The organism is Pseudoalteromonas sp. Bsw20308 (assembly GCF_000310105.2).
Lineage (GTDB): Bacteria > Pseudomonadota > Gammaproteobacteria > Enterobacterales > Alteromonadaceae > Pseudoalteromonas > Pseudoalteromonas fuliginea.
Genome location: NZ_CP013138.1, coordinates 57672 through 288357, shown reverse-complemented (window position 1 = coordinate 288357; position 230686 = coordinate 57672). Strand labels below are relative to the sequence as shown.

183 protein-coding genes, 3 tRNA genes, 6 rRNA genes and 1 pseudogene (2 of these 193 only partly in view) are annotated in these 230686 nt (G+C 39.8%); 88 read left to right on the top strand and 105 right to left on the bottom strand.

The genetic code is table 11. The features are described 5' to 3' along the window. The 3 genes from D172_RS01225 to D172_RS01215 all read left to right on the top strand — a co-directional run. Positions 1-1015: the 3' portion of a PLP-dependent decarboxylase gene (locus D172_RS01225; RefSeq protein ID WP_007376222.1), read on the top strand. 191 nt of this gene lie to the left of the window's left edge; the window shows 1015 of its 1206 coding nt (coding positions 192-1206); the start codon falls outside the window, past its left edge; it ends in the stop codon at positions 1013-1015. 5 nt (positions 1016-1020) lie between these two features. Continuing rightward, a complete protein-coding gene (locus D172_RS01220; RefSeq protein ID WP_007376221.1) occupies positions 1021-2142 on the top strand; it encodes a succinylglutamate desuccinylase/aspartoacylase family protein in 1122 nt (373 codons plus the stop codon). 207 nt (positions 2143-2349) lie between these two features. Next, complete coding sequence (locus tag D172_RS01215; protein WP_007376220.1) at positions 2350-3384, top strand: phospholipase A; 1035 nt, start codon at positions 2350-2352, stop codon at positions 3382-3384. A 72-nt stretch (positions 3385-3456) separates the two neighbouring features. On the opposite strand, the gene D172_RS01210 is transcribed toward D172_RS01215, so the two are convergent. Beyond that, on the bottom strand, positions 3457-4350 hold the full coding sequence (locus D172_RS01210; RefSeq protein ID WP_007376219.1) for a bifunctional GNAT family N-acetyltransferase/hotdog fold thioesterase: 894 nt from the start codon (positions 4348-4350) through the stop codon (positions 3457-3459). A gap of 248 nt (positions 4351-4598) precedes the next feature. Here D172_RS01210 and D172_RS01205 point away from each other — a divergent pair, with 248 nt between their 5' ends. Further along, positions 4599-5312: a spermidine synthase gene (locus tag D172_RS01205; protein ID WP_007376217.1), complete on the top strand. Its 714-nt coding sequence runs from the start codon at positions 4599-4601 to the stop codon at positions 5310-5312. Here D172_RS01205 and dtd read toward each other — a convergent pair. Together dtd and D172_RS01195 are read right to left on the bottom strand one after the other, a co-directional pair. Beyond that, positions 5301-5738, bottom strand: a complete 438-nt coding sequence (gene dtd / locus D172_RS01200; RefSeq protein WP_007376216.1) for a D-aminoacyl-tRNA deacylase — start codon at positions 5736-5738, stop codon at positions 5301-5303. The genes D172_RS01205 and dtd overlap by 12 nt on opposite strands. Then, a complete protein-coding gene (locus tag D172_RS01195; protein WP_007376215.1) occupies positions 5739-6644 on the bottom strand; it encodes a virulence factor BrkB family protein in 906 nt (301 codons plus the stop codon). It lies immediately after the preceding gene. A gap of 87 nt (positions 6645-6731) precedes the next feature. Between D172_RS01195 and D172_RS01190 the strand changes: the two genes are divergently transcribed. From D172_RS01190 to D172_RS01180, 3 genes are all read left to right on the top strand, one after another. Beyond that, positions 6732-7388 (top strand): DUF2959 domain-containing protein, encoded by a 657-nt coding sequence (locus D172_RS01190; protein WP_007376214.1) that lies wholly within the window; start codon positions 6732-6734, stop codon positions 7386-7388. Between the two features lie 141 nt (positions 7389-7529). Next, complete coding sequence (locus tag D172_RS01185; protein ID WP_007376213.1) at positions 7530-8621, top strand: MBL fold metallo-hydrolase; 1092 nt, start codon at positions 7530-7532, stop codon at positions 8619-8621. A 66-nt stretch (positions 8622-8687) separates the two neighbouring features. Further along, positions 8688-9416, top strand: coding sequence for a CBM9 family sugar-binding protein (locus D172_RS01180; RefSeq protein WP_007376212.1), 729 nt, complete (start codon positions 8688-8690; stop codon positions 9414-9416). Between the two features lie 92 nt (positions 9417-9508). Here the strand turns inward: D172_RS01180 and D172_RS01175 are convergent, their stop codons facing one another. Together D172_RS01175 and typA are read right to left on the bottom strand one after the other, a co-directional pair. After that, entirely contained in the window at positions 9509-10174 is a 666-nt protein-coding gene (locus D172_RS01175) for a hypothetical protein (RefSeq protein WP_007376211.1), read from the bottom strand. A gap of 185 nt (positions 10175-10359) precedes the next feature. Continuing rightward, a complete protein-coding gene (typA, locus tag D172_RS01170) occupies positions 10360-12183 on the bottom strand; it encodes a translational GTPase TypA (protein WP_007376210.1) in 1824 nt (607 codons plus the stop codon). Between the two features lie 507 nt (positions 12184-12690). On the opposite strand from typA, the gene glnA reads away from it, so the two are divergent. From glnA to D172_RS01140, 5 genes are all read left to right on the top strand, one after another. Further along, positions 12691-14097 (top strand): glutamate--ammonia ligase, encoded by a 1407-nt coding sequence (glnA, locus tag D172_RS01160; protein WP_007376208.1) that lies wholly within the window; start codon positions 12691-12693, stop codon positions 14095-14097. 114 nt (positions 14098-14211) lie between these two features. Beyond that, complete coding sequence (locus D172_RS01155) at positions 14212-14742, top strand: DUF4124 domain-containing protein (RefSeq protein WP_007376207.1); 531 nt, start codon at positions 14212-14214, stop codon at positions 14740-14742. A 238-nt stretch (positions 14743-14980) separates the two neighbouring features. Further along, positions 14981-16051: a nitrogen regulation protein NR(II) gene (gene glnL, locus D172_RS01150; RefSeq protein ID WP_007376206.1), complete on the top strand. Its 1071-nt coding sequence runs from the start codon at positions 14981-14983 to the stop codon at positions 16049-16051. A 14-nt stretch (positions 16052-16065) separates the two neighbouring features. Next, complete coding sequence (gene glnG / locus D172_RS01145; RefSeq protein ID WP_007376205.1) at positions 16066-17451, top strand: nitrogen regulation protein NR(I); 1386 nt, start codon at positions 16066-16068, stop codon at positions 17449-17451. A gap of 29 nt (positions 17452-17480) precedes the next feature. Further along, positions 17481-17939: a Crp/Fnr family transcriptional regulator gene (locus D172_RS01140; RefSeq protein ID WP_007376204.1), complete on the top strand. Its 459-nt coding sequence runs from the start codon at positions 17481-17483 to the stop codon at positions 17937-17939. Positions 17940-17948: 9 nt separating this feature from the next. On the opposite strand, the pseudogene D172_RS01135 reads toward D172_RS01140, so the two are convergent. Then, positions 17949-18613: pseudogene (locus D172_RS01135) on the bottom strand (hypothetical protein). Between the two features lie 56 nt (positions 18614-18669). Beyond that, positions 18670-18957: a hypothetical protein gene (locus D172_RS01130; RefSeq protein WP_007582180.1), complete on the bottom strand. Its 288-nt coding sequence runs from the start codon at positions 18955-18957 to the stop codon at positions 18670-18672. A 245-nt stretch (positions 18958-19202) separates the two neighbouring features. Between D172_RS01130 and D172_RS01125 the strand changes: the two genes are divergently transcribed. Together D172_RS01125 and acnA are read left to right on the top strand one after the other, a co-directional pair. After that, positions 19203-19586 (top strand): RNA-binding S4 domain-containing protein, encoded by a 384-nt coding sequence (locus tag D172_RS01125; protein ID WP_007376201.1) that lies wholly within the window; start codon positions 19203-19205, stop codon positions 19584-19586. Positions 19587-20322: 736 nt separating this feature from the next. After that, positions 20323-23067 carry an aconitate hydratase AcnA gene (gene acnA / locus D172_RS01120; RefSeq protein ID WP_007376200.1) on the top strand — a complete coding sequence of 915 codons (2745 nt, stop codon included), beginning with the start codon at positions 20323-20325 and terminating at the stop codon, positions 23065-23067. Between the two features lie 245 nt (positions 23068-23312). Here acnA and D172_RS01115 read toward each other — a convergent pair whose 3' ends face one another. The 4 genes from D172_RS01115 to D172_RS01100 all read right to left on the bottom strand — a co-directional run bounded on the left by D172_RS01115 (position 23313) and on the right by D172_RS01100 (position 28322). Next, positions 23313-23834: a DUF4124 domain-containing protein gene (locus tag D172_RS01115; RefSeq protein WP_007376199.1), complete on the bottom strand. Its 522-nt coding sequence runs from the start codon at positions 23832-23834 to the stop codon at positions 23313-23315. A gap of 131 nt (positions 23835-23965) precedes the next feature. Next, positions 23966-24706, bottom strand: coding sequence for a phosphoadenylyl-sulfate reductase (locus D172_RS01110; protein WP_007376198.1), 741 nt, complete (start codon positions 24704-24706; stop codon positions 23966-23968). Between the two features lie 42 nt (positions 24707-24748). Then, positions 24749-26446 carry an assimilatory sulfite reductase (NADPH) hemoprotein subunit gene (gene cysI / locus D172_RS01105; RefSeq protein WP_007376197.1) on the bottom strand — a complete coding sequence of 566 codons (1698 nt, stop codon included), beginning with the start codon at positions 26444-26446 and terminating at the stop codon, positions 24749-24751. 61 nt (positions 26447-26507) lie between these two features. Continuing rightward, on the bottom strand, positions 26508-28322 hold the full coding sequence (locus D172_RS01100; protein WP_007376196.1) for an assimilatory sulfite reductase (NADPH) flavoprotein subunit: 1815 nt from the start codon (positions 28320-28322) through the stop codon (positions 26508-26510). Positions 28323-28627: 305 nt separating this feature from the next. Between D172_RS01100 and D172_RS01095 the strand changes: the two genes are divergently transcribed. Next, positions 28628-30265, top strand: coding sequence for an endonuclease (locus D172_RS01095; protein WP_007376195.1), 1638 nt, complete (start codon positions 28628-28630; stop codon positions 30263-30265). Between the two features lie 55 nt (positions 30266-30320). On the opposite strand, the gene D172_RS01090 is transcribed toward D172_RS01095, so the two are convergent. The 12 genes from D172_RS01090 to rpsJ form a co-directional block, all read right to left on the bottom strand. Then, entirely contained in the window at positions 30321-30659 is a 339-nt protein-coding gene (locus D172_RS01090) for a hypothetical protein (protein WP_150115546.1), read from the bottom strand. Between the two features lie 839 nt (positions 30660-31498). Further along, positions 31499-31756 carry a 30S ribosomal protein S17 gene (gene rpsQ / locus D172_RS01085; RefSeq protein WP_007376193.1) on the bottom strand — a complete coding sequence of 86 codons (258 nt, stop codon included), beginning with the start codon at positions 31754-31756 and terminating at the stop codon, positions 31499-31501. Then, positions 31756-31947, bottom strand: a complete 192-nt coding sequence (gene rpmC / locus D172_RS01080) for a 50S ribosomal protein L29 (protein ID WP_002957889.1) — start codon at positions 31945-31947, stop codon at positions 31756-31758. The genes rpsQ and rpmC overlap by 1 nt, the downstream gene beginning before the upstream one ends. Further along, entirely contained in the window at positions 31947-32360 is a 414-nt protein-coding gene (gene rplP, locus D172_RS01075; RefSeq protein ID WP_002957890.1) for a 50S ribosomal protein L16, read from the bottom strand. The genes rpmC and rplP overlap by 1 nt, the downstream gene beginning before the upstream one ends. 12 nt (positions 32361-32372) lie before the next feature. Further along, positions 32373-33074 carry a 30S ribosomal protein S3 gene (gene rpsC / locus D172_RS01070; protein ID WP_002957891.1) on the bottom strand — a complete coding sequence of 234 codons (702 nt, stop codon included), beginning with the start codon at positions 33072-33074 and terminating at the stop codon, positions 32373-32375. Positions 33075-33085: 11 nt separating this feature from the next. Then, complete coding sequence (rplV, locus tag D172_RS01065) at positions 33086-33418, bottom strand: 50S ribosomal protein L22 (protein ID WP_002957892.1); 333 nt, start codon at positions 33416-33418, stop codon at positions 33086-33088. 13 nt (positions 33419-33431) lie between these two features. Further along, entirely contained in the window at positions 33432-33710 is a 279-nt protein-coding gene (rpsS, locus tag D172_RS01060) for a 30S ribosomal protein S19 (RefSeq protein ID WP_004588689.1), read from the bottom strand. A 15-nt stretch (positions 33711-33725) separates the two neighbouring features. Continuing rightward, positions 33726-34550 carry a 50S ribosomal protein L2 gene (rplB, locus tag D172_RS01055; protein WP_007376192.1) on the bottom strand — a complete coding sequence of 275 codons (825 nt, stop codon included), beginning with the start codon at positions 34548-34550 and terminating at the stop codon, positions 33726-33728. Between the two features lie 15 nt (positions 34551-34565). Continuing rightward, positions 34566-34868: a 50S ribosomal protein L23 gene (rplW, locus tag D172_RS01050; protein ID WP_002957896.1), complete on the bottom strand. Its 303-nt coding sequence runs from the start codon at positions 34866-34868 to the stop codon at positions 34566-34568. Then, positions 34865-35470, bottom strand: a complete 606-nt coding sequence (gene rplD / locus D172_RS01045; protein WP_002957897.1) for a 50S ribosomal protein L4 — start codon at positions 35468-35470, stop codon at positions 34865-34867. The genes rplW and rplD overlap by 4 nt, the downstream gene beginning before the upstream one ends. Before the next feature lie 17 nt (positions 35471-35487). After that, the gene (rplC, locus tag D172_RS01040; RefSeq protein WP_002957898.1) at positions 35488-36123 is read right to left on the bottom strand and encodes a 50S ribosomal protein L3; all 636 of its coding nucleotides are present in this window, start codon (positions 36121-36123) and stop codon (positions 35488-35490) included. A gap of 27 nt (positions 36124-36150) precedes the next feature. Beyond that, positions 36151-36462 (bottom strand): 30S ribosomal protein S10, encoded by a 312-nt coding sequence (gene rpsJ, locus D172_RS01035; RefSeq protein ID WP_002957900.1) that lies wholly within the window; start codon positions 36460-36462, stop codon positions 36151-36153. A 417-nt stretch (positions 36463-36879) separates the two neighbouring features. Between rpsJ and plsB the strand changes: the two genes are divergently transcribed. After that, complete coding sequence (gene plsB, locus D172_RS01030) at positions 36880-39318, top strand: glycerol-3-phosphate 1-O-acyltransferase PlsB (protein ID WP_007376190.1); 2439 nt, start codon at positions 36880-36882, stop codon at positions 39316-39318. A 20-nt stretch (positions 39319-39338) separates the two neighbouring features. Here plsB and tesB read toward each other — a convergent pair whose 3' ends face one another. Further along, positions 39339-40196, bottom strand: coding sequence for an acyl-CoA thioesterase II (gene tesB / locus D172_RS01025; RefSeq protein ID WP_002957902.1), 858 nt, complete (start codon positions 40194-40196; stop codon positions 39339-39341). A 77-nt stretch (positions 40197-40273) separates the two neighbouring features. On the opposite strand from tesB, the gene D172_RS01020 reads away from it, so the two are divergent. Beyond that, positions 40274-40735, top strand: a complete 462-nt coding sequence (locus D172_RS01020; RefSeq protein WP_007376189.1) for an EVE domain-containing protein — start codon at positions 40274-40276, stop codon at positions 40733-40735. Positions 40736-40843: 108 nt separating this feature from the next. Here the strand turns inward: D172_RS01020 and D172_RS01015 are convergent, their stop codons facing one another. Then, complete coding sequence (locus D172_RS01015; RefSeq protein ID WP_007376188.1) at positions 40844-41911, bottom strand: potassium channel family protein; 1068 nt, start codon at positions 41909-41911, stop codon at positions 40844-40846. A gap of 159 nt (positions 41912-42070) precedes the next feature. Here D172_RS01015 and D172_RS01010 point away from each other — a divergent pair, with 159 nt between their 5' ends. Beyond that, complete coding sequence (locus D172_RS01010) at positions 42071-43018, top strand: chemotaxis protein CheV (protein ID WP_007376187.1); 948 nt, start codon at positions 42071-42073, stop codon at positions 43016-43018. Positions 43019-43085: 67 nt separating this feature from the next. Here the strand turns inward: D172_RS01010 and D172_RS01005 are convergent, their stop codons facing one another. Then, positions 43086-44102: a metalloprotease gene (locus D172_RS01005; protein WP_007376186.1), complete on the bottom strand. Its 1017-nt coding sequence runs from the start codon at positions 44100-44102 to the stop codon at positions 43086-43088. Positions 44103-44265: 163 nt separating this feature from the next. On the opposite strand from D172_RS01005, the gene D172_RS01000 reads away from it, so the two are divergent. After that, on the top strand, positions 44266-45477 hold the full coding sequence (locus D172_RS01000; RefSeq protein ID WP_007376185.1) for an EAL domain-containing protein: 1212 nt from the start codon (positions 44266-44268) through the stop codon (positions 45475-45477). A gap of 32 nt (positions 45478-45509) precedes the next feature. Here D172_RS01000 and D172_RS00995 read toward each other — a convergent pair whose 3' ends face one another. Then, on the bottom strand, positions 45510-46586 hold the full coding sequence (locus D172_RS00995; protein WP_007376184.1) for a hemolysin family protein: 1077 nt from the start codon (positions 46584-46586) through the stop codon (positions 45510-45512). 84 nt (positions 46587-46670) lie between these two features. On the opposite strand from D172_RS00995, the gene D172_RS00990 reads away from it, so the two are divergent. Both D172_RS00990 and D172_RS00985 read left to right on the top strand, forming a co-directional pair. Further along, positions 46671-49166, top strand: a complete 2496-nt coding sequence (locus tag D172_RS00990; RefSeq protein ID WP_007376183.1) for an alpha/beta hydrolase family protein — start codon at positions 46671-46673, stop codon at positions 49164-49166. 216 nt (positions 49167-49382) lie between these two features. Next, complete coding sequence (locus tag D172_RS00985; RefSeq protein WP_007376182.1) at positions 49383-50087, top strand: response regulator transcription factor; 705 nt, start codon at positions 49383-49385, stop codon at positions 50085-50087. Here D172_RS00985 and D172_RS00980 read toward each other — a convergent pair. The 7 genes from D172_RS00980 to nudE form a co-directional block, all read right to left on the bottom strand. Continuing rightward, complete coding sequence (locus D172_RS00980) at positions 50084-51595, bottom strand: YifB family Mg chelatase-like AAA ATPase (protein WP_007376181.1); 1512 nt, start codon at positions 51593-51595, stop codon at positions 50084-50086. The genes D172_RS00985 and D172_RS00980 overlap by 4 nt on opposite strands. Before the next feature lie 34 nt (positions 51596-51629). Then, complete coding sequence (locus D172_RS00975; protein WP_007376180.1) at positions 51630-52244, bottom strand: trimeric intracellular cation channel family protein; 615 nt, start codon at positions 52242-52244, stop codon at positions 51630-51632. Positions 52245-52618: 374 nt separating this feature from the next. Beyond that, positions 52619-52695 (bottom strand) — tRNA-Met (locus D172_RS00970). A gap of 141 nt (positions 52696-52836) precedes the next feature. After that, a tRNA-Met gene (locus D172_RS00965) sits at positions 52837-52913 on the bottom strand. Positions 52914-53074: 161 nt separating this feature from the next. Continuing rightward, positions 53075-53151 (bottom strand) — tRNA-Met (locus tag D172_RS00960). 136 nt (positions 53152-53287) lie between these two features. Next, positions 53288-54091: a 3'(2'),5'-bisphosphate nucleotidase CysQ gene (gene cysQ / locus D172_RS00955; RefSeq protein WP_007378906.1), complete on the bottom strand. Its 804-nt coding sequence runs from the start codon at positions 54089-54091 to the stop codon at positions 53288-53290. Continuing rightward, on the bottom strand, positions 54084-54656 hold the full coding sequence (gene nudE / locus D172_RS00950) for an ADP compounds hydrolase NudE (protein ID WP_007378907.1): 573 nt from the start codon (positions 54654-54656) through the stop codon (positions 54084-54086). Before nudE ends, cysQ begins: the two co-directional genes overlap by 8 nt. A gap of 61 nt (positions 54657-54717) precedes the next feature. Between nudE and yrfG the strand changes: the two genes are divergently transcribed. Continuing rightward, a complete protein-coding gene (gene yrfG / locus D172_RS00945) occupies positions 54718-55365 on the top strand; it encodes a GMP/IMP nucleotidase (protein ID WP_007378908.1) in 648 nt (215 codons plus the stop codon). Here yrfG and D172_RS00940 read toward each other — a convergent pair. The 6 genes from D172_RS00940 to D172_RS00915 form a co-directional block, all read right to left on the bottom strand. After that, positions 55362-55925 (bottom strand): dCTP deaminase, encoded by a 564-nt coding sequence (locus D172_RS00940; RefSeq protein WP_007378909.1) that lies wholly within the window; start codon positions 55923-55925, stop codon positions 55362-55364. The genes yrfG and D172_RS00940 overlap by 4 nt on opposite strands. Further along, a complete protein-coding gene (locus D172_RS00935) occupies positions 55926-56651 on the bottom strand; it encodes a hypothetical protein (RefSeq protein WP_007378910.1) in 726 nt (241 codons plus the stop codon). Continuing rightward, positions 56648-58498, bottom strand: coding sequence for an NUDIX hydrolase (locus D172_RS00930; protein ID WP_007378911.1), 1851 nt, complete (start codon positions 58496-58498; stop codon positions 56648-56650). The genes D172_RS00935 and D172_RS00930 overlap by 4 nt, the downstream gene beginning before the upstream one ends. Before the next feature lie 60 nt (positions 58499-58558). Continuing rightward, entirely contained in the window at positions 58559-59014 is a 456-nt protein-coding gene (dut, locus tag D172_RS00925; RefSeq protein ID WP_007378912.1) for a dUTP diphosphatase, read from the bottom strand. A gap of 52 nt (positions 59015-59066) precedes the next feature. Next, a complete protein-coding gene (locus D172_RS00920; RefSeq protein WP_033023874.1) occupies positions 59067-59435 on the bottom strand; it encodes a YacL family protein in 369 nt (122 codons plus the stop codon). Positions 59436-59551: 116 nt separating this feature from the next. Next, complete coding sequence (locus D172_RS00915; RefSeq protein WP_002963009.1) at positions 59552-59776, bottom strand: hypothetical protein; 225 nt, start codon at positions 59774-59776, stop codon at positions 59552-59554. A 303-nt stretch (positions 59777-60079) separates the two neighbouring features. Between D172_RS00915 and uvrD the strand changes: the two genes are divergently transcribed. The 3 genes from uvrD to D172_RS00900 all read left to right on the top strand — a co-directional run bounded on the left by uvrD (position 60080) and on the right by D172_RS00900 (position 65244). Beyond that, complete coding sequence (gene uvrD / locus D172_RS00910) at positions 60080-62245, top strand: DNA helicase II (protein ID WP_002963007.1); 2166 nt, start codon at positions 60080-60082, stop codon at positions 62243-62245. Further along, a complete protein-coding gene (locus D172_RS00905) occupies positions 62223-64292 on the top strand; it encodes a GNAT family N-acetyltransferase (RefSeq protein ID WP_007378914.1) in 2070 nt (689 codons plus the stop codon). Before uvrD ends, D172_RS00905 begins: the two co-directional genes overlap by 23 nt. 103 nt (positions 64293-64395) lie before the next feature. Further along, a complete protein-coding gene (locus tag D172_RS00900; protein ID WP_007378915.1) occupies positions 64396-65244 on the top strand; it encodes a hypothetical protein in 849 nt (282 codons plus the stop codon). Between the two features lie 181 nt (positions 65245-65425). Here the strand turns inward: D172_RS00900 and rrf (D172_RS00895) are convergent. The 5 genes from rrf (D172_RS00895) to rhlB all read right to left on the bottom strand — a co-directional run bounded on the left by rrf (D172_RS00895) (position 65426) and on the right by rhlB (position 73773). Beyond that, positions 65426-65540: ribosomal RNA gene (gene rrf, locus D172_RS00895) — 5S ribosomal RNA — on the bottom strand. A gap of 150 nt (positions 65541-65690) precedes the next feature. Next, a 23S ribosomal RNA gene (locus tag D172_RS00890) occupies positions 65691-68581 on the bottom strand. Positions 68582-68880: 299 nt separating this feature from the next. Further along, a 16S ribosomal RNA gene (locus D172_RS00885) occupies positions 68881-70416 on the bottom strand. The 16S, 23S and 5S rRNA genes sit together here, the layout of an rRNA operon. A 542-nt stretch (positions 70417-70958) precedes the next feature. Continuing rightward, a complete protein-coding gene (gppA, locus tag D172_RS00880) occupies positions 70959-72452 on the bottom strand; it encodes a guanosine-5'-triphosphate,3'-diphosphate diphosphatase (RefSeq protein ID WP_007377357.1) in 1494 nt (497 codons plus the stop codon). A gap of 43 nt (positions 72453-72495) precedes the next feature. Beyond that, positions 72496-73773: an ATP-dependent RNA helicase RhlB gene (gene rhlB / locus D172_RS00875; protein WP_007377356.1), complete on the bottom strand. Its 1278-nt coding sequence runs from the start codon at positions 73771-73773 to the stop codon at positions 72496-72498. A 91-nt stretch (positions 73774-73864) separates the two neighbouring features. On the opposite strand from rhlB, the gene trxA reads away from it, so the two are divergent. Both trxA and rho read left to right on the top strand, forming a co-directional pair. After that, positions 73865-74191 carry a thioredoxin TrxA gene (gene trxA, locus D172_RS00870; protein ID WP_002960942.1) on the top strand — a complete coding sequence of 109 codons (327 nt, stop codon included), beginning with the start codon at positions 73865-73867 and terminating at the stop codon, positions 74189-74191. Positions 74192-74377: 186 nt separating this feature from the next. After that, complete coding sequence (rho, locus tag D172_RS00865) at positions 74378-75637, top strand: transcription termination factor Rho (RefSeq protein ID WP_007377355.1); 1260 nt, start codon at positions 74378-74380, stop codon at positions 75635-75637. Positions 75638-75705: 68 nt separating this feature from the next. Here rho and D172_RS00860 read toward each other — a convergent pair whose 3' ends face one another. After that, positions 75706-78531 (bottom strand): tetratricopeptide repeat-containing hybrid sensor histidine kinase/response regulator, encoded by a 2826-nt coding sequence (locus D172_RS00860; RefSeq protein ID WP_007377354.1) that lies wholly within the window; start codon positions 78529-78531, stop codon positions 75706-75708. A gap of 76 nt (positions 78532-78607) precedes the next feature. Here D172_RS00860 and D172_RS00855 point away from each other — a divergent pair, with 76 nt between their 5' ends. Beyond that, positions 78608-79180: a DNA-J related domain-containing protein gene (locus tag D172_RS00855; protein ID WP_007377353.1), complete on the top strand. Its 573-nt coding sequence runs from the start codon at positions 78608-78610 to the stop codon at positions 79178-79180. Positions 79181-79200: 20 nt separating this feature from the next. Here D172_RS00855 and dbpA read toward each other — a convergent pair whose 3' ends face one another. Continuing rightward, positions 79201-80589, bottom strand: a complete 1389-nt coding sequence (dbpA, locus tag D172_RS00850) for an ATP-dependent RNA helicase DbpA (protein ID WP_007377352.1) — start codon at positions 80587-80589, stop codon at positions 79201-79203. 188 nt (positions 80590-80777) lie between these two features. Between dbpA and D172_RS00845 the strand changes: the two genes are divergently transcribed. The 3 genes from D172_RS00845 to D172_RS00835 all read left to right on the top strand — a co-directional run bounded on the left by D172_RS00845 (position 80778) and on the right by D172_RS00835 (position 85471). Further along, on the top strand, positions 80778-82865 hold the full coding sequence (locus tag D172_RS00845) for a TonB-dependent siderophore receptor (RefSeq protein ID WP_007377351.1): 2088 nt from the start codon (positions 80778-80780) through the stop codon (positions 82863-82865). A 181-nt stretch (positions 82866-83046) separates the two neighbouring features. After that, positions 83047-84447, top strand: coding sequence for a M20/M25/M40 family metallo-hydrolase (locus tag D172_RS00840; RefSeq protein WP_007377350.1), 1401 nt, complete (start codon positions 83047-83049; stop codon positions 84445-84447). Positions 84448-84529: 82 nt separating this feature from the next. Beyond that, complete coding sequence (locus D172_RS00835) at positions 84530-85471, top strand: tetratricopeptide repeat protein (RefSeq protein ID WP_007377349.1); 942 nt, start codon at positions 84530-84532, stop codon at positions 85469-85471. A 44-nt stretch (positions 85472-85515) separates the two neighbouring features. Here the strand turns inward: D172_RS00835 and D172_RS00830 are convergent, their stop codons facing one another. Beyond that, entirely contained in the window at positions 85516-86421 is a 906-nt protein-coding gene (locus D172_RS00830; protein WP_007377348.1) for a DUF808 domain-containing protein, read from the bottom strand. Positions 86422-86568: 147 nt separating this feature from the next. Here D172_RS00830 and D172_RS00825 point away from each other — a divergent pair, with 147 nt between their 5' ends. From D172_RS00825 to D172_RS00805, 5 genes are all read left to right on the top strand, one after another. Then, complete coding sequence (locus D172_RS00825; protein WP_007377347.1) at positions 86569-86850, top strand: MliC family protein; 282 nt, start codon at positions 86569-86571, stop codon at positions 86848-86850. Between the two features lie 67 nt (positions 86851-86917). After that, a complete protein-coding gene (locus D172_RS00820) occupies positions 86918-88948 on the top strand; it encodes a methyl-accepting chemotaxis protein (protein ID WP_033023729.1) in 2031 nt (676 codons plus the stop codon). Between the two features lie 71 nt (positions 88949-89019). Then, positions 89020-90486 carry a 4-hydroxy-3-polyprenylbenzoate decarboxylase gene (ubiD, locus tag D172_RS00815; RefSeq protein ID WP_007377345.1) on the top strand — a complete coding sequence of 489 codons (1467 nt, stop codon included), beginning with the start codon at positions 89020-89022 and terminating at the stop codon, positions 90484-90486. A 109-nt stretch (positions 90487-90595) separates the two neighbouring features. Beyond that, the gene (gene fre / locus D172_RS00810) at positions 90596-91309 is read left to right on the top strand and encodes an NAD(P)H-flavin reductase (RefSeq protein WP_007377344.1); all 714 of its coding nucleotides are present in this window, start codon (positions 90596-90598) and stop codon (positions 91307-91309) included. A 167-nt stretch (positions 91310-91476) separates the two neighbouring features. Further along, positions 91477-91887, top strand: a complete 411-nt coding sequence (locus D172_RS00805) for a CBS domain-containing protein (RefSeq protein ID WP_007377343.1) — start codon at positions 91477-91479, stop codon at positions 91885-91887. Positions 91888-91941: 54 nt separating this feature from the next. Here the strand turns inward: D172_RS00805 and add are convergent, their stop codons facing one another. The 8 genes from add to cyaY form a co-directional block, all read right to left on the bottom strand. Continuing rightward, on the bottom strand, positions 91942-92943 hold the full coding sequence (add, locus tag D172_RS00800) for an adenosine deaminase (protein WP_007377342.1): 1002 nt from the start codon (positions 92941-92943) through the stop codon (positions 91942-91944). Between the two features lie 125 nt (positions 92944-93068). Further along, complete coding sequence (locus D172_RS00795) at positions 93069-95753, bottom strand: CHASE domain-containing protein (protein WP_007377341.1); 2685 nt, start codon at positions 95751-95753, stop codon at positions 93069-93071. A gap of 88 nt (positions 95754-95841) precedes the next feature. Beyond that, the gene (locus D172_RS00790) at positions 95842-96951 is read right to left on the bottom strand and encodes a heme biosynthesis HemY N-terminal domain-containing protein (RefSeq protein ID WP_007377340.1); all 1110 of its coding nucleotides are present in this window, start codon (positions 96949-96951) and stop codon (positions 95842-95844) included. After that, on the bottom strand, positions 96948-98789 hold the full coding sequence (locus D172_RS00785) for a uroporphyrinogen-III synthase (protein ID WP_007377339.1): 1842 nt from the start codon (positions 98787-98789) through the stop codon (positions 96948-96950). Before D172_RS00785 ends, D172_RS00790 begins: the two co-directional genes overlap by 4 nt. Beyond that, positions 98790-99728 carry a hydroxymethylbilane synthase gene (gene hemC / locus D172_RS00780; RefSeq protein WP_007377338.1) on the bottom strand — a complete coding sequence of 313 codons (939 nt, stop codon included), beginning with the start codon at positions 99726-99728 and terminating at the stop codon, positions 98790-98792. A 35-nt stretch (positions 99729-99763) separates the two neighbouring features. Next, a complete protein-coding gene (locus D172_RS00775) occupies positions 99764-100741 on the bottom strand; it encodes a DUF2914 domain-containing protein (protein ID WP_007377337.1) in 978 nt (325 codons plus the stop codon). Between the two features lie 22 nt (positions 100742-100763). After that, the gene (locus D172_RS00770; protein WP_007377336.1) at positions 100764-101420 is read right to left on the bottom strand and encodes an alpha/beta hydrolase; all 657 of its coding nucleotides are present in this window, start codon (positions 101418-101420) and stop codon (positions 100764-100766) included. Beyond that, positions 101417-101740 carry an iron donor protein CyaY gene (gene cyaY / locus D172_RS00765; RefSeq protein ID WP_007377335.1) on the bottom strand — a complete coding sequence of 108 codons (324 nt, stop codon included), beginning with the start codon at positions 101738-101740 and terminating at the stop codon, positions 101417-101419. Before cyaY ends, D172_RS00770 begins: the two co-directional genes overlap by 4 nt. 157 nt (positions 101741-101897) lie before the next feature. On the opposite strand from cyaY, the gene lptM reads away from it, so the two are divergent. The 8 genes from lptM to D172_RS00725 all read left to right on the top strand — a co-directional run bounded on the left by lptM (position 101898) and on the right by D172_RS00725 (position 108018). After that, positions 101898-102092, top strand: coding sequence for an LPS translocon maturation chaperone LptM (gene lptM / locus D172_RS00760; protein ID WP_007377334.1), 195 nt, complete (start codon positions 101898-101900; stop codon positions 102090-102092). Continuing rightward, positions 102093-103346 (top strand): diaminopimelate decarboxylase, encoded by a 1254-nt coding sequence (lysA, locus tag D172_RS00755; protein WP_007377333.1) that lies wholly within the window; start codon positions 102093-102095, stop codon positions 103344-103346. It abuts the gene before it with no gap. 64 nt (positions 103347-103410) lie between these two features. Continuing rightward, the gene (gene dapF / locus D172_RS00750; RefSeq protein WP_007377332.1) at positions 103411-104241 is read left to right on the top strand and encodes a diaminopimelate epimerase; all 831 of its coding nucleotides are present in this window, start codon (positions 103411-103413) and stop codon (positions 104239-104241) included. After that, positions 104238-104849 (top strand): DUF484 family protein, encoded by a 612-nt coding sequence (locus D172_RS00745; RefSeq protein ID WP_007377331.1) that lies wholly within the window; start codon positions 104238-104240, stop codon positions 104847-104849. Before dapF ends, D172_RS00745 begins: the two co-directional genes overlap by 4 nt. Further along, complete coding sequence (locus tag D172_RS00740) at positions 104846-105790, top strand: tyrosine recombinase XerC (protein WP_007377330.1); 945 nt, start codon at positions 104846-104848, stop codon at positions 105788-105790. The genes D172_RS00745 and D172_RS00740 overlap by 4 nt, the downstream gene beginning before the upstream one ends. Positions 105791-105800: 10 nt before the next feature. Next, positions 105801-106508, top strand: a complete 708-nt coding sequence (locus D172_RS00735) for an HAD-IA family hydrolase (protein WP_007377329.1) — start codon at positions 105801-105803, stop codon at positions 106506-106508. Between the two features lie 28 nt (positions 106509-106536). Continuing rightward, positions 106537-107640: a retroviral-like aspartic protease family protein gene (locus D172_RS00730; protein WP_007377328.1), complete on the top strand. Its 1104-nt coding sequence runs from the start codon at positions 106537-106539 to the stop codon at positions 107638-107640. A gap of 21 nt (positions 107641-107661) precedes the next feature. Beyond that, complete coding sequence (locus D172_RS00725; protein ID WP_007377327.1) at positions 107662-108018, top strand: HopJ type III effector protein; 357 nt, start codon at positions 107662-107664, stop codon at positions 108016-108018. An 11-nt stretch (positions 108019-108029) separates the two neighbouring features. Here the strand turns inward: D172_RS00725 and D172_RS00720 are convergent, their stop codons facing one another. Together D172_RS00720 and D172_RS00715 are read right to left on the bottom strand one after the other, a co-directional pair. Beyond that, positions 108030-108437: a GNAT family N-acetyltransferase gene (locus tag D172_RS00720; RefSeq protein WP_007377326.1), complete on the bottom strand. Its 408-nt coding sequence runs from the start codon at positions 108435-108437 to the stop codon at positions 108030-108032. Positions 108438-108477: 40 nt separating this feature from the next. After that, positions 108478-108783: a DUF6482 family protein gene (locus D172_RS00715; protein WP_007377325.1), complete on the bottom strand. Its 306-nt coding sequence runs from the start codon at positions 108781-108783 to the stop codon at positions 108478-108480. A 90-nt stretch (positions 108784-108873) separates the two neighbouring features. Between D172_RS00715 and D172_RS00710 the strand changes: the two genes are divergently transcribed. The 3 genes from D172_RS00710 to D172_RS00700 all read left to right on the top strand — a co-directional run bounded on the left by D172_RS00710 (position 108874) and on the right by D172_RS00700 (position 111260). Further along, entirely contained in the window at positions 108874-109566 is a 693-nt protein-coding gene (locus D172_RS00710; protein ID WP_007377324.1) for a pseudouridine synthase, read from the top strand. Positions 109567-109667: 101 nt separating this feature from the next. Further along, the gene (locus D172_RS00705) at positions 109668-110042 is read left to right on the top strand and encodes a BlaI/MecI/CopY family transcriptional regulator (protein ID WP_007377323.1); all 375 of its coding nucleotides are present in this window, start codon (positions 109668-109670) and stop codon (positions 110040-110042) included. Between the two features lie 9 nt (positions 110043-110051). Further along, positions 110052-111260 (top strand): TonB family protein, encoded by a 1209-nt coding sequence (locus D172_RS00700; RefSeq protein WP_007377322.1) that lies wholly within the window; start codon positions 110052-110054, stop codon positions 111258-111260. Positions 111261-111334: 74 nt separating this feature from the next. On the opposite strand, the gene D172_RS00695 is transcribed toward D172_RS00700, so the two are convergent. Beyond that, positions 111335-111718 carry an MAPEG family protein gene (locus D172_RS00695; protein WP_007377321.1) on the bottom strand — a complete coding sequence of 128 codons (384 nt, stop codon included), beginning with the start codon at positions 111716-111718 and terminating at the stop codon, positions 111335-111337. Between the two features lie 244 nt (positions 111719-111962). Between D172_RS00695 and D172_RS00690 the strand changes: the two genes are divergently transcribed. Continuing rightward, positions 111963-112841 (top strand): DMT family transporter, encoded by an 879-nt coding sequence (locus D172_RS00690; RefSeq protein WP_420713805.1) that lies wholly within the window; start codon positions 111963-111965, stop codon positions 112839-112841. A 67-nt stretch (positions 112842-112908) separates the two neighbouring features. Here D172_RS00690 and D172_RS00685 read toward each other — a convergent pair whose 3' ends face one another. From D172_RS00685 to D172_RS00670, 4 genes are all read right to left on the bottom strand, one after another. Next, entirely contained in the window at positions 112909-113226 is a 318-nt protein-coding gene (locus D172_RS00685; protein WP_007377319.1) for a DMT family transporter, read from the bottom strand. After that, the gene (locus tag D172_RS00680; RefSeq protein WP_007377318.1) at positions 113226-114758 is read right to left on the bottom strand and encodes a carbon-nitrogen hydrolase family protein; all 1533 of its coding nucleotides are present in this window, start codon (positions 114756-114758) and stop codon (positions 113226-113228) included. Before D172_RS00680 ends, D172_RS00685 begins: the two co-directional genes overlap by 1 nt. 99 nt (positions 114759-114857) lie before the next feature. Then, on the bottom strand, positions 114858-115706 hold the full coding sequence (locus D172_RS00675) for an MBL fold metallo-hydrolase (protein WP_007377317.1): 849 nt from the start codon (positions 115704-115706) through the stop codon (positions 114858-114860). A 58-nt stretch (positions 115707-115764) separates the two neighbouring features. Then, the gene (locus tag D172_RS00670) at positions 115765-118050 is read right to left on the bottom strand and encodes a penicillin acylase family protein (protein ID WP_007377316.1); all 2286 of its coding nucleotides are present in this window, start codon (positions 118048-118050) and stop codon (positions 115765-115767) included. Positions 118051-118206: 156 nt separating this feature from the next. On the opposite strand from D172_RS00670, the gene ycaO reads away from it, so the two are divergent. From ycaO to folX, 7 genes are all read left to right on the top strand, one after another. Continuing rightward, the gene (gene ycaO / locus D172_RS00665) at positions 118207-119967 is read left to right on the top strand and encodes a 30S ribosomal protein S12 methylthiotransferase accessory factor YcaO (protein WP_007377315.1); all 1761 of its coding nucleotides are present in this window, start codon (positions 118207-118209) and stop codon (positions 119965-119967) included. Between the two features lie 167 nt (positions 119968-120134). After that, complete coding sequence (locus D172_RS00660) at positions 120135-123497, top strand: ATP-binding protein (RefSeq protein WP_007377314.1); 3363 nt, start codon at positions 120135-120137, stop codon at positions 123495-123497. 43 nt (positions 123498-123540) lie between these two features. Then, complete coding sequence (locus tag D172_RS00655; protein ID WP_007377313.1) at positions 123541-124170, top strand: YceH family protein; 630 nt, start codon at positions 123541-123543, stop codon at positions 124168-124170. Between the two features lie 53 nt (positions 124171-124223). Further along, positions 124224-125054, top strand: a complete 831-nt coding sequence (gene nadE, locus D172_RS00650) for an ammonia-dependent NAD(+) synthetase (protein ID WP_007377312.1) — start codon at positions 124224-124226, stop codon at positions 125052-125054. A 142-nt stretch (positions 125055-125196) separates the two neighbouring features. Continuing rightward, positions 125197-125916: a dihydromonapterin reductase gene (gene folM, locus D172_RS00645; protein ID WP_007377311.1), complete on the top strand. Its 720-nt coding sequence runs from the start codon at positions 125197-125199 to the stop codon at positions 125914-125916. A 25-nt stretch (positions 125917-125941) separates the two neighbouring features. After that, positions 125942-126496 carry a GTP cyclohydrolase I FolE gene (gene folE / locus D172_RS00640; protein ID WP_007377310.1) on the top strand — a complete coding sequence of 185 codons (555 nt, stop codon included), beginning with the start codon at positions 125942-125944 and terminating at the stop codon, positions 126494-126496. Between the two features lie 3 nt (positions 126497-126499). Continuing rightward, positions 126500-126856 (top strand): dihydroneopterin triphosphate 2'-epimerase, encoded by a 357-nt coding sequence (gene folX / locus D172_RS00635; RefSeq protein ID WP_007377309.1) that lies wholly within the window; start codon positions 126500-126502, stop codon positions 126854-126856. A 9-nt stretch (positions 126857-126865) separates the two neighbouring features. Here folX and D172_RS00630 read toward each other — a convergent pair whose 3' ends face one another. Together D172_RS00630 and D172_RS00625 are read right to left on the bottom strand one after the other, a co-directional pair. Next, the gene (locus tag D172_RS00630) at positions 126866-127300 is read right to left on the bottom strand and encodes a YqaA family protein (RefSeq protein ID WP_033023727.1); all 435 of its coding nucleotides are present in this window, start codon (positions 127298-127300) and stop codon (positions 126866-126868) included. Between the two features lie 227 nt (positions 127301-127527). Then, the gene (locus tag D172_RS00625; protein WP_007377307.1) at positions 127528-127893 is read right to left on the bottom strand and encodes a DUF4870 domain-containing protein; all 366 of its coding nucleotides are present in this window, start codon (positions 127891-127893) and stop codon (positions 127528-127530) included. Positions 127894-128075: 182 nt separating this feature from the next. Here D172_RS00625 and D172_RS00620 point away from each other — a divergent pair, with 182 nt between their 5' ends. The 4 genes from D172_RS00620 (at position 128076) to D172_RS00605 (ending at position 131826) form a co-directional block, all read left to right on the top strand. Next, positions 128076-128777 (top strand): spondin domain-containing protein, encoded by a 702-nt coding sequence (locus D172_RS00620; RefSeq protein ID WP_007377306.1) that lies wholly within the window; start codon positions 128076-128078, stop codon positions 128775-128777. Positions 128778-128787: 10 nt separating this feature from the next. Then, positions 128788-129513 carry a spondin domain-containing protein gene (locus D172_RS00615; RefSeq protein ID WP_007377305.1) on the top strand — a complete coding sequence of 242 codons (726 nt, stop codon included), beginning with the start codon at positions 128788-128790 and terminating at the stop codon, positions 129511-129513. Positions 129514-129602: 89 nt separating this feature from the next. Beyond that, positions 129603-130328: a response regulator transcription factor gene (locus D172_RS00610; protein WP_007377304.1), complete on the top strand. Its 726-nt coding sequence runs from the start codon at positions 129603-129605 to the stop codon at positions 130326-130328. Positions 130329-130338: 10 nt separating this feature from the next. Further along, positions 130339-131826, top strand: a complete 1488-nt coding sequence (locus D172_RS00605) for a sensor histidine kinase (protein ID WP_007377303.1) — start codon at positions 130339-130341, stop codon at positions 131824-131826. Between the two features lie 42 nt (positions 131827-131868). On the opposite strand, the gene D172_RS00600 is transcribed toward D172_RS00605, so the two are convergent. Together D172_RS00600 and D172_RS00595 are read right to left on the bottom strand one after the other, a co-directional pair. Then, a complete protein-coding gene (locus D172_RS00600) occupies positions 131869-134043 on the bottom strand; it encodes a S9 family peptidase (protein ID WP_007377302.1) in 2175 nt (724 codons plus the stop codon). 283 nt (positions 134044-134326) lie between these two features. Further along, the gene (locus D172_RS00595) at positions 134327-137791 is read right to left on the bottom strand and encodes a S8 family serine peptidase (protein ID WP_007377301.1); all 3465 of its coding nucleotides are present in this window, start codon (positions 137789-137791) and stop codon (positions 134327-134329) included. A gap of 228 nt (positions 137792-138019) precedes the next feature. Between D172_RS00595 and D172_RS00590 the strand changes: the two genes are divergently transcribed. Both D172_RS00590 and D172_RS00585 read left to right on the top strand, forming a co-directional pair. Continuing rightward, positions 138020-138490 (top strand): DUF2721 domain-containing protein, encoded by a 471-nt coding sequence (locus D172_RS00590; RefSeq protein WP_007377300.1) that lies wholly within the window; start codon positions 138020-138022, stop codon positions 138488-138490. Positions 138491-138582: 92 nt separating this feature from the next. Next, positions 138583-139035 (top strand): c-type cytochrome, encoded by a 453-nt coding sequence (locus D172_RS00585; protein ID WP_007377299.1) that lies wholly within the window; start codon positions 138583-138585, stop codon positions 139033-139035. A 116-nt stretch (positions 139036-139151) separates the two neighbouring features. Here the strand turns inward: D172_RS00585 and D172_RS00580 are convergent, their stop codons facing one another. Together D172_RS00580 and D172_RS00575 are read right to left on the bottom strand one after the other, a co-directional pair. Continuing rightward, on the bottom strand, positions 139152-142307 hold the full coding sequence (locus tag D172_RS00580) for an efflux RND transporter permease subunit (RefSeq protein ID WP_007377403.1): 3156 nt from the start codon (positions 142305-142307) through the stop codon (positions 139152-139154). 14 nt (positions 142308-142321) lie between these two features. Then, entirely contained in the window at positions 142322-143500 is a 1179-nt protein-coding gene (locus tag D172_RS00575) for an efflux RND transporter periplasmic adaptor subunit (RefSeq protein WP_007377402.1), read from the bottom strand. Between the two features lie 289 nt (positions 143501-143789). On the opposite strand from D172_RS00575, the gene D172_RS00570 reads away from it, so the two are divergent. After that, entirely contained in the window at positions 143790-146297 is a 2508-nt protein-coding gene (locus D172_RS00570; RefSeq protein WP_007377401.1) for a zinc-dependent metalloprotease, read from the top strand. A gap of 69 nt (positions 146298-146366) precedes the next feature. On the opposite strand, the gene D172_RS00565 is transcribed toward D172_RS00570, so the two are convergent. Together D172_RS00565 and D172_RS00560 are read right to left on the bottom strand one after the other, a co-directional pair. Further along, positions 146367-147155 (bottom strand): PhzF family phenazine biosynthesis protein, encoded by a 789-nt coding sequence (locus D172_RS00565; RefSeq protein WP_007377400.1) that lies wholly within the window; start codon positions 147153-147155, stop codon positions 146367-146369. 72 nt (positions 147156-147227) lie between these two features. Then, positions 147228-147842 carry a PQ-loop repeat-containing protein gene (locus D172_RS00560; protein WP_033015705.1) on the bottom strand — a complete coding sequence of 205 codons (615 nt, stop codon included), beginning with the start codon at positions 147840-147842 and terminating at the stop codon, positions 147228-147230. Positions 147843-148131: 289 nt separating this feature from the next. Between D172_RS00560 and D172_RS00555 the strand changes: the two genes are divergently transcribed. Further along, positions 148132-149265 carry a PepSY-associated TM helix domain-containing protein gene (locus tag D172_RS00555; protein ID WP_007377398.1) on the top strand — a complete coding sequence of 378 codons (1134 nt, stop codon included), beginning with the start codon at positions 148132-148134 and terminating at the stop codon, positions 149263-149265. 87 nt (positions 149266-149352) lie between these two features. Here the strand turns inward: D172_RS00555 and D172_RS00550 are convergent, their stop codons facing one another. The 4 genes from D172_RS00550 to D172_RS00535 form a co-directional block, all read right to left on the bottom strand. Continuing rightward, a complete protein-coding gene (locus D172_RS00550) occupies positions 149353-152169 on the bottom strand; it encodes a TolB family protein (protein WP_007377397.1) in 2817 nt (938 codons plus the stop codon). A 122-nt stretch (positions 152170-152291) separates the two neighbouring features. Then, entirely contained in the window at positions 152292-153839 is a 1548-nt protein-coding gene (locus tag D172_RS00545) for a PH domain-containing protein (protein WP_007377396.1), read from the bottom strand. Beyond that, complete coding sequence (locus D172_RS00540) at positions 153832-154365, bottom strand: PH domain-containing protein (protein ID WP_007377395.1); 534 nt, start codon at positions 154363-154365, stop codon at positions 153832-153834. The genes D172_RS00545 and D172_RS00540 overlap by 8 nt, the downstream gene beginning before the upstream one ends. Before the next feature lie 28 nt (positions 154366-154393). Continuing rightward, the gene (locus D172_RS00535; RefSeq protein WP_007377394.1) at positions 154394-155242 is read right to left on the bottom strand and encodes a D-hexose-6-phosphate mutarotase; all 849 of its coding nucleotides are present in this window, start codon (positions 155240-155242) and stop codon (positions 154394-154396) included. 427 nt (positions 155243-155669) lie between these two features. On the opposite strand from D172_RS00535, the gene D172_RS00530 reads away from it, so the two are divergent. From D172_RS00530 to D172_RS00485, 10 genes are all read left to right on the top strand, one after another. Further along, positions 155670-156152, top strand: a complete 483-nt coding sequence (locus D172_RS00530; RefSeq protein WP_007377393.1) for a MarR family winged helix-turn-helix transcriptional regulator — start codon at positions 155670-155672, stop codon at positions 156150-156152. Between the two features lie 97 nt (positions 156153-156249). After that, positions 156250-157563, top strand: coding sequence for a porin (locus D172_RS00525; RefSeq protein ID WP_007377392.1), 1314 nt, complete (start codon positions 156250-156252; stop codon positions 157561-157563). A gap of 279 nt (positions 157564-157842) precedes the next feature. Then, a complete protein-coding gene (locus tag D172_RS00520) occupies positions 157843-158238 on the top strand; it encodes a YbaN family protein (protein ID WP_033023731.1) in 396 nt (131 codons plus the stop codon). Positions 158239-158356: 118 nt separating this feature from the next. Then, positions 158357-158989: a PepSY-associated TM helix domain-containing protein gene (locus D172_RS00515; RefSeq protein ID WP_007377390.1), complete on the top strand. Its 633-nt coding sequence runs from the start codon at positions 158357-158359 to the stop codon at positions 158987-158989. Further along, on the top strand, positions 158989-159498 hold the full coding sequence (locus D172_RS00510) for a DUF2271 domain-containing protein (protein WP_007377389.1): 510 nt from the start codon (positions 158989-158991) through the stop codon (positions 159496-159498). Before D172_RS00515 ends, D172_RS00510 begins: the two co-directional genes overlap by 1 nt. A 34-nt stretch (positions 159499-159532) precedes the next feature. Next, complete coding sequence (locus D172_RS00505; protein ID WP_007377388.1) at positions 159533-160378, top strand: DUF4198 domain-containing protein; 846 nt, start codon at positions 159533-159535, stop codon at positions 160376-160378. A 546-nt stretch (positions 160379-160924) separates the two neighbouring features. Further along, the gene (locus D172_RS00500) at positions 160925-163453 is read left to right on the top strand and encodes a TonB-dependent receptor plug domain-containing protein (RefSeq protein WP_007377386.1); all 2529 of its coding nucleotides are present in this window, start codon (positions 160925-160927) and stop codon (positions 163451-163453) included. A gap of 206 nt (positions 163454-163659) precedes the next feature. Then, on the top strand, positions 163660-164553 hold the full coding sequence (locus D172_RS00495) for a hypothetical protein (RefSeq protein WP_007377385.1): 894 nt from the start codon (positions 163660-163662) through the stop codon (positions 164551-164553). A 220-nt stretch (positions 164554-164773) separates the two neighbouring features. After that, the gene (locus tag D172_RS00490) at positions 164774-167170 is read left to right on the top strand and encodes a PKD domain-containing protein (RefSeq protein WP_007377384.1); all 2397 of its coding nucleotides are present in this window, start codon (positions 164774-164776) and stop codon (positions 167168-167170) included. 163 nt (positions 167171-167333) lie between these two features. Further along, positions 167334-169223, top strand: coding sequence for a monovalent cation:proton antiporter-2 (CPA2) family protein (locus tag D172_RS00485; RefSeq protein WP_007377383.1), 1890 nt, complete (start codon positions 167334-167336; stop codon positions 169221-169223). A 104-nt stretch (positions 169224-169327) separates the two neighbouring features. On the opposite strand, the gene D172_RS00480 is transcribed toward D172_RS00485, so the two are convergent. The 5 genes from D172_RS00480 to D172_RS00460 form a co-directional block, all read right to left on the bottom strand. After that, the gene (locus D172_RS00480; protein WP_007377382.1) at positions 169328-171091 is read right to left on the bottom strand and encodes a P-loop NTPase fold protein; all 1764 of its coding nucleotides are present in this window, start codon (positions 171089-171091) and stop codon (positions 169328-169330) included. 286 nt (positions 171092-171377) lie between these two features. Next, positions 171378-172091, bottom strand: coding sequence for a hypothetical protein (locus D172_RS00475; RefSeq protein WP_007377381.1), 714 nt, complete (start codon positions 172089-172091; stop codon positions 171378-171380). A gap of 139 nt (positions 172092-172230) precedes the next feature. Then, positions 172231-174021: an alkaline phosphatase gene (locus D172_RS00470; RefSeq protein WP_007377380.1), complete on the bottom strand. Its 1791-nt coding sequence runs from the start codon at positions 174019-174021 to the stop codon at positions 172231-172233. 11 nt (positions 174022-174032) lie between these two features. After that, positions 174033-175622: an alkaline phosphatase gene (locus D172_RS00465; RefSeq protein WP_007377379.1), complete on the bottom strand. Its 1590-nt coding sequence runs from the start codon at positions 175620-175622 to the stop codon at positions 174033-174035. Between the two features lie 207 nt (positions 175623-175829). Further along, positions 175830-176192: a hypothetical protein gene (locus D172_RS00460; protein ID WP_007377378.1), complete on the bottom strand. Its 363-nt coding sequence runs from the start codon at positions 176190-176192 to the stop codon at positions 175830-175832. A 677-nt stretch (positions 176193-176869) separates the two neighbouring features. On the opposite strand from D172_RS00460, the gene D172_RS00455 reads away from it, so the two are divergent. The 3 genes from D172_RS00455 (at position 176870) to D172_RS00445 (ending at position 177955) form a co-directional block, all read left to right on the top strand. After that, on the top strand, positions 176870-177079 hold the full coding sequence (locus tag D172_RS00455; RefSeq protein ID WP_006792548.1) for a cold-shock protein: 210 nt from the start codon (positions 176870-176872) through the stop codon (positions 177077-177079). A gap of 185 nt (positions 177080-177264) precedes the next feature. Beyond that, positions 177265-177474 (top strand): cold-shock protein, encoded by a 210-nt coding sequence (locus D172_RS00450; protein WP_007377377.1) that lies wholly within the window; start codon positions 177265-177267, stop codon positions 177472-177474. A 232-nt stretch (positions 177475-177706) separates the two neighbouring features. Then, entirely contained in the window at positions 177707-177955 is a 249-nt protein-coding gene (locus D172_RS00445; protein ID WP_007377376.1) for a DUF3297 family protein, read from the top strand. Between the two features lie 390 nt (positions 177956-178345). Here D172_RS00445 and D172_RS00440 read toward each other — a convergent pair whose 3' ends face one another. Then, positions 178346-178744: a MerC domain-containing protein gene (locus D172_RS00440; protein WP_007377375.1), complete on the bottom strand. Its 399-nt coding sequence runs from the start codon at positions 178742-178744 to the stop codon at positions 178346-178348. 140 nt (positions 178745-178884) lie between these two features. Here D172_RS00440 and D172_RS00435 point away from each other — a divergent pair, with 140 nt between their 5' ends. Further along, positions 178885-181284: a TonB-dependent receptor gene (locus tag D172_RS00435; RefSeq protein WP_007377374.1), complete on the top strand. Its 2400-nt coding sequence runs from the start codon at positions 178885-178887 to the stop codon at positions 181282-181284. A gap of 28 nt (positions 181285-181312) precedes the next feature. Further along, on the top strand, positions 181313-182707 hold the full coding sequence (locus D172_RS00430) for a hypothetical protein (protein WP_007377373.1): 1395 nt from the start codon (positions 181313-181315) through the stop codon (positions 182705-182707). Between the two features lie 97 nt (positions 182708-182804). Here D172_RS00430 and D172_RS00425 read toward each other — a convergent pair whose 3' ends face one another. Then, positions 182805-184106, bottom strand: a complete 1302-nt coding sequence (locus D172_RS00425) for a DEAD/DEAH box helicase (protein WP_007377372.1) — start codon at positions 184104-184106, stop codon at positions 182805-182807. A 213-nt stretch (positions 184107-184319) separates the two neighbouring features. Here D172_RS00425 and D172_RS00420 point away from each other — a divergent pair, with 213 nt between their 5' ends. Beyond that, on the top strand, positions 184320-186491 hold the full coding sequence (locus D172_RS00420; protein ID WP_007377371.1) for a hypothetical protein: 2172 nt from the start codon (positions 184320-184322) through the stop codon (positions 186489-186491). A 211-nt stretch (positions 186492-186702) separates the two neighbouring features. Here D172_RS00420 and glmS read toward each other — a convergent pair whose 3' ends face one another. Together glmS and D172_RS00410 are read right to left on the bottom strand one after the other, a co-directional pair. After that, a complete protein-coding gene (gene glmS, locus D172_RS00415) occupies positions 186703-188523 on the bottom strand; it encodes a glutamine--fructose-6-phosphate transaminase (isomerizing) (RefSeq protein WP_007377370.1) in 1821 nt (606 codons plus the stop codon). Between the two features lie 40 nt (positions 188524-188563). After that, positions 188564-189328: a DeoR/GlpR family DNA-binding transcription regulator gene (locus tag D172_RS00410; protein ID WP_007377369.1), complete on the bottom strand. Its 765-nt coding sequence runs from the start codon at positions 189326-189328 to the stop codon at positions 188564-188566. A 138-nt stretch (positions 189329-189466) separates the two neighbouring features. On the opposite strand from D172_RS00410, the gene D172_RS00405 reads away from it, so the two are divergent. Together D172_RS00405 and D172_RS00400 are read left to right on the top strand one after the other, a co-directional pair. Then, the gene (locus D172_RS00405; RefSeq protein WP_007377368.1) at positions 189467-189994 is read left to right on the top strand and encodes a sugar O-acetyltransferase; all 528 of its coding nucleotides are present in this window, start codon (positions 189467-189469) and stop codon (positions 189992-189994) included. 77 nt (positions 189995-190071) lie between these two features. Beyond that, on the top strand, positions 190072-191697 hold the full coding sequence (locus D172_RS00400) for a tetratricopeptide repeat protein (protein WP_007377367.1): 1626 nt from the start codon (positions 190072-190074) through the stop codon (positions 191695-191697). Positions 191698-191950: 253 nt separating this feature from the next. Here D172_RS00400 and D172_RS00395 read toward each other — a convergent pair whose 3' ends face one another. Continuing rightward, positions 191951-192415 carry a hypothetical protein gene (locus D172_RS00395; protein WP_007377366.1) on the bottom strand — a complete coding sequence of 155 codons (465 nt, stop codon included), beginning with the start codon at positions 192413-192415 and terminating at the stop codon, positions 191951-191953. A gap of 352 nt (positions 192416-192767) precedes the next feature. Between D172_RS00395 and D172_RS00390 the strand changes: the two genes are divergently transcribed. Both D172_RS00390 and D172_RS00385 read left to right on the top strand, forming a co-directional pair. Beyond that, complete coding sequence (locus D172_RS00390) at positions 192768-194408, top strand: hypothetical protein (RefSeq protein WP_007377365.1); 1641 nt, start codon at positions 192768-192770, stop codon at positions 194406-194408. Positions 194409-194480: 72 nt separating this feature from the next. Further along, a complete protein-coding gene (locus tag D172_RS00385) occupies positions 194481-196466 on the top strand; it encodes a hypothetical protein (RefSeq protein WP_007377364.1) in 1986 nt (661 codons plus the stop codon). A gap of 61 nt (positions 196467-196527) precedes the next feature. Here the strand turns inward: D172_RS00385 and D172_RS00380 are convergent, their stop codons facing one another. The 4 genes from D172_RS00380 to D172_RS00365 form a co-directional block, all read right to left on the bottom strand. Then, on the bottom strand, positions 196528-198942 hold the full coding sequence (locus tag D172_RS00380) for an ABC transporter permease (RefSeq protein ID WP_007377363.1): 2415 nt from the start codon (positions 198940-198942) through the stop codon (positions 196528-196530). Positions 198943-199026: 84 nt separating this feature from the next. After that, positions 199027-201423, bottom strand: coding sequence for an ABC transporter permease (locus D172_RS00375; RefSeq protein WP_007377362.1), 2397 nt, complete (start codon positions 201421-201423; stop codon positions 199027-199029). A 1-nt stretch (position 201424) separates the two neighbouring features. Beyond that, entirely contained in the window at positions 201425-202126 is a 702-nt protein-coding gene (locus D172_RS00370) for an ABC transporter ATP-binding protein (protein ID WP_007377361.1), read from the bottom strand. Positions 202127-202137: 11 nt separating this feature from the next. Beyond that, positions 202138-203391, bottom strand: coding sequence for an efflux RND transporter periplasmic adaptor subunit (locus D172_RS00365; protein WP_007377360.1), 1254 nt, complete (start codon positions 203389-203391; stop codon positions 202138-202140). 225 nt (positions 203392-203616) lie between these two features. Here D172_RS00365 and D172_RS00360 point away from each other — a divergent pair, with 225 nt between their 5' ends. Continuing rightward, positions 203617-205026, top strand: coding sequence for a sigma-54-dependent transcriptional regulator (locus D172_RS00360; protein WP_007377359.1), 1410 nt, complete (start codon positions 203617-203619; stop codon positions 205024-205026). Between the two features lie 2 nt (positions 205027-205028). Further along, on the top strand, positions 205029-206348 hold the full coding sequence (locus D172_RS00355; RefSeq protein ID WP_007377358.1) for a sensor histidine kinase: 1320 nt from the start codon (positions 205029-205031) through the stop codon (positions 206346-206348). Positions 206349-206851: 503 nt separating this feature from the next. On the opposite strand, the gene D172_RS21130 is transcribed toward D172_RS00355, so the two are convergent. Next, entirely contained in the window at positions 206852-207298 is a 447-nt protein-coding gene (locus D172_RS21130; RefSeq protein ID WP_083503334.1) for an REP-associated tyrosine transposase, read from the bottom strand. 509 nt (positions 207299-207807) lie between these two features. Beyond that, positions 207808-209385: a hypothetical protein gene (locus tag D172_RS00345; protein WP_033023918.1), complete on the bottom strand. Its 1578-nt coding sequence runs from the start codon at positions 209383-209385 to the stop codon at positions 207808-207810. A 216-nt stretch (positions 209386-209601) separates the two neighbouring features. On the opposite strand from D172_RS00345, the gene D172_RS00340 reads away from it, so the two are divergent. Beyond that, the gene (locus D172_RS00340; RefSeq protein WP_007379085.1) at positions 209602-210867 is read left to right on the top strand and encodes a LysM peptidoglycan-binding domain-containing protein; all 1266 of its coding nucleotides are present in this window, start codon (positions 209602-209604) and stop codon (positions 210865-210867) included. Positions 210868-211741: 874 nt separating this feature from the next. Here D172_RS00340 and rrf (D172_RS00335) read toward each other — a convergent pair. The 5 genes from rrf (D172_RS00335) to D172_RS00315 form a co-directional block, all read right to left on the bottom strand. Further along, positions 211742-211856 (bottom strand): 5S ribosomal RNA (rrf, locus tag D172_RS00335). Positions 211857-212006: 150 nt separating this feature from the next. Then, positions 212007-214897, bottom strand: a 23S ribosomal RNA gene (locus D172_RS00330). A 299-nt stretch (positions 214898-215196) separates the two neighbouring features. Then, positions 215197-216732 (bottom strand): 16S ribosomal RNA (locus D172_RS00325). Positions 216733-217356: 624 nt separating this feature from the next. Then, positions 217357-219150 (bottom strand): choice-of-anchor I family protein, encoded by a 1794-nt coding sequence (locus D172_RS00320; protein ID WP_007379055.1) that lies wholly within the window; start codon positions 219148-219150, stop codon positions 217357-217359. Positions 219151-219233: 83 nt separating this feature from the next. Next, a complete protein-coding gene (locus D172_RS00315) occupies positions 219234-220463 on the bottom strand; it encodes an acyltransferase family protein (RefSeq protein WP_007379054.1) in 1230 nt (409 codons plus the stop codon). Between the two features lie 144 nt (positions 220464-220607). Here D172_RS00315 and D172_RS00310 point away from each other — a divergent pair, with 144 nt between their 5' ends. Continuing rightward, positions 220608-221450, top strand: coding sequence for a LytR/AlgR family response regulator transcription factor (locus tag D172_RS00310; protein WP_007379053.1), 843 nt, complete (start codon positions 220608-220610; stop codon positions 221448-221450). Between the two features lie 49 nt (positions 221451-221499). On the opposite strand, the gene D172_RS21840 is transcribed toward D172_RS00310, so the two are convergent. Genes D172_RS21840 through D172_RS00300 form a run of 3 tightly spaced genes read right to left on the bottom strand, consistent with a single transcriptional unit; the run spans position 221500 to position 223006 of the window. Then, entirely contained in the window at positions 221500-221628 is a 129-nt protein-coding gene (locus D172_RS21840; protein ID WP_007379052.1) for a hypothetical protein, read from the bottom strand. Positions 221629-221640: 12 nt separating this feature from the next. After that, positions 221641-222411, bottom strand: a complete 771-nt coding sequence (locus tag D172_RS00305; protein ID WP_007379051.1) for an outer membrane lipoprotein-sorting protein — start codon at positions 222409-222411, stop codon at positions 221641-221643. Then, positions 222404-223006 carry an ABC transporter permease gene (locus D172_RS00300; RefSeq protein WP_232224841.1) on the bottom strand — a complete coding sequence of 201 codons (603 nt, stop codon included), beginning with the start codon at positions 223004-223006 and terminating at the stop codon, positions 222404-222406. Before D172_RS00300 ends, D172_RS00305 begins: the two co-directional genes overlap by 8 nt. A gap of 153 nt (positions 223007-223159) precedes the next feature. Between D172_RS00300 and D172_RS00295 the strand changes: the two genes are divergently transcribed. Continuing rightward, positions 223160-224200 carry an IS481 family transposase gene (locus D172_RS00295; RefSeq protein ID WP_007379120.1) on the top strand — a complete coding sequence of 347 codons (1041 nt, stop codon included), beginning with the start codon at positions 223160-223162 and terminating at the stop codon, positions 224198-224200. A 203-nt stretch (positions 224201-224403) separates the two neighbouring features. Here the strand turns inward: D172_RS00295 and D172_RS00290 are convergent, their stop codons facing one another. The 6 genes from D172_RS00290 to atpD form a co-directional block, all read right to left on the bottom strand. Next, the gene (locus D172_RS00290; RefSeq protein WP_007377670.1) at positions 224404-224994 is read right to left on the bottom strand and encodes a DUF1240 domain-containing protein; all 591 of its coding nucleotides are present in this window, start codon (positions 224992-224994) and stop codon (positions 224404-224406) included. After that, complete coding sequence (locus D172_RS00285; protein WP_007377669.1) at positions 224994-225935, bottom strand: hypothetical protein; 942 nt, start codon at positions 225933-225935, stop codon at positions 224994-224996. Before D172_RS00285 ends, D172_RS00290 begins: the two co-directional genes overlap by 1 nt. Before the next feature lie 111 nt (positions 225936-226046). Then, positions 226047-227405: a bifunctional UDP-N-acetylglucosamine diphosphorylase/glucosamine-1-phosphate N-acetyltransferase GlmU gene (gene glmU / locus D172_RS00280; protein WP_007377668.1), complete on the bottom strand. Its 1359-nt coding sequence runs from the start codon at positions 227403-227405 to the stop codon at positions 226047-226049. A 325-nt stretch (positions 227406-227730) separates the two neighbouring features. Next, a complete protein-coding gene (locus D172_RS00275; RefSeq protein WP_033023750.1) occupies positions 227731-229866 on the bottom strand; it encodes a winged helix-turn-helix domain-containing protein in 2136 nt (711 codons plus the stop codon). 159 nt (positions 229867-230025) lie between these two features. Next, positions 230026-230448, bottom strand: a complete 423-nt coding sequence (locus tag D172_RS00270) for a F0F1 ATP synthase subunit epsilon (RefSeq protein ID WP_007377666.1) — start codon at positions 230446-230448, stop codon at positions 230026-230028. 13 nt (positions 230449-230461) lie between these two features. Beyond that, positions 230462-230686, bottom strand: the end of a protein-coding gene (gene atpD / locus D172_RS00265) for a F0F1 ATP synthase subunit beta (protein ID WP_007377665.1). It continues 1161 nt past the right edge of the window; 225 of the gene's 1386 nt are visible here — the last part of the coding sequence; its start codon lies beyond the right edge, outside the window; it ends in the stop codon at positions 230462-230464.

The following is a 230686-nucleotide window of genomic DNA, read 5'->3' as shown; positions in this document are numbered from 1 at the left end:
CGCTGGTTTTAATTTTGACGTAGCAAGTAAAGGTGAGCTTGAGCAAGTACTCGCACAAGGTATTAGCTCACAGCGCGTGCTCAACACAGGGCCTGCAAAAAGCCCTAAACAAATTAAACACTTTATTGAGCGCGGAGTACGTATATTCGTAGCCGAAAGCCTCAATCAAGTACGTTGGTTAAACCAACAAGCGCAACTACAAAATACGCAGTTACAAGTATTACTGCGAGTGCAATTACGCTGGCCTGAAGGTGAAAAAAATCCACTGGGCGGCGACAGCCTTACGCCATTTGGTTTGGGTTGTGATGAGTGGCAAGCACTCAATGTAACCGACTACCCTGCACTTAAGTTTGACGGCTTACATATTTTTCAGTGGGGCAACATGCTTAGCACGCAAAAACTAAGCGACTTGTGGTCACAAATGATTGCACCTCTTAGCCAACTTGCCAGCGATTTAAATATTAGCCTTAAAATTCTCGATTTAGGTGGCGGTTTAGGTATTCCTTATACACAAAATGAAGCAACGCTTGATTGGGATGACTTAATAGCTGCGCTCGCTAAAATTAAAAATGATGCGGGTGTAGAAGAATTATGGATGGAACTTGGTCGTTATGCCGTTGGCGAATGTGGTCATTACGCAAACCCAATAATAGAGCGCAAACAAAACTATAATCAACAGCAAGTCATTTTAAGCGGCGGTATAAACCACTTATTACGCCCTGCTGTTACCAGCCAAGATTTTCCTGCTGCGTTACTGCGTGAATCCAGTGCTAAAACTCAAGCGGTCACTTTATACGGCCCACTTTGTACAGCGCTTGATTGCTTGGGTGAACATAACTTACCAAGCGATTTAAATGAGCACGACTGGCTAGTGTTTAGCCAATGCGGTGCTTACGGCTTTACCGAAAGTATGCCGTATTTTTTATGCCATGAGCTCGCCGGCGAGTACACATTGCAAAACGGTAAACTTACCTGTGTTCGCCAAGCCGAAAATGCCAGCCACTACTTAAGGTAATAAGCATGAGTAATACAACACACATCAGCCAAGAGAACATTGTAGTAGGGGAAGTTGCAAACGGCTTACCGCTTACAATTCCTGTTTATCGCTTAAAAGGCGATGGCACAGGGCCTAGTGTTTATGTTCAGGCCAATATGCATGGCGCTGAAGTGCAAGGTAACGCAGTTATTTTTCAGCTACTTGAGCAATTAAAACACCTAAACCTTAATGGCGATATTACATTAGTACCTTATGCTAACCCAATTGGTTGTAATCAAAAATCTGGCGAGTTTACCCTTGGCAGGTTCGATCCGATTACGGGCACTAATTGGAATCGCATGTATCACTACAATAAAAATTTAGTGGCACAGTTTGCACAAAATCATACCCAGTATGACGACGCTACATTAAAAAGTAACTTCAAACAGGCGCTTATTGACGAAGTAGACAACAAACTTAACGGCCCTGCTTATTTACTTAATACGGGTAAACGCATTGCACTTAACCTACAAAAGCTCGCTCATCAGGCTGATATAGTACTCGATTTACACACAGGTCCTATTTCAAGCAAGCATTTGTACTGCCCAACCTATGCAACCGACAGCGCACGTTACTTTAATATTGAGCATGTATTGCTTATCCCTAGTGATTTTGACGGCGCTATGGATGAAGCTAACTTTTGCCCATGGTGGCATTTGAGTGATGCACTTAGCGAGCAAGGTCGTGAATTATCAATACCTGTAGAAGCATTTACTGTAGAGCTAGGCAGCCAAGAAAAAATAGACTTAAAAGAAGCACTAAACGATGCTAACAGCATTTTAAGTTACTTAAATCACAAAGGCGTGCTGCAAAACGCACCACATACGCCAGCTAATATCACTCGCTATGCATGTAATTTAGATGACTACTTTGCTTATTACGCCCCCATTGGCGGCATGGTTGAATACATAGCCCCACTTGGCGGACACATTAAAGCCGGTGAGCCTATTGCTAATATTTTACGAATGGAGCGCTACTTAAGCGAGCAACCACTGCAAACACTTACTCTCGATTGCGATGCAATTGCCATTTTGCACTTTGCCTCGGCGAGTGTTAACCAAGGCACCGAACTTTATAAGTTTTTTACTAACATATTTGAGCTTTAGCTCACCCTTCTCATTGCGTGAGAGCACATAGTTAATGTGCATTAAAAAAGCGGCCTAGGCCGCTTTTTTTCTGATCTATATTTACTTTGTATACGTACAGACCTTGTTATAAATACAAATTCAGTAAAAGTTCACCGTTACATATGTAAAAAGACGTTATAATTAAATTAACGCATACAACACAACCCGAACCCACAAGGAATTACAATGAGCTGGCGCCACTGGATCACACTTTCTGCCTTAATGAGTACAGCTACCTTCGCACAAGAAGAAGTTGCAACAAATGAGCAAGACAACGACATCGAACTTGTAAAGCAGTGTATTTTAAATGAAGTAATTGGCGGAGATGGTAAACAAACATTAGACGATCTTCGTAAAAAGTGTTCAGCTCTTGAAGAAAACAAACAACTTACCGCGCTTGATAAACGCCAAGCTCGTGAAGAAGTAGGTAAAAAAAATAGAAATGTAATTACGCCACATAAACGTAACTACATTTTGCCTCTTTCGTACGTATCACACCCAAACGATCGCCCATTTGATGGCTTTGATGCACTAACCGACGACAACGACGGTGAACCGCTCGACAACTTAGAGGCAAAGTACCAGCTTTCTATTAAAGTACCTTTGTACGATGATTTTTCAGATGAAGACCAAGCATTATTTTTTGGTTTTACGCTGCAATCATATTGGCAAATATATAATTCAGAAATCTCCTCACCATTTCGTGAAACGAACTACGAACCTGAAGTTTTTTGGATAAACTACCTCGATCCAGAAAATGTACTTTGGGGCGATGAAATGGCAATTGTTTTAGGTATTTCACATCAGTCAAATGGTCGTAGCCAGCCCAACTCACGCTCATGGAACCGTATTTACGCTGATTTCATTTGGGAAAATGAAGGGTTTGTTTTTAGTTTTAAACCTTGGTATCGCATAGCCGAGGACGAAAAAGACAACGTTTTAGAAGCTAAAGGCGACGATAATCCAGACATATACAAATACATGGGCTATTTTGAATTTAGCGGTGCATACCGTCTTAACGATCATGAATTTAGCTTTATGTCGCGTAATAACTTAAATTCAGACAATCGTGGTGCTATTCAGCTTGACTGGTCATTTCCATTATGGGGCCGAGTTCGTGGTTATGCACAATACTTCAATGGTTATGGCGAAAGCTTAATTGACTATAATGCCGATATAGAACGTATTGGTGTAGGTATATTATTAACCGATCTGCTGTAATACTTCCCTAAGTTTTACGCATTAAAAAGCCAAGCATTGCTTGGCTTTTTAGTGTTTTGAACAACTAAACAGTTATTTTTTTACTACAAACTGCCCTTCAAACTCCGCAACTATATTATCACCATCATAAATAGTAACAGGCACAACATAGCTTGCTTTACCTTCGGTTTCTAAATCGCTCAACTTACCTTTGCAGGCTTGCAAATCTACACACCCTCGTGGGTCGGTAGTAAGCGGCTTTAAGTACTTAATGTTAGCATCGGCTAATACAATATTACCTTCAAGCCCAGCTTCTTTAAGTGCTAAGTACGTAGCGCCCCAACCTGTTAGCGTAGCCAAGCTATAAATAGAACCTGCAAACATAGTGTTATGTAGGTTTAAGTTAGCGTCTAGGTCGGCGCTGGTTGTAAATTGCCAATCGGTATAGCTTTCTACCTTAATGCCCATCGCGTCACTAATTGGAATAGACTCCCGCCACGTATTTTGTAGTACCTGCGTCCAATTAGGGTGACGAAACCAACCTGGCTCACACGGCTTTTGCTTTACCATTTTAAAATGCTGTACATCGCCATACGCTAAGTGCGCTTTTTCTTTTAATTCGTAACCGTGGCGTTTATAAAACTCAAGCGCTCGTTCGCGAGCAAATAAAACCAGTTCATCAGCATTTTGCGTCCATGCTATTTTTTCAAGCTCATGTAATAAACGACTACCAATATGTTGATTACGATTCCCTTCAGCAACGGCCATGTAACGCACTTGTGCCTGTTCATGATTGTTAAAGTGCAAACGTGCTACGCCTAGCACTTCACCTTCTTTATTTTTTATAAACCGATGCTCAGAATCTTGCTCCATATCATCTTGCTCAGAGCCACGCGGCTCGCCCCAAGGCGCGCGTAATACCTGCCAGCGCAATTGGTAATACGCTTGCCAATCTTCGCTACTTTGTGGGGTGCTTACCTGAAACATACATACTCCTGTTGTTATATAAGCCGTAAATAAAAGTCAAAAAAAAGGCTACGGCGCTATACTAATAGTATTGGTTATCTACCAAGCTAAAAAAATAAAATAATTAAATTGATTGGCATTATTATGGCAAATACCATACTCCATCTTAAAAAAACTGCAAATACGACTTTGGTGATGGCTGTAAAATAACGTAAAAAAATAATGACAAAGGCCATTGCGCTTTAACGTTGCTAGTTTATGCTGAGAATATGACTGAAAAAATCAATTATATAAATTCACTGACGGGTTTGCTGAGCGATCAATTTATTGAAAATAGCCACAGCATTGGTCAGTTAATCTATTGGCATAAATGCAGTGGCGATCACATTCAAGTACGTGAGCACGAGCAGTTACGCTGGTTACTTATTAACGACACTCTTCAATCTGTTATTGATTTAAATAACCCGGATTTATTACTTTTTCCACACTTATTGTACCTAGATAAGCACTGGCAAGCTCTTAGCGCGCCACAAAAAGTGTTAGAACTCGGCCTTGGCGGCGGTGCAATTCGTAACTATTTACAACACAAATACCCTAAAGCACAAATAACATCGGTTGAAAAAAACGCCGATATTATTGATTGCTATACCCAGTTTTTTTCGTCAAATAAGAATGAGCAACTGCTGTGCGCCGATGCGCAACAGATTTTAGAAAGTGTGCAAAATATTGATTGGATTATTCTAGATTTATTTAGCCAAATAGACGCGCCTCGATTTTTATTTGAAGAGGCATTTTATAAAAAAATCTACTCGGCTTTAAATAACAACGGCGTGCTATTTATTAACTTTTTATCGCAGCATGAGTCGCAATTAAAGCAACTTCAGCAGCTATTACTCGATGTATTTGGTTGTAATGTTAGCCCGCAAAAAATTACGGGCTATGTAAATCATATTGTCGTGGTAACCAAAAACTTAAACAGATAAGTTAAACGTAACGGGCCCATCGTTACACAAGCTTACTTGCATATCGGCACCAAACTCACCTGTGGCTATTGTAAGCCCCAACTCTTTAGCTTGAGCAACAAAGTACTCGTAAAGCTCATTAGCTTGGCTTGGCGTTGCCGCAGATGAAAAACTAGGGCGCATACCCTTTTTAGTATCAGCCGCTAAGGTAAATTGCGAAACCACCAGCAACTCACCTTTAATATCTTTGAGGCTTAAGTTCATTTTGTCCTTTTCGTCAGTAAAAATACGATAGTTACTTACTTTGTGTAAAAGCTTATCGGCCGTTTGTTTATCGTCGTGTTTTTCAACACCCAGCAACAACAATATACCTTGGCTAATTTCGCCTACAACTTGATTATTAATTTCTACCTTGGCATGCTTTACGCGCTGTATTAACCCTTGCATTTAAACTGTGTCCTTTACTGTTGGCTTGTCATCTTCAAACTCAAGTTCTGGTGTTTCTGGTATTTCATCTGGGCTAATACATGCTGTAAATTCAGCGCCAAGCAAAACAACAACCCACGATAAATACACCCAAACAAACAAAATAGGAATCGTTGCCACTGCGCCGTAAATCACTTCGTACGAAGGAAAATGGCTAATATAAAGTGCAAACCCTTTTTTAGTTAGCTCAAACAAAAGTGCCGCAAATAATGCTCCCGGTATCGCCGCTTTAAACGATACGCGCGTATTAGGCACTAAGGTGTAGAGCATAATAAAGCCCACCATCGAAATACCATACGGCAATAGCTTTAACAAAAACCCGCTAAACCCAGGAATACCCTGATCAGCAAACGATACCAAAGATACAATATAAGAGGTAACACCAATGCTGGCACCAAGTAACATAGGCCCTAAGCTCAAAACCATCCAATATACTGCAAAGGAAATCATCATCGGGCGCTTTTTCTTTATTCGCCAAATGCGGTTTAGCGTGGCATCCACATTACGTATTAGCAACAATGCAATTGCAGCTAAAAAACCAATACCTACTGCGGTCATTTGGTTTGCGTTACCGGCAAAAGAGCTAATGTGCTCTCTAATAACATCGGTAGAAGTAGGCACAAAGTTAGTAAACAAAAAGCTCTCAATCTCCATACGAGTGGACTCAAAACCTGGAAAAGCCGAAAATATAGCAACACCCACTGCAATAAGCGGTATCAAAGAAAGTAACGTTACATAGGCTAAATAGCCGGCATTAACCGTTATTTGATCATCTATACAGCGATTAAAATACTGCATCCACCAACTTGGCTGCTGGCGTATAAAGGTCTTAACTTGCTGTTTGTAATTGGAGAGCTTATCATTCATACAATTGACTTGTGCTTATGTGGTTTTGATTATAATAACAATCAGCGCCATAATTTACAGCACTAACACGCGTAAACAGGAATTCAGATGAAAAAACAAACATTACTTAGTGTTTCAATGCTTGTACTAACACTTACTTTGTCAGGTTGCCAAACAGCTTATTACTCTGCAATGGAAAAAGTAGGTATTCACAAACGCGACATCCTTATCGATCGCGTAGAAGAAACCAAAGACTCGCAGCAAGAGTCTCAAGAAGAATTTAAATCGGCACTAGAGCGCTTAACTACTCTAATCGATTTTAATGGTGGCGAACTACAAGACACTTACAATCAATTAAACGACGATTACGAGTCGAGCTTAAAAGCCGCAAACGAAGTATCAACTAACATCAATAAAGTAGAAGACGTAGCAGAAGCACTTTTTGATGAGTGGAGCGATGAGCTAGAGCAATACAAAAGCGCATCACTTAAGCGTGAAAGCAGCAAAAAGCTAACCGCGACTAAGCGTCAATTTGAACAGTTATTACGCTCGATGCGCAGCGCAGAGAGTAAAATGGAGCCAGTATTAACGTCGCTTCACGATAATGTTTTATATTTAAAGCATAACTTAAACGCACAAGCGGTATCGGCTATTAAAGGCGAGTTCACTAACCTTAAACGCGACATACAAGTGTTAATGAACGACATGAACAAATCGATTGCCGATTCAAACAAATTTATTGAACAAATGAATAGCGCAGGCTAACTAATATATTACAAACAAACAAAAATAAGCCTGCAATTTCGCAGGCTTATTTATTTTTACTTTTTGTTACTTTTTAACCACTTATTAATCTAACGTTTTTGGTACACTTTCATAAAATTAGAATTAAAATAAAAAACTACAATGAAAATAAGTACCTTAACTCTTTTGGCTATCTCTAGCTTACTAACCGCTTGCGGAACTGCTAATCACATAGAAAGAATCGCAGGGCCTGATACTGTTGTACCACTACATAAAGATGGTGAGCGCGAAGGGCGCTACCATAATCTATACCCAGGCAAAAAAACGTACCCTATTAGTTGTGAAAATGACTGCTATCCAAGCAACACTCATTTGCAATGTGAAGAAGGAAGTGAAAACTGCCAATATATTGCGGGGCAAGTAACTCCAAAATTAAATACCGGATACACTGTTCGCTGGCTTGGCCATGCAGGGTTTATGATCAGCACACCAAACGGGCAGCAAGTGGTGTTTGATCCTGTAAAAGAGCAGTTCGACTCCCCTGTTGATTTAGCCTTTAAACTTGCCTCAGGGTTTTATCGTAAGCCCGGTGACTGGCTAACTAACAGCGAACTAACTAATTTAGATGCCGTTATATATTCTCACCTTCATTATGATCATTTTAATAAAGCAGATATAGCCGAAATAGGTAACAAACCACGCTACTTAACGCCACTGGGAATGGCTGATAACTTCCCAACAGGTGGATTTAACATTAGCGAAATGGCCTGGTATGCAAAAACGAGTATTGACGACTTAGCTATTAATGCCGTGCCAGCTCATCATTTTAGCGCTCGTGTATTAGTGCCCTTTATTTACGAAGATCACGATAAAGACCTTTGGAATGGCTGGTTACTTGAACAGAACGGTAGCACCTTATTTTTTGCAGGCGATACAGGCTACTCAAAACACTTTAAAGATATACAGCAAAAATACGGCGATATCGATATTTGCTTAATACCAATCGCTTCTTACTACAGTAAAGACGATCCTAACTGGTACCGTTACGTGCATACCACACCAGAAGACGCGCTTAATGCAGCACAAGAGCTTAATTGTAGAGTAATGATACCGTGGGGATACGGTAACTCAAGTTGGAAAATGGGCGACCACAGCAGTCATTCAGCCTTGCTGCGCTTATTGCACATGGTTAAAAAAATGGATGCTAAAACACCGCTGTATATTTTAAACGAAGGCGAAAGTATTTCACTGTAACTAATCACTTAGCTACTTTAAGATGGTGTTACATCAATAAAAATACATAATAAGATTGAGAAATTAATGAAAAAATTAGCACTCGCCTTAAGCTTTTTATTAAGCACGCCAGCAATGGCTATTGATGTTGAACATACATCAACTCCAATTACTATTGATGGCGTATCAGAAGATGCGTGGAATAAAGCCACTTGGCACGACATGCCTTATCTAATGGATGGCACACTACCATCAAACGATGCCGACTTTAAAGGGCGTTATCGCTTACTGTGGGATCAAAACTATTTATATCTACAAGCCGATATTGTGGATGATGTTTTAATAGATACACACGCTGATCCAACGTATAAATATTGGGATGACGATGCGCTTGAAGTATTTATTGATAGCGATGCATCCGGTGGAAACCACCAATTTAATCACACCGCTTTGGCGTACCATATTGGCCTTGATAACCAAGCCGCCGATTACGGACCTGATAAACAAGCCCATTTGTATACCGACCACCTAGTGAGTAACTGGAAGCGCAACACCACCGCACCTTTTAACATTACGTGGGAAGTAGCAATAAAACTCTACCCAAATGATTATAAAGAAGGGGCTAAAAACCCCCCTATTACACTTAGCGAAAAGCAAGTAATCGGCTTTATGCTAGCGTATTGCGATAACGATGGCAGCGACGTGCGCGAGCACTTTATGGGCTCACACGAAGTACAACCAGTAAATGGCGACAGAAATCGTGGCTTTATAGATGCCGACGTATTTGGCAAAATCACCCTACTCCCTAAAAAGTAAGTAACTACCAATAAAATAATTGAACACGTAGGTTGGGTTGAGCGCAGCGAAACCCAACGAAAAAATTACCTATCAAAGAATAACTTTATTTATTATTTTAATTGATTACGCAAAGAAATTTCCTTAATAAGTTCTGGAAGTTGTTTGGCTAATTTATGAATTTGCTTTAAATGAGCTGAAATTATTTCTCGTTTTTCTTCATTATAACCACCACCTATAATCGATTTACCGGACTTAAGTACTAAAGAAGAAAATACCATTTCAGAAGCATGACTATAACCATTATAAAAGTCTTTAGCTTGTTTGAGCCAACCTTTTCCCGATGTAACGCCTAACACGCTTGCATTTCTTACTACTAAATCAATTGATAAGTGCGCTTTAGTGAAGGCATCTTTATTTAAATAGCCAGAATAAAAATCTATCTCTTTTTGTTGTTTACCACGACCAACTTTTAACCTTACTGGGGATGAAAGCAAGATAGACATACAGAGAGATTCATAAGATATTCTCATAGTATTACCAGCGGCATTAATATGACCTTCGGCTAATAACCTCAATGAAGTAACAGAAGTCTCTAAAGACAAAAATACATATTCTTGAACCCACTTAAATTTAGGGTTCTCATTTGTAAGTATGAAATTTTTAAAAGCGGTCTCACAAGTATTTAAATGTTTCAAAATCTGAATTACGTCAATCTCAAAATCAGATTTAAAACCTGCAATAGTTCTATCACCTAAAACTATTTCATCAAATTCCATAATAACTCCCATAGCAATTTAGCAGTGTACTCCTAGAAATAATACTTTTTTTTCTAAAAGCGACTCTAGCCTTGCCGCAAATAGTTGCCTTGACTTTAAAGCTTCGAGATGTTTTATCAAATACAAAAAAGCCGCTGTATTTTGCAATACAGCGGCTTTTAAAATCATTATTCTAAATTAATAGATTATGACTTAGGTGCACGACCCGCACGTTTACGTTCGTTTTCTGTAAGGTGTTTCTTACGGATACGAATGTTTAGTGGAGTAACTTCAACTAGTTCGTCATCATCGATGAACTCAAGCGCTTGCTCAAGTGAGTAGTTAAGGTGCGGAGAAAGCGTTTGCGCTTCATCAGTACCAGATGCACGTACGTTAGTTAACTGCTTACCTTTAAGGGCGTTAACTGTAAGGTCGTTATCACGGTTATGAATACCGATAACCATACCTTCGTATACTTCAACACCGTGACCGATGAATAAACGGCCGCGCTCTTGTAAGTTGAATAATGCGTTAGTAAGTGCTTTACCAGTTGCGTTTGCAATCATTACGCCGTTCTTACGAACACCGATGTCGCCACCTTTGTGAGGACCGTAATGATCGAACGTATGGTACATAAGACCAGAACCCGAAGTAAGCGTCATGAAATCAGTTTGGAAACCAATTAAACCACGGCTAGGGATCATGAAGTCTAAACGCATACGGCCTTTGCCATCTGGAGTCATGTTAGTAAGTTCACCTTTACGTAGGCCAACTTGTTCCATAACAGAACCTTGATGCTCGTCTTGACAGTCAATAGTCACTGTTTCAAACGGTTCTTCTAGAACGCCATCTACAGTACGTAAGATAACTTCTGGACGAGAAACTGAAAGCTCGTAACCTTCACGACGCATGTTTTCGATTAAGATACCTAGGTGTAATTCACCACGGCCAGAAACACGGAAGCTATCTGGGCTAGCAGTATCTTCAACGCGAAGTGCTACGTTGTGTACTAATTCTTTGTCTAAACGCTCACGGATATTACGTGACGTTACAAACTTACCTTCTTTACCACAGAAAGGTGAGTTATTTACAGAGAATGTCATTGTTACAGTTGGCTCATCAACACTTAGTGGTGGCAATGCTTCAACGTTTCCTGGGAAACAAACTGTGTCAGAAATCTTAAGCTCACCAATACCTGTTACAGTTACGATGTTACCAGCGTAAGCTCTATCAGTTTCGATACGTTCAAGACCTAGGTAGCTTTGTACTGCGCCAATTTTACCATTACGTGTAGTGCCATCAGCACTGATAATAGTAACTTGTTGGTTAGGAGCAACAGAACCACGTTTAATACGACCAATACCAACTACACCAACATAAGAGTTGTAATCTAGTTGAGAAATTTGCATTTGGAAGTCACCTTCAGGATCTGCATCCGGTGGTGATACTTCTTCAACGATCATCTTGAACATAGGTTCCATGTTCTCTGATGGCTCGTCTAAATCTAGTGTTGCCCAGCCGTTGATTGCTGAAGCGTAGATTACTTTAAAGTCTAACTGTTCGTCAGTTGCGCCAAGGTTGTCGAATAAATCAAAGATTTGATCCATAACCCAATCAGGACGTGAACCTGGCTTATCAATTTTATTGATAACTACGATTGGCTTTAAGCCTTGCGCGAATGCCTTTTGCGTAACGAAACGCGTTTGTGGCATTGGACCTTCTTGAGCATCAACAAGTAATAATACTGAGTCAGCCATCGAAAGTACGCGTTCAACTTCACCACCGAAATCGGCGTGTCCCGGAGTATCTACGATATTGATATGGTAGTCGTTCCAAGAAATGGCTGTGTTTTTAGCCAAAATGGTAATACCACGTTCTTTCTCAATGTCGTTTGAGTCCATCACGCGCTCTTCGTTACCGCCGCGTGTTTCTAATGTACCTGATTGCTCAAGTAGTTTGTCAACCAGTGTTGTTTTACCGTGGTCAACGTGCGCGATAATCGCTATATTTCTTAACTTTTCGATGCTCATATATTTACTCAGAGAAATTAAATTCTCAATGATCCTGCAAGATCTACGCACTCATCTGCGTTTTCACGAGATGTCCAAGCATAGGATTTAAAAGGGCGCATATTATCCCTCATTAATGACATGGATGAAAGTTTATCCAATACAAATTTTAAAACTTTCTCAATACTTTCACTAAGTATCTGTTTTATATATGACAATTATATGAATTAAATTTCGATATTTTTTCGAAAAACAGCCATTTTGGCTATTTTTCCGATCTTTTTGGTACTCTTTTGCATTTAGTTTATGCTAATTTTAAGCGATTAAATTATCAGCAAATTGCACCGTGTAAATATTGCACCAAAAGGGATATTTTACGCACCAAACCAGTGCGCCACTATGCTGGATTTTATAACAACTTATTTTTTTTAATTTATAAACATGCAGTTATAAAAATGGCACAAAATCAGCTTAATAAGTGCTAAAGCAATTATGCAGCAATAACAAAACCCCACACTTGGAGGACACATGTCACAATCGGTTTTAGATTTTATTAAAGAAAATGACGTTAAGTTCATTGATTTACGCTTTACTGACACTAAAGGTAAAGAACAACATGTTTCTATTCCTCATCATCAAGTTGATGAAGATTTTTTCGAAGACGGTAAAATGTTCGATGGTTCTTCAATCGCTGGTTGGAAAGGCATTAATGAGTCAGACATGGTTTTATTACCAGATGCAGACTCTATCAAATTAGACCCTTTCACAGAAGAAACAACACTAATTGTTCGTTGTGACGTTGTTGAACCTTCAACACTTCAAGGTTATGAACGTGACCCACGCTCAGTTGCTAAGCGTGCTGAAGATTACATGCGTTCAACTGGTATTGCAGACACTGTGTTATTTGGCCCAGAGCCAGAATTTTTCGTATTTGATGATGTTAAATACAAATCAGACATGTCTGGTTCTATGTATAAAATTGATTCTAAGCAAGCTGCTTGGAACTCAGATAAAGAATATGCAGATGGCAACACAGGTCACCGTCCAGGTGTTAAAGGCGGTTACTTCCCAGTTGCTCCAGTTGATGACTTCCAAGATTGGCGTTCTGCTACGTGTCTAGTGCTAGAAGAAATGGGCCAAGTAGTAGAAGCACATCACCACGAAGTAGCAACAGCAGGTCAAAACGAAATCGCTACTCGCTTTAATACAATGGTATTAAAGGCGGATGAAATTCAAGAAATGAAATATGTTATCCATAACATGGCTCACTTATACGGTAAAACAGCAACGTTTATGCCTAAGCCAGTTGTTGGTGATAACGGCTCTGGTATGCATTGTCACCAGTCACTTGCTAAGGATGGTGTAAACCTTTTTGCTGGTGATAAGTACGGCGGTCTTTCTGAAGATGCACTTTACTACATTGGCGGCATCATTAAGCATGCTAAAGCAATCAATGCTTTTGCAAATGCCTCTACTAACTCGTACAAGCGTTTAGTACCAGGTTTTGAAGCACCAGTTATGCTTGCATACTCTGCACGTAACCGTTCTGCATCAATTCGTATCCCAGTGGTTCCATCTGAAAAAGGTCGTCGTATTGAAGTACGCTTCCCAGATCCAACTGCTAACCCATACCTTGCTTTCTCAGCAATGCTTATGGCTGGCCTTGATGGTATCAAAAACAAGATCCACCCTGGCGACGCTATGGATAAAGATTTATACGACTTACCAGCTGAAGAAGCAGCAGAAATTCCAACGGTTGCAGCATCACTTGACGAAGCACTATCTGCACTTAGCGCAGACCGTGAATTCTTAACTCAAGGTGGTGTATTCACTGATGATTTAATTGATGCTTATATCTCACTTAAATCTAAAGAAGTTGAAAAACTTAACATGACAACTCACCCAGTTGAGTTTGAAATGTACTACAGCTGTTAATTAAGCTGTAAAAAATATGTGTGTTCTCAAGCCCGCTGCTCTGCGGGCTTTTTTAATGGTAAATCAAAGCAATCTCCACTAGAGTAAAGTTACTCTAAAACGCAGGGCCGCCGAGTGAATAATTACATTTTATTACTAACAATTACTTTAGGATTAAGTAATTATGGCTATGCTGCTGAAAAAAAAATATACGCTTGGGAAGATAAAAATGGCGTGTTAGTGTTCTCAGATACACCGCATAGAGGCGCGACGGAGGTAAAGCTTACAAGTCAGCACCTTACAATGCCTGCGACCAATACTTATATTTTAAATAACCAACCTCAACCCCAAGAAGCAGCGTTTAACATTGCTATTTTGTCACCAGAGCATAATCAGACAATTCATGAAAATACAGGCACGGTATATGTTACCAGCCGTATAACACCACGGTTCGAAAGTGGGTTAACAATACAGCTGTTTGTTGATGGTCAAACACATGGCCCTGCTAGTCATGATTCAACCTTTGCTATAAAAGATGTTGAACGCGGTGAACATACATTGCAAGTAAAGCTGTTGAATAATAAAAACCAAATTATTGCCGTGAGCCAACCTTATGTGTTTTTTATGCGCAGAAAGGGCTTAATACCAATCCGCAATAATACTTGATCAATTTGAGGGCTTAAGCTTGACGCTAACTGTGTTAAAAATTTCTGATATAGAACAACTAAATAACGAATTTTTTGCCCTGTTATCGACACGGTTTTCATACCTCAAAATAGCTCACTTAATTAAGCAGATTGGTATAACATTCAAGAACTAAATTTAAGTTTAAAACTGAGGCGCAGCAGTGCATTTTATTAATATTAATTGCCTGCAAATATTAGCGCACTAAAATGGTGCAACTATGATTAATAATGAAATTTTCAGCCCAGAACTGCTTGACGCTATCTGGCAAAACCAAACAACAGCGGTCATGTTGCTCGATAAAAAATTTACTGTTGTTTATGCTAATACCAGTACGAGTGAGTTACTTGGTCTTGGTACTAAACGCTTGTTAGATCAACCTTTCGATAGCCTTTTTAATTACCATTCTATTGACTTGAAACGTATTGAACAGTATTCATTAATTGATGGCGTTGATTGCCAGCAACATAGAGCTGACGTGGTTTTTAGCGATTCTCGTCATGCCAAGGTAGCAGTCAGCTCAAGACAGCTTAAATTTAAAGACACGTTATATATATTATTAGAATGGCGCCAAACAGATGATGAAATAAAGCACGACCAAGCATCAAACCAAATGCATCAATATCAAGCTGCACGAAACTTAATTCGTGGCTTAGCGCACGAAATTAAAAATCCTTTAGGTGGAATTCGCGGAGCGGCGCAGTTATTGCAGTATGAAGTTGATCAACAAGAAAGAGACCAATGCGCTGAGCTTATCATTGAGCAAGCAGATAGATTGCGCGAATTAGTAGATAGGCTCTTAGGGCCAAATCAGCTACCGCAAAAGTCTTATGGCAATATTCATCAAACCCTAGAGTCGGTTATCAGGCTAAGTACGTTAGATAATTGTTCTAATATTGGCTTAGTGAAGGATTATGACCCGAGTATTCCTGATGTATATATTGACCAAGGCAAAATACAACAAGTCGTATTAAACATTGTTCGAAATGCCCAACAGGCGCTCGTTGATGGCGGTGAAATAAAAATAAAAACCCGCATAAACCATCAACATCGTCGCCCAGGTAAAGCACCTAAAAAAGCCTTGTTGATCCAAATATCTGATAACGGACCAGGCATTGACCACAGCATACGCGAAACATTGTTCTACCCGATGATCACCAATAAAGAAGGTGGTTCAGGACTTGGACTTTCTATTGCGCAAACGCTTATTGATCAGCATGACGGCTATATTGAATGTGATAGCTGGCCTGGACATACTGAATTTAATATCTATCTGCCCTTTGCAGATTAATGTTTGGAGTTTGCATGAAAACAGTTTGGCTTGTAGATGATGATGCATCAATTCGTTTCGTACTCGAAAAGGCACTAACCCGTGCTGGGTTTAATGCTGAGAGCTTTTCAAATGCGCAAGATGTATTAAGCGCACTAAAATTTAGCCAACCCGCTGTTTTGGTGTCGGATGTAAAAATGCCCGGCATGGATGGCATGGCTTTACTTGAGCTTATTGCAGAACAAAATCCTGGGCTACCGGTTATTATAATGACCGCGCACTCAGATTTAGATTCGGCCGTTAATGCCTTTCAAAAAGGTGCTTTTGAGTATTTAGCTAAACCGTTTGATTTAAACGAAGCGGTTGCCCTTGTTGAAAGTGCATTTAGAGCAAACTCTACAAAAAAAACTAAACGTAAGCAGGCCCCACCTAAAAGTGCACACATAATTGGTGAAGCACCCGCTATGCAAGAGGTATTTAGAGCAATAGGTAAACTGTCAGCCTCTAGCATGAGTGTATTAATAAATGGTGAGTCTGGCACAGGTAAAGAACTGGTCGCCAGCGCCTTGCATAATCATAGTCCACGTAAAGAAAATCAATTTATTGCACTTAACATGGCCGCAATTCCAAAAGAGCTTGTTGAGTCAGAATTATTTGGCCACGAAAAAGGCGCATTTACGGGCGCTGACAGTGTGCGTAAAGGGCGTTTTGAACAAGCCAATGGCGGCACGCTTTTTTTAGATGAAATTGGTGATATGCCTCTTGATGTGCAAACACGTTTATTGCGCGTGCTTGCCGATGGTGAATTTTATCGTGTGGGCGGGCATCAAAGCATAAAGGTGGATGTACGCATTATTGCAGCTACGCATCAAAATCTGGAAGACTTAGTTAAACAAGGTAAATTTAGGGATGATTTATTTCATCGTTTAAACGTAGTACGCCTACGCTTGCCAGCTCTTCGGGAGCGCACTGAAGATATTGATCGCTTGTCGCAACATTTTTTGCACAAAAGCGCTAAAGACTTACAAGTAGAAAGCAAAGTACTCAGCCCTAAAGCAACAGAGCAGCTTAAACTCTTTAATTGGCCCGGTAATGTACGTCAGCTCGAAAATACGTGTCGTTGGCTTACTGTGATGGCGCCAGGTGAACTTGTTACAGAACAAGATTTACCACCTGAGATCCTTGATGCCTCGCCAATTCAAGAGGAAGGTGATTGGCTTGATGCATTTCAACAATGGCTTAACCACGAACTTAAACAAGGCAAAGAAAATATTTGGCCCGATATTCAAGCACAACTAGAAACTCGGCTAATAAAAACAGCTCTCGCCAATTGTTCTGGCCATAAACAAGATGCAGCTATAAAAATTGGCTGGGGACGCAACACGTTGACCCGTAAGTTAAAAGAGCGCAATATTAGCTAATTAAACGTGTCTAACAAATTTGGTTATTGATGAAGCTAATCGAACATATTCCATTATTCAAACAAATGGAAATTATAAACAGGCTACACTTTTTTAAAGAGTTTACGCTCAACGAACGTCAAATATTATTAGAGTCGTTTGGCCTGTTGTATTTAATTAACCAACAGCAATTTTTATTTAAGCAGTTTGATAACGACAAACATTTATACATTGTACTAAGTGGCGCCCTTTTAGTCTTTAAGCATAATCACTTATTAGAACTAGGTACTATTGAGCCCGGTGAATTTATAGGTGAAGGCGCCTTTATTGGTAACAGACAAAGAAGTACCAATGCCCAAGCTAAAAGCGACACTATCGTACTCGCTATAACTCCTGAAGCATTGACTCGTTTACCTAATGTTATACGTGAAAAAATTAAAGACCGTATTATCGAGGGCATGAGCGAACGAATTGCAAAACTAAGTGAGCATATAGAAACCCACGGTTAACTCTATCACTCAGCCCATATAAACAATTTGTAGTGGCAATCAAGCCAGTTGGGGCTATTAACGTGAGCTGTAAACCTGTAAGTATCGGATGGTTTGGCGCCAAAGGGCGTATTTATAAGTGGTCGTGAGTGACTGTATGTTTGCGAATGATTTTTGTAATAAATGACAACGTAACCATATAAATACTCCCAACTCAGCCTAACTATTGCGCCACTTGGTAGTGTAAATTCAACATGTTCATTTGCAAATTTGACCGCTAAATCATTGTACTTGTCTTCGCTGCATTGAGTTGTTCGTAACTTTTTAGACATAACAAAGGTTGTACCCGCCACTGCATTTTTTAGATAAAAGCCTATATTGCCATCACCATAAAAATGATTGGAACGCGTTGAATAGTTAACTTGTGGCTCGTAACCTAGCCCCTGCATAATAGTAGCTAACTTCTCAGTCTCTTTTGGGTAAATTTTATCGCTTGATAAGAGTAATGTGGCTTCACTAAACTCTGATGGAATTGCCAGCTCAACATATTCATAAGGGAGCGATTGTGCTTTTAGCGCAGCATCGAGCTGATTGCGCTGTTCATCTTGCAAGTTTTCACTAAATACATACACGGTAGGTTGTTGGCACGCAGCTAATAGTAATGCCAACACACATATTAAAATTCCATTTTTCATAGTTACCCCTTTTTGATTACAATTGTAGTCTATTAAAGGTAACTATTTATGGCAATTTAATTTGTTTGGCTATCTAACCAAGCATCAACACTTTTGCGAGTATATAAAACTTCTTTAAACAAACGATGACGTTCAAATTCAAGTTTTGTTTTTCTCGTGGCATCACCACTAACTAAACGGCTATGGGTATCATTGAATTTTGAAATTACAGAAAAACCGCGCTCATCTTGATCAGCTTGCTTTTTTACAGAATTAGCAAGGTGCTCTCTAACATCGTCAGCAGTTAACATACCTGAATTATCTAATCCCATTAGCTCTTTTTTCATTGCTAATCTTACGCCCATTTCCTACTCCATTTAATGAAAAATATTTATTCCGCCAAAGTTTTAGCAATTAGCAGGCCATACGTAAAATTAACTGCTGCAAAGCTTAACCTTCAATTGCTTCAGTTTTTTTAAAGACAGACAAAATACATAAAAACTTTCATAACTATTTACCTATTACAATTAGCTAAAGTCACTTGCTTTGGTGCAAAAGTAGCTGCAAGCCTTTATACTAAAGCTTGTGCGTTACCCCACCGAGAGCAAATATGAACGAAGAATACATAGAAATAGAATTAGAAGAAGAGCCGATTGAGCTCTGTAAATTATTAAAAGTACTAAACTTAGTTGAAGGTGGCGGCCAAGCTAAAAACCTAATAACTGAAGGCTATGTGGGTGTTAACCATGAAATTTGTACAATTAAACGGAAAAAATTATACAGTGGTGATGTGTTAGAGTTTGATGGTGAGTTTTTTCAACTATCACTAAGTGCGGATGCAATCCCTGCAGAAAAACCTCCTGTACAAACTCACACTGAACCAAAGCCGGCGGTCTCTCAACCAACAGTTCAGCCTGCTAAAAGTAAGCGTAAGCGAACTAAAAAGCCAAAAGTAGATGACAAAACAGGACGTCGTCCTATTTCATTTGGTTAAGTGTTTAAAACCCCCTCTTTTTATATAAAAAGGCCAACTTATATAGTTGGCCTTTTTACTCTTCAATAACCTAGGGCGTGTTAGTAAATAATAAAAATAAGGTGGTTACATGCCTGTCAATACATCCCAACATTGGTTTAATCCTGCTGTATAGGCATTAACTCGTATGGAACTTACTTGGCGTTATTGTATTTTTTATGCAGATGATGACTCCCAAGATAATAATTAAACCAACTATAAATCAATAAGCTGCGCATTCTAACATTCCTATTTAGTTAACCATTACATTTACTATTGCCGTATTAAGAGGCACTTTTGGCCGGTTTTACTTTGTGTGAGTGTTAAAGTTACGCAACAAGGCTGGTTACAGTAATTATACCAATTGCATTAAATTAGTGGGCTATTATAACGCTAAGAAAATAGCGTAATCACGAGGCGAAATTACGATATATAGTTGTTCTATAAAAATAATTTTTAACGCAGTGAGTGCGCTATTTAATGCGATAAAATGATTGTTTTTTAATCAAGTAGGTATCAGTATGGGCCGAATAACGTTTGGCCCCCTCCCTCTTTTAAATCATCCTTGAAAATAAAGTTTTCAGCATCATCTCTATCTTGGTAACTGTATAAATTTCGTTCTCTAAGTATGGTTTTTTACGCTGGTATGTACTTTGCAACTCAAGCACTACAGAGGTCACTCTTCAAAATATTTTTATAATTCATAAAGGGGCAAATAATGAATAATAGTTTCGACACCCAACATCAGCTCACAATTAATGGTGAGCAATACCATATTCATTCTCTAAAAGGACTTGGTGACAAAGCAAAACGATTGCCCTTTTCCTTAAAAGTATTACTCGAAAACCTCCTTCGTAACGAAGATGGCGCAAACATTAAAGAACAAGACATTCAAGCTCTGCTTAATTGGGATCCTCAAGCAAAACCAGCATCTGAAGTTGCCTTTACCCCAGCTCGTGTTGTTATGCAAGATTTTACAGGCGTACCCGCTATTGTTGATTTAGCCGCAATGCGTGACGCAATGGAAAAATTAGGTGGGGACCCTGCAAAAATAAACCCGTTATCACCTGCTGAACTTGTGATTGACCATTCGGTACAAGTAGATGGCTACGGAAATGATGGTGCATTTGATTTAAATGCAAAACTTGAGTACGACCGAAATAAAGAACGTTACGAATTTTTGCGTTGGGGGCAAACCGCTTTTGATAATTTAAAAGTAGTGCCACCCGCAACCGGTATCGTTCACCAAGTAAACCTAGAATATTTAGCGCGCGTTGTTTTTAATGAAGAGCGCGATGGCAAAAAGTTCGCTTACCCAGATACGCTTGTAGGGACTGACTCTCACACCACTATGATTAATGGTTTAGGTGTGCTTGGTTGGGGTGTAGGCGGTATTGAAGCCGAAGCAGCAATGCTTGGGCAGCCAATTAGCTTACTCATTCCACAAGTAGTGGGTATGAAGCTAAGCGGCCGCCTACCTGAAGGGACCACCGCAACTGATTTAGTATTAACAGTAACAGAGATATTACGTAATCATGGTGTAGTGGGTAAATTTGTCGAGTTTTATGGCGACGGTCTTGCCGATTTACCACTCGCTGATAGAGCAACCATAGCTAACATGGCACCAGAGTACGGCGCTACGTGTGGTATTTTTCCGATTGATGATGAAACTATTAACTATCTTCGCTTAACAAACCGCGATGAGAAGCAACTAAAACTCATTGAAGATTACGCTAAGCACCAAGGCTTATGGCGTAACGACGGTGATGAAGCAAATTACACCGACACACTCGAGCTTAAATTAGATGATGTTGTACCAAGCCTTGCAGGACCTAAACGTCCTCAAGACAGAATTGCCTTAAATGAGGCTGGCAAAGTTATTAGCGAGCATTTAAAAGGCTTTCAAGATGAGCGTATGGCTCGTCGTGATAAAAGTGATGAAGAACAGGCTCGTATCGAAAGTGAAGGCCCGGCAACAAACCCCGATGAACCTGTTGATGAAGCGCAATTTATGGGCGTCGCTAAAGTTAAATTTAAAGGGCAAGAGTTTGAGCTAAACGATGGCGCATGTGTTATTGCCGCCATAACCAGTTGTACTAACACCTCGAACCCGAGTGTAATTTTAGCCGCAGGTTTGGTCGCTAAAAAAGCGAAGCAATTAGGTATTAATGTAAAACCTTGGGTTAAAACATCCCTTGCTCCAGGCTCTAAAGTAGTTACTGATTATCTAGAAAAAGCAGGCTTGATGGGTGACCTAGAAAGTCTAGGCTTTAACTTAGTTGGCTATGGCTGTACGACGTGTATTGGTAATTCAGGGCCACTTGCAACTGAAATATCAGACGCGATTCAAAAACATAAATTGGTAGTGAGCTCTATTTTATCGGGTAACCGTAACTTTGAAGGGCGTATTCACCAAGATGTTAAGATGAACTTTTTAGCGTCTCCTCCGCTTGTTGTTGCATACGCTATTGCAGGTAGAACAGATATTGACGTATACAACGAACCTCTAGCTCAAGATCCTAACGGCAACGATATTTACCTTAAAAACATTTGGCCAAGCGTTAAAGAGGTTAGTGACTTAGTTAAAGAAACAGTGACTAAAGAAATGTTCGCAAGAAGCTACGCTAACGTTTATGAAGGTGACAGCCGCTGGCAGCAAATTCAAATACCTGATGGTAAACTTTATGATTGGGACGATGCATCAACCTACATTAAAAAAGCACCCTTTTTTGATGGCATGAAAGTAGAACCACCGGGCATTCCGACGATTGAAGGTGCGCGCTGTCTAGCTAAGCTTGGGGATTCAGTAACCACTGACCATATTTCTCCGGCGGGCGCTATTAAAGCTGACGCGCCAGCAGGTTTATACCTGCAAGAAAACGGCGTAGATAAAGGCCAGTTTAACTCGTACGGTTCACGCCGTGGTAATCACGAAGTAATGATGCGCGGTACTTTCGCCAACGTTCGCCTTAAAAACTTATTAGCACCGGGAACTGAAGGCGGTGTAACACGTACCCAGCCAGAAAATGACTTAGCAAGTATTTATGATGCAGCTATGGAGTATCAAAAAAACGGAACTCCGTTAATTATCTTGGCCGGTAAAGAGTACGGTACGGGATCATCTCGCGACTGGGCAGCTAAAGGTTCTCTTTTATTAGGCGTTAAAGCGGTTGTAGCGCAAAGCTATGAGCGAATTCATCGCTCTAACTTAATTGGTATGGGTGTATTACCGCTGCAATTTAAAGAAGGTGAAAGCTACGAGTCACATGGGCTAACAGGGCAAGAGCAATTTGATATTGATGGCTTGTATGATAAAACCGATGAAGTCACCGTTATTGCAACCAATGCTGAAGGTAAAAAAGTTAGCTTAAGTGCCGATGTACGTATTGATACCCCTAAAGAGTGGGATTACTACAAACACGGCGGCATTTTACAATATGTACTGCGTAATATGCTCGATTAAGCAAAGTATGTTTTAAAAATAACAAAGGCCTCCCTTTTAATAAAGGGAGGCCTTTTTGTGACTGGCCATACATTAATTGTATCGAGCTACTTTACTGTTGAGCATGATATTAAGGGGATAATGGTCGCGGCTGCATATATTGCTATAGGGGTACTATTGCCACTTCGACAAAGATATATTTAACCATATTATTCATGGAAGCCGAGAAACGTTATCGCGACGTGCCTATAAAAACCTTAGCTTTATTATAGACCGCTTAAGCTATTAATTTCTTTGTTACGTTTTTCAAGTTTATCTTGTACGCTCCCTGCATCTTCAAATAACTTTTGAACAGAATCAGGATCTAAAATACTTATTGTTTCTGATGCTGCTGACATACTTGATACTTTTGGAGTGTTATTTAAAATAGACGTATCTTCTGCGGCAATAACTGTAATATCTTTTGGATTGAGTTTAACCTCAATGCTTTTTGCATGCGGATTTGGCGTGTCTGAAAAATGCCATTGACCTGTGTCATCTTGCCATTTAAAAATTTTACTATTTGAGGCTGTAGAGCTCACTATTTTTTCGCTTGCTTGCTTTACGTTATGTACAGCATTATCAAATGTATTACCGGTGAGCGTCGCTATTTTTTCTTTAATATGATGCGACTTGTCACTCATTGATGACACTGAAAGCCATGTTTTACCATCGGGCTTTTTTAAATAAAATAAAGATATGAGCGCAATAGTCATGATTGATATTGCTAAATAGGCAAAGTATTTCATAGCGTTCCTGCTTTAAATTAATCCTTTATCCTTTGAGTCTAATTAAAAATACTTAATCCGGCAATTTTTTCACAATAAAAAAGCAGCCGAAGCTGCATTTTTATTTTCGATTTAGCTATACGTGTGCCGCGTCAAATACCATCGCCATCAATGTGTAACCCACACTCACGATTTAAACCAAAGAAACGAGTTTCTTCTTCTGTCATACCCGGCTCTAATTTACGCGTAGTGTGTACATCTCCCATCGACACATAACCTTGCTCCCATAATGGGTGATAAGGTAAGTCATGCTTAGTAAGATACTGATACACATCGCGATTCGACCATTCAATAATCGGGTACACTTTAACTGTGCCACGACTAATTTCTACAAACTGTTTATCTGCACGTGTAGATGATTGATCGCGTCTTAAGCCACTAAACCAAGTACCCGCTTCTATTTCTTTTAACGCACGGGTCATTGGCTCTACTTTATTAAGCTGATTATATTGCTTAATTCCACCTTCGCCTTGCTCCCATAATTTACCAAATTTAGCCTCCTGCCATGCAGGACTAAGCTGCGCTCTATACACCTTTAAATTAAGTGATAAGCGCTCGCTCATTTGCTCAATAAACTGATACGTTTCAGGAAACAAATAACCTGTGTCGGTTAAGACAACAGGAATATCTGGACGTTGTGAGGTCATTAAATGCAGCATTACTGCCGCTTGAATACCAAAGCTAGATGATAAAAAGGCCGTATTAGGCAAGTTATCAAGCGCCCATGCAACACGCTGTTCTGCGCTCATATTTGCTAGTAAACCATTAGCATCAGCTAACATAGCCGCTTGGCTTTGTTTATCTAGCTGTAAAATGTTTTTAAATTCACTCATGGTAAATTCCAAACCTCACCAGCGCTTAGCGCTGGTATTTAATTAAGCGTGAAAATCGGTTACTGATACTTTTACTTCAGCAACAATGCCTTTGCGAATAACAAAGTCACCAAAACACTCACCGTCGTTGCGCTCTTTAGCCCACTGGCCAATTAGCTTATCGAATGCGTCTAGGTAAACATCTTCGCCTACGTTCTCAAGGTACAATTTAGGAATACGTGTGCCTTCTAAATTACCACCTAAGTAAACGTTGTACTTACCAGGACCTTTACCTACTAAACCAGCTTCAGCAAGCATTGCGCGGCCACAGCCGTTCGGGCAACCTACAACGCGCATAATAATGCTGTCATCTGGTATACCGTGCTTTGCAAGTAATGCTTCTGTTTTTTCTACTAGGCTTGGTAAGTAACGCTCTGCTTCGGCCATTGCAAGTGGGCACGTTGGCAGTGAAACACACGCCATTGAATTTTTACGCTGCTGCGAATCGGTGTCATCAATTAAGCCATGACTACGGGCGATTTCTTCAATTACCGCTTTTTGATCTGCAGGCACACCGGCAATAATTAAGTTTTGATTAGCCGTCATGCGCATATCACCTTGGTGAATTTCAGCGATTTTACGACAACCGGTTTTAAGCGGTTTGTCTGGGTAGTCTAAAATACGACCGCTTTGAATAAATAATGTTAAGTGGTGCTTACCATCAATGCCTTCAACCCAACCAATACGATCGCCACGATGAGTAAACTCAAACGGGCGACTTGGCGCAAACGTAACGCCTGAACGCGCTTCTACTTCAGCTTTAAATACATCAACGCCTACACGGTCTAATGTGTATTTAGTTTTTGCATTTTTACGATTTGAACGATTACCCCAATCGCGCTGCACAGATACAACATGCTCTGCAATTTTTAAGGTATCTTCTAGCGGTATAAAACCAAAGTCATCGGCTTTACGCGGATAAGTTGCTGTATCGCCGTGCGTCATGGCAAGGCCACCGCCCACTAATACGTTAAAACCAACAAGCTTGCCGTTATCAGCAATAGCCACAAAGTTTAAATCGTTAGCGTGTATATCAACTTCGTTATTAGGCGGAATTGTTACCGTTGTTTTAAACTTACGCGGTAAATAGTTAGATCCTAAAATTGGCTCTTCTGTGGTTTGCGCTTTTTCTCCATTTAACCAAATTTCGGCATACGCTTTTGTTTTTGGTAATAAATGTTCAGAAATCTTTGTAGCCCAATCGTAAGCCTCTTGATGTAGCTCAGACTCAACTGGGTTAGTAGTACAAAGCACATTACGGTTAACATCACCTGCGGTAGCAATAGAGTCTATGCCCACGCTATCAAGCATTTGGTGCATGCCTTTGATGTTTGGCTTTAGCACACCATGAAACTGAAACGTTTGACGCGTTGTTAAACGGATGCTGCCGTAGCTTGTTTTTTCATCAGCAAACTTATCAATTGCTAACCACTGCTCTGGCTTGATAATACCGCCAGGCATACGTGCACGTAACATTACATTATGTAGGGGCTCTAGCTTTTGCTTAGCACGCTCACCACGTATATCACGGTCATCTTGTTGGTACATACCGTGAAAACGTATTAGCTGAAAGTTATCAGCGGTAAAGCCACCGGTAATTTCGTCTTTTAAATCTTGTTCTATGGTGCCACGTAAAAAGTTACTTTCTCTTTTCAAACGCTCGTTATCAGAAAGCTTTACGTTTTTATCTTGTTCGCTCATTTTAAATCCTAAATTTGTTACAGTGACGGCTGTTAGCTGTTAAATAAAATAAGAAACGTGATTAATACACGTCTTTCTGATAGCGGTTTGCGCTACGCAAATCTTTTAAGTATTGCTCTGCGTCTTCATCGCTCTTGCCTGTGTTTTCTTTGATGATATCGACCAAGGCGCTGTGTACATCTTTTGCCATGCGATTTGCATCACCACAAATGTAAAAATGAGCGCCAGCTTCTAACCATTCAAACACGTCTTTACTGTTACTGCGCAACTTGTCTTGCACGTATACTTTTTCGGCTTGGTCGCGGCTAAATGCAACATCTACTTTATTAAGTAGGCCCGATTTTAAATAACCCTGTATTTCTACTTGGTATAAAAAGTCTTGAGTGAAATGTGGGTTACCAAAAAACAACCAATTTTTACCTTGTGCTTCACGCGCATCACGCTCTTGTAAAAATGCACGGAACGGCGCAATGCCCGTACCTGGGCCAACCATGATCACCGGTGTATCATCGTTAGTTGGTAGGCGGAAGTTATCGTTATGTTCGCTAAATACTTTAACTTTACAGCCTTCTTCAGCTCGGCGAGTTAAGTAACCCGAACAACCACCTAAGTGCTCACTATCAAACGCATCAAACTCAACTAAGCCTAGAGTTAAATGCACTTCGTCTTCAACCTCTGCTTGACTAGATGCAATTGAGTACAAGCGAGCTTGCAGCTTACGTAGGCAATCGACTAATGTTTGCGCATCAATTTTTGCTGGATTTTGGCGAATTACATCAAATATCTGGCGAGGTTCAATATACGCACGCATTGCAGCTTTATCTCCCACAAGCTTTAATAATTCAGGCGTACCTGTTGCTGTTGCGTATTTTTCTACAAAACCTGGGTATGACTGAGTCAGCTCTAGTTTTTCAATAAGTGCGCCGCGTACGCTTAGCTCTTCATCACCTACTTTTACAATGCTTGCTGCATCTATTTGAGTGAGTGTAAGTACTTCATCAACTAATACATCGTCATTTAAAAAGTACACACCTAATGAATCACCTGGTGTATAAGTAATGTCTGAACCTTCAAGTGAAATTTCAACGTGGCGTACATCTTTAGTTGAGTCGCGACCGGTAATTTTTTGAACTGTTAAAAGCTCTGCTTCAAATGGATTTTGTTTTGTATATTGGCTTGAAGCGGTAGTTGGTGAACCAAAAGGCATAGCTAAAGCTTGACCGCCGGCGGCATCTTGTTGCGCTTTTAAATCAGGTTCAAATGCATCAAGTGCACCGGCGATCCATGTTGCAGCTTCATCTTCGTAATCTACATCTAAATCAGCACGTTGATATATAGTTTGTGCACCAAGTTTATTTAAGCGCTCTTCAAAGTCTTTTGCTGTTTGACAGAAAAACTCATAGCTAGAATCACCCAAACCAATAACGGCTATTTTTACATCGTCTAGTTTTGGCGCTTTTTTAGTGGCTAAAAATTCATGTAGTGTTTCACCGTCTTCAGGAGGCTCACCCTCACCATAAGTAGACACAACGACAGTTAAAAACTTTTCTTTTTTCAGGGCTGTTGGTTTGTAATCAGACATGCTAACCAATTTAACTGCTAGGCCTCGTGATTCGGCCTGCTCTTTCATTTTGGTAGCAACACCTTTTGCATTACCCGTTTGCGAACCATATAAAATAGTTAGTGCTGCAGAATCGCCATTAGCCTGTGCGCCTGAAATAGGAGCTCCTAGCGCAGCTGAATTAGCATTAGCAGCTAAGTAACCACTTACCCACGCTTGTTGAATTGGATTAAGTTCAGCCACTAAACCTTGCAGCTTCTGTACTTGCTCTTGCGATAGCGGACTTGCCGCAGCATTTAGTTGACCTAACAACATGAATCGATTCCCCATAACCCTGAAAATTAAACACAATACACTTTATGTATTGTTAAAAAATGAGTTTTACCTCATCCAGAGTGTATCTGTTGAGGTTTTCTAAGTATGTAGGATAACGGGGTCTGCATAGATAAAAAAAGAATAGAATCTGCTTTGATATTCCATTTAGTTATTAATTTATAAAATCACCTTCAAAAACAGATTAAAGACTTATTATTGCTTTTTATCGAATTTTAAATTAACAATTTTGTAACCAAACTAATATAAGGTATATTCTTCATTCAAAATAAAAAATAGGAATACTCATGTCATACGGGACATATAAAAACAAACTACTTAGTACGGCTTTATTACTCGGCTCACTGCCAGTAATGGCCAATGTAGCTAATGGTAGCTTTGAACAGTGGTCAGGAAATACACCTGCATCATGGACTACTATAGATAGCGGTATTAACTTATCACGCTCAACTAGCACAGTGAAAAGCGGTAGTAGCTCTGCTGCTGTAAATGTAACAACTGGTTCGCAAAGTAACACGGATTTACTACAGCAAATTGCTGTTGAAGCAGGTCAAACTTACGATTTTTCTGCTGATATTTACCATACGGAAGGTAAAATTAAAGCCCGTTTGTATGTCGATGGTTACCAAGGCTATTCAAATGAGGCGCAAACGAATCAATGGCAAAAAATCAGCCATAGCTACACAGCAAGTAGCAGCAAAACAATTAACGTGGGTCTGCGTTTTTATGATGTTAGTGGATTTGACGGTAGCGAAATTGTCTACGTAGATAATTTTTTACCAAATAGCGATGGTGGCTCATCAACAAGCTGTTCTGACAATAGCCTTACCCTAACGCTTAATACCGATAATTATGGCAGCGAAACAAGCTGGTCTATTAATAATAGTCAAGGTAGTTCAATTGCTAACGGTGGTGGTTATGAGTCAAACACTCAGTATGATGAACAAATATGCTTAACTGATGGGGCATACACGCTTGTAATTAGTGATAGTTATGGTGATGGCATGTGTTGCTCTACTGGTAATGGTAGCTATACACTTAAGCAAGGCTCTATCACTCTTGCCAGCGGTGCGAGCTTTAGCAATACAGACAGCTCAGCTTTTGAGTTAGGAAATTCTGGTACAGAACCTGGTAATGGCTCTGGCGGAACTAATCCAACACCCACTGGTTATTATGTAACGACACAGGGCTTAACTGGCTATGCGTTGAAAACTGAGCTTTATAATATTACTAAAGATCATAATGCACAGGGTTATTCGGCGATTTGGAATTTTTATGATTCATCAGCACGTGATAAATACTTTGAAAACGATAATAGTATTTTAGATATGTATAGCGAAAAGCCAAACGGTTCAGACAGCTATAACTATACAGCCGTGAGCGATCAGTGCGGTAATTATAGTGGAGAAGGCGGCTGTTACAACCGTGAGCATTCATTTCCGAAAAGTTGGTTTGGCGGCACTATTGAACCTATGAACTCAGATGTTCACCATATTTACGCAACCGATGGTTATGTAAACTCAAAGCGTAGTAACTATCCATTTGGTGAAGTATCAAGTGCTTCATTTACATCCACTAACGGCAGCAAATTAGGTTCAGCTACAAGCTCATTAAATTACTCAGGTACTGTATTTGAGCCAATTGATGAATTTAAAGGTGACTTTGCACGCGCTTATTTTTATATGGCAACACGCTACGAAAATGTAATTGGCTCTTGGCAAAATATAACTACCTCAAGCAACGCAGTACTTAACGGTTCACGCAACCAAGTATTTGAAAGCTGGGTTGTAGCCATGCTGCTCAACTGGCATAACAGTGATCCTGTGAGCCAAATGGAGCTAGATCGCAACCAAGCCGCTTATGAATTTCAAGGTAATCGTAATCCATATATCGACCATCCTGAATTTGTAGAGATGATTTGGTAATAGCGAATAAACAAAGTAAGAGCCTCAGCATTTTCTGAGGCTTTTTTATTACCCACTATTGAAAGACCACATTACTGCCATCCTTAGTACTAAAACCGCTTTCTCCAAAAGTAATAAGTAGACTTTGCCGATTATGCACTACAACAACTTGCTTAGCTGAATACATTGATAACTTATAACCAACGTTAACCAATAGTCCTGAAAGCAACGTAAGTTCAGCACTCGTAAATGGTTTTCGCTTATTGTTATTAGCCCAATCTAGAGCGTTTATCGTAAATATATTCGGTGATTTAAAAGAGTGCTGAACTAATTTCACAATATTTTGTATCTGCTCGATAGATGGCTGGTATTGAGTAATCCCTAAGCTTAATAAATAACTTTGAATGGTATACATATCACTTATTACTAAAATAAAAAACACATCATAAAAGCTCAAGTTAAGTTGAGGTAAAGCACTTTAAATAACTTAACCTGAACTCTGGTTAAGAGATTTACTAACGTATTGAATCATGGTGATATTTAAATTTATTTCTCTAGCTAGAGATTTTCAGTGAAAACAAGACGAATTTACGCGCCAATAGCTGCCTATTGTAGGTAAATTCAACGCAGTTAGCGCTGAAAGTAGCTGCTCGAGATAAATTTATTATCCAGAGTTTAGGTTAACTTATATAAAAACTAGTGCGTGTTTATCTTTCGAGGTTGAATTTTCAGCTTTAGGCAAGGCGAAAATATATAGAGAGCAACGAAATGCTGGCCGATTAGAAAATCGTATTTTATTGGTATTCCTCGTTATATGTTTTTGTCACACTATTAATAAGTCTGCTTCTATATAAGCTTTTTCTAAAAAAGAAAGTATAAAATCAATTACGAATATTTTAACTACATTTAATATCTATTCGTGACGTTCTTTATATGATGCGAACAACTCAATGCTTTACGATTCGCGACACTCTTTTAGTTTCAGATTTCGTAATTATTCGACCCAGATTATACCAATCTACTTATATATGGGGTCTATTTAACGTTAAGAAAATTAAGCAAGAACTAGGCAAAAATTTTATCTAGTTGTTCTAAATAAAAATTTTAACGACGTTATAGTCGTAATTTAACTCGTTAAATTGCTCAAAGATTTATGTCAGTTGGAATTATGACTTTTAAAATTGACAGTGCCTTAAACACAAAAAGCCCCAGCTAATGCCGGGGCTTTTTTACAAAACTAATTTAATTAAAAAATTAAGCTAGTTTTGGACTAGAAATAACGTCTACTAAAGTCCAAGATTTATTCTTAGAAATTGGTGCGCATTCACGGATAGTAACTACGTCACCCGCTTTTGCTGTGTTATTTTCGTCATGTACGTGTAACTTAGTCGTACGTTTAATGAATTTCCCATAGATTGGGTGCTTCACGTAACGTGCGATAGCGATAGTGAAAGATTTTTCCATCTTGTCGCTGATTACACGGCCTTGAAGAGTACGAATTTTATCGCTCATTATTGACCTGCCTTCTGGTTAATAACTGTTTTTACACGCGCGATATCGCGGCGTACTGTTCTTAGCGTGTGTGTCTGAGCCAACTGACCAGTGCTAGCTTGCATGCGCATATTAAATTGCTCACGAAGTAGTCCTAGAAGTTCAGCATTAAGCTCTTCTACGCTTTTGTCTTTTAGTTCGCTAGCTTTCATCACATTACCGTCCGAGTTACGAAAGTTGTTTTGAATGGCAGTTTACGAGCAGCAAGGTCAAACGCTTCACGAGCAAGCTCTTCTGAAACACCTTCCATTTCGTAAAGTACTTTACCAGGCTGAATTTCAGCAACCCAATATTCAACAGAACCTTTACCTTTACCCATACGAACTTCAAGAGGTTTTTCTGTAATCGGTTTGTCAGGGAAGACACGAATCCAGATTTTACCTTGACGTTTCACGTGACGCGTCATAGCACGACGAGCTGCTTCGATTTGACGAGCAGTCATACGGCCACGGCCAGTTGCTTTCAATCCGAAAGTACCGAAGCTTACTTTGTTACCGTTTTGCGCTAAACCGCGGTTGCGGCCTTTGTGCATTTTACGGAATTTTGTACGTTTTGGCTGTAACATTACTCGCTACCTCTACTTAGCACTTTTCTTGGCTTTCTTTGGTGCGCGTTTAGCTGGCTTCTCTTGCTCTTGTACTAGTGGTAAACCACCAATAACTTCGCCTTTGAAGATCCAAACTTTAACACCAATGATACCATAAGTGGTTAAGGCTTCAGAAGTTGCGTAATCGATATCAGCACGAAGAGTATGTAGAGGTACACGACCTTCACGATACCATTCTGAACGTGCGATTTCAGCGCCGCCAAGACGACCGCTAACTTCAACTTTAATCCCTTTAGAACCGATACGCATTGCATTTTGTACCGAACGCTTCATAGCGCGACGGAACATAACACGACGCTCTAGTTGAGAGGCAATGCCGTCTGCTACTAGTTGTGCATCTAGTTCTGGTTTACGTACTTCAGAGATATTAATCTGAGCAGGTACACCAGCGATTTTAGTTACCGCTTGACGTAATTTTTCTACGTCTTCGCCTTTTTTACCGATAACAACACCCGGACGAGCCGTATGGATTGTTACACGGATTGATTTTGCTGGACGCTCAATAACGATTTTAGACACAGAAGCCGTTTTCAATTCCTTAGTAAGGAATGTACGAACTTTGTGATCGCCAAAAAGCTGTGCAGAGAAATCTTTTGAACTCGCGTACCAGGTAGAAACCCAAGGTTTAGATATACCTAGGCGAATACCAGTAGGATGAACTTTTTGTCCCATTACTTATACTCCTAGCTATCTGAAACCATAACAGTGATATGGCTTGTACGCTTAAGGATGCGGTCTGCGCGTCCTTTAGCACGAGGCATAATACGCTTCATTGTAGGACCATCGTCCACAAAGATCGTTGTTATGCGAAGCTCATCAATGTCAGCACCTTCGTTATGCTCTGCGTTAGCAATAGCAGACTCAAGTACTTTCTTAACTAATACAGCGGCTTTCTTAGGGCTGTACGCCAGGATTTCTAGTGCGCGATCGACAGGTAACCCGCGGATCTGATCTGCAACTAGACGTGCTTTTTGCGCCGAACCAGAGGCGAATTTATGTTTAGCTAATGCTTGCATTTATCTTCCCCTCTTATCGTTTCTTCGCTTTCTTATCCGCAGCATGGCCACGGTAAGTGCGAGTTGGTGCAAATTCACCTAGTTTGTGACCGATCATTTCGTCAGAAACGAAAACTGGTACGTGCTGGCGACCATTATGGACAGCAATGGTCAATCCGATCATGTTAGGTATGATCATTGAACGACGGCTCCAAGTTTTAATTGGCTTTTTCTCACCGCTTTCCAAAGCTTTCTCTACCTTCTTCAGCAAGTGTAGGTCTATAAAAGGACCCTTCTTGAGAGAGCGTGGCATGGCTATTCCTCAATATTACTTAGTACGACGACGTACTATAAATTTATCCGTACGCTTGTTCTTACGCGTCTTCGCACCTTTAGTCGGCTTACCCCATGGAGACACAGGATGACGACCACCAGATGTACGACCTTCACCACCACCGTGTGGGTGATCTACCGGGTTCATGGCAACACCACGAACTGTCGGACGAATACCACGCCAGCGATTTGCACCTGCTTTACCAAGTGAACGAAGCATATGCTCAGCATTGCCTACTTCACCTAGAGTCGCACGACAATCAGATTCAACTTTACGAACTTCGCCTGAACGAAGACGTAATGTTACATACTGACCATCACGAGCAAGGATTTGAACGTATGCACCAGCAGAACGTGCGATTTGAGCACCTTTACCTGGTTTTAATTCTACGTTGTGAACAGTCGAACCTACAGGCATATTACGCATTGGTAATGCATTACCAGGTTTGATTGGTGCATCAACACCAGACTGGATTGCATCGCCAGCTTTTAAGCCTTTTGGTGCGATAATGTAACGACGCTCACCGTCTGCATATAATACAAGAGCGATGTTTGCGCTACGATTTGGATCGTATTCTAAACGTTCAACAGTGGCTGGAATGCCATCTTTAGTACGTTTAAAATCGATTAAACGGTAATGTTGTTTATGACCACCACCGATATGACGAACCGTAATACGACCATTGTTATTACGACCACCTGATTTAGAGTTTTTCTCTAAAAGTGGTGCGTATGGCTTACCCTTATGTAGATCTGGGTTAACCACTTTAACTAGGTGACGACGGCCCGCAGAAGTAGGCTTACACTTTTGAAGTGCCATAATTCTATCCCCTTATTACTCGGCGCCGCCGACAAAGTCTAGCTCGCTGCCTTCTTTAAGAGTAACGTAAGCTTTCTTCCAGTCGCTACGACGACCGAAACGTGCGCCAGTACGTTTTGTTTTACCCTTAACGTTAAGTGTGCGAACACCAGTTACTTCTACTTCAAAAAGCTTCTCAACTGCTACTTTAATTTCAGCTTTAGTTGCGTCATTTACTACTTTGAAAACAATAGTGTTGTTTTCTTCAGCAGCAATAGTGCTTTTTTCAGAGATATGTGGAGCAAGGATCACTTTTAAAAGACGTTCTTCGCGAATCATGCTAGCGCCTCCTCAAGTTGCTTAACAGCAGCGGCTGTAATAAGTACCTTATCGAAAGCAATTAAGCTTACAGGATCGATACCAGCTACATCACGCGTGTCAACCTTATAAAGGTTACGTGCCGATAAGAAAAGATTTTCATCTACTTCTTCAGTCACGATAAGAACATCTTTAAGCTCAAGTTCTTTAAGCTTAGCAACTAGTTCTTTAGTTTTTGGTGCTGCTAGAGCAAAACTTTCAACAACGATTAAACGCTCTTGACGAACTAATTCAGATAAGATGCTTTTAATCGCACCACGGTACATTTTACGGTTTACTTTTTGGCTGTGGTCTTGTGGTTTAGCTGCAAAGCTAACGCCACCTGAACGCCAAATTGGGCTACGGATTGTACCGGCACGTGCACGGCCAGTACCTTTTTGAGCCCATGGTTTTTTACCACCACCGCTTACTTCAGAACGTGTCTTCTGAGCACGAGTACCTTGACGAGCACCTGCTGCGTATGCAACAACTACTTGGTGTACTAATGCTTCGTTAAACTCACGTCCAAAAGTAGCTTCAGAAACTTCAAGACCGCCAGAAGCGTCTTTAATTGCTAATTCCATCACTAAATCTCCAGGACTTATGCTTTAACAGCTGGTTTAACGATAACGTCACCGCCAATAGCTCCAGGTACTGCACCCTTAACTAAAAGCAAATTACGCTCAGCGTCAACGCGAACTAGTTCTAAGTTTTGAGTCGTTACACGCTCAGCACCCATATGACCGGCCATTTTCTTACCTTTAAACACCTTACCAGGTGATTGGTTTTGACCGATTGAACCAGGAGCACGGTGAGATAGAGAGTTACCATGTGTAGCGTCTTGCATGCTGAAATTCCAGCGCTTAACACCACCTTGGAAACCTTTACCTTTAGAAGTACCGGTTACGTCAACCTTGTTGATTTCGTTGAATAATTCAACAGTAAGCTCTGCGCCTACTTCAAAATCGCCTTCACCACCGTTAAGGCGGAATTCCCACAGACCGCGACCCGCTTCAACACCAGCTTTAGCGAAATGACCCGCTTTAGCTTTGTTTACACGACTTGCTTTTTTAGTGCCTGCGGTTACTTGAAGCGCGTTATAACCGTCTGTTGCGTCAGATTTGATCTGAGCAATGCGGTTAGGTGTCGCTTCAATAACTGTCACAGGGATAGATACACCATCTTCAGTGAAGATTCGTGTCATACCCACTTTACGACCGACTAGACCTAATGCCATTTTCCTAAAACCTCTCTAATCTTTCGATTAACCCAGGCTGATTTGAACATCAACACCAGCAGCAAGATCTAAACGCATAAGCGCGTCTACAGTCTTGTCAGTTGGTTCTACGATGTCTATCAGACGTTTATGGGTGCGGATCTCGTACTGATCACGCGCATCTTTATTAACGTGCGGTGAAGTTAGTACAGTAAAACGTTCAAAGCGTGTAGGTAGTGGGATTGGACCACGTACTTGTGCGCCAGTGCGTTTCGCAGTTTCCACGATTTCTGCCGTTGATTGGTCAATCAAACGGTGGTCAAAAGCTTTTAGGCGAATACGAATGCGTTGATTTGACATTCTTAACCTCAATATAAAGAGCATTTAAAAGAGCATAAAAAAACGACCGAAACAATCTTAAAACTTAAGATGTCGGCTGTTTGATTATATCTACGTTGAGTTCCAAATCGGAACTCCTGTTTATTAGCTTGAAATCCAAGCTTAATTTATCCTTTCTAGTTCCCTAGGGAATTTTGAAAGCCTGCGTATTATAGAGGTATTGGTGATAAATGCAACAACTATTTAGAAACAACACAATGACCACTAATTTGATTAAATAAGCGTCCGTACATACTCACTGGTTATACTTGAACTAATACCTCTACTATTAGTCAATTAATAAGTTAACTACTCAATAGCGCAAACTAAAGGATTTTTAGATATTATGGTATCCTATTGCGCTAATTTTGCCTTTAATACTCTCAATATGGTGAGTCGATGCGTATTTTTAATTATTGTTTAAATGTTTTGTCTGCTGGATTTAGCCGCTTACTAGTACGAAGTAAAGTGCTGCCAGAGAACCCCATTGAGCAGTATGATCTAAACCCAGAATACCCTACATTTTATATAGTGCGTTTAAATTCACGATTTGATTTAGCGGCACTCACACATGTGTGTAAAAAACATGGTTTGCCAAGCCCAATTGAAGAGCAAGTATTAGGCTCTCAGCATTTAGATCGTTTTATTGGAATCAAAAATCCACCACCATTATTTGGCGACAAAGCTAAACCAACAAATGCTTTAGCTCAAGGTAAGCAGATTATTGAACACTTAATTAATAGTGGTCAACAGAACGTACAAGTTGTACCTGTTACAATTTTATGGGGCCGCGATCCGGGTAAAGAAAAACCAGGTTTACGCACATTAATTACACACTCGGTAACACCTAGTTGGTTTAGAAAGTTTTTTGTCGTGTTGTTTTCAGGACGTGATAACTTTATTCGCTTTAGTCAACCTCTCGACTTATCGCTTTTGGTAAACGAGAAAGCCGATGTAAGTGAGTTACCACACAAATTACTGCGTGTCGCTCGCGTTCACTTTAAACGTCAAAAGCTCGCAGCTACTGGCCCCAAAATGCCATCTCGTGAACAATTATTTAATTCTTTATTAGCGTCCCCTACAATTAAAAAAGCAATCCTAGATGAAGCTAAAGCTAAAAATATAAGCCAAACTGAAGCTCGTCAAAATGCACTCAAGTTACTTGACGAAATAGCCGCTAATTATTCAGAAGCAATGATACGTGTAGCTGAGCGATTTTTAACGTGGTTGTGGAATAAGCTTTATAACGGTATTAATATTAAACACACAGAACAACTTCATGAATTGACTAATAAAGGCCATGAAATAATCTACATGCCTTGTCATCGCAGTCATATGGACTACTTGCTCCTTACTTACTCAATATATCATTTAGGTTTAGTACCGCCACATATAGCTGCAGGTATTAATCTTAACTTTTTCCCTGCCGGCGGGATATTTAGACGCTCGGGGGCATTTTTTATTCGTCGCTCATTTGCAGGTAATAAGCTTTATTCTGCCATCTTCAAAGAGTATTTAAGCCAACTGTTTATTAAAGGTTACTCTGTTAAGTTTTACACGGAGGGCGGTCGAAGCCGAACTGGGCGCTTACTTCCGCCTAAAACAGGTATGCTTTCAATGACCTTACAAGCGATGCTTCGCGGAATAGACAGACCAATATCTATTGTTCCTGTGTACATTGGCTACGAGCACGTAATGGAAATAAACACTTACCTTAAAGAGCTGGATGGTAAAGATAAAAAAGGCGAATCTATTTTCGGTATTTTTAAGGCGATTAAAAACCTTAAAAACTATGGTCGTGGTTATCTAAACTTTGGTGATCCAATTTCAATTAATCAATATTTAAACGACAACCAACCCGATTGGCGTGATTCAATACATCCTACCGATGTACAAAAGCCACAATGGTTAGGCACACAAGTAACTCAACTTGCTGATCAAGTAATGATTAAAATTAATAATGCAGCAGCACTTAATGCTGTTAACTTATTGGCGATGATTTTACTCGTTAACGATAAACAAGCATTGAGTAAGCCAAAACTTTTAGCACAACTTGATTTTTACCTGCGCTTACAACGCGATGCCAGTTATAGCGATAAAGTAACAGCGCCTGACGAAACACCAGAGCAATTACTAACACATGCATTAAAGCTTAATAAGTTTGAAGTTATTAGTGATGAATTTGGTGAAATAATCACAATTAGTGATAAAGAGAAAGTTTTATTTAATTACTATAGAAACAATATTTTGCACTTATTCGCAGTACCAAGTTTAATTGCACTGCACCTATTTAAACAACACAGCACTACGATTACTCAATGCCAGCAACTTGTAAAAACATTTTATCCGCTATTTGCTAAAGAATGGTACTTACAGCCTCTTGATGAAAACTATATAACACGAATTTTAGCTAACTTTGCTGATCAAAATTTAATTGAGTTTGATGGCGATAACATTCATATAACGAACAGTAATGACTGCCTAGCTAAGCTTGAAATGCTTGGACGAGCACTTAGCTTCACTCTGCAACGATACGCTATTGTAATTGGTTTTATTCAAACAAGTGATGGCATTGAAAAAGCAGAACTTGAAAGAGAAAGCCAAGTGCTCGCGCAACGTTTAGGCACACTGCATGGCATTAAAACACCTGAGTTTTTTGACAAAAAAGTACTTGTTAGCTTTATCGATAACTTACGTGGAGAGTCATTAATAACAGAAGGTGAAGAGGGCTTAGTAGGTAGCACACAACTATGTGAAACCTACGCACACCTTAAAACATTACTGCCAGCACGCGTCTGGCAGTCAATCAGCGATATAGTACAAGACCAGTGTAACTAGCAATGCATTTACAGAAGGGGTTAGCGCTGGCGCATAACCCCTTCTTGCATTGTTGAGGCAACCAAGTTGCCTTGGCGATCAAAAAACTGCCCGCGTACTAAACCACAACCATTGCTCGCACTTGGGCTATCAATTGAATACAAAATCCAATCATCCATTCTAAATGGGCGATGAAACCACATTGCATGATCAATAGTAGCTACTTGCATATTTGGCTGCATAAACGATACACCATGAGGTTGTAATGCAGTTGGTAAAAACTCAAAATCAGACGCATACGCTAATAAGTAATTATGGATACGCTGATCGTCCGGCATTTCACCATTGGCTTTAAACCAAATATGTTTTACTGGCTCCATAACTTCTGGCTTAAACGGGTTATGAAATGTCACAGGTCGCATTTCAATTGGCATCTCACGGGTAAACTTATTACGGATGACTTCAGGAATGTGTGAAGCGTTATCTTGGTAAAACTCAAGCGATGAACGTAGTTCTTCAGGTGCGGGAACATCAGGCATCGTCGCTTGATGCGACAAACCATTTTCTTCACCCTGAAACGACGCAGTCATGTAAAAAATAGGCTTACCGTACTGAATCGCTTTTACTCGGCGTGTACTAAAACTCTTCCCATCTCGAATAGTTTCAACATCATAAACAATGGGTTTAGCCGGATCGCCTGGGCGTAAAAAGTAAGAATGTAATGAATGAACTATTCGCCCTTCAGGTAGAGTTTCTTTAGCAGCAGAAAGCGCCTGCCCCATAACTTGACCGCCAAACACAGCACCAAAGCCTAAATCTTGGCTTTGCCCTCGATATAAACCTTGCTCAATTTCTTCAAGTGTTAACAACGACAATAAATCATCTAATACTTGGCTCATCATTTCTTCCTCATTACCCTGATATTCAAATGATACTATACAATAGTGGGAAGTAAATATATGTTAGGAATACTGTTATGGCTTACTGGCTTTTTAAAACTGAACCCGATGCGTTTTCATTAGATGATTTAAAAAACGCTCCAAAACAAACCACGCTTTGGGAAGGCGTACGTAATTACCAAGCGCGGAACTTTATGCGTGATGGCGTTAAAATTGGCGACTTGGTGATGATTTATCATTCAAGCTGTAAACAAGTGGGTGTAGCGGGTATTGCTATAGTTACAAAAGAAGCCTACCCAGATCCCACTCAATTTGATTTAAGTAGTGATTATTACGATGCTAAAGCCACCAGCGAAAATCCTCGTTGGGTTGTCGTTGAAGTAACCTATCAAAGCCATCTAAAAAAATTGGTGAGTCTTAAAGATATAAAAGCGAATGATTCAATTACTGAGTTAGCACTAAAAAAAGCAGGGCGATTATCTGTTATGCCAGTCACAGAACATGACTGGCTGCAAATAGTGAAGATGGTTAGCACTTAGCTTTATTCTTTCGGTCTTTAGGCGCAATCCAAAGCAAAGAAGTAACCTGTGTCACAAAAAGTCACGACACTGATAAAAGAGCCTTTTTCATCGCCTTGGGTACGCTAACTATCGTTCCAAACTTATCCAATCAACTTCACTACTTAATACTCGCTCTACAGATATGTAGTGCAAAATATCACCTTCACTTACTTTGTAATCAAGCGATGGGTTTAAATCCATATTTTGCGCACTCAAATTGTGTGCAACGCCTAATAATATTGCATCATGTTCAAGCTTAAAATGATGAAACAAAGTGCCAAATTCCATATCTTTACAGTCTTTAGGTATTGCCAAACTAAATTGCGTATCACCATGGAGTGTAGAAAGCAGCTCCTCTTGTACACGGCTAGAACCTGGATCTTGCATTGAACGTACAAGTATTTCTGCCGATTTAGCACTGCTACACTCTACATTTTGACAATGCTCTAACAGCATATCTATTTTTGTCTCATCTAAGAAATGAGCACTGATATGGCAATCATCCTTAACTAAACGGCTTATACGCAGTGCAGTAGTAAATGTTTGATCGTCATCTTGCCCATCAATAATGACTTTATCGGCACGACTTATTGCAACACGCTCAAGTTCGGATAAATTTGTAAAACTGGTTAGATGTGCAAAATCAACATGTTCGTTAGTTAAAAAAGGATGATCCATTTGCTCTGTTACCGCGAGTAAAATACGGCGGTCAGTTCGCTTCCTGTCAGCCAAAATGTAATCAATCATCTTTTTTGTACGAGTGTCGTGCCAACCAAAAATAATAATATGGTTAATACTGTGTGCAAAACTTTTATCACCAGTCATAGCGCGCCTAATTAAATAAGTAACTGTTTGCCCTGTTTTTCCAAGCAGGACACCAAATAAAGCTAAACCAAATGGGATCTGCACTAATGCTACCACCCAACGGCCAAGTTCTGTCGTTGGGCTAAAATCACCATAACCTACCGTTGATGTTGTTATTACGTAATAGTAAAAAAAAGTACTTGGGGGTATCAAGGCTTTTTCATTTGCGATCACTAATAAGCACCACGTAATAATAATATGCATAAAGGTAACAATCGCAACAGATTGCCAACTCACTTGCTCTATATGACTGCGTAATAACACGATAAAACGTTTAAAAATATGATGCATAGTTATTGCTAATAGATTAGTAAAATTACTCTGTAGTACGGTACTGCAAATTATACCACCATAGCAACAACTAGCTGTAATCGAAAAATAATAACTGAGCTATGAAGTTAAAAAATAGTAGACTATAGTTATAAAATAATTAGATTAGATAAGTTCATTATGGTTGGTGTTTTAGCTTCGGTTGATCAACGTACTCAGTTGGTTGGTGAAAACCGCTTAGAGTTGTTACTGTTTTATTTACATAGCCGGCATTTATTTGCACTCAATGTGTTTAAAATAAAGGAAGTGGTAAAATTGCCACATTTAAGCAAAATTCCCCATTCTCATTCCAAAATAACCGGAGTTGCGAATATTAGAGGTGAATCTATACCTGTAATCGATTTACGGCAGGCTATTTCTATGTCCGCAGTAAAATACGCCGAAGACTGTAACTTAGTTATTACTGAATACAATAGAAGCGTACAAGGCTTTTTAATTGGCAAAGTTGATCAAATCGTCAATATGACATGGTCAGATATTATGCCTCCGCCTAGCTCTGTTGGTAAAAATCATTACTTAACAGCCCTCACTAAAATAAAGCGCGATGGCCAAGAACAGCTCGTTGAAATTATTGATGTAGAAAAAGTGCTTGCCGAAATAGTTGAATATGAAGTAGATATTTCAGAGGGAGTACTTGATCAAGGTATCGTCAATGAGTTTGCAGGACGTAAAATACTTCACGCCGATGACTCACCCACTGCACGTAAACAAGTAAGCGATACGCTGTCACAACTGGGCATTGAGATTGTGCCTGCAAGTAATGGCTTAGAAGCTCTTAACATGCTTAGAGGCTGGGCTGATGAAGGGCGAGATGTCGAAAAAGAGCTCTTAATGGTAATTACAGATGCTGAAATGCCTTCAATGGATGGCTATCGCTTAACCCATGAAATACGTAATGATAGCAGGCTTAAAAATCTCTATGTCGTCCTTAATACTTCCTTAAGTGGTAGTTTTAACGAAGCTATGGTAGAAAAAGTAGGGTGTAATGCATTCTTATCTAAGTTTCAGCCAGACTTACTCGTTGAAGAAGTACAAAGCCGTTTAAAGATAGTGCTTAATTATACGTAGACAATAGGTACCCTTTTGTATTGTCTACGTATACAGCTTACTGAGATATTTCTTTAATCGTAAATTATCAACTCGATAAAATAGTCATCGGTAGGCTTAATATTGGATTCTCCGAGTCGGCAAAATGCATCATTACAGCTACATGCCCAGCCACTACAACTGCATACATAACAGCTGAAAAGCCTTGGCCATATTTATCTAGCGGCATCAAATGTGAATAGTGACGGCCTCGCCATTCAAATACAATCTCCAGCGCACCGACAAACAAAAAGAATACCAGTAACATCAAACCAAATGTGTAACTCAGCCATAAGCCAAATAGTACCCCGAGTAAACATACGCTCAAACCAATCCATGAACGCATTGAAAAACTGATACTTTTTAATACATGCCCACCATCAAGCGGTAAAATAGGTAACAAGTTAAATAAATTTAATAACGCACTAAGCACCGCCACACCGGCAAATATTTCCATCTCTGTGGCATAATATAAAACCACGCCCAATACAGAAGTAATTAAACCAAATGCAGGCCCCATTAGTGATATAACTACATCTTGCCAACGCGTTGTTATTTTATCGTCACTAACAGCGAGCCCGCCCACAAATGGGATTAGGTAAATGCCCTTGGTTTTTATGCCAAAGTATTTCATTGCGCGCACATGTCCGTACTCATGTACGACTAAACAACCAATTAGCATTAGTGCAAATTCGATACTAAATAACCACGCATAGCCTGCAACAGAAGCCCCTGCAAGCACTACTTTAATTACCTTGGCACTTTTAAAAAGCTTAAAACCTAATGCTGCTAATCCTAAAAAGCCTTTTTTAGGTGCTGCATTTACCGGGGCAGGTAACGCAAGTTGTGTTGCAAATTGCTCATCTACAAATAGCGAAATGCTTTGCTCTTCCACTGCCTCTGTATCAATACCTATTACTTTGTTGTCGTAAGTAAATTGATAATAGTTTTCACGAGGATTATCAAAGGTAATGGCTTGTTGAGCATGAAAAACTTGTACAATCTTTTGCCCTGAAACCATAAATGAAAAAGGCTGTTCAGCTAAAGTAAGATCTATTCTTATCATAATTAAAACCGTTTAAAACAATGGCGTTAGTATACCGAATCGGCTAAAAAACACGAGTAACGGTAGTTAGTAACTTTTTAAATAAAATTATTTAAAACTGACAAACGTAAAAAATACTACTACTTTTATAGTAATAATACGCCTTATATTGAAAGGGATAACAATGAAAAAAATGGTACCAAATATTTTAGTCGTTGATGATTCAAAGGCAATTTTGATAATTATGGAAGCCATACTCAGTGAATTAGATATGTCTGAAAAGGTTGTTACCTGCTTAAGTGCTGCCGAGGCACTCGAAAAAGTAGCCAATGACATAAACCGCTTTGACGCTGTTTTCACCGATCTCAATATGCCTGAAATGGATGGAATGGAATTAATACGACATCTTGGAGCATTAAATTATCAAGGCGGAATTATTATTGTGTCTGAAATGGACCATAAAGTAATTAGCCTAGCAGCTGATCTGGCAAAACAACACAACGCACACCTGATTGGTAATATACCAAAACCTGTTCAACTATCCCAAATGAGAAAATTACTTACCAAAGTAGCAAAATTAAATAGCCACACTTTATTAAGAGAGAGCCTGATCTCAAAAAGTGAACTTATTAAGGCATTAAAAAATGATGAGGTAACACCCTTTTATCAACCTAAAGTTAATGCGATTAATAATAAAATAGAGAGTGTTGAAATACTGGCGCGGATTGTATCAAGTAAGGATGGTAGCATTATTTTACCAAATCGCTTTATTAGCCTTGCTGAGCAGTACAATTTAATTAATCAAATTACATTCTCTCTTTTTGAAAAGGCCACCAGCGAATTTTCAAATATAAAAGCACAGCTCGGTCACGATTTTAAAATGGCATTTAACTTATCACCTATCCAACTTGATGATCTAAATTGTCCAAATAAATTACTGCTAATTTTAGAGCTTAATCAACTCACTCCTAGTAACATTATTATTGAAATAACAGAACAGCATGCACTCTCAAGCCTCGCACAGCTTGAAACATTAAACAGATTAAGAATGCATGGTTTTGGAGTGTCGCTTGACGACTTTGGTGTTGGTTTTACTAATATAAACCAACTCAGAAACCTACCCTTTACTGAAATTAAAATAGATCGCTCCCTCATTAGTAATATAGAAACTGACTTATTTTCTCAGGTTATTGTTAGTTCATTGGTTAATATCACTAACAAAGAGCATTTAGATTTAGTAGCCGAGGGTGTTGAACGACCAGAAGAGCTTGCCTATCTAAAACACTATAAAAAAGACTTAACCATACAAGGCTTTCTATATAGCTCTCCTAAATCCAAAAATGAATTTATAGATTGGGCTAAAAATTGGCTAAGAACTGATGGCAGCCCCGCTTAAAGCGGTACTAATATTTACTCGGGGCCTGTTAGCTAATTATCACCCCGAGTGTGCTTATCTTCTTCACTGACTATATGCGCACTACTTGCTAAGCGTTTGTGCCAACGTTGCTTAGCTACTGCTCGCATATTAGTTGATTGGTCACGCTCATCTACAATCTCTAGCCCCATTAAAGCTTCAATCATATCCTCTAGCGTTACAATACCTTGCACGTCACCGTACTCATCAACAACTAAACATATATGCGTGCGCTTTGTTAAAAGAGTTTGCAGTAACGACGATACATTCTGAGAGGTTGGCACCGTATAAATGGGCTTAATCAATTTGCTAATTTTGTAATCAGTACCTAAACGGTGAAATGCCAGCATAATATCGTTTTTATGCACAAACCCTACAATATCGTCGCTGTCTTTATCAAATACCAATATACGAGAAAATGATGACGAGCCGTGATCGTTTAAATACTGATTAACCGTCAAATCTTTATGAACTTTAAAAATTACAGTTCGAGGCGTCATTAAATCGCATAACTTTGCATGTCTAAAGTGCAATAGGTTACGAATTATTTCAGACTCATCTTGATGAAGCGCCCCTGATTCAGTGCCTATATCAGCCATAGCCTCTATTTCTTGACGGATGTAATACGCTTCGTTGTGCTCTGGCCTCATCAGATTAGTGAGCTTTTGTGCAAACCATACAAAAGGCTTTAGCGATATAACTAAAAACCGCAAAGCGTAAGTAACACTTGGCGTTAGAGCTCGCCAGTAATTAGCCCCCAAGGTTTTAGGAATAATTTCAGAAAGGATTAATACGAGGAATGTCATAATAGCTGATGCAATACCTACAGCCGCATCGGAAAACACGACAGCCGCTTGTGCGCCAACCCCTGCAGCACCCGCAGTATGGGCAACCGTATTTAAAGTTAAAATAGCAGCTAAAGGCTGATCTATATTGTTTTTAAGCTTTTCGAGCTGTTTAGCCAGCTCAGGGTGCTCTTTCCTAAGTGATGCAACATAGCTGGGCGAAATACTTAATAACACAGCCTCCATCACAGAACATAAAAACGAAATAACAATCGCCACTACCATATAAACTATCAGTAAAGTCACTTTCTCTCCTCTATATTGGATATATGAGCATGGTAACAATACATGCTATATTTGGCCAAACTTCCAATAATAATAGGCATAATAATGAAATTTAGCGCACCATGGTGTCATCAAAATAAGCTATTTAAGTACGCAGCTGCTCTTTTAACGCTTAGCAGCTTAAGCTTTGCTGCAATAGCTGCACCATTGGATAAATCAAAAATTCAGTTTATCGGCCCACTTGCCGAAGATATGCAGTTAAAGCCTTTTCAAACACCTCATGGCAGTGCGATTATTAACAACCTATTGCCGCAACTACAAGCAGACACAGATAGTTTTTCTGTATTTGGGAAAAAACAAAACTGGCAGCCGTTTAATAAAATCAATGCGCTCACTTTAGGTGGGTTACAGGCACTAAAATTTAATATTGAAACAACCCGCTTTACACAAGGTACGCTTACCTTAAAAGGGATTGAACAAGGTCAGTTATTTATTAATGGCGAACTACAAACAGGCGATAAAAACAGCTATAAGTTAGCTTTAAATAACAGTACTCACTCTATTTTAATAGTAGTCCAACAAGTAGCTAATTGGCACGACGTAATGCTTGATTTTGCACCTAAAAGCGAGGTTGATAAAATTACGCTTAGCGCCTCACAAACAAAACGCTTATCTGCAAAACAATTGTTTGATGCCCCTACGATCAGCCAATTATCACTCGCACCTAATGCTAAGCAGTACGTTACTACTACTCGCACTTATAGCGATAAAACACAAAACCAAGCAAATACAGTTACTGTACTTAAAGATTCAGATAATCAAACGCTTTATCGCTTCGAAGCAGGCCAACCAAGTAACATTATTTGGAGTCCAGATAACCAATATTTAGTGTATTTGTTAAATGGTGAGCTTAAACAACTTAACCGTAAAAACTTCTCAATAAAAACATTAGCAAACGATTTAGAAGGAGCCAATGGCTTTACCTTTTATAACGACACCAGTCTTTTGTTTAGCTGGTCTAAATCACCTGAGAGCACTAACAGCTTAACCAAGCACTATAAAGGTCTACAAGATCGCTGGTCGTATGCACGTACCACCAGCCAAATTTATATGCTTGATACTAAAAGTGGTTTAACAAAAGCACTTAGCCAAGGTCCTCTTTCTTACAGCCTTGAAGATTCAAATAGTAACCGTGGCAAAATATTAATGAGCCGCCCAGTAATGGCAATGCAAGCATCAACCCACCCTGAAACAGAGTTAGTCGAACTCGATTTAAAATCAAACAAGCTTTCATCGCTTGGTAAATTCAAAACGTTTAATTTAGCCAAATACGCAAATAAAGATACTTATGTAGTTGCAGGCCCTGACTTTAAAAATGGCGCAGGTAGAGCTCTACCAAAAGCAATGCTTGCTAATAACTACGACGGGCAACTTTACCTACTTACTGAAGGCGGTAAAAACGTAAAAGCACTTAGTAAACAATTCGATTCTGCTATTGGCCAACTGCAAGTTTTAGAAAACGGCGATGCGCTCATTAAAGTAACAGAGCAAGACACTCAACCACTTTACCTATTTGATTTAAGTAAACAGCGCTTTAAAAAGTTAAATACAGGATTGGATATTGTTGAAAAATTTAGTTACTCACACGACCGTAATACCGAAATTTTATTAAGTGGCACTAACGCTTTAGCGCCACAACAACTAAAGCGCCTTAACGTAAGTAAAAATAAAATAGATTTAATATGGGATTCAAAACCAAGTAGCTATGCAAATACACGACTCCCTACATTAGAAGAGTTTAATTTTAAAAATAAACATGGGGTTGAAATAACTGGCCGCGTTTATATTCCTAGCAATTTAGATAAAACTAAAAAGCACCCGGCGCTCGTGTATTACTACGGCGGCACTTCACCAGTTACGCGTGGTTTTACAGGTCGTTACCCGTTTAACTTATGGGCAGAAAATGGCTACGTTGTTTATGTAGTACAACCTACTGGCGCAACAGGGTTTGGACAAAAGTTTTCAGCGCAGCATGTTAATGCATGGGGCGACTACACTGCAGACGATATTATCGAAGGCACGCAAGCCTTTTTAAAGAAATACAACTATGTTGATAGTAAAAAAGTAGGTAACTTAGGGGCATCGTACGGTGGCTTCATGACCATGTTATTAGCAACTAAAACCGATATATTTAGTGCTTCAATAGCTCATGCGGGTATTTCTAATATTACCTCGTATTGGGGTGAAGGTTGGTGGGGTTACTTATATTCTGGCGAAGCATCAAAAAATAGCTTCCCGTGGAATAACTCTGAGCTGTACAGCCAACATAGTCCTGTATTTCATGCCGACAAAGTAACAACACCTATGCTACTTCTTCATGGTGATAGCGATACCAATGTACCTGTTGGCGAGAGCTTAACAATGTACACTGCGCTTAAACTGCTTAATAAAGATGTAGAGTTAATAGAATACAAAGGCGCCGACCACCAAATTTTTGCACGCGATAAACGATTTAATTGGTGGAACACCATGCTCGCATATTTTGATAAAAAACTAAAAGACGAGCCTCAATGGTGGGACTCCATGTATAAAAATGACTGAGCCTGGACCTTAAAAATAACGACTTAATACAGATTTATTAATAGCAGTATTAATTATTTAGCACCTTTGAATTAGTTTAAAGGTGCTAATCTCATCCTCTCATAACGCCTTTCTCTCTTTTGAAATATTAAGTTACCTAAAACGACTAAACACCCTTCTCAGCATTTACCTAATGGTGCTACCATATAAGGCTATAAGCATTCAAAATAAAGTACTATGGCTATTAATGTTTTATTGGTTGAAGACGATGAACTACTCGTTAAACGCATCCAAAATCACTTTGCAGATACCGAATTTACAATAGAGATCGACCCCACTGGCGCTGATGCACTTAGCATTGTAAAGCAGCGAGTAAACCTGCGCGGTGCTATATCATTAGCCATAATTGACATTGTTTTACCTAAGCGCGATGGTCTTCAGCTCGCAAAAGAATTAAACACACTGACCGATATTGGCGTTATTGTATTATCGAGTCGTGACTCCCAAGCCGATCGTATTGCTGGTCTTGCTCAAGGTGCTGACGACTATATTTGTAAGCCCGTCGATTTACTTGAGTTGGAGCTACGCATGCGCGCGCTCTATAAGCGTGTTGCCGTTAACCTAGAAGACGACGAAAGCGAAGAGTTTATAGAGTATGCTGACTTTAAGCTTCATCCCGATAACCGCACATTAATTACTGCTGCGGGCGTTGAATCACGCTTAACTGAAGCCGAGCATAAAGTGCTGATTTGTTTAATTAGTAATGCAGGTAAAGCAACTTCCCGCGAAAAAATATCAGAAGAAATAGGCCAGCCAGATTGGAGCCCAAATGATCGCACTGTTGATGTACTTATTGGTCGTTTACGTAAAAAGTTAAATGACGAAAAAGATCAGAAACGCATTGTTACCGTACGCGGTAAAGGTTATATGCTTTCTATTTAATACTTAGTCAATTGCGCAATAAGGCGCTCAAAAGCACGGTAATTAAGTGCCTCTTTAAGCTCATTTAAACTAATATTTTCAGCGCCTTTTAAATCACTAATAGTACGCGCCACTTTTATCACTCGATGATAAGAACGTGGCGATAAAGACAGCTTCTCGCTTGCTCTGGCTAAGAACTGCAACTCTGCAGGCGCTAATACGCAGTGCACACTCATTTCTTTATTATTAAGCCTCGCATTAACCTTACCTTGGCGTTTTAACTGTAGGTAATAAGCCGCTTCAACTCTTACTCTAACCTCAGCGCTACTTTCCTCCGGCTGAGTGCTTTGTAATTCAACACTCGTTAACCGAGGAAGCTCTATTTGTAAATCAATACGGTCAATAAAAGGCCCCGACACGCGCGATAAATAACGCATAACTTGATCGGGAGTTGCTCGCTTATCAGTATGGCTCCCTGTTGGACTTGGGTTTAATGCGGTTATAAGCTGAAACTGCGCTGGGAACTCCATTTGCCTAGCTGCACGTGAAATAGTAACCGTACCAGTCTCCATCGGCTCACGCAGTGAATCAAGCACCTTACGCTCAAACTCTGGTAATTCGTCTAAGAAAAGCACTCCATTATGTGCCAATGAAATTTCACCCGGTTTAGGGTTTGATGAGCCACCAACCAAAGCAACCGCTGAGCACGTATGATGCGGGTTACGAAATGGCCGCTGTCGCCAATTAGTTAAATCTATAGATTGCCCAATAATAGAGTAAAGCGCAGCAGTCGAAATAGCTTCATCGTCCGACATAGTAGGCATTATAGTTGCCATTCGCTGGGCCAACATTGATTTACCAGTGCCTGGGGGGCCTAAAAAAAGTAAATTATGCCCGCCAGCTGCGGCGATTTCTAATACTCGCTTTGCGCCAGGCTGACCTTTCACATCGCTTAAATCGAGCAAAAAGTCAGGGGCTTGCGTGCAGTCGGGGTACTCTATATTCAATGGCAAAGGTTGTTGATTAAGTAAGTCCCCCCACACTTCTTGAATAGAACTGACGGCTTTGCGTTTAACGCCATTAACTAGGCTTGCTAGACTGTCATTTGCAAAGGGTAAAAAGCAGCAGCGATCTTGCTCTTTTGCAGCAAGTACCGAAGGTAAAATAGCATTCACACCACGTATCTCGCCATTAAGAGCAAGCTCACCATAAAACTCGTACTTATGAATATCAGGACACACTATTTGCCCTGAGGCGACTAAAATACCCACAGCAATTGCAAGATCAAACCGCCCGCCATCTTTTGGCAAATCTGCAGGGGCTAAATTTACGGTTATTCGTTGATCGGGGAAGCCAAATTGAGAGTTTTCGAGCGCACTACGCACTCTATCTTTCGACTCTTTAACTGACGCTTCGGGCAGGCCTACAATATGAAAAGCGGGTAAACCATTTCCTAGGTGAACTTCTACAATAACTTCAGGGGCGCTTATACCCACTTGGGCACGAGAAAATATACGAGCTAAAGACATTCCTTATCCTAGTAAATGGTGTGATTACACCAGTTTAGTCAGGATATTTAAAAACGTGTAATGTGATTTGCCACTTTATTGCAGCTAAACGAAGTAATAAGGTCATTAACATACCTAATATCATTGCCACTTCGGTTGCTAACGAAATACCAATACTAAGTGTATAAACAGTGCCTCCCGCTATGCAGGTAATAGCATAAAGCTCACCTTTTAATAACATAGGGATTTCACGGGCAAGTACATCTCGAATTAATCCACCAAAGCAGCCTGTAATTACACCCATTATTACTGCTGTCATATCAGGCATACCAGCAAGTTGCGCTTTTTGCGCCCCCATTACGGCAAAAAAAGCTAAGCCAAACGCATCCGCTGTTTGTAAAATATAATGAGGTATCGGCTTTTGCTTATTTATAAGGCGTGTTGTAACAAATACTGAAGCGAGTATGGCTAAAAAGTAACTTTGATCGTGTAACCAAAACACAGGAGCGTCTAAAATTAGGTCTCGTACTGTACCACCACCAATTGCGGTTACCGTAGCTAAAACTACGACTCCAAAGCCATCCATTTTTTTCTCGTACGCTAATAAAGTGCCCGATACAGCAAACACCGCAATGCCTATTAAATCAAACCAGTGATAAAGTTCTGTCATGTGTATTGTTACTTAAAATATTTTAACCGTTTTAACATAAAATTCTCTTTTAAAAAATTTATTTGTTAAAGGCTACAGGTATTAGAGGAAAGTCATTAAATAAAGCAGAATATAAAGAATTTTACCAAACTTCAGACACAAAAAATCACTCAATAAAGAGTGCGATTTTTTTTAACTTTTTAGATATTTAATTTCAGTGGCTGCGGGAGCTTGAGTTTGTAAAAAGCGAACCGACGACCTTCGCTTACTTGTGCAAAGTGTTTTACGCAGTAACAGTGGATTTAAATTTATAATAATTTATTAAACTCCAAACGCAAAAAATCACTCAATAAAGAGTGCGATTTTGTTTTAATTTTTTAGATATTTAATTTCAGTGGTTGCGGGAGCCGGATTTGAACCGACGACCTTCGGGTTATGAGCCCGACGAGCTACCAGACTGCTCCATCCCGCGCCTGAAATTTGTAGACTTGTTTTAAGTTGCTTACATTACAACTTGGCTTCCAATTAAAAATTTATTGCGAGAGCTGGGAAGGTGGAAAGTGAACCGACGACCTTTTTAAGCTACCTACTGCACTAAATCTTTATAAAAAATTGGTTGCGGGAGCCGGATTTGAACCGACGACCTTCGGGTTATGAGCCCGACGAGCTACCAGACTGCTCCATCCCGCGCCTGTATATTTTAAGTCTATCGACTACTTTATTTTATCTCTTAAGTTAGAGTTTACAGTAACCTCAATCCCTAAGGAAATTGGTTGCGGGAGTTGTGAAGGTGAAGAATGAACCGACGACCTTTTAAAACTACCTATTGCACCAAATTTCAATAAAAATATTGGTTGCGGGAGCCGGATTTGAACCGACGACCTTCGGGTTATGAGCCCGACGAGCTACCAGACTGCTCCATCCCGCGCCTGTAATTTCTTTAAAACATTTTCGTAATATTTACGAGCCTGCCTTGAAGAGAGCGCTACTATATAGGAATAAACATATAATGCAAGGCTTAAACTACTTAATGTTGTTCAAGTGAACAAAAAGCAACCAAAGCGCTATTCTGCGCTCAATCTTTGGTGTGGATTTATCATTTTTTGCCATTCCCAATCAGGATGTCCCATTACTATAAAGTCAGGGTTTTCAGTGCTCTCGCGCTGGTTGTACGTTAACGGGTTAAATTCTGCATCGGTAATACAGCCACCGGCTTCCTCAATAATAACTTGCGAAGCACCTGTATCCCACTCACCCGTTGGGCCAATTCTTAAAAAGCAATCTGCTTTGCCTTCTGCAACGATACAAGCTTTTAAAGAACAGGAGCCAACAGCAATCGTTGTAAACTGACTATTTAAATACTGGCTCACCGCTTCTATTTTTTGGCGGCGGCTCACTGCAAGCGTTAAGTTCTCTGGTGGCGCTACAGATATTTGCTTATCAATTGAGTTTTCACGTTTAAAAGCACCATTTTTAGCTGTAGCAAAATAAGTCACACTTTTGGCAGGCCAATGAATAACCCCTAGCACTGGCTGGTTATTTTCAATCAATGCAATATTTACTGCAAAATCGCCACTTTCTAAAATAAATTCGCCTGTACCATCCATCGGATCGAGCAACCAATAACGCTGCCAGTCTTGTCTGTCAGCGAGTGCTGGTATAGGTGTTTCTTCCGACATAATTGGAATATCGGGCGCTAATACTTTTAATCCAGCAACCAGTACGTCATTTGCTGCTAAATCAGCTTTGGTAACAGGCGTGTTATCTGATTTTTCTTGCTGGCCAATATCGCCTTTTTTATAAATAGCCATAATTGCATCGCCAGCACGCTCAGCTAATTCAATGCACGGTTCGATTAATTTATTCATCGGCAGCTCCAGACGCTAAATACTTATCTAATAATAGCAAAGCTGCAACACTGCGTGCTTCGGTAAAATCTTCTTGCTCTAATAATGACTGCCACTGAGTTAATGGCCACTTAACAACAACAAGCGGCTCAGGTTCGTCACCAATAAGGGTTTGAGGGTATAATTGCTTAGCAAATAAAATATGCATTGTGGCATTAAAGTAACTCGGCGCCATTGTTACTGTTCTTAATGGTTTAAAATACTCAGCACCAAAGCCAATTTCTTCTTTAAGCTCTCTGTTAGCAGCTTGCTCTGGGGTTTCGCCCGGATCAATTAAGCCTTTAGGAAAACCTAACTGGTAATTGTTTGTGCCCGCACAGTATTCACGTACAAGTAGTAACTCATTATCTGCACTTAACGGAACAATCATCACTGCTCCCCGGCCACCGCCGCGAATTCGCTCATACTGGCGCTCTTCGTTATTAGAAAACTTTAGCTCTAAAGACTCCACAGTAAACAGGCGGCTTTTAGCGACAACATTGTTACTGAGGATTTGTGGTGGTGTTGGGTGCTTTTTCTGTGTCATTGGCGTTAATTTGCTATCATGGCAGTTAGTTCAATAATAAACCTTATAAGTTGAAATTCCTATGTTAAATTGGTCAAAAATCGATACCGTTTTGCTCGACATGGATGGAACATTACTCGATTTACATTACGACAGTCATTTTTGGCTTAACGTTATCCCTGCGCAACACGCATTAGCGAGAGGCATTAGCCTAGATGCAGCTAAAGCAGATATTTTAAAACGCTATCAAGCTGTGAGCGGTCAAATACAGTGGTATTGTTTAGATTATTGGGAGCAGCAATTAAGCTTGCCTATAATGGAGCTTAAACGAGAGTCTCAGCATTTAATTAAAATGCGCGAAGACGTACCTCATTTTTTAACTGAGCTTAAAAAAGCAGGCAAAGAGTTAATTTTACTTACCAACGCCCACCCTGAGAGTGTCATGCTTAAATTTGAGCATACAGCGATTGATAACTACCTAGATGGTGTAGTGTCTACTCATGAATATGGAGTAAGTAAAGAGCAACAAAGTTTGTGGCACCAAGTACAAAAAGACTTAGGGTTTAATAAGCAGCGCACTTTGTTTGTAGATGACAGTGTGCCGGTATTAAATGCCGCACGAGAATACGGCATCGAGCACTTACTTGCAGTTGCTAACCCTGATAGCCAACAACCACATAATGAAATAGCCGATTACCTGAGTGTTACCGACTATCGTAAGATTATTTAACCTTTCGCTGGCTTTGTACTAAAGTCAGCTGCCTTTGCCTCTTTATGCCCACTGTATATTCCATTGTATGAACTTGTAACATCCAAGTCAGTTTGCATAAAGCGTATATGGCAAAAATTCACTCTAGAATATATACGGATATCATTACAAGATTCGTTTTTTATCTCAAAGGTTATAGATGACGGGTTATTGTGACCAAATGTTGGTGCAACATAATTAGCGCTGAAGTTAATGCTCAAACCCACTCTAGCGTAACAGGATAGTTGACTTAGCTCTCCGCACAAAGAATTTGGTAAACTCAAAGACTCAATAGAAGCTCCCAATATAAAATCACCTGATTTTAAAACATACCCTTCAATTGGAATTTGTATAGCTTTAAAAAAAGATTTCGTATCTGTAGATTTAGTATCAATTTCTCTATCGTGCTGTTCCATTAAAAGTATTTGGTCACTTAGCCTCAGTAAATAGCTCGCAGGTCTGAATGAGCTTTCTTTAAAACCCTCAATAACAAGCTTACCTTCAATTAGGTGTCTTTTTATGCTTTCGGAACTTAATACCATTTAATACACCCTTGTTACTAATTCTGAGTTACTGCCAGGAAAAGAGCTCGTATTGATTTCTTTAATAATTTCAGGAGGGATAATATAAATTTCGTTAGTATTAGATTTGAGTATTGAACATGCCTGATAATCAAGCACATAATGCTTAGCTTGCTCTTCATACAAAGTAAGAGATTTAAGCTCTATATCATCTAATGACCAGCGGTTAATGATCGTTGGCTTATCGAAACCAACATGATATTGAGGAGCACCTTTTTTTACATATAACAAAAGGTCTGCTTTAGCCAAAAAAGCTGCTTCTGCAGCTAGTGAATCACTACTAATACAACCTGAATCAGGCTTAATGAAAAAGCAACTAGCATCAGTTGTAGATAAGTATTTTTCTACTTCATTGACAGGTACTTCATTTGGATAAACTTTTACAGAAAATGAGTTTAAATATGATATTGCGATACCATTTAATATCGAAATTATGCCCTTCCCAACTTCATCTGCATAACTATCCATAGCTAGGTTTTTAACTAAATCAGTAAAAAGAAAAGCCCCTATGCCACCGCAAACGAATATGAACTTTGTTGATGGGTTGTTTGCAATAATCACTGGTAAATCTTTGAATATATCAGGAGTGATATGCATATTTCTATACCCCCACCATGGCACATCAATTTCGGTACTAACCTCAGAAATAGCACCGCCGCCAGTTAGTCTTATAACAACGGTTTTCATTTCAACCAACCCATGGCATTAAAAATCTTGCAAGCACCATCAGTTAATTCTTCTTTCATTTTTTGGAGTTCATTCAAAGAAACCCATTTAATACTTTTAACTTCGGCACCAAGTTTTAACCTATTCTCATCTATGATTTCATAAGAATTAAAAACATGCCAATCATGTAGCTCACCACCGTGACCACATTTGTCTGTTAAGTCATCAATATGAAAAATATAACTTAAGCTACTTACGCTCAATCCTATCTCTTCATTGACCTCTCTTTCAACAGCATCAGCAGGCGTACTATCTTGATACTCAACATGTCCTGCAACAAGGCTATACTTTCCTTGGTAAAATTCTTTGGCTTTTTCAATTAGGAGGATTTTATTATTATTAGTAAAAATAGCGGCGACTGTTATATGTTTGATTTTGTTGTTTATTTTAACTTCCCTAATACCTGCACCCGTCATTTTTTCAAAGTTTTCTTTTGCATAAAGTTCTTCATTTATAGAATCACTCAAATTAGATATAGCTTTATAAGCAGTTCCTATTCTGTTTTGTAAAAATTTTAGCCTAGTACGAGTTTCTTGATCACCACTAGATGCATGAATATCTGTTGCATAATTAAATAACTCATCTGTTTTTATGCCCCTTGATACTAGCCATTCAGCTAACTCTAGTAATGCCTGCTTTTCAGCCTGCTCTATTGGCTGGTTTAATAATTCAAGACATTGAACTTCATTACCATCTTTAAAGTTTTTAACAGCATTACTAAGAGTATGTATTATTTCTGAATCTGTGCTCGCGATACGAAATCGATATAAATTATTAGCAAACTTTAATGGACCAGGTTGTAATTCAACAAACTTATTTTCTATTAGGCGAATTTTGCACCCGGGGTAACTTTTTTTATATAAATAAACCGACGTTTTACAGTAACTCTCTTGATTATCCTTAATATCTTGAAAAGAACGCAACACTCTAAATACACGACGGGTAATATCCATTTCTACATGTGCTTTTTTATTACTAAGCTTTACAAATTGAAATGGTAAAGCACCAACGGGGACTTCGTACTCTTTCATTAATTCTAAAATTGCTGAGTCTGTTTTAACATTTGGACTGCAAAGATAGAAATCTATATCAACTTTAGTGGAACTTGTTTGATAAGCTTTTAAATCTTTTAATATATCGTGGGATAGTTGAGAGGTGGTTGAGAAGATTGATATTTTCATTTCTCCACCCACGGCGCACAACTCTTTAACTTTTCCTTTAAAAAGATCATTATCAATATTTTCATTACTTAAATCGCAATCTACAGTTAATTGCTCTTCAAACTTGATAAGGAGTTTTTCTAAATCAGCTGGCTTAATAATTTTCGACAGAGATTCTTTGAGAATTAACCTTTTATAAAAGGGCTCTTTTAGAGCTTTAGTAAAAAGTTCCTTAAAATCCTCTGAAGTAAGGTAGCTGCAATCTATACAATTGTGGTTATCATTAATAAGTAGAATAAATATGGCAGCTTCAAAACTTGAAAGCTTTTGAATTACAATTTTATCTATTTTTTTATTAAAGGAAGATAGAGGAAAAACAAACTCCTCTTTTAACCAGAAGGCATAATCAGCCAATGAGTCATAATTAATAGATTCTTTTATTATTTTTCTTTTTTTAAATACATAAAATAATCTTTTCAGGCCAAGGAATGTAAGATCGAGATCATTTTTTCCCATAAAAAAATAAACTTCAACAATTATAAGACTTGCAATACCTCCTAAAGCTCCAATAGCAATATTTTTATTGAGAATATAAAGTATTAATAAAATTAAGAGTGCTGAAATTACGGCAATAATATGTCGAATCATTTAGTAAATCCTTTTAACTAAGTTGCTATGTGGCGTGAATATACACGCCACCTAAGAAGTTTACTTCACGCCAGTATGACCAAAGCCACCAGTTCCACGATCTGTTGCTTCAAACTCATCGACAAGTACAAAATCAGCTTTAAGTACTGGTATAAACATCAATTGAGCAATTCTATCACCAGAGTTTATTGAGAATTCATCATTACCTCTATTCCATACTGAAATGAATAACTCGCCTTGGTAATCTGAGTCAATTAATCCGACTAAATTACCCAATACAATCCCATGTTTATGACCTAAACCTGAGCGAGGCAAAATAGTAGCAGCCATTCCAGTATCCTGCATATTTAAAGCAATACCAGTAGGAATTAATTTCGTCTCACCCGGTAAAACTTGTAATATATCATCAATACAGGCCCTAAGATCTATAGCAGCAGAGCCATCTGTAGCATACTCAGGCATAGGAATTTCAGTACCAACTTTAGGATTGACAATTTTTAATTCAACTTTTTTCATTTTAAACTTTCTACTCTAAATAAATTTATAAAAATAATACAGATAATATAACTTAACGACCAGCCGAAAACTCATGCCATGAGTTGATCAGGTCAACAAAGTCTTCAAAGCCACAACCACTACTTAAACCATTTTCTTCAAGCGCTAAATCGTCATCTTGATACGCTATTAGGTCTTCACTGTCTTGATGAAGCGCATGGGCTTCAAATAGTGCTTCGTCTTTGGTTAATATTAAATCTATTTCTTGGCCTTTTAGCGTTAGCGGCTCATAGCTTGAACTCACCGATGCAATAAGCGCTTGCACCATAGCTACTTTGTCTTTGCCTATTTCTTCGTTTAGCCAGCGACCAATAATAGTGTGTTCACTACTTATTTTAATACGTAGCCCACTAATAGGGTCGCGAATAAATTGATATTCCATAGGGTTTGCCTGTAAATCTTTAATTGCGTAATTATATACGTAAACGCCCGCAAACCACAGGACATATAAAGTAAAATAGCGCCACAAGGGCGCTATTTTACTCAACTTTAAAGCCGTTAACTTCGCGATCTATAACGCGCTGCGTCAATAATCGACCATAAGTAAATAATAGGCACAAGTACAAAACCTACAAGCACATAAATTAGTGCGTAACTTATTATAATAGCGAGTGCAAAAAATATAGCCGCTAAAATACGCCCTTGCACTAACTGCCCTAAACCAGGAAAAAATATATTACATAATGCTGCGATTACGTTACCGCCAGAACCTTGATCTGCCATACTAACCTCTGTATTTATTTGATTTTATAATTATTTACTTACACACTCTATGCCAATTTATTAAAGCTTACAAATCAAATAGTTAAATTAGTCTAGATTTAGAGAGTTAGTAAAAATTGCTAACTTTAGGTCAAATTAGCAATTTTTATTGTGCGTTTACACTTTTTTGTTTGTTTAAAAAAATAGCAAGTTACTCGTTTTTAAGGCTATTTTATAAATAGCTGTTTATAAAAACAGTATTTTATTTAGCCTAACAAAAACACCTGTTATACTGCCCACAATATTGATTAAAAAGGCGTAACGATGGACGTTTCACAATTACTCGATGGCTTAAATGACAAACAACGCGATGCCGTTGCAGCCCCACTACAAAACATGCTGGTATTAGCAGGTGCTGGGTCTGGTAAAACACGAGTGTTAGTTCATCGTATTGCGTGGCTTATGCAAGTTGAGCAAGCATCTGCTTACAGTATTTTTGCCGTAACCTTTACTAATAAAGCGGCTAAAGAAATGCGCAGCCGCGTTGAAGAAACACTAAAAGCCCCTGTAGGTGGTATGTGGATTGGTACGTTCCATGGTTTGTCGCATCGTATTTTACGTGCTCATCACCGTGAAGCTAACTTACCTGAAGCCTTTCAAATTTTAGACTCTGACGATCAACTTCGGATGATCAAGCGCTTATTAAAATCGATGAATATCGATGATAAAAAATGGCCTGCTAAACAATTTGGCTGGTACATAAGCGCTAAAAAAGATGAAGCACTTCGCCCTAAAGATATTCAAGCATACGATATTAACGAGCAAATGATGCTGCGTGTTTACGCCGCCTATCAAGAAGCCTGTGATAGAGCTGGTTTAGTTGATTTTGCCGAAATATTACTACGCAGCTACGAAGTGTTAAAAAATAACCCTACGTTACTACGTCATTACCAGCAACGCTTTGCACATATGCTCGTAGACGAGTTCCAAGATACAAATACCATTCAATATGCTTGGTTAAAGTTACTTGCAGGCGATACAAGCAGTATCATGATTGTAGGCGACGATGACCAAAGTATTTACGGTTGGCGCGGTGCTAAAATAGAAAATATTAAACGATTTTTAACTGACTTTAGCGCAGAAACCATTCGTCTTGAACAAAACTACCGTTCAACAGCAACTATTTTGAAAGCGTCCAACGCATTAATTCAAAATAACTCAGAACGTATGGGTAAAAGCTTGTGGACCGACGGTAACGATGGCGAGCCAATCTCTATTTATGCAGCATTTAATGAGTTAGACGAAGCACGCTTTGTGAGTAGCAAGCTACGAAGCTGGTTAAATGCAGGAAATGCCTTGCAAGATGCCGCAATTTTATACCGTAGTAACGCGCAATCTCGTGTACTTGAGGAGGCCATGCTACAAGAAGGCTTAAAATACCGTATTTATGGTGGTATGCGATTCTTCGAACGACAAGAAATTAAAGATGCGTTGTCGTACTTACGTCTAGTGGGTAATCGTCAAGACGATGCCGCATTTGAGCGTGTAATTAATACGCCAGCACGCGGTATTGGTGATAAAACATTGAGCCATATACGCGACTGTGCACGAGCAGAATCGTTACCGCTTTGGTATGCCGCAAAAGCAATTGTAGAACAACAGCATTTATCTGGTCGTGCTTCTGGTGCAGTAAGTAAGTTTGTAGAACTAGTTGAACAAATAGAAGATAAAATTAGCGATCTAACTTTGCATGAGCAAGCCAAGTACACAATTCAAACCTCAGGCTTGATGGCAATGTACCAAGCTGAAAAAGGTGAAAAAGGCCGTGCTCGCGTAGAAAACTTAGAAGAACTAATTAGCGCATGTGACCAGTATGAGCTACCTGAAGACGAAGAATACAGCTCACCACTACAAGGCTTTTTAGCCCATACATCACTTGAGTCAGGTGAAGGGCAGGCAGAAGAACACGAAGACGCCGTACAAATGATGACGCTTCACTCAGCTAAAGGCTTAGAGTTTCCGCTAGTGTTTATGGTAGGCGTAGAAGAAGGCATGTTCCCTTCTCAGCAAAGCAACGAAGAGTCGGGTCGCTTAGAAGAAGAGCGCCGCCTTTGTTATGTAGGCATGACACGAGCAATGGATAAGTTATATATTAGCCATGCTGAGAGTCGCCGCTTATACGGGCAAGAAAAATACCATAGCCCATCTCGCTTTTTACGCGAAATCCCTGAAGACTGCGTAGAAGAAATCCGTATTAAAACACAGGTTTCTCGCCCGCCTGCCGCTGGGCGTTTTAGCGCATCAGTTAGCCATGCCGCATTTGAAGACAGTGGCTTTAACTTAGGACAACGCGTACTGCATGCTAAGTTTGGTATTGGTACCGTACTTAATTACGAAGGCAGTGGCGCACAATCTCGCGTACAAGTTAACTTTGACGACCTTGGTAGTAAATGGTTAGTAACGGCTTATGCACGATTACAAGCGGTATAAAGCACACCTAAATGAGTTAGAGCAACAATTAGCTGGCGCGTATCATCGTCAGCTAGTGTTAATAACTGGCAGCCCAGCTTGGTGTTATGAAATACTTAACTCATTAATAGATGAAAACAATACACTTGTTGTATCAAAGCAGTGCGCGATTAAAAATTCGTACTGGCCTACTCGCACTCACCAAATTTTAGGGCAAGAATTTGCTCATGCTGTTTACAATGGTTTTAGTGGTTTGCACCCTGATAAACTTGCAGCACTTGCCGGCACCGTTAAAGCAGGCGGTATACTGTTTTTATTACTGCCTGAACTAGATGATTTAACCTCTTGGCAAGATCCAGCATTAAGTACAGTGCAATCACACGGTCAGAACATTAACTACAGCATATTTAATCAGCGTTTCGCGACTATTATTAAACCGTTGCCCGCTTTTTACTTTAGTGAAAAAAATGGCTGTATTAGTAATAACGCTAGCTATGTAATGCATAATAAAATTGATTATGAGCCACAGCAAAACTGCGTTGAAAAAATAGTAAAAGTAGCTAATGGCCGTGCCAATAGGCCTTTACTCATTAATGCTGATAGAGGCAGAGGTAAGTCGGCAGCACTTGGCTTAGCAGCCGCAAAATTAGCTGATAAAAAAGTAATTATTAGCAGCACTCAATTTAAAGCGACCCATAGCAGCTTTAAACATTTAGCCCAAGAGTTAAGCCTTCAATACAACGCTGAACATAAACAGCTCGCCAACTTGCACTACGTTGCACCTGACGCGTTATTAAACACACTACCTGAGTGCGATTTACTACTCGTTGATGAAGCTGCAGCAATCCCTGTTCCGTTATTACTACAAATGCTAGCTCATTACCCTCGTATAGTATTTGCAAGCACTCTGGTTGGGTATGAAGGCAATGGTAGGGGTTATACCATTCGCTTTAGTAACTATATTAAAGCACACTATAAAGCCTCTAAAGTTGTAACACTTGATGAGCCACTGCGCTTTGCTAAACACGATCCTCTTGAGCAACACATTCGCACACTACTAGCACTCGATGCACAATATATAGAGTTAAGTAGTGATGAATTAGAGCAGCCAGTTCATAGTGAAATAACACAGCAGTCCCTTGGTAATAATGAGCCGTTACTGCAGCAAGTTATTGCCCTGCTTGCATTAGCTCACTATCAAAGTAGTGTCAACGACTTACGCCAGCTACTAGACGCACCATCGCAACGGCTATTTATTAGCAAAATTAATAATCAATTAGTTGGCGTATGCTTAATCGCCATAGAAGGTGGTTTGAGTGAAGAACTTGCCCTACAAGTTATAAGTGGAGAGCGTCGCCCACAGGGGCATTTAATGGCGCAAGCACTCTCACAACTTAGCTTTAATAATGACTGTTTAACACAACTGAGCGCTCGCGTTGTACGAATAGCGATTGATCCAAGCTCTCACAATATAGGACTTGGTAAAAAGCTACTTAGTTATTGCGAGTCGCAGGTAAAAAGCCAATGTAGTTGGCTTGGTGCAAGCTTTGGCGCAACAGCGCAGTTACTTAATTTTTGGCAAAACCTAGGATTTGATACTGTAAAACTGGGATATCAACGCGATAAAAGCACCGCTGAACATTCGGCGCTTGTAGTTAAATGCTTAAGTGACAAAAGTACAATTATTCAACCTTTGAAAAAGCAGTTTAAAAGCGATTTTTTTTATGCTCTTTTAACACACTTTAAAACACTAGATTCGCAACTCGTGAATATTCTAATTGAAGGATTTAGCGACGAGTTAATAAGCCTAGAGACTCACGAGCGACTAGCGCTGCTCACTAAAAGTAACTTCACTCAATTTAGTATCTCTGCAACTCTTTGGCAGTTACTGAGCCAGTCACCTTCTTGTATATCTCAATTAACAGAGTCTGATAAACAACTGTTAATAAAGTTAGTACTTCAAAATGAAAGTAATGAAAAAGTGATTCAACACTTAGGATTATTAGGAAAAAAACAGCTTGATAATCAATTTAAACGTGCCATAAAAAACCTCACTAGCACTATCTAATAATTTCTAGTTGCCCTATCTCTGTTAAATTTTATCCATCTTTAAGCTATTTATTTAATTTGTTCTATCCTTAAAGCATTAATAGGTAAATTAAGATAAAGGCATGGAATTAATAAACTTTAAAGTGGGCTGCAAAACAATTTCACTAAAGATACTCGACATTTTATTAACTGAGCGCTTTGACAATAATCTAACAACTTTACCAAACAATAATAAAAGCTTTATTGGTGTTAAAGATTATATGGATATACCAACACCTGTTTTTGATTTAGGTATTATTTTAAATAATATCTCAACTGAACAAAGTAATACGCATGTACTAAAGCAACTAAGAATATGGCAAGACAAACTATTAAACTGGTTTAATACCCTTCAAAGTAACGTATTAAATAGCTCGGCTTCTATTTCAAATAATGACGCAGAACTACAAGATTTTGTTTTGTTTTACAAAGAATTCAACACCGACAATGAAGATTTAAAATTAACAATCTCTCGGCTTGACAAGCCTTTCCAATCATTACTAGAGACAGCAAAGGCAGCCATAGCAGCCCATAATCAAAGTGATCATAAACAAGTATCAGCTCTGCTCGACAAAATTAAGCGTAATAGTCTAATTCAGCTTGAGCGTTTATTTGAATCAGCTAAAGAGCAAATAACCTTAGACTATAAACCTATTATTGTTTTCACCACCAAAGACGGATTAAATCCACATGTTGGTTTATTAGTAGATAAAGTCGAAGACAATATCGACTATAAAAAAGAAGACATAAGGCCACTGGATAAGCTCACTGAGGTTGGTTTTGATCTAGACCCACAAACTAAAAATATGATGCGAGGATTAATCAAGCTTTCACAAAAGCACAGTGTGTTAATTGATCCAAGCGTGATATTTAAACCAACCCAAATAGAAGAATCCGAAAGTGAAGAAACCCAAGCTTACGGACTATTTTAAATAACCTTTAAATTTGGTTATTAACTTTAGTACTGGAATAATGAGCTATTCCGCTCAACTTGTACATTTAGATGAATTGGAGAAGAATCGAGTATGTAATGTTCGTTACTCCCCCATATTTCACTTTTCTGCAGACGTAAAAAAGCCCGACTATTTCTAGTCGGGCTCCCTACAATTTGAAGCCTGGTAATGTCCTACTTTCACATAGCAAATGCTACACTATCATCGGCGCTGTTTCGTTTCACTACTGAGTTCGGCATGGAGTCAGGTGGGTCCAAAACGCTATTGTCACCAAGCAAATTTGGGCGTTAATACGTATTTCTGCGCATTAACTGAATTTGGAAAATATCTGATAATATTTTTTAAGTCTTTCTAAGTAATATCTACTTTAGTTATATTAACTTCTTCGCGTGTTTCACTATCACATAAAACGCGTTTGGCGTTGTATGGTTAAGCCTCACGGGTAATTAGTACAAGTTAGCTTAATGGCTCACACCACTTCCACATCTTGCCTATCAACGTTGTAGTCTTCAACGGCCCTTCAGAGACTTTAAAAGTCTAGTGAGAACTCATCTCGAGGCCTGCTTCGCGCTTAGATGCTTTCAGCGCTTATCAGTTCCGAACGTAGCTACCGGGCAATGCCATTGGCATGACAACCCGAACACCAGCGGTTCGTTCACTCCGGTCCTCTCGTACTAGGAGCAACCCCTCTCAATTCTCAAACGCCCACGGCAGATAGGGACCGAACTGTCTCACGACGTTCTAAACCCAGCTCGCGTACCACTTTAAATGGCGAACAGCCATACCCTTGGGACCGACTTCAGCCCCAGGATGTGATGAGCCGACATCGAGGTGCCAAACACCGCCGTCGATATGAACTCTTGGGCGGTATCAGCCTGTTATCCCCGGAGTACCTTTTATCCGTTGAGCGATGGCCCTTCCATTCAGAACCACCGGATCACTATGACCTACTTTCGTACCTGCTCGACGTGTCTGTCTCGCAGTTAAGCTGGCTTCTACCATTACACTAACCGTACGATGTCCGACCGTACTTAGCCAACCTTCGTGCTCCTCCGTTACTCTTTAGGAGGAGACCGCCCCAGTCAAACTACCCACCAGGCACTGTCCGTAACCCCGATTCAGGGGCCAACGTTAGAACATCAAAACTACAAGGGTGGTATTTCAAGGTTGACTCCACAACAACTAGCGTCGCTGCTTCAAAGTCTCCCACCTATCCTACACATGTAGGTTCAATGTTCAGTGCCAAGCTGTAGTAAAGGTTCACGGGGTCTTTCCGTCTAGCCGCGGGTACACAGCATCTTCACTGCGATTTCAATTTCACTGAGTCTCGGGTGGAGACAGCGTGGCCATGGTTACACCATTCGTGCAGGTCGGAACTTACCCGACAAGGAATTTCGCTACCTTAGGACCGTTATAGTTACGGCCGCCGTTTACCGGGGCTTCGATCAAGAGCTTCTCCCTAAGGATAACCCCATCAATTAACCTTCCGGCACCGGGCAGGTGTCACACCGTATACGTCATCTTGCGATTTTGCACAGTGCTGTGTTTTTAATAAACAGTCCCAGCCACCTGGTCACTGCGGCTCCCGTCCGCTTAGAGAGCAAGTCTCATCACAGATAGGAGCGTACCTTCTCCCGAAGTTACGGTACGATTTTGCCTAGTTCCTTCACCCGAGTTCTCTCAAGCGCCTTAGTATTCTCTACCTGACCACCTGTGTCGGTTTGGGGTACGATTCCATATAATCTGAAGCTTAGAGGCTTTTCCTGGAAGTATGGCATCAGCAACTTCATCACCGTAGTGACTCGTCTCGTGTCTCAGGTTTAATGTTCGTCCGGATTTACCTAAACAAACGCCCTACTCACTTTCACATAGACTACCAACGCTATGCTTGCTTAGCCTGCTCCGTCCCCCCATCGCAATTATATCGAGTACAGAAATATTAATCTGTTTCCCATCGACTACGCCTTTCGGCCTCGCCTTAGGGGTCGACTTACCCTACCCTGATTAACATGGGATAGGAACCCTTGGTCTTCCGGCGTGGGAGTTTTTCACTCCCATTATCGTTACTCATGTCAGCATTCGCACTTCTGATACGTCCAGCATACCTCCCGGTACACCTTCAACCGCTTACAGAACGCTCCCCTACCACTCAGAATAAATTCTGAATCCGCAGCTTCGGTGCATAGTTTAGCCCCGTTACATCTTCCGCGCAGACCGACTCGACCAGTGAGCTATTACGCTTTCTTTAAAGGATGGCTGCTTCTAAGCCAACCTCCTGGCTGTCTGGGCCTTTCCACATCGTTTCCCACTTAACTATGACTTTGGGACCTTAGCTGGCGGTCTGGGTTGTTTCCCTCTTCACGACGGACGTTAGCACCCGCCGTGTGTCTCCCGGATATTACTTTACGGTATTCGGAGTTTGCAAAGGGTTGGTAAGTCGGGATGACCCCCTAGCCTTAACAGTGCTCTACCCCCGTAAGTATTCGTCCGAGGCTCTACCTAAATAGATTTCGGGGAGAACCAGCTATCTCCCGGTTTGATTAGCCTTTCACTCCTAGCCACAGGTCATCCCCTAACTTTTCAACGTTAGTGGGTTCGGTCCTCCAGTTGATGTTACTCAACCTTCAACCTGCCCATGGCTAGATCACCGGGTTTCGGGTCTATACCTTGCAACTATTCGCCCAGTTAAGACTCGGTTTCCCTACGGCTACCCTATTCGGTTAACCTCGCTACAAAATATAAGTCGCTGACCCATTATACAAAAGGTACGCAGTCACCCAACAAGTGGGCTCCTACTGCTTGTACGTACACGGTTTCAGGTTCTATTTCACTCCCCTCACAGGGGTTCTTTTCGCCTTTCCCTCACGGTACTGGTTCACTATCGGTCAGTTGGGAGTATTTAGCCTTAGATGATGGTCCACCTATATTCAGTCAAAGTTTCACGTGCTCCGACCTACTCGATTTCACTTAAAATGTCTTTTCATGTACGGGACTATCACCCTGTATCGTGGCGCTTTCCAGCAGCCTTCCATTAACACATAATAAGCTTAAGGGCTGTTCCGATTTCGCTCGCCGCTACTTTCGGAATCTCGGTTGATTTCTTTTCCTACGGGTACTTAGATGTTTCAGTTCTCCGCGTTCGCCTCGTTAACCTATGTATTCAGTTAACGATACCTGCAAGCAGGTGGGTTTCCCCATTCGGAAATCCTAGTCTCAAGCGCTTTTTACTAGCTTGACTAGGCTTATCGCAAGTTAATACGTCCTTCATCGCCTCCAACTGCCAAGGCATCCACCGTGTACGCTTAGTCACTTAACCATACAACCCAAACGGGTCTTTGTTTTGTGACAGTTTAACTTCGCCAGAAGTCAATATTGAATACTAAAGTAGATACCAATCAATTAACTCATAAGAGTTAACTAAATGGCACTCAATGGTACTGCTACCATTGTTTTTTTACTTTTGAAAACTCTTGATAAATACAATGTATTCATCAGAATTTTATTATCAGCTTTTCCAAATTTTTAAAGAGCATATTAATTAGTTATCCCAAAGGGACAAGCACTAATTAACAATCATCTGTGTGGACACTACGAACAAATAAGTTCTAAATCGTATAAGGAGGTGATCCAGCCCCAGGTTCCCCTAGGGCTACCTTGTTACGACTTCACCCCAGTCATGAATCACTCCGTGGTAAACGTCCTCCCGAGGGTTAGACTATCTACTTCTGGAGCAACCCACTCCCATGGTGTGACGGGCGGTGTGTACAAGGCCCGGGAACGTATTCACCGCGTCATTCTGATACGCGATTACTAGCGATTCCGACTTCATGGAGTCGAGTTGCAGACTCCAATCCGGACTACGACGCACTTTAAGTGATTCGCTTACCTTCGCAGGTTCGCAGCACTCTGTATGCGCCATTGTAGCACGTGTGTAGCCCTACACGTAAGGGCCATGATGACTTGACGTCGTCCCCACCTTCCTCCGGTTTATCACCGGCAGTCTCCTTAGAGTTCTCAGCATTACCTGCTAGCAACTAAGGATAGGGGTTGCGCTCGTTGCGGGACTTAACCCAACATCTCACAACACGAGCTGACGACAGCCATGCAGCACCTGTATCAGAGTTCCCGAAGGCACCAAACCATCTCTGGTAAGTTCTCTGTATGTCAAGTGTAGGTAAGGTTCTTCGCGTTGCATCGAATTAAACCACATGCTCCACCGCTTGTGCGGGCCCCCGTCAATTCATTTGAGTTTTAACCTTGCGGCCGTACTCCCCAGGCGGTCTACTTAATGCGTTAGCTTTGAAAAACAGAACCGAGGCTCCGAGCTTCTAGTAGACATCGTTTACGGCGTGGACTACCGGGGTATCTAATCCCGTTTGCTCCCCACGCTTTCGTACATGAGCGTCAGTGTTGACCCAGGTGGCTGCCTTCGCCATCGGTATTCCTTCAGATCTCTACGCATTTCACCGCTACACCTGAAATTCTACCACCCTCTATCACACTCTAGTTTGCCAGTTCGAAATGCAGTTCCCAGGTTGAGCCCGGGGCTTTCACATCTCGCTTAACAAACCGCCTGCGTACGCTTTACGCCCAGTAATTCCGATTAACGCTCGCACCCTCCGTATTACCGCGGCTGCTGGCACGGAGTTAGCCGGTGCTTCTTCTGTCAGTAACGTCACAGCTAACGGGTATTAACCGTTAACCTTTCCTCCTGACTGAAAGTGCTTTACAACCCGAAGGCCTTCTTCACACACGCGGCATGGCTGCATCAGGCTTGCGCCCATTGTGCAATATTCCCCACTGCTGCCTCCCGTAGGAGTCTGGGCCGTGTCTCAGTCCCAGTGTGGCTGATCATCCTCTCAAACCAGCTAGGGATCGTCGCCTTGGTGAGCCATTACCTCACCAACTAGCTAATCCCACTTGGGCCAATCTAAAGGCGAGAGCCGAAGCCCCCTTTGGTCCGTAGACATTATGCGGTATTAGCAGTCGTTTCCAACTGTTGTCCCCCACCTCAAGGCATGTTCCCAAGCATTACTCACCCGTCCGCCGCTCGTCAGCAAAGTAGCAAGCTACTCTCTGTTACCGCTCGACTTGCATGTGTTAGGCCTGCCGCCAGCGTTCAATCTGAGCCATGATCAAACTCTTCAATTAAAAAGTTTTATGTCTTTCGACAGCTCAATGAATTCTGAATTTTTTAATATCTTTCGATATTGAATTGACTGTGCCGAATAATTACCGAAATAACTATTCTGTTGGTCACTCAGTTTTCAATTGAGACTCTAATTTGTTTGCCTCGTTACTTGCTCAATAAAGAACGAAGTAGTTTGGCTGTTAGAACTCAATCTGTACGAGTGCCCACACAGATGATTGCTTTATATTGTTAAAGAACGTTGCGATTATAAAGTTGAACTTTATCTCGCTAGGGCTGCGCATATTACGCTTTCCTATTTTTTTGTCAACACTTAAATTTAAACTTTCTAAAAAGATTCAATTTAAGTTTTACTTAACACCCTGAGTTGTTCGTGCCCCGCTATGCGTTGGCGTTTCCCGTCTCAGTGGGGTCGCATTATAGGGAGATCCGAAAACAGATCAACCCTTTTTTAAAGAAAACTTGAAATAATATGCTGTTCGCACATATTTGCATCGAAATGGTTACTTTAAACACTAAAAAGGCCCTGATGGGCCTTTTTTAATTAGTTTACTATGAACTTCCACCCAAGTTTACCTTGTTGTTTAGACTCTTGTTGTAGCTCGCTGGCCATTAATGGATGATCCTTTAACCAGTTTCTTTCGAACTTAAGGTCTAACACTTCATTTTTAGCAGTTAACTCAAAATGAGGCACTACATCATCTTGTCTACGCATTGATAAAATAACCGCAATACGTAATAGCCTAACAATGTATTGTGCCAATAAACTATTTATACCGAGAGAGTTAAAGCAGTCTTTTGGAAAGTCAGAACGATGTGCATCTGCTACCGCTACTATTAATTTATGCTCAGACTGTGAAAAACCTGGCATATCGGTATTTTCCAAAATATAAGCAGTGTGTTTATGGTACTGCTTATACTCAATTAGCAATCCAACCTCATGAAGCTGTGCTACTGCTTTTAATAATGGTAGCCCATTTAAACTTTCAATTGGCCAATCTTTATTAATATTTGCAGCTAACTGCACAGCTAAACCTGAAACTCGACACGCTTGTTTTTGATCAACATGATAACGACTCATAAACCCATCAACTGTGCGTTTACGAATATTGTTATTATGAAGCTCTGGCACCATACTATATAAAACACCTTCACGCAGAGCTCCACCCGCTAATCCCATGCTCTCTATTTCAAGAGATTCAAATAACGCAATTAAGATAGCGAGTCCGGATACAAATACCAAGCGGCGGTCTTCACTTAGCCCTGGAAGGTCTAATGCGGCTATAGTGCTAAATGCAATGGCTTGATTTTTTATCGTGTTAAGCTTTTCAAGCGTAAGTAAGTCGTCAAGATTTTGCGCGACCATTATTTCTTGAATTGCTTGGACTGTACCAGAAGCACCTGAAGCAACTTTCCAACTAGCGGCTTTATATTCGGGAGATATTTCGTCAATGACAGTGCGAGCTGCTTTTATTGCCGTATTAAAGTTACTATCACTTAATTGGCAATCTTTAAAGTAGCGTTCAAGATAGGTTACACACCCCATATTGAGGCTTTTATAGTGCAGTGCTTCAAAACCTTTGCCGATAACAACCTCGGTACTAGCACCACCGATATCAATAACAAGCTGTTTGCCCGTGCATGATGAAGTATGAGCAACACCTTTATAAATTGTGCGCGCTTCTACTTCTCCGCTAATTACATTGATATTATGACCAAGAATTTTTTCGGCTTTAATTTTGAAAACATCAGCATTCGTTGCTAAACGCAGTGTTGCAGTTGCAACTATGGTGATATTTTTTTTGGGGATATCCTGTAAGCGCTCAGCAAAAAGAGCAAGGCATTCCCAGCCTCGCTGCATTGCTTCAGAACTCAATACATTTTTTGTATCAAGTCCTGCGGCTAATCTAACTTTTCGTTTAACGCGGCCTATTGTTTGTAGGCCACCAGCGATTGATTTAACAATAAGCATATGAAAGCTATTTGAGCCTAAATCAATAACTGCATAAACATTTTTTTGCGGTTTAAGTTGCCCCACCGTTCAAAAACCTCTAGTTACTACTGCTTATACAAACGATCGCTTACGACCGTCCTTTTTGGTAACTATTATTTGGGCGACGTCCGCTGTTATTACTACGGCTACGTGGACCTGTTGAATAGTTGCGCTTTCTTTGAATAATAGGCTGAGTTAAATCATCTAGCAATGCAGTTTTATCGTAATGCGATAAAGGAATGCTGTGCTCTATATACTCTTCAATTTCATGCAGGTTATATGCATATTGCTCACACGCAAAGCTAATTGCATGGCCTGATGCACCAGCGCGGCCAGTACGACCAATACGGTGAACATAATCTTCACAATCGTCCGGTAAATCAAAGTTAAATACATGACTTACTTCTGGAATATGAAGACCGCGTGCTGCAACATCAGTTGCTACTAAAAAGTCCAATTCACCTTTACTAAATTGCGCTAATATAGTTTGGCGTTTTTTCTGATTAACATCACCAGTAAGCATGCCCACACGATGACCGTCTGACTTAAGCCAAGCATAAACGGTTTCACAACTGTGTTTTGTATTTGCAAATACAATTGCCTTTTCCGGCCATTCTTCTTCAATTAAGGTTAATAACAGCTTAATTTTATCTTCTTGCGAAGGATGAAATAGCTCTTCTTGGATGCGTTTACCCGTTTTAACATCAGGTTCAATTTGAACATGTTCTGGGTTTGTCATGTGCTCAAACGCTAATTCTTGTACGCGATACGATAATGTGGCAGAGAATAATAAGTTTAAACGTTTTGATGTATCCGGCATACGATGAAACATATAACGAATATCTTTTATGAAACCTAAATCGAACATACGATCAGCTTCGTCAAGCACGACAACCTCAATTTCATTAAGGGTGTAACAGCCTTGCTTATACAGATCAATTAGGCGACCTGTAGTACCAATTAAAATATCAACGCCTTTTTCTAGTTGTGCACGTTGTTTTTCGTAATCTTCGCCACCATATACTAAACCTAAGTTAAGATTACAGTGCGGCGCTAAAATTTTAGCATCTTTGTGTATCTGAATCGCAAGCTCCCGAGTAGGGGCCATGATCAGGGCTCTTGGATGTTTACTAGGTGCTTTGCTAGATTGTAATAACCGATGGCACGTGGCAGTTAAAAATGCCAACGTTTTGCCTGTACCAGTTTGAGCTTGGCCCGCGATATCGCGTCCATCACAAATAAAAGGTAGGCATTTTGCTTGAATAGGTGTGCAATATTCAAACCCATTCTCGGTTAAACCGGCAACCACTTCCGGTGCGATAGCAAAGTCTGAAAACTTTTTATCGGTTAAATGTGTCTTAGTCATAGCGTTTAAGCATAACGTTTAAACTTGCAATAAGAAACAAGAGTGTTTAAATACGCACTAAATATTTCGCCTAACTAAATCGGAGAGCGCAATGAGCGAGAAAATAATCCAAATTACTGACGATAGCTTTGAAGCTGACGTATTACAATCTGACAAACCAGTACTAGTAGATTTCTGGGCTGAATGGTGTGGACCTTGTAAGATGATCGCCCCTATTCTTCACGAAGTTGCTGATGAATACGACAGCCGTGTAACTGTTGCTAAATTAAATATTGACCAAAATGCGGGAACACCGCCAAAATTTGGTATTCGTGGTATCCCTACTTTGCTTCTTTTTAAAGACGGCCAAGTTGCAGCAACGAAAGTAGGTGCCCTTTCAAAAACTCAGCTTATCGAGTTTTTAGAAAACAACATCTAACTGTAAGCTAGAACTATAAAAAAGGGCTTTTTGCCCTTTTTTGAATTTATTTTGTATAAAGACTGGACGCTTCGCCAGTGAACTGCTAGTTTATAAAGCCAACTAATCCTTAGTTATATTCAACAAACCTCACTCAACGATCAAAGCGATTTTGAGTATGACAACTGTAATAAAGAACCCACCAATATGCATTTACGCGAATTAAAAGACAAGTCTATAAAAGAACTTGTAAACCAAGCTGAGTCCATGGGGCTCGAAAACGTAGCCCGTTTAAGAAAGCAGGACATTATTTTTGCTATTCTTAAATCACATGCCAAAGGCGGAGAGAACATCTTCGGCGGCGGTGTATTAGAGATTTTACAAGATGGTTTCGGCTTTTTAAGATCATCAGAAGCCTCTTACTTAGCTGGGCCAGATGACATTTATGTTTCACCTAGCCAAATTCGCCGCTTCAGCATGCGTACTGGCGATTCAATCTCAGGTCTTATCCGTCCACCGAAAGACGGTGAACGCTACTTTGCTTTACTTAAAGTAAATGAAGTTAACTTTGATAAACCTGAAAACTCTCGTACTAAAATTCTTTTCGAAAATCTGACTCCGTTACATGCTAACGAACGTTTTCGTATGGAACGCGGTAACGGCAGTAAAGAAGATATTACAGCCCGTGTACTTGATTTAGCATCGCCAATTGGCCGCGGTCAACGTGGTTTGTTAGTGGCTCCGCCAAAAGCGGGTAAAACAATGCTACTACAAAATATCGCGCAATCGATTACACACAATCATCCAGATGCAACGCTTATGGTATTGTTAATTGATGAGCGTCCGGAAGAAGTAACAGAAATGCAGCGCTTAGTTAAAGGCGAAGTTATTGCCTCTACATTCGATGAACCCGCTTCTCGTCACGTACAAGTTGCCGAAATGGTTATCGAAAAAGCAAAACGTTTAGTTGAGCATAAAAAAGATGTTGTTATCTTATTAGATTCAATCACTCGTTTAGCACGTGCTTATAACACCGTTATTCCTTCATCAGGAAAAGTACTTACTGGTGGTGTTGATGCTAACGCACTTCATAAACCTAAGCGTTTCTTTGGTGCTGCACGTAACGTTGAGGAAGGCGGTAGCTTAACAATCATAGCTACAGCGCTTATCGACACTGGCTCTAAAATGGATGAAGTTATCTACGAAGAGTTTAAAGGTACTGGTAACATGGAACTGCACCTTAACCGTAAAATTGCGGAAAGACGTGTATTCCCTGCTATCGACTTTAACCGCTCAGGTACTCGTCGTGAAGAATTACTAACTAAGCCAGATGAGCTACAGAAGCTTTGGATTTTACGTAAAATTGTTCATGACATGTCAGAAATTGATGCGATGGAATTTTTAATCGATAAACTGTCAATGAGCAAAACCAACGATGAGTTCTTTGATTCGATGAGACGTCAATAAGAAGCGTCCAAACTCAAAATAAAAAGCGCCTTTTGGCGCTTTTTTAATACCATAAATAACAATTTGACTTATGTGTTAACCTTCATGTATTTTCGAAGAATACCTTGCAGGTTAAACACTAACTCTTTGATATGTTGCTTATTCCTATTATCTTCTTTTTGTAATAAAGCTCTGTCTAGATCTTTAGCTGCTTGCGCTATTTCATCCAGCCCAAACATTTGCGCTGCACCTAAAATACGATGACTATCTTTTTGTAATGCTTCAAAATCTTCACATATAAAGTGCTGTGTTATAGTCTCATTTTCTAAAGTAAAACTCTGCTTAAAACTAATAACCAAGTCACTCATATCAATATCACTTTGTTCAACTTGTTGTGGCGTTTTAGTGTAACCAAGATACTGAGTTAACGTTTTATAAAATAATTCTTTATCGATAGGTTTGGCTAGATATCCGCTGAACCCTAGTGTTAAATAATCATCCACCTCATGGCTCATTGCATTCGCAGTTAAAGCAAAAATAGGACGTTGAAAACCGCATTGTTGTAATAATTGAAAGGCAGCTCGTCCATCCATCACTGGCATTTGTATATCGAGTAAGACTATATCTGGATCTTCTTGCAAGCATTGTTCAACGGCTTGCTCACCATTTTCAACTGCAATAACCTCGAGTCCCATTGAGCGTAAATAACGACTTATTAGCCTTCGATTATCAGGGTGATCTTCAGCAAGTAAAACCCTCCCACTTAACTGCTTGTCTTTTAAAACTGGAGCTTGTAATTCGGCAAGACCCTGCTCTTTCGAAACTTTTACACACGGTAAAAAGAAAGAAAACTGACTGCCTTTCTTATATTCGCTTTGCACACTAATATAACCTCCCATCATAGAGGCTAATTGCTGCGACAAACTCAAACCTAAACCCGTACCACCAAATCGGCGACTAATACTGTTATCAGCTTGGCTAAAGCACTCGAAAATCAGTTTTAATTGTGTTGAGTTCATACCGATTCCGGTGTCTTTAATGACCAATACGACTCCTTGTTCTGTCTTATTTAGAACAATCACTACTTGGCCTGAATGGGTAAACTTGATCGCATTAGCACATAAATTAATGAGTATTTGTTTAACACGAATTAAATCTAATTTTGTGTAAAACTCATCACCAATTTGATTATCTAACACTAAACGTAGGTTTTTTGCTGTCGCTTGAGTAATAAACATAGCGTGTACATCATTTATTAACTGCACAATATCAAAACAAGAAATACTGAGCTCTAATCTATTTGCTTCTATTTTACTTAAATCGAGCACATCATTAATTAAACTCTTTAAATGATCACTATGGCGTTGAATTATCTCTAATTCATCTTGAAGTTGCTCAGGTTCATACAGTCCGTTAATTAAATCATCAGTTTGGCCTAAAATTGCGGTCAGAGGAGTGCGAATTTCATGACTAATATTTGCTAAAAACTGACTTTTTACATCATTAGCTTCTCTTAATTCTTGCGCCACTGCTTGCAATTCAGCTGTACGCTGCTCAACCTGCTCAGCTAGGTGATGTTTCGCCCGCTTTTCTGCACCACGCCGATACAGTGCCACACCAGTCACAACAACCAAGAATAACAATACAAAAACAAACAAAGTGAGCTGAGAGCGCTGAGCCATTTTTAATTCTTGTACTTTGCGCTCTTGCTTAAGTTGCTTTATTTCTTGGTTTAATTGAGTTGCTTTGAATTGATCCTGCAATGCAGCCAATGCATTAATAATACTATCGCTTCTCAATAGTCTTAGTTCACCTATAAACTTTTCGTGAAGGATCATTGCACTAGAGTAATTACCTTGGCTTGCTTCAAGTAATGACTTGGTGCCTAAACCATTTCGGATCATCCGCTCACTTTTATACTCGTGGGCAAGCGCTGTTGAACGCTCCAAGCTCACTTTAGCTTTATCGAGTTCCCCTTTTACAAATTGCACCTTTCCCAAAGCATATAGCGCATTAAGCTCCAAACTTTGATTTGAAATTTTAAGTGCAAATTTCTCACCTAATCTTGCTTGTTCATAGGCAACATCCACTTTATTTAAAATTAAGTTAATATTTGCTAAATTGGTGTACTGAGTTGATAAGTGGTTATAGTCATTAACAGATAAATAATAATGCAGTGCTAACTCGTAGTAATGTAGTGCTAAGTCGAATTGATTACTTTCAAAAGAAGCCACACCCATATTGTTATATACTTGGGCAATACCACTTTGATCTCCTAGCTTTTGGTAAACTTGAAGAACATCTTTATAGATAGCGAATGCACTGTCATAGCGCGATAACCGCACATAAACTCCAGCGATATTAAGCAAAATATCAGCCTTATCCTGATCGCTACCTTCAGTTTCATAGAGGCTTTGTACTTTTAAATAATAATCAAGAGTGAGCTTTAAATTATGCATATCAAAATAGGCTAAACCTATATTATTTAATATATTAGCTTGTTCAAGCTTTTCATTGTTATTTTCAGCAATAACCAATGCACGACTATATTCAACAATAGCCTGCTGAAATAAGCCTTGATAAAACAGTATCACCCCTTGCATTTTTATTGCGCGAAAATTTTCTGTAGGTAAAAATGAGAGGGATGTTTCTTTTTCGAGTAGTTTAAAATAGTGTAATGCATCAGGATATTGGCCGTTAGAAAATGCTAAGTTACCCAACTCTGAATACACTAAAGCACGAACTTTAGCGGTGGTTGCCTGCATTTCCAGCAATGTATTACCAGATTGAAGCTTTGCACTCCATTGCTGTTGTTGTTTAAACTCATCAAGTAACAAAGTAGCATTTTGTGCACAGCTCGGTGGAGCTAGCGCACTACATACAATGAATAAAAGGCACTTAAACTTGCCTCGCATAATTTTAATCCTTCAGATTGTTACTTATAACAATGTAATCTTTATCGAAGATACACCAATTACTAGGGCGTAAACAATGCTTAACCCACTGATTGACCAGATATTTGATTTAATATTAACAAAGCAAGTTTGGCAAGTTCATATTCTAGCATCAGAACTTATAAATAGTGGTGCAATTAAATCACTTGATAAAAATCCTGATCGTGATTTATTTAAGCGCAACTTTCTCATCATGAATGCACTGTATCAACTTCAAACTCAGCTTCATCCACAAACATTGTTAGTTTCAGCTTTGCATATAGAACTTTTAGAAAAAGAGTGTGAGTACCCACTAACAATTAAAACAAATTTGAAGGACTATTATCTAAACTGGGAAAATTACGACGCCTCAGCACAAGAAGTAGATGCACTCTTGACTAGTTTTTGGGAGAGGGTAAAACATGCAGATACAACAGTAATGTTAACAAAAGAAAATTATGATGAGCTCACTGCTAAATGGGAACTGCCAACTAACTTTACCCTTAAAGAGCTACAAAAACGCTGGCGGCAACAAGCCCTCAAAAATCATCCCGACAAGCCTAGCGGCTGCGAAATAAAATTTAAAAAAGTAAAAGGAGAATACGAGCAACTAAAAGCAGCTGCTCGTTAGTACATTCATTCAAATATAAATTAACGAGTAAGGCGACGAGCGCGTATTTTACGCCCCTTAATGTTGCCTTCAGTTAATTTACGAAGTGCTGGTTTTGATGAATTACGTTCAACTGCAACAAATGCTACGTTATCAAGTACGTTAATTTTACCTACTTGACGACCTGCAACCCCATCCTTACCTGTTAGAGCACCAAGAATATCGCCTGCACGTACTTTTTGCTTTTTACCTGAATCAATCATCAAAGTAACCATTTCAGGGCGGTACGGCGGTTTATCTAATAAATTAAACGGCGGCATTTGCTCTGGAGTAATATCACGCTCGTAATGATCGCCAATTTGTGCAATTTTAAACGCTTCTGCTTCACCGTAAATAGAACAAGCAATGCCCTTTTTACCAGCACGCCCAGTTCGGCCAACACGGTGAACATGTGTTTGCGTGTCATGTGCTAAATGGTAGTTAATAACCATATCCATGTCATCAATATCTAAACCTCGCGCTGCAACATCGGTGGCAACAAGTATTGAAGCACTTTTATTTGCAAAGTGAATGAGCGTACGTTCACGATCGCGTTGCTCTAAATCACCGTGCAATGCAACAGCGCTGAAGCCTTCGTCAGCTAAATCATCACACACTTGTTGTGTTTCTACTTTGGTATTACAAAATACAACACAGCTTTGTGGTGTAAATTTAAGAAGTAATAACTTAAGCGTTGGATAGCGCTGCTTATTGTTATCCATTTTGTAGAAGTACTGCTTAATTGTGCTTTTGGCTTGCTCTTCTTCTACTTTAACCATTTCTGGATTTTTAAGTACACGCTTAGCAATTGCTTCAATGGCTCTTGGGAATGTAGCACTAAATAACAATGTTTGACGATTTTGTGGAATACGCTCAATAATTGCATCAAGTGTGTCTTGAAAACCCATATCAAGCATTTGATCGGCTTCATCAAGTACCAATGTTTCAACATCATCTAAACGTAAAGTACCTTTACGAATATGATCATCAACACGCCCAGGTGTGCCAACAATGATATGCGCGCCATGTTCAAGTGAACCTATTTGCGGGCCAATTGAAACACCACCACATAACGTCAATATTTTAATGTTATGAATGCCGCGCGCTAATTTACGCATTTCAACTGCAACTTGCTCAGCAAGCTCACGAGTAGGACACAACACTAAAGATTGAATACGAAAACGTTTTACGTTTAGTTTAGCTAACACACCCAAGCTAAACGCAGCAGTTTTACCTGAACCGGTTTTTGCCTGAGCAATGATGTCTTTACCAGCAAGTACAGGCGGCAAACTTTGCGCTTGCACAGGTGTCATGTGGGCATAGCCAAGTGTTGATAAATTATCAACGAGTCCAGCCGGTAAAGCCAAAGATGAAAAAGCAGTTGAAGTCACAGTAAGTTCCATAGCAATAAAATAACATGGGAGAAAGTCCCACTAAATATGCTGCTAATAATAGCAGAATTCGTAATTGGCAACCATTAGCAAACACATTATAAACAGGTTAATGAAAGGTGTTGAAAATGATAGTAGTTTGCATTAAGATCTCTATTTTTTTTACATATCTGCCCTGGAAGCAATTAATGAAACTGAACTCTCTTTACATAGCACTATTAGCAAGTATTACCGCAAACGCACATGCAAACTCTACCGACCTTGAACGCATAGAAGTAAAAGGTAGCTACTTTAACGATTACAAAGTAGATAACGCCAATGGCGCAATGAGAACATCAGCTTCATTACTTGAAACTGCACAATCTGTCACTGTAATAACCGACACTATTATTAGCGAACAACTTGCCACTACCCTTGGCGAAGTACTCACAAATGACGCAAGCCTAACAGCTGGTTCACAACAACGAAACCGTGAAGTATTTAACTTGCGTGGGTTTGAGCTAAGTTCATCTACGGGTTATTTACGCGACGGGCATCAACATTGGTCACACTATCAACAACCCATCGAAATATTGCAACAGGTTGAAGTAATTAAAGGTCCATCAAGCATTTTATATGGTCAGTCAGGCCCGGGTGGCTTGGTTAATATGGTCACTAAAAAGCCTACAGCACAAACATTATTTAATGCCAGTGCCGATGTAGATCAGCATGGCTCAACCCGTTTTATGGTTGATGCTGCAGGCGCATTAACTGAATCGGAAGATTTACGTGCTCGTGGTATTTTAGTAAAGCAAGACGTTGACTACTGGCGTGAATACCAAAACGGCGAAAACCGTGAACGCGACCGCTTTTTAGGTGCTTTAGTTGTAGATTACGATATTAGCGACAACGCATTAGTGCGTGTCCATTATGACCGCACAGACGACGAAGCCGGTTTAGATACGGGCGCATGGATAGACGACAATGCAAATGTAATTGGCGATGATAAAACAATCCGTGATATGTCTTGGGCATTTACCGACATAACCGTAGAAAACCTAGGTGTAGACCTAGAGGTATTTTTAACCGATAACTGGCAAGTAAAACTTGGTTACAACGAACAAACGTTTGAGCGCCAACGCTTTGAGTCAGCACCTCGCATGCCTAATGGCTTTGCTGAAGGTGACAGCTATGAATCTCGCCCTTACGATCGCTTTGATGATTGGCAATTTAAAACTGCATTTATTGATTTTATTGGTGAGTTTGAAACCGCGGGCATTCAACACCAGTTATTAGTAGGCGCTAACTCGCTTGATTACTACTACGGGCAATTACGCACAGCACTGCCTAAAGAAGAATACCTTTACTATTCAGCAGGTCAAGACGAGCCATCTCGTCCATCAATAAGCTATAAAACAGATGATACAATAAGCGAAACTGAATACGACTACTACGGTATTTACGTTCAAGACTTAATTTCGTTCTCACCAGAGTGGCAATTATCGCTAGGTGGCCGTTACGATAAGCAAACGCGTGAAGGCCAAAATAACGAATCATTTGTACCAAAAGTAGGTGTGCTTTATCACCCAAATGCTTCTGCAACTATATACGCTAGTTACTCAGAAGGCTTTGAGCCACAAAATGAGACCATCACCGACGAAACTGATATTAACTTCGGTATGGAAATAGATGCTGTTACCTCTGAACAAAGAGAACTTGGCATAAAATGGCAACTGCTTGATGACCGTTTACTGCTTAGTGGTGCCGTTTTCGATATAAGTAAAAACGGAACGCTGGTCACTGAAGACCTTGAGGCTCCTATTGGCTCGGTTACAACCGAGACAAATCAGGTTGGTGAACAACGCCACAAAGGCTTTGAAATTGCAGCACAAGGCGCTGCAACAGATCGTTTATTTGTAATGGCCTCTACGATGTATTTAGATGCGAACTATGAAAGAGCGAATGAGGAGTTGCAAGGCAAACGTCCTGTTGATGCCCCTAAATGGTCGGCATCACTTTGGACTCGTTATGAACTAAACGATGCAATTGCTTTTAACGCTGGTGCTTTTTATGAAGGTGAGCGCTTTGCCGACAGCGACAATACAATTACTAAAGATGCATATACGCGTGTTGATGTAGGTGCTACTTATAAGTTTAATTTAAGTAATACCGATATTAACTTACGCCTTAACATCGAAAACTTATTTGATAAAAGCTATTTAGGTGGTGGCGGCACTAGTAATGTAACTGTTGGCGAGGGTACAAATCTTCGTTTAGCAGCGCAATTTAGCTTTTAAATAAATGCATTAAATAACAGTGTTAGAATATAGCCCGCGTACATTTACGCGGGCTTTTTTTATATCTAAACGTTTATACCTAACAGCATTAAACCTATTACAAAGCCTATTCATCTCATCTATTTTTTATCATGTTTGTTACATGTTCTAATAGCGCTAATTATTAAAAAGGCTTACCCAAATGAAAAAATTAATTACCGCACTGCTGCTTACTAGCAGTATGGCTGCAAACGCTAACAATGCCGAATTTACCCAAAAGCAATTACAACAAGTCAATGAAGTGCGCACCTCTGCACTAAATAGTGATCTAAGCTATAAGTTACTAGAGTCATTAACAACTGAAGTAGGACCTCGCTTACCTGGTACTGAAAATGATAAAAAAGCAGTGGCATGGGCTAAAGCTAAATTTAATGAGCTTGGTTTTGATAAAGTATGGCTTGAAGAAGCGACTTTTCCTGAATGGCGCCGTTATAGTGAAAGCGGAAAAATACTAACACCAAGCGAGCAACCTCTACATTTAACTGCATTAGGTAACAGTATAAGCACGCCTAAAGATGGGATCACAGCACCAGTAGTCTTATTCGAAACACTTGATGAACTAAAAGCCGCACCGGCGAACAGCTTAAAAGGTAAAATTGCGTATATTAATTACCGCATGAACCGCGATATAGACGGGAATGGTTACGGACCTGCTGTAAAAGCACGCGGCACAGGCGCTATCGAGGCGTCTAAAAAAGGCGCTGTTGCCTACATGATGCGCTCGGTAAGTACCGGTCATCATCGTTTTGCACACACTGGCGGTAGTTACTACAAAGAAGGTGTTACAAAAATACCTAATGTAACCATTGCTAACCCAGATGCCGATCAGATTGCACGACTCATTGCTTTAGATAAAGACGTATCGGTAAATATTAATGTGCAAACCGAAAGCCTTGGTGAAGGCACAGGTTATAACGTTATTGGCCAATTTAATGGTACCGAAAACCCAGAACAATATGTACTGATCGGCGGGCATTTAGATTCTTGGGATTTAGGGACTGGCGCACTAGATGACGGTGCAGGCGTTGCACTAACAATGGCAGCCGCTAAGCATATTAGCGATGTAAAACGCACTAAACGTAGTATTCGTGTGGTACTTTTTGCAGCCGAAGAGCTAGGCCTTTGGGGTGCAAAAGCCTATTTTGCAAAGCATAAAAACGAGCTAAGCAATATTGTTGCTGCAGCTGAGTCTGATTTTGGTGCTGATGTTGTATATGCTTTTGAATCGAACGTAAGCGCAGAGTCACTTCCTGTAGTGCGTGCTATTGCAAAAGAACTTTCGCCGTTAAATATTGAGCATATTGGTAAAAACCAAGCGAATGGTGGCCCTGATCTAATTCCACTTAAAGCAGCAACCTCAGCACCTATTTTTGAACTTGCTCAAGATGGTACAGATTACTTTGATTACCACCATACAGCTGACGATACGCTTGATAAAGTAACACCTGCTAAGCTTCGTCAAAATACCGCTGCATACGCTGTATTTGCTCTAATGGCTGCTGATGCAAAAACAACAATTAAGCCTAAAGCTCAAAATAAGTAATAACAGACATACTTACAGTTTGTGGCTTTAACTAACACGCTTCTTGTTTTACCTTTAGGTAATTAAACAAGGAGCGTGCTTTATGTTACTTTTCAACACGAGTGAATCATTTCCACATTTTGCACAAACAACACGCTGCCCTCATTGTCAAAGCGACGCCTACCATTTAGTAAATAAAAGCCGCTATTTACGATTTAGCATTTTACCTATGCTTGCCTTAAAATTAAGCTATAAACGCGAGTGCTATCAATGCGGAAAAAGCGAACCTGTAAAAATAAAGCAACTACCATTAATAGAAAAACTAAGCCTACCTAAATACTTTATTGGCGCATTTTTATTGCTTTGGATTGTTTCGTTTTTTTATCAACAGCATCTTGATACCGAGACTCAAAAGCAAAGCTATTTGAATACACCTAAAATATATGACACCTACTTAGTACACGCCGATAAATTTACACACGAGCCCTGGACCCTAACCAATTTAAGAATTGCTCAAGTTTTAAATTTTGACGAACAATTTATTACCTTTCAGATAAGCAACTACAGCTATAAACGTAATAATAGTATTACTTTGGCAATGCGTACTAGCCAGCTAATTCAAGACAATTACTTTTCCACTAAAACAATCACCCTCCCTCGTGATGAAGTAGCACGCCTTTACAACGACGAAGCTATTTACGACGTGCTGCGCCCCTATGCCAACATCCTTTATGGTGGGTTTGTGATGCATCCTCCCAAACCTAAGCCACTATATAAAGGCTTAAAGCTCGATAAAAACAATCAACAAGGCATTATTTATTTTAAAGATGGTTTGTTTGTTGAAGCATTTAATAGCTTTAAACAAGCTGCTGAAGCGGGCTCCCAATGGGGGCAATTAAATTTAGCGCAAATGTATCGTGATGGTCAGGGAATAGATCAGGATCAACAGCAGGCTATTTATTGGTACAAAAAGGCCATTGAGCAAAAAAATACTAAAGCACAATTTGAATTGGAGTCACTTTGTAAAATAACTATCTGTAAATGAGTGAATTTCAATATAGCTGGCGCAACAAGTACGCCAGCTATAAATTATTTTTTAAATAACTTTGTATAACCTACATGTATAAGCACAACAACTAAGCCGGCAATCACGCCTAGCAAACCATCAAACAATAAAGGTGCTAATACTTCTCCTGTACCGCCAGCAACCGATTGAGCATAGCTTGTTACATCCAACTGTATATGATGCAGCAACGCAACACCATGGACCAAAATACCGCCACCCACCAAAAACATCGCAATAGTGCCCGCAAATGCTAAAAACTGCATCAACCTAGGCGCTGCTGCGAGTAAGCCTTTACCAAGTAATTCTTTAAATTTATTAGCTGACACTTTAGATTGGTTGAGTAAATAAAGCCCGGCATCATCCAGCTTTACAATACCGGCAACCAAACCATAAACGCCAATAGTCATTATAATTGCGATAACACAGAGCACTAACGCTTGGTTAAATAATGTAGCACCAGCAACAGTACCTAGCGTAATAACAATGATTTCAGCAGAAAGAATAAAGTCTGTTCTTATAGCGCCTTTAATCTTTTGTTTTTCGTACTCAACTAAATCTAGTTTCTCTCTTTCATCAACCACTTCATTATGATGAGGTAAAAAATTAGCAAATACTTTTTCAGCTCCCTCAAAACATAAAAACAAACCACCCATCATTAAAAGCGGTGTTATTAACCAAGGCAGCCATACGCTTATTAATAAAGCGGCGGGTACGAGTATCGCTTTATTTAAAAATGAGCCCTTTGCCACAGCCCAAACAACCGGTAATTCACGCTCTGCTGCTACACCTGTAACCTGCTGCGCATTGAGTGCTAAGTCATCGCCTAATACACCCGCTGTTTTTTTTGTTGCTACTTTACTCATTGTCGCAATGTCATCGAGCAAAGTGGTTATATCGTCTAATAATGTTAAAAGGTTAGTACCAGCCATAAAGCTTCCGAGCTCAAAAAATATTGCTATAAACATAACGTAAAGCACTACTTTCACCAACGGTTAATTTAGCTTTGTTAATCTCTAATTAGAATTAAGGGTAGGGCTTCCCAAAGATGATCATTTTGAACGTAGATGGAGGTAAGAGTGAAAATAAATATAGCAATCATAGTCAGCTTACTTAGCTTAATCGCATGTAGCGAACAGCAAGTAAATACTACCTATCTATGTGGTAAGAACAAACTAACACTAAGTATTATCAACGATAAATATGCTGAGCTTACTTTTAACAACGAAACGCATTTAATTAATCATGAAAAAAGTGCATCAGGGAATAAGTACATAAGCGAAAATGTACTGTTTTGGGGTAAAGATAATCACGCCATGCTTATAATTTCAGGGAAAAAGCAGCAATGCATTATTAATTAGCCACCAATTAACAACATCTAAAAAACACTGCTACACTAAATAAAGTGTTAATTTTGTTGATGAAGTTATGCGCTCTATTGCTATAAAACATAAAATAATCTTAGCTTTTTCTGCCATAGGGCTGTTAATGCTGACTAGCTGTGTGTTTTTTTATTGGTCGTTAAACCAAATTAGTATTACTACTTCACGTATAGAAACTTTAGCCGTTCCAGTACAACAAGTTAGTAAAGATTTAAGGCTTTCACTTCTTTCCATAACTAAATTTAATGCTGTTGCTTACAGCCAGACCAAACCAGATTCACTATTGCGAAATAAAGACCAAGCATACGCAGAGCAAGAGCAATTTCTAACAATGCTTAATGCGCTTGAATCTCAACTATTTCAGCAGCAAAATATGCAAGCTTTACTTGCAGCAACAACTGATAACTTTAATCAAATAAGCAAAATAAGTGCTGCAATGTTTAGTGCAAAGGAACAACGATTTAAAGCACAAAACTCGGCCCTATCACTTATTAAAGAATTCATTGAGCAATTGACTAGCTTGAGTAATCGTTTGCTTGATATAGAGCTATTAGAAGTACCCTCAACACAACAGCCTCTACTCGATTCTATGTTTGGTACGGCAACACGTATTGATGATCTACTATTTAATTTAAGTAACAATGTTAAAAGCATCACTCAAACTACAAGTACTAGCGACTTAAGTAATCACCAACAAGATACTTTGTTTTTACTCGATAATATTCAGCCTAACTTTACTTACCTAGAGCAGCAGGCGACACCTTTTAGTAATGATCTAAACATCGGCCAACTTACTATTGAGTTCAACGATTTAAGGGATCTCTTAAATGCGCCAAATGGTATTTATGTAAAACAAAAGAAAACGATTGAAAACAAAACAACGGCGCAACAAAAATTTGAACGCTTTCAACAAGAATTTATAAACACAGAAAACCAATTACTTAAACTTAATAAACTTGCTGATGAACGATTTAACACCCTTCAAAATAATGCCAAATCAGCCATTAATATGGGCTCAAGCTCGGTAATTATAATCGCCCTTGTACTGATTATACTGGTGATCATAATTTCAATTTTTACCACCAATGCAATGCTAAAGCCCCTTAATAAAGTAAATCGTGATTTAGCTTGCATAGCCTCAGGTGACTTTTCTAAGCGCAGCCATCCACGCAGTAAAGATGAGTTTGGCACTTTACTTAACAATATTAATAAACTTAGTGACGACTTAAGCCATTTAATAAAAGCAATTAGTAACGATGCACATGAACTGGACAAATCAGCGATTCAAACCAGTGAAAAAGGCCAGCAAATGACCATTGTAGCCCAACTACAGCTAGAGCGGAGCGCACAAGCAACTGCGCTTGCACAAAGTATGCTAGATAATTCACAAGTCGTGTACGAACAAGCTGATAGCACATCAAATGAAATAACTAACGCCTCACAGTTTGCTAATGACGTTAACCAAATAGCCAATCAAAATAGCCAAAGTATTGAGGCACTATTAAGCCGTTTAGATAAGGCAGTTAGTAGCACAAAAGAGCTTGCTGAATTTACCGAACTCATTGGTGCCATTGTAGAGACTATTAGTAGTATTGCTGAGCAAACAAACTTGCTTGCGCTCAATGCTGCAATAGAAGCGGCAAGAGCTGGTGAAAATGGACGAGGATTTGCAGTTGTCGCTGATGAAGTTCGCTCACTAGCTGCGCGTACACAAAGCTCAACAAGCGAAATAAATACCATGATCCAAACATTACAACAGCATACTAAAACAACACAAAGTGAAATTAATGATGGCCAACAACAAGCCAAAAAATGTGTTGAAAATAGTGCTGAACTAAATAAAGCTGTAGAGCGTATAAAAAGCACATTACTATCGGTTAATCAAATGAGCGAACAAATAGCAAAGGCCTCTCATGAACAGCTAACTAATAGTAACGACATCCAAAAAATAATGGCAAAGGTAACAGAGCAAGCCACCTTAAATGCCAAAAACGCGACAACCCTAGCAAGCGAAAGTGAAGACGTAAATCAACTTGCACACTCTCTAACGAGTGCCGTAGAGCGCTTTAAGTTTTAAGCACAAGTAATGACTTGCCTTGCATGAAATGGGTATAATACTTCAACTCTTTAGCTTAATAGCGGCCCACAATGAAATATAAAGATCTACGTGATTTTATCGATTTACTTGAGAAAAAAGGCGAACTTAAACGTATCACCCAAGAAATCGACCCGTATCTTGAAATGACCGAAATATCTGATCGCACATTGCGTGCAAAAGGTCCTGCGTTATTATTCGAAAATCCAAAAGGCTACGATATGCCGGTGCTTACCAACTTATTTGGTACACCAAAGCGCGTTGCTATGGGAATGGGCCAAACAGAAGTTAGCGAGCTACGTGAAGTCGGTAAACTGCTCGCTTTTTTAAAAGAGCCTGAGCCACCAAAAGGCATTAAAGAAGCTCTAGGCGCTATACCTATTTTTAAGCAAGTGCTTAATATGCCAGCAAAAGAAGTTAAAAAAGCGCCTTGCCAACAAGTAGTTTTAGAAGGTGATGATGTCGATTTAACTAAGTTGCCCATTCAGCATTGCTGGCCAGGTGATGCAGCGCCATTAATTACTTGGGGCCTTACGGTCACTAAAGGCCCATATAAAAAACGCCAAAATCTGGGTATTTATCGCCAGCAATTATTAGGAAAAAATAAAATAATTATGCGTTGGTTGTCACATCGTGGTGGCGCGCTTGATTTTCAAGAATGGTGTAAAGAAAACCCAGGGCAACCCTACCCTGTATCGGTAGCACTAGGTGCCGATCCTGCCACTATATTAGGTGCCGTAACGCCTGTACCTGACACTCTAAGCGAATATGCATTCGCTGGCTTATTACGTGGTAGCAGAACCGAAGTTGTAAAATCTATTTCAAATGACCTACAAGTCCCTGCCAGTGCAGAAATAGTACTTGAAGGTTACATAATGCCTGGTGAAATGGCGCCAGAAGGCCCTTATGGTGACCATACCGGTTACTATAATGAAGTAGATGACTTTCCAGTAATGACGGTCACTCACTTAACGCATCGTAAAGACCCTATTTATCACAGCACATTTACTGGCCGACCGCCTGATGAGCCTGCGATTTTAGGTGTAGCACTTAATGAAGTGTTTGTGCCAATATTACAAAAGCAATTTCCTGAAATTGTCGACTTTTACCTTCCGCCAGAAGGATGCTCGTACCGTATGGCGATTGTAACAATGAAAAAACAATATCCAGGCCATGCCAAGCGCGTGATGATGGGGGTTTGGTCGTTCTTACGTCAGTTTATGTATACCAAGTTTGTAATTGTGTGCGATGACGATATTAATGCCCGTGATTGGGAAGATGTTATTTGGGCTATAACAACCCGAATGGATCCTGCGCGTGATACAACATTAATAGAAAACACACCTATTGATTATCTCGATTTTGCATCGCCAGTCTCTGGCCTTGGTTCAAAAATGGGAATGGATGCTACCAATAAATGGCCTGGCGAAACCACCCGCGAATGGGGCGAGCCTATTGTTATGGATAAAGACACCAAAGACCGCGTAGATGATATTTGGGAAAGCCTTAATATTGTTTAAGTGTTTATATGTAAGTACATAACAGGCTATAAAATAACCCTGCAGATATGCTAGAATCGAGTCATTCGATTGCGTATCTGCTGTTAAAAGCGCTGCTAAAAGGTAAAAAATGCAAACATTAAAAGCTGAAGTTGTAGCTATCAGCCCACTTACAGAATTTGTTCATAAAGTAATTTTAAAGCCACAACAACCTGTGACCTTTGAAGCTGGCCAATACATGCAACTCGTATTAGGCGAAAAAGACAAACGTGCTTTTTCTATTGCTAGCCGCCCTTCACAGTGCGATGCAATAGAACTGCATATTGGCGCATCTGGTGCCGATTCTTATGCAATGCAATCGTTAGAACATTTACAAAACGCCCATACCACAGGGCAATTAGTAGACATTGAAGCTGGCCTAGGTATTTCACAGTTGCGCCTGCAATGTGAGCGCCCTATTATTTTACTCGCCGGCGGTACTGGTTTTTCATACGCAAAATCAATGGCTGATCACTTAGCTGAAATTAAGTGCGACCGTCCTGTATTATTTTACTGGGGTGTAAAAGAAGAGTCAGCTTTATACGCGCACACAGAAATGCAAACATGGGCCGATAGCCATAAAAACTTTGAGTTTATCCCTGTGGTAGAAAATCCATCAGCGAATTGGCAAGGTCATACTGGCTATGTACACAAAGCCGTAATACAAGATATCGTATCACTTGCCCCATATGATATTTATATGGCGGGTCGTTTTGACATGATAGGTATAGTCCGCGATGACTTTATTACCCATGGTGCAATTCGTGAAAACATGTACGCCGACGCATTCGCATTTATCAAATAATTGAAATTTACTTTCAGTTATAAATAAAGGCACCTAATCGGTGCCTTTATTTTTATAACAACAAATATTTAATAGTTATAACCTATCAACCCCATCAATATAAACAATTTCCTAAATCCCTATCTATAAACCATACTTTGTATAGAACATCAGCGGGAGAGACCCAAATGCTAAATACAAAAGTAAAAGATTTTATGCAACGCAAGTTGCCAAATATCACACCAGATACAGAAATGACGACAGCCATAGCAGAACTACAAAAATTTAAACTACTTGGTGCACCAGTATTCGATAAAGATAAATGCCTAGTCGGATTTATTTCCGAACAAGAGCTTTTAAAGCCACTTATGCAAAGCAGTTATTTTTGTGATGGCATAGTAAAAGTATCGCAGCTTATGCAAACAGGAGTCGTTACTATAGATGGTGATACAAATATTATTGAGCTTGCTGAAAAAATGCAGCCTGGTAAACCAAAAAACTACCCAGTTGTAGATGGCATTAAAGTAATCGGTATGATCAGCCGGGCAGATGTACTTAAAGCACTTTACGATAATTACATAAGCTGCCAAACACACTAAATTGCAGATAACAAAATGCCGCTTATATAAAGCGGCATTTTTAATACTCTTAAATTAACGTGCGCTAACGATTGCCGAAAGCTCTTTTTTATCGCCATCGCTTAAAAATGCTATTTCTAATGCATTTGCTTGGGCTTTTTCCATATCAGCTTGAGATAAACCAGCTTGAGGTGCTGCAACTGCATATTCATACTCAATTTCAATCCCTTCAACAGCAGGATCATCAGTATTAATACACGCTAAAATACCGTGTTCTAAAAACTGTTTAAGTGGATGCTTAGCTAGGTCGCTCACTGTACTGGTTTGAATATTACTTGTTAAGCATGACTCAATACCAATGCGATTATCGCGTAAGTAATCCATGAGCTTTGGATCTTCAATAGCTTTAACGCCATGCCCTATTCGGCTCGCCCCTAATTCATTAATTGCCTGCCAAATACTCGGAGCACCAAGAGCTTCTCCAGCATGAATAGTCGATGCTAAATAGGCATTTCGTACCTGTTTAAAGTGCGCTACAAACAACTCCCCGGGAAAACCTATTTCGTCACCGGCTAAATCAACCGCTACTAAATCATTTTTAAATGCGAGTAATGCATCAAGCTCTTTCTGGCATGTTTTTACGCCATAAGTACGCGATAAAATACCAATTAAATTCGCTTTTATGTTTGCGCCTTTTGTTGCTGATTTAATACCATCAACAACCGCTTCTACAACCCCTTGCGGGTGTAAACCTTGGCTTTGTGCCATATAGTAAGGGCTAAAACGAAGCTCTACGTAATCAAGGCCTTGGGCTTGAGCATCTTCAATGTTTTCAATCGCTATGCGCCTACACGCATCGTAGTCGCCAAGTACTGCAACACCCCAATCTAACTTTTGTAAAAAAGCCATAAGATTTGGCTCAGGATCAATAACTTGAACATGAGGAATGAGTGCCTCAACATTATCTGCAGGTAACTCTATATTAAACTGACGACCAAGTTCTAATATGGTTTGCGCACGTACATTACCGTCTAAATGGCGGTGAATATCTAGCAAAGGTAATTTTCTATTGATCATAATAGCAACCCAGTTTAGTTAAATTTGCGCGCATGATACGCAGATATGGTTATTTTTCAAGTCTATATGGTTTGCGGTAAGTTTAAGCGGTCATATGTCTGCTTTTTGTGCAAAAATAACGTAACTTATTTATGTGATAAATGATGCCACAGTGTTTTAAATAGCGTATTAGCATCAATTGGCTTGGTTATATAGTTATCCATTCCACAAGCAACTGCTTTTTTAACATCATCATCATGCGCGTTGGCAGACAAACCAATAATAGGTAAATCAATCAGCCCTAAATCATTACGGATAACTTTGGTTGCCTGTAAACCATCCATATTTGGCATTTGAATATCCATCAGCACAATGTCATAACTATTGGTAGTCAACATTTTTATTGCTTCAAACCCATCACTCGCAATATCAGCTACACACCCCTTGGTCTTTAATATTGCACTAGCAACATGTTGATTTAAAGAATTGTCCTCAACTAAAAGCAGCTTATAATCAGTAAACGATAAGCTCTCAACATCTATCTCATTATATTGTTGCTGTACCTGCTCTGCTTTTGGTAGGGGGGAATTCAACGGCACACTAAATGTAAAAGTAGAGCCTTTACCCTCGTGGCTAGCTAAATCAATAGCCCCTCCCATCAACTCAACCAGTTTTTTGCAAATACTCAAACCTAGTCCTGTGCCACCATATTGTCGAGAAGTAGAACTATCGGCTTGAGAAAAAGGTTTAAACAACTGTTTTTGAGCTGCTTCACTAATACCAATACCCGTATCGTTAACACTAAAATAAGTCATCTTTTTTGATTGCCATACTTTAAGTGTTATGCAGCCTTGCGCTGTAAATTTAACTGCATTATTAAGTAAATTTAAAAGTATTTGTTTTAAACGAATAGGATCGGTATGAATAGTTAAGTTTGTTGTTTTATCGTAATCGAGATGCAATTCCAGTGACTTAACATCTACTTCAAATTGCATTAAATTCGTCACTTCATCCACTAAGCGACCCACATTAATGGGTTCTTGTACTAAATCAAGTTTGCCAGCTTCCATCTTAGAGAAATCGAGTACATCGTTTAATACCCTCAGTAACACACCAAGCGCACCATCCGCTTGCTCTATATAAGTTCGAGCCTGTGGCCAATCATTTTGCTGCAGCGCTAAATAATGCAGTCCTTTTATACCATTAATAGGTGTGCGCACCTCATGACTCATATTAGCTAAAAACTGGCTTTTAATATGGCTTGCTTCATCAGCTTTTTGCTTTTCTTGACGTAAAACACGAGTTTGTTTTGCCACTTGCTCACGAATTTGTATATTTGTACCAGTAACCGAAATCAAAAAAGTTATTAATAACCACACAAATAGCATACCTACTATTTGTGCAAGCCAATACATTAACCATGATGTTCTAACTACAGGCTCATGTAATTGCACTTGCCAGATCCGCTTGCCAATAAGTAATTGGTATTCTTTTAATAGTTCAAAAGAATGAGTATCGGCTGTGTAAATACTCTGTTTTTGATTGGGTAAAGTCACATCTAAAAAGCTAGCTGCAACGAGGTTATTTTGATCAAATAATAACGATTGCGATAATTTTTTAAGGCTTACTACTGCAACAACAAACCCTTTAAAGTCATCTTCAGTAGTGGAGTTTCCAAAAACAGGGTGCAAAAATAACACACCTTTTTCTTGCGTATTTTGTACTAAATCGATTGGCTCACTTAGCACTAGCTCATTTAAAATCTTTGCTTTGTGTAATGCTGCCGCCCTCCCTTTATTTGAGGCTAAGTCAAAACCAATAACACTTACATTACCAATCAATGGGTATGCATAAAGTACAGGGTAATAAAAGTCACGTGAACTTACTGGCTCCCATACCCCTTCTGACCATCTTTCTTTTACATAGTAATCATCAATGTATTGAGTATTTTCTGAGCGTTCAAAATCGGCTAATTGCTCTGCTGAAATGTAAGGTACCCATTCAAATGCAACAATTTCTTGACTATAACTAAGCTGTTTAGAAGTGAATAGCTTAAATTCATCAAAAGTCACCTCATCACTACTTGCAAAAAATGTTGCTAGCAAGCTTAGATGGGCTGACACTTCATCAATTCGTTGGCTTATAGCATCTTGAACAGACAATATTTTAAGCTCTTGTTTTTGTATTTCTTTTTCTTTTTTAAAATTAGACGCAGTATAAAATCCTGCACTAATAATGATATATATCATTAGAGAAGGAATAATAACCTGCAGCCTATTTTGAACTTGTTGATAGTTAAACCCAGCAAGCACCAGCGGAGTAAAAATTAATACTCCAACGCTATCACCTATCCACCATGCGATAAAATTATCAATAGCGCCATGTGCTGGTATTACGTGATTACTAACTAATAAAAACGTACCGACTCCTGCAGCCAGAACACAACACACTGGACCAGCTATAAATAAGCTTTGTATACAATGCTTTAAAGAAGAGAGATCAAGGGGGGCTTTTATAACTTTTGTAATAAATTGAGCGCCTATCCATGCTTGCAACACAGACGCTGTAGTAACTAACAAGGCTTGAATGGCAATTTGCCAATTGAAGATATCAGATGCGCTATCGAGGTTAACTATATTTGTTAATAACGCACCAATAATGATGCCAGGTAAAGCTCTACGATTCCACAGTAAAAGTCCAGCCAATGCAATGCCCGAAGGAGGCCATGAAGCAACGGCATAACCATCAATAGAAAGAAGAAGATTACTAGCAAATCCAGTTAAAAAGTAAGCACTGGCTAGGCTGAAAGTTAATACGAATAAATTTTTCAATACTCAGCTCCTATACCTGTACTTACATTTAGTTTAGTTTAGTTTAGTTTAGTTTAGTTTAGTTTAGTTTAGTTTTTCATATTTAAGCTCATTGATACAAAACCAGTGCTTTCTCAGTTTGTGCACTTTTACTATAGCTTAGCGCAGCTTGTTCCGCGTACTGTTTTTTATTTTCAGAGTTCAACGCTTTATCAAATACCCTTGCGGCTAAATCATAGTCACCTTGTGCATTGGCAAGGCAAGCAAGTGCTAGTAATAAAGCATTATTACTTTCATCTTTTTTAAGGCGCTCTTGAATGCAGGTCTGCAACTTGATTGCATCAGCATTGGCTGCGCCATTTAAGATATGGGCAAGTTGATTGTGCTGTTCGTTGTGTTTAACCATTTTTATCAAGTCGCCCTCAATTACAGCTAGCTGACCTATCGCTGCCATTTTCGCTAAATAAGCAGTATGCGCATAAGCTTGTAGCTTTTTAGGAAGCTGTTTATATTTATGTGTAATTTCTTCAATTGGCAGAGCTGAAAAGTAAGCATTAAAAACACATGTCCACTGCTCGCTTGAAAACACCTTTTTGCGCAACAATCTTGGTAAAATGTCTTCTAAAGCACTAAAGTGCTGCTGTTGCACCAACACTTCGGTATACAGCTTTAACTCAAGCGCAGTAGCTTTTTTAGATTCGGCGCTTACACGCATCTGCGATTCAATTGCGCTACTATCGCCACTTGCTAGCCAAAGTTTCGCGACTTTTAGTTGATGCTCAGGGCTTATTTCAAATAAACGCTCAAGTGCTTTATCTGTTTGATTATTAGCAAGCGCTGCTTTTGCAAGTAATGCTAAGCGAATATCTTCAAACTTATCTGGCACACTATTACCCGATAAAGCCTGCTCTACATGCTCATAATCATCGTTAATAGCACTCCACAGAGCCTGCTCAATAGCTGCTTGTTTGCGCTCTTGATTACGTGCAAAAAAGCCATGTTTAGTATTATGATAAATCGATAATAAGTAGCGGATTAGCTTATATGTAATAAATACGATCGCAGTAATAACAATCACTGTACCGCAAAAAGCAATCATAGTGCCCTCAACTGTATAGTTATTAAATGAGAAAAGGACATAACCTTTCTCATTTATAACGTAAGGAGCTACACCAATAACAAGTACTAACGCAATAACCAGTATTATTAGCCCTATCATTGCACCCACTCCTTAACCTGCTGTGTACTTTGAAGTGTTACTTTAGGGTTAAAGTTAAGTGATTCTTTTTCAAGACTAGCTATTGATTTTAAAACCCTTTGTGTAGCGTTATCGTCTTTCTTAAAATACTCATCAACTAAGCGTTTTGCTTCACTTAAAGTACTAAAGTAAATGCTAGCTTGTTTACTAAGTAACGCATCTTGTGCCTGAGTAATATAAAGCTTAATACGTTGATTAACGAGGTGACGCTCTTGCTCATCAAGAAATGGAGCAACTACTCCTCCTTCTCGATGGTGAAGTGTTAAAAAGCTGTCTAAGAAGCGACCCCAGCTGTTATTTAAATTCTGCTGCCAATCATTTATGTCTTCACTTAATACATTTTCATCTACTTCGGTAACTTCTTCTGGCAAATTAACTGCATTAAAAACTAAGTCGTCAATACTGCTTAGTACACTGTTTAGCTGTAAATAAATAGCCTCTGTTGCAACAGGTTTAAGGCTATCAAGTGTTTGTATGTCTTGCATAATAGCTTGGCGAACTTCAACTGTTCCTGGATGCTCACTAAGTAATCCATCTAAGCGTTTTAAAACAGCATTAGTGCCTTGGTAATCTTTTTCAGCCCATAGTTTAAACTCAGCCATACGTTGTAAACTGGTTACTTCTTGTGGGTTTAGAGACGAGCCTTGTTGCTGCGCCTTTTGCAAAGCGGCTTTCAATTCTTGCTGATTTTGAGCTGTACTTTCACTGAGGGCTGTGGCAATTTTTTTCTCACTATTAAACAGCGCTTGCTGTAAATTAGATTGCGCCGATTTAAGTGCTTGCAGCTCTTGAACGAGTAACTTATTTTGCTCGCTTAACTCATTAACGGCTAGGTTTTGCGCCTTACCAGCATTTAGTTTTTGATAAAACTCGTATCCAACACCAGAGGCCACAATTAACGAAATCAAAAGCGCAAGTGCTGCAACCTTACTTACCTTTTGTTTATTTTTGTCTGCCGTATTTTTTGTAGCTGCAGGCTCTTGCTTTGTTGATTTAGCTGAGGCTGTGTTAGCTGTTGTTGGTGTGGCTTTTTCTGCCGTAACTGGCTTTGACTGTTCGCTCATGTTGCTACCTTGCTGATTTATGCAGGTAAACATAGCATCATCGCTAGCCCCTGCTGCAATATGTATATTAGCCAAGCTTACTTGTTGCAGCTTTAAATAAGCGGCTATCCGCTCGCTGGCAACATAAAATTGGCACTGTTGTAACCATTGTAGTTGGTGTGCAGCAAGGCTTTTAAATATAGCATCAACTGCAGCATTACTTGTTATGACTATACCGTGTACATTCTGGCTTTTCCAGTGGTCTGTCCAGTTAGGGAGAATACTCTCTGTGGGTTCACGTTTGTACACAACACAATTATTTAAAAAAGCACCGCGCTCTTTGAGCGTTTTAGCTAACTCAGGGCGGCCACCTTGCCCCTTAACTAACACTATATTGCTGCCATCAACCTCTGCGAGTGATTTAAGCGCAAGCAACCCTTCTGAATCATACTGTTTTGGTAATGCTGCGCGTACACCAAATTGCTCATATATAATGTCGGCTGTTTGTTGCCCAACCGCATAAAATTGAGCTTTAGTATTTATATCGGGTTTTAATTGCGAAAGTGCACTAACTGCATCTTGCGATATAAATATTATTTTATCTGCATTTAACAGCGGACTAAGTTCAGTGCTAGAGGGTGTTAAATGCGTTATTTTTAATACCGGAAACAAAGACGCCTGATAACCCGCCTGCTCAAGTTGCTGAGCAAGGGCTGCGCCTTTTCCTTCGGGCCGAGTTATCAGAATATGTGTCATTTATGCGTCTCTATAAACTTCAGCTAATATTTTATCTGCACCTTGAGCTAGTAATTTTTTAGCAAGCTCAATACCTAATTTTTCTGCGTCATTTACATGACCTGTTACTTCGTCACGTAAAATTTCACTGCCATCCACAGCGCCAACTAAACCACGTAAATGTACTTGCTCGCCATCAACTAATGCATAAGCACCAATAGGAACTTGGCAGCCACCTTCTAAATAGCGGTTCATAGAGCGCTCTGCGTTTACGCGAATACGTGTTTGTGTATGCTCAAGTGGTGCAAGTAATGCTTTTGTTACTTCATCATCAATACGACACTCAATACCTACAGCACCTTGACCATTTGCTGGTAATGACACTTCTGGCTCAATGTAATCAGCAATACGCGACTCCATTTCTAAGCGAATAAGCCCCGCTGCCGCTAAAATAATAGCATCGTATTGGCCGTCATCTAATTTACCTAAACGCGTATTTACATTGCCGCGTAAATCACGAATATCTAAATCAGGGCGAAGCGCTTTAATTTGACACTGACGACGTAAGCTCGAAGTACCAACAATAGCGCCCTGTGGTAACTCGCCTAAATTAGCAAAGTTATTTGATACAAACGCATCACGCGGATCCTCACGCTCACAAATAGTATGTAGTTCCAATCCTTCTGGGAACTCTACTGGCACGTCTTTCATAGAATGCACAGCAATATCAGCGCGACCATCTAACATAGCTTGCTCTAGCTCTTTAACAAATAAGCCTTTACCGCCAATTTTAGCCAATGGCGTATCTAAAATTATATCCCCTTGCGTCGACATAGGGACTAATTCTACGCACACATCTGCATGAAAACGCTCAAGCTCTGCTTTCACAAATTCGGCCTGCCAAAGTGCTAAGGCGCTTTTACGCGTTGCGATACGTACTAATTTTGTTTTTTCTGTCATAAGGGTATCCAATTAATTACTGCGTTTAGCTAGTTTTAGTCTGCTAAAATTCTAAATTCTTTTTGAGCTATCAAGTTACCTTGCCCATCAACGACATCTACACGCCAGTGACCTGTTTGCGTGGCCATAATATTTTTCGTTGAGTATGTTCTGTAGCGAGTAGAGGTTACATTGAGCGAAATTTCAGCCATCGTAGTGCCCTCAAAAGACCACACATGCTTTACCTGCTGACCTTGTAAGCCTTTAAGTTCACTAAAAAATGATAATGACTCCTCAAACTGACTTAAACGAATGTCAGCAGCAAACACATTAGTAGGCTCACGTCGGCTTACTTTTCGAGTAAGTACTGCACGGCTAATTTTACCCGTGTCTATTTGCGCGCCCAATGCCACACTTGCAACTTGCGCGGTAGGCGAAAAACCTTCCGTGCCACTCAATGCGCCATCATCGTTTTCTAGCTCTAAGAGTAAGTCGCTCTGATTGGCTAGCTCAGCTTCATTTTGAGCTTCTGCGATTTCTTCTTGTACTTCATTATCAATATTTGAGTTTAACTCTATATTAATGCTTTCGCTTTGATCAGTAACAATATCGTTGTTAGCTAATAAAACCGTATTATTATTTACAAGTTCGACTTCGCCTAGTGTTTTACTTGAGATGTTTTTTTGATTTTCGTTTTGCGCAGCTGACAACGGTTCGATACTCGTCTGCGTTATCTCCACAGACTCATCAGGGATATTGTTTACCGATAATTCTGGCTCAACATCCGTTACTTCATCGCTTGTCTGGTTCTCTGCGTTATTACTAAAACTTAAAAAGTGCTCTTGCTCATTTGGATGCTCGCCTTGCTCTGCACTGACTGACGTTGTTAAACCATACACAACAGCTGCAGAGGTCATTAATACCAACATAGCAATACTCACAATACGACGCCAATTCCACTCGTAGCTTACCGTTGGTAAGCTCTCTTGTAGTTCGCGTTTAACATTTGCTTTAATAACTATTTTTTGACTCATATTGACCTCAGCGATTCCAAAATTAACTTAAACGAGCAACCAACCATTGGCGAATAGCTTGCAGTTCTTCTGCGCAAACTTGATGAGCCATCGGATATTCTTGCCAGCTTACATCCATGTTATGTGCTGTTAATACTTCAAACGCACTTTTACCTGCGCTATAAGGTACAACATTATCTTGACTACCATGCGCCATAAATACATTTAAATCGGTATGTTTTGCTTCATCAGCAAATTTTTGTGGCACACACATATAAGTAGAAAGCGCCATAACACCGCCAAGCTTTTGCTCAAAGCGCGGCGCTAAATGCAGCGACACAACACCACCTTGAGAAAAACCAGCTAAAATAATTTTATTAGCAGGTATGCCATTTGCTATTTCTGTGTTGATTAATTCTTCTACTTTAGCAGCCGAATCTCTCACACCTTGCTCATCAGCGCGTTTATCTAACTCTATAGATTTAATATCGTACCAAGAGCGCATTTCCATACCACCATTTATGGTGACCGGTTGCACTGGCGCATGCGGAAAAATAAACCGTATACCAAGCTCGCTTGGTAGGTTTAATTGCGGTGCTACTGGTGCAAAACCATCACCAGAGTCGCCTAAGCCATGTAACCAAATAACGGTCGCTTTGTGCTCACCTTGGGCTGGGTATTCTACAAATTCTAAACTCATAGTGTTGATTGCCATTTAACTTCTTGGCCAGCTTGGCGCGTTGACGCTTCATTAATAAATGCCCAAAATTCAGCGCCAGAGCGGTTATCAATCCATAACCCATCACGCATTTCAAAATGATGTCCGTTAAACTTAGTTGCAACCCATACTTGATGAAGAGGTGCTTGCTTATTGATCACTATTTTACTTTTATCAGGAAAAATAATTTCTAAAATACCTTGTGCCGATTCGTAGTCTAAATCAGCTTCGCAATCATCAACCTGCTCTTCAATAGTGAACATAAGAGCTTCGGCTAATTGGTGATATTCGTGTTCAGTCATTGTTATTTCCTTTGCAGGCGAGCCGCCTAATATTGGGTACGTTTTAGCTTTAAAAATGTGCAGCTAGTGTAACAGGAATAAAATCATCCGCGAATAGCTGCATTTTTTAGATATTCTGTTACTCTGCGATTATAAAGCCAGCAACCGTATTAATCTAATGAAAGCGACACATACCTTACAATTAAAAAGACTATTAATAAGCACTGTACTGTTAAGCGCCTTAGCTGGCTGCGGACAAAGCGGTCCGTTATATTTACCAGAGCCACAAACAGAGCAAAACCAACCTCAAAATACAGCTCAGCCAGCCACTACCGCAGAGCAAGCCAAAGCACAGCAAAGTCAGGAGCAATAAATGGATTATTTTAATTACAAAAACAACCAATTATTTGCCGAAGACGTCAGTGTGGCAAGCATAGCGCAGCAATACGGTACGCCATGTTATGTTTACTCGCGTGCTACATTTGAGCGCCATTACTTAGCGTTTGCTAACGCCACTAAAAATCACAAAAGCTTAGTATGTTACGCTGTAAAAGCAAACTCAAATATTGCCGTACTTAATATATTAGCGCGCTTAGGTTCGGGTTTCGATATTGTATCCAAAGGCGAACTTGCGCGTGTAATTAAAGCAGGTGGCGACGCCTCTAAAGTGGTTTTTTCAGGCGTGGCTAAAACGTCTGACGAAATAGCGTATGCATTAAAGCTGGGTATTAAATGTTTTAACGTTGAATCTGCCTCTGAGCTTGAACGTATTTCTGAAGTGGCTTGCGAGCTTAACCTAGAAGCGCCTATTTCTATTCGCGTGAACCCCGATATAGATGCAAAAACACATCCGTATATTTCTACCGGTTTAAAAGAGAATAAATTTGGTATTGATATTCAAACAGCAGTGAGTGTTTATCAACAAGCAGCGGCTTTACCTGGTTTAAAAGTAATTGGTGTCGATTGTCATATTGGCTCTCAATTAACGCAAGTCAGACCTTTTTTAGAAGCCCTTGATAAACTAATGGCGCTTATTGATGAGCTAAAAACTAACGGTATTGAGCTAACTCATTTAGATATTGGTGGCGGTTTAGGCGTACCGTACAACAACGAGCAACCACCGCACCCAAGTGAATATGCAGCGCAAGTTACCGAGCGCTTAGCTAATTACAAACACCTTGAACTAATTTTTGAACCAGGGCGCGCTATTGCAGCTAACGCAGGTATTTTAGTTACTCAAGTTGAATTTATTAAACAAAACCAAGACAAATTTTTTGCCATTGTCGATGCTGGTATGAACGATATGCTTCGCCCTGCGCTTTATCAAGCGTGGCAAAAAATCATTCCGGTATCCGTGCGCGATGACGAAACACCTACTCACAACTTTGATATTGTGGGGCCGGTGTGCGAAACCGGCGACTTTTTAGGAAAAGACCGCGAACTTGCCCTAAAACAAGGCGATTTACTCGCACAAAGAAGTGCGGGGGCATATGGCTTTACCATGAGCTCAAACTACAACTCGCGCCCGCGTGTTGCAGAAATAATGGTAGATGGTCAGCAGTATCATCTTATTCGCGAACGCGAAACTATTGAAAGCCTTTATCAAGGTGAGAAAGTTTTACCATAAACGTTTTTGTCTACTAGCTGCTCTGTGGCATGATTAGCACAGAGCAAAACCGAATTAGAGCGCTATGTTAGTTAATTTTTCCAAAATGCACGGCTTAGGCAACGACTTTGTTGTGATTGATAACATTACACAAAATGTTTTTTTGTCGCGAGATCAAATCAAAAAACTGGCAGATCGCCATTTTGGCATTGGCTTTGACCAATTACTGATGGTTGAAGCGCCGTACTCTCCCGATCTCGACTTTCATTATCGAATTTTTAATGCCGACGGTACCGAAGTAGAGCAATGCGGCAACGGCGCACGCTGTTTTGCCCGTTTTGTACGTATGAAAGGCCTTACTAACAAGCACAAAATTAGTGTATCGACCAAGTCGGGCAACTTAACGCTCTACATAGAAAAAGACGGTCAAGTAACGGTTAACATGGGTCACCCTAACTTTGAGCCAAGTAAAATCCCTTTAAAAGCCAGCAAGCGTGAGCTTACTTATATTATTAGAACGCAAGAGCACACGGTATTTAGTGGCGCGGTATCTATGGGTAATCCGCATTGTGTGCTGGAAGTTGACGATATCACTACCGCCCAAGTTGATATATTGGGTCCATTGCTTGAAAACCATGAACGCTTTCCGCAAAAAGCGAACATTGGCTTTATGCAGGTTGTATCGCAAGAGCACATTAAATTAAGAGTTTGGGAGCGCGGCGTTAACGAAACCCTAGCGTGTGGTACTGGCGCATGTGCCGCAATGGTTATTGGTCATATTCAAAATAAATTATCAACAACCGTTCAAGTCGATTTGCCAGGTGGAAGTTTGCAAGTGCGCTGGAGTGGCGAAGGTCACCCAGTACGTATGACAGGCCCAGCAGAGCATGTATTCGATGGACAAGTCGCGCTATGACCGAGCTAAATAAAGAGCAAGTTATTGATTACTTGCAGCAACACCCTGATTTTTTAATTCAGCATCCAGAACTACTAGTCCAACTTGAACTGCAGCAGCAAACTCAAGGTGCAACATCGCTAGTACATATTCAACAACGCCAGCTACGCGAGCGTAATACGCTTTTAAAAAACCAAATAGAGACCATGAGCCAACACGCTACTCAAAACGAGTTTGTTTATCGCTTATTTAGTCAATGTCATCGCCAGCTTTGGAGTAACTACGACTTCAATACATTAGCAAGTAACTTACAAAATATTATTTGCACAAACCCAACAATAAGCAATTGTAAATTATTAAAGTACAACAAAAATTATGATGAACTGATTGCTCACCGCCTAACTAATTCAAGCCATTATTTAGGCCGCATAGATCAACAAGAAAGCCTGTTGTTATTTAATGAAACAACACAATCAACGGCTATTTACTTAATTGGAGAGGCTGTAAACCCAATCGCCATATTGGCTTTTGGTAGCAATAATGCTAACCATTTTGAGCCCACACAAGATAATTTATTTGCTCTCGATTTTGTACGTTCATTACAACTACGCTTACTTGAACTAGCATGAGTGAAGACGCGCCTAACATTACCCAATTAAGCGACAATTGGCGCACACCCATAATGCTGTTTAGCGACTATTTAAAGTTTGAAAAACAATATTCAGCGCACACAGTTAATCAATACGTAAGCCAGCTTAGCTTTGCAGCTCTTTATTTTAACAAATTATGTGATGACTGGTTTGGCGTGCAAGGCGAGCATATTCGCCGCTACAGCATGGCACTGCGTTCAAAACAATTAAGTGGCCGTACTATTAGCTTAAAGCTCAGCTGCATTCGCAGTTTGTATAAGTTTTTAAAAGCAAAAAACATTGCCGAGCAATCGCATTACCATAATCCGGCAGTGGGTATAAAAGGCCCTAAGTTTGCAAAGCCTTTACCTAAAAACCTCGATGTAGATCAAATGGCACGCTTGCTCGAAATACCCGACGACGAACCTCTCGCTATTAGAGATAAAGCAATGATGGAGTTGATGTATTCATCAGGGCTGCGTATAAGCGAGTTAGTTGGCGCTAACATGCAAGATATTAGCGCTGCCAATGGCGAAATTTTAGTGCGTGGTAAAGGCAATAAAGAGCGGTTAATTCCGGTGGGCAAAAAAGCGTTAGACGCATTAAAAAAATGGCTCACAATACGCCCTCAGTTTGCAAAGCCCGATGAAATAGCAGTATTCTTAAGTAGCCAAAAAAACCGTATTTCGATTCGCCAAGTACGCCTACGCATGCAAGAGTGGGGAATAAAACAAGGCATTAGCTCGCAGGTTCACCCGCATAAGCTACGCCACTCGTTCGCGTCACATATTTTAGAATCATCTGGTGATTTACGCGCCGTGCAAGAGTTACTAGGGCACAGCAGTTTGTCGGCTACACAAGTGTATACGCATTTAGATTTTCAACATTTAGCCAAGGTGTACGACAACACTCACCCTCGTGCAAAAAAACGAACTGATTAGGTAAATAAAAATGATCCGATTTAATCGTGCTATTAAGCCATTTTCTGTCATGAGCTTTGATTTAGACGACACTCTTTACAACAATCACCCCATTATAAAAGCAGCGGTTAAAGCGCAGCAAGATTATTTAAATGCGCTCCCTAGCTACTTAGCCCAAGGCCCAAAATACTGGCAACAATGCCGCAATGAGGCCGTATTACAGTTACCTGAACTTGCTGATAACGTCACTAAATGGCGCCAACATACATTGCGCTTAGCCCTTTCTAAACTAGATTTGAATGAGGAAGAGGTAGAGCATCATGCCGATGCTGCCTACAACGCCTTTGCCGATGCGCGCAGTAAAATAGTGGTAACCGATGACGTACTAAAGCTGCTAGATAACTTAGCCCAGCACTTTACGCTGGTTGCTATAACTAATGGTAATGTTGAAATTGAACGCTTTAACTTACACAATAAATTTTCGCTCGTGTTACAAGCCGGTATGCACGGTAAAGCAAAACCTCACAGCACCTTATTTGATAAAGCTGCCGAGCACTTAAACGTTGCTAAAAGTGAAATTTTACACATTGGCGATAGCCTAGATACCGACGTACAAGGCGCAAATAATGCCGGTTGCCAATCGGTATGGTTAAACGATCAAGACGCCAATTATGCTTATAAAGGGCTAGCTGATATTGAAATAGCCAATATTCATGCCCTAACGCACTTTATTAAATAATACCAATTGCATTAAATAAGAGGTCACAATGAGCCACTATACCAAGCTAATCACCTTGCTATTAATTGGCTCACTTAGCCTTAACGCTTATTTATTATGGCCGCAGCCTGCGTTAACTCAAGTACAAAAAACGCAAGGTGCTGAAAAAAGCATATCGCCTAAACAGCAAAATACGCTATTAAATACGGCAAAGCAGCAGTTTAAAAAACACCAATTTGAAGCCGCACTTAGTAGCTATCAACAACTCAAAAGCAGCAATCCAGAAATCGCAATAAACCTTTATTCATCATGGCTAGTGCAGCTTAAAACATGGCTAAATAGCAATTTATTACTTAGCGAATCATTTCTCAATGCGCTATTAAATAACAACCCTTATAACGTAGAGTTACTTAATTTACAGGTTGAGTATTTAATAAATAGCGAGCAAACACAAAATGCCATTATTGCTTTATTTGAGCTTAATTCATTACTGCCTGCTGATCAGCAAAGTAACGTAAATACACGTTTAAATACGCTCACTCAAAACGAATTACACACATTAACTGAGCAACAAAATTGGCAAGCTATTATTGAGCAAACACAAATTTGGCTCGACTATAAAAGCGATAACGCACAGTTTTTATATCCGCTTGCGTATGCCTACTATCAGCAAGGCGATTTAATTAGCGCACAAGCAACCCTCGATCGAATGCCAAACCAGCACAATCTGAAAAGCCAAGTGCAAACACTGCAAGCTATGATCAATAAAGCACAATCGCAAGACGACTTCGTTGCTTTAACGCCTTACGGCGCGCACTACTTAATAAACACCGAAATAAATAATAATGTATCAACCGAACTAATGATTGATACAGGCGCAAGCGTAACCTCACTACCTACAAGTATAATTGAGCAAATTTCGCCACAACCTTTATATTTAGGCGATGTAACAGTCAACACAGCTAACGGCCAAATTGTTGTAAAGCGTTATCAAATTGAATCGTTTAAAGTGGGCTCGCAAATTATTTATGGTTTTGAAGTGTTGAGCATTGAAAACACTCGTGGGCAAGGTTTGCTAGGAATGAACTTTTTATCGCGATTTAAATTCAATATAAATCAGCAAACAGATGAGCTAGAGTTGAGCGCTAAATAATTAAAAATCCAAAGGTAACACATGACACTAAATAACTATTTAAAAGCACTTGCTGAAAACCCAAAAAGCATTCAATTTACCGATACAATGGCGGTGATAGAAGCAAATTACGACTTTACTGCATGTGGCTTTAATAACCATGGATTACTTAGCGCTGCGAGTGAGAACAACGGCTCGTGTAAAATTTTTGCGTTTGCTAAATTAAACGATTTAAGTAAACAAAATACGTTGGATTGTTTTGGTAAGTTTTACCGAGAAGACGTACTGCAAAACCCTAAAGGGGATGATCACATAAACATTCGCACGTTTATGTTAGCACCAGAGACAACACCTTTTTTAGGTATTACCTTTGAAGGCAAGCCACTAAAAGCAAAATAATCAGCAAAAAATCAAAGTGGCTTTTCCATAAAGTAACGCGTACCTGAGCGTGGATAATTATTAAGTTGATACTTAACACTATAACCGCGCTTTTCGTAAAAAGGTTTTGCTTGAAAATCAAGTGTGTCAAGCTGAGCAGTTGTTGCTCCTAGCTCAATAGCAGCTTGCTCAAGTGCCGTTAGCAATTTATCTGCAAGCCCTTTACCTCGCGCAATATCGCTACACCAAAGCCAGTTAATCATTAGCCAATTACCAAACACACACCCACTAATACCGGCAACAAGCTCGCCTTGCTCATCAGTAAATTTATAACCTAATGGCACTCTTTGCGCATCAAAATGCTGGGCGTTAAATTCAACCATTTGCGCGCGAAGCGCTACGTTTAACGCATCAGTATTATCTGCTGTTAATTGATACATGTGCCGCCCTTAAAGAGCTGATACTAGCAAACTAGCTCAATCAAAACAGATTATTTTTTCCAAATGGGACTTCAAGCATATTACTGGCTGTTTTTTCGGGTTGACCGCACATTTCATCGTAAGCACTTGTATGGCGTAGCATCATTTGTGCATAGGCTATTTTTTCAAAACGCTTTTGAATATGCAGTGGGCTTAGTGCTTTTATAAACTCACCATTTTCCTCTGTCACATAGTATTCGACATTATTTATAATTACAGAGACTTGGTATAATGCCATTTCAAGAGAATGCGCAACCACCTTTTGTAATGGCTCATGTTTTTTTAATTCTGAGAATTTCATACCCATAACAACCACCTTTTTTAAAAGTAACCTCATAGATACGCAGCTTTGCTATAATCGCGATCAAATTTTTATTAGCCGCTGGCGTCACACGTTATGAGCACAAAAATCCGACTCGCTAAATATATTGCCCATGCAGGTATTTGCTCTCGTAAACAAGCATCGCGTTTAATTGATGAAGGTGTGGTGACTGTAAATAATCGCCCAGCGAATCATATTGATCACGTTGATGAGCAAGACACAATAATAGTGAACGAAAAAGAAATTAAAGGCGCGGCCGATTTAGTTTATTTTGCGTATCACAAGCCGGTAGGCATTGACTGCAAATTAAATATTGATGACCCTGCCAGCCTTATTCACCATTTGCCTACACTTACCCGTGTTTACCCTATTGGTCGATTAGATAAAGACTCTCGTGGTTTGCTTATTTTGACCAACGATGGGGATTTTTGTAACCAACTAATACATCCTGATTTCCACCAGCCTAAACATTATTTAGTCACCGTAAATAAGCCTTTAGACGATGCTTTTTGTGACAAAATGGCAGCAGGCGTACCCGTTGATAAACACATAACCCTGCCTTGTGAAGTAAATAAAATAGCCAGTAATCAGTTTAGTATTGTTTTAAAACAAGGGCTAAACAGGCAAATACGTAAAATGGCGCATTACTGCGGATACAAAGTTATTGATTTATATAGATCGCAATTTAGTGACCTCACCCTTTCAAAACTAAACCTACCTGAAAACCAATATATACAAATTAATAAAACCGACATTTCAAAAATCTAATACCAAGTCACTTAACTACATCTCAAAAAGTTAAAAATAAACTTGCAATTATAGATTACAGGTGTAGTCTTTAATTAAAGATTACATTTGTAGGCAATAGCATGATTGAGTTATCAAAAGCAGAGTTTGACGTGCTCGACGCACTTTGGATTAACTACCCCGCCACCGCGAGCCAAATAATTGAGCGCTTAAGCGACGATAAGCAATGGCACGAAAAAACCATTAAAACCCTGCTAGGTCGACTAGTAAAAAAAGGCGCACTTACATTTGAAAAAGAAGGTCGCCAATATATTTATACTCCCTGTATGGAGCGCGCCGACTACACCCTAAAAGAAAGCCAAAACTTTATTGAGCGATTTTTTAGTGGGCGTATTGCGCCACTTGTAAGTGGCTTTGCTAAATCGGAGCAGCTTTCTCAGCAAGATATAAACGAGCTTAAAAAAGTTATAGATGACTGGGAAAAAAACCAAAAGTAAGGGATTAACATGGTTATTCAAACTGGGTTTAATTGGTTGATTGAGCAGCAACTACTATTAAGTATTTTGTTTTGTGGATTTATTTTACTCGAGCGATTTGGTTTAAAAGCCCTTGGCTCGCGATTTGTATATAAATTAGCATGGCTATTACCTGCGGCATTGGTGATTGCTAATTTACCAAACGCAATTAAACCACTGCAAAACAGTAATATTAGTCACTACTTAATCACCCCCAACCAATCTTTTACAAACGAGGTAGGTATTAGCTGGGCGCTCATGTATCTACTTATTACCGCAGGGTTATTAATAGCTAGCTTTATTACACATACCCGTTTTGTTAAAAGCCTGCAGTTAACTGAGTTAACCCAATTTGAAGGCACTCTTACCGCTGGTGTTAATGCCTATACCAGCCAATATGTGGCCACGCCAATGGTGATCGGGATTTTAAACAGCAAGCTAGTGTTACCGAGTAACTATAATGCGCAATTCGATAAAGCCACATTAGCGCTTATTTTAGAGCACGAAAACGTACACATTAAACGCAAAGACAACCTAACAAACGCACTTATATTACTGCCTACTATTTTACTTTGGTTTAACCCACTAGCTTGGGCTTGTTACGCAAGCATGCGCCGTCTACAAGAGCTGACTTGTGATGAACGGGTACTTGCCAATAAAACCACACAACAACACATTTTATACAGCAAAGCCTTAATAAGCTGTGCGGCAAATGCGCCCACAGGACTTATGGCTTATTCACACTACGGAGATAAAAAAACGATGTTACAACGACTTACTAATATAAAACACAGCGGAAAACATTCAAAGTTTGCTAAAGGTGGCTTATTACTTGTAGCAGCAAGTATGCTAAGTGGATTGGCGATTGCAAAGCAACCAGAGGCAATGACTAAAGAGGATCACATTTCACCGACAATGCGTATTGAACCCCTTTATCCGAAACAAGCAGCTCAACAAGGCATCAGTGGCTCAGTGGTATTAAAGTACGATATAACTCCCAATGGTGAAACCGCTAATGTTTCTGTTGTTAGTGCAAAGCCTGAAGCCATATTTGACCGTGAAGCTAAAAAGGCGCTAAGACAGTGGCAATATAAACCCTCATCAATGGGTTATCAAAACGTACTTGTACAGCTCGATTTTGCAATAAACAATGAAGTTGCTAATACCGATTTAATAGAGCGAATTAAAGTATCGCACTAACTTTATTAGATTTTTCAAGACTACAAAGCAAGCGCCCTTTTAGGCTGCTTGCTTTGTGGTTTTACGCTATAAAGTTATAAGCTCACCACAATCATGGCAATGGCTGACCCCAAACCAATAAACCACATAATTGAGCGAATAATATCAAGATTTAAGTAATAAAAAACACAAAATAAAACACGTGCAATAATATGTGTCATGGCAAGGGTTTCAGTCACTGCATTTGCATTGTTAGTACCTAAAACTACCGCAAGCGCGACCGCAAAAACAGCTAGCGACTCAAAGCAATTTTGATGAGCTGCCAAAGCACGTGCTCCCAAACCGGTTAATTGAGTTTGTTGTTGTCGAGGATGTTTATTATCGTATCCGCCGAGTTTATTTAACTCAATTACGGCAGGGATTCTAGCAATGTATGGCATTAATACAGCCAATAAAGCACAAACAATTAAAATAGTCATAGTGGTATTCTGAGTTATTGTTAATTAGATAAAATAACACAACCAATGTAAAAAAGCCGCCAGATGCGTTTTATGGCAAACTCTAGCGGCTAGCAATAACATCAGGCTTACTATAACTAAATTTATCTTCAATCTTGTGCGACATAATGTCGCAGATGATGAATATTCAACATCACGGTTAATGCATCGCTTTACTTCTCAAAGCTTGTTAACTTTACTGCCTTACATTTTAACGATGACGACCATGACCTGGATATTTTTCACTTTTTTAGCCGCCTTCATGCAAGCATGGCGTAATGCCCTGCAAAGTAAATTAAGTAACGATGTGAGTGTGGCTGGCGTAACCCTCTCTCGCTTTATTATCGCAGGCCCCATTGCTGGCGTGTATTTATATGGTTTGTATCAATATCAAGATACCGCCATGCCTACGTTTAATAATGCCTTTTGGGCATTTATTGTAGGCGCAAGTGTGATGCAAATACTTGCCACTGGTTTAATGGTTAAGCTATTTAAAATGAATAATTACGCCGTAGGTGCTGGGCTTGCCAAAAGCGAGGCGTTAGTAGCTGCCATTTTAGGCGTATTATTTTTTGGCTCGGCACTTTCTTTACTCGGTTGGCTTGGTGTGTTTTTTGGCGCTATTGCCGTATTGCTACTCAGCGGCATAACAAGCGTTAAACACTTTAATGCTAAAACAGCATTACTAGGACTGGCTTGTGGTACTTGCTTTGCACTTACATCGCTGTGGGTACGAGAAGCAAGCTTAAACTCAGGATTACTATTTCCTCACTCAGCAGCTTGGGTTTTGCTGTTTGTAATTAGCCTACAAACACTAATACTACTGGGCTATTTATTATTAAAAGAGCCGCAAACACTTAGTAAACTGTGGCAATACAAAGGTACTACAGCCGCAATTAGTGTTTTTAGTTGTATCGGCTCTATTGGCTGGTTTAGTGCAATGAGCTTACAGCACGTTGCTTACGTTAAAACACTTGGACAGGTTGAAGTGTTTTTTACCATGCTAATTGCTGTGCTTTGGCTAAAACAACCGCTTAAAAAGCAAGACACCGCAGGCTTAATCCTCATAGCCATTGCCGCTGTTTTGGTTATGTTGCCGAATTAAGGGCACAAAAAAGCGCAGGCTTTTATACCTGCGCTGTTATAATTTTTTATAGCTTTAAGAACTGATTCTAAGAGCTGATTTTTAGGGTTATCACACCACTAATAATCATTAATACTCCCGCAATACGACCAAATGTAGCGGCATCGTTATAAAACAATATCCCCACCAAAAACGTACCTGCAGCGCCAATACCTGTCCATACGGCGTATGATGTGCCCATTGATATTTGCTTTTGTGCAAGCCACAACATAAAGCCACTAGCGACCATAAATGCCACAGCTATTGCTATACCCTGCCAGCGAGTATCATCGTTTTGCGAAATTTTTAAACCTATCGGCCAGCCAATTTCAAGTAACCCAGCAATAATTAAGTACACCCACGCCATTAAACATCTCTCTTTTTCAAAATAACTTCGTATAAATCTTCGCGGCGATCTTTTAAGTTACGCACCGTGCCTTCGCTGTGAAGAATTTTAAGTTTATCCATATCAAGATCGCTAAATAATAGCATTTCGGTGTTTGGCGTGGCTTCGTTAAGTGTTGCATCGTGCGGGAACGAAAAGTCCGATGGCGTTAATACAGCTGATTGCGAATACTGCACATCAAGGCTTTCTACTTGTGGTAAGTTACCTACCGAGCCCGCAATAACCACATAACATTCGTTTTCTATTGCACGCGCCTGTGCACAATGGCGCACACGTAAATAACTATTTTTGGTATCGGTCCAAAATGGCACAAACAAAATATCTAAACCTTGTTTGGCCAATATGCGTGAAAGCTCAGGAAACTCTACGTCATAACAAATTTGAATACCTACACGACCAGCATCGGTATCAAACACGGCAATTTTATCGCCGCCTTGAATAACCCAATCGTTTTGCTCATGCGGGGTAATATGTATTTTACGTTGCTCGTCTATTTTACCGCTGCGGTGGCATAAATAACTCACGTTATAAATTTTATCATCTTCGGCAAGTGGCATAGAGCCTGTAATAATATTGGCGTTGTATTCTATTGCCATACGCGACATGGCATTTTTAAACGTTTCGGTATATTCAGCTAAATAACGAATTGCTTCAGTTTGGTTGCTTTGATTTCCTAAGCCCATTAATGGCGCGTTAAAAAACTCAGGGAATAGTATAAAGTCACTTTTGTAGTCAGATACGGTATCTACAAAGTATTCAACCTGCTTTAGCATTTCTTCAACCGATTCAACACAGCGCATTTGCCATTGCACAGCACCTACACGCACAATTGATTTAGTTGACTCAAGTACCGTGTCGGTTGGTTCATACATAATGTTATTCCACTCAAGTAAAGTGGCGTAACCAACTGACTCTTGATCCTCTGGTAAATACTTTTTAAGTAAACGCTTTACCTGAAAATCGTTAGATAGCTGAAAGCTTAAAATAGGATCGTATAGCTCTCTCTGATCTACTTTTGCAATGTATTCCATTGGCGTCATTTCACTGCTATGATTGTAATAACGTGGAATACGACCACCCGCTAAAATAGCGCGTAGGTTATATTGGCGGCACAGTTCTTTACGGGCATCATAAAGGCGACGACCTAAACGCATGCCTCTGTGAGTTTCGCTAATGGCAACATCTAAGCCATATAGTGCATCGCCGTCGGTATCGCTAAATACACGGTCGTGACCATCTGCAATGTCTTCGTATGTATGCGGGTTTGAAAAACGTGTGTAATCAACTTGTACGCTCAGCGCTAAGCCCACCAGCACGCTGTCATCTACAATACCTATTTGCCCTTCAGGAAATTGGTCTATTAACCTAAAAATGGTATGACTTGGCCACGCACCACCTAAGTCGGGATACGCTTGATCCATCAAGGTCTTAATTTGCGGATATTGCTCTCTGGTTAAGTTACAAATTTCAAGATGGGTTTTTTCTGCCGACATACACAACTCCTTTAGGCATAAGAAAATAAAAGCCGAATGCACGCTCGATTAACTCAAGAATACACTCAGCTTTGTATCATGTTTTTTACTTTAGATGTACTACTTTAAGCTGCGATAAAAAAGTGTGGTTACTTTCTCTTTTGGTAACCAGCCTGCGTATTCAAGATTCAGCTCAGCCAATGGATCGGCTTTAAGTACTTGCTCTAAGCTTGCATTATTTTGCATTGCTTTTAGCATTACGTCTTTCGCGTTTTGAACTAGCTTACCATACGCTATCAGTCCTGAACGGTCACTTACCTTACCGTGTCCTGGTATTACTTTAGTGTTGTCGTCGATTTGTTTAACTACATCGTCTACTGCCGCTAAAATACCATCAACGCTGCCGCCGCTATCTACATCAACAAACGGTAAGCTGCCAAAATTAAAGTAAATGTCGCCCATGTGCACTATGTTGTCGTTACTGAAAAAGATAACTGAGTCGCCATCGGTGTGTGCATGTTCGTAATGCACTACATGCGCGTGTTCGTTATTAAAATGCAGTTTTAAATCGTGACCAAAGCTAATGCGGGGTAAAAAATCGGACCCTTCTCCATGCTTTTCTTTTAAGCGTTTATGTACGTTGTCGTGCGCTATAACGTGCGCGCCCGCTTTAGCAAAGTTCTCGTTGCCACCGGTATGATCGCCATGATGGTGCGTATTAATAACAAACTCTGCGCTACCTGGTTTTAAATCGCTAATGGTTTTTTTGATGTCGTCTGATAACTTGGCAAACTGATCATCAATAATATATATGCCATCATCGCCTACACTTGCTGCAATATTACCGCCTTGCCCAAATAGTACGTATACATGGTCACTTAATTTTTGTGCTGTTACTGGACCTTCATCTGCTTGCACTGCTGTACTTAGTAATAAACCTGTTATTAATGCGGGTAATATTTTTTTCATTTTAGTTCTCTGTTGTTTTATTAGTAATTATATAGAACGTGTTTAGCTATACTTTAGTTCATTGCGCAGGCTCTATTACTATTTGATGTATTAATTCTTGCGGCAATAAAGGTGTATGTTTGCCCTCAACGTAATCACTAAAACCCGCTCTATAAAATTCAGATAATGGATGCCCCGATTGCCCACCAGGAATAGCCATAATTGCATGCTCTAAATGCCCAGGTTGAGCAATAAAGCGTTGCGATGCGCCAAAACTACGCCCTTGTACAGCAGGCATGTAACTATCACCAAAACCCGTAGCTGTAGGCATATTTAATAACTTAGCAAGTAACGGCATTTGCTTTGCAAATGGATGCTCTATCACTAACTCATTTACCTTGCCCCACTGCCAGCTTTGTACGTTATTGCCAAATTGTTCTGTAAGCTTAGTGATAGTTTGGCTAAATGCACCGTGTAATTGTGCATCCCAGCTCTTAAATTGTGGGTTTATCCATGTGTTGGGTTTGTTGTTAATAAGCTGCCAAACTGCGGGCTCTAAATCTCGTTTTACGTATTTAAGTGTGCCTTGTTGTTTATTTAATTCGTCTTCCATATTACTAAATACAATATTAATCACTTCATCGCGGTAGCGCTTAACTAAGGTATACCCTATGGAGTTTGAACATGCACATTGCTGCCAATTTTCGAGTGCTGTTATATATTGCTGATTTTCAGTTGTATCGGTTTTTAATTGCTTTAATAGCAGAGCATGCCAAGGCATTAAAAAGCGAGCTTGATTATCAAGTTGTAATGCGTAAAAGTCGCTCTCAGCAAATGTTTGTTTTTCAAATAATCTATCGCGAATTTGACTTGAACGCGCACCGAGTGCATAACCACCATTACCAAAACGCGCGTTATCTTCAGCCGATACCACGCGAGAATTACCAGTCCATAATCGCCCACTTTGTGGATTTTTAACAAAGGGCCGTTGTAATTCGTTTTGCTGCCAAAGCACGCTGTAATCATCGGCATTTACGCCAAGCTCACTTGGTGTTTTACGAGCCGGTATACCACCGATATTTTTCCACGCGGCGCTACCTTGGCTGTCTACCACCATTAAATTTTGCACCGGAATGCCCACATCGCTTGCTACAGCAAGTGCATCATCTACTGTTTTGGCTTGTTCTAACTTCACTAGCTGCATATTAACGGCATAAGATTGATGTGCAGTCCAGCTAAGTGCGTAAGGCTTTTCGTTAATGTATTTTACAGGGCCATATTCACTGAGTATTAATGAGTAGTTTTCGACCTCCCCATCGGGTAATGCAATCGATTCATCAACTTGCCATGTTTTACGCTCGTCATTTAAAGCAATCCAATCGGCAGTATCTAAATAGCCATTCGTAAATCCCCATGCAATATTATTGTTTGTGCCCACTACAATGGCAGGTGCGCCTGGCAGCGATACACCAGTTACTTGGGTAGGCGCTCCATTTTGCATGTAATTTAGCTGTGTTCTGTACCAAATTACAGGCACTGCCATCGATAAATGCATATCATCCGACACCATACCAGCACCTGTTTTAGTAAGCGTTCCCGTAACAGCCCAGTTATTACTGCCGCGCTCTTGATTGGCTTCAATACTTTTAACTGTGTGTTGTGTTTGAGTTGGAAAAGTAGGTATGCCGCCGCTATAAGGCGCTAATCTACTGCCATTAAGCGCGGCTTGGTACTTACTCGGCTGCGTTAAAAAATCAACCATTTGCTTTGTGTACGCTTGCTCAATTTGAATGAGTGCTTGGTCGCGCTCAAATGTGGCGCTTTGTAAATCTAGGTACATGCTAAATATCACAAGTAGGCTGTCTTCACTTTGCCATGGCTTTTGTGCTGCACCTGTTAGTAAATATTCAAAGCTTGAATACCCTACTTGCGCTAAACCTTCGTTTACACCTTGAGCGTAACGTTTAAGTAATTGCTTATCTGCCTCTGGCAGCGTTTGTAAAATAATTTGGCTGCGTTTACGCAATTGATGAAAGCGCATTTTTTTGTCGAGCCCCAGCGCTGCTTCGCCAAATAATTCACTTAGCTCGCCTGCTGCATTACGCCTTAATAAATCCATTTGAAAAAATCGGTCTTGCCCGTGTGCATAACCTAAACCATAGGCAGCGTCGTTTCGGCTATTGGCGTTTATTACTACTTGCCCTAATACATCGCGCGAAATTTTTACAGGCTCTACTACCGCGTTACTACGCCCGTTTCCATCAAGAGCGGGTAAACTTAAACTAAGTACGCCATAAACAACGGCGGTACTCGCCAACCCTAAAATAACAGTCAATAACAGTAACCATTTGATTAATTTAAACATCGGCCTTTCCTTTGATAATTTTCACCAAGCGTTGAGAGCATATGATAACCACAGTTTTATTAAATAATAATGTTCTTGCTCGCAAAGGGTGAAATAAACATCAAAATCCACGATAATGTCAGCTCCACACATCGTGCAGAACTAGTTGAGATCAATATGACTGAAAAAACATTTATCAAAGGTAAAGACCGCGACCTAGAATCGTCAATCTCTACCATGCAAAACAAGCTTAAAGCCCTAAACATTAATGTTGAAGAAGCGCTTTGGCTTAACCCTGTAGCTAACTGTTATTCGGTTCATATAAAAGACAGTGACTGCGGTGTTATGTTTACCAATGGTAAAGGCGCAACCGACAAAGCCTCTATTGCCTCAGCACTTGGTGAATACTTTGAGCGTTTAAGCTGTAACTACTTTTTTGCAGACTTTTACCTAGGTGAAGAATTTGCTAATGGCGAATTTACTCATTACCCAAGTGAAAAATGGTTTAAAGTTGAAGGCGATGAAGTACCACAAGGTATTATGGATGAAAGCTTATGGGATTACTTTGACCCAGAGCGCGAACTTAACGCATCACACCTTTTTGATTTTAACTCAGGCAATATTGATCGTGGCATTTGTACCCTGCCCTACACTCGCCAACGCGATAACCAAGACGTATACATCCCGGTAAACGTTATTGGTAATATTTTTGTATCTAACGGTATGAGCGCAGGTAACACGAAATTTGAAGCGCGCGTACAAGGTTTATCAGAAGTATTTGAACGCGCGATTAAAAACCGCATCATCGCCGAAGGTATTTGTTTACCAATCGTGCCTGAAGACGTTGTTAAGCAATACCCTAAAATTCACGAAGCGTGTGAAGAACTTCGCAGCCATGGCTTTCATTTACGTATTGCCGATGCATCACTTGGGGGCAAATACCCTGTAATGAGCGTAACGCTTATTAACCCAACAGATGGTTCTGTATTTGCTTCTTTTGGTGCTCACCCATCATTTGAAGTTGCGCTTGAACGTACCGTGACTGAGTTACTACAAGGTCGTCGTCTTGATCAGCTAGATGTATTCCAACCTGCAACATTTGATAACGATGAAGTAGCAACACCAGAGAACATTGAACTGCACTTTATTGATTCAAGCGGTTTGATTTCGCATGATTTCTTCCGTGCAAAACCTGACTTTGAATTTGTCCATTGGGACTTTAGCGGCACAACAGAGCAAGAATATAACTTCTGTACTGACCTAATTCACAGCATGGATCATGATATCTACATCATGGATTACACGCATCTAAACGTATACGCATGTCGTATTTTAGTACCGGGCATGTCAGACATTTACCCTGTTGATGAGCTTATTTGGCGCAACAACAACGAAGGCGCTAAATTCCGCGAAACATTCCTATCGCTTGATCAGTACGATGCAGAGCAATGGATGGACATTTACGACAGCCTTGAAGAAGCAGGCCACAGCGATATTATCCGCGCCGCAGAATTTATTGGCCTTGCAACCGATGCCGACACACCATGGCACACACTGCGTATAGGTGAGCTTAAAGCGCACCTATGTTTAGCTGCAGGCAGCGAAGAAGCCATTGATTGGGTTGACTGGATACTTCATACAGGCCAAGTAAACGAAGAGGCAATGCGCCACTTCCGCTGTTTAAAAGCAGTTCTTGAAATTAAATACGATGACGAGCGCGAATACGCAGATTACCAAGATGCACTAGGCTTAATGTTTGGTGCTAATAATGTAGCGCTGGCTATAGAAATTGCCGAAGGTAAAAAGCAGTTTAACGGTTTAACTTTCCCTGGTTTATCGCTTGAAGGCTTTAAAAAGCATGCGGCACTACTTGATGGTTACCGCAAGCTACATGTAGCAAAGCAAAATCATTGGGCGCGTGAAGTTAGCGATGCGTAACTAGTTAAACAACTAATTATAAAAAATAAACGGCGTATTTAAGGGCATGTTGACCTTTCAGGATTAATTTTTTAACCTCGAAAGACCAACAGGCTCTAGCGCTGTTTTCATTTTCGTAATAAATTAGCTATAGTTAATTTGCCTTAATTAACGCCAACATGCAGCTAATGCCACCATCGATTAATAATAAAAAAACGAATGTTCATAACTTTAAGCTGACCTTTTGGCTATCGCTTGCATTAACTGTATTGGTTTGTGTGGTACTTGAGCGTATTAACTATAATCGAGCAAAAGACGCCCATCGATTGCAAATCCTCTCCGAAGTAAGCACCTATCGCGCCCAGCTTGAATCGACTTTAATTTCTAATATCCAACTAGTGCGTGGCTTAGGTGTTGCTGTAGCCGTAGAGCCAAACTTAGAGCAAGAACGCTTTGCACAGATTGCCGCCCCTCTTTTCAATACCTCAAAAGAACTGCGTAATATTGGCGGCGCCCCAAATATGGTTATTCAAATGACTTATCCTTTAAAAGGAAATGAAAAAGCGATAGGTCTTAATTTTTTAAATAACAAAAATCAACGTGCAGATGCAATTAGAGCCCGCGACACAAACACGATCATCATGGCTGGGCCACTCACTTTAGTGCAAGGAGGTGAGGCATTAATAGCCAGAGTCCCTGTATACACCCCTCCTAAAAATGAATTTTGGGGTTTGTTATCAGTTGTGCTCGATATTCAAAAAATTTATACCAACTCTGGAATCTATGAACTTGAAAAGGAGTATCTCGTTGCCATACAAGGTCGCAATGGTTTAGGTAAAAAAGGGGAGTTTTTTTATGGGAACTCAAATATTATTGAACAAAACCCTCTTGAATTCACTTTGAACTTCCAAGGTGGAAGCTGGCAACTATACGTTACCCCAAAGCTCGGTTGGAATCCGCCTCATTCAGCTATTTGGCCATTGCGTTTGGCTATTATTATTATTTGTGGATTACTGACTTGGGCGTTTTTATTCTTTTTAAAAATGCTTAATCGCCAACAACAAAACGAGAAAATGCTCGAAACAATGAGTGATTTAGCACAAATCGGCGCATGGTCATTTAATTTAGAAACTCAGCAAGTGTATTGGTCAGATATGACCAAAAAAATATTCAAATACCCATTAAATACCCAACCTAAGTGGCCAATAGATTTGAGCTACTTTAAAAAAGGCACGAGCAGAGAAACCATTAAACCTTTGATTGAACGTGCTATAAAACACGGCGAAAAATACGAAGTTGAGCTGGAGGTAATGAATGCAGAAGGAGAGTCAATTTGGGTGCTTGTGCATGGTGAGGCAGAGCAAAAAAACGGACGATGTGTAAGAATTTTTGGATCATTGCAGAATATAGATACCCGAAAAAAAGTTGAATTAGAAAGTAGCTCTATAGCGTTGCATAACGAAATTTTAGCCTCGCTTACTATAAATAAATTAATTTTAAACGGCCAGCTAAGCCAATCCAAGGACATAATTACACAATCTATTTGCCAAGCATTTCAAATTGAGCGCGCCAGCATACGGTTTTTTGATAAAGGCAAAAGCCAACTAATTCCATTTGCCGTGCACAGTGAATTGAACTCAGCAGATAAAATAGAGTTACTTTGGCTTAGGAAAAACCTCCCAGACTTTTTTAATACTATTGACCATCAAGCTGTATTTAATGCTTCTGATGTTTTACAAAATTCAACCTTGGCGCCTCTCTCCACACATTATTTACTGCCGTTAGAGATCAAATCTATGCTGTGTGTAATTATACCTGCAGGCAGTGGTGTATTGGGTATTATTTGTGCTGAGCAATGTAGAATTAAACGTAATTGGACTAAAAATGAGGAAAGTTTTTTAATCGCTGTCGCCGCATTGATAGGTAGCCTACATTCTAGCCAGCAACGTATTGAAACTGAACAAGAGCTAGTAACGGCTAAAGAAACAGCAGAACAAGCAGTTGCCGCAAAAAGTGAGTTTTTAGCGAGTATGAGTCACGAAATTCGCACCCCAATGAACGGCGTGCTCGGAATGTTAAATATAATAAAGCAAACAAAATTAGATCAACAACAAGAACACCATATAGAGTTAGCCCAATCATCTGCTCAATCATTACTTAATATAATTAATGACATTTTAGACTTTTCAAAAATAGAAGCCGGTAAACTCGATATCGACAATGTACAATTTAACTTACCTAAATTATTAGGTGAGGTGGTTGAATCGTTCGCCTTAAAAGTAGAGCAAAACAATACCAAGCTTATTTTAGATGCCACTCAAATTACAGTCAGCGAAATAATTAGCGACCCAAACAGGCTACGTCAAATTTTAAATAACTTGATCGGTAACGCTGTTAAATTCACCTTAAATGGTGAAGTAATAATTGTGGCAAAAATAAATGACACAACCAACGGTTCATTTTTACAATGCTCTATTATTGATACTGGTATTGGTATCGACTTTAAAAAACAAGCGACATTGTTTAACTCCTTTACACAGGCAGATGCCTCAACAACGCGTCAGTTTGGTGGTACAGGATTAGGCCTTGCGATAGTAAAACAGCTTTGTGAACTCATGAACGGAGAGGTTGGTGTAACCAGCGTGAAAGGCCAAGGTAGCACATTTTCTTTCACAATAAAGATACAACCTCGACTCAGTAAAGAGCAAGATCTACCGAGTCATTTAATTAAAAATAAGCATATTTTAATAATTGATGAATGCAGCTTAAATGCTAATACAGCAAGTAAGCAGCTCTCTGTTTGGGGCGCTAGTGTAGAGTGCATCAATGACTATCAACAAATATTGAATTACTCACATAATGAGGTTCAAAATACTGATGCCATTTTAATTGATTACTACTTTTTTGAAAAAGCGTCGCCAGAATGCATTACTGCTCTAAAAGGATTTATAAATATACAAGGCTGTAAATTAGTAATAATGGCACCTATGAGCTACTCAAAAGAGGAATCAAAGCTAGCGATAAAGATTGATTGTATGATTTTTAAACCGCTAACGCCTTCTGATTTATTTGATTCACTCACTAATGATCAGTTTATAGAACGACAACAAAAGCAAGCTCAGTTGCAAAACAAACTCACAAAAATGGTCGCCACTAACTTTTCTCAACCACAAATTTTATTAGTGGAAGATAATAAAGTAAACCAAGTAGTCGCCTCAGCGTTATTAAAACAGGCTGGAGTGAGCTTTGATATTGCACAAAATGGGTTTGAGGCAATTGTTAAGCTCAATACAAAGCAAGGCGAGCCTTATGAGCTTATTTTAATGGACTGCCAGATGCCAGAAATGGACGGCTATCAGGCAACACAAGCGATAAGAAAAGGCGATGCAGGTAAGTATAATAAAAATATTACTATAATAGCCTTAACCGCAAATGCTATGCAGGGCGATAAAGATAAATGCCTTGCCGCTGGAATGGACGACTATTTGAGTAAACCTCTCGATCTAGCCGCTTTACAACCTAAACTTAGCCAATGGCTTGATACCCAATAAAAGTGTAAGCTAATAAAATACGCTTACTAATTTGAGATTATTTATGCAGTTATCAGCAAATCAACAACGTGTTATTGGTTGCTTACTAGAAAAGCAAAGTACGACGCCAGAGCATTATCCGCTATCGTTAAATGGCCTTACAAATGCATGTAATCAAAAGTCTAATCGCGATCCTGTTGTAAATTTCACTGAAAACGACGTACAAAATATACTTGATGAACTAATCGAACTGCGTTTGGTTACAATAGACGAAGGCCTTTCTGGTCGCGTAAATAAATACGACCATCGTTTTTGTAATACTGAATTTAGTAATTTACAATTTTCACAGCAACAGCGCGCTATTGTTTGTTTACTGCTATTACGCGGCGCACAGACACCAGGAGAGCTGAGAACTCGAAGTACTCGACTTGCTGAGTTTAATAATGTAAACGAAGTAGAGAGTGCACTAAATGAGCTTATTGAAAATGATTACGTAATAAAGTTAGAACGAGAACCTGGTAAGCGAGAAAGTCGCTATATACATCAGCTCGCAGACCAGCAAACTAACTTAACAAATAATACTCATGAGCCAAAAGTTAATGCACTTAAAAATAGTGAGTTAGACGAACTACTCGCAGAAGTTGAGCAACTAAAAACAGAACTACGTCAGATTAAAGCCCATTTAGGGCTTTAATTATTAAACGCTTAATCACATAATAAGTTTATATAAGACTATAGGAGCTGGCCATGCGCGCCGAAATTATGGCTGAAATGAAAGTTCAGCCAACAATTGATATAAACGCAGAAATAATCCGTCGAGTTAATTTTATAAAAGCACGCTTAGTGGCAGCTTACTCAAGGTCGTTAGTGCTCGGTATAAGTGGTGGCGTTGACTCATCAACTTGTGGACGTTTGTGCCAATTAGCAGTCAACCAGCTAAATGAAGAGCTAGACACTGATAAGTATCAATTTATTGCTGTTCGCTTGCCTTATGGCGTACAAGCCGATGAAGACGAAGCCCAAATGGCGGTTGATTTTATTCAGCCAAGTAAACGTATGACCGTTAACGTACAACCGGCAGCCGATGCGCTGCATGAGCAAGCGCTTGCAGCTATAGTTGATAGCGGCGAAGCCCTTCCTGAGCAAGCTCAGATAGATTTTATTAAAGGCAACGTTAAAGCACGCCAACGTATGGTTGCTCAGTATGAAATTGCAGGTTTTTGCCAAGGTTTAGTCGTAGGTACTGACCATAGTGCTGAAAACATTACTGGTTTTTATACCAAATTTGGTGATGGTGCATGCGATTTAGCGCCGCTTTTTGGTTTATCAAAACGCCAAGTTCGTGCGCTTGCAACTGCACTAGGTGCGCCAGCTTTATTAGTAGATAAAGCACCTACAGCTGATTTAGAAAGTGACCGCCCAGGCTTAACAGATGAAGAAGCACTTGGTTTAAGCTATGAGCAAATTGATGACTTTTTAGAAGGTAAACCTGTGTCTAATGATGTTGAACAAAAGCTTGTGAGTATTTACACGCGTACACAACATAAGCGCCAACCAATTCCGACAATTTACGATTAATGTTTTAGTAAATAAAATAAAGCAATTAATACCATTAATGATTAATTGCTTTTTTGATCGACAGTTCAAGAGACTGCGTATATTTTACTAAATTAACACGCTAATATTTATTAATTACCCGCCAAAGAGAACACTGCATTATATGACATCGCCCATTTTAATTACCGGCGCAGGCCAACGTATTGGTTTAGCGCTAGCTCAGCATTATATAGCCCAAGGGCAGGCTGTTATTATTACGTATCGTACTCGTCACGGCGCTGTTGATAAATTAGAGCAACAAGGCGCTGTATGTATTTATGCTGACTTTAGTACCGATGACGGTATTAGTGCATTTATAAATACGCTTAATATGCATACAACATCGCTGCGCGCTATTGTACATAACGCATCAAGCTGGGACTGCGAAGCTAACAACCCTGACTTCGCAGCACTGTTTGATAATATGATGCGTATACATGCCAAAACACCGTATTTAATTAATTTAATGTGCGCAGAGCTGCTTTTAAAACATCAGCAAAATGAAAAAGTACCTGCCGATATAATTCACCTCACTGATTATGTAGTTGAAACAGGCAGCCCTAAACATTTAGCTTACGCAGCAAGTAAAGCAGCACTCGACAACCTAACTAAATCGTTTAGCGCTAAATATGCGCCAAACATAAAAGTGAACTCGGTTGCTCCATCGCTCATTATTTTTAATGAACATGACGATGAACAATATCGCGCTAAGACCCTTAAAAAATCATTAATGGGCATTGAACCCGGATGCCAAGAAATTATCAATAGCATTGATTTACTATTACAAAGCCAATACATCACAGGGCGCTCTTTACCTGTAGATGGCGGTCGTCATTTAAAGTAAATAAGCTAAATAAACTGAGATATTTATGCATAATGAATTAAAAGAAAGTTACCAAAAAATCATCACCGCAGTAGGCGAAGATGCTAACCGCGAAGGCTTACTTGATACGCCGAAACGTGCTGCAAAAGCAATGGAATATTTAACGCAGGGGTATCGTCAAACACTTGATGAAATAACTAATAAAGCGGTATTTACGTCTGATGCTGACGACATGGTGTTAGTGCAAGACATAGAGCTTTACTCTATGTGTGAACATCATTTACTGCCTTTTATTGGCCGTTGCCATATTGCTTATATACCAAACGGTAAAGTATTAGGCTTGTCTAAATTTGCCCGTATTGTTGATATGTTTTCACGCCGTTTTCAAATTCAAGAACAGCTAACGCATCAAATCGCTAAAGCAGTTGAAGAAGTGACAGGCGCTAAGGGCGTAGGCGTTATTGTTGAGGCAAAACACATGTGTATGATGATGCGTGGTGTAGAAAAGCAAAATTCAAGCATGCGTACATCAGTAATGTTAGGTAACTTTAGAAGCGATCCTAAAACGCGTAACGAATTTTTGCAGCTTATAAAAGGTTAACCTATGGCTAATGCAATTATTAACGTTACTAATTTGCGACTGCGTACATTTATTGGCTTTAACCCCGATGAGCGTGAAAAAAAGCAAGACGTAGTGATCAATCTGGAGATTCACTACCCTGCTGATGATGCCTGTAAAACGGATGAAGTAGACCAAGCACTAAATTATAAAGTGATCACCAAAGAAGTGATTAGTTTAGTAGAGCAAGGGCACTTTTTACTGCTCGAGAAATTAGTTGCTGAAATTCTTGCGGTTTGTCACTCGCACCCAAGTGTTCATTACGCTAAAGCACGTGTTGATAAACCGCATGCACTGCGTTTTGCCGACTCAGTGTCGTTAACACTTGATTGGGCGAAATAACTTTTGTATCTAAATGAGTTTTTCGAATCCAACGGCAAGGGCGATAACCGCTAAATAGCGCGCGCCTTTGCCTAGCATTACTAGCAACAAAAAAGCACTAAACCGTACTTTAAATATGCCTCCAATTACTGTTAATGGATCTCCCACAACCGGTAACCAAGCAAATAACAAACTATATACACCATATTTATTAAATTGTTTTTGTGCGCTATCAAGCCCTTTTTGCGATACAGGAAACCACTTTTTATCTTTAAAACGCAGTACCTGCGTGCCTAACCAGTAATTAACGCAGCTTCCCAATACATTTCCAAGTGTTGCTACGCACCACATAAGCCATAAATTAACTTTACCTTGGGCAATCATTCCCACCATTATCACCTCAGAAGAGCTGGGCAATAATGTGGCAGATATAAATGCGCTAATAAATAACGTGAGATAAAGCATAATGCCCTTATAGCTAAACGTAAAAACCCAGCCTATAGCTGGGTTTATAATACCAATTTTATTAAAAACATGATCATTCTAGCGTATTAAATAACTCACTAACTACGTTTAAATTATTTATATAGAACAACTATGTATCATAATTTTAGCCTTGTTATTGAGCTATTTTCTCATCGCTATAATAGATCACTAATTTAATGCAATGGGTATAAAAATAAACTGTGTGTTTATTTTATCAAATTTAAACTAAACGGATAATTAAACTCTTTTCCTTCGTTAGCTTTAATACTCGCCAGTACAACCATTACAAACCCAAAAATTGCCACTAAAGGTAGTAATATTAAGCCTACTGCTACAAACATCAGTAAAAAACAAACTACATATGCAATTGCCATCGTTATTTGAAAGTTAAGCGCCTTTTTACCGTGCACGTCAACAACTGGCATTTCATCTTTTTTAATTAACCACACAATTAATGGCCCAATTATTGAGCCAAACGGCACAATAAATCCAGCTAATGCACTTAAATGACATAGCATAGCCCACGTACGGTCATCTTTATTAACTGGTTCAACCTGTTGATTTTCTTCCATAACACTCTCCTTTTTGTTTCATGTATGTTGCCTTTTAATTAAACAAATGTCCATAAATCAACTGCTGTATTAGCAAAAAATCACAACGTAAAATCTTGTGATAAAAAAGTGATAAGTTTGTGAGAGTTTCTGGAGACGATTATTCAATACTTAACTCGAATCATCACTTACAGGAAATAATAATGAAAGCTTCTACATTAACAATTGCAACTCTTTTAGCGGCAGCTAGCCAATCAACTATGGCCGCAGAGTTAGATTTAAAAATAACCAACTTAACTCAAGGCATCCATTTTACACCCGTATTAATAACTGCTCACGACAGTGAAGATAAACTGTTCGAAGTAGCAACGGAAGCCTCTACCGCATTACAAACAATGGCTGAGGGCGGAAATATTGCAGAACTAGTTGCACAAGCAACTGCCGCAGGTAGTGATATGGCTGCAAACCCGGCTGAAGGTCTACTTGCGCCAACAGTATCTGCAATGGCAACCCTAACGACATCTGATGGTAACGAATACCTTTCTGTTGCCGCAATGCTACTTCCTACAAATGACGGTTTTGTCGGTCTTGATAGCTGGAAAATTCCAACCGAAGCTGGAACGTATACTGTGTTTTTAAATGCTTACGATGCAGGTACTGAACAAAATAATGAACTTGTAGTAGAAGGTTCAGGTGCACCAGGTACGCCTGGTATTCCAGCTGCTCCTGGTGGTAATGCTGGTACCGGTGGTGCTGGTTTAACAAGCACCGATAGCAATATTAATATTCATATTCATCCTGGTAACTTAGGTGATGACGATCTAACCGCTGGTAATAGTGACTTAAGCAATACAGTGCACAGATGGTTAAACCCAGTAGCAAAACTAACCGTTACGGTTAAGTAGGAGCGCTATAATGTCATCTTTTAAAAACTTTAAAAAAAGCGCTTTAATACTAGCGCTTGCAACTACTCTTGCAGCATGTGGCGACAATGATAGCAACGAGCCTGATCAAGTAGTTGCACCAACACCAGCACCGACAGCTACCAGCTATGAATTTAACGTTACTGTAAGTAATTTAACTGCTGGTCAACCATTTTCACCAGTTGCCGTTATTGCACACCATGAAGGTACGCTATGGCAAATAGGCAGTCCTTCATCAGTGGCATTAGAAACAATGGCTGAAGGCGGGGATAACAGCCAACTCCTTACATTTGAAAATGGTATTGCTAATGCATCGAGTGAAGGCCCAGTTGGACCTGGTGCAAATACCACAATCACGATTACTACCGACACGCTCGAAGTACTAAAACTATCGCTTGCCACTATGATGGTGAATACAAATGATGGGTTTACCGGTCTTAGTGCTGTAGATGTATCTACATTAGCCGTTGGTGAGTCTATTATGCGCACCACCGTTGCTTATGATGCAGGTACGGAAGCAAATACAGAAGCAGCTGGTACATTACCGGGTCCTGTGGATGGCGGCGAAGGCTTTAATGAAGCCCGCGATGATGTTGATTTTGTAGCAAGACACCCTGGTGTAGTTACTAATGAAGACGGGCTATCAAGTTCAGTGCTAAGCCCTGAACATAAATTTGATAATCCATTGGCGAAAGTTGTCATTACTCGAACTCAGTAATTAATATTAACGATATTTACGCGTTGACATACCAGCTTGTAATGGGGAAGTAAGGGAGCACGGATGCCCCCCTTTTTACGAGGTTATACATGCGTCACGAAAAATTATTAGTAGTAGAAGACGACAGAGAAATAGGTAAATTAATTACCACGCAGCTTACTTCACTTAACTTACATGTTGATCATGTTGTGAGTGCCGAGCTTGCTTTAAAAAAAATAGCTAAGCACCCCTACGGACTCATTTTACTCGATATAAACTTACCGCAAATGGATGGTTTGAGTTTATGCCGAAAAATAAAAGAACATTATCCTACTACCTCTGTGATTTTACTGACCGCGCTCAGTAGCGATATGGACAGAGTGATTGGTCTTGAAATGGGCGCAGATGATTATATTTGTAAACCATTTTTTGCGCGTGAGTTACAAGCCAGAGTAAAGACCCAATTGCGCCACAGAGCACAATTACTTGCCAGTCAGAATAACGATAACTCACCCGTTGATAGCGAACAAACGCTAAACGTAGGCTCACTCCACATTGAGTTCAGTTCGCACCAAGTTTATTTAGGCAAGCAAGCACTCAACCTTACCGCCACCGAATTTGATTTACTTGTTTATTTTGCACGCCACCCTAGTCATGTTTTTAGTCGCCAACAATTACTCGATAAAGTATGGGGATATCAACATAGTGGTTACGAGCACACAGTTAATTCGCACATAAACCGCTTACGCGCCAAGCTAGAAGAGCACCAGAAAATGCCCATTATAGAAACAGTTTGGGGTGTGGGTTATAAACTAAACCCTAGCCAACTAAATTAAGACTCCTATTATGAAATTATCTTTGTACCAAAAATTAGCCATATCGTTAGTTGTTATATTTTGTTTTATTTGTGCACTTGTTTATGGCTGGAGCAAACAATTAGAACTTACTTCAAAACACCATGGTGAGCAAAATCTGCATTTAGCGTTAGCTGAGCATTTAGTACAAGATAACCCATTGATAAAAGAAGGTGTTTACGACTATAAAGCGCTCGAAAACCTTTTTCATACTTTAATGCTATTAGGCCCTGCGTTTGAATTTTATTTTGTAGACGAAACCGGAAAAATTCTTACTTACTCAGCAAAACCAGGAAAAGTTAAGCGTAACTATATCGATTTAGCGCCTTTAAAAAAGCTCATTAATGACCCTAAAGCAGCACCTATCTATGGTGATAATCCGCGCAATAAAGACCAACAAAAAATATTTTCGGTTGCGCCTGTATTTAATCACGACAAGTTACAAGGTTACCTATATGTAATTATTGGCGGTGAAGCCTACGATACCTCCCTCAATACTATAAAAAATAATGACAGGCTATGGCTAGCCGCTTTATGGCTTGGCTCCGCTTTAGCCTTTTTACTCATTGCAATGCTAATCTTACTGCGTTTTTTCACCAATCCAATACAGCGTTTAGCCCGTGATGTAAGCAATATTGAAGCGGCCAATTACAGCCTTACAGATACAAAATTAAGTAACTATTCAACACAAAAAAGCAATGAAGTACATAGTTTGGGTCGCAGCATTCAAGCAATGCTTACCCGTATTAATGAGCAATTTAAAGCACTTGAAGAGGGCGATAAACAACGCAAAGAGTTACTCACTCACTTATCGCACGACCTACGTACACCACTTGCATCACTGCAAGGATTTTTAGAGGTTTTAAATCAATCTGGTGAGCAATTAAGTCAAAAAGAACAACAAGAATACTTACAAGTGTCGCTTAATAATTGCGGACAATTAAAATTACTCATAGAACAAATATTTGAACTTGCCCATTTAGAAAATGGCGAAATAAACATAAATAAAGAAACCTTTAATTTAGGCGAGTTAATTTATGACTGCATTGCTAAATTTAGCTTAGCTGTAAATAAAAAGGGTATTCATTTATCGGTAGAACCTGCAATTTGTGATTTCCCTGTTGTAGCCGATATCGCAAAATTAGAACGCGTATTAAGTAACTTAATTGATAACGCTATTAGGCATACGCCTAGCGGTGGTAGCATTGCAGTACATGTAAAGCGCAGTGGCGACAATCAGCTATTTGTGCATGTTTCAGATACTGGCGTTGGAATAAAACAAGATGAACTGAGTGCTATTTTTAATCCTCACTATCAAGCAAGTAATTCTAATAAAGAGGGGCGTCAGCAAGGTGGTTTAGGGCTAGCTATATGTCGGGGGTTATTGAAACTGATGGATAGCGAAATATACGTGCAAAGTGAAATTGGCAAAGGCACTATGTTTAGCTTTAATTTGCCACAAAAAAAGGTGCTTTCTTAAAAAGCACCTTACATTTTTATTTATTTTAAATATATAAATTAACTACTTTTTAATACCCGCTAAATCAAGCATAAATGCATAGTTTAGCGCGGTATCTTCTAAGCGCTTAAAGCGACCCGATGCACCACCGTGCCCTGCTTCCATATCTATTTTAAACAATAATTTATTGTCATCAGTTTTATAGTCACGCAGCTTAGCAACCCATTTAGCTGGCTCAAAGTATTGAACTTGTGAATCGTGCAAGCCAGTCGTTACTAGCATATTAGGATATGCTTGCTTAGATACTTGGTCGTATGGCGAGTAAGATAGCATGTAATCGTAATACGCTTTTTCGTTCGGATTACCCCATTCGCCATATTCATTTGTTGTAAGCGGAATACTCGCATCAAGCATCGTGGTTACTACATCAACAAACGGTACCGCAGCAACCATGCCTTTATAAAGCTCAGGCGCTTGGTTTGCTACTGCGCCCATTAATAAGCCACCAGCACTGCCACCTAACGCAAATATTTCATCTTTTGCGCCATACTTTTGAGAAACCAATGCTTTGGTTACATCAACAAAGTCATTAAACGTATTCTTTTTAGTAAGTAGCTTGCCGTCTTCGTACCAAGGACGACCTAGCATTTGCGAGCCACGTACATGGGCAATTGCAAATACAAAGCCACGGTCTAACAAGCTCAAGCGTGAGCTGGAGAACGTTGGATCCATCGTTGCCCCGTACGAACCATAACCGTACTGCAGCAATGGATTTGTACCGTCTTTTTTAAACGCATCTTTACGATAAACCAAACTTACCGGTACTTTTATACCGTCACGTGCAGTTACAAAAATGCGCTCTGAGGCATAGTTGTCAGCACTAAAGTCGCCCAATACAGTTTGTTGTTTAAGTAATGTTTTGTTGCCTGTTGCTAAATTTACATCGTATGATGAATCAGGCGTTGTCATGCTTGTGTAGTAAACACGTAACGTATCGCTATCAATCTCATTATTGCCATAAGTGCTAATTGTATAAGCGCTATCGTTAAAGCTCAGTGGTAACTCTTTACCTGTTTTTAAATCACGCGCAATAAGTTTTGACTGACCCATTTCACGCTCTTGGTAAACTAAGTAGTCATTAAATAAATCAATGCCTTCGAGTTTAATACCGTCGCGCGCTGGGATCACACTTTGCCAATTTACTTTGTCGCCTGCTCTATCAATATCCACTTTCATCAGCTGAAAATTTACAGCATCTAAGTTAGTTACAATATAGTAAGTATTCCCTAGTTTAGATATTTCATATTCAAGCCCTGCTTCGCGCTCAATTAAACGCTTAGGCATTGCCTTAGCATCATCAGCGCTCAATACCGACACACCTGATGCAGCCGTGCTGCTGTGCCAAATATAAATTTCTGACTCATCTTTACTTTTACTCATACCCATGTAGTAACTGGTATCAGTTTCTTCGTAAATTAGCTCATCATCAGCTTGTGATGTACCTAATGTATGACGATAAACTTGATAACCTAGTAGAGTTTGTAAATCTTTTTTAATGTAGTAAACCGTTTTATTATCGTTTGCCCACACAATGCCACCGTTAGTGCCCTCAAGTGTGTCTTCGAGTAATTTACCGGTTGTTAAATCTTTTATTTTTATACTATAAATACGACGACTAACAGTATCTTCGCCATAAGCCATTAAATTGCCATTCGGGCTTACATCTAAGCCACTTACCGCATAATAATCATGGCCTTTAGCAAGCTCATTTACATCTAAAATAACTTGCTGATCGGTACCTGCAAAATCGCTGCTGCGTAAATAAGTAGTGTACTCGTTATCGCCACGTGTTTGCGTTGAGTAAAAATAATCACCGCTTTTAACTGGGACTGAATCATCGTCTTTTTGAATACGCCCTTTTAGCTCCTCAAACAATTCACTTTGCAGCGTTTTAGTATGTGCAAGCATTGCATCTGTGTATGTATTTTCAGCTTCTAAATAGTTAATCACCTCTGGCGCTTTACGTTCGTCATCACGTAACCAATAGTAATTATCTACACGTGTGCCACCATGGATAGTCATCTCATGAGGCACTTTTTTAGCAATAGGGGCTGCAGCTTGGACTACTTGAACCGTTTTAACTTGTGTATTACTTTTTTGAGTCTCTTCTGGGGCTTGATTACAGCCACTTAAAATAGCTAGCGATAATGCAGCAAGTGCGAATGGAGTACGTTTCATCAGTCAAAGTCCTTGTTGTATTTAATTTTTATTAAGTAATACCAACTTAATCAATTTGAGAGATTAAACCTGACGCTAACTGTGTTAAAAATTTCTGATATAGAACAACTAAATAACGAAATTTTGCCTTGTTATCGACAGGATTTTCTTAACTCAAAGTAGCTCATTTAATTAAGCAGATTGGTATAAATATATCTAAAATTAGAATTTGTCGTTATTTAATTTGAGAAGCCATGTAAAAAGGGAGCCGAAGCTCCCTTTATATAACAGTTAAGTTATAAAATTACTTTTGTTTACGACGACGCATAAATGCAAACGGCGCTACTAGTAATGTTAACCATGCAAGAGAACCAGAAGAGCTTTTCTTCTTAGTCTCAACAACTGGAGGTACTACCACTTCAGCAACGCTAACGCTAACCATTACAGGTTCAGAAACATTACCGCGTACATCAATTGCCACAACTTGAATTTCAGCTGATGAATTTCCAACTAACAACTCTGTATTTACAACAACTACTTGACCTTGCTCATCAACACCTAGACCAATATTGGTATTAGACTGAACGAAGTACTCCGAAACGTCTAAGTCAAAATCAGACTCCGTAATTGTTAATTTACCAACAACTGTGCCATTTTCTGCATCTTCAGAAACTGTAAATTCACCACCAACTAACATTGGGGCTTCAATTGCAGGAAGCTCTAAATCAGCACTTGCCATTGCTTTAACAACACCCAGGCCAGATGTTTGCGATAATGCAAATGGACCGCTAGCTTCAACAATCGCTTTTTCACCAGGTTTAAGTGATGAAACCACTTCGCCTGTCTCTAATGACGTTAATGCTACAGTAGGAGAAGTACCAAATAACGTTGAACCTTCAACGCTGTCTGTTTCAGAAAACACACCCGTTTGATAAGCAGGGCTACCTACTGAAGCTTTAAAGTTCATTTGCTCGCCAATTAGCGAAGCATCTACGTTAAATAAGTTTGTACACGCAGAGAATGTAACCGTGTTCTCACCCGCTGAATGAAACATCGGAGTAACCCATGCTAAAGAGTCGTTACCCGCACCATCTGTTGTTCCAATTACTGTACGGCTACGACCTGGGAATGCAGTTTGACGACCACGGTCGTTATAGTTTTGCATAATTTGATCATATACGCCGTCATTATCTGTATCTATTTCAAGTCTAACGCCAGCTTGGAATACATGAGTTAATGGGTCACGTAATTGGATAGAAGATGTTACAAAGATACCCGAATCACAAGAGTCATCAGCAAAAGCAGAGAAAGTAGTCGAAATAATATTAAATTCAGCTTCTTCTCGTGTTTTTTCAGTACCCATTGCAATAATGGTTTCTGCGAACGGCGTAATTTCTGTTTGACCACTATTTTCAACGATAAGTGCCATCTCGTTGTCTATAATTTGAGATGAAACACTTAGCGCTGTCGCTGCTTTTGGCATTACGTGATACACAACGTGTAAATCATGATCTGTATCTGTACTTGCATCATCAAATACTAATGCACCATCAAACTCTACTGAAGTAAGTGCTGCGCTTCTTGCTGCAATATCGTCAGCACTAAACGGGTTTTCTAATTCCCATACTGGCAGTTTTGTAGGATCAACAGTTAGTACCACGTCAAAATTCATTGACTGACCTGCAGGAATTGTTACTGATGCAGGGAAATCCCAGCTAATTGCTGCTGTATCTTCATCATTCTGGTAACGCGCTTCAGTGCGTAGTGCATACGTTTTAGCGTCTGATGAAAAGTTTTTAACCGTTACAGTCTGCGTTAACGACTCTGTTTCAGTCATAGACACCAGACCAAAAGAAAGCGCAGCTTGCTTAGTATTAAATTGTGTATTATTAACCCATGCAGCTACTGGTAAATTAACTGCTTTAGTTACGTCAACTAAGCCTGAACCAATCATACTAATTGGAGCAAGCTTTGAGTCAGGGTTAGTTGCTAGCGGCTCGTTGGTTACATTTAGATCAGCTGCATTCATGATCGTAGCTTTAATTTCAAATGCATTTCGCTCAGGGTGAGCTTCGCGAATCATCGCAACGGCACCGGCAGTTATAGGGCCAGAGAAAGACGTACCAGATACAGGGTTATTCTCAGTTTGCGTACCAGCTGCAGCTACTTCAATACTTGTACCTGGAGCTGTAATTTCAGGCTTTAATAAACCATCCATAGAAGGACCACGAGAAGAGAATGTTGCTACGGCTCCCGATGTTGTTTTAATTTTTACATCAATATCAAATGTTGCCGTATTACCTGCCGCTAATTGCGCTTTTAAAGCAGCACCTGCAGCAAAATTAATACCTACATTTTTAATCGTAACAGCAGCGTCACTGCCACCCATTGGTGCAGGGGTACCATCATCTGTATTGTTAGCAATCAGTACAAATTCAGCACCTTTTTTCTGTGCATTAAGTACTTTAACTGTAAATGCACATGCGCCACGGTCAATTAATACAGCTTTACCTGTAAAATCAACATCAGCGGCAAACTCATCACAACCATTTTGGTTGGCATCAGGGTAAACTAAGTCAATATCAGCGCCTGAAATAGCATAGTCAGCCTGCAAACCAAACCCTGAACCTTGGATATTACCTTCAACACCCGCAACAGTACCAGTAGCTATACTAACTTGAGTTGTTGGATGCGTCATCGCGCCTACAGATAGTGCATTTGGTGTTGTACTTGGACCACCAACACGAAATGGGTTATCGCCGTCATTACCAGCAGAGATAACCATATTTACACCTAGATCAACAGCACGTTGAATTAAATACTGCGCACCACCACCTGTGTATGTATCACCAAACTCGCCACCGAGTGACATATTCATTACATCTACACGATCAGAAATGTCACCATCTCCATTAGGATCCATCGCAGCTTCTAATGCTGCAACTTGTGCCGCACTTGGACAACCACCACCACAAACAGAGTAAACATACAGCTCTACATCAGGTGCAATACCACTTACTGAGTGTGAAGAAGATGTACCGTGATTTGTTGGCTCATCAACATCAGGAATAACAACAACAGGATCGTTTTCAATTGGGTCTGCATCATTGCGAATAAAATCGAAACCACCTTTTACAATACCTTGTGGCCAAGTAACTGCGGCAGGATCTTCCTGAGCAGCATCATATGCCTCAACAGTACCCGCGCCATCAAATGCTTTGTGAGTATAATCAATACCTGTATCTAAAACAGCTACTCGCTGGCCTTTACCACTTACAATACCCTCATCGATTAAAGGTTTAGCATGAATATAGTCCGACGTTGCAGCTACATGTAACTCGTTATCAAACATAGGTAATACTTTAGCTACACGTGAGTCTTTTGCTATTTTAGCTAATGCTTCTGGTGATGCTTGAACAATTAGTGTTGGTGCTAGTATTTTAGTTTTACCAATTACTTTCGCATCAAAATCTAAGCTATTGAGCTCTAAAGTCATTGTATCTTGAAGCTGCTCAATATTTGCCGTAATTTCACGGTTGTTTGATGCCTGATAAGTACCATTTACAAATCCATCAACAGAGGTCGTCGCACGAAGTACGATCATATATGCTGATGGTTCTTTCTGTGCAGAAACAGTATCTTTAACTTGCTCTGCTTGGTGATGAGCAATAGTAACTGTAGGTAAAGTTGTTGCACTTGCGAATGTTGCAATAAACGCACTTGATACTGCAGTTGCTATTGCAGTTCTTTTTATTATGTTTTTAGACATTATTTCCCCTGGGACGAGTTTTATATTATTGTGCTTATACCAATCGTAATTGGTTTGTAACTAGAATATAAAACTTTACACCCACCCTGAGCAACACCTTGATTACAAACAAATTACAATGCGTCTACACAAAGACAGAAAACAAGCCTAAGCAATTGATTTGAAGTAACAATAATTCAATCTAAATTTGTAAACAAGTGTAAACAAACCGACCTTTTTGAGACAAATATGAATAATGAAGTGATTAACATCTTAACTATGGCTAAAGTAATTCAAACCGCAGTGGCTCCTGTATTTCTCATAACCGGGATTGCTGCCACACTGGGTGTTTTATCTAATCGCTTAGCACGAATTACCGATAGGGCACGTCAATTAGAACGCAGGTTAAAGGTAAGTACAGATGAAGATTTCAATAAATCACTGGCTACAGAACTTCGCGCCCTTTTAAAGCGCTCTCGATGTATACATATCGCTTTTAGCTTGAGTGTTTTAAGTGCTTTGCTTGTATGTGCCGTTGTTATGCTGTTGTTTTTATCACATATTCAATCTATAAATTTAGGCGTTACAATTGCCTGCTGCTTTGTTGCAGCAATGGCATTGCTTATATGTGCCTTTATGTCTTTACTTGGCGAGGTATTTTTAGCAACTCGAAGCATGCGTCGCGGGATGATATTTGCTGACATAGACATAAACGATTAAATTTTAATTAAACCCATCGCATTTGCTTGAATAAATACGATGTTAGATACAATATACTTAATTAATAATTAAAATTTCCAACAGGGGCAAACATGAAATTAAAAAACGTATTAGCAACAATAGCGCTAGCAACGTGTGCATTTAGTGTATCGGCAAATTCTGCATTTAAAGAGCCAAGTGACGCAATTGAGTATCGCCAAGCTGCATTTTCAATGATCTCAGTACAAATAAGCGATATGGGTGCAATGCTAAAAGGCAAAGTACCTTTTGACGCAGAGCAATTTAAAATGCGTGCTAACAACGCAGCTGCACTTTCAAAAATGCCATGGGAAGCGTTTTACGAAGGAACCGATAAAGGCGATACAGCGGCACTTGCTGCTGTTTGGGCTGAAAATGCAACCTTCGTTGAAAAAGCGAATGCTTTTGCAGCAAATGCAGATAAGCTAGCGTTAGCTGCTCAATCAGGCGATAAAGCCGTAATCGGTAAAGCTTTTGGTGCATGGGCTAAAGGCTGTAAAGATTGCCATAAACAATTTAAAGATTAATTATTATTGTTTTAGCTGCTTGATGAAGTAACAATAAGTAATAAAAAAGCACGGAACGGTTAACCGTTCCGTGCTTTTTTGTATCTATTATTGAAATACATATATTACTTATTAAACTAAACCTTAACTGGGCTGCGTTTAAATATACGCTTAATAAGCCCCGACAAGCGCTTAAACAAGTTACCAATATCGCTTAATATGATATACAAACATGGTACCAATATAAGTGTTATTAATGTTGCAAACATCACTGCAAAACCAAGCGCTACCGCCATAGGTATTACAAACTTAGCCTGCAAACTTGTTTCAAACATAATGGGCAATACGCCTGCAAATGTAGTGATTGAAGTAAGTAATATAGGTCTGAATCGAGCACAACCGGCATCTATTACAGCATTTTTAATACTAACACCTGCTTTACGGGCTTGATTCACATAATCGGTCATAACGAGTGAGTCGTTTATAACCACCCCAGCTGCAGCAATAATACCAAAGCCAGACATTAAAGTTATATCCAAACCAAACCAGTAATGCCCCCATATTGCTCCCGTTAAGCTAAATGGAATCACCGACATAACAATAAGTGGTTGCGCATAACTCTTAAGGGGTACGGCTAATAAAATATACACCAAAATCATACCGCCGAAGAAAAACATCTTCTGCTGATTAGCTTGATCTTGTTGCTCTTCAATGGCGCCACCAAGTTCTGACTTAACACTTGGGTACTCTTCTTTAAGTTGTGGTAGTAATTTTTCTTTAATTTGATCTACAACTTCGTTTGGCTCAATCACTTCCTCATCAATGTTGCCATAAACATACACTGTACGATAACCCCCTTCGCGGCGAATATAACTAATACCCGGTGTTTCAGTGAGTTCAACTACATCGCCAAGCAGTACTTCACGGCCCTGCGGGGTAGTAACAACCGCATGCTTAAGTGACGAAAATGCCTCTCGAGTCAGTTTAGGGTAACGTACCATTACACGTACTTCCTCGCCTCGGCGAATAACACGTTGAGCCTCACCACCGTAAAAGCTTGCCCCAACTTGATTAGCAATAGAAGCCAAATCTAAACCTAAGTCGTAAGCGACCGGTTTTAGGCTCATTTGCACTTCTTTACTGGCAGGGTCTATTGTTGAGCTAATATCAAACAAACCTTCTTGCTGTTGCAGCAATTCTATAAAGCGACGACCAGCATTATTTAATGTATCAATATCTGAGCCATATAATAAATAACCAAATTCGCCGTCACTGCCTCCTCCATTTACATCATCATAAATGGTTAATGATTTAACACCGGCAATATCAGGCATGGCTTCGCGCCAACGGCGTGATAATTCAAACGCGTTATAAGGACGCACACTTTCATCAACAAGAGGTACAAGCACTTGGGCTTCGGTGCGCCCTTGGTTAAATACTAAAATATCTCTTATGAGTTTTTGACCATATTTGCGCTCGGTATCTTCATCAATCGCAATCACCATCGCCTCTATTTCACGAATAGCATTTATTGTTTGTATGTCTGATACATTGTCATTCATTTCTAGATTTATTTGTGGGTAGTCATGCGGAATTTTTGGCATAAACCCAGTACGAACTTGATTTGATGAGATTAAAGCAAAGGTCACGATCAACAGGGCGATAAATGAAAATAATACTGACCAACGCCATTCAACACAACGTACAACAAAGCGCTTATATGGGCCATTTACAAAACCAAAAAATCGCGTATTAAACCGATCTCGCCAGCCCCCCTCTTTTATTGGTGAAAAATGAGTGTGAGCAATATGGGCTGGCAGTATCAACTTTGATTCAATCAAACTAAATACTAAACACAACATTACCACCACTGCTATACCATAAAAGAAGGCACTTTCTGGGCCTGTAGATAACGTAAACGGAGCAAATACTGCAATGGTAGTTAGTACACCAAAAGTTGCAGGGGTTGCTACGCGTTTTGCGCCATTAATCACATTAACAACACCACCGCCTTTTTTTTCTATTTCGGTGTAGGCACTTTCGCCTATGACAATGGCGTCGTCCACCACAATCCCTAGCACCATAATAAAGGCAAAAAGTGATAAAATATTAATGGTTACACCAAACAATGGCATCATCATCATTGCGCCCAAAAAGCACACTGGCAAACCAATCATCACCCATAATGCCAACTTAAAGCGTAAAAAGATTGATAGCATAATTGCAACCAAAATAGCGCCCTGAATGAGGTTTGTAACCATCATGTCTAAGCGGGCATTTAGGTAATACGTAAAATCCATTAGTGGCTCTAAACGAACCCCCAGTGGTAGCTCTTTGTTTTTTAATTCTATAAATGCTTTTACTGAATCAGCAACTGGGATAATACTTTGCTCTTCAGTCGCTTTTACCGATATATATACTGCATTTTCACCATTGAATTTAAAGTAACGCTCACCTTCAGTGAACTGATCTTTAATCACGGCAATATCTTGCAGTAACACTTTAGCGCCATTAGCCCCTATTTTTACCGGTATTTGCCTAAATTCTTCACCTGAGTAAAACTGATTTTCGACGCGAACAGAAATAACACCTGCGTCTGTTTTTAGCTGCCCCGCCGAAAAGTTAGCTGAGTAACGACGCACTGCATTCATTACATCACTAAGGGTTAGGTTATATTGACGAAGCGTATCGGGTTCTATTTCAATTGCTATTTCATCAAGAGGAACATCGTTTACCACTAACGACACGTTAGATAGCTGTAGTAACTCATCCTCTATTTGGTTTGCTATAGGCTTAAGCTCAGTAAGAGGTAGGTCAGCAACAAGCGTCATACCTATTACATCTTGCCTAAACTCAACTTGACTTATGGTGACCGGTTCCATACCGGCTGGGAACGTTGCTATACCATCAACACGTAACTTTACTTTATCAAGCACATCGGTAAGTTTTGCATCGGTGTTTATTTCCAGGCTTGCTGTACCGCCATTTCTAAATGCGCGATACACGCCTTTTTTAATTTCGGTCACATCTTTTAGTGACTCTTCTATTTTTATAAGTATGCTTTCTTCTATTTCTTGTGGTGAAGCGCCAGGATAGTTAGCTTCAATATTAATGTAGTTAATTTCTACATTAGGGAACATTTGACGTTGGATATTTAGAAAGCTAATAATCCCCATCACCACAATAAAAATCATCATTAGGTTGGCAGCAACGGAGTTATTGGCAAAATAAGCAATAATACCGGTTTGTTTTTCAGCGTTAGACGCTGTATTTGGTAGTTCAGTGTTACTCATAACTCAGCCTACCTTTATAATTTTTCAGTGGAAGCATTTTCAAGTGCCTCTGTTTTTTTAGTATCTTGAAGGCCCGCAATTTTTACAGCCATGCCTTTTTGCGGATATTCTGGCAAAGTAATCACCAACTTATCATCTGCTTGCAAACCATCACTGATGTAAAAGTACTCACCCTCTTCACGAATAACTGTGACTTTGCGTGGCTCAAGTTGCTGCTCTTCATTAACGATCCATACGGTTTTGTTATTAACTAACTCTTGCGGTAAACGGTAAATATTATTAAGCATTGCACCTGCAAAATTTATCTGTACGTAGCTACCAAACTTAATCGCTGGTTGTTTATTTTTAAGACCGTATGGGTCTTCTATACGCACCACTAAACTGCTCATACGCGTAGCGTTATCAACAATTCCTAGGTCGCGGTCAATTACACCTTCTCGGGTAAAGCTGTTTAGGCCTTTTTGAATAATCGTTGCGGTAATGCCTTTAATACGTTCTGGCAAAAAAACGCTATCGAATCCTGCGATAGGAATAATCACTTCAGCGGTCTCAATATTATTGAGTTCAGCAACTTGCGAACCCATAGTAACAAATTGTCCAACACCTATATTTCGGCTAATCACCAACGCATCATAAGGGGCTGTTACATCACAATTATCCAAATCACGTTGCGCGCGCTTTAATGCAGCTTGCGCCGACTTAACAGATGCTTGTGCACTGAGCACTTGAGGTTTACGTAAAAATAAATCTGTGCGCGCTTTACTTGGAAAGCGCTTGGCTTCGTCTTCGGCTACTTGAGCTTGAGCTTGTTCTTCTATTAAACCCGCTTGCGCGCGAGCAAGCTCGGCCTCTGCAACAAGTACTGCAGCTTCATAGTTATCTTTTTCAATAGTAAATAGCGTCTCGCCACGAGCAACTACACCACCGGCTACAAAATTAGGATGCCAACTTAACACCTCGCCCGACACCTGCGCCGAAAGCTGTGTATTTTCAAGTGGTTTTACTTCGCCGTAGCTATTAATGATAACTTGGTGATCATTTGCTGCCACAGGCTCAACTTGCACCGTTGGACGAGCATCAATAACTTCTTTTTTTTCTGATTCTTTTGCAATAGCGTTAATTGCCATAAAACCAACGATACCTAAAGCAAGCGCGACGAATGGAAAAACCCATCTAAGTGAATTTGATCGCATATCTTATTTATCCCTAAAATTTTATTAACATCATAATACCAGAGCGATACAAAATATTAAGGTGACATTTGTAAGTAACTGTTGCAAATAAAGACAAATTACAACTATTTACGCCGATGAAAAACAAATAAAAGAGTAATTCACCTCATTTTGTATATTTTGTTACAAATTTTAACTACTTAATATCAACGAGTTACCAATAATTTCATAAAACTCATCGCGAAGATGTGCGAAATTAAATTAATTTACGTACAGTCCATTTAAATTAACAAACATTAAAAGCTTTAAAATGAAATTAACCACAATTACGCTTGCGCTTAGCTTAGCGCTTGGCGGGCATGCATTTGCAGCCGATAAAAAAGACGAAAAAGAGCCAAAAACACTTAGCGAAATGATCAAAGGACAAACCGAATTTGCCGGTATATTTAACCTTTATCAAGACGAAAAAACAGGTAAACACCTTATGGTGATTAGCGAGTCTCAACTTGATACGCCATTTGTATATTTTGCCCATACAGTTGATGGCGTTACAGATGCAGGCCACTATCGCGGAGCTTACCGCGAAACCAAGTTGATTGAATTTAGAAAATACTTTGACCGCATCGATATTATTAGTAAAACACCTCGCTATAAATTTGACGAAAACAGTGCAATTTCAAAAGCGAGTGATGCCAATATTAGTGAAGCGGTACTTGCGAGCATTAAAATAGAAAAAGAAGAAGGCGGTAAAATAGCATTCAACGTAAATAAATTGTTTTTAAGCGAAGCACTTCATAAAGTATCGCCTACACCAAATCCTGCTGATAAAAATGCTAAAAAGCGCTTTAAAGTAGGCAAGCTAGACGATAAAAAATCACGCATTATTAAACAGCGTCCATACCCTAATAACTTAGACGTGGTTGTTGATTACGTATTTACTAACCCAAACCCAACGGTACGTGGCTCAAATGCAATAAGCGATCCACGCAGCGTATCGGTAAAAGTGCAGCACTCGTTTGTTGCTCTACCTAAAAACGATTACCAGCCGCGCATGGACGACGCCCGTATTGGTTATTTCACAAATCAATTTGACCAAATGACATCTACCGATTGGGCACCTTATGAAGATGTTATAAAACGTTGGGATCTACAAAAGAAAGACCCAAGTGCAGCACTTTCAGAGCCAGTAAAACCAATTACTTGGTGGATAGAAAACACCACACCTCTTGAATGGCGCGATACTATTAGTGACGCTGTTTTAACGTGGAATACCTCTTTTGAAAAAGCAGGCTTTAAAAATGCTTTAGAAGTAAAAGTACAACCAGATGATGCAGATTGGGATGCGGGCGATATTAATTACAACGTACTGCGCTGGACTTCGTCACCTAAACCTCCATTTGGCGGATACGGTCCAGCACTTGCCAACCCATTAACAGGCGAAATACTGGGCTCAGACATTATGCTTGAGTTTGTATTTATGAAAAACCGCTGGATTTACGACACACTTTTCACGCAAGGAACAATGAGCCATGGTGAAACAACAAATACCGGTGAGCTAAATTGCTCACTAGGGCATGAGATTCAACAAAATCTAATGCTTGCCAAAGGTCTTGCTAGCGGCGACAAAATTGAAGATAAAGAAATGCTTCGCCAAGGTTTAACGCAATTGGTACTTCACGAAGTTGGCCATACTTTAGGTCTTAACCACAATATGAAATCATCTATTTTGTGGAATGAAAAAGAAGTACACGACAAAAACAAAACCCAAGGTATAGTAACCGGTTCTGTTATGGATTATGCACCCGCTAACATTGCCCCAATTGGTATGCAGCAAGGTGATATTTTTCAAACAAAACCAGGCCCTTACGATGATTGGGCTATTAACTATGGCTACAGCGTAGCACTTACAGATGAAGCTGCTGAGCAAGCTAGACTTGAAAAAATACTTGCTCGTTCAAGTGAACATGCCCTTGCCTTTGGTAACGATGCAGACGATATGCGCGCACCAGGTCGCCATATCGATCCACGTGTAATGATTGGTGATTTGTCGTCAAATCCTGCGGCCTATGGCGCAGATCGTATGGCGCTAATTAATAAATTATTTACTGAGCTAAAAGATAAAGCAACGGTTAAAGGCGAGTCTTACCAACAGCTTGTTACCTCTGCTAATAGCTTGTTTGGTCAGTACCGAGCTCAAGCGGGTGTTGTTTCTCGCCAAATTGGTGGTGTGTACGTTGAGCGTGCTGTAGTGGGTGATGCAAACGCAGATAAACCATTTACACCGGTATCTCTTGAGCGTCAAACACAAGCGATGGATATACTCGCAAAGTTTGTATTTGCACCAGACGTACTACAAAACATGCAACCTCTATATAGCTACTTGCAACTGCAACGTCGTGGCTTTAATCACTTTGGTAAAAATGAAGACCCTAAAGCACACAAAATGATTTTAGGTATGCAAAAGTCTGTACTTGCGCAGCTATTACACCCAGCCGTATTACTGCGTATTTCTGATACTGCTTTGTACGGCAATGAATATAGCCTAACTCAGTTTATGCAAGATTTAACCGCTAATATTTTTGTGAAAAGCAAAGACGCAAATTCTATTAGTCACAACTTACAAATTGAGTATGTTAATCAGCTAATCGCAATTGCAGGTCTTGGCAAAGCAAGTAAGTACGATAACTTAGCTAAAACAGCTGCGTTATATCAGCTAACTCAAATAGCCGATACCAGTGCTGCTTGGGGTGCAGATACAGCAACTAAAGCGCATAAAAAATATATTGATCGCTTAATTGCAAAAGCACTAGAAGCATAAAATATCTCTCATAATTGAGTAAACCAAGGCCACGTTTAACGTGGCCTTTTTTATAACTTAATTCACAGATCAAATATAAATAGTGCCTTTTAAATACCTTACAGCATGCCCCGTTAAGGTGACGGTTGTATCACCCACTTCACATAGTAAATACCCGCCTCTGCTTGAAGCCTGATAAGCGCTTAACGTAGTTTTACCCAATTGCTGCGCCCAGTAAGGTGCCAAGCCAGTATGAATAGAGCCTGTTACATAATCTTCGTCGCCACCGCTTGCAGGCCAAAAATAACGAGATATAAAATCATATTCAGCACTTGGAGCAGTGGCCACTACATCAAGTGGATAAAGCATTTTTAAAAGCTCTGAGCTAGTTTTTAATTCAAGTATTTGATCGGCGTTTTCATAAATAACAAAGTAGGCTTGGCGATTTTTAAGCACTTTACTCGGTTGTATAGACAGGCCATCAAGCAGTTGCTGCGGCACATTTTGCACTTCAACCGGTGCTTGTTTTGGAAAGGTCATTGCAAAGCTGCCATCAGCGTTTTTATTAACGATTAGCTCGCCCACCGCATCAGCAATAAAGCGAATTTGCGATATGTTATGCTCTTCACATAAAACATAGGCAGCCGCAAGTGTGGCGTGACCACAAAAATCGATTTCCATTAACGGCGAAAACCAACGAATAATAAAACTACCATCGTCTTGCAGGCAAGTAAAAGCAGTTTCAGATACGTTATTCTCAGCGCCAATCTTTAGCATTAAATCGTCACTTAACCACGATTTCAATGGGATCACTGCCGCATAGTTACCTTTAAATAACTCATTCGTAAACGCATCAATTTGATGAATAGTTAATTGCATTGTTTAAACTTTGTAATGATTAATAGCTTAAAACTGCCACACCTAAACTCAATTAGCACTTTTATTTTAGCTTTAAGCCATTACAGGTCGCACTCTATAATATTGCATACAGCCAAATTGCACAGCGTTTGTAAGCAACAACATAATAAACATAAGTAAGTGCGCAGTACTTGTGGCTGCATTTGAAAGCTCAACAACTAAGCCGCAAATACCAGCAATAAACTGCAAGCTAAAGTAGCGCGCGCTTAAATTACTTACATTACCCGTACGCAATGTTTTATAAGTTTGCGGCATAACACGTACCGAACTCATCACAAGGCCAACATACGTTAAAGCGCTTAATACCGTTGCAGTATCGAGGTTTGAATTCAAAAGCAGTGAAAAAGGCAGTAACGAAAAACCTAACATAGTAACCAGCTGTACACGCTCTCGTTTAGCTGCGTTGAAACGTGCAAAAAAATACAAAATAAGCCCGCTTAACGCACCGGTTACAATAAATGGTAATGCAATATAATAGCGCTCAAAGTAAATATTGTAGGTTATAAAATAAAGGCTTTGCGCTAACCCAAACGTCATCATCAATAGTGATAAACCTGAGACACTACGATTTTTTCGAATTTTGTTTAGTAGTGGTAAAAAACTAAAAACCAAAATAAAAGAAGACAATATAGGCAAATAATGCGCCAAAGCAACCTCACTCGTTACATAAATGTTAACTAGAAATGGAAATAAAAACATTTATTAAACATATGTTTTAAAAGGCTTTTACTATGAGCGCGGCATTGTAGAGCCGCGTAAATTTAACTCAACTAAATAGCAAAAACTTATTTTAGGTACTGGCAAGCTGAGTATACAAAAACCGTAGAATTAAGTTCACAGTTTGTTTGTTTTATTGAAATTCATTACTGAAACTTACAAATAAAAATGATAGTTGTTATCATGCGCAGGTCATTAGCTACTGCATATAAAACCATCCATGAGAAAAATACTTTTTAAGATCCACAGCTGGATTGCCCTTATTGCAATCATTCCACTCATTGTCATTAGTATTACAGGCAGTGTATTAGTTTTTAAAAGTGAAATAGATGGCTTACTTATGCCTGATAGTCACTTTGTTGTAAAAGCGTTGCCAGAGCGTATAGCAATCGATAAATTAATCGCTAAAGCAGAACATGCTTACCCTGAGTATCTAGTGGGTAGCTGGGAGATTTTTAACAATGATACTGCTGATCGGGTTTACTTAGTTAAACGCGGTACAGAGCAATGGTATAAGTTTCATTTAAACCAGTACACAGGTGATATTTTATCGGAGCCAGTAGGCACTAGCCATTACTTTACTGATTGGTTTTTAGAACTACATTACACATTTTTACTAAATGACTTAAAAAGTTTACCTGGGCAAACAGGTACTGTTTTAGGCTTCTTTTTTGCTTTGTTTTTATTAATCTTAGGCATTACAGGCCTCATTATTTATCGCAAGTTTTGGCAACGTCTGTTTAGTGTACGCTGGCGTGCGACACTACAAATAGTCCTTAGCGATATCCATAAAATGACCGGTGTTATTGGCTCCCCTATCATTATTATTTTAGCGATTACAGGTGGCTACTTTAACTGGGCTGTTTGGTATCACGAAGTAATAGAGCACGCAGAAGAAGAACATTTTGTGCTAACCAAAAAGCTACATAGCGCAGATATCTCGTTTCAAGATATTTTAGATAATAGCAAACAACAAATAACTACTTTTAATAGCACTTTTTTGGTTATGCCATTAGAACCGGATGAAAATATTACCGTATTTGGAGAAGTTAAAACTGCCAACCCGCTTGCCAGTGAATACGCCAATACTGTTACCTACAATAAATTGACTGGTGACCACATGGTCAACTGGGATATTCGCGAAGTTGGTATTGGCTGGCAAGTAATTGATAGCTTCAGAAAACTTCACTTTGGTTATTTTGCAGGTCTTACTAGTAAAATACTGTGGTGTGTAATTGGCTTAAGTCCAGTATGGCTAGCCGGAACCGGCTTTTACTTATGGTTTACCCGCCGAAAACGTAAAAAACAGTCACAAAAAAATCGCTTAAGTAAACGCAGTACGGCAAGTGCTTGATTATAAAAAGTTAAGAATTTCAGGCTAAGTTACAGCCCTTAGAGAGTAGCAAGTAACTTAGCCTGAATTCCCATACATTTAATAGCTTCAAAGCGAATAATAGAAGCTCAGCCAAGCACGCATTTCATCTTCAAAACTGTCGCCTTCTACTCGCGACAGTCCCATATTAAATGTTAAATCATTTACGCCCGCAGGCCCCATCCCAAAACTAAAATCACCTTGGTATTTTAAGCCGTAGCTTTGTGCGTATACGGTGTCGTCGAGTTGATGTTGCTTATAATAAAGCCACGGCATGCCTTCTTTAAAGCTAAAGCCGCCACCGTAGCCTTGATAGCGCTTTGCAGTTGCGCTGTAAAAGGGCAGATCAGATGAAAGTACATGTTCACTACTTTGTTGCTGATTAATAAGATTTGATCTAAAACCACCTAATGCAAGGCTATTGTCATCACGCTGTTTTTGATCAAAGTTTGCATAAAGAGGAATACCAAACGCCTTACCAAAAATTTTGGCGGCTAAATCGTAACCTTGCCAATTACTACTTTTACTACTGCCATCGTACCAACTCGCATAAACACTTTGGCCTATCGCAAAATCTTGACGATCATATTGCCAATTTTGAGCAACGCCTAAACGCGTCCAACTTTTATGGCTTATCTTATAATCAGTGTAATTGTAGGCAATCTCTGGCGTTAAACTTAGCTGCCCAAATTTAACTGGGTAACTTACTGCAGCAAAACCACCACGGGCATCTATGTCGGTATTTAAACTTGCTTGGTACTGGCGCGATGTATTTAAATCATAGTCAAACAGTGCAAGTTTCAGTTTTACATCAAGCGCATTATATTTTGCCTGCACATAACCACCGTGCAGTGCTCCATCGTGTAAATCAGTGCTATATCCCGCTTGCAAGTCGAGCTGCTTTAATAAGTCGCTACTTTTAATGCTTAAATCTAACAAACTGGTAGAAGCCGAATAATACTGCGTTCCTAGTGCAAAAGTAGCGTGCTGATCGAGTACGTTGTAATTTGTCTGCTGCGTTGTTTGGTGCGTATATATTTTAGCTTTTGGAAGCGTATGTTCGTTTACAATTAGCAGTGGTGCTTTTTTGTTAGCCGAAAATTCAGTAACTACAGTGCTCTTTATAGCTTTTGGCAGTGTTTTTATATTTGGCCCATCTGCGGTTATCGACAAATAGAGTAACGAGCCATCAGCCATTTCAATTGGGTGGGCAACGGCCTCTTGCCCTTGGGTTAACTTGGTGAGTGTTTTACTCTCTATGTTGTAGTTATAAATATCGGTGGAGCTATTTAAACCTGCAACAAAGTAAAGTGACTCGCCATTATGGCTAAAGCTTGGCTGACTTAAATATTGATACCCGTTTGGCATAGGTACTAGTTGCTGTTGCTCGCCGTTTACACCTTGTATATACAATTGCCAGTTTTCATTTAATGACGTTGATAAATAAGCTAATTTCGTTTCATCAAGACTGAGTATTGGGTAATCGTAAGTTGTCTCAAGGCTTTTTGTAAATAATGGTGTAATGGTTTGCGTATTTAGATCAACCTTTACTAATTCAGAGTAGCCATCTCTTATTTGCTCGCCATATAAGGTTTCACCGTTACTGGTTACGCTAAATCGTCGTATACCAGCAAGTTCGGTGAGTTGTGTAATATTTCCAGTGTCAGTGTTATAGCTAAATATGTCAGACACTTTGTTATAAATACCCGACTCTTCATTGCTGTACGCATTAAAATATAACGTTGTGTTATTTACCCATTGAGGGTTTGCAATACCGGCTTGGTTAATTTGATTAAGCACTTGTTTTTGTTCGCGCTTAAATACACTTGGCGCTGTATCGGGGATGTCTTGTGCATCATTTTCGAGTAGCTCTTTTTGCGCTTTAGTAAACTCTTCTTGCGCTTTAATGTTGTCATAAGTGCTATAAATTATAAGCTTGGTATTACTCTCTTTATCTCGCTCAACAATTGCAATTTTACTACCATCTTTTGAAAGTGCGGGGTTACTTGCATATAAATTAAGCTCAAGCCAAAGTTCACTATTAAGTAACACCTCCCCTTGCTCTATTTGCATTGCTTTATAGGTATATTCAGCTATAAATCGACGATATAGCTTGGCTGCACTTTGCCCAAACACACCGCCAAATGCCTCATCAAAATCCCGCGTTTTTACGCCTTGCATTCGCGTCCAAACACTATCGAGTGTTTGCTCTGAATAGTTTTGCTCTAGCCAATTTAAAAAGCGGCTCCCCATTAAATACGCCATTGAGCCGCCCATAAAGCCCTGCTCGCCATTTAATTGCCCATAGGTTGGCAAAGCACCTTGCTGAGCAAATTCTCGCAGTATTGACTCTGAGTAGTTATCAAATAAACGCCCACGGCCCGTCATTTTAGACTCAATCAACGTGGCATAACCTTCGGCTACCCAGCGCGGTGTATCACTGTAAGTTAAGTCGTATAAATCCCATATGCCACGTACTTTTTGCTGCCAGTCATTGCGTGTTGGCTGTGCTAAGTGTACTAAGTGAATATATTCATGCAGTACAAGTAACTGCTGCCAGCCAGCGCTGTTTGATATAACGGTGTCGGATTGTGGTGGGGTTGTAAAAAGCGCCATTACAGGATTATTTGAGGTAGGTAGCGCAAAGCCATTTGCCGCATTTAGGGGATCAAACACCACTACATCAACTGTTTTATCAAGTGCTCGGTTTTGCTGCTCAAGCACTTTGGTGCGTACTATTTCAAGCTCTGCTGCAGTTGATTTAGCAAAATCAGCATGCTCAACACTGTAGTGAACATTAAAATGTTCGGTATGAATAGTTTGCCAATCGGCTGCAAAGCTCGGTGCTGCTAGTAATAAAGCTGATGCGATAAGTGTTTTTTTCATGAGCGTCCCTAAAAGAATTCCTTAATACCATCTAGAGTATTATTAAATGTCTTTCATGGGCAGTAAGAAAGTGTAATAAAACATGTGAAAATGAGTATTTACACATGTTTTATTAGGGTGATTTACATCCAGCTGCGAGTATCTGACTCAATCTGTTTGATTGTAAAATCAATAATAAAGTCAGCATCTTGCTGCTTTATATAGGGCATAAATGCAAAGCCCGAAGCAAGTTGTATATACAGGCTTTTTAAGCCTGATTTTCTCATTAAGTACGTACTTATACTGCGTGCACTTTGCGCTTTATAAAGCTCAAAAACACGGTAATGAACGCCAATCATACCTTTGCGTACAACCATGTAATATCGGCCATTATCCTCATGCATGTAATAACCATAACGCTGATACGATAAAGTTACCAAGCCAGAAAGCACCACCAAAACACCAAGGCTAATCAAAGTATTAATATCAGCAATAAAACAAAAGCCAAACACGAGTGCACTGGGTAACAATGAATAAAAGCCTAAATTTTTATACAAAAGCGCTCGTTCTGCGCGCTTAAAAGCGAGTTTTTTACTATTAAACCACGGGTAAATCCACTGGCATACACTATCAACTTGCTCGCTATTTAATACGGGTAATACTAACGTTTGTTTATTTTTTTTAGCTGCAACACTGGCTGCTATTCCACCGCTACTTGCTTGTAAACACTCCACGGTAAATCGCTTTAGTAATCGCCCCATTAGGTTTTGTTTAATAACAATAGATTGCACCTTGTCCATGCTCATAGAAAGCTGATGGCGCTCTAACAAGCCAGCAATACGTTTAAACTTTTGACCTTTAAAATAAAGCTCAAAGTTATAAAAACGAATAAGCGACATAGTCACCGATAGCATCACAGCGACCAAAACTAGCAAAACAATTAAGGTGATCATCGCAAAAGTAGCAGCACTTGCCAGCATACCAAGCTCTTGTTGATAAAAGCCTTCTACTTTCGCAATAATTTGCTTCTCTAAAAAATCAACAATCAGGTTTATAAAAGGGGCAACAGCAGCGATTGCTAAAATAGCCATATTCGACATTAAACCAAATTTGGCTATTTCTTTATTACTAATGCTTAGGCTGTTTTCGATAGTGTCTGTTTCGCTTTGTTCAGTATTTTGTATTTCTTGCTGTTGCTGCGCTTTAAAATCAAATATTTGTTTACGCATTTGCTGTGCGTAATCTTGAGTAACACCAGGTAAAACAACTTCTTGTGACACACTGCCTGCGGCATCAAAAATACAATTAACTAAGTTTACGGGGGTAAAATAAAACGGCTCGGCAATATTAACGTTTTGCACGCGGCCAAATTTAAGCGTAAGTCGCTCTTTTTTAAATACACCTTTGTTAAGCAATATTTCGTTGTCGCTACTAATACTAAACTTAAAATTTAAATAATATAAAAATGAGTAAACAAGTAGCAAAATTAGTGCAATACCGCCTGCAACCTGTGCCCAAAATAATTTATTTTCTACTTGAGTAACAAACACCACAAGCATAGGCAGTAAGTTTAAAAGGCCATCTTTTACAAACCGCACACTAAAGTGCACAACAAAGTATAAAAGTGCCCAGGGCGATACTTTTTGCCAGTAAATAGGGCTCGCTTTATCTTCGATAATTGTATTACTCATCGACTAAAGTTGCCTGAGTAGTTGCGTCGTCTTGACGGTAATTTTGTACAAATTGGCGCATATTTTTACAATCATCATGGGTTAGCCCACTAATTTGTAAATCGGCACTTACACCGCCAGCGCTAAATAATTTAATGCTCGCAAGACTAAGTTTTCGCTCTATTGGCCCTTGGTGTATTTCCATATGCTGTACACGTGCTAAAGGTAATACCGTCACTTGTTGCCAAATAACGCCTTTTTTAAAAGCAATGTCATGATCTCGCACTGCAAAACCTCGCAGCCTCACACTTATTATGTTGTACGCCATAGATACGGCCACCAAAATTGGCATACCAATTAGCAAATACGTTTGTGCATTATTAGCAAAGGCTTTATTAAAATAACAAACAGCAATAAGCGCTCCAATTAGCGGTACATAAAACAGAAGCGAGCTAAGCTGTGTATGTAATAAGGCTTTATCAGCCAATGGCTTAAAGCTAATATCACTATGCTTTGGTAAATCCATTATTTGTTGATTGCTAAACACTATTTATCCCTATTACTGCTTTAATTACTTACCAACTAATGGTGGTTATTAAGGTGTGGCTTTGTTTTGGCTCAAGCGTTACTTTATCTGTCAGTACATTAGCGGCCTCTAGGCAGAGCATTGTTTTATATTCATCATCAGCAAAGTTAGATAAGCGTTTTGACTTTTCTATCCATGGATTCCACAGCACACACGAACTTGAGTTTTCGCGGCTCACATTAATAACACCTTCTGGCGTATTAATGCTTTGCACTGTACTTGCTTGTGTATAAACCATATCGGTTTCGCGATTAAAGCTTACAACATCATTTTGTACAAATGGCCCTTCACTAAACTCAATATATTGCGCGCCTTGCAAACCATCAACATGGGTATTTGTAATATCTGAGGTTGGAAAATAGGTATGCAGCGCTTGAGTAAAGCTAAATGGCACACTTCCTAAGTTAGTGGTCGTCAAGCGAACCTGTAACTTATCACTTAACACAAACTCAACTTTTAATGCGGACTGATGCGGCCAATACGTTGTATTAACAAGTTTCATGGGTAGCTTTAGACTAACTGTAATTTGCTCATCAGATTCGTGTACTTCATCGGCTTGCCATACGCTTGTGCGCGCAAAACCGTGGGCTGGCCATCCATCATTAGCATGTGTACCAAACCATGGCCAACAAATTGGAATACCACCTCGAATACTTACACCTTCTTGATAGGTTTCGCTCTGTGACACCCAAATAAGCGGCTTGTTATTTTTAGGAATAAACTCGGTAATTTGCCCACCTTGCAAAAATATTTTTGCATCGCACTTTGCACTAGCTATTTTAATAAACTCAAGACCGGTTTCGCTTTGCTCAATGCTAACTGATGGCGATAATTTCATACCTTCCCCTATAATACTGATACTAAAGATTTTTAATATTTGTGCAAAAACAATAATGCATGCTTAAAGTATACGCTATTGATATTAAATATTGATTGCTGAATTTGTTCATTGCCGATTAATACATCTACAGTAAACTCACAAACAATTACTTTGTACTAACAGCTGTAAATGAACAATACTAAAGTCTATGTAATAAGACTTGCCAATTATTCACAACCTACGTACTGTGCGCAACTTAATGTATACAAGATGCTAAGAATATTTAATAAATTTTGAACAATATAATTTTACATTAGTTTCTGCTCTAAGCATTAAAAACCAATAAAAGCGGGTTGAAATACAATATATAATTTGAATTCAATTTATTTGATGTGTAACATTTCGCGATTACGGCAAGCTATTGCTTTTTCGACGAGATAAAAAAATGCAGAAATATGACGAGTTATTAGTTTCTTTACGTAAAGTGATCCGTGCGATTGATTTGCACTCTAAGCAACTAAATAAAACAGCGGGTTTAACAGGGCCACAACTGCTTATTATGCAGGAAGTTTCCCAAACAAACGGCATAACTGCCAGTCGTATTGCTCAAAATGTCAATTTAAGCCCAGCAACCGTCACAAATATTCTCGATAGAATCGAAAGTAGAGATTTAGTAACACGCGTACGCAGTCAAATGGATAAACGACGAGTGAGCTTATACCTCACAGAAAAAGGAAAAGAGTTACTTGAAAAAGCACCTCAGCCATTGCAAGAACACTTTATTGAAAAGTTCTCTGCACTTGCTGAATGGGAACAGAGTCTTTTACTCTCGTCAATGCAGCGCGTAGCCGCAATGATGGATGCTGACAAATTAGATGCATCTCCCCTACTAGAAGTTGGTGCGCTGACTCAAGCTCCTAAAGAATAAATAATAAAAACACATAAGTTTTGTACTTACTCTAAACGTAAGGCGTTTTTTGACGCCTTGAATTTTTTATTTTTTAATCAACATCTGAGCAGCTACTATGACTAAACTCTCTAAATTAACGTTAGCATTAATTTTAAGTGGTGTTACTGGCACTTCTTACGCCACGGATCTCGACACCCTTCAAAACCAATTAAAACAACTAAAACAGCAAATGCAGCTGCTCGAAAATCAATTAATCGAAGAGAAATCCAAACAACAGAAAATCAATAAAAAGCATGAAGAGCAAGTTGCTAAAATTAGTAAAAAGGCTCAGCAAACAGGAACTGTTGTAGAGCCAGTAAAAAAAGACGACGGTATTAAATTCGGTGGTGCAATTCGCGCTAACTATAGCGTGGCCTCATACGATGAAGATAATAAAGATCGTGACGGTGATTTCGATTTTGATATTTTTCGTTTAAATGTATCAGGAAAAATTAACGATATCTCAGTAAATGGTGAAATTCGCTTTTTTGATTATATGACCGTAATTAAATATGCCTATCTAGGTTATGAGTTTACAAATGATTGGGAAGCGCAAGCAGGCATTACACAAGTGCCATTTGGTAACGGTCCTTATAATTCTCATAACTACTTTTTTAGCAGCAACTATTATATTGGCCTAGAAGATGATTTTGATTTAGGTGTTGTCGTTAAACGCAAATTGAAAGATAACTGGAAATTAGACTTAGGCTTTTTCAAAAATGACGAGCTTGGCGGTGTTGACGGATCAGCATCAGATAAAAGCCATCGTTATTCTTATGATATTGTTGGTAGCCGCAGTGCAAGCGAAGGAACATATGCAGAACCAGCTAATGAGCTTGGTGAGTACAATACCTTTGCTGGGCGTGCAACATATCAAATTAAGCACAATAAAAACATAACAACAGATATTGGTATTTCACTACTCAGTGGCGGCTTACATGACGGTGTAGATCGAGCAGGTAGTTATGGTGCATGGGCTGTACACCTTGATAGTCAGATTAATAACTGGAATATTCAGCTTCAACATGGCGAGTATGACTACGACTTAGACGATCAAAGTGACCGTATTTCGGTTGCAGCCTATGCCTATTACGATACGATTTCAAGCGAGGCAACTATGTCTAGCCTTAACGTTGCCTACAATTATTCGGTAGAATGGGGGCCTGTAAATGCCCTACAATTTTATAACGACTACAGCACCATATACGACAAATCAGACGATAGCGCCAATACGTGGATGAATATAACAGGTGTGAGTGTATCGGCCGGTGCCTTTTTTACCTACTTTGATTATGTTCAAGCGCGTAACCAGCCATTTATTGGCGGAACAATGATAGGAGATGGCGATACAGAGCGTCGCTTCAATATAAATTTAGGTTACTACTTCTAAAAAGTCGCACATAATCTATTCAACAATAAAAAAGGGCAAAATACATTTGTCCTTTTTTTATTGCGTGCTGTTGTTATTTCATACCAATCTGCTTATATATTTGGTCTATTTAATGATTAAAAACCTCACTAAAACCAAGCAAAAACTTTTAACGAAATGAGTCCACTATTTAATACTATATAATCATCATGTTTTTAATAAAATTGGCATAAGTACTTCGAATTACGCCTCAATTAGCCTACAATTTAATGTATCCGTAATTAAACAAAATGAGCATAAGTGAATATAAGAGCAGCCTTTGTTTGTTATAAAAATTTATGGCTAAAAATGCTAGGGCTGATACTGGTTGCACTTGGTATTATTGGCATTGTACTGCCTGTTATGCCCACCACTATATTTTTCATTTTAGCGCTCACTTGTTTTACTCGCTCATCGCCCGCGCTAGAACACTGGTTACTTAACCATCCTCGTTATGGGGCTACATTACAGCAGTGGCAAGCTCACAAAGTGGTTCCCGTTAAAGCAAAATGTTATGCCGCCATTGGCATGTTAATTGGGTTTATATTTTTACTGTACTCTACTGCCCCGATTTGGGTTATTTACCTCGTTGCAGCGATAGAAATATCGGTAATGATTTACCTTATCTTAAGGCCCTCTACTCCACCTAAGTACTAAACGTATACCTACAAATACCCTCCACTTGTAAAATCTTAATGTAAAGTTAAGTAAGTAAATTTGTAATGACTAATGCAAATCATTATCATGTTGTAAATTTTACAATATTAAACTATTTATGGCGTTTATTAATAAGCGAACTTTGTATAGTACAAGTCGCGCTCTACATATTTATATTTCTACAGCTTTATTTTTTCTGCTTATTTTGTTTTGCGTTAGCGGCATTGTGCTCAACCATATTGATTGGCTTAAAAACGATAAAGATAACGGTCAAGTAACTGCAACAATTCCAGCAGAGCTAGTTACCAAAGCCAATGAACAGCTAAATACGCTACCAACGCTTTACCCTGAAATAGAAGCTTACCTAGCCGAGCAATATTCACTTACAAAAGTAAAAAGCATTGAGTGGGAAAAAGAAGACGCGCTTGTCATGCTCGACTACCCACTGCCTGCTGGGTTTGCCTACGCAGAGCTTGATTTTACAACTGGCGAGCTAAATCTTGATTACCAAACAGGTGGCTTTTTAAGCCTTATTGGCGACTTACATAAAGGCCGCCACAGCGGTGAAGTATGGAGTTGGGTAATTGATATATCTGCCGTACTAATGATTTTATTTGCCATCACCGGCATGATTATTTTGTTTCAAAATAGAAAAAAACGCTTAGCAGGAATATGGATAACTTTACTGGGAGTGGCAACTCCACTGGTTATATATTTATGTTGGGTTCCACAAATAAAAGGAGTGTCTTAATGGTTAAATTTAAATTATTTATAAGCACCGCATTACTGCTCGTAGCTGCGTTTTTTCAAACAACGGCGCATGCGCAAACACCACAGCTAGAGGTTGAATTAACGCTTCCCGACTTAGAAGTACAACCGTATCACCGCCCATACGTTGCAGTTTGGCTTGAAACACCAGAGCGCAAACACGTTACAACGCTTGCACTTTGGGTGCAAAAAGCAGAATGGTTTAAAGACTTACGCCAATGGTGGCGTAAAGCTGGTAAAAGCGATGCCAACTTTGACGGCATTAGCGGCGCAACAAAACGCGCAGGTACTTACACCATAAATTGGCAAGGTAATGATTTAGACGGTAACCCAGTAAAACCAGGTAAATACTTACTAAATATTGAAGTTGTACGCGAAGAAGGCGGCAGAGACTACACCCGCGTTGAGCTCGATTTAACTAAATCAGGCAAACTGACAATTGATGGTAAAAACGAGTTTTCTAAAAGCTTCGTCACTGTAAGCACTAAGTAGCTGCTACTTAATCATTTGAATTTAAGGAAATACAATGAAAATTAATTTATTAAAAACGGCATTAATCGGCGCATTGAGCTTATCTGCTTTAGTGTCAACTTCAGCAAGTGCACACGGACGTTGGTTACTACCTTCGCATACATCTTTATCAGGCGATAAAGCGCATTACGTAATGATTGACGCTAGTATCTCTAACGAAATGTTTGCACCAGACAAAGCCTTTAAACCTAAAGAAAAAGGCGCCGAGTACGACGACACATTATTAATGGCACTTGCGCCTAATGGTGAGCCAGTATCTGAAACCATTCGTGCTTATTACTTAAAGCGTAAAAGCTCAGCTGCGGTAAGCTTAACAGAGCAAGGCACTTACCACATTGCAATGACCCAAAAGCCAATATACATGACCTTCTATAAAAACGAAGAAGGTAAGCGCAAGCGCGTATTTGGTAAAAAAACAGAAGCTGAGTTACCTAGCAATGCAAAAGATGTAACGACAACGAAAGTTGTTTCAACAGTAGATACATTTGTAAGCCGAAATGGCACCTCAAAACCTGCACAGCTAGGTTTAGGCTTAGAGCTTAGCGGTCCAACGCATCCAAACGATTTATTTGTAGGTGAACAAGCACGTTTTCAGTTACTACAAGATGGTAAATCTGCTGGTGAAGGCGTTGAAGTAAGTATTTTAAAAGGCGACACACGCTACCGTAATGAGCGTGGCGAAGTAAAAGTAACGACCGATAAAGACGGGATGTTTACAATTACGTGGAAAGAGCCAGGCCTATACCTAATCGAAACCTCTAACAAGGTTACCGTAAATGAAGAAGGCGTAGATGCAGGACGTTATGCATTATTTACAACGCTTGAAGTTGCCCCTGAATAATTTAAATTACTAAATTTAAAAAAATTGAAAGGCCAAGCATTTGCTTGGCCTTTTTACGTCTTACTAACTTTTATCTAAAATCCCCTTGAATTCGCAACCATTCGACACAAGATTGCAACTACAACGAGATCCAAACGCCTATATCGCGCGTAAACACTGGGGCGTGTTGGCCTTTGTGGATTGAAATTTGTTCAATCTAGGAGCGATTTAATCGCGGCGCGAGGTTTGTAACCTAGTGGGCTAAGTAAAAACTGAGTAACAAAGAGTTAATCGTTCCTAGAAAGAACCCAAAGGGCAGCGCATGTTTGGCATTTATGCTGCGTTATCGCCTATTTATGGGGAGTAACCACACTACATAGGCTCTGCCTTGCCTAAAAGCCAAACATACTGCTGCAAATTCAATCACCAAGGCAACACGCCCCAGCTTACTTGTTAACAACTTAGAATATCTTAGATAGTTTTTATCTTTGCACTAGGGTAGTCGCTTCTATATGATGCGCTCCTTTTTAAAATCAATAGTCAGCAGCCCTCAAGGGAATCAACATCATGTTAAAGCCATTATCAGCCAAAAAAGTAGCACTTAGCCTGGCCGTTTCTTCTGCACTTAGTGCACCCTATTCTTCTGTATTTGCTGCAGAACAAGATGTTCAAGCCGAAAAAAGCATTGAAGTGATTTCAGTAACAGGTACTCGCCGTAGCTTACGCAGTATTGCCGAAAGCTCAGTACCTGTAGATATTATTACCAGCGGTGATATGCAAAGTACGGGTCAGCTAGAAATAAGCCAAATACTAGCAAACCAAGTACCTAGCTTTAACTACCCAAGTGCCACTATGGGTGATGGTACTGACCATGCAAAACCAGCTGTTTTACGTGGATTAGCACCTGATCACACATTAGTACTTATAAACGGTAAGCGCCGCCATGCCGGTGCGCTATTAAACTTAGCAGGTGTTGTTGGTCGAGGTTCTACAGCTGTTGATTTGAACATGATTCCAACCTCTGCAATTAAACGTGTTGAAGTACTACGTGATGGCGCAGCCGCACAGTACGGTTCTGATGCAATTGCTGGGGTAATTAACATTGTACTTAAAGATGCCTCAGAAGGCGGCAGCGTTAGCGTAACGTACGGTAAATACGACACTCAAATGGCTGGCGTACCTCAGCTAGAAAGCACCTATGCAGATGCAAACGGCGACTTAGCGTTTAATACCGGTGGCGACAGAGAAGTAAACGACGGTGCAACACGCACTGTTAGTGCAAACTCTGGTTTTGCGTTATCTGATAACGGCTTTGTAAACGTATCAATTGAATACCGCGATAACGACTCAACGCAGCGCTCAGGCTTTGACCCACGCGAACAATACAGCCGTCTTGATGATGGCAGCCTAGACCCACGCGAATTTACTATCGATCGTTACAACCACCGCTTTGGTAAAGCCGACCTTGAAGATTACGCGTTGTTTTACAACATGGGTTACGATTTAGATAACGGCTTAAACCTTTATTCATTTGGTAGCTACTCAAAGCGTGAAGGTAATTCAGGTGGTTTTTACCGCCGTGCAAAAGACAGCCGTAACGTTTTAGAAGTGTACCCAGATGGCTTTTTGCCGCAAATTGAAACAGACGTACAAGACTACTCATTTGCGCTGGGCTTAAAAGGCGAAACTAACGACTGGACATGGGATGTAAGTACCAACTACGGCCGTAACAACTTTGGCTTCGGTGTTATAAATAGTATTAACACATCACTAGGTGCCGACAGCCCAAACGAATTTGACAACGGTGCATTGGTTTACGATCAGTTTTTAGTAAACGCAACGGCCAATACCACACTTGATTTAGGCTTACCTGATGACGTATTTTTTACCGTAGGTACTGAATACCGCCACGAAAGCTACAAAATTGAAGAAGGCGAAGAAGCGTCTTACATCACCGCACTTGATAGCGATGGTAACCCAATTGCAGCCGGTGGCGCGCAAGTACTTGCTGGTTTTGGACCAGAAAGTGCGACTGACGAAAGCCGTCATAACATCGCTTTATTTGTTGAGTTTGATACCTACTTAACAGAAAAATGGAACGTAGTTTTAGCGGGTCGTTATGAAGATTACAGCGACTTTGGTGACACATTTACTTCTAAGCTTGCTTCGCGTTACAGCATTACTGAAAACCTATCGCTGCGCGGTGCAATTAGCACAGGTTTCCGTGCACCATCTTTAGCGCAAAGCTCGTACCGCCAAATCTCTACTGTACTTGAGAACAACCAACCATTTGAAGTTGGTCTATTCCCAACCGATTCAGCCGCAGCGCAAGCGCTAGGCGCACAGCCGTTAGATGCTGAAGAGTCAGTAAACGTTACTGCGGGCTTTATGTACACGCAAGGCAGCTTTAGCTTAACAGTAGATGCATACCGTATTGATATTGATGACCGTATTGTATTGTCTGAAAACTTAGAGGGCGATGCCGTAGTAGAAATACTACAAAATGCCGGTGAGCTAAATACCGAAAGCGTACGTTACTTTACCAACGCGATTGACTCACGCACGCAAGGTGTTGATATTGTTGCTACTTATAACCTAGATTTAGACAACTTAGGTGATTTACGCCTAAACGTAGCCGCTAACTTTAACGATACCGAAGTAACACACGTAAACGACAACCCAGCACAGCTTAACTCACTAGGTGACGACTACGTAGTGTTTGCACGTCGTGAAGTAGGCCGCTTTGAAGAAGGCACGCCAGATAGCAAATGGAACTTATCAGCAGTGTGGAACTTTAACGAATGGCAAACAACGCTTCGTGCCACACGTTATGGTGAAGTCGCTGATATATCAACTACAGCTGATCGCGATGAATACCTAGACCCTAAATGGATCACCGACTTAGAAGTGGCATACCGTCCAGACGAATATTGGAAATTTGCCGTTGGTGCAAACAACTTGTTCGATCAATACCCACAAGCAACCGTGGATAACATTGGTTACTCTGACTTTGGCCAAATATTCCCGTACACACCGTATGCACCTTACGGATTAGACGGACGCTTTTTATACGGTAATATTACTTACAGCTTTTAATTAGTTTACTAATAAAAGCAGAGCAATTATAAAAGGATGCATCACGCATCCTTTTATATTAATAATTAGTTATTTTAACCACTTATTAGTATTTCAACTTTCATAAAAAACCACCACCCTATACAAAACAACAGCTTACATTTCGGCCTCATTTTTGCTCTATATTGTTTATATAAATACAAACAATAAATACCAAAGGACTAAACATGAGCTCATCAACTGTATCTAACATTACAAAACCACTTTCACTTATTGGCGGCATTTTATTATTAAGTGGCTGTGTATTTCATATATCGCCAAGCGTTGCCTCAGTAAAACAAACAAAACAGCTATCACTGCCAAGCAATAATTTAGAATATTTAAATGTGTTAAGCGGCGCAGGTAGCCTTGAAATAAAAGGCTCAAAAACGGCCACCAGCATCAGTGTTGATGCCACTATTTACACAGCCGACATTGAAGACGAATACGAGCTAACGCTAGAGCAAGACGGTAAACAGGCAAAGCTTGTTGCCCAAAATAAAAGTCGTAATGGTATTAGCTTTTACAGTGGCCAATCTCCAAGTATTAATTTAGTGGTTACTGTGCCAAGTAATCTAAATTTAGATATTGATGATGGCTCTGGCGACATTTTAATAAGTGCTATGCAAAGCAATATTGATGTAAAAGACGGCTCAGGAGATTTAACGATAAGCGGTGCTAAAAACCTAACTGTTGACGATGGATCAGGTGAAGTAAACCTTGAAAACATCGCAGGTAATTTAGAATTAACCGATGGATCTGGCAGTATTCACATTAACAACGTAAGCGGCAATGCAACTATTGACGATGGTTCTGGCGAAATGCACGTGAGCAACATAACCGGTTCGCTAAACGTTGAAGATGGATCGGGTGATATAGTAATAAGCCATATTAGCGGTGCAGTTAATGTTGATGATAACTCTGGCGACCTGCTTATTGAGCATATTGGTTCAAGCGTAACAATTGAAGACGGTTCGGGTGATATTCGCGTTAACCATGCAAAGGGGCTGACTATTACTGAGTCGGGCTCGGGCGATGTAAGTATCGATAATATTAGCGGCTCAGTAAAGGTAGCTGACTAACTTTATTTAAGCGTTATTCAACTGCCATTTAATACACTTTATGCCCTATCAATCTGGGCATAAAGCACTCCTCTCAAAGTATAAGTTATTTAAAAGCAACACTGTTTCGCGTTAACTATTTCCTAAAATAATGAAAATTTACTTATTTGATTTATTTTTTTGCTTTATAGCTAATTTAGGTACATATTAATATTCAACTTATTAAAAGGATATTAATATTATGAAATGGAAGTTATTAATTTTAATTACTGCTTTATTCACCCTCGTAGCTTGTGGCTCTGGAGGTTCAGACTCCAAAACAGTAACTAAACCAGTCAGTACTAACACAAAGCCTATTGCAGTTATTACTACCGAGCAATCGGGGTTTAAAGCTAATACCACCCTCGTTTTTAGCGCAGCACAAAGTAGCGACCCCGATGGCGATGCACTCACCTATCAATGGCAATTAACCAGCAAAAACGAACAAGTAGAAATACCGATTACGGTTAATAATGAAAGTACCGTTGAGTTTTCAGTATCTGAAGCACAAGAGTACCAATTAGTATTAACCGTGAGTGACGGTAAGCTTTCAAGCAGTCCTGCACAAAAACAATTCACCGTTACTGCAAGTACCCAACTAATTGCTAACGCAGGTAGCACACAAACCGTTAAACAAGGTGATGTTGTGCTTTTAAATGGCGCGCAAAGTAGCACAACCAGCGGCGCCATTAATCAATACAAATGGCAATTTATTACCAAGCCTGTAGCAAGTAATGCAACGCTTGAAAATGCGACTCAAGTTAAAAGCCAGTTTGTTGCCGACGAAATAGGCGAGTTTAAAGTTGAGCTTACCGTTACTGATTCACAAGGTGATACAGCAAGCACTGTCGTACTCATAAAAAGTGAATCGCTTAATTCTAATTCATCGCCACAAGCGGTTATAAACGTAGAAAATCAAACAATTGCCCCAAATGAAGTTGTTACACTTTACGGTAACCAAAGTACTGATCCCGATAAAAACGATACGCTTAGTTATGCGTGGGCAATTACAGCAAAACCCCAGGGCAGCACGCCTGCACTTTCAAACATGCAAAATCATACCGCTGGGTTTTCAGCGTCTACAGCTGGAGATTACGCGCTTTCACTCACTGTTACCGATCAACAAAACGAAAGTGATATCGCATCAGTTACTTTAACTGTTACCACAAGCAATAAAGCCCCAATAGCAACACTTGAATCCGAACGTGATATTACGTTAAACGAATCAACCACTTTGCAGTGCCAACAATGCAGCGACCCAGACGGAGATACGCTGAGTTATAACTGGCAGTTACAAGCCAAGCCTGTAAATAGTGCATCGCAACTCACTAACAACACATCAGCAACGCCCTCTATTGTTGCCGATAAAGAAGGCGACTACGTTGTAGTGCTTACAGTGTCTGATGGGCAATTAAGCTCAAACCAAGCAACCTCAGTACTGCATGTCAGTAGCAATAAAAAGCCTATTACTTTGGTAACTTATGAAACCTCTATAACGGTTGATGAACAAGTTTTACTTGATGCCTCAACTAGTTACGATCCAGAAGGCCAGTCACTAAGCTACCAATGGGAAATCATTTCGTCGCAAGGCCAAGCAACGCTTAGCAGTAATACAATATCAAAACCAACGTTTAGCGCATCAGTAGAGGGGCAAGTTGTTATTTCGTTACGCACTAACGATGGCGTGCAGTTCTCTGACACAAAAACCCTAACAATTGATGTAATACAAAATGCACTGCCAGTAATTAGTTTCACGGGGGAGCAATCGCGCTACGATGTAGTGGGCAATACAGTTAAATTTGATGTAAGCCAAAGTTACGACCCAGAGGGAACCACTCTCGATTACGCTTGGACACTATCAGCGCCTTCAGGTTCGAGTACCAGCTTAAGTAATACAAACCAAAGTATTACCGAATTTATCGCCGATATGACAGGTAGTTACACGCTAACAGTTGTAGCAACTGATGCTGATGGCTTTTCAAAAAGTGTGCAATTTTCAATTACAGTAACTAACTCTGCACAACTTACCGGTCGTATTAAAGGGCAACTCACTAATGTGCAAAAAGCGGCTATAAGCAATGCACAGCTAACAATTAATGGACAGCAGTACAGCACCAATACAAATGGCTTTTTTGATGAAGAGGTTAATTTAGCGCAAGGTGAAAAAATAACGATAACAACAGCAGATCAAAGGCTTGCAGCTGGGGAATACAACTCTGTAGCAATTACGCAAAGCAACTTTACTGTGGATATAGGCCAAAATAGCATGCCCGTTTTACAGGCTGTTGAGGTTTCGGTATTTGTGTGTGCTGAGTTTTCAGGCCCCGACACCGTTAGCCTGCGCTTTAACATGGTAGATACACTTTTAGCGTCAGATAGCTTTCAATTTAGCTTTGATCAAACAAAACCACTTACTTTACAAAAAAGCGGAAGTACTTACCTCGATAGCGAATTGGATATCGACCTACCTGCATCAGCCGAATTTGAAGTAACAGTAAATGAAACAACCGTTGAAAATACAATAAGCTCAAACATTACTATTTACCATTCTGATTCAGGCCAACCAAGCTCTGCAATTATAAGTATTTGTAATATTTAGCCCCCAAATAAGCCCTTCAACATAAAGTGCTATTTTTAGCCCAGTAGTTATAACCATTAGTGTTATAACTACTGATAAATAAGCAACTTTGAGCCATATAATCCATTGTATTTTATAAGCAGCTAAGCCATTCTAAAAGCCTTGATGTTATTAGGATAAACGCGTGTTAGAAATTGCTTTAATTTACTTAGCAGCAGCCATAGTAGCTGTCCCTATTGCTAAACGAGTCGGACTTGGCTCAGTATTAGGTTATTTAATTGCCGGAATACTCATTGGCCCTTATGCGCTGGGTGTTGTGGGCGATCAAACCGATGTAATGCACTTCGCTGAATTTGGCGTAGTAATGATGCTGTTTTTAGTTGGTCTTGAACTACAACCTTCGCGTTTATGGACATTACGCCACTCTATTTTAGGGCTTGGTGGCTTACAGGTTGTGCTATCGGCAGCGGCTATATTTGCATTTTGTTATTGGTTTTTTGCCATGCATTGGCAAACTGCACTCGCCATTGGTTTAATGCTCGCGCTCTCCTCTACGGCTATTGTGCTGCAAAGCCTTGAAGAAAAAGGCTGGCTAAAGCAAGAAGCCGGACAAAACGCTTTTTCGGTATTGCTGTTTCAAGACATCGCAATTATTCCTATTTTAGCCCTATTGCCACTGCTTGCATTTGCCCCGCAAACTAGCACAAAAGAAATCAGCGATTCGATTATTGCAAGCTGGCCTGTATGGCAACAAGTATGTGTTTCGGTTGCGGTTATTGCCGCTATTATTGCCGGTGGTAAATATGTATCGGCCCCGTTATTTAGATACATTGCCCAAACGCACATGCGTGAAATATTTACTATTTTTGCACTCTTTTTAGTAGTCGCTATTGCACTGGTTATGCAAAGTATTGGGCTATCGCCTGCGCTGGGGACTTTTTTAGCGGGCGTTGTACTTGCCGAGAGTGAATTTAAACACGAATTAGAAGCCGATATAGAACCCTTTAAAGGCTTACTTTTAGGATTGTTTTTTATAACGGTTGGCGCATCAATTAACTTTGAACTGCTATTTAACGAGTTTAGTACTGTTATTGGCTTAGTGGTTTTACTTATTGTAGTTAAAGCCTGCATTTTATTTGCCCTTGCCGTTACCTTTAAAATTAACAGTAAACAGCAGTTATTATTTGCCCTAGCCCTTGCCCAAGGGGGTGAGTTTGCCTTTGTACTGCTAAGCGTAACCACCACCTTAAGTATTTTAACGCCCGAGCAAACCAGCCTTGTTACCTTAGTTGTGGCGGTATCAATGCTAATAGCGCCGTTACTACTTATGGTTTATGAGCAAATACAAAAACGCAGCAGCAGTGCTCTGCCTGAGTTTGATAAGCCAGAGCAAATTAGCACCGCTAAGCACGTAATTATTGCGGGCTACGGACGTTTTGGTCAAATTATGGGGCGTTTACTGCACGCGCAAGGCTACGAAATTACCGTACTTGATCACAGCCCTAGCCAAATAGAATTACTACGCCGTTTTGGTAACACCGTATTTTATGGCGATGCCGCACGCCAAGAACTCCTTGAAGCCGCAGGCGCGCACACCGCGCAAATGCTGGTAATTGCAATTGATAACCCCGATAAAACTATTGAGATAATTAAGCTCGCGCATAAAAACTACCCACAGTTAAAAATTGTTGCTCGCGCAATCGACCGCCGCCATGCGTATCAGTTACTTAATTTAAAAGTAGATGCGTTTAACCGCGAAACAGTCGACTCAGCTATTAACCTTGCCGTAGAGGCACTCGAGTTATTAGGTAACACTAAGCAAGATGCAGAACGCGCCGGTAAGCTGTTTAGAGACCACGATCGCGCTGCGGTTGTGCAACTTGCTGCATTATGGGGAGACGACGCCAGCTACGGCGTAGCAGTTCGCCAACGCATGGAAGATTTAAAACAAGTGCTGCAACAAGATAAACAAGCACAAAGCGATTTAAATACCTGCGACAGCGGCGACTGCGAAGACGGCTTAACAGAAGTAGCGAGTAAGCCTAAAAAGCCTGATGATGCTCATTTGGAGTAGTTTAGGCGATTAGTAAACTATGATATTGCCTCGTTGAGAGGCAATAACGAATAAAATAATCTAGTAGTAGAAAAAGACGATTATTGTTCATCTGATTGAATAGCTCACTGTCCAGCTATTTGCTCTTTTTTTGAAATATTTAGTTCCATTTTAGAGTGAGCTTCAAGTAACTTTTCATGAAGCTCACTCAGACTAGCTACTTTTAGTCCAAAACCAATCTCTTTTAATAAAGAGCCCACCATTGAAGATATTGTTTTTAAAGCTTCTAATTCTGGCTGAAAATAATCGTCAATATTACTAAAGCGGTATCTCTCATTAATGAATCTTACGAACTGAAAAACCTCCTCGTTAGACCAAGTCTGAAGAGCTGCTTTGACAATATTTACATTAAGATTTTGAAAAAATGGCGTGTGCATCAAATTTTGGTGAGCCTCATTTTTTACACTAGCCCATGATGCTTGAAATTTTTGAGAAAATTCCGAGTTTTTATTACTAGCCTTTAAAGTTTCTAACTCTGCTTTCTTCAAGTTAAATCTTTTATCAACCTCTTCATTGTAAAAACTAATACGCCTTCTTTGATCAAAATCATCCTCTACTGCTGTAATTTTAAATTGATTAACGTCAATATCATCACATAATCTTAACAGGGTAGCTTTCGTATACGTTGTCGACTCGATCACTTTGTTAGTCTGCATATATATGTATATATCACAAGTGCTAAACCACTTGTAAATATCTATATCATTTTTAGAGAAGATGTACTCTTCTAGTAATTGAACTCCATGTTTAAAATCACTTTCTGATAATTGGTTTTGAACCCATATAGATTGCATAGCATCTAGGAGCGTCTGTCTCATTGGTAAATTTAGTTCAACTTCTAAGTTGGAAAATTCATAAAGCCCATCACAACAGTAACTTAATAACTTCTGATTAGATCCATTAATCGCGCCTTCAAATATTGCATCTAATTTTTTATAACCTTCAATTTCTGCTTCGTCATTACTTTTTTTTATTTGCCTTATAATTCTCGAATCAATTGCATCGATAATTTTTTCTTTAGAGAAGGAATGTTCAAACTTCGCACAACAAATTCTTACTATATCACTTAAAATTCTCGACAGTGCTTGGTCAAGCACAACATTTTTTATTTCAGATACTTCTCTTTGAATACGTGTAAACTTTGATAAAGCTCTTTTTAAAACTCTAATATTTTTAGAGTTTATTGCAGTAATATTTAAAAGAAGCTCGTTAGCTAATTGATCATCAAGATTTTCATATTCTACTTTAAGGATTGAAACCACCTCCTCATGTGTAAAGCTAAATTTATATTTATCCGCAAATACTTTTTCAATATCGTTTTTACAATTAAGTTTGTCCTCATTTGCAACAACAACTACTTTTATATTTTTTGACTCAGCTAAACTTAAACTCTCACCTAAAATATTTTTAATTAGCTTTTCATCAGCAACACGCTCCAAATCATCTAAAATCAATATACAATCATCAAGCTCACCATATAGTTTGTATTTATATGCTCCCGCAGCCCCACTTAATACAGCACCAATCCCTCTTTCCCCAAGGTTCTGTGCTGCTCCATCAATGGCTTTAGAGAAATACTTTGCGAATACAGAAGCCTCTTCTTTGTCAGTCAGCGATAATGAGATTATTTTATCTCTAAAGTCATCGATACTTGAAATACCATAAAGAGAGAAAAAATAGACTTTTTGACCAAATAGCTCTTCAATTTTTGCTCTTAAATAGTGCTTAATAAAGTGTGTTTTACCACTCCCCCATGCTCCATCAAGTAATACAACCTGAGGGAATGATGTGTCTTGTAATAGCTCTATAATTTGATCCGCTTGCTTCATTGTAGCCCCAATGATCACGATGTTAGTTGATATATTACCAAGGGACATTTTTCCTAATTTTATCGTATCAATGTCCCTATGATGAGAACTTCTATTAATATCAAATAGTATAAATTATTACCAACTATAAATATTATACGGCTGATGGTGTGTGTTTTATAAAAATAGGAAAGTGTTTGTTGTATTACCTGGGTGGGAATGGCTTAAATTAATCTATTTTTGAATATTGGCTTGTAGCTCATAGCGGCCTGTGATTTTTTAGCTATGAACTACAACATTTAAAAACCTAGTGATGGTGCCCGCCTTGAATAGCCTTGCCCTGCTGGTTATAAAAACCTGTTGCGCCGTGCTCAATAAAACCAAGGTTTATCATTTTAGCTAAAAATGGGTCGCCTTCGTTATCGCCAATATCGGCGTAATCGGTGGTTTGAAAGCGATCCCACTGTGCAAATTGAGCAATAATTAATGGCTCATCAGTGCTTACATTATTAAGGCTAAGTAAGGTGGTTGTTTGGCTTTTTTTATTACTAATACTAAATGTTTTAACTAATTTTGATTGCGTAATAAAGGCAAGGTTAAAGTCGTTGCCATTTTCGCTCAGTGTATAGTTTTTTACTTCATCACAGCCTGTGCCTTGTGTGCTTACTAGGGTCATTTTTTCGATTAGGTGGTTATCCACCAGCTGACTTTTAGCACTCCAATTTTGTACGCCGCGTACCTCAGATGGTTGATATTCAATACCGCGTTGCTGGGCATTAAAGTAACGTATTGGTCGTATTTGATTATTGGCTAAGTGCTGCCAAAGTTCGGTTATTACTTCACTTTGATGCGCTACTTGCTGATTGTTTCGCCAAAGGGTAAGTGACTCACTACTTTGCTGCGTTTTATGGCTGTTGGTAATTTTATAATCCGCTTTTAAATGCTTGGCATCAATATCACATTGCGAGGCAAAGCTACTTGTACTTACAAGCGTGGCAATTATTAATAACGCTTTTTTCATTTAGCTATCTCTTATTTATATTTCAAGTTTATGGCAATAACATAACGATTATAAATGTCAGTTTAATGACAAAAACCCCGCAAAGTAGGCGGGGTTTTTTATTTAGATATATTTAACTAAATTTATAGCTTGCCGGTATTTATTGCGCTAGTTTTTCGTCTGCGGTTTTTACAAAGTCAGCGGCAAAGTCCATTACATGGAATAAAAAACTTTGCTCGTTTGTGCCTGTTACCAAGTGTGCACCTGGCCCCATTGCATAAACGCCTACGTCTTCACCGGCATGTGTTTCTGAGCCCATTGGTACAAGTGCTTCTTGATGAAAGCCCGGTGTTGTTGTATCAACATCAGTTAAATCAACACGCCCTGTAACCGGTGCAAACGCGTAACCTGCATCGGCATTGGTCTCGCTACCTAGGTTTCTAAAGCCACCACCATTTGTGTAACCAACCGTTGTATAAGGCATATCGTCGGCAGCTAAGCTTGGCTCAGTTGCACCTACTGCAACCACTTTACCTAAAATTGGGTTACCGCGTTTAGGGTAACCGGCAATGGTAAATACATGGCTGTGATCGGCAGTTACAACTATTAATGTTTCTTCTGGGTTGGTGTTTTCCATCGCCACTTTAACGGCTTTGGCAAGCTCAATAGTGTCGTTTAACGCGTTATAAGCGTTACCCGCATGATGCGCGTGGTCAATTCGACCCGACTCAACCGTTAAGAAAAAACCTTGCTCGTTGTTATCAAGTACGTTTATTGCTTTTTCGGTCATTTGTGAAAGCGAAGGTTCGCCTGCAACATCGTTTGCGCGGTCAGCTTCGTACTGCATGTGGGACTCGTTAAATAAGCCAAATACTTTAGTGGCGTCGTCACTTATTGCATCAAAACCGGTTTGATCCATTACGTACGTGCCATTTGGATATTGCGTTTTCCACTCTGCGGTTAAGTCGCGATTATCTGTACGATCCCCTTCAACTGCACTTACTGCATCGGCTGAATTAAACGCGGCATCTTTTGGTAAAAAGTGACGACGACCGCCGCCCATTACTACGTCAATACCGTCTACATCAACACCACTAAAGCGTGCTTCTAGGTTGGCTTCAAAATTAACCAGTTGCGATGCAATGTCTTCACATGTTGCGGCACTTTCTGGCATATCGGAGATATCTTCCCAGTTACGCTCTGCCGATTTAGCATACGTTGCAGCTGGTGTTGCGTGAGTAATACGCGCTGTAGAAATAATCCCTGTTGCTTTGCCTGCAATTTCAGCAAGCTCTAACGAGGTAACAAGTTCGTGCCCTTTGCCTGATGCACAATTACCACGTTCAACCGCTTCATCTATACCAATAACGCCTGCGTCGGTTTTAACGCCCGATGCCATTGCGGTCATAGTGCCTGCCGAATCTGGCGTTTGCGCATCTACGTTGTATGTTTTTACAAAGCCTGAAAAAGGCATAGTTTCAAAGCTTAACTGGTGATCTTCACCCATTTCGCCCTCTAACTGACCCGCTAAAATACGTGCTGCGGTTATGGTAGAAATACCCATACCATCGCCAACAAATAAAATAACGTTTTTAGCTTTGCCTGATTCAGTAACAATGTTGCTACTGGCTGTTTGTGCAGCACCTAATTTTGTTTGTGCTTCACTAAACCAAGTATTACTAGTGAGCGAGGCTAACTGCTCGCTTGTTAGCGACGTTGCGGGTGCATTACATACTAAATTAGTTGAGTTAACTTCATCGCTGTCTAGCACGTCGTTATTATTGGTATCTGCGCCTACTTGCGTCTCTACGCCACCATTAATGCACTGCTCAGAGCCCACTGCAATAGTATTATCTACTGCGATAATATTATTTTCATTTTTGTTATCGTCACTCGAGCAACCTGCAAGCGCGACCATTACTGCCAAAGAAAGTACCGTTAATTTGTTCATGTTAGCCGCCATTATTGCTGAGTTAGTTCAAGAGCTTGATTAATTAAATGAAATACAACGTTTTGTTCAATTACGCCCTGTGCTAGCTGAGCACCAGGACCTTTAGCATGCAAAGATATGTCTTCACCTGCGTGTGTTTCTGAACCCATTGGTACGGTTGCTTCTTGGTGAAAACCTGGGGTTGTTGTATCAACGCCATTTAGCTCAACACGCCCTGCTACCGCAGCACTTGTGTAACTTGCATCAGCATCAGTCTCGTCGCCTAAGTTTCTAAAGCCTAAACCATTTGCGTAACCTACTGTGGTGTACGGCATATCGTCGGCGGCTAAGCTTGGAGTAGTTTCGCCTACTGCAACTACTTGACCTAAAATTGGATTACCACGCTTAGGGTAGCCTGCAATAGTAAATACATGACTGTGATCGGCGGTTACTAAAATAAGGGTTTCTTCTGGGTTGGTGTTATCTACCGCTGCTTGCACGGCTTTAGCAAACTCAATGGTGTCGTTAAGCGCGTTGTATGCATTACCCGCGTGGTGCGCGTGGTCAATTCTTCCCGACTCAACCGTTAAGAAAAATCCGTTATCGTTTTTACCAAGCACTTCAATTGCTTTAGTGGTCATATCGGTAAGCGAAGGCTCGCCCGCTACATCGTTTGCGCGGTCAGCTTCGTACTGCATGTGGGATTCGTTAAATAAACCAAATACTTTAGTGGCGTCATCCGCTATTGCATCAAAGCCTGTTTGATCCATCACGTACGTAGCATCTGGGTATTGTGTTTGCCACTCAGTTACTAGGTTGCGCTCGTCTGTACGGTCGCCTTCTATAGCGCTTACTGCATCTGTTGAGTTAGCTGTTTCGTCTTTTGGTAAAAAGTGACGACGACCGCCACCCATTACAAAATCAAGGCCGTCTACGTCGGTCCCTACAAATCGTGCTTCTAGGTTTTTTTCGAAGTTAACCAGTTGCGATGCAATGTCTTCACAGCCACCCGTTACGGCATCTTCTGGCATATCGGATACGTCTTCCCAGTTACGGTCAGCCGATTTAGCATACGTTGCAGCAGGGGTTGCATGAGTAATACGTGCTGTAGAAATAACGCCTGTTGCAAGGCCTTTAATTTCAGCAAGTTCTGTAGCTGTAAGTAATTCATTACCTGCCACTGTTGAACACACGCCGCGTTCAATATCTTCATCTACACCAATTACGCCAACATCGGTTTTAACACCCGAAATCATTGCCGTCATCGTGCCTGCTGAGTCGGGAGTTTGGGCATCTACGTTATACGTTTTAACTTGTGCAGAGTATGGGAACTCTTCAAAGCTTAAATAACCTTCTTCGCCAGATTGGTTATTACGCTGCCCTTGCAAAATGCGCGCTGCGGTAAGAGTAGAAATACCCATGCCATCGCCCACAAATAAAATGACATTTTTAGCTTTAGTGGCTTGTGTAGCCTGCGCTTGTGCTGTTTTTGTTGTTAGTTTAGTTTGCGCAGCGCTATACCAGCTGCTGTCTTTTTGGCTTTGCGGTAGTACATCTGCATGGCTCACTGCGCTAAACGCAAACGTTAGAGCGATTGCCGCAGCGACTTTTTTAATTTTCATTCATAATTCCCATTGTTTAGTGGTTATTTTTTGCTTGAAGTTAAAAATCTCAAATGAGTAACCGCTGCACTATAGAAAAAAGATATGACTAAAAAAGGTAATTTTGGTGAACAAAAAGTGACTAATATTTTACAAAAAAAAGACATAAAAAAGCGCAGCATGTTAAATGCTGCGCTTAAGCAATTTAATTAAATTTTATTATTTTAATTAACGACCATCCTCAAACGAAGCTGTTGCAGAAACTTTGCTCCACGTACCATTAGTATATAGTACAGTTGCCTCCGCTTTATAACCTCTAAACGATTTTATCGAAAATGAGCATGATGTACCCGATACACCACAAGATGATGCTGCATTTGACCAAACAACACTATCAATATCAGAGCCATTACCTACCACTCTAAATACTGCCGTTGCTTTACTTTTGCCATAAATTAACGCCGAACAATAATTAGCAGTATATTGGTCATATGCCTGAGTATCTATATAACACTCCATTTGATCAGCGCTCGCTTGTGCAGAAAAAACAGACGCTAAAATAATACCTGTAGAAATTAATATAGTTTTCATTTTTATCCTTAATTAAACCAAAATAGGAACAAACAGGTTAGGTCAACAATACAGTTTTGTACAATTTATTTACAATAAATATATAAAACCAACAAAAAACTAGATTTAAGTTAGGCTCAGAGTGCAAAACGCTACGCTTGCCTCTATAAATATAAAAAGAGGTAAAACTCATCAAAGTGGACATAAAATCGATTACTAAAATAATTACTGAAACGCTTTGGATTGCATTATTAGCACCTAAATTTGCAATTTAGAGCCAGTCAATTAAATAATCTAAGATCCATATAAAAATTAAACAGATAAGTGATAGACGTTTTAAGCACTTGAGGTTTCTATTTAATTCACTTCAAAGAACACCACATAAAACATAACAAACTGATTTAAAAAGCTTTAATTTAATTTTAAAAAACAAATCTGCATAGGCGTTAGTAAACTGGCTAATAATTAACAGATAAAAAAGTAGTACTTCTAAAATAAAATCACAATAAAGCTTGGTATACGGCTTAACTTACTGTTATCCTGCTTCGCATCGGGTTGATAGAAAACCCTATTTATTTGTAAGTACCACGTTGATATTAGTAATAATCCTTCGCGTTATCCTCAGTTAAATGTATGTTTTCTTCCTGTTAAATTGCCTTAATTTAAGGCGCACTTTTATTAATTCTTAGGATACTATTATGTCTAATACTACAACTGGTACAGTTAAATTTTTCAATGAAGCAAAAGGTTTTGGTTTCATCGAGCAAGAATCTGGTCCTGACGTTTTCGCTCATTTCAGCGCAATCTCTGGTGACGGTTTCAAAACTTTAGCTGAAGGCCAACGTGTACAGTTTACTGTTACTCAAGGTCAAAAAGGCCCACAAGCTGAAAACATCGTTAGCATCTAATTGCTTTCGTTAAATGGGTTAGCAATAACCCATTTTGAATACTAGTTTGAAAGAAGTTCTGTTTTATTTGTTAGTACCGAGTTGTTTTAGTAATAATCCTACACGATATCCTCAAGTTAACTATTTTTTCCGGCTCAATTGCCTCTTTTCAGGCACACTTATATTAATTTTTTAGGGTACATATTATGTCTAATACAACTACTGGTTCAGTAAAATGGTTTAACGAAGCAAAAGGTTTTGGTTTTATCGAGCAAGAATCTGGCGCAGACGTTTTTGCACATTTTAGCGCAATCTCTGGCGACGGTTTTAAAACTTTAGCTGAAGGCCAACGTGTACAGTTTACTGTTACACAAGGTCAAAAAGGCCCACAAGCCGAAAACATTGTTTGCATCTAATTGCTAAACAATTTAGTGGGTTAGAGATAACCCATTAATATTTTTACCTTTATCATTTTTTAGTCAAATATCTTCAAAATCCTCCTCTGTAAATATTTTCCAAGCTCAATCTCATTTGTATACACAACTCATTAATTAGTACATTTTTAAACACATTTACGACTATCTCTCTTGAGCGAAAGCTTTGTATTGCCTACAATAGCGCATACTTCATTCAATATAGAATATGACCATGAACGACACTACCGCAAAACCTGCTTTACCAGATCGCCTTTCTATTAATCCACGCAGCCCACATCATGTGGAAGACGTTTTTGAACACGATATTGGTATCACGTTCAACGGCAAAGAGCGTTTTGATGTTGAAGAATACTGCATCAGCGAAGGTTGGATAAAATTTGCATCTCCAAAAGGGCTTGATCGTCGCGGGCAACCACTTTTACTTACAAGAAAAGGCACTGTTGAAGCCTTTTACAAGTAAGCTAATAATGCTTACTAAAAAAGCGACACCTTATTAGGTAGTCGCTTTTTTTGTGTGTTTTTATAGTGTTTTTAAATTTAATACCAATCTGCTTAATTAAGTGAGCTATTTTTAGGTAAGAAAATCGTGTCGATTACAAAGCAAAAATTTCGTTATTTAGTTGTTATCACTAATTGCTCCTGCATTGCTCTATCTCCTGCATCCATGCAGTCGTATATCAGAAACTTTTAACACAGTTAGCATCAGGTTTAAGCCCTCAAATTAATCAAGTATTACTGCTGATTGGTATAAAACTCGCCTTTTAAAGCTGAGTCTTTAATATAAATCAATATTCATTTAGTCGATGAGAGCTATACCACCATAATATAGGCATTAAACTATTTGATCAGATTAATTACCTGAGCACGGACAATCCTCATCTTCTTTTTTAAGACACTGACGATAGTTAAACCAATGTGCTACAGCTATAAAAGCTGAGCCAGTTAAAGTTAGCACCTTTTCTGCACCTTCATGCCCTATAAAAATAGCAAGTAACATTAAGCACAACCCCACAATCCCAAAAGCCATATAACTAAACTGTTTATGTTTTTTACAGCCTAAGCTTAACGCAAGTAAACTTGTGGGTAGCACCGCCATTAATATCCATATATGAAACTGTTCGTTATCTAGTTGTAGTGCTGCCAAACTAGGTAAAAGTACTAAAATAATTGGCGTTGCAAAACAATGCACTGTACACATTAACGAAAGCCCTATTGCTAGACGATCCATTACACTTTGACTCGATTTCATTTTTTCCTCTACTAATCAATGTCTAAAAATAAATATTTACTTTTGCATAAGCATTTAAATAACAATCGTTAATTACACTTGCTACATTATAACATTTGAAGCACAATTGATACAATATAACATACCAAGAGTAAGGTAGAATGAAAAAAAAATCACAGTTAGCTCTTTTAATAGCCGCTTTATTTCCCGCGAGTGTGCTTGCAAAAACCATTCAAGGCACAGTGGTAAATACACAAGGCAGCGCTATAAGTAATGCTGTAATAGAACTTGAAGGCTCAGACATAAAAGTCACCACCGATAAAAACGGTCACTTTGTAATAGCCAAACTAAACAATGGACTCAAAGAGCTTCACATCGTTGCGCCAGGTTATGCGCATTTACATCGTGATATTACTATAGATACAGATGAAACACGCTCTGTATCGTTTACGCTTCAGCGCTCACCTATTGAAGTAATAGACATTGAGGCAACACCAATTCATATGTCGGCTATGGAGTCAGCCTCACCAGTCAGCGTTTTATCAGGCGAACAATTAAGGCGCGATCAAGCCGCTACACTAGGTGACACCCTTGAAAAACTCCCCGGTGTAAATACCAATTTTCATGGCAAGGTGGCGAGTACACCAATCATTCGTGGACTAAGTGGCCCCCGTGTACTTATAACTCAAAATGGCCTTGATGTAAGTGATGTGTCGCGCGTTGGCCCCGATCACTCGGTAGCATCAGAGGCTTCTACCGCACAACAAATTGAAGTATTACGCGGTCCTGCGACCTTATTTTACGGAAGTGGCGCTATTGGGGGCGTTGTAAATATAGTTGATAATCGCGTACCAACCGACAGCACAACACGCGGCGAATGGAACGTAGAGCACAACTCAGTAGATAATCAAAAAGTAGCCTCGTTTAATGCCACTACAGGTACAGACTCTTTTGCTTTTTATGCCGATGCGTTTTGGCGTGAAGCCGATGACTACGAGGTACCTGTCGCTGCCGATATAGACAGCGACGATGAAGGTCAAAGTGGTGACTATAAAGTTGAAAACAGTAATGAAGAATCTGAAGGTTTTACTGTTGGCGCTAGCTATTTAATGGATAACGGCTTTATAGGTTTAGCAATAGAGCAATTTAATCGCCAATACGGTATTCCTGGTCATTCTCATGGTGATGAAAGTGAGCATAGTGACGAGGAAAGCGTATTTGCCGATTTAGAGCAAACCAAAGTGCAATTACTAGGTGAATTCAATCTAAATAATAAGTGGCTAAACAAGGTAAATCTGCGCGCTGGCCATACCGACTACGAACACGCTGAGATTGAGGGTGGCGCTGTTGGCACTACCTTTAAAAACGAAACAAACGAATTACGCATAGACCTACTACATAACCAATTTAGCGAGTGGAATGGCGGCTTTAGTTTTCACTATAAAAATAGTGATGTAGAGGCGCAAGGTGAAGAAGCTTTTACACCGCCATCAGAGACCGAAAGCTTTGCTGTAGCGTTAATGGAAGAAAGGCACTTTGGCGACTTTTTAGTGCAATTAGGTGGCCGAATAGAGCGCGTAGAACTTAACGCAAGCAATGTATTACTGCCAAGTATTGATGCTCATGCACATAATGAAAGTGATGAACATGACGATCATAATCACGAAGAAGAAACCAATTTTACTCGCGTATTTGATGCAGAGCATGAATTTACGCCAGTCAGTTTGTCGGCCGGTGTAGTATGGGACTTTACACCTAACTATAACTTAGGGCTTTCGGTATCGCGCTCAGAGCGCGCACCTTCTGCGTCTGAATTATTGTCGTTTGGGCCACATATTGGCACCGCAACTTATGAAGTTGGCGCCTTATTTGATTTAGATGAAGATGGCCATTTAGGTTTGTCTGAGCAAACAACAGACCTAGAAACTGCCAATAATATTGATTTAACCTTTCGTAAAACCCAAGGTGATATTGGCTTTATATTTAACGCTTTTTATAACCAAGTAGACAACTATTACTACCAAATAAATACCGGCTTATACGCCGACAGTGGCCACAACCATGATGAAGATGAGCACAATCATGGCGACGAGGACGAGCACTCAGAAGAGCTTCCTGTTTATTTATTTAAAACAGATGATGTAATTTTACACGGGTTTGAAGCGCAAATTGCGTGGCAATTAACAGATGAGTTCAAGTTAGATTTATTCTCAGATTATGTACGTGCACGCCTTAAAGACGGCGGCGACCTGCCGCGTACACCTCCACTGCGTTTCGGTACTGAATTTAGCTACCAAACCGAAAAATTCAGTGCGCATATTCATGTAACTCGCTACCAAGATCAAGATCGCACGGCTCCTGAAGAAACTGCGACAGACGGTTACACCCTAATTGACGCCAGTGTGAGTTACGACCTATCGATACTTAATCAAGACCTATCTCTGTATTTAAAAGGTACAAACCTAACAGATACAGAGGCACGCGTGCATAGCTCATTTTTAAAAGAGATAGCGCCACGCCCAGGACGAAGTTTCGCATTTGGTATTCGCGGTTACTTCTAAAAAGAATTTTAAATAAAGGGAAACTAATATGACCAAATTATTCAAACTAAAATTGATAGCACTTGCAGTAAGCAGCACATTAATTACCGCCTGTGGCGATGCAGAAACCAACATTGTAGAAAAAGATCCTATTGCTGTGGTAGATGACGAGCATGAAAGTGATGACGAGCATGACGACGGCTATACCATAAGCTCATTTGGCAGGCTTGCTGTTCTGGCAGGTGACAGCAACGAAGCGAGCTTTTTTGATTTAGACGATAACGCACTACTTGATACGTTTGTATTAAACGATGACTCAAACACGTTATCTGCATCACCTGACTTTCGTTATGCTGTTATTGCTAATCGTACTCAAGATTACCTAGGGTTTATAGACGGCGGTATGTGGCGCGAAGATCACGGCGCTCATTTACATGATTACGAGCAAAGCCCGGTGTTTAGTAGTTACGAGCTTACAAGCGGCAGCCGCCCTACACACTTAATAACTCACGACGGACAATTAGCAATATTTTACGATGGCGATGCAGATTCAGGCGCTTCTGCTTCGGTTGAAGTATTAACCGATAACGATATTACCAATGCAACAGCCACACTTACTGGCATTAACTACGATATTAACATGCATGGTGTAGCTGAGCCTCGCGGTGAGCATTTACTCTCAACCATTCGTCGAGACGATGCAAGTAGCACATCTAATGCCAAAGTACTTCCCGATCAAGTGGGTGTATATCATCTTCACGATGGTAATTACGAACTAGAGCAAACGTTAGAAGTAACCTGCCCCGATTTACACGGCGCAGCACAAAATCACGATTATGTTGTATTTGGTTGTGGCGATGGTGTATTGATTGCTCACCAGCAAGGTGATGTATACAACGCTAAAAAAGTTGTAAATATAAACGCCGTAGGCGCTCACCGTATTGGTACTTTGTACGGCCACAAAAACAACGACACAATTTTTGGCATAGCCGCAGGACACGATGGCAGTGATTCAGTATTACTTAGCATTCATCCTGAAAATGCCGAAATGGAAGAAGTAGAATGGCAACTTGCTGATGGCGCAAGTGCTGTATCTTATTCTTTTTCAGCCAGTGGTGAACACTTTTTAGTACTCGACAGTCTAGGCTTTTTAAATGTACTTACAGGACATGACCATGACGGCGAAATGCACTGGGAACTCGCAGGCCAAGTCGATATTACTCAGGCAGACGTAACCACAATGCCCGAAGGTATGAGCTTTAGTATGACAGTGGCGCAAAATGGTCAGTTTGCTTATATTGCCGACCCAATTGCTCAACACATAGTGCAAGTGCACCTAGAAGATCTAGAAGTTGAAGGTGAGCTAGAGTTAACTTTTCCGCCTGCAAGCCTTACTTGGTTGGGGATTGCAGAAGAGGTAGAAGATGAAGGTCACGACCATTAATTTAAAACTAACGCTTTAAGTTAAAGCCACAAAACAAAAAACCCGTAATTAGGTTTACTAATTACGGGTTTTTACAGCTATTTATTTAGCTCTATTGTTACTTACGGCGCCAGCCACTCCATACATCATCTATATCATCGGCTTTATTTTTTTTCTTTTTCTTACCTGTGCCTTCAGGTTTTGCCATTGGCTTTTCATTTTTAAGCGCATCAGCAGCATCAAGATTAGCTTGGTTAACGGCAAAGCCGGTTACTTCTTCACGTTCAAGGCGAAGCTTGTTTTTCTTCTCGATTATTTTGAAGTGATGCAAATCTTCATAATCAATTAACGATAACGCTAAGCCCACTTCGCCAGCACGGCCACTTCGGCCAATACGGTGCATGTAATCAGCAGGGCTGCGCGGTAAGTTAAAGTTTATTACCACTGGCAGCTTTTCAATATCCAAACCACGTGCTGCAATATCGGTTGCGATAAGTACTTCGATTTCGCCCGCTTTAAATTTTTCTATTACGCGAGTACGCTCACTTTGGCCTTTATCACCATGAAATACCTGTGCGTTAACACCGCGTTTCTCAAGCTTAGCCGCTAAATGCTCACAGTCTTTTTTCGCGTTCACAAAAATCAATGCTTGGCGCCATTTATGTGTTTTAATTAAATGCGCTAAAACCGTGGTTTTTTCGCCTTTATTTACCGTAAACACGCGTTGAACAAGTGTGCTTTCATCTTTGTTTTGTACTTGTATTTCAACTGGGTCGTTTAACAGCTCTTGCGTTAATAGCTTAACTTGCTCAGGGAAAGTTGCTGAAAACAACATGGTTTGTTTTTTAGCAGGCATTAACGCTAAAAGGTCAGCCAGCTCTTCGGTAAAGCCAAGGCTTAGCATACGGTCGGCTTCATCAAGCACAAGCGTAGTTACATTATCGAGCTTAATCGCATTGCTTGAGATTAAATCGAGTAAACGCCCGGGTGTTGCCACTATAATATCAGCGCCACCACGAAGTGCCTGCATTTGTGTATTAACCGACACACCACCAAACACTGCAACTATTTTGATTGCGCCGTTAAAGTTAGCAGAATACGATTTAACGCTATCGGCCACCTGCGTAGCAAGCTCACGCGTTGGCACTAAAATAAGCCCTGTTACAAAATTACCCTTGCTGGCAGTACTTTTAGCGCCCTGCTCAAGGAAAGCTTTTTGCAACATAGGTAATGCAAACGTTGCCGTTTTACCTGAACCCGTATTTGCCCCTGCAATTAGGTCACTGCCCGCAAGCACACTAGGTATAGCCTTAGCTTGAATTGGCGTAGGCTGGGTATATTCCAAATCAGTTAAACGAGCTAATAGCTCTGGAATAAGGCCAAGTTCGGAAAAAGTGCTAGGGCTTGTGGCTGAGGTCATAAAAGTTATGGGCTTATTGCTAAAAAAGTAGCCTGTAATTTTAGCGTATTTAGCGCTTATTAAGTAGAGATTAGTGATTTAAATATGCATTTTAAGAGTTTGGGGGAAATTATCTCAACCCTTTATTAAGAATAATTATTCTCTAAAGAAACATTGCTTTAGTACCTTTAATAGGATTAAGTTTAGTTAGCATAAATCAATCACTGAATTAATATGATTAAACCAGACATAAGCTTTACCTCAATACTACACATACTAATAGTTCCAGACACTGATAGCCCCGAACATCAATCTCCTTTCCAAGGGTTTTTATTAGATTTGTTTAATGATAGCTATATCATGTTAATGCATTACATGAGCATACAACCATCTTCTGCTCTAGAAGTTTATATGGAGCAAGATGAACTAGTAAATTTCAGAAATACACTTTCTGTAAGTAACAATTTTTTATTAGATAAATCGAGTTTCTCTAAGCGCATCGAAGCATTTAACGGACACCCTTTTATTTATTGTTACTGTAGCAATTCAGACATAGTAACTTACGTAAATAAAGCTTGTGAGGACTTTAAATTTAAACCTATAACCGTCGGTTTCGATAAATCGTGTGATATATCTATAACACAAGATAGTAATGAATTTAGTACTTTTTTACTTGATGCATCTATAGCAAAGAAAATTGACAGCGTTAAAAGAAGCGGGAGACTACCAACCGAAATACTTAATTTCTTAAATAACAAAAATAAAAGAAATACTACAACAGTACCACTTAAACAAATATCTTATAGCCACGCAGTAACAAACCCAAGCGAAGCAGTTCTTTATGCTCTGGGGTATAACTTACCCAAAGTAAAAAGAATAACAGGCTCATCTAACAGAGATGTTTATATAAATGCAATGACCGAAGTGTCAGATACTGTATTTGATATTAGTATGAAAAAAAGTAAAGCTTTTACAAAATCAGATTTGATTGTTTATTCCCCTAGTATTTTCACTCATTTATATAACTTCAACAGCCAATTTTGGAACCATATAAAACGCATAGAAAAAAGTAAAAAAGTACGTGACTTTATTATGAAAGGGCTATTTCAAAATCCAAACTATTCAGGCTTTGATATCAAGGTAAATACAAAAGAAGAACTAGAAGAGATACTTAAGAGTAAGGTCATAAATCAAATAGTAGAAATAAGACAATCTGAGTTGGCACTATCTTCTGCCGCAATTAACTTTTTAAGCGTTTCAAATAACAGTCCAGCCTTAAGGCTTCCAAATTCAATAAATTTTTTTCACGCGAAACTCAAAGACATTGAAAGCCTATCTCAGTCAAACAAACCTAAATCAATTAATAATTTACAAAGAAAATTCAAAGATTTTACTTCATGCTTCAAACATGAAATAGGCGATACGCTATGTAATTACATCTCCAAAAATTCAAAGTCATTAATACTCTGTACTGACAGTATTTTAGATTGGGTTTCAATAGATAGAATCCCTTTGATGTTTACTCATGAAATATCTAAGATCAATACAACACCGGGAAATAAATTTCTTCAAGAATCAACTAATTTCTCTCATTTTAGCTTGAAGCAAAAAGATCTAACAAAAATTACCGTTATAAGATCCTTTAAAGATAATGACAAAATTAAACATATACTTGAAAATTCGCTAGATCATTATATTAATATAGATAATCAGATTGAACTGGAAATAATTGACGTTTCAACATCTGAAGAATTTATACATACGCTTAGTAATTTAAAAACAAGTATTTTAATTTTGGATTGTCACGGGAATCATGGTGGAAGTGAGTCTCATGGTTGGCTGCAAATTGGAGATGAACAAGTCGATATTTGGAGTCTACCTGTAGTATGTCCACCTATAATAATTTTGAGTGCTTGTTTAACATCTGCTATTGGAGGCTCACATGCCTCTGTAGCAAATGGCTTCTTAAGTAGAGGTAGTCTTTCTGTATTAGGAACATTGCTTCCTGTCGATGCTTTGAAATCAGCAATCTTCATTGGTCGGCTTATCTACAGGCTTAGTGGGTATTTAAATGCATTGAAAGAAGTAGGTGTAAAAACTATAAGCTGGAGGCAATTCATAGCTGGTTTTTTGAGAATGTCATTCTGTACAGATTTTCTATGCATTCTAAGAGATGAACATAAGCTATTAAACGAACGGCAATATAAAGAAATTCATGTTGAGTGTAATTATATAATAAATTCAAACTCACCTAATTGGTATGATAAAGCTTTGGAAGCAATTAATAACAATACAGGTTTGGATATTAATATGGTTGATGGTTTTATTCAAAATGTTGGTTTAACTGAAACAATGTATTATTCTCAGCTAGGTAGGCCTGAGAATATAATTATAGAGTTAGAATAAATACTCTACAATTAAATGATAGGTAGAAGAAGATCCTCTGTTGAGTGTAAAAAATTACACAACCTAGATACTGCATTTAAGCTTAAATACTAACCGCTACAATGCCCCTAAAAGTAAAATTATAAAGCGATATTCAAGGTCTTCATCCAATATAGTAAAATCATAAAAGACGCTTTCGCATCTTTTATGATTTTATAGCAATAACTCTTTGTTACTCAACCGTAACCGATTTAGCTAAGTTACGTGGTTGGTCAACGTCAGTGCCTTTAATTACCGCTACGTAGTACGACAGTAACTGCAATGGCAGTGTGTAAACAATTGGCGCAATAATATCGTCAGTGTGGTTTACGTTGATTACACGCATTGTGTCGTCTGATGCAAAAGCTGAATCTTTATCTGCGAATACGTAAATAATGCCGCCACGTGCGCGTACTTCTTCTACGTTTGATTTAAGTTTTTCTAGCAATTCGTTATTTGGTGCTACAACAATAATTGGCATGTCGGCATCAATAAGCGCTAGTGGGCCATGTTTAAGCTCGCCCGCTGCGTAGGCTTCTGCGTGAATATACGAAATCTCTTTAAGCTTAAGCGCACCTTCCATTGCAATTGGGTATTGCGAGCCACGACCTAAAAATAATGAATGGTGCTTGTCGGCAAACTCTTCTGCAAGATCTGCAATACCATCAGCGAGTAGTAATGTTTCTTCTAACTTAGCTGGAAGTACTTTAATTGCATTTACAATCGCGCTTTGATCAAGGCCTTTTTCTTGCGCGATAGACGCAGTAAGCATTAACAAACCAACTAATTGCGTAGTAAACGCTTTTGTTGAAGCTACGCCAATTTCAGCGCCCGCTTTGGTCATAAAGGCAAGGTCTGATTCGCGTACAAGCGATGAGCCAGGTACGTTACAAATGGTCATTGAGGCCATGTAACCTTGCTCTTTAGCTAGGCGTAATGCAGCTAGCGTATCGGCTGTTTCACCCGATTGAGAAATAGTAACTAGTAGGCTGTTTTCATGTACAAACGACTGGCGGTATCTAAATTCAGAAGCTATTTCTACATTACAGCTAACACCTGCAAATTGCTCAAGCCAGTAACGTGCAACCATACCTGAATGATAAGACGTACCACAGGCAATAATTTGCACATGTTTTACGTCTTTAAATATTTGCTGAGCGCTTTCGCCAAACGCATCAATTGCTACGCGATCGTCGTTTAAACGCCCTTCAAGCGTGTTACGTACAGCAAGTGGCTGCTCGTAGATTTCTTTTAGCATGTAATGGCGGTAGTCGCCTTTGCCTGAAGCATCTTGCGTAATGTTTGATTCAATCACTTCTCGCTCTACAGCGTCGCCATTTTCATCAAAAATTTCTACTGTGTCACGTGTAATACGCGCTACGTCGCCTTCTTCTAAAAAGATGAAGCTGCGAGTAACTGGTAATAATGCAAGTTGGTCAGAGGCAATAAAGTTTTCACCAAGGCCTAAACCAATAACAAGAGGGCTACCTGAGCGCGCTACAATAATTTCGTTGTCGTTGTCTTTATCAAATACAACGGTACCAAAAGCGCCTTCAAACTGTTTTACCGCAGCTTGAACAGAGGCTAACAATGTAGTGTGTTGTTGGCGTAATTGATGAATTAAATGCACCATAACTTCGGTATCGGTGTCTGATAAAAATTCATAGCCGTCACCTTTAAGCGCAGCACGTAAGCTTGCATGGTTTTCAATAATACCATTGTGGACAAGTGCAAGCTGGCTATTTGAAACATGTGGGTGAGCATTGGCTTCTGTTACGCTACCGTGTGTTGCCCAACGCGTATGTGCAATACCTGTATGACCGCTAACGCCTGCTTTTTCTAGCGCTGCTTCTACGTTAACTACTTTACCTACTGCTTTAACAGTATTAAGTGTGTTGCCATCAAGCAATGCTACGCCTGCTGAATCGTAACCACGGTATTCAAGACGCTTAAGGCCTTCAACTAAAATTTTGTTTACTGGACGTTCTGCAACTGCCCCGACTATTCCACACATAGTGTCTCCATTAATTTTTTAAATACTTGCTACTGAGTAGCTATTGTATAATCTCTGCGCAAATTAGTTTTACATCACACGCCTCAATTGCTTTGCGTTTATCGTCAGCTAAGCCGTTGTCGGTTATTAATGTGGTTACTATTTTCCACGGTAATTCTAAATTTGGTATTTTTCGGCCAATCTTGTCGGATTCAACCATTACGATTACTTCACGTGCCGCTTTTGCCATAACTTGGCTCAAACCCACCAGCTCATTAAAAGTGGTTGTGCCACGTTTTACATCTATGCCATCAGCACCAATAAATAGCTGATCGAAGTCGTAAGAGCATAATACATTTTCGGCAACTTGCCCCTGAAACGACTCAGAATGCGGGTCCCATGTTCCACCGGTCATCAAAAGTGTCGGCTCGTTTTCAAGTGATAGTAAACGACTCGCGACTTTAATGGCATTGGTCATAACAACTAACCCGCGTTTATTTGCAAGCTCAGGGATCATTGCGGCTGTAGTACGTCCGCTATCTATAATAATTCGGTTATGATCTTTTATGAGGGCAGCTGCAGCTTTAGCTATAGCCACTTTGCGCTTTGAATCTACTTCATCGCTAACAATCTCTTTAGGCAGTGCAATAGCACCACCATAACGGCGCAGCAATAAACCACTTTTTTCAAGCGCGGTTAAATCTTTTCGAATGGTTACTTCGGAGGTTTGAAACTGTTCTGCTAACTTTTCAACCACGACTTCACCTAGCTCATTAACTTGAACCAAGATATTGTGACGACGTTGCTGTGTGTTTCGTTTAGTCATAAATTAAGTTTCGTTTCGAAAGTTATTAGATTTTAAACGAAACAAGTTAAATGACAAGTGAATGAATGAAATTAAAGCAGCTTTAATCAAATAATAATAAAGGTAGAATGCCATAAGCTTTATTTTAAAAGAAACCACATGCAAGTATTTACTAGTTTAAACAAAGAATATTTAGCGCTGCGCAAACAAACTGGCGACACCTGCCGCCTATTTAATAAAAGTCCGAGCAAAGGCAACTTAAAACGTATTAGAGAGTTATTTTTGGAATGTGGTGAGGGCGTTATAATTGAAGCTGGATTTCACTGCGATTACGGCAATCAGATCACTATTGGTGATCGTACTTTTATAAACATTAATTGCACTGTATTAGATGCACCAATTGATGAAGGTGCAATAACGATTGGCAGTGACTGCTTAATTGGCCCTAATGTACAGCTATTAGCGGTATCTCATGCAGTTGAGCCCAAACAAAGACTACAGAAAGAAAACTTTGCAGCACCAATAACTATAGGTAATAACGTATGGATTGGCGCGGGAGCTATTGTTTTAGCAGGTATTACCATTGGCGATAATAGCGTGATTGGTGCCGGCTCGGTGGTCACCAAAGACGTAACCGCTAATACCGTCGTTGCAGGAAACCCAGCACAAAAAATACGTAACATTTAATAGTCACACAATCTTTATGACGAAAAGTTAATACTGTGTTACTTTTAATTTAACATAAATGCAACCCGTACTTAGTGATGTTTCTAAATATCGTTTTTATTATATTTTTACTTTTTTCTTATCCGGTATCGGCGAGTGTTTGTGAGCAGGATAAATCGGTTGATATAACGAGTGACATTTTAACCTGCAAGCAAAAAATCAGTAAACTCAAGCCACACTCAACAGCATCATTTGAGGCTAAATTAGAATTAGCTGTACTGTATAGGCAAGCTGGTGATTTAGCCTTAGCAAATTCAGAGCTTGAGCAACTACTTAGCCAAAGTTTAAGTATTTCACAGCAATATCATGTAACGCGACAACTCGGTATTAATGCATACAGACAAAGAGGTTATATTCAATCTCTTACTTATTTTCATAAAACACAAAAGCTTGCTACGCAGTTAAAAAACTTAAGTTATGAAGGTCAAACATCGAATGATCTTGCTAATGTATATCAAGCGCTTGGGGATTTAGACACCGCTTTAACTTTATTTTTAAACAGTTACGACATTGCTAAGCAATTAAACGACTTAAAACGCCAAGCAGTTACTTTAAATAATTTAGGGAATATATCGCGAGATATTAATCAATTAGATGATGCTATCGTGTCATTTCGACAAGCACATTTACTACATACACAACTTGGCAATCAAACAAAGGCAAACCATACGCTGATAAGCTTAGCTGAGGTGTTTTTTAAAAAGTTACAGTTTGATCAAGCTATAAATCTTATAAATTCAACGCTCACGCAGTTAAATAATAGTGGTGCGCATACTCAAGCTTCACGCGCCTACTTACTACTCGCTGAAATCGCTTTAGCTCAAAATAAACTTAATGAGGCACATAAATGGCTAGCAACACAAAAACGTACCCGTAGCCTTATTCAAAATGACAAAGTCGACCAACGGGCGCTATTAATAGAGGCAAAATTAAAACAACTAGAAGGTAATGACACTGAAGCACAAGTGTTATTAAAACAAGGATTAGCCAAAAACCACAATCAAAACAGCCAACTAACAGAGTTATTTTACATCGCACTCGCTCAGTCACAACAACAATCAAAACAATACCGTGATGCGCTAAGTACGCTTGAAGATTACAATACAATGTTACGCCAAAATCGAACAGATACGGCCAATCTATACCAGCTACGCTTGAAGCAAGCCGATATTCTCCCAAATAAGCCACAACATAACTATTTCACTCTTTATAATGTATTAGCGGTATTTAGTGCCTTTATGGCAGGAATGTTGCTCAGCTATAAATATTTAGCACAAATAAGCAAACCTCCAAATACAGTGAATAACGCCGCCCCCAACGAAGCTACCGACACAGAGCAAGACACTCGCCAATTAATTGTAGAAGTTATGACGCTATCGCTGAGTATTTGGGAACAAACAAGCTCAAAAACAAGAATTGAGCTAGCAGAAGAAAGTAAAATGTGGAAAGTAAACATTGATGATGGTCGGCTGCGGGTGCGTACATTAGAGCGTTATTTAGCGATTAAAACACTGCCTAAAAAACCTCGCTGGCGTAATATAATAAAAACCGCACATTATGTTATTAACCACTGCAATGAAGAGCATGATGATTTACATAAACTAAAACAACAAGTACAAAAGCTTGAAGTACTTGCTAAAGCCTCACCTCACTATTTAACCTGAACTCTGGTTAAGAGATTTACTAACATATTGAATCATGGTGATATTTAAATTTATTTTCTCTAGCCGGAGATTTTCAATGAAAACAAGGCGAATTTACGCGTCAATAGCGGGCCTATTGCAAGTAAATTCAACGCAGTTAGCGCTGAAAATAGCTGCTCGAGATAGATTTATTATCCAGAGTTCAGGTTACTTAACCTGAATCAGAATTAAAAAGCACAAGGTATCACTTATATCACCTCGTGCTACGGTTTAGCTATTTTGCTGTATCACAGGCATAACACGCTAATGTAACACCCATGTTGGCTTTAAATTTTTGATGATGTTCGTCCCCTTTAAATTCATAAGGGCCTTCAAAGCGAGTAAATATTTGCATATCTGGGTTTAATGTATTGTCAAAACGCATCATATTTGAGTGTAACGACTCACACATATTGTTTCCCATATCGTAAGCTAAACGCCAGTCATCAAACTGACCACAATCTAACATCGGGCTTTCTCGACCTGATGCTGAAAGCCTTTTTTCCGTACACCCACTACTTGTATCACTTTTTAAAAATGAAAACGTTCCTGTCGATATTTTCATTGAAGCGAGCAATATTGTTTGCTTTTTAGGGCAGTTTTGCGCATTAGCTTGAAGTTCTTCTTGCAACATTTTTGCACTATGAGCATGTGCAAAGGTTGTTAGTAACAGACTTGATATTAAAATTGTATATTTCATTATATTTACCTCCATTTATTTACTTGATCCTGTTGTTGAGACTGTATTTACATATCTATTAAATACAAAATCAACTCAAAAAGTGTGCATCAAAGAGAGGTAAATCACACTTAAAATCATGGGGCAATTGGGTAAAAACGGGTAAATTTATTTTTAAGCTTTTGTATTTAAAAATATATATATTTATTCAATTCAAAAAATAATGCCCAGCATGTTTACACCCCCTTACTTTTCTCACTTTTACCAAACTCGCCCCCTGCTGACCCTGCTAATTCCTTTCATGATGAAAATAAACAAGCAATATAAAAGGGCACATTATTTGTGCTTATTTATTATTTATGGAGGAATAAAAATGAAACGTACATTAATGACACCACTTGCTTTAGGTTCTCTTGTATATATGGCAATCATAAGTACCACTGCATTTGCAGGTACTGTTGAAAATACCAACCACCGTACTACCGCTTTAGAAAATGATTATGGTGCAATGGCACCTGCTCAAGTTAGCAAACAAACTTGGCAGACTATTTCAGCGTGGTCTACTGACTCGCTTTCTTTGCTTGATTTTATGGCTGAAAACGACGAAGAAGCGGTACTCAACCATTATATTGAAAAACTAACAGCAACTTATCGGGCCGAAGAAATCTTAAGCCAAATAAAAGAGATAGACGTAAATGCGCTTGATTTATGGTCTACGGTGCTTGCTGATCACTCACCAGAGGATAGCTATTACCTTGCACGCTACCTTATACAATATAAGCCGGCTCTTTTTAAGCAATGGTTAACAATGCAAAAAATGGTTTCGTTAGCTGAGTTTGTCGAAATAAACAATCCACGGTTATTTGAAGCGTGGTTTGAAACTTACGCGGCTCCTAAGAAAAAAGGGCTCTCTGTTTTAAGCTATAACAAGGAAATGGATCCAACTACTTATAATGAAATTAAAGAGTTATTAAATAAAGATGCAAAGGGTGGTCCAAAGTCAGCCTGTGCCTGCCAAATGGTAGTGCCAAATACAGGCTCTGGTACTGTGGTAACAAATTACCCTTCAACCCCATCATCACCTGCACCTGAAACGTCTAGTGACAATAAAGGAATGTCTAAACACGGACTTAACTTTACCAGTACTGCTTACGGCGCATTTCATTCAGGCGATGGTGAGCGTTGGTCAAAACACAAAGCCTATGGCTACGACAACACAATAAGCCATAACTCTACTGAGTTTTCGGTAAAAATGCTGTGTGCCGATAAAGCAGGTTTTGATTGTAATCAAAGTAATTCATGTTCAGGAAACTTAGAAGTTAGAGGCACTTATGCCTCGCGTTTCCATGTAAAAGGGACTGCAAGACAAATTTGGTCAAAAGCCACTAATGCACACTCTGCCGATGGCGCAAAGTTTGCCGTTGATTTACCTGGTTCTGCCCCTGAGATTGTATTGTTTAATAAAGCCGGTGGTGCAGCAATGAGCTTTAACACTGGATGGGATATTAACTCGGTGCTGGGCACTATAAAAGCAGCTTTAGGTATTACTGCTGCAATAGTGAATGACAATGCGGGCAGCTTACTCGATGCACAACTTGCCAGTGATTTAATTACTAATATTGCAGGCATAATTACCCGTTCGGGTAACGAAGCAAGCGTAAACTCGACGATGCGAGCTCGATTTGATTCATCTGACGTAAGTCCATTTTTGTTGCAACCTAACGAAGTTTACCACTTCACGCTGGACTCAGAAGCCCATGTTAAAGCACGAGGTTATGGCGGTTATTCTGATAGTCATTTTGAGTTTGGTAGCTCTGGCGCTGTAATGTATGCCGCTAATCACTTTACTTGTGGCCCAAATGTTACCGCACCTATGCCTACCGGTTTATGGTTTTATGCCAGCCAGTCAGGTCCTGATAACACCGCATCTCTTCGTAGTGATGTAGAAGGCTGGCTATCTATTCAGCTAAATCAAGGTGTTAATGCTATTCAGCAGCAAGGGGTTGTATATTAAGCACTGCGATCAAACTTATAAAGGGTAGGTGTTTCCTACCCTCTTTTGTATGTTTAAAGCAAAGGAACCATCATGAAAAAACTACTTACATTTTTTATCACTGCACTTACAATAACAGCAAGTATGCATTGTGCAGCAATAGCAAAACAATTCGATACAAGTACTCTACCAGTACTATTTTATGCAAACCAAGAAAGCTATTTAGCTCAAACACCTTGGTTTAATTTTACATACCTGCAACGTAAAATACAGCTACAAACTTGTAAGGAAGAAGCGTGTATTCAACGTTTACAATTTTTAGAACTCCAAGAAGGAGAGCAAAGCCATAAACAAAATAATGGCTCAGCTTTTTTAGGTAAAGCAGATAAAGTACACACATCAAATACCTATTCCAAACTCAGATTAGGCCAGAGTAATCACAATACATTGCATGTTAGCGGTAACCAACGGCGCATTCTTTTTTCTTTCGAGATCACTGAAAAAGGCACGCCATTACGGTTCAAATTTGAAGACGAACAAGATTCTCTAATCTCACAGAAACAACATGCCCTTGTTCGCTCGTCTAAGTTATGCATATCAAAGTGTGAAACAACATGGCAGGCATACAGTGTAGATAAGGAGGGTCAATACACTCCAATAACTTTCCACCAGCAGGCGCAAGATCAGTGGGTTGTTAAAGAATTAGATAACACTATTAGAATTGAATTAACCGCTTTATTTGGTCAATATTCGGCGCCTTTACATCAGTATCACAATGAAGAAACATCATTTTCTAGCTACCAAGTAAATAGTAATGCCATCATAAATACACTGAGTCATGATCAACAAAATCAATATAATTTTGAGAATACTAAAGTAATTGGTTTGAGTGAAAATACATGGCTTTTGCAACAAGATAGTACTCTACAGCTGACTGATAATAATGCAAAAATTATAAAGTCTCGCGAGCTATCAACTTGGAACGTAAACAAATTTATAAGCAGCTATATATCAAAAAATCAGATTTATTTATTAGCACAAGTGAGTGATAAGTACCTAACCCCACCTTCAAAGCAAACCGTGATAGCCCAGTACCCTAAGAAAAAGCAAAATAGAATGCGCCCCGTAGTGCTCTATGAGTTCGATTTAGCGCTTAACTTAATATCTAGCACCACACTCTATTTACCAGAAAGTGAACTACCGTATGCACAAATAACACTTCAATCGTGGGGAGTATTAGTAGGTACAGGTGAAGCCGCAGCTGCATCGGTTAATCACACTTATCAAAGCAACCAATCATCTGCAAATATGGCAAACTGCCCGATGATAAATGACGGCTATGGTTATGGCTTATTATGTTGGAAAGCATTGAACAACCCAACTACAAATTATACACCTAGTGCAGCTAGTAGCATGATCCCAGTAACGGTTGTCGACAATACAACGCCAAACCTACTTAACCAACTGGAGGCAAACCAACATGGAACAATATTCGATAACAGCGGCACTCCTGTTGATCCTGGCGGCTCATGGACACATGAAAATAACGTTGCAATAAACAAAGAGGACTTAGGCCTATCAATTGCGATGTATAATGAACGTTGGAATTCTCCTGTTGCGGCAAATATTATTTTCCCCGCAGGTAGCTCTTCTCGTCCTGTTATGTTTAGAGCTGTAGAATATTCTGCAGCAAATACCAGCAACCTTCCACATAATGTGTGCAATCAGTTTGCTGCCAGTTCTGGCTACCCTGAATACCAAGCCGCTGATGCATGTATGACGCAAGCAAACTTTGGCCTATTTAGTTTAGAAAGTCTGAAATTTGATCGCTGGCAGGCCGGTATCTACCACCCCGACCAAAGCGTAAGTGGCAATGATAATAGCTGGTTTCCGTGGTTTACTAATTTTGTTGGCGACCCTCCTGTCGAAGACGTTTTTACAGCTGAAGCAGTCCATGAAATGGTGGCTCGTATGCGTATTAACGCTGCAAATATTGGAACTTTAATACAAGATTCATACATTGACGGGCATTTGTATACCCAAGCACATGTACCTGGGTATTACATTTCGTATCAATAAACTTTATGATAAAAAAGGGTTAGTGTATTCACTAACCCTTTTTTAATTCACGGAGCTTTATTTACTCATAACGTAAAGTAAGCGATGGCCGTGTGCTTGCAGCTTTAAATGCAAGGCTTGCAACCGTGAGCCAAGTAAAGAGTGCGACCACAAGCGCCGCAACGCCATATACCCAAATGGCTTGCTCAATACGGTCGTTAAAACCTTGCAACCAATTATCCATTAGCCAATAAGCTAGAGGCAAAGCAATTGCCGTCGCTGCGAACACCATGATTAAAAACTCACGGGCAAGTAGATTAACTAAACTTAAACGGGTTGCACCCAATACTTTTCGAATGGCTAATTGCTTTTGCTGACGTTTCGCTGCAAACGCTGCAAGTCCAAATAAACCTAAGCAACTTAAAAACATGGCCAGCACAGAGAAATTTCGAATGAGTACAAATAAGTCATGCTCGACGCGATAAACCTTGGCTAAGTCTTGCTGCATCAGGCTAAATTGCGGATCGGCGGTTAAATTAAACTGCTTTAAAAGCTGGCGTAACTGATTAAATAACTGAGGAAAGTTTGCTTGTTCGGTCCTTATCACCAATCGAACGGTTGATTGTGAGCTATACCCTGCTGAAAATGACACAGGTAGCCAATCATCTTTCGCCGAGCCGACTTTAATGTCTTTTACCACACCGACAATGGTTGCATTAATGTTGCGATAAAGCCCCTGAACTTGCAGACCTACCACCTCATCCATATTATCGTAACCAGCACGTTTTGCCATTTGTTCGGTCACCAAAATAGCCACTGCTTGAGGGTTGTCTTCGCCCTGCTGCGCCCCAGTATGCTCATTAGTAGAGTGCAACCAATCGCTCTGGAACTGTGGTGAAAAGTCTCTGCCTGCAAGTAGTGTCAAACCCAAGGTTTCAACGGCATGGAAACCTGTGCCTATGGTCGGTGGCAGTTCACTTTCCTCATAGCCGTTTGGCCATCGGAAATAAAAGCTTTCAAGAATACTGTCGGTTAAGTCTGTGTCAGTAGTAGTTATTTGCACTACACCGGGCAACGCTCGGATCTCATTGAGTATCGCGTGTTCTTTTTCCATCAATTGCTTGCTACTTAAATCGTGTATCACAATGCGATCTGTCGCATCATAACCAAGCGATAAGTTTTGCAAGAACGTTAACTGTTGTAAGCTCACCATAGTACAAACAATTAAGGCCATTGCCATGGCTGCTTGAAATACTAACAGACCTTTACGCACCACCTGACCTGTTTGCAATTGCCCTGCAAGTAAACTTTTTAGCGGTGCGCGTGCGACACAAAAAGCCGGATAAGCACCAGATATAAAAGCCAATAAAAACACCACACCCAATACAGCTATCAATTGTGACCAACCCCAAACTAGCAGCAATGGGCGGTTTGCAAAGCCACTAAAACTTGGTAATAACATCTCAACCCAACACAACGCTAACACCGTAGCAAGGGTCACCATTAGTAAGGCTTCTAACAAAAATTGCAGTATTAATTGTCGCTTACTCGCCCCCAAGGTTTTGCGCATGGCAATTTCTTTGCTGCGATAAAGTAATTGCGATACCGCAATATTAATGTAATTGGCTGCAGCAATGGCGAGTAGTAACACGCTCAATATCAGGCTCAAGTTCACTAAAAAAGCCGACCCGCCAGGTTTAAATTCAAATGGCGAATGGGCTTTAAAGTACACCTCTCGCATCGGCACTAAACGATATTCAAGTTGGCTGTTCTTTATCTGATATTTTTCGATAAGACGACTAGCTAACTGCTTTTCTATGTCTTTTAAATCAGCTCCTTGCTGAGTTTTTAGATAAACATAACTCGATATATCATTATGTTCGGTGAAATCAACAGACACTAAAGCATGAAACAAAAAGTGGCTGTTATCGGGTAAATCATCAAAAACAGCACGCACAGTGACTCTTTTCTCGCCCATCAATAAGGTTTGTTCGAACGCATTGCTAACACTGCCGAATAACCTCGCAGCCTCACTAGCACTCAAGGCGATTTGATTGGGTTCTGAGAGCACTTGTTCAAGGTTGCCAGCCATCACATCTAGATGAATAAAATCACGTAAATTGGCCGATGCTCCATATAAATTACGCAGCTTAAATACTTGCCCTGCAACATTAATATGATCAGTAAATAAATCACTATCGACCACATCTGCCAGCACCAATAAGTCGCTTACATCACTACGTGAAGACACTGTCTGCGCAATGCTTACAACGGTTAATGGAATCTCTTCTAAACCCGGTACCTTTACATCAACATGCAGACGATATACTTGCTGGTGATCGGGCTGCATTTCATCAAACGACAATTCATACTCTGCGAATAAAGCCACTAACAGAGCTGCGGCAAGACCAATACTTAACCCAGAGACACTCAATAACGAATAAAGCTTATGTTGCTTAAATACTCTAAATGCTGTTGTTACATGTGATATCAACATATCTAACCTATAAGATTTTGTTCTCACCCAAAAATGGCCTACCTGTTACTCCGATAGACCATGGTTTTGACTAATAAATTTTATTTACTCATAGCGTAAAGTAAGCGATGGCCGTGTGCTTGCAGCTTTAAATGCAAGGCTTGCAACCGTGAGCCAAGTAATTACTGCAACACTAAGGGCTGCAATTAAATAAACCCACAGCGCTTGATCAACACGCTCATTAAAATTAGCGAGCCAATCGCCCACCAGCCAATAGGTTATTGGGTATGCAATGGCTACACTCACCAATACTAAAATTAAAAACTCTTTTGCCAGTAGGTTCATAATACTAATACGTGATGCGCCAAGTACTTTGCGTACCGCCACTTCTTTTTGGCGACGAATTGTGGCAAACGAAGCTAAACCAAATGTACCTAAGCAGGTTAAGAATACCGCAAGGCCCGTAAAAATAAGTACTACAAAAGAAACACGCTCATCAGCTTTTAAAACCGCTTTATAGTTTTCAGCTAGTAGGTTTATTTTTGGCTCATAAATATTAGACACCTCAGCCAAGGCTGCGATCACTTCTTGCTTTATAGCTGGGAGCTTTTGCAGATTAACTGTTAAAATCACTTCAGATACCGGTGCTAAATAGTTAAAGCCACATAAAAACATAATGTTAGAATTTGCATCTTGTGCATTACCAATTTTTACATCTTTTACAACACCGACAACCCGCATATCCACATTACGCCCTGTGTCTTTAATTGTTTGTCCAACAATATCAGCCACATTGCTATAACCAGCCTGCTTGGCAACGGTTTCTGTAATAATTGTACCCACCGTTGTAACCTCGTTTGCTCGCGTCGCCCAGTCTGAGGAAAACTCACGGCTAAAGTCTCTACCAGCAATGAGCGTAAGACCTAGCCCTTTTACGACATCAAAACCAGAACCTATCACAGGGGTTATTCCCCCTGATGATTCTCCATTGGGCCAAGTTGGCTGTAATGTATTATTAATTGAAACGGTTAAACGGGTATCAATAATCGTTGCTTGCTCTACGCCATCAATAGCCGTCAAGCGATTAATGAGTGCGCTAGGCTGCTGCGTAAATACCGATTGCACTGGCAACTCTGAAACCACTAAGCGTTGCTGTGTTTGATAGCCTAAAGGAAGACTTTGTAAGTGAGATAATTGGTTTAATAACGTAATCGAGGCAATGATCAGGCCTATTGCCAGTGAAGCTTGTAGGGTTAATAAACTTTTACGCACCCAAGTAGCTGTACTGCCTCGTTGTAAATCGCCACTTAATACTCGTTTAGCGCTAAATGATGAGATAAACAATGCAGGGTACAAACCGGCAAGTATGCCTACAGCAATCACCACGCTCATAATACCCAAACCAAAGGCTGAAAAATAAATTACGACTAGCTCACGATCGACTAACTGATTAAAGCTCGGTAATAACAGCTCTACTAATACACATGCAGTAATCATCGACAATAACGCAACCAACATAGACTCAGCTAAAAATTGCGTTACTAACTGCCCTTTACTTGCGCCAAGTGCTTTACGCACCCCAACTTCTTTAGCACGCCTTGTGGACTGCGCCACCGTCATATTGATAAAGTTAAAGCCCGCAATTAAAATAAGCAACACACTCAAACCCGCACAAATCATCACGACTTGCTTTGCGCCACCCGCTTTCATTTCAAATGGTGATTTGGCTATTAAATGTAAGTCTAATAGTGGGTGAAATTCAATGGCAATTTGCCCCGCCATTTGCCCATTAAAGTATTGTTTAGAAAGTGTATCCGCAAGTGCGATTGGATCGGCCTGTGGCGCTAAACGCATATAAACGTAGCTACTATTCATCATAAGGTTGCTCGGGTCATGTTTTACATACACTAGGTTTTTAAATGCAAAGTGAGTATTGCTTGGTAAATCCGCAAACACCGCCCGTACAGTATATTGCCCTTGTTCGTGCTGTAGCGTATTACCAATAACATTCACAGAACCAAAAATACGCAGTGCTTCAGACTCACTCAATGCTAGGCTACCAGGTGTACTCATAGCATTTTTTAAATCGCCAGCCAATGTGTTCATATTGATAAAATTCTCAATATTTGGAGTTGCTCCATATAAATCGCTGAGCTTAAAACCCTGATCGCGATACTGTACGTCAACCATCGCCTCTCTAGTCATCGACACCATAGTCAAACCAAAGACTTCTTCCACTTGGCTATACTCGACTGCCTTCGCTCCTTGTGAATAATTGAAGATTGGGATCACAAATAAGCCCAACTTCGAGAAGTCTTGGCCTACGCGGTAAACACGTTCAGCATGTGGCTGCTGACTATCGTAAGACAGCTCATTTTGTGCGAACAACGCCACTAAAATAGCTGAAGCTAAGCCAATACTTAAACCTAATACATTTAAAATAAAATGTTGTTTTTGCTGTTTGAACGAACGCAGCGCTGTAATAAAGTAACTTACAAACATGCTATGCAACCTCCACCGTTTGTTGTACGTTATTTGCTTTATCAAGCATCACTTGGCCATCAAGTAGGCGTACTAAACGATCTGCGTAATTACCCTCTTTATCAGAGTGCGTAACCATAATTACCGTGGTGCCTTCTTTATTTAATTCGCGGAGCATTGCCATTACTTCATCACCATTTTTTGAGTCTAAATTACCCGTTGGCTCATCAGCTAAAATTAGCTTAGGGTTAATCACCAAAGCTCGCGCTACTGCCACTCGCTGCTGCTGACCACCCGATAACTGTTGCGGTAAATGATCGCCTCGATGATCAATACCCACTCGCTTTAAAATGGTTTCAACACGTTCTTTACGCTCACTTTTTGAAATTTTTTGATATTGCAAAGGCAGCTCTACATTTTGATAAACTGTCAATTCATCAATTAAGTTAAAGCTCTGAAATACAAAACCAATCGAGGCTTTACGTAACTCTGCTAATTGTTTTTCGCTATAACCTGCAATGTCAGTACCTGCAAACTCAAAGCTTCCACTTGTTGGCGAATCTAACATGCCTAAAATAGATAATAAGGTTGATTTACCACAGCCTGATGGGCCCATAATTGCTAAAAAATCACCTTCTTTTACGGTTAGAGTAATATTGCTTAGTGCAGCTGTTTCAACATCTTGAGTACGAAATACACGGCTTAAATTAGTTAGTTTAATCATTATTGTTATCCTTAAAATTGTAGTTGTTGTGCTTTTTCGAAGTTGCTGTAGCTTGAGGTGATCACTTGATCCCCTGCTTTTAGCCCTTCAAGCACTTCAAAATAATGTTGATTTTTTTTACCTAAACGAATATCACGGCGCAGTGCTTTGTTGTCACCTTGCTCAATAACATACACCCAATTACCACCCGAGCTGGTGAAAAATGCGCCTCGATTAAGCAATAAGGCATCGTTTTTATTGTTGCTAAGCATCAACTCAAGGTCGATGCTTTGGCCACGCTTAATACTTTTAATGTTACTGGGTAAATCCACTTCGATTTGAAATTGAGACTGCTGTACGCGGCTATCAATCTTGCTCACTTTGGCAGTAATCGCGTCATCATCAAGTTCAATCATCACGGCCATATCGCGCTGAACTTGATTTAAATAAAACTCATCAAGACGCACCACTAATTTATACTCGTTAGGAATATCTATTTGTCCAAGGCGTGCGCCGCTGCTTTTTGATTCGCCAATTTCTACATCAAGCTCGCTTAAATAACCGGATACCGGTGCTTTTACTAATAAGTTATCGAGGTTTCGACGAGCAAATTGAAGGTTTTTCTCGAGCATTTTAGCGCTATCTGAAAGCTGTGCGACTTGCACTTCACGTATTGACTTTTCTTGCTTTTGACGCTCAAGCGTTAGCTCCTTGCGAGCATGGTAATAACTTAAATCTTCCTCAAGCTCTGCTAATTTATCTTGCGCCAACACCCCACTTTTAACTAATGGTTTAGTTTGTTTTAAACGGCGCGTTAAATGCGTAATCTTTAACTCTATTTCTAATAAGTCGCGGCGTAAATTTAAGCGGCTAGTTTCCATAGTCATTTGCGTATTACGTAAAAAATTTAGCTGCTCTGTTACTTGAGCCTCACGGCCCATAACATCAAGTTGCAAGTTAGTATTACTCAAGCGCACCAAGGGCTGGCCTGCTTCTACAAATTCGCCTTGCTCTACCAAACGCTCCTCAACTTGGCCACCGGCGATAGTATCAAGATAAATACTGGTTTTTGGCACCACTTGACCACGTAAGCTCAACGCATCTTTAAATGCACCTTGTTTAACTGTACTAACGGTGAGGCTACTGCGCTCAACATGTTGGCTACGACCTGTATCGCTAGTTTGCGTAAAGCCATACGCAGCCGCCGCAACACCTAAGGCCATCGTTGCAAAGATGAATTTTTTAAAATACTTTTGAGTAAATGAGCGTTCTATTTTCTTATCCATGTTGCCGCCTTAATACAGGTTTAATTTAACTAATTACCTATTGCTATTACAAAGCGTATGCCAACTTTAATTATTCTTTAATTACAACAGCTTGAATAACACTTTATACAGATAGATACTTTAAGTGTCCGTTTATAGAACACTTTTTATTTTAATAAGCGTCCATTTATGGACACTATTCCTTTTTTGTTTTAGGCTAAATAAAACTCTATAAAAATAAAAACCATGAAACACACAGGCTCAGTTTTAATTGTTGACGACAATCCCGATATTCTCATTGCAGCACGCTTGCTATTAAAGCAACACTATCAAAGCGTCAAAACTACTGATAATCCCTTTGATATTGCTGGCATTATTAGCAAGCAACGAGAAAGCGATCAGCCCATTGACGTGATCTTATTGGATATGAACTTTAGCCAAGATTCGATTAGCGGCAAAGAAGGGTTTTATTGGCTCAAAAAAATCATTGAGCAAGACGCTAATATTGTGGTGCTACTGATGACCGCTTACAGTGATATTCAGCTTGCGGTGGATGCCATTAAAGCAGGTGCGTCTGATTTTATTGCTAAACCTTGGCAAAATGAGCAATTACTTGGCGCGGTTGCTGCTGCATTCTCGCACGCAAAAGACAAGCAACAAGTTGGTAAACTAACTCGCCAAAAGCAGGGGCTTAATCAGGCATTAAACACGCCATCATTTGAGTTTTTAGGGCAAAGCGCAGCAATGCAGCAAGTATTTAATACCATTGAAAAAGCCGCAAAAACCGACGCAAATATATTAATCACTGGCGAAAGTGGCACAGGTAAAGAGCTCACCGCTCACGCAATTCATCAAGCAAGTATGCGCAGAGAACACACCTTTATGAGCTTAGATATGGGCGCTGTGGCACTAAACTTGTTTGAAAGTGAGTTGTTTGGCCATAAAAAAGGGGCATTTACAGATGCAAAAATGGATCGAATTGGTAAATTTGAGCTGGCTCAAGGCGGCAGCTTATTTTTAGATGAGCTAGGTAACCTACCTCTTGAACATCAAGCTAAGTTACTCGCCGCATTGCAAAACCGCCAAGTAACTCCGATCGGCGGCAGTAAAACAATTGATATTGATATTCGCCTCATTTGTGCCACTAACGATAACCTTGAGCAAGCCGTCGTCGACGGTCGCTTTCGTCAAGACTTACTGTATCGTATTAATACTGTTGAAATCAGATTACCTCCCTTACGTGAGCGCAGTGACGACATTCCATTACTAGTAGATTATTACCTAAATCATTTTTCACAAAAATACAAACGCGACTTAACCATTGCAGCAGATGATATGACATCACTTTGCCAATACTCATGGCCGGGTAATGTGCGTGAGCTAGCCCACTCAATAGAGCGCGCGGTAATATTAAGTGAAGGCGAAAATCTTGATGTGAGTTCAGTAATTGGCGCTACCGCTAACAACAATAATAATGCGAATAATACAGCCGTTAATAGCAATAATTCATACGATACTTTTGATTTAGAGGCACTTGAACAACGCACAGTTCGAGCTGCCCTTACTCATCATCAAGGTAATGTAAGCCACGCTGCCAAAGCGCTTGGTTTAACGCGCGGTGCTATGTATCGTCGCCTTGAAAAGTATGGATTATAAACATGCGACCTTACTTTTCCCTCGGGTTTAACCTAGTCGCATTAAGCAGCTGTAGTGCATTACTGTGCTACTTACTTATTAATAAAGGTTTCTCGGCAACATTATTGTTAATCGTCTTGGTTAGTATTGCGTTGAGCGCCCATATTTTCACACTATTTACTCGCCAACAAAAACAAGCTGAAATAGTTATTCGCGCACTCGCTAATGGCGATAGTACGTTAGGCCTTAGCCAGTATCACCCAATGCGCCAGCAGTTCGATCAAGTAAAAGCACAAATGCAAACCGCACGCTTTAATGCCGAGCAACAAGCTCAGTTTTTACAAGCATTACTCATTCATGTCGATTTGGCTGTATTGGTGTCTGATTACAGTGGCCAAGTGATTGAATCAAACCCCGCTGTAAGTAAGCTTTTAGGTAAAAACATTAAGCACTTGAGTGAATTGGGCGCTGTGGGTGATCTTCTTTTAAAAGCCGAGCGAAACGTATGTAATACCCTGCATTGGCAAACAGGTGAACAGCAAGATACATTATCAATTGCACTCAGTATCGCCGAAATTCAAGGTAAAGTTCGCCGCGTTGTCAGCATACAGTCTATTCACGACCAATTGCAGTTAAAAGAGCAGCAGGCCTATAAGCGCTTAACTAAAGTGCTAACTCACGAAATAGCGAATTCTATAACGCCACTTTCATCACTCGCTAACACGTGCACCACTTTATTACCACAAACGCTGTGCTTTGATGAGCTTGAAGATAAGCTAGACTTACAGCTCGCACTCACTACACTTGCGTCTCGCACTGAGCATTTAGGCGATTTTATAGCACGCTTTCGTCAAGTTAGTAGCTTACCTACACCTAAATTAGCGCCTTATAATTTAGCTAGTGTGCTCACACAAATAGTTGCATTACATCAACAGCAAGCATTTAGCCAAGGCACTACTTTTGAGCTTAATATTAATACCCAACAATTAGTGATGCTCGACAACAGCCAAATAGAACAAGTACTGGTTAACTTAGTAAAAAATGCACTTGAAGTACTCGCCACAAGCCACCAACATAACGCGAAAAATCCTAATAAAGCACCAACGATTCAACTCACCCTCGCGCAAAATCACGCACAACAGCTTTACATTGAAGTCAGCGATAACGGACCTGGTATTGCTGAACATGTTATCGATATGGTATTCGTGCCCTTTTTTACTACCAAACAACAAGGCTCGGGTATTGGTTTGAGCTTGTCGCGGCAAATTATGCTCAACCACGGCGGTGATTTGGTTTATGTACAAAAGCCTCAGGGGGCATGTTTTAGGTGTGTGTTTGGGTGAGTAATCAGTAGATCGTCGTTCACAGCAACAACATAAAGTAGCAACCCTACAGCAAACTTCTTTACGCGCTAAAGCACGTCCACTGTAGGTCGTCATTTATGGCGACAACACAGAGTAGCAACCCTACAACAAACCACTTTACGCGCTAAAGCACGTCCTACGTGTAGGTCGTCATTTATGGCGACAACACAAAGTAGCAACCCTACAGCAAACTGCTTTACGCGCTAAAGCACGTCCTACGTGTAGGTCGTCATTTATAGTGGCAGTACAAAGCAGCAATCCTACAACAAACTACTTTACGTGCGAAAGCACGTCCACTGTAGGTCGTCATTTATGACGACAATACAAAGCAGCAACCCTACAACAAGCTACTTTACGCGCTAAAGCACGTCCACTGTAGGTCGTCATTTATGGCGACAACACAGAGTAGCTTAACTCTACTACAAACTGCCTTACGCGCTAAAGTACGTCCACTCTAGGTCGTCATTTATGGCGACAAATACCTACAAATATACTGAATCCCAAAAAGGGTAATCACCAAGCTTGTTGACTATGCTACGCCTTAAAGGGTTCGCTGCAATGTACCTTGCTATTTCAATTCTATTTTCTTCTTCTCGTAAAGCATGATCATAATACGCAGGCTGCCACACGTTTTGACGAAATCCACGAACCTTATTTACTCGCCAAGATGATAACCCTTTTAAATGACCAACCACATTGCCTAACTTAGCCCCTTTAAGCTGTAATAAACCATGAAAGTGATCAGGCATAAGAACCCATGTTAACCAGCGGCACTGATGACTAAATTCATTATCAGCAATACATTTGCAAAAAGTATTGGCAAGCTCATAGTCACTAAATATGTTCCGCCTATTCTGGCATGTGATAGTAATAAAATATTCGCCGGTCTGAATTGATACTCGCCCTTTTTTTAAATCACTCCAACTCATCCAAAATTCCCTCTTCTAAACAAAGTTTCATTTAAAAAGGTAGCTCAGTTATCCCAAGGATGCCTGCTGTAGGTCGTCATTTATGATGAAAATACAAAGTAGCAACCCTACAGCAAACTACTTTACGCGCTAAAGCACGTCCTACGTGTAGGTCGTCATTTATGGCGAAAACACAAAGTAGCAACCTTACAGCAAACTGCTTTACGCGCTAAAGCACGTCCTACGTGTAGGTCGTCATTTATGGCGACAACACAAAGTAGCAACCTTACAGCAAACTGCTTTACGCGCTAAAGCACGTCCTACGTGTAGGTCGTCATTTATGGCGACAACACAGAGTAGCAACCATACAGCAAACTGCTTTACGCGCTAAAGCACGTCCTACGTGTAGGTCGTCATTTATGGCGACAACACAGAGTAGCAACCCTACAACAAACCACTTTACGCGCTAAAGCACGTCCTACGTGTAGGTCGTCATTTATGGCGACAAATTAAGATATTAAAATCAAAAACTAACTTTTTAACCCTAACTCAATTCTTAACTTTTCAATATCTTTATGTTGCTCAAAAAAGCTCACAATAGCTTGAACCTGTTGCAACTTTTGACCTTCAAAATTAGCTAGGTAATCTTTGATCTCTCTAAAGCTCCACTCTAATTCCATTTCCGCTGGGATTGCTGCTAAGGCAGCAAAAACCTCTTCAATCGTTTTATCGCCAAGTAAAAAGCGAATAAACTGCATTACAGCTAAAAACTGTTGGTCAGTTATGAACTCTTCAGCGTCTGTAACACGATTAAGGACTTGCTCTGGCGCCTCACAAAGTAAAGCCAGTTCAGCTATATTTGCTTTTGAATTAGCTATGATTTTTTTAATCTCACCATTTTCTGAGTTATGAAATGTTTCAAGCAACATTGAATGCGATTTTAGAGCCGTGGGGAAATCTTTGTTCAGGCCATATATAGCACTCTGGTTACAAATAGCTCCAGCAACCTGAATTTGAACCTCTTCATTCAACGAGTCTTTGTAATTCTCAATCAAGCCTGTGTTACTGTTGAGAGCATCTTCCAACCTTTCCTGCTTACGATAAGCAACACCTTGGTTGAGCATTGCTTTTGCTACAAATTTCCAACTCCCCTCATTATGTATACTTTTAAAGTTTTGAATTAACTCATCATAAGCTTTAAGTTCAGCATTTACATCTTGCAACATAGAATAGGCATTAGCTTTATTCCATAACAGCTGTGCATGAAGTTGAGTTTGCTTTTCACTATCTTTTAAAGTATTAATAGCTAAATTTAGATATTTTAGAGCCTCTTTATAATTCTTTTTCCCATAGCTAACACTTGCTAGGTTTAAATATTCACGCGCAGTTGTATGCTCTTTGCTTATTTTCTTCGTGCTATTTTCTAATATTCTTAATGACTCAGGGTTTGGCTCTTTTTTCTCTGCTATAGATTTTTGTACATCCTCTGCTGCGGCTTCCACTTCTTTTTTCTTTTCTTCGATAATCTGATGGGCTTCATCGATATATTTCTTTAAGTATTCAACCGATGCATTAGCCTCGCCCAATTGTTCTTGCAGAGAAGTCTGCGCATCTTCTAAAATTTGACCTGAATTTTCCATAATAAATTTTTTCATCTGCACGCTCGCTACATCTTCAGCTTCTTTTTTACTCTGTCTGTAGACTATGTAACCACCTCCAGCTAAAAGAACTGTTAATGTGAAAAACCACCAATTGAATGAGTCTTTCATATCTGCTGCTCGTTCATTAAAAAGGTTTGTCCGATCCGAATGTAACTTGTCCTGCGCATCTAATTTAGTCTGAAGACTGGCTAACTGTACTTTTAACTCTTGCTGCGCTCCTTCTAAGGTTTTAACATCATTACCGAGTGTTTTTTGTTGCTGTAGTTTTTCATCCAAACTAGCAAGTTGGCTGTGCATACTAAATAATTGCTGGTATACCAAATCATGGTTATTTTGCGTATTAGGCAACGAAGGAGCTATATTTACAGGAGGTGTGACTTGTGTGGCTGCGACAATATTTACGTTCAGCAAAGTCGATAAAAATAAAAAAAGTAAGATTAAACGCATCCATCATCCCTAAAAAACAAGCCCGTTTGGCCAATACTAAATCGATAACTTATTGTAACCCTATTAATTTAACTGAGTTTAACAATACATACCATCTAAAAATACTCACCTGTAAAATAGTTTAAACGGGTGATTATAGCGCTGTTTATAACATTTCCTATGTTAAGCTAACCGCCTTTTGGTTAACTGCATTTATATTACGGAGTAGTTTTTTACGTGTTTTTAAATCGATATATCGGCATTTTGCCACTGATTTTTATTTTATCTGGCTGTGAGACAACACCAGAGCAACCAGCCCCTAAAACAATTATTAAAGCTAACCCTGTTGTTAATCAACAAAGTAAAGCAATTGAACAAATCGCGCCTTTAAATCCTAAAGAGCTGGACGATGTTTGGCAACGTATTCGCGCACAGCTAAGTTTTACTAATTCAAGTCACCCCGCTGTGAACAAGCGTATTGCTTGGTACTTATCTCACCCTAATTATATGGATGAAATTAGCCGCCGCGCTACACCCTATCTTTATCATATAGTGACTGAAATAGAAAAACGAGATTTACCAATAGAGCTGGCATTAATGCCACTTATTGAAAGCGATTTTGATGCAAGCGCCTATTCTCATAAACATGCGTCTGGTCTATGGCAGTTAACGCCCTCTATTGCTAAGTATTTTAAAGTAAAAATTTCACCTTGGTATGACGGTAGACAAGACGTGATCGACAGTACCCGTGCAGCATTGGATTTTATGGAGTATTTATACAAACGTTTCGATGGCGATTGGTATCATGCTATTGCGGCTTATAATTTAGGTGAAGGCCGCGTTTTAAGATCAATTAAAAACAATAAAAGGCAGGGTAAGCCAACCGATTTCTTCAGCTTGAAACTACCTAAACAAACAAGTCAATATGTCCCTAAGTTACTTGCTGCAGCCCAACTACTCAAAAGCCAAAAAATGGTATTTCCTGCGATAGCAAACAAAAATACCATTGCGGTAATACCAGTTTCGGGATCCGTTATCATAGATAACAAAGAGAAGTGGCAACAACTCGAATCATTAAATTACGGTGTGATCCGCTTTCCAGCAGTTATTGATGCGCCTCATATCGTTGTTCTTGCCGATGAGCAAATAGAGTTTAAAGCAATGCTCGCAAATCAAAAAAGTAGTGATTACAGTCAATGGCAACACTACACTATTCAATCTGGCGACAGCCTCAGTGTCATAGCTAAACGCTATGCAATAACAGTTAATCAGTTAAAGGCCTTTAACAATCTAAAAAGCAATCGTATTCACGCAGGGAAAAAGCTGATACTCCCTATACTTGCAGATCAAGAAATCGAGCATAAAGTTAAATCAGGCGAAAGCTTATGGAAAATCGCCAAGTATTACAAAGTCAGTATTAATAAACTAAAACAATGGAATAACCTTTCAAGTGACCATTTAAAAATAGGTAAAAAACTTACTGTATTTTTGTCTAATAGCTAACTACTTGGCTGATTATTAAATATATGGGCTGATGAGTTTAGCAGCCCATATAGCCTTCAAAAAATAGTTTGATTATTTATCAATCATACCAATATCATTTATTAAGTGATTCGGTTTATCCATTTTTAAAATACATACATTTAAAACTGCAACATTTGAGCAAAACACATTTAATGCTCTACATACTTGCTCCACACAATACATAAGTTGTGACTGCAGGACCTCGAGTGAGTAATGTTCGCGATTCCCCTATATTTAAATTTTCTGCAGACGTAAAAAAGCCCGACTATTTCTAGTCGGGCTTTCTACAATGTGAAGTCGGTGCGTTACGCAGTAGAATGTCGTGGTACCCACAGCGGTGGAAAGTCACGTAGCAAATGCTACTTTATTGGGAGGTCGGACTGGGATAATGGCCGACTGAGATATTGAGGGGTTTTGTTGTGATTCTAGCGTCGGGAGTCGCTAGATTCGGGCTCTCTACAATGTGAAGTCGGTGCGCTACGCAGTAGGATGTCGTGGTGCCCACAGCGGTAGAAAGTCACATAACAAATGCTACACTATCATTGTGTCGGGGCGGCCTTCCGTAGGGCTCGCCTTCGAGCTGTTTGGTTTCACTACTGAGTTCGGTATGGGCTCTGGCTACCGCTTTTATTTTCACTTTTCTGCAGACGTAAAAAAGCCCGACTATTTCTAGTCGGGCTCTCTACAATTGGAAGCCTGGTAATTCTTAGTGCCCACAGCGGTGGAGAGCCACATAGCCAATGCTTCACTATCTTTGTGTCGCGATATGAGTGTGTGTTAAGTGTGCACATTTCACTTTTCTGCAGACGTAAAAAAGCCCGACTATTTCTAGTCGGGCTCTCTACAATTTGAAGCCTGGTAATGTCCTACTTTCACATAGCAAATGCTACACTATCATCGGCGCTGTTTCGTTTCACTACTGAGTTCGGCATGGAGTCAGGTGGGTCCAAAACGCTATTGTCACCAAGCAAATTTGGGCGTTAATACGTATTTCTGCGCATTAACTGAATTTGGAAAATATCTGATAATATTTTTTAAGTCTTTCTAAGTAATATCTACTTTAGTTATATTAACTTCTTCGCGTGTTTCACTATCACATAAAACGCGTTTGGCGTTGTATGGTTAAGCCTCACGGGTAATTAGTACAAGTTAGCTTAATGGCTCACACCACTTCCACATCTTGCCTATCAACGTTGTAGTCTTCAACGGCCCTTCAGAGACTTTAAAAGTCTAGTGAGAACTCATCTCGAGGCCTGCTTCGCGCTTAGATGCTTTCAGCGCTTATCAGTTCCGAACGTAGCTACCGGGCAATGCCATTGGCATGACAACCCGAACACCAGCGGTTCGTTCACTCCGGTCCTCTCGTACTAGGAGCAACCCCTCTCAATTCTCAAACGCCCACGGCAGATAGGGACCGAACTGTCTCACGACGTTCTAAACCCAGCTCGCGTACCACTTTAAATGGCGAACAGCCATACCCTTGGGACCGACTTCAGCCCCAGGATGTGATGAGCCGACATCGAGGTGCCAAACACCGCCGTCGATATGAACTCTTGGGCGGTATCAGCCTGTTATCCCCGGAGTACCTTTTATCCGTTGAGCGATGGCCCTTCCATTCAGAACCACCGGATCACTATGACCTACTTTCGTACCTGCTCGACGTGTCTGTCTCGCAGTTAAGCTGGCTTCTACCATTACACTAACCGTACGATGTCCGACCGTACTTAGCCAACCTTCGTGCTCCTCCGTTACTCTTTAGGAGGAGACCGCCCCAGTCAAACTACCCACCAGGCACTGTCCGTAACCCCGATTCAGGGGCCAACGTTAGAACATCAAAACTACAAGGGTGGTATTTCAAGGTTGACTCCAACAAAACTAGCGTCTCATCTTCAAAGTCTCCCACCTATCCTACACATGTAGGTTCAATGTTCAGTGCCAAGCTGTAGTAAAGGTTCACGGGGTCTTTCCGTCTAGCCGCGGGTACACAGCATCTTCACTGCGATTTCAATTTCACTGAGTCTCGGGTGGAGACAGCGTGGCCATGGTTACACCATTCGTGCAGGTCGGAACTTACCCGACAAGGAATTTCGCTACCTTAGGACCGTTATAGTTACGGCCGCCGTTTACCGGGGCTTCGATCAAGAGCTTCTCCCTAAGGATAACCCCATCAATTAACCTTCCGGCACCGGGCAGGTGTCACACCGTATACGTCATCTTGCGATTTTGCACAGTGCTGTGTTTTTAATAAACAGTCCCAGCCACCTGGTCACTGCGGCTCCCGTCCGCTTAGAGAGCAAGTCTCATCACAGATAGGAGCGTACCTTCTCCCGAAGTTACGGTACGATTTTGCCTAGTTCCTTCACCCGAGTTCTCTCAAGCGCCTTAGTATTCTCTACCTGACCACCTGTGTCGGTTTGGGGTACGATTCCATATAATCTGAAGCTTAGAGGCTTTTCCTGGAAGTATGGCATCAGCAACTTCATCACCGTAGTGACTCGTCTCGTGTCTCAGGTTTAGTGTTCGTCCGGATTTACCTAAACAAACGCCCTACTCACTTTCACATAGACTACCAACGCTATGCTTGCTTAGCCTGCTCCGTCCCCCCATCGCAATTATATCGAGTACAGAAATATTAATCTGTTTCCCATCGACTACGCCTTTCGGCCTCGCCTTAGGGGTCGACTTACCCTACCCTGATTAACATGGGATAGGAACCCTTGGTCTTCCGGCGTGGGAGTTTTTCACTCCCATTATCGTTACTCATGTCAGCATTCGCACTTCTGATACGTCCAGCATACCTCCCGGTACACCTTCAACCGCTTACAGAACGCTCCCCTACCACTCAGAATAAATTCTGAATCCGCAGCTTCGGTGCATAGTTTAGCCCCGTTACATCTTCCGCGCAGACCGACTCGACCAGTGAGCTATTACGCTTTCTTTAAAGGATGGCTGCTTCTAAGCCAACCTCCTGGCTGTCTGGGCCTTTCCACATCGTTTCCCACTTAACTATGACTTTGGGACCTTAGCTGGCGGTCTGGGTTGTTTCCCTCTTCACGACGGACGTTAGCACCCGCCGTGTGTCTCCCGGATATTACTTTACGGTATTCGGAGTTTGCAAAGGGTTGGTAAGTCGGGATGACCCCCTAGCCTTAACAGTGCTCTACCCCCGTAAGTATTCGTCCGAGGCTCTACCTAAATAGATTTCGGGGAGAACCAGCTATCTCCCGGTTTGATTAGCCTTTCACTCCTAGCCACAGGTCATCCCCTAACTTTTCAACGTTAGTGGGTTCGGTCCTCCAGTTGATGTTACTCAACCTTCAACCTGCCCATGGCTAGATCACCGGGTTTCGGGTCTATACCTTGCAACTATTCGCCCAGTTAAGACTCGGTTTCCCTACGGCTACCCTATTCGGTTAACCTCGCTACAAAATATAAGTCGCTGACCCATTATACAAAAGGTACGCAGTCACCCAACAAGTGGGCTCCTACTGCTTGTACGTACACGGTTTCAGGTTCTATTTCACTCCCCTCACAGGGGTTCTTTTCGCCTTTCCCTCACGGTACTGGTTCACTATCGGTCAGTTGGGAGTATTTAGCCTTAGATGATGGTCCACCTATATTCAGTCAAAGTTTCACGTGCTCCGACCTACTCGATTTCACTTAAAATGTCTTTTCATGTACGGGACTATCACCCTGTATCGTGGCGCTTTCCAGCAGCCTTCCATTAACACATAATAAGCTTAAGGGCTGTTCCGATTTCGCTCGCCGCTACTTTCGGAATCTCGGTTGATTTCTTTTCCTACGGGTACTTAGATGTTTCAGTTCTCCGCGTTCGCCTCGTTAACCTATGTATTCAGTTAACGATACCTGCAAGCAGGTGGGTTTCCCCATTCGGAAATCCTAGTCTCAAGCGCTTTTTACTAGCTTGACTAGGCTTATCGCAAGTTAATACGTCCTTCATCGCCTCCAACTGCCAAGGCATCCACCGTGTACGCTTAGTCACTTAACCATACAACCCAAACGGGTCTTTGTTTTGTGACAGTTTAACTTCGCCAGAAGTCAATATTGAATACTAAAGTAGATACCAATCAATTAACTCATAAGAGTTAACTAAATGGCACTCAATGGTACTGCTACCATTGTTTTTTTACTTTTGAAAACTCTTGATAAATACAATGTATTCATCAGAATTTTATTATCAGCTTTTCCAAATTTTTAAAGAGCATATTAATTAGTTATCCCAAAGGGACAAGCACTAATTAACAATCATCTGTGTGGACACTACGAACAAATAAGTTCTAAATCGTATAAGGAGGTGATCCAGCCCCAGGTTCCCCTAGGGCTACCTTGTTACGACTTCACCCCAGTCATGAATCACTCCGTGGTAAACGTCCTCCCGAGGGTTAGACTATCTACTTCTGGAGCAACCCACTCCCATGGTGTGACGGGCGGTGTGTACAAGGCCCGGGAACGTATTCACCGCGTCATTCTGATACGCGATTACTAGCGATTCCGACTTCATGGAGTCGAGTTGCAGACTCCAATCCGGACTACGACGCACTTTAAGTGATTCGCTTACCTTCGCAGGTTCGCAGCACTCTGTATGCGCCATTGTAGCACGTGTGTAGCCCTACACGTAAGGGCCATGATGACTTGACGTCGTCCCCACCTTCCTCCGGTTTATCACCGGCAGTCTCCTTAGAGTTCTCAGCATTACCTGCTAGCAACTAAGGATAGGGGTTGCGCTCGTTGCGGGACTTAACCCAACATCTCACAACACGAGCTGACGACAGCCATGCAGCACCTGTATCAGAGTTCCCGAAGGCACCAAACCATCTCTGGTAAGTTCTCTGTATGTCAAGTGTAGGTAAGGTTCTTCGCGTTGCATCGAATTAAACCACATGCTCCACCGCTTGTGCGGGCCCCCGTCAATTCATTTGAGTTTTAACCTTGCGGCCGTACTCCCCAGGCGGTCTACTTAATGCGTTAGCTTTGAAAAACAGAACCGAGGCTCCGAGCTTCTAGTAGACATCGTTTACGGCGTGGACTACCGGGGTATCTAATCCCGTTTGCTCCCCACGCTTTCGTACATGAGCGTCAGTGTTGACCCAGGTGGCTGCCTTCGCCATCGGTATTCCTTCAGATCTCTACGCATTTCACCGCTACACCTGAAATTCTACCACCCTCTATCACACTCTAGTTTGCCAGTTCGAAATGCAGTTCCCAGGTTGAGCCCGGGGCTTTCACATCTCGCTTAACAAACCGCCTGCGTACGCTTTACGCCCAGTAATTCCGATTAACGCTCGCACCCTCCGTATTACCGCGGCTGCTGGCACGGAGTTAGCCGGTGCTTCTTCTGTCAGTAACGTCACAGCTAACGGGTATTAACCGTTAACCTTTCCTCCTGACTGAAAGTGCTTTACAACCCGAAGGCCTTCTTCACACACGCGGCATGGCTGCATCAGGCTTGCGCCCATTGTGCAATATTCCCCACTGCTGCCTCCCGTAGGAGTCTGGGCCGTGTCTCAGTCCCAGTGTGGCTGATCATCCTCTCAAACCAGCTAGGGATCGTCGCCTTGGTGAGCCATTACCTCACCAACTAGCTAATCCCACTTGGGCCAATCTAAAGGCGAGAGCCGAAGCCCCCTTTGGTCCGTAGACATTATGCGGTATTAGCAGTCGTTTCCAACTGTTGTCCCCCACCTCAAGGCATGTTCCCAAGCATTACTCACCCGTCCGCCGCTCGTCAGCAAAGTAGCAAGCTACTTTCTGTTACCGCTCGACTTGCATGTGTTAGGCCTGCCGCCAGCGTTCAATCTGAGCCATGATCAAACTCTTCAATTAAAAAGTTTTATGTCTTTCGACAGCTCAATGAATTCTGAATTTTTTAATATCTTTCGATATTGAATTGACTGTGCCGAATAATTACCTAAATAACTATTCTGTTGGTCACTCAGTTTTCAATTGAGACTCTAATTTGTTTGCCTCGTTACTTGCTCAATAAAGAACGAAGTAGGTTGGCTGTTAGAACTCAATCTGTACGAGTGCCCACACAGATGATTGCTTTATATTGTTAAAGAACGTTTTGATTCGCTTTAGCGTCTCAAGGGATGCGAATAATACACCCTTTATTTTTCGAGTCAATACTTAGTTTTAAACTTTCTTTTGGAAGATTTAAAACCGAAGTTTTATTTAACTCTCTGAGTAGTTCGTGCCTCGCTATGCGTTGGCCTTTCCCGTCTCAGTGGGGTCGCATTATAGGGAGATTCGAGCGGGGGTCAATGTTTTATTTCAGCTTTTTGACAATTAAATGAATTTAGTATAAAAGCTATACAAATAAAGGGCTACAGGATACTTTTAGTTTAAAAAACACGCACAACATATGTATCTATTGATGAGGTATTAGTAAGGTTTAAACTAAGCTGTATGTTAAACAAACAACACACAGCTTTATTTTAAATTAAAGGTTTATTTAGATGCTATTTCCCATACGGCAATGGAGCCTGATATTTCATTTCCAACGATTAAGAGTGGGTTTCCTGTAGCACTCTGCTCTGCTGGAACGAATTCCATTCCTTCAGGCGCTAAATCGCCTGTAATATTAGCGTCTTTAATTAAGCCTCTATTATAGAAGTAGTCTTCAAACTGCACATTGTATGGATTAGTAATGTCGTACACCATAATGCCGCCCATACGCTCAAGCCCTATAAAAGCAAATGTACGATCGTCAATTTTACCAATAGTCAGCGCTTCAGGCTCTGCGCCTTTATCATCTGAACGTGAGTCACCTTTGTTTTCATCTTCATTATTGTTAAATGATTCACCATGCACAGATGCTGTTATACGTGCTATATCGTCGCCTGAATCAAAAACCACCAGCCCATTGCTATCCCAAATAGTAAAAGAACGTGCGCCATAGCCGTAAAGCGATTCGTATTGTCCGTCGTTATTGGTATCGCCTTTTATTGTTGTTACTTTTAAGCGACCAATATCATCATCGTCATTATTTAAGTAATCAAAGTTACTAGCAAGCGTTAAGTCTTCAACGCGGCTTTCATCTATATAAGCTAAGCAGCCATCGTCTTTATCGTAATCAAGTCCACCCTTTGCTATACAGTCTGCTTCATCCGTTGTATCAAAAAAGTATTCTCTTGCGTCACCTTCGTTGGCAGTAACTATAAAGTTAGCGCCTTTCCAACTAAAGCTTGAGATAGTATCGGGCTGGTACATACCATAGAGCCCTGGGTATGATTTAAAATTCACGCCGCCGTCTTTATCTGAGGCATCAAGTTGTAAGCTTGACCAATCTTTAAAGCCTAAGCCCTTTAGCTCAAGACTGTTGTCTTGTAGGTTAACTATTGTAAGTGCATTGTTTTCTTGAATAGATACATAAGCATATTTGTTATCTTTAGAAATGCTAACGTACTCGGGCTCTAAATCCATAGCTACTGTAGTATTTATTAGATTACCGTTAATAGTACGACCATTTGGGTTTGCAAAAACTACCCCTTGCGCTTCTAGTTCGGTTTGTTTGTTGTTATAGGCTTTAAAATCAATATTTATTGCTGTATCGGCTATTACATTATTTGTTATATCGATAATACTAATAGAACCTTCAGGATCTACGCTGTAGTCGCCACTTGGTTCACCTTCGTTAGCAACCACTGCCTTTGCGCCATCATGGGTGAACGTCACCATGTCTGGTAAAAATCCGACCGTTACGTTTTTAATAAATACAGGTGAGTCGCCGCTTATATCGTAAAAAGCAATTTGACCTGCATCCCCCGTGCTTTTAGCAGCCATTGCGACCGCGAGTAAATTATTGTTTTCATCAATAGCAATGCTGTTTGCATCGCCTTGAGTATGCTCGTTTAAAGGCAACGTAATAACGGATGTTAAATTTTTGCCGTTTATAACCCCTTCGTTATCTTTAACGAGTGCGGCAGTATCAAAGGTGTCGGCGGGTAAAATATCAACAACAGCGTCATCACCTGAACTGTTAATAGCGTAAATCCATTTTTTAGATGCTTGGTATGCAACTATTTCAGCCGCACCTTCTGGGCTTTGTGCATTTAGTACACCTCTACCCACAAGGTTAATATTTAATGCTGAATTAGCATTTACACCATTTACACCATTTATCCCATTTGCGCCTTGTTCTCCCTGTAATCCTTGAGAGCCGTTTTGACCATCGTCACCATCAAGTGCACAACCAGTAAGAATAGATATAAGTGACAGCGCAATAATTGATTTTTTAAACATATGATTTTCCTTAGTATTGTATTTGCTAAATATCAACACACAGGCATGACAAGATTATGGCAGTTTTAATACAGCCTCTTAGCCTAAGTAATTAGCTTATACGCTAGCGGAGTAATTAAAATTAAAGCGGCCGTATAACCAAGCATTTTTGCACTCGGGGAATACTCTCGTTTAATTGCAACCCCTAGCAAAGGTCTAAGTACATCAATACGTGTAATACTCCATGTTATAACCCCGCAGAGAGACCAAGTTCCTGTAATAATGATAAATGGCTCAACAACAGCCTCTAAATTTAAAGGTTGCAGTAAAAAACACAAAATAATCAAAATGCTTTGATGCAATAAATAAAAGGGAAACACCCATGCATTGAGCTGCTTTAAATAGTAGGTATTAAAATTTAAAAATCGGTGAGCGAGCGCAAGTACAAAAAATACACCTACAACACGTTGAATATTATAGCTAGCGCTTAAAATAAAATGAGGAAGAGTAAACATCTTCTGATAACTTAATATTATAAGTACAAACAAAACCGCAAAACTCAAAGCCAGTAATACCAAGTTTTTATTTAAGCAGTTCCAAAAGTAAGTGTTTTTGGCAAGTATGTATCCTGCGAGTAGCAGTATTAAGCCGTTAGTCTCTCTAATTGAATCGCCAGTTAAGTAATGGCTTGTAAATAGTACGGCAATAGTGAGCAAGGTAATTAAAAACCCAAATGACATACCCGCTTTAACAAATGTTTTTAAAGGCGTAATAAAAGGCAAGCGTGCAAAAAGAGTTAAAACAATAATGATCAGCATAAATTGCCACAACGAGCGCAAATACCATAAGTGATTTACATCCACATTCGGCCACACTCCAGACTGATAATTAATAAAAAGCGTATTGTTAGTCTCTATAAAAGCTAAATAAAATTGCCAATAACTAATATCAATAACATCGTGCTGCGACATTTCTGCAAACAGCTGTAAAGGCACTATTAACCATAAACCCACCAGCAAGGGTAATAGTAAAAAAATAGAGCGGTATAAAGTGAAATGTAACCAAGACTTAAAGCCACTTATTTTATCAATCATAAAACGCAGTGCTACACCCGATATAAACCAAATGAGCAACATACGCCAAGGTGAAAACACCAACATTAAATATTCAACATACTGTGATGTGTAATTACTTTTAAAATGAAATCCCCAGTTTTCGCTATACAACATGCCAATGTGATAAAAAATTAGCGACGCAAATGCGATTACCCTAAGCCAATCAAGATAATATTTACGCGAATTAACTAATGAAGGTTGTTGTGTTTGAATGCTCATGCTTTTATTACTTTATGAATTTTATGCGTTATTCATACCTAAAGATCTCGCTAAAACTATCTACAAGTGCTTATATTACAAGCAATAGTGATAAAAGGTGGTATACAGGGGTAAGCGTGCCACGTCAGCAATAAGCATACATTTATGAACCTACAGCACTTTCAACGTTTTCAAAGCATTTACGCATCAGTATTACTGTGTGCTTACGTATTAATTAATAATACAGTAAACGCTACAACCCAAATAATGGAAGCCCAAAGAGAAGGGGCTTTAACTTTTTTAATGTGGGAGCCATTTGTTTGGGAGTATTCAAGTGCCTTGAGTACTTTGCTTATATTCCCTATTTTAATTTGGTTTTTAAGACACTTATCTTTTAATTGGCAAAATATTACGGCCTCATTAGGTATGTACTTTGCTGCCTCTATTATATTTAGCGTGTTACACGTTGGTATTATGGTATGGGTTCGTAAATTCATATATTTGTTGAATGATGGGTCTTACAACTTTGGACTTAGCTGGTTTGAGTTTATTTATGAATACCAGAAAGACGCTATAAGCTTCGTGTTTTTCATTGTACTTATCAAAGTATATCAATATGTGGTGCAGCAGTTACTAGGTGAAGCTTCTTCAATTGAAGAAAGTGAGCAGCAAACAACATCGACCATAAATCGCTTATTAGTTAAAAAGCTCGGTAAGGAATTCATTATAAAAATAGAAGATGTTGATTGGCTTGAATCATCGGGTAATTATGTAAACCTACATATAGGCTCACGTATATATCCGTTAAGGGCAACACTTACAACATTGAGCAAACAACTTGAAAAGCAGGGGTTTTGTAGAATTCACCGCAGCCATGGCGTAAAACTCGATAAAGTGGAGTCCATTACACCACTACCCAGTGGCGACAGTGAAATAAAACTAACAACAGGTAAAGTACTAAACCTATCTAGACGCTATAAAGAGCAATTTAAACTAACGTTGCAATAATACAAATCAAACAAGCGATAATGGCTTACACTAAAATCAGTGGCCAAGTTTAGTTGGCCACCAGCTTATCTGACACACTTAACTGTAAATCAAGATCTGAAAGCGCATTATTTTGTTCAAACAAACTTAAAGAGGCTTGCCAAATATCGATTTGATGCTCATTTAATTGTAGTTCCAAGTTTTTAGCCTTTCACTCAGTTAAAAGGCTATTTAAATCACTGCGAATTAATATTTGCGGATTAAATAACTTTTGCGGTACATCAATTGGCTTAATTTCATCATAAGCAATCACTGTTTTTTTACCTGGCTGCATTTGATCGATTAACGACATAGAAATCACTTTAACTTTGTTGTTTCTCTCACCTCTTTCAAAGGTAGCCGTTTTGGCATGTTTGCCAGAACGAAGATACAACTCTGCTTGCAATGGAAATAAATCGGCTTTATCAACGGTAAGTTGAATTTTTTGATAGCTCGCCTTTTCTGAATAAGCCGTTAAATTAAACACTATGACAGCTTCATTCGTTTCATAAGACTCTATATCGTAATCTTGACTCCAACTAAGTGTCGCAATATCGCCCAGTGATGCCTCCCCCAATAATTTTTGTAAAGGGGTTATGCGTATTGGTCGTCGGCTTTTCGGCATGAACATCCAATAATCATTTTCCTTCATCAAGACCTTTTGTCCTTGCTCTGAAGCCGTTTTAAAAACAACAAGTGATTGTTTATTGATAGATGAATAAACATCATATTGCTTTTCACTTTTTAGCTTCTCTTTATCATATGCACTGACTGTTGCCGAAATTTTTACTGACTCTGCTTCACTTCGATAAGCATCAACGTTGACAAGAGCTGTTTGCAGATCAAATCCACCTTCGTATTGTTCATTTACAGTTTGCGCAACAGCTGATACAGAAATAAGCGACAGCGCACAGATAGATATAATATTTTTAAATTTAAACATGACTTAGTGCCTCTGTAATTGATTTTGAACTGCCTTTATATGCAGCCTTTAGTGCCGCTAATACACATACCAATACCATAGTAAGTAATACAATACCTGCTACTTCCCATGAGAAAGTAATGGTTAAAGGGTAACCCTGATTGCTACCAGGCGGTGGTGGCATTTCTAAACCTAAATAAACCAATCCCCAAGCAATGAAGGCAGATGCAACAATACCTAACGCCGCGCCAATGAACCCTATCATGCTTGACTCTAATACAAAGTTACGAATAATTTCCCATTGATAAGAGCCCATTGCCGATACAGTCCCTATTTCACGGGTTCTTTCACTAACAGTCATCGCCATCGTGTTTGAAATTGAGAAGAATACAAGTAACACCATAATTCCACCTAACAGGCCAAAAATACGGTTATAAAGATCTTTTACTGACTGATAATAGAATGCGCGCTTCCACCAAGGTGTAAACTCCAATGACTGGTCACGCTTCTGATAATCTAAAACTGTTTGTTGTGTTTTACTTATGTCAAATAAGTAAACCGACAATGAGCTGACTCTCTCGGTATACAACAATGATTGCGCATCTGATAGTTTCACATAGAGCTGTCGCTTATCTAAATCTGGCACACCTGTCGTATAAATTGTATTAGTTCAGACAAGATCTGACAATTCAACTTGAAAAAGTGAGAGTTACCCGTTTTGATAAAGGTGTCGAATCTTTAAATCAAAACAAACAAAAAGGTAACTCTCATGTTGCATACTAACAATCCAATCATAAAACACAAAGCTGGTTTACTTAACCTTGCCGAAGAACTAGGCAATGTATCAAGAGCCTGTAAAGTCATGGGCGTATCACGAGATACATTTTATCGTTATCAAGAACTCGTTAATGAAGGTGGTATCGATGCATTAATCGAAAAGAACCGCCGTACACCAAATATAAAGAATCGCGTTGACGAAGAAACAGAGCAAGCCGTCATTAACTATGCAGTTGACTATCCTGCTCACGGTCAACATAGAACCAGCAATGAGCTTCGTAAGTTAGGCGTGTTTGTCTCAGGTAGTGGTGTTCGTTCAATCTGGTTGCGTCACGATTTAGAAAACTTCAAAAAACGATTGAAAGCATTGGAAAACAAAGTCGCTAATGAAGGCATTATTTTATCTGACGCTCAAGTTGCTGCGCTAGAAAAGAAAAAACATGACGATGAAGCCTGTGGTGAAATTGAAACAGCGCATCCCGGTTATCTTGGCTCACAAGACACATTTTATGTTGGTAACCTTAAAGGTGTTGGTCGTATCTATCAACAAACCTTTGTGGATACCTACAGTAAAGTCGCCTTTGCGAAGCTCTACACAACGAAAACGCCAATTACAGCGGCTGACATGCTCAATGATAAAGTATTGCCTTATTTCGAAGGTCACAAATTGCCTATGCTTCGAATATTAACTGACCGAGGAACTGAGTATTGTGGGCGAGTTGAGCATCATGATTATCAGCTATATTTGGCAATTAACGACATCGACCATACAAAAACGAAAGCAATGTCCCCGCAAACAAATGGTATCTGTGAGCGTTTCCATAAGACGATTTTGAACGAGTTCTATCAAATCACATTCCGCAAAAAGTTGTACGATTCAATGGAAGAACTACAAAAAGATCTGGACGAATGGATGGATTACTACAACAATGATCGGACTCATCAAGGAAAAGTATGTTGCGGTCGAACACCACTTGAAACATTATTGGATGGAAAAACGGTTTGGGCAGAAAAGAATTTAGCTCAAATCTAAACTAACAGTCACCATTAGAAAAATGGGTAACTGTCAGATCAAGTCTGAGCTAGTACACCTAGAGCGTGTTGATCTTTCGAGTACACTTTCTAGCCAACCCACTACGATTCAGGTTTATCGTTGGAAAACAAAAAATCTCTTGTGTAATTGACTAGATTATCTGGTTTTTAAATAAAAACGGCTAAAGCAATCTTGTTTTAATTTTAGCGATTATACTCTGCTCTAATTTTCTGTATAAAAACTTTAAGCTCATTAAGCGTTGGCTCAATGCCTTTTTCATTATGCATTTCAAACCAATCGGCTATGTCGCTAATTTTTATAGAACCGTCTTGTAGACATAAATCATTATTTTTTAGCCAAACATCAGGCGCTCGAAGTGAGGGTCCAGTATACCAACTACAATAAGTGTAACCTTGGCTTTTTAAATTAGACTCTATGACAAGATTCGTCGGGATTGATAGAATTAATAAAACAATTAAACCTACAACTGCACTTTTAAATGCATTAATTAAAGTTAACTTTATATCAAACCCCAAAAAGCGCTGTAAAGTCGATAAAAACGTTAGAAATAAGCAAGGTAATAATAAAAAAGATAGCAGTATGGTGGCTTGCTCTTTGATAAAAAATTGAGGCCGACTAACTAAAAATATTGTTTCCACTTCGGAAAAAAAATTTAAGGCTATTTTATAGCACAGTCCTCCACTAACAATTAACAAGAAGAAAACAGAAGCTAATTCTTTCACATTTGCAAGGGATAACTTTTTATCTGCTTTTTTCCATTCTAAAATAGGCATTAGTTATAAGACCTAGTTTTTTTAAACATAGGAACTCCAAAGGTTTCATGTAAAAATTCATTTGGATTTTCTTTATATTCGCTATTAATTTTCTGCGCTCCAGCCTTAATTTTAACTACACCACTCTGTATCTTATTTTCAATATTTCTTAACTCATCAGAAAGTACTTTTACATAATCACTGGTATCCGAAAATGCAATTGAAAAAGCCACCCCAACGATTACAACAACCAACAAGGGCACTAATACTGTACCAGCAATTATTATTGCTAAACCTGCTGATGCTGCTGATGCGACACCTAATATTGTACTAGTAGTCACAATAGCAGCTCCAACTACAGCCATATCCACGGCTACACCTGCCACTAAGTCATGCCATGTTTTTTGATCGTTTAAAAGGTAGTCTGTAGCATGAAATGTCACTGAAATTGCTAGAGTGAGCACAAACCCACCCTTCATAGCTTTTGCAGCTTCTAATTTACCGACACCGATAGTAAAAAGTTTGGGGTTACTTGCTAAATAACGAGTACCCGTTAAATGAGCTCGGATACCAGAGTAAGAAGTGATTATAATAGCGGGGGAACCGTTATAAACTTTAATTTTAAACTTACCGAAAACATTACCTTGGCGCTGCATTGCAGCCGCTATAATGGCTAATGCCTTAATATCATCAAATAAAGGGTATAACCCACCTCCTGTCTTTAATGGTTCTTTAATTCGTTTCCATTTACTTGATAGTGAATTATGCTCTTCTAGTAACTCATCAAGCCAATCAACCACTTCTGAACGAGATTTACCTTGCTTCATCTTTACAGAGATAATGTAGTCTACAAACTCTGCTGAGTTCATTTGAATAAGAGTGTGGTTATTACCTGATAGAATGCTTTTTATTTGGCTTTGACGTTGCCTTTCGGCAATAGCACGGCGAGCATGAGCTGACATATAACACTTCCTTGAGTATATTTTAATCCATTATTTTATAGTCTACTTAATCAAGAAAATTTAGGCAATAAAAAGCGAGTATATAACTCGCTTTAAAAAGGTGTTGGCTTATTATTTTTTAACTGGGCGTTTCCAACCTGTTAAATTACGCTGTTTAGAGCGTGCTATTGCTAATTGGTCATCTTCAACGGTACTGGTGATCACAGAGCCTGCACCAATTGTTGCAGTTGCACCTATATTTACTGGGGCAACAAGTGATGAATTAGAACCAATAAAAGCATTATCGCCAATAATAGTTTTTGATTTATTAACACCATCGTAGTTGCAGGTAATAGTACCAGCGCCAATATTCACTTTTTCGCCAATTTCAGCATCACCTAAGTAACTTAAGTGGTTGGCTTTTGAGCCTTTGCCTAAACGGGTTTTTTTCATCTCAACAAAGTTACCAATGTGTGAGTCTTCTTCCATTACAGCACCAGGCCGAAGGCGGGCATAAGGACCCAACGTACACTGTGCGGCAACGCTTGCATCTTCAATTAAGGTATTTGCCTTTATTACCACGTTATCGCCTATGGTACAATTTTTAAGGACACAGTTAGGGCCAATTTGTACATTGCTACCAAGCGTTACATTACCTTCAAAAATAACGTTTACATCGATAAGTACATCTTCACCGGTGGTAACTGTTCCACGCACATCAATACGTGCAGGATCAGCAAGTGTTGCACCATTTAACATTAACTCTTGCGCTTGCCATGCTTGGTAAGCACGCTCAAGACCAGCAAGTTGTACGCGGTTATTTGCGCCCTCAACTTCCATTGCATGGTCTGGCTGAGCTGAAGTAATTTCTACACCTTCATTGTGCGCCATTGCAACGATATCTGTTAAGTAGTACTCGCCTTGTGCATTATTGTTAGATAAGTTACCCAACCATGTTTTTAATAGCTTACCGTTAACAGCCATAATGCCTGTATTTACTTCGTTAATAAGTAACTGCTCTGAGCTTGCATCTTTTTGCTCAACAATACCGACTAACTTACCACCGGCACGAAGCATTCGACCATAGCCATTTGGGTTTACCAAATTTACTGTTAATACCGCTAAACCATTTTTAGGTGTTGCAGCTAATAAACGCTCTAGTGTTGATTGTTTTGTTAATGGTACATCGCCGTATAAAATTAATACCGTGTCTTCATCATTAACATGAGAGTTGGCTTGCGCTACTGCGTGGCCAGTACCGAGTTGTTCTGCTTGGAGTACCCAATTTACATCGTTATCGGCAAGTTGTTGTTGTAATAGTTCGCCGCCATGTCCATAAACTAAGTTTGTAGTCGTTGCACCTAATGCCATCACATTATCAATAACGTGCTGTACCATTGGTTTACCTGCAACTTTGTGCAAAACTTTAGGTAGAGCAGAGCGCATGCGAGTACCTTTACCCGCAGCAAGAATAACAGTTGTTAGAGCCATTAAAACAATTTCCTTTTTTCGTTGTTTTAGCTAAATAAGTCTTATGTTTGTGCAGAAGATTACGTAAATCACTTCTTGTGCAAATACTCAGTAGGTTAGTTTATTAGTACTGAATCTTGACTGAAAAACACACTTAATTGAATAGCGTTATTGTAGCGAGGATTCGGAAAGGATATAAGTGAAAATTGCAATTACAGTACCCCTGTAGAACACTCATAAAAAATAATGCAAGCCATTGATTTTAAATGAATTATCAACATATTCAATAAGCAGAACAATAAATAGAGGTTTATTAGTAACTAGGTCACTTCACAAAAAACACTAACTAATCGCTTTCCTCTAATGAAAACCTCACAACTTCGTTATTTACTAGCTCTACTATTTCTAATGATAGAATGTTTCCTGAACTTGAAAAATTAACTTCTCGAATAACATCTTCTGCTTTACTAATCTCGAATACTTTATTAGGAGCGATATTAACGCCTTTGGAAAAATCATATTCGTATACAGCTTTCCCTGTTGAATGATAAAGTTTATTTTGGTTTGTTGATAAAGAGTGTTTATAGGCTGATTTTTTTACTTTAAAGCCTTTTGTTTGTTCCCCAGTTGATAAGTCGAAAAATATCAACATATCTAAACTATTCAAAAAAACGAGTTTGTTATTTTGTAACTGACCAAACCACACTGCATTTTTTACTGGTAACAATATACTATTAGAATTACTTCTATTAAAAATATAAGAGCTGCTGTTTGCACTAGGTTCATCCTGCACAATATAACCAATATTTTTATCTAGTAAATAATTAACCGAGATAAAATCACCTTTGGGGGTAATAACATCCTTAACGGATAACTCTTCATACTTGAGTATTTCTATTTTCTTTTCATCAACGCCAAAAGCTTCTTGGGAATCAGAAGATATTTTAAAGTCCTTATATCTTAAATTTACCTTTTTAGACGTGAGCTTACCGTCTTTGAATACTGTATTTAATTTAACAGATTCCCCATCACTACTTAAAAAAACAACATTTTCTCCAACTGTATTTGCAAAGCCACTTTCTAGCTTTGATACACGCTCAAAGTTTTCAGAAGTTAAATCGAACCTGTAAATATTATGAGAAAAAGGGTAAGTAAGCCCTAAAATATTTTTATTATCAATTGGATAGGTTGATGAGTAAACACTTTCACTATCCACTTTTGTTTTACTTTCTAGACGGTTATTTTTTAATGAGTATTGGTAAAGAATCTCTTCAATATTGTCAAACCATAGCAGTGAATCTGTCTCATTGTTGTAGTTAATTGACCATATTCTATTCTTAGTCTCATAAAGCTTTATTTGGGCACCACCTTCTAAATCCGTCATGTATAATTGACTGGAATTAAATTGGTGTCTTTCAAAAATAATTTTTTTTTGGTTTTTTATAAAATATAAAAGTTTATCACCATACGAATTTAAGTTTGGTGAACTTATTTGAAACTCCTCACCTGTACTTAGGTTTCTATTAACAAGGACCGATAATTCAGAGCGATTTCTGTAACCATATTTAGAATATATATAAGAGTTGTTACCTAAACTTACAACATTCATTAGGTTTGATGGCTCACAATCAAATAAAAACTTACTATCAGCATTACTTGTTAAACCGACTTCCCACAGCTCACATTTACCTTCACTTTCTAGACTATAAATTGCACGCTCACTATCAATAGACCAACCTGCAGGGAATATATTAGCATTAACTTCTGAGATTATTCTCTCTTGACCGGTATGTAAATTTTTGATTAAAAGCGATGAGTATAGTTGTTCTTTTTCGAGGAGTGTAAGTGCAACAGTTGAACTGTCTGGAGAAAGTACCATTCGGCTATATACGCCTTGTCGCCAAGATAGAACTTCCTCTTTAAATTTTTTATTAACAACATTTAAGTTTTTTGTTTCAACCTTGGGAGGCGTATTTTTTTGGCCAACTTTGCCTGGATCTAATACGTTTAAAACAATGTAAAAACCAATAAAAACGACCAAAGTGAATATAGCCAATAACTCAATTGATATTTTTTGTTTTTTATTAGGTGTTTCTTTTAATGCATTAACTTGGCTGAAAGACGAATTACCTTCTTCATAATATATAATCTCTGGCTCTAAAAAGAAGCTATACCCTTTTCTATAATGTGTTTTTACCACTAGGCCACGTTGCATATCTGATTTCAGTACTTTTCTAAGCTCTGAAATAGCTCGGTTAATGGCGTTATCGTCGACATAGTGCTGACACCATACGTCATCCATTAAATCTTGACGTGTGATAATCGACTCTTTATTAAGAATAAGGTAGCTAAGAATTTTGAACAGCAACGGTTCTAACTCCCTCTCAATTACACCATCATTAATAGTTTGCCGTCTGGGATTTAAACGCCAGGCTCCAAACTTAATTTCTGCTATTGATTCTGAGAAAGTTGACGGTTTCATTGGTAGGTCACTACGTCCTTATAGCTAATAATTCGATGTAAATTTAATTATTAAAATTAACTACTTAATATTGTTTAGATTATCAGTAAGGCCCGATAGAGTCATCTATACGAGTACAAAAAAGCCCACATAAAGTGGGCTTTTTAAAACCGGATAGGCTTACTTGTGACGTAATTGCTGAATTACGCGTAACTGAGCAACTGCTTCTGCCAGTCGCGTAGCCGCTTGTTGATAATCAAACTCAACAGCTGACGAATTCGCCATATGTTCTTCAGCTTCACGTTTAGCTTTTTGTACAGAATCTTCATCTAAATCTTCACCACGAACCGCTGTATCTGCAAGAATCGTGATGTGATTTGGTTGAACTTCTAATGTACCGCCAGCAACATATATCACATCTTCGTGACCAAATTGCTTAACTAAACGTACCATACCAGGTTTAAGGGCAGTTAGTAATGGAGCATGGCCTAGGTTTACACCCAGCTCGCCTTCACTACCAGATACTTGAATCGATTCAACAAGACCAGAGAACAAACTCTGCTCAGCGCTTACTACGTCAAGATGTACAGTCATAGCTGTCATACTACCCTCCTAGTTACATGCCTTTGGCTTTTTCTTGAGCTTCTTCGATAGAGCCAACCATGTAGAACGCTTGCTCTGGCATATCATCAAATTCACCGTTTAAGATGCCTTTAAAGCCAGCAATTGTATCTTTTAGTGATACGTATTTACCAGACGCGCCTGTAAATACCTCTGCCACGAAGAATGGCTGAGATAGGAAACGTTGGATTTTACGTGCACGAGATACAAGTTGCTTATC

Bases quoted from the DNA above. Each gene is read 5' to 3' on its own strand.
- D172_RS01220 (WP_007376221.1), top strand. From the start codon at position 1,021: ATGAGTAATACAACACACATCAGCCAAGAGAACATTGTAGTAGGGGAA.
- D172_RS01215 (WP_007376220.1), top strand. From the start codon at position 2,350: ATGAGCTGGCGCCACTGGATCACACTTTCTGCCTTAATGAGTACAGCT.
- D172_RS01210 (WP_007376219.1), bottom strand. From the start codon at position 4,350: ATGTTTCAGGTAAGCACCCCACAAAGTAGCGAAGATTGGCAAGCGTAT.
- D172_RS01205 (WP_007376217.1), top strand. From the start codon at position 4,599: ATGACTGAAAAAATCAATTATATAAATTCACTGACGGGTTTGCTGAGC.
- dtd (WP_007376216.1), bottom strand. From the start codon at position 5,738: ATGCAAGGGTTAATACAGCGCGTAAAGCATGCCAAGGTAGAAATTAAT.
- D172_RS01195 (WP_007376215.1), bottom strand. From the start codon at position 6,644: ATGAATGATAAGCTCTCCAATTACAAACAGCAAGTTAAGACCTTTATA.
- D172_RS01190 (WP_007376214.1), top strand. From the start codon at position 6,732: ATGAAAAAACAAACATTACTTAGTGTTTCAATGCTTGTACTAACACTT.
- D172_RS01185 (WP_007376213.1), top strand. From the start codon at position 7,530: ATGAAAATAAGTACCTTAACTCTTTTGGCTATCTCTAGCTTACTAACC.
- D172_RS01180 (WP_007376212.1), top strand. From the start codon at position 8,688: ATGAAAAAATTAGCACTCGCCTTAAGCTTTTTATTAAGCACGCCAGCA.
- D172_RS01175 (WP_007376211.1), bottom strand. From the start codon at position 10,174: ATGGAATTTGATGAAATAGTTTTAGGTGATAGAACTATTGCAGGTTTT.
- typA (WP_007376210.1), bottom strand. From the start codon at position 12,183: ATGAGCATCGAAAAGTTAAGAAATATAGCGATTATCGCGCACGTTGAC.
- glnA (WP_007376208.1), top strand. From the start codon at position 12,691: ATGTCACAATCGGTTTTAGATTTTATTAAAGAAAATGACGTTAAGTTC.
- glnL (WP_007376206.1), top strand. From the start codon at position 14,981: ATGATTAATAATGAAATTTTCAGCCCAGAACTGCTTGACGCTATCTGG.
- glnG (WP_007376205.1), top strand. From the start codon at position 16,066: ATGAAAACAGTTTGGCTTGTAGATGATGATGCATCAATTCGTTTCGTA.
- D172_RS01140 (WP_007376204.1), top strand. From the start codon at position 17,481: ATGAAGCTAATCGAACATATTCCATTATTCAAACAAATGGAAATTATA.
- D172_RS01130 (WP_007582180.1), bottom strand. From the start codon at position 18,957: ATGGGCGTAAGATTAGCAATGAAAAAAGAGCTAATGGGATTAGATAAT.
- D172_RS01125 (WP_007376201.1), top strand. From the start codon at position 19,203: ATGAACGAAGAATACATAGAAATAGAATTAGAAGAAGAGCCGATTGAG.
- acnA (WP_007376200.1), top strand. From the start codon at position 20,323: ATGAATAATAGTTTCGACACCCAACATCAGCTCACAATTAATGGTGAG.
- D172_RS01115 (WP_007376199.1), bottom strand. From the start codon at position 23,834: ATGAAATACTTTGCCTATTTAGCAATATCAATCATGACTATTGCGCTC.
- D172_RS01110 (WP_007376198.1), bottom strand. From the start codon at position 24,706: ATGAGTGAATTTAAAAACATTTTACAGCTAGATAAACAAAGCCAAGCG.
- cysI (WP_007376197.1), bottom strand. From the start codon at position 26,446: ATGAGCGAACAAGATAAAAACGTAAAGCTTTCTGATAACGAGCGTTTG.
- D172_RS01100 (WP_007376196.1), bottom strand. From the start codon at position 28,322: ATGTTGTTAGGTCAACTAAATGCTGCGGCAAGTCCGCTATCGCAAGAG.
- D172_RS01095 (WP_007376195.1), top strand. From the start codon at position 28,628: ATGTCATACGGGACATATAAAAACAAACTACTTAGTACGGCTTTATTA.
- D172_RS01090 (WP_150115546.1), bottom strand. From the start codon at position 30,659: ATGTATACCATTCAAAGTTATTTATTAAGCTTAGGGATTACTCAATAC.
- rpsQ (WP_007376193.1), bottom strand. From the start codon at position 31,756: ATGAGCGATAAAATTCGTACTCTTCAAGGCCGTGTAATCAGCGACAAG.
- rpmC (WP_002957889.1), bottom strand. From the start codon at position 31,947: ATGAAAGCTAGCGAACTAAAAGACAAAAGCGTAGAAGAGCTTAATGCT.
- rplP (WP_002957890.1), bottom strand. From the start codon at position 32,360: ATGTTACAGCCAAAACGTACAAAATTCCGTAAAATGCACAAAGGCCGC.
- rpsC (WP_002957891.1), bottom strand. From the start codon at position 33,074: ATGGGACAAAAAGTTCATCCTACTGGTATTCGCCTAGGTATATCTAAA.
- rplV (WP_002957892.1), bottom strand. From the start codon at position 33,418: ATGCAAGCATTAGCTAAACATAAATTCGCCTCTGGTTCGGCGCAAAAA.
- rpsS (WP_004588689.1), bottom strand. From the start codon at position 33,710: ATGCCACGCTCTCTCAAGAAGGGTCCTTTTATAGACCTACACTTGCTG.
- rplB (WP_007376192.1), bottom strand. From the start codon at position 34,550: ATGGCACTTCAAAAGTGTAAGCCTACTTCTGCGGGCCGTCGTCACCTA.
- rplW (WP_002957896.1), bottom strand. From the start codon at position 34,868: ATGATTCGCGAAGAACGTCTTTTAAAAGTGATCCTTGCTCCACATATC.
- rplD (WP_002957897.1), bottom strand. From the start codon at position 35,470: ATGGAATTAGCAATTAAAGACGCTTCTGGCGGTCTTGAAGTTTCTGAA.
- rplC (WP_002957898.1), bottom strand. From the start codon at position 36,123: ATGGCATTAGGTCTAGTCGGTCGTAAAGTGGGTATGACACGAATCTTC.
- rpsJ (WP_002957900.1), bottom strand. From the start codon at position 36,462: ATGTCAAATCAACGCATTCGTATTCGCCTAAAAGCTTTTGACCACCGT.
- plsB (WP_007376190.1), top strand. From the start codon at position 36,880: ATGCGTATTTTTAATTATTGTTTAAATGTTTTGTCTGCTGGATTTAGC.
- tesB (WP_002957902.1), bottom strand. From the start codon at position 40,196: ATGAGCCAAGTATTAGATGATTTATTGTCGTTGTTAACACTTGAAGAA.
- D172_RS01020 (WP_007376189.1), top strand. From the start codon at position 40,274: ATGGCTTACTGGCTTTTTAAAACTGAACCCGATGCGTTTTCATTAGAT.
- D172_RS01015 (WP_007376188.1), bottom strand. From the start codon at position 41,911: ATGCATCATATTTTTAAACGTTTTATCGTGTTATTACGCAGTCATATA.
- D172_RS01010 (WP_007376187.1), top strand. From the start codon at position 42,071: ATGGTTGGTGTTTTAGCTTCGGTTGATCAACGTACTCAGTTGGTTGGT.
- D172_RS01005 (WP_007376186.1), bottom strand. From the start codon at position 44,102: ATGATAAGAATAGATCTTACTTTAGCTGAACAGCCTTTTTCATTTATG.
- D172_RS01000 (WP_007376185.1), top strand. From the start codon at position 44,266: ATGAAAAAAATGGTACCAAATATTTTAGTCGTTGATGATTCAAAGGCA.
- D172_RS00990 (WP_007376183.1), top strand. From the start codon at position 46,671: ATGAAATTTAGCGCACCATGGTGTCATCAAAATAAGCTATTTAAGTAC.
- D172_RS00985 (WP_007376182.1), top strand. From the start codon at position 49,383: ATGGCTATTAATGTTTTATTGGTTGAAGACGATGAACTACTCGTTAAA.
- D172_RS00980 (WP_007376181.1), bottom strand. From the start codon at position 51,595: ATGTCTTTAGCTCGTATATTTTCTCGTGCCCAAGTGGGTATAAGCGCC.
- D172_RS00975 (WP_007376180.1), bottom strand. From the start codon at position 52,244: ATGACAGAACTTTATCACTGGTTTGATTTAATAGGCATTGCGGTGTTT.
- cysQ (WP_007378906.1), bottom strand. From the start codon at position 54,091: ATGAATAAATTAATCGAACCGTGCATTGAATTAGCTGAGCGTGCTGGC.
- nudE (WP_007378907.1), bottom strand. From the start codon at position 54,656: ATGACACAGAAAAAGCACCCAACACCACCACAAATCCTCAGTAACAAT.
- yrfG (WP_007378908.1), top strand. From the start codon at position 54,718: ATGTTAAATTGGTCAAAAATCGATACCGTTTTGCTCGACATGGATGGA.
- D172_RS00940 (WP_007378909.1), bottom strand. From the start codon at position 55,925: ATGGTATTAAGTTCCGAAAGCATAAAAAGACACCTAATTGAAGGTAAG.
- D172_RS00935 (WP_007378910.1), bottom strand. From the start codon at position 56,651: ATGAAAACCGTTGTTATAAGACTAACTGGCGGCGGTGCTATTTCTGAG.
- D172_RS00930 (WP_007378911.1), bottom strand. From the start codon at position 58,498: ATGATTCGACATATTATTGCCGTAATTTCAGCACTCTTAATTTTATTA.
- dut (WP_007378912.1), bottom strand. From the start codon at position 59,014: ATGAAAAAAGTTGAATTAAAAATTGTCAATCCTAAAGTTGGTACTGAA.
- D172_RS00920 (WP_033023874.1), bottom strand. From the start codon at position 59,435: ATGGAATATCAATTTATTCGCGACCCTATTAGTGGGCTACGTATTAAA.
- D172_RS00915 (WP_002963009.1), bottom strand. From the start codon at position 59,776: ATGGCAGATCAAGGTTCTGGCGGTAACGTAATCGCAGCATTATGTAAT.
- uvrD (WP_002963007.1), top strand. From the start codon at position 60,080: ATGGACGTTTCACAATTACTCGATGGCTTAAATGACAAACAACGCGAT.
- D172_RS00905 (WP_007378914.1), top strand. From the start codon at position 62,223: ATGCACGATTACAAGCGGTATAAAGCACACCTAAATGAGTTAGAGCAA.
- D172_RS00900 (WP_007378915.1), top strand. From the start codon at position 64,396: ATGGAATTAATAAACTTTAAAGTGGGCTGCAAAACAATTTCACTAAAG.
- rhlB (WP_007377356.1), bottom strand. From the start codon at position 73,773: ATGACTAAGACACATTTAACCGATAAAAAGTTTTCAGACTTTGCTATC.
- trxA (WP_002960942.1), top strand. From the start codon at position 73,865: ATGAGCGAGAAAATAATCCAAATTACTGACGATAGCTTTGAAGCTGAC.
- rho (WP_007377355.1), top strand. From the start codon at position 74,378: ATGCATTTACGCGAATTAAAAGACAAGTCTATAAAAGAACTTGTAAAC.
- D172_RS00860 (WP_007377354.1), bottom strand. From the start codon at position 78,531: ATGCGAGGCAAGTTTAAGTGCCTTTTATTCATTGTATGTAGTGCGCTA.
- D172_RS00855 (WP_007377353.1), top strand. From the start codon at position 78,608: ATGCTTAACCCACTGATTGACCAGATATTTGATTTAATATTAACAAAG.
- D172_RS00845 (WP_007377351.1), top strand. From the start codon at position 80,778: ATGAAACTGAACTCTCTTTACATAGCACTATTAGCAAGTATTACCGCA.
- D172_RS00840 (WP_007377350.1), top strand. From the start codon at position 83,047: ATGAAAAAATTAATTACCGCACTGCTGCTTACTAGCAGTATGGCTGCA.
- D172_RS00835 (WP_007377349.1), top strand. From the start codon at position 84,530: ATGTTACTTTTCAACACGAGTGAATCATTTCCACATTTTGCACAAACA.
- D172_RS00830 (WP_007377348.1), bottom strand. From the start codon at position 86,421: ATGGCTGGTACTAACCTTTTAACATTATTAGACGATATAACCACTTTG.
- D172_RS00820 (WP_033023729.1), top strand. From the start codon at position 86,918: ATGCGCTCTATTGCTATAAAACATAAAATAATCTTAGCTTTTTCTGCC.
- ubiD (WP_007377345.1), top strand. From the start codon at position 89,020: ATGAAATATAAAGATCTACGTGATTTTATCGATTTACTTGAGAAAAAA.
- fre (WP_007377344.1), top strand. From the start codon at position 90,596: ATGCAAACATTAAAAGCTGAAGTTGTAGCTATCAGCCCACTTACAGAA.
- D172_RS00805 (WP_007377343.1), top strand. From the start codon at position 91,477: ATGCTAAATACAAAAGTAAAAGATTTTATGCAACGCAAGTTGCCAAAT.
- add (WP_007377342.1), bottom strand. From the start codon at position 92,943: ATGATCAATAGAAAATTACCTTTGCTAGATATTCACCGCCATTTAGAC.
- D172_RS00790 (WP_007377340.1), bottom strand. From the start codon at position 96,951: ATGATAGGGCTAATAATACTGGTTATTGCGTTAGTACTTGTTATTGGT.
- D172_RS00785 (WP_007377339.1), bottom strand. From the start codon at position 98,789: ATGACACATATTCTGATAACTCGGCCCGAAGGAAAAGGCGCAGCCCTT.
- hemC (WP_007377338.1), bottom strand. From the start codon at position 99,728: ATGACAGAAAAAACAAAATTAGTACGTATCGCAACGCGTAAAAGCGCC.
- D172_RS00775 (WP_007377337.1), bottom strand. From the start codon at position 100,741: ATGAGTCAAAAAATAGTTATTAAAGCAAATGTTAAACGCGAACTACAA.
- D172_RS00770 (WP_007377336.1), bottom strand. From the start codon at position 101,420: ATGAGTTTAGAATTTGTAGAATACCCAGCCCAAGGTGAGCACAAAGCG.
- cyaY (WP_007377335.1), bottom strand. From the start codon at position 101,740: ATGACTGAACACGAATATCACCAATTAGCCGAAGCTCTTATGTTCACT.
- lptM (WP_007377334.1), top strand. From the start codon at position 101,898: ATGAAAGCGACACATACCTTACAATTAAAAAGACTATTAATAAGCACT.
- lysA (WP_007377333.1), top strand. From the start codon at position 102,093: ATGGATTATTTTAATTACAAAAACAACCAATTATTTGCCGAAGACGTC.
- dapF (WP_007377332.1), top strand. From the start codon at position 103,411: ATGTTAGTTAATTTTTCCAAAATGCACGGCTTAGGCAACGACTTTGTT.
- D172_RS00745 (WP_007377331.1), top strand. From the start codon at position 104,238: ATGACCGAGCTAAATAAAGAGCAAGTTATTGATTACTTGCAGCAACAC.
- D172_RS00740 (WP_007377330.1), top strand. From the start codon at position 104,846: ATGAGTGAAGACGCGCCTAACATTACCCAATTAAGCGACAATTGGCGC.
- D172_RS00735 (WP_007377329.1), top strand. From the start codon at position 105,801: ATGATCCGATTTAATCGTGCTATTAAGCCATTTTCTGTCATGAGCTTT.
- D172_RS00730 (WP_007377328.1), top strand. From the start codon at position 106,537: ATGAGCCACTATACCAAGCTAATCACCTTGCTATTAATTGGCTCACTT.
- D172_RS00725 (WP_007377327.1), top strand. From the start codon at position 107,662: ATGACACTAAATAACTATTTAAAAGCACTTGCTGAAAACCCAAAAAGC.
- D172_RS00720 (WP_007377326.1), bottom strand. From the start codon at position 108,437: ATGTATCAATTAACAGCAGATAATACTGATGCGTTAAACGTAGCGCTT.
- D172_RS00715 (WP_007377325.1), bottom strand. From the start codon at position 108,783: ATGGGTATGAAATTCTCAGAATTAAAAAAACATGAGCCATTACAAAAG.
- D172_RS00710 (WP_007377324.1), top strand. From the start codon at position 108,874: ATGAGCACAAAAATCCGACTCGCTAAATATATTGCCCATGCAGGTATT.
- D172_RS00705 (WP_007377323.1), top strand. From the start codon at position 109,668: ATGATTGAGTTATCAAAAGCAGAGTTTGACGTGCTCGACGCACTTTGG.
- D172_RS00700 (WP_007377322.1), top strand. From the start codon at position 110,052: ATGGTTATTCAAACTGGGTTTAATTGGTTGATTGAGCAGCAACTACTA.
- D172_RS00695 (WP_007377321.1), bottom strand. From the start codon at position 111,718: ATGACTATTTTAATTGTTTGTGCTTTATTGGCTGTATTAATGCCATAC.
- D172_RS00690 (WP_420713805.1), top strand. From the start codon at position 111,963: ATGACCTGGATATTTTTCACTTTTTTAGCCGCCTTCATGCAAGCATGG.
- D172_RS00685 (WP_007377319.1), bottom strand. From the start codon at position 113,226: ATGGCGTGGGTGTACTTAATTATTGCTGGGTTACTTGAAATTGGCTGG.
- D172_RS00680 (WP_007377318.1), bottom strand. From the start codon at position 114,758: ATGTCGGCAGAAAAAACCCATCTTGAAATTTGTAACTTAACCAGAGAG.
- D172_RS00675 (WP_007377317.1), bottom strand. From the start codon at position 115,706: ATGAAAAAAATATTACCCGCATTAATAACAGGTTTATTACTAAGTACA.
- D172_RS00670 (WP_007377316.1), bottom strand. From the start codon at position 118,050: ATGTTTAAATTAATCAAATGGTTACTGTTATTGACTGTTATTTTAGGG.
- ycaO (WP_007377315.1), top strand. From the start codon at position 118,207: ATGACTGAAAAAACATTTATCAAAGGTAAAGACCGCGACCTAGAATCG.
- D172_RS00660 (WP_007377314.1), top strand. From the start codon at position 120,135: ATGCCACCATCGATTAATAATAAAAAAACGAATGTTCATAACTTTAAG.
- D172_RS00655 (WP_007377313.1), top strand. From the start codon at position 123,541: ATGCAGTTATCAGCAAATCAACAACGTGTTATTGGTTGCTTACTAGAA.
- nadE (WP_007377312.1), top strand. From the start codon at position 124,224: ATGCGCGCCGAAATTATGGCTGAAATGAAAGTTCAGCCAACAATTGAT.
- folM (WP_007377311.1), top strand. From the start codon at position 125,197: ATGACATCGCCCATTTTAATTACCGGCGCAGGCCAACGTATTGGTTTA.
- folE (WP_007377310.1), top strand. From the start codon at position 125,942: ATGCATAATGAATTAAAAGAAAGTTACCAAAAAATCATCACCGCAGTA.
- folX (WP_007377309.1), top strand. From the start codon at position 126,500: ATGGCTAATGCAATTATTAACGTTACTAATTTGCGACTGCGTACATTT.
- D172_RS00630 (WP_033023727.1), bottom strand. From the start codon at position 127,300: ATGCTTTATCTCACGTTATTTATTAGCGCATTTATATCTGCCACATTA.
- D172_RS00625 (WP_007377307.1), bottom strand. From the start codon at position 127,893: ATGGAAGAAAATCAACAGGTTGAACCAGTTAATAAAGATGACCGTACG.
- D172_RS00620 (WP_007377306.1), top strand. From the start codon at position 128,076: ATGAAAGCTTCTACATTAACAATTGCAACTCTTTTAGCGGCAGCTAGC.
- D172_RS00615 (WP_007377305.1), top strand. From the start codon at position 128,788: ATGTCATCTTTTAAAAACTTTAAAAAAAGCGCTTTAATACTAGCGCTT.
- D172_RS00610 (WP_007377304.1), top strand. From the start codon at position 129,603: ATGCGTCACGAAAAATTATTAGTAGTAGAAGACGACAGAGAAATAGGT.
- D172_RS00605 (WP_007377303.1), top strand. From the start codon at position 130,339: ATGAAATTATCTTTGTACCAAAAATTAGCCATATCGTTAGTTGTTATA.
- D172_RS00600 (WP_007377302.1), bottom strand. From the start codon at position 134,043: ATGAAACGTACTCCATTCGCACTTGCTGCATTATCGCTAGCTATTTTA.
- D172_RS00595 (WP_007377301.1), bottom strand. From the start codon at position 137,791: ATGTCTAAAAACATAATAAAAAGAACTGCAATAGCAACTGCAGTATCA.
- D172_RS00590 (WP_007377300.1), top strand. From the start codon at position 138,020: ATGAATAATGAAGTGATTAACATCTTAACTATGGCTAAAGTAATTCAA.
- D172_RS00585 (WP_007377299.1), top strand. From the start codon at position 138,583: ATGAAATTAAAAAACGTATTAGCAACAATAGCGCTAGCAACGTGTGCA.
- D172_RS00580 (WP_007377403.1), bottom strand. From the start codon at position 142,307: ATGAGTAACACTGAACTACCAAATACAGCGTCTAACGCTGAAAAACAA.
- D172_RS00575 (WP_007377402.1), bottom strand. From the start codon at position 143,500: ATGCGATCAAATTCACTTAGATGGGTTTTTCCATTCGTCGCGCTTGCT.
- D172_RS00570 (WP_007377401.1), top strand. From the start codon at position 143,790: ATGAAATTAACCACAATTACGCTTGCGCTTAGCTTAGCGCTTGGCGGG.
- D172_RS00565 (WP_007377400.1), bottom strand. From the start codon at position 147,155: ATGCAATTAACTATTCATCAAATTGATGCGTTTACGAATGAGTTATTT.
- D172_RS00555 (WP_007377398.1), top strand. From the start codon at position 148,132: ATGAGAAAAATACTTTTTAAGATCCACAGCTGGATTGCCCTTATTGCA.
- D172_RS00550 (WP_007377397.1), bottom strand. From the start codon at position 152,169: ATGAAAAAAACACTTATCGCATCAGCTTTATTACTAGCAGCACCGAGC.
- D172_RS00545 (WP_007377396.1), bottom strand. From the start codon at position 153,839: ATGAGTAATACAATTATCGAAGATAAAGCGAGCCCTATTTACTGGCAA.
- D172_RS00535 (WP_007377394.1), bottom strand. From the start codon at position 155,242: ATGAAATTATCGCCATCAGTTAGCATTGAGCAAAGCGAAACCGGTCTT.
- D172_RS00530 (WP_007377393.1), top strand. From the start codon at position 155,670: ATGCAGAAATATGACGAGTTATTAGTTTCTTTACGTAAAGTGATCCGT.
- D172_RS00525 (WP_007377392.1), top strand. From the start codon at position 156,250: ATGACTAAACTCTCTAAATTAACGTTAGCATTAATTTTAAGTGGTGTT.
- D172_RS00515 (WP_007377390.1), top strand. From the start codon at position 158,357: ATGGCGTTTATTAATAAGCGAACTTTGTATAGTACAAGTCGCGCTCTA.
- D172_RS00510 (WP_007377389.1), top strand. From the start codon at position 158,989: ATGGTTAAATTTAAATTATTTATAAGCACCGCATTACTGCTCGTAGCT.
- D172_RS00505 (WP_007377388.1), top strand. From the start codon at position 159,533: ATGAAAATTAATTTATTAAAAACGGCATTAATCGGCGCATTGAGCTTA.
- D172_RS00500 (WP_007377386.1), top strand. From the start codon at position 160,925: ATGTTAAAGCCATTATCAGCCAAAAAAGTAGCACTTAGCCTGGCCGTT.
- D172_RS00495 (WP_007377385.1), top strand. From the start codon at position 163,660: ATGAGCTCATCAACTGTATCTAACATTACAAAACCACTTTCACTTATT.
- D172_RS00490 (WP_007377384.1), top strand. From the start codon at position 164,774: ATGAAATGGAAGTTATTAATTTTAATTACTGCTTTATTCACCCTCGTA.
- D172_RS00480 (WP_007377382.1), bottom strand. From the start codon at position 171,091: ATGAAGCAAGCGGATCAAATTATAGAGCTATTACAAGACACATCATTC.
- D172_RS00475 (WP_007377381.1), bottom strand. From the start codon at position 172,091: ATGAAAAAAGCGTTATTAATAATTGCCACGCTTGTAAGTACAAGTAGC.
- D172_RS00470 (WP_007377380.1), bottom strand. From the start codon at position 174,021: ATGAACAAATTAACGGTACTTTCTTTGGCAGTAATGGTCGCGCTTGCA.
- D172_RS00465 (WP_007377379.1), bottom strand. From the start codon at position 175,622: ATGAAAATTAAAAAAGTCGCTGCGGCAATCGCTCTAACGTTTGCGTTT.
- D172_RS00460 (WP_007377378.1), bottom strand. From the start codon at position 176,192: ATGAAAACTATATTAATTTCTACAGGTATTATTTTAGCGTCTGTTTTT.
- D172_RS00455 (WP_006792548.1), top strand. From the start codon at position 176,870: ATGTCTAATACTACAACTGGTACAGTTAAATTTTTCAATGAAGCAAAA.
- D172_RS00450 (WP_007377377.1), top strand. From the start codon at position 177,265: ATGTCTAATACAACTACTGGTTCAGTAAAATGGTTTAACGAAGCAAAA.
- D172_RS00445 (WP_007377376.1), top strand. From the start codon at position 177,707: ATGAACGACACTACCGCAAAACCTGCTTTACCAGATCGCCTTTCTATT.
- D172_RS00440 (WP_007377375.1), bottom strand. From the start codon at position 178,744: ATGAAATCGAGTCAAAGTGTAATGGATCGTCTAGCAATAGGGCTTTCG.
- D172_RS00435 (WP_007377374.1), top strand. From the start codon at position 178,885: ATGAAAAAAAAATCACAGTTAGCTCTTTTAATAGCCGCTTTATTTCCC.
- D172_RS00430 (WP_007377373.1), top strand. From the start codon at position 181,313: ATGACCAAATTATTCAAACTAAAATTGATAGCACTTGCAGTAAGCAGC.
- D172_RS00425 (WP_007377372.1), bottom strand. From the start codon at position 184,106: ATGACCTCAGCCACAAGCCCTAGCACTTTTTCCGAACTTGGCCTTATT.
- D172_RS00420 (WP_007377371.1), top strand. From the start codon at position 184,320: ATGATTAAACCAGACATAAGCTTTACCTCAATACTACACATACTAATA.
- glmS (WP_007377370.1), bottom strand. From the start codon at position 188,523: ATGTGTGGAATAGTCGGGGCAGTTGCAGAACGTCCAGTAAACAAAATT.
- D172_RS00410 (WP_007377369.1), bottom strand. From the start codon at position 189,328: ATGACTAAACGAAACACACAGCAACGTCGTCACAATATCTTGGTTCAA.
- D172_RS00405 (WP_007377368.1), top strand. From the start codon at position 189,467: ATGCAAGTATTTACTAGTTTAAACAAAGAATATTTAGCGCTGCGCAAA.
- D172_RS00400 (WP_007377367.1), top strand. From the start codon at position 190,072: ATGTTTCTAAATATCGTTTTTATTATATTTTTACTTTTTTCTTATCCG.
- D172_RS00395 (WP_007377366.1), bottom strand. From the start codon at position 192,415: ATGAAATATACAATTTTAATATCAAGTCTGTTACTAACAACCTTTGCA.
- D172_RS00390 (WP_007377365.1), top strand. From the start codon at position 192,768: ATGAAACGTACATTAATGACACCACTTGCTTTAGGTTCTCTTGTATAT.
- D172_RS00385 (WP_007377364.1), top strand. From the start codon at position 194,481: ATGAAAAAACTACTTACATTTTTTATCACTGCACTTACAATAACAGCA.
- D172_RS00380 (WP_007377363.1), bottom strand. From the start codon at position 198,942: ATGTTGATATCACATGTAACAACAGCATTTAGAGTATTTAAGCAACAT.
- D172_RS00375 (WP_007377362.1), bottom strand. From the start codon at position 201,423: ATGTTTGTAAGTTACTTTATTACAGCGCTGCGTTCGTTCAAACAGCAA.
- D172_RS00370 (WP_007377361.1), bottom strand. From the start codon at position 202,126: ATGATTAAACTAACTAATTTAAGCCGTGTATTTCGTACTCAAGATGTT.
- D172_RS00365 (WP_007377360.1), bottom strand. From the start codon at position 203,391: ATGGATAAGAAAATAGAACGCTCATTTACTCAAAAGTATTTTAAAAAA.
- D172_RS00360 (WP_007377359.1), top strand. From the start codon at position 203,617: ATGAAACACACAGGCTCAGTTTTAATTGTTGACGACAATCCCGATATT.
- D172_RS00355 (WP_007377358.1), top strand. From the start codon at position 205,029: ATGCGACCTTACTTTTCCCTCGGGTTTAACCTAGTCGCATTAAGCAGC.
- D172_RS21130 (WP_083503334.1), bottom strand. From the start codon at position 207,298: ATGAGTTGGAGTGATTTAAAAAAAGGGCGAGTATCAATTCAGACCGGC.
- D172_RS00345 (WP_033023918.1), bottom strand. From the start codon at position 209,385: ATGCGTTTAATCTTACTTTTTTTATTTTTATCGACTTTGCTGAACGTA.
- D172_RS00320 (WP_007379055.1), bottom strand. From the start codon at position 219,150: ATGTTTAAAAAATCAATTATTGCGCTGTCACTTATATCTATTCTTACT.
- D172_RS00315 (WP_007379054.1), bottom strand. From the start codon at position 220,463: ATGAGCATTCAAACACAACAACCTTCATTAGTTAATTCGCGTAAATAT.
- D172_RS00310 (WP_007379053.1), top strand. From the start codon at position 220,608: ATGAACCTACAGCACTTTCAACGTTTTCAAAGCATTTACGCATCAGTA.
- D172_RS00305 (WP_007379051.1), bottom strand. From the start codon at position 222,411: ATGTTTAAATTTAAAAATATTATATCTATCTGTGCGCTGTCGCTTATT.
- D172_RS00295 (WP_007379120.1), top strand. From the start codon at position 223,160: ATGTTGCATACTAACAATCCAATCATAAAACACAAAGCTGGTTTACTT.
- D172_RS00290 (WP_007377670.1), bottom strand. From the start codon at position 224,994: ATGCCTATTTTAGAATGGAAAAAAGCAGATAAAAAGTTATCCCTTGCA.
- D172_RS00285 (WP_007377669.1), bottom strand. From the start codon at position 225,935: ATGTCAGCTCATGCTCGCCGTGCTATTGCCGAAAGGCAACGTCAAAGC.
- glmU (WP_007377668.1), bottom strand. From the start codon at position 227,405: ATGGCTCTAACAACTGTTATTCTTGCTGCGGGTAAAGGTACTCGCATG.
- D172_RS00275 (WP_033023750.1), bottom strand. From the start codon at position 229,866: ATGAAACCGTCAACTTTCTCAGAATCAATAGCAGAAATTAAGTTTGGA.
- D172_RS00270 (WP_007377666.1), bottom strand. From the start codon at position 230,448: ATGACAGCTATGACTGTACATCTTGACGTAGTAAGCGCTGAGCAGAGT.